We start from the raw sequence: 230,686 nt of genomic DNA, 5'->3' as shown, positions 1-230,686 counted from the left end.
ACGCAAACGAGACGGTGCCCTCGAGCCCAGTGTGGGCGCAAAACAGCACGTCCACGCCACGTCCACGCTCGAGCAGCGCGAGCGGTCCGCCGTGGCGCGGGGGGAGCACGTGGGTCAGCGCGCGGACCTGGGCGACCCCTCGCTCATCGCCCGCGGCCTCGAGCTTCTCGAGGATCCGCGCCCGCTTGCGCAGGCCAAAGCGCGTGCCCTCGGGGTAGATCAGGACGCCCTCGCGGCCGAGGTTGTCGGCGAGACGGGCGACGCCCTCGATCTCCTGCTCGCTCCCGACGCCACGCTGTACGAAGTAATTCTCTAGCTGATTGCCGACCAGATCCAGGCAGGGATCCCACAGCAGCTCGTGCTTGAGCACGTAGCGCAGCACGATCCCTCGCGGGCCGCTGATCAACAGGCCAGGGAGCAGCGCGTCGGCGGTGCTCGCGTGGCGCATGAACACGAGCAGCGGGCCATCGCCGATCGCCTCGGCGCCCTCGACCTCGAGCCGCACGCTGAAGATGGCGAACGCCGAGCGCGCGAGCGCGGCGACCCACAGGCACTGGATCTGAAAGCTCCTGGCGAGCACCCGCTGGCGATCCACGCCGAGCGCGAGCGCGAGCTCGAGCGTGAGCGCGACGGCCACCCCGACGCTCTCGCAGATCAGGGCGACCATGACCATCACGTAGGTGCGCGCGAGCACGAAACGGCGGCGGATGCCGAGGTCGACGAGCAGCGCGAGCGGCAGGAGTACGGGCGCCGCCGCCCACACGAACGCGCACGCGAGCACGACGAACGAGCAGCTCAGCGAGCGCCGCACGAGCGGACTGGGACCCGACCCCTCGCTCACCTGTGTGGCCCCCTCACTGCCGCTCCTCGATCACGACGCTCAACGACCTGTGAAAGAAATTTAGCTTGGGCTCAGGATTGTGTCCCAGCGGGCGCGGAGCTGGGCGAGGGCGTTGTCGGGGGCGCAGGCGGTGTAGCGCTGCTGCTCGTCGCGAACGACCAGGCCCAGGGCCTCGAGCTTGGTCAGCGCGTCGCCAACCTCGAAGTCGATCGTGACGCGGAACCGCTCGCTGAGCCAGGCCTCGACGGCGGCGTCGAGTTCGGGCGCGGTCAAAGCCTTCGAGGTCTGCCCGTCAGCTGCGCGATGCAAGAAGTAGTAGGCCAGCAGCGCCTCCTTGCACTCCTCTTCCTCGGCCTCGTCGACCAGCCGCGTCAGTACCCCCTCGTTGTTGTCGAGGTTGCGAAAGTACAGGTTCTCGGACAGCTCCTTGTTGAACAGCACCCGGCGGTTCCTGAACTTCCCCCACTGACGGAACAGATAGGCCCCGAGCACGACCAGCCCAGTCAGCCCCGTGATGATCGAGCCTGTGTCGATCTCGCCGCGGCGAAGCCCCAACAAGATCGCCAGCGCGAACGCAGCCGGGATCATCTTCGCGATCACCGGGATCCCGCCCAGCAGCGCTGGCACACCAAAGAACAGCTTGTCCGACGCGCGCATCTCGAGCTGGCAATTGGGAAACAAGATCTCGAGGTCGGCCTTGGGGATGTTGCGAAACAACTTGAGGATCGTCGTGCCCGGCTCGAACTTGGCGCGGGACCGCTTGACCTGCGCCGGCTCGAGCCCGGTCTCCGGCTCGAGCCGGATGTACAGGCACACGCGATCGAAGGTCGGGACCTGAACCACCCGCTGGCGCAGCCCGTACCAGCGCGGGACCTCGGCCGCGCGCTCGGTCTCGCCGCGGGCGTAGATCACGAATTCTTGGTACACGGAGGTGTCGACGACCACGCTGAGCGGAAACAACGAGCGCTCGGCGAACGCGTGGGCGACGTCATCGTCCGTCAGCCTGCGATAATTGCCACGCTCGAGCACCGAGCGGAGCCGCTCGTTGAGCAGCTCCGCTCGCGCCTGGTTGGGCACGGTCGCCACGTCAAATCGCTCGTCGTCGAGATCCGGATTGAACGGCGCGTAGCTGCGCTTCATGAGCTCGAGCTCGGCGTGGAACTCGAAGTGGTAGATCGCGGTCAGCGTCTCGAACAGCGCGCCCATGGTCGCGCAGCCGGGGGCTCCGTCGTCGGTCGCAGCCGCGTCTTCGAGCAGCGCCGCGAGCACATCGCGGCGGGGGACCGGAATGTCTTGAAAGCGAGCCATGCCCCACGCGCAGCATAACCCACCTGACCCGACCTCGACGCGGAGCCGCAGGAGGCCGCAGCAGCTGCGCGAGCCGCAGCCGTTGATCAGGAAGGTCGAGCGCCGATTTGGGTGTAGCCTTCTGCGCGTCGACGATGTCCAAGCCCGCTCGAGATGCACCCAAACTCCCCGGCCGCTGGCCGATCCTCGGCAACATCCCCAGGTTCTCGCGCGACGCGGTCGGCTTGCTCCGAGATGCCCAAAATCAGCTCGGACCCGTGTTTTGGATTGATCTGGGCTTCGGCAACAACGCGTTCATCGTGATGTCCGACGAGGGCTTCACGCTGCTCAAGAACAAGGACACGAATTCCTCGCACTTGCGCGAGTTCCCGATTCTGGGCAGCTCGATGCTGACCGTCGACGGGCCGCAGCATCGACGCATGCGGGGCGCGAGCAGCTCCGCGTTCACGCCCGCGGGTCTGAGCCGCGCCAGCGTCGGGGAGCTCATCGCCCAGACGCTCGAGGGGCGGATCGCGACCTGGCGTGGCCGCGACCGCGTGCCGATCGTGCAAGAGGCCAAGGTCATCGCGCTCGAGGTGATCTTTCGGATCATGGGCGTCGACGTCGACGATCTGCCGTATTGGTCGCGCTGGTACACCGAATTCTTGTATGGCGCGATCAACATCAAGCTCATGTTTCCAGGCTCGCCAGCGTGGCGGGCACGACGGGGCCGGCGAAGGCTCGAGGTCAAGATGCTCGAGATCATCGCCCAGGCCCGGGCGCAAGGGGATCGAGACAGCCTCGTCGGTGCCATGGCCCACGGCAAAGACGACGACGGCGCGGGCATGTCGGAGCAAGAGTTGATCGACAACCTGCTGGTGCTCGGGCTCGCCGGCCACGAGACCACCGCCTCGACGATGGCGTGGTCGATGTTTCACCTGGCCAGCTCAGCGAGCGCGTGGACCCGGCTGGTCGACGAAGCCCAGGCGCTCGCCGAGCTCCCGCGGGATCCAACCGAGATGGCCCAGGTCGCGCCGTTCGCCCTCGCGGTTTTTCGCGAGAGCCTGCGCCTGTACCCGCCGGTCGTGATCGACTCTCGCCTCGCGCACGAGCGGTTCGAGCTCGAGGGCTACGTCATCGAGCCCGACATGGTGGTGGCGACCAGCTTGCTGCACCTGTCCCGCGACCCCCAGCGGTACCCCGATCCAGACGACTGGCAGCCGCAGCGATGGCTCGACCACGACCGCAAGCCCACCGCCCTGGAGAACTGCCAGTTCGGCGGCGGCCCGCACTTTTGCCTGGGCTATCACGTCGCGCTGCTCGAGGGCGCCATGTTCCTGGTCCACGTCGCCCGCACCCTCTCAAACTGGGGCGTGCGGCCACAGCCGCTCGGATCCATACCCAAGGCCACGTTCTTGCCGCTCACCCAGCCACCAGGCAAAGCCCAGATCCGGCTCGGCTGAGCTCGCTCAGGACTCGGGCTCGGCCGCGGCCCCGAGCGCCAGCATGGCCGCGCGGACGTGCCGTTCGTGCTCTTGCTCGGCGTCGTGCACCGCGAGCCCGAGCTCGACGGCCCGGCGCATCAGGTCGGCCGCCGCGAGGATCGCGGTGACGCTCTGGGCCCGGCGGACCTCGAGCTCGCGCAGGCGATCGAGACCGTCGAGCAGCTTGACCTGGGCAGCGTCGGGCTCCTCCCGGGCCTTGGCCGCGGCGAGGCCACGCACCAGCAGACCTTCGTCGAGCTCGGCCAGCTCCGCATCGATCGCGTTGATCAGCGCGACGCGCCGCTCGATCTGTGAGACCAGCGCGCCGACGGGCTCGGTCGCCATGTCGATCTGTGCGGCCTCGCCCTGGTTGCTCGCGCGGTGATCGACCAGACGCTGGACGATCAACGCGAGCTCACCCAGCAGCTGCCGCAGGTCGGCCGCGGGTTGGTCCTGGATCAGCGCAGACAGCCGCGCGACCAGCGGATCCGAGGCGGGCAGCGCAGTCGGACCCGCGCGCAGGCACATCAGCGAGCGACCCCACCGCTCGAGCCGCTTCCGGTTGGCCTTGCGAAACCCGTGCAGGAGCAGGCCGCCAAGCGCCGCGCCGCCCAGCAAGAGGCTGGGGATCACCACGATGGCTGGCGCCCCGACCACCAGCGCGGCCCCGGCCGCGAGCACGGCCACGCCGCCCAAGACCACGCCGGTACGCCGCTGCCCACGGGTCAGCGCGCCCGCACCCTCACCGCGATCTTGGGCGTCGAGCTCGACGATCTTCAGCTCGATGCCCTTGGCGGCGTAGCGCTGCTGGATCCGCGCGGCCGTGTCGGGATCGAGATCGTTGAAGAGCGTGCAGGGCAGGGGGATCCGCCGCTCGATCTCCTGCTTGGAGTACATGCGCGCGTCGCCGACGACGAAGTTCAAGGCCGGCGCCTGGCCCTCGCACAGCTCCGCGCTCAGCTGCTGCAGCGCCGCCATTGGCTCGGCGTCTTCCTTGACCTTGCGCAGGACCAGCTTCACCCGCGTGTTCGGGTCGGTCTCGGGCCCGGCATGCCGAAACTGGACCGCCAGCTTGCCGCACGCCGTGCACAGCCGCTGTCCGAGCGGCATCGCGGCGCCGCAGCTCTGGCAGCTCGACTGACCTGGCACCAGCGCGCCCAGCTGGGCCTGGCCACGCAGCACGTCGGCGACCAGGCCGGCCGCGCGCGGCCTCGCGGTTGGATCGGCGTCCAGCAAGCTGGCGACGAGCGCGTCGATCGGCTCGGGCACCTCAGGCTGGATCGAGCGCGGACGCGGAGACGGACCCACCGGTCGCAGCAGCGCGTGGGTGTCCGGGAACGGGAGCTGCCCGGTCAGCGCCCGAAACGCCAGGACCCCGACACCATACAGATCCGCGCGGCCATCGACGGCGGTGCGCATCAGCAGCTCCGGCGCGGTGTAGGGCGAGCCCTCGAGCACCAGGCTGGCGGCCGTCCGCGTCGAGAGGATGTCGACGCGCGCCAGGCCAATGTCGACGAACACCGGGCCCTCGTCCGTCAGCGCGATCTTGGCTGGCGAGAGATCGCGGATCACCATGCCCAGGTCGTGCAGCCGCGCCAGGCGATCGCACAGCGTCGCGAGGATCGCCGCGACCTCGTCGGCGGGCGCGGGCGCCCGGGTCTCGAGCCAGGCTTCGAGGGTCTGGCCGGGGGCGTGCGGGCGCAGGCGCCACGGGGGCCCGTCGTCCTGCGCGGGGCCCCAGGTGATCAGCGGCGCGACGTCCTGCAGGTCGAGGGCCGCCAGCCGCTCGACGTCGCGTCGGTAGCGACGCCGCACGCACTCGTCGTTGGCCAGCTCTTCGACGAGCTGCGCGAGCACGGCCGCGCGACCGTCGGCCAGGCGCAGCTGCCAGCGCCGCTCGTTGCCGACCCGCGTGGGCCCGGCGAGCACGACCGCGCCGCTGGCTTCGGGTCCCAGCGCCGCCGCCAGATCGACAGAATTCGGCAGCGCGGTCACAGGCCCTGGACCTCCTCGAGCGCCTCGACGCGGGCCCGCAGGTCACCGAGCGCGTCATCATCATCATCGTCGGCCTCGGCCGCGCGCAGCTTGGTGGCCGTCGCTCGGGTCCGCAGGCCCTCGAGCGACCCCGACAGCTCGAGCATGCGCCCCGACCACAGATCGCGCTGATGCAGCAGCGCGCGGGTGTTGTCGTCGGCGAGGTTGAGGTCGACGGCGGACAGCTGCCGATCAATGCGCGCGAGCGTGCCGGTCGTCGCGGTCGCGCGGGTCAGCGCGAGCGCCAGCTGGTCATCTTGTTCGGCCCCGATCCGGTTGCGCAGCGCGAGCACCTGGCGGATCACGGCCCGCAGCGCGTGGCGATGGCGGGGTTGGTCCAGCGCAGGGATCAGCGCCTCGACGTCATCGAACGCCGCGCGCAGCTGGGGCCCGAGCGTGTCTGGACTGCGGCCCGTGCTGCGGGTCACCGACCTCGCCGAGTGCACCGTGGTCCCGACCACCGCCCCGATCGCGCCAACGGCCAAGACCGCGATCACGCCGACGCCATTGTTGAACATGCCACCCATCGAGGTCAGCGCGATCACCCCGACCCGCCCCGCGAGCTTGCTCGCCTTGGACCGGATCAGCGGGTGGCGGATCGACGACCCCTCGATCGGCTCGGCGGCGAACCCCAGCGCGGTCAACGACGCCACCATCGCCTTCGCGCTGCGCTCACTCACCTTCGTGACGAAAACGACCGGCAGCCGGGGGATCCGCTCGCGCAGCCACTTGCCACCCTCGAGCCCGAGCTGCGGGTTTTGTTTGAGCCACCCGAGCAGCTGTTGGCGCAGCTGGTCGTCCATCTTGTCGCCGACCTCGCCGGGCCCCGTGATCACCACGCCATGGTTGCCAGCCTCGAGGGTCGCGCTGGCGAGCCCGCAGTTGAGGCACACCGCGACATGGGCGACCAGCGCGTGGCCGCAGCCGGCACACGAGGACTCGATCGACGCGACCCCGCTCGCAGTCTCGCCGACCAGCGCGAGCGCCGACTCGCCATCGGCGAGCTGTGCCAGGCGCCGGGCCACGATCCCGGCCGAGGGCGGTCGATCGGCCGGCGATTTCGCGAGCAGGCTCTGAACCACCGCTCGCAGCTCGGGCGACAGATCTTCGGGCAGCGGCGGGACCGGATCTTCACGGTGGCGACGGAGCACCCCAAACGGGGTCGCCGCCGGGAACGGCACGCTGGCCGTCAGCATCTCGAACAGCATGCAGCCGAGCGCGTAGAGATCGGCGCGGGCGTCGACGGCGAGCGGCTCGATCGACTCTGGCGCCATGTAGTCGGGGGTCCCGAGCACGGTCAGGGCGCCGGCCTCGACTCCCGCCAACGAGCTGGCCCGAGCCATCCCAAAGTCCGCGATCTTCAGGACCAAGTCGGCGCCCGCTCCCGCGACCAGCACGTTCGCGGGCTTGAGATCGCGGTGCACGATCCCGTGTCCGTGCGCGTAGGCCAGCCCCTCGGCCAGCTGCCGCCCGAGCTCGGCCACCCGGCCCTCGGGCATCGGCGCCTCCCGGGCGACCAGCACGTCGAGCCCAGACCCTTCGACGAGCTCCATGCGGACGAAGCTGCGCTGATTGCCGGCCTCGTCGATCCCGATCGCGCTGCCGTCGACCCGGACCAAGTTGGGGTGCGACAGCCCCTCGAGCAGCCGCGCCTCTTGCCCAAACCGCGCCGTCGCGCTCTCGTCTCCGTCGCGCGACGCGTGCAGGAACTTACCCGCGAACACGGCCCCGTCGGCGTCCGTGACCGCGTGCACGCTGGCGACCGCTCCCCGCCCGAGCAGGCGTCCGATCCGGTAAGGCGCTGCGTCAGTCATGAGAGCCGCACGGACATCTTGGCACTTCAAAGCCGACTCCTGCCGCCTGGGCGCACGGTCCGCGAACGCGCGAGAAAATCTAGCAAAAAAGCTCCGCCCCGGCGAGAGCTAGATCCCTTGACACCCAATTTCGTGGGCGTTTGAGTCAAGTTTGGTTCAGGCGGCGAGCCTCCCCGTTTTCCACAGCTTGGTCACCACTTCATCGACCTTGTTGAAGGCTTTCCGCAGGGGGATCGGTGCCGGTGGCTGAGTGTCGTGGACGGCGGCGTGTCCCGGACGGAGCACGCGGTTGTAGGTGCGGGTGATCAAGAGCGCCACTCGGAAGCCGAAGTCCGTGACTTCGTACCGGTGCGAGTTCGGGATCCGTTCGATAAGCCCGTGCAGCCGGAGGAGACGTAGGTCGTAGGTCATCTTGCCCTGGGTGAAATGGCCGGGAGCGAGGCCCAGCAGTTGCGCCATGAGTTCGCGCAGATGTTTGTTGGTGAAGCCACGGGGCAAGAGTCGGAAAAACAAAATCGCCGAAAGCAGCGCGGGCACGCGCGGGTCGCCGAGGCGCAGCCCCGACGCCCGGTGGTCCCTCCTTGGCTTTGAAGTTCTTCAGGTAGGCCTTGGCGACATCCTCCTTGCGCTGCTTCTTGTGGAGCTTCACCAGGTCGATCACCTCGCGCTCGGCAAAGCGCTCGATCGACCTGATGAACGTCTCCGTCATCGGCGCCATCAGAGCTGACGACGCGAACGAGTGGCCACGGTGCTTCCGCCAAAAGTGCGCGACCCCCCGTTCGCTCTGCAGGATGGGGACGTAGAGGTTGAGGTACATACGGTCGATGCACTCGACCTCCAACTCGACGTGCCCCTCGAGCACGTCGGCGACGTTTCGCTGTATCATCCTCCGTCCAACAAAACACCACAACATCGAGTCCGCCCCACTTTGTCCCGGACGATGTCGGAGTTCGCAGGAGGCCACCCCGACTCGGAGCCCGAAACCACCGTCTTTCGCCGCGCGTCCACAACGCAGGCTCAGCCAACTCTAAGCTCCAATCTGCCGGTCGTGCAGCGACAGTGCACCGACTGCGCGGCCGAAGACGACGATCCGGTTCAGCGTCAGGGTGCGGGCGCGAGCCCGAGCGCGACAGCCCGGCGTGGACGAGTGCAAGACGCCGCTGCGAGCGGGGTCTCTGGCACCGGTTCGCGGTTACCCCACTTCTACCGCATCCAGTCTTCGTTCGGCAAGCACGACCTCAGCCACTTCCAAGCCTTCGTGGGAGATCGAGCCGCTGCCGCGAGCAAGGCCATCGGCGCGCGCGCGTATACGATCGGCGATCGGGTGGGGTTTGACGGTTCGCCGAGCCTCGAATTGGCTGCCCATGAGGCCGCCCACGTAGTGCAGCAGCGCCAGGGCGTGCAACTCGCCGGTGGCATCGGGACGAAAGACGACGAGTACGAGCGTCACGCGAATACCGTGGCCGCCGACGTTGTCCGGGGGAAATCGGTTGAAGACCTGCTCAATGACGCTCCCACGACGAATCGCGGCCCGGGTTCCGAGCACGCTGGCCCTCCACGTCGACCCGTCAATGCCGACCAAGACCGAGGTAGCGCCAACGTTCAACGGTCCGAGTGGGATCCAGTGAGGTGGGCCGAGTGTTTGGGAGCGGGGTATCCGGATACGGAAGGAATTTGGCGAGACGATCCATGGATGTGCAAAATTCGTCTAATGCAGGCCAATCCCTTTGTGCTATCGAAAAACGTGACGGGGAAGGAGTCGAAAGGGCCATCCGTGAAAGTCGTGCACCAATTTCTGCGGAGGTGGCTGTGCAAAAACGGTCACGAAATTTCGAGGAAGATCAAACTGCCTTACGGGAGTGTCTATAATGCCGCCTCAGCGGAGGCCGTCAAGGCGTTCCAGGATTTTCAGCGCAACGAGCGAGGTCACCAAGAATTGCGCGTCGACGGCATAGTTGGCCACAAAACGCTCCAAGTCATGGATTTGGAGATCGGAGGACCGCGAAGCATTTCCATTGATTGCGACAATGAAGAGAGCGTGACATGTGACGACATGAGCGTCGTTCGCCCGAGTGTCGTGACGAAAACAACGCCGCCGGGTGGGGTGCACATTGGCGAAATGGAGCCGGGCAAGGATCTCTTCCAACCCAACCAGATGATCGCCGATGCCGATGTCAATGTCACGAATGTGGGGACGGCGGCCGCTGACGAGTGGGAGTTCGGCTATCACCAGGTCGTCCTCGACGATGTCCGCCGCTCGGAGTACCAGCATGGGGCAGTGGAGACGCAGTGGAAGCCGCCTCAAAAGCCCATGCGAGACTCGCTTGCGAATTTCAAGGCCCCCTTCTCCGGTCCCCACGTCCGCGGAGGACTCACGGCGAAGGCCGTCAGCGTTCAGGACACTCCTTTTCGACTCGTGCCCACTAAGCGAAGGAATTTCATGCTCGGACTTCCTTTAGGCAACCTTCTGGCGGTGGAGTTGAAGGTGGAGTGCGCAGACTGGTTGATCGCGCGCAGGAGGAAAGATCCGGTCAGTGCACCCCCGTGCTACCTTGAGCATTTCGAATGGAGCGCCAACTGGAGGGCCAAACGAGTGCCGACCTTTCAATTCGAGCGAAACCAATTCCAGGTGTCGCGCGTAGGGTCGGGCAAGGGCCGGCACACGCCGGATCTTTCGACCAACATCTCCAACGACTGCAAGTATCAGCACGAAGTCTACAGGCTCAAGTAGTCGACGCTCCGCATCCAGGTTTATGTGAGCGAAGGCGTCGGCCTCCCCCGCCCGCATCGCGCCGATCCACCCGCGGTGACTGTCGAGCAAGTTGGCGTGTATGTCCTGTGGACTCGGCGTCGCAGGTTCAAACCTGCGCCGATTCGTATTTTGGCGAGCGAGCATGGCGTGGTACGCTCGCCGACATGAGCACCGTTCGAATGGCGGCGGTTCGTCGGTCCCTCCGACACCGGGCATCGAAGCTGTCGAACACGGCGAACGGGGTCCTCTCGCTCGTGCTCCTCGCGTCGTGCACGAGGTCCACGCCCACGGATTCGAATCCCGTCATCTACCGCCGCTTGGGCTTCCATACGCCGGGCAACGGGCAGGGGATCGACAGTCGCGGCCTCGTGAAGATCCTCGACGCCCACGACATTGAATGTAGTTCATTGGAGGGGTCCAATTGGGGTGAGGGCGCGGAGCAGGGGTCCGGGTCATGTCGGGGAACCGAGCGGGAGTGGAGGCAAGCGGCCCCCGACCTGGCGCCGTATCTGGCCTCCGGGCACCTGACGATGATCATCTCGCGGGAGATGTCCTTTTACAGGGTCCAAGAGCGGGGCGTCGATAGTCAGGAGCTTGCCGAGATACTCGAAGCAGCGGATATCGTCTGCTTTGAATATCATGAAGAAAAGTGGAAGTTCGGTGTCGTTTCGGGCTGGACGACATGCCAGGGAACCGAGCAGGAGTGGCGGCAAGCAGAGGTCGACCTGGCTCCGCTCCTGGCCTCCGGGCACGTGAAGCTCACCACCGACGCCTTGATCGAGCCGACGCCAGCGCCGGCCTCGCGTCAGTCGGACACGCAGTAGAGTCGATGGACGTGGACGTCGCGATTGAGGTAGGCCGCCGGTAATTCCGGCCAGGGGAGCTCAGGCCGGAACTCGTCGGCGCTCAGCAGCCGCTGAGATCGGGGAACGAGCAGACCTCGTCCGTGCAGGTGTTCTCCACCACGCCCGTGCGGAAGAAGGTGTCGAGCTGCTCGCGCGCCTCAGGCAGCTGCCGCAGCTTCCCGTGGGGGTCGTCGCAGGCCTCTTGCGGCACGTTGCCGAGGGGATCCTCCGGCAGCCCGAACGAGTACTCGACGTAGGCCGACCCCGCGTGCTCTCCGGTGACCTTGTCGAGCCCCCACACGTCACGAATACCGGTGTCGAGGTGCGACGCGCCGACCGCCCGGGACATCACGTGGGCCCCGAGCGTCGTCACCTGATGATCGCCGATCGCCGCGCGGATCAAGACATCGTGGACCGGCGTGTCCGGGAACGTGTCGCTCATGATCTTGTGGCTGTACCCGGTCGGCTCGGCGTGGTCCCACAGCCCCTGGATCAGCGCCAGGATGATCTGCAGATCGCGCGAGTCGCTGAACCCCGACTGCAAGATCCCAAAGTACGAGTCAAAGTCGACGCTGCGGTTGAGCAACAAATTGTACGGCTGGCCCGGGACGCCAGTGCAGCCCCGCTCCACGTCCTGGCTGATCGCCATGAAGGTCCCGCCAAAGATCCCGCCCTGGCTGATGCCCAGGTAGTAGGCCGCGCTCGGATCCACGTAGCTCCCGAACATCACGTCGTCGGCGAAGCTGGTCTTCATCATGCGCGTGGCCAGGACGAAGTTGACCAGCCCCTGCTGCAGACGATCGCTGACGTCCTGGAATTTATGCATCTCGCCGGAGTCGAGAATGCCGGCGATGTTGAGCGCGTCCTCGTCGGCCATGCCGATCCAGTCGACCGAGAACAAGATGTAGTTGTACTCGTTGATGAACGAGCGCATGTGCCCGGCGCCCAGCTCTTCGGCGCTGCCGAGCAGGCCGTGACCGTACTGCAGCAGCGGCGCGGGGGTGTCGATCGCGCTGTTGGGGATCAACACATAGAAGGGGAATTGCGCGGTGCCCTGGATCTCCGGCAGGCCGTCGTCGCCGTATACGATGCGACCACCTGGGTCTTCGTCATCCAGGTACAGCGGCACCTCGATCATGCCCTCGACCCGATACGCGATGTTGTCGGTGTGGTACTGATCATCGAAATTGACGATCGAGTAGGTGGGGCCCGTGTCGGCCGGGTACATCGCCAGCGCATCGTCGCGCATGTGGATGAGATCCGTGGTGTTGTTGTCCAAGCTGGCGGTCGTGAAGTCCCACGCGATCTGCAAGCTCCCGCGCTCGACCCCGGCGTCGCCCAGGCGCATGAAGATGTCCGCGTACAGCGGGCGCCGCTCCTCGACCGAGCTGTCCTCGCTGGGCAGCAGGTCGCGCAGGGCGAGGAACCCGGCGCTGGGCGGGATCGCAACCCCGGCGTCGTCGACCACGTCGCGGATCGCCACGATGTAGCGGGTGTTGTCCGCGAGCCGCGTGACCGGTCGGATCATGAACGCGTTGTTGCTCGCGCCGGGCAGCGACTGGTCGATCTCGGCGAAGTGCGGGACCCGCTCGCCGGTCTCGGCGTTGATCAGCACCGTCGGCGAGGCCGGGTCGAGCGAGGCGTCGAGGTCCTGCCAGGTCGGGAGCCCGGTGGTCGAGGCCCCCGGCAGGTAGGTCAGCATCGCGAGCCCCGGCGAGAACCCGTCGCCGTCGTTGAAGGGATCGGCCAGGACCGCGTTGTTGTTCTTGCTGGGCAGCCGCTCGGAAGTGAGCGCGAGCCGCCGGGTCGTGTCGGTGGTCGCGTCTTCGGCGGTGAACACGTTGCTCGGGTAAGGGAACAGGCAGTACTCGGGCACCAGCGAGTCGCACTCCATGGTCGGCCACGCGACCTCGGGGGCCGGTTCTTCGACCAGGTCGCCGTCGCCGTCGCCGGGGTCACCGTCACCGTCGCCAGGGTCACCGTCACCATCGCCGTCGCCGTCGCCGTCGCCAGTCTCGGTCGTGTTCGAGTCACCTGGGACGTCGTCGCCCTTGCAGCCGGGCAGGCTCATGAGGGACAGACCGAGGGCAGGGATCCACAGCAAGCGTTTCATCAGGGGCGGAGCATACACGAGCTTGCTGCGGTCGTGGAGCGGCGGACTGCGCAGGTTGACTCTCCGATAATCTGCTGGGAAATCGGGACATGCCGCGCACCCCCCGTTTCCTGGTGGCCCTCGTGTTGGTGCTCGGCTGCGCGTCACGGGGCGACGATCGGCCCCGCAAGCCCGCGACCGACGAGGACTCGGAGCTCTCTTCGGTTGTCCAGGGCGACCAGGCCATGAGCGCGCTCGAGCACCGGCTGATCGACGCGCGGCAGGTCGACATCGCGTTCGAGATCCACTCGACCGGCGCGGTGACCTCGAGTTTCAACGGCACCTTGCACTGGCTGCGCGACGACGAGCTGTCGCTGCGCGCGACCGGTGAGTTCGACGGCGCCGCGCAGAACCTCGAGCTGCGTGCGGACGCCGACACCCTGGTGACCCTCGTCGACGGCCACCAGGTCTGGACGGGTCCGCGCCCGCCCGCGCTGGTCGAGGTGATCGTCCTCGGGCTCACGCGCCAGGGTCTGCTCCACAACCTCGCGATGCTGACCGTGGGCTCGCTGCCAGAGCACGGCGACGGCGAGCTGGCCGAGTGGCTGATCTACGTCGAGCCCCAGCTCGGCGAGCTGCAGCCGTTTGGCGAGGGCGAGGCCCAGCCGCTCGAGTTTGGGGTCCAGGTCGCGGACCAGCAGGTCGGTCGCGCGACCCTGTGGCTGCGCGCCAACGGCCTGCCGATCGAGCGTCAGCAGGAGGTCGAGTTCCCCAGCGGCAGCATGGCGGTGGTCGAGCGCTACCCCAGCTGGGTCACGAAGTAGGCCCGGCCACGATCCGCTGCCCGCCCGCGTACACACACAGCCTGCGGTCACGCACGAACGCGACGAGCGAGATGCCGGCCTCGCGCGCGAGCTCCACGGCCAGCGAGGTCGGGGCCGAGACCGCGGCGACGATCGGGATCCCCAGCGCCAGCGCCTTCTGGACGATCTCGAACGACACCCGGCCCGAGACCATCAGCACGCAGCGCGACAGCTCGACCCGCTCGCGCGCCGCCCAGCCGAACACCTTGTCGACCGCGTTGTGTCGGCCCACGTCCTCGCGCACGACCAGCGCCTGGCCGTCCGCGTCGAACAAGCCCGCGCCGTGCAGGCCCCCGGTCCGCTCGAACACCAGCTGCTGGGCCCGCAGTCGGCCCGGCAAGCTCGTCAGCGTCTCGACGCTCACCCGCAGGCTCGACCCGGGCGCGTCGCACACCTGGGGTTGATCGGGCAGCGCCATCGCGGCCTCGATGCTCGCCTTGCCACACACGCCGCACGAGCTGCTCGCGTACATGTTGCGGCGCAGCGCCGCGAGGTCCACGTCCACGCCAGGATCGAGGCGGACCAGCATCACGTTGTCCTCGGCCTCGGGCGTCTCCACGTTGTCGCAGTGGCGCATGCTCGCGATGTCGTCGATCCCCGCGATGATCCGCTCGGACAGCAAGAACCCCCGGACCAGCTCCTCGTCGTCGCCCGGGGTTCGCATGACCACGGCGAGCGCGACTTGGTTGACCCGGATCTCCAGCGGCTCTTCGCGGGCGAGCATGTCGAGCTCGAGCTCGGTCGCCACGCCGTCGATCCACGCGCTGCGCTCGACGGCCGCAAAGCCATCGTCGTCGATCTCCCGCGGATCTGGATCCGACATCGCGCCAGTGTAGCCGCGCCCGCAACCCAGACACCTGCGGCCCCCCAGGAGAGACGCTTCCGTGCGACAGCGCCCAGAAGAAGCTTTCCTCCCAGGGGGCCATAGCCAGCCCCCTGCCAGGGGGCCACACATGCGCTAGCGAACAAACGGTCCCGAGGAGCGAAGCGACCAGACGCGAAGCGGCTGCAGTCGGCGCAGTGCGAAGCCGCCTGTGGGGGTCTAAAGTACCCGGGTGCCCCGGATCACCCGCGCGCTCGCCCGCTTCGCGCTGATGCTCATGCTCGGTCTCGGCGGCTGCGCGGGCCGCAACGCCAAGCCACCCGGCTACAGGCCGGTCAGCGAGCTCGAGCGCTGTCGGCCCGGCGAGTGCGTCGCGGCCGAGCTCGGGTTTCGGCGCTGGGCGGACGCCGAGCACTACCGCGGGCGCATGCCCTACCACTGTGACCCCGGCAGCGAGCTCGACGGTCCGCCGAACTCCCAGGTCACGCGCATGATCTTCGTCGTTCACGGGGTCGTGGGTCCCAGCGCCGCGCAGCTCGAGCGCCTGCGTGAGCCGCCTGGGCTGTTCCAGCTGCGCGGGGTCATCAACGCGCTCGCGCGGGCCCAGCGGCTCGACCCCAGCCTCGACCCGGACACCTTCGCGATCGTCGCGCCCACGTTTCAGCGGACCACCCACTGGCAGCCCTACACCGACGAGGACAAGCGCGCGTGGACCTGGAGCGGCAGCACCTACAACACGGGCACCCAGGCCGCCCCCCGCGAGACCTACGCCGGGATCGTCAAGGCCGACGCCGTGTCCTCGTTCGATGTGATCGACGAGTTCTTGCGGGCCGGGCTCGTCAAGTTTCCCAACCTCGAGACCGTGGTCGTCGTCGGCCACTCGGCGGGCGGGCAGACCGTGCATCGCTACGCGCTGCTCGGTGTCGGCGTCCACGAGCACCTCGAGCACGAGGGCATCCACGTGCGCTACATCCCCGCGAATCCGGGCCTGTACGCGTTCCCGATGATGACCCGCAAGCTGCCGCCGGGACAGGCCAGCGTGCGGCCCGGGGTGGGTCGCGGCGACACCCACGACTGGCGCTGGACCGCCCCGCGCGGCTGCGATGGCTACGACGACTGGGGCTACGGGCTCGGCGGGCTCGGCCGTGTCGCCGCGGATCGATCCACGCGCGCGGCTGACTACGCGATCACTCAGTACCTTCGGCCGGTCGATCGCAAGCTCGCGCGGCAGGCCGAGCGCAACCCTGGCAGCGCGATCTGGGCCAAGGCCGCGCGCGCGGCTCTGCGGATGCAGTACGCCAGTCGCGAGGTCTGGCACATTCAAGCCGCGAACGATCACGAAGACACGTTTGGGACCAACTGCCGGGCGACCGTGCAGGGGCGGTCTCGGTTTGAGCGGTTCTCGAACTTTCAGCAGGCGTGGACCCAGCTGGTTGGGATTCCGGCGCCGGAGCTGCACTTCATCGCGCTCGAGGGCGCCACCCACCCGCACAGCTCGCGGGTGGTGTACGCGTCCGATGCTGGGGTGCACTTGTTGTTCTACTGATCAACGCGATTTGGCTCGCGCGGCGCGGCGCACCCCGTGAAGGTGTCTGCTCGTCAGCATCGGAGACAGAAGGACGTATGCCCGGCGACACGATGCACTGCACCACGGACTCCTCGCCGCTCAGAAGTCGTCGTCAGCGTAGGGGTCGGGCACGTCGGCACGCGCAACCACGGGCGCAGGCACGGCCGCGCCGCCAGCCACGATCTCCGCCCTCGCACCGCTCGCCGCGAACTGCTCGACGATGGCCTGCGCCGCGCTCGCGTCGAGGCCATCGGTGATCACATCGCCGCGATCCACGATCCCCTTCGCCTCCGCGAGCCCGACCTGCGTCAGCTGGCGGACCAGCTTGATCGCCGCGATCTTGTTGCTGACCCCAGCGATACGGACAGCCAGCGAGCCTCCGGACGCGGCCGGGCTAGCGACGACAGCGTGCTCGTCGAGCACGATCTGGACCCCCTTTCGCGCCGCGTCGGCGAGCAGCGCCTCCGTCCTGCCATCGAGCTCGAACTCGAATTCGGTCCCATCCTCGACCAGCGCTTTAGCTTCGCGCAGACCAAACCCGCCGAGCTCGCGCACGATCTTGATCGCCAAGATCTTGGTCTGTCCAAACGACTCGACGTGGGTGCGGACGCGTGCCATGGCGGGATCATGCCCAATCACCCCCGGCGCAGTCGAGCCAACCAGAACCCGTCGGTGTGATGCTGCTCGGGTGTCCAAGACTGGGTCAGCTCGCGCGTGAACGCCTGGCCTTCGCTGGAGCTGCAGAACGCGGCGACGATCGCCTCACCCTCTTCAGGCTCGAGGCTGCACACCGCGTACACCAGCCGCCCGCCCGGTCGGACCATGCCCGCGCACCAACGCAGCAGCTCGGCCTGCAGCTCGGCGCGGTCACCAATGTTGGACTCGAGGGCGGTCCAGCGCAGCTCGGGGTGGCGCCCGAGGTTGCCCAGGCCAGTGCAGGGCGCATCGAGCAACACCGCGTCGAAGCTGTCGGCCGCGAGCGCGTCGGCGGTGGCCGGCAGCTCGGCCTCGATGATCTCGAGCTTCAGCTCGCCCTCGAGCTCAGCCCGCTCGCGCCCGGCGTCGAGCACCTCGAGCCGCTCGCCGGAAGCGTCGACGGCGACGATCTCTCCACGGCGGCGCATGTGCTCGGCGATCTGCACGGTCTTGGTCCCCATCCCCGCGCAGGCATCGAGGACCCGCTCGCCCGGCTGCGGATCGAGGGCCCGCACGGCCTGTTGACTGCCGAGGCTCTGGATCGAGAACAGCCCGGCCTCGAACGCGGGTCCATAGAAGAGATCGCCCCCGCCGCGCACGCGCAGGCACTGCGGCTGATCCCCAGCGGGCTCGGGCACGTCGATGAACTCGAGCTTGGGCTGCTCGGCGAGCAGCAGCTCGCGCAGCGTGCCCGCGTCACTGCGATGCAGATCGACGCGCAGATCCACGGTCGGCGGCACGCTCAACGCCTGGGCCCGCGCCCGCGCCTGCTCGGGTCCCAGGGCGTCGAGCCAGCGCGCGGCCAGCCAGCGCGGGACCGACCAGCGGTGCGTGAGCGCGTCGAGCACGGACCCGTCGCTCAGCGCGACGTCCATGATCGGCCAGTCCCGATCGATCATGTGCAGGATCGCGGTGATCATCCCAGACAGGCGCCCGTGTGGATCGATGCGCCGCGCCAGCTTGCCGGCCTCGGCGTTGGCGATCCCGAGCGGTCGCTCGAGCTCGACGAGCTCGAACGCGGCGACCCGCAGGATCATCCGCAGCTCGCCCTTGACCTTCTTCGGCTTGTCCGCGAACGAGTCGATCAGCTTGTCGAGCCGGCCGCGGTGACGGAGCACGCCGTACACGAGCAGGGTGATCAAGCCGCGATCACGCCGGTCGAGCTCGGGGTGACGCTCGAGCTGCTCGGACAGGATCCGGTTGCTGAAGCCCTGGCGCTGCTCGATGTCCCGCAGGATGCGGACCGCGACCCGCCGCGGACTTGGCCCCGATTTCGCCCCGTTCACGCCGGGAGTGTAGCCGCGCGCCCCGGCCCCTCTGGGTGGCCAGTCCTGGCTAGTCGCAGGGTCGTATTCGCGCCATATGAGTGGCGCGAACCGTCAGAACGCGTGTCTTGCGGGTTTTGTCGCTGCGTGTATATCGCGTGACTAAAAGTACAAAAATATTTTCGTAATTTAAGTTACCAAAATCGGACAAAAGATGTTCGTAATCGCTCAATCCTCACGTGCTGGCCACAATTTTCCAGTCATTCTAGAATTCCTTCTCTAAAATCCAGTATTTGTACAACTTCGGTTGGAGACATCGGGCAAAATTCCAGTTAACGTGTGGCCATGAGCAGCCAAGCCGACCTCGACCTCCAGATTGACCTGACCGGCGCCGTCCTCGTCAAGTGGACCGGGAGCGCGAATGATCGGCAGCCCGCGGCGGCTCTGAACCCCGTGTTCGAGCGACTGTTGAGCATGGGGCGCTACCTCCGCTTCGACTTCTCGGAGCTCGAGCACATCTCCTCGACCACGTTGGTGGTCGTTCTGCGCTTCTTCAAGAAGCTCAACGCGATGGGCGTCGGGTTCGACTTTCGCTACGACCAGTCGGTGAGCTGGCAGCGCATGATGTTCTCGCCCGTCAGCGCCTTGGCCGCGCCACCGGCGATGTTGCTCAGCGCGGCCTGATCGCACGCTGACCTTTCGATCAACCCGCGCTCGGCTGGCGCGGGTTTTTCTGTTTCAGCTGATCAACCAAAAACAAAGGGCCTGCGATCTCGATCGCAGGCCCTTCTGGGTTTGGAGGGTGAGGCTAGTGAGCCGGGCTCACATGCCCATGCCGCCCATGCCGCCCATGCCGCCGCCGCCGCCGCCCATCTCGGGGGCTGCTTCCTTCTTGGGGATCTCGGCGATCATCGCCTCGGTGGTCAGCATCATGCCGGCGACCGACGCCGCGTTCTGGATGGCGGTGCGCACGACCTTGGTGGGGTCGATGACGCCTTGCTTGACCAGGTCGCCGTAGGTCTGGGTGCGAGCGTTGAAGCCGAAGCCGCCCTCGCCGCTGAGCACCTTGTTCACGACCACGCTCGGCTCGCCGCCAGCGTTGCTGACGATCTGCCGCATGGGCTCCTCGACCGCGCGACGCACGATCGCGATGCCCACTTGCTGCTCCTCGGTCGCCGCCTTGAGCGAGTCGAGCACGACGCTCGAGCGCAGCAGGGCCACGCCGCCGCCGGGGACGATGCCCTCTTCGACGGCCGCACGGGTCGCGTGCAGTGCATCCTCGACGCGGGCCTTCTTCTCCTTCATCTCGACCTCGGTCGCTGCGCCGACCTTGATGACGGCGACGCCGCCAACGAGCTTGGCGAGGCGCTCTTGCAGCTTCTCACGGTCGTAGTCCGAGGAGGTGTCCTCGATCTGCGCGCGGATCTGCTTGACGCGGGCCTGGATGTCTTCCTTCTTGCCACCACCGTCGACGATCGTGGTGGTGTCCTTGTCGATCGCAATCCGACCAGCGTGGCCGAGATCGCTCAGCTGCAGGCTCTCGAGCTTCTCGCCGAGATCCTCGGTGAGGGCCTTGCCGCCGGTCAGGAACGCGAGGTCCTTGAGCATCTCCTTGCGGCGATCGCCGAAGCCGGGGGCCTTGACGGCCGCGACCTCGAGGGTGCCACGCAGACGGTTGACGACGAGCGTGGCCAAGGCCTCCCCGTCGACATCCTCTGCGATGATCAACAGCGGCTTGCGCTGCTTGGCGACCTGCTCGAGCACGGGCAGGAGGTCCTTCATGCTCGAGATCTTCTTCTCGTGCAGGAGGATGTAAGCGTCCTCGAAGGACACTTCCATGCGCTCTTGATCGGTCACGAAGTAGGGGCTGAGGTAGCCGCGGTCGAACTGCATGCCCTCGACCACGTCGAGCTCGGTGGTGTTGGCCTTGTTCTCCTCGACGGTGATCACACCCTCTTGGCCAACCTTGCTCATCGCCTCGGCGATCAGCTTGCCGACCTCTTCGTCGCCGTTGGCCGAGATGGTCCCGACCTGCGCGACCTCTTCCTCACCCTTGGTCTCGACCGAGAGCGAGTGGATGTGGGCGACGACGGACTCGACGGCCAGCTCGATGCCGCGCTTGAGCTCCATCGGGTCGTGACCCGCGGTGACCATCTTGAGGCCTTCGCGGTAGATGGCCTGGGCGAGCACGGTCGCGGTCGTGGTGCCGTCGCCGGCGACGTCGGAGGTCTTGGAAGCGACTTCCTTGACCATCTGCGCGCCCATGTTCTCGAACTTGTCCTCGAGCTCGATCTCCTTGGCGACGGTGACGCCGTCCTTGGTGATCGTGGGGGAGCCCCAGGACTTCTCGATCACGACGTTGCGTCCACGCGGTCCGAGCGTGACCTTGACGGCGTTGGCGAGGGTGTTGACGCCGCGCAGGATCGCCCCGCGGGCACTGGCATCGAAGCGTACTTCTTTGGCTGCCATGATGTGTCTCCTTGAATCTCTATACGGTTGGAAAAGGGGTGGAAACGATGGGCTAGCTCTCGATCACGGCGAGGATGTCGTCCTCGCGCATGATGATCAGCTCATCGCCTTCGATCTTGATTTCGGTGCCGGCGTACTTGCCGAACAGGATCTCGTCGCCGGCCTTGACGTCGAGGGGCTTGCGCTTGCCGTCGTCGTCGTAGCGGCCACTGCCGACGGCGATGACCTTGCCGCGGGTGGGCTTCTCTTTGGCCGAGTCAGGGATGTAGATGCCGCCGGCGGTCTTGACCTCTTCTTCGAGGCGCTTGACGAGCACACGGTCGTTGAGGGGACGAACGTTCATTTGTGCAGTCTCCAATGTCGTTTGGTTGCTGAGCCCGGACCCTGTGTGCACGGCGGATCGCGGGCGGGAGTTGTGGTGGCCGCTTTGCGTCGCGCCCGGCTGTTGAGAGCTCGGGGAAGACGCAGGAAGGTCCAGCGGCCGATCGCGTTAGCAGTCGGCACTTCCGACTGCTAGCGGCGGGAGGGTAAAGCGCCAAGCGGGCCGATCAAGGCCGCGATCGGAAATCTTTGGCCCACCCATGGGCGAGCCATCTCACGAAACCCCGGGCCCGGCTTGTGGCGCTCGGCATCACTGCTAGCGTGAGAATTAGTACAGGCCGTGAACATTGCGTTCTAGAGCACACAAAAGGGGCAGGTCATGAAACGAGAAATTGATCTCAGCATCGAAGGCACGCTGGAGTCGTTCTTTTTCACGCAACTCGAGCAGGCCCGCGAGGGCCAGCCAGACCGGCTTGGCGTAGACATAGAGGCCTATCTGGTCCACATGCTCGCCGCCCACGCCCGCCGGACCAACGTCGCGGGTCGCACCAGCGAGGCCCTGGCGACCCAGTTCATGAGCGCCCGTGAGCGTGGGGCGCAGGCGCTGCGCGCGGTCGGCGATCGGGCGCTGTACATCGCGGGGGTGGTCCCGCGCTCGCTCGATCGGACGCCCGTCAACGTCGCCTATGTGTCGGGGATCGGGGAGGCCGCGTACCGCGAGGTTCACGTTCGCTCGGCCCGGCTGCAGGTGTTCGAGCGCCTCGCGGATCGCTTCCGCGAGATCGTCGAGCTGCTCGGCAAGATGCTGGCGCCGGATGACACGGATCTGCTCTCGCTCTACGAGCGCTGGCGAAAGTCCAGCGATCCCCGCGACACGCGGCGACTGCTCGCGGCCGGGGTCCTGCTCGATCCCGCGACTGCAGACATCTTGCAGTGAGCGGGAATCATCGTCAGCTCGACGGGTTGGGCGCGGCCAATGAGCGGACATCGGCGCACCAACCCTTCGGACCAGCGAAGCCAGGGCACGCCCATGAGGCGACCGCGACGCTCCCTGAGCGCTCAGGGCCTGTTCTTCCTGGCATTTTGCACACTCGGCGCCCCGTCGTTGATCGTCGGCGCCGGTTGCTCCGGCGAGGCCCAGGCCAGCCCGCCCACGCACACCCAGCCTGAAGAAGCCGCCAACACCCCACCACAGGGTCTGGCGGCTTCTCCTTCTGCAGGGTCGGCCGCCGCGCAGCCGGGACTTGCGCCACTTCGCTACGATCCCAACGACAGCCTCGCGCCGCTGATCACCCGGGTTCAACCCTCGGTGGTCAGCATCCAGACCCGCAAGAGCAAGTCGGGGCTGTTCAGCCGGGGCTCGTCGGGGATCGGCAGCGGCTTCGTCATCTCGGATGACGGCTTGGTCGTCACCAACCATCACGTCGTCGCTGGCAACGACAAGTTCGAGGTCCACCTGCAGGACGGTCGGCGGTTCGAGGCGACCGTGGTCGGCAGTGACCCGCAGACCGACGTCGCGGTGATCCGGCTGACCAACGCCAAGCAGCTCCCGATCGTCAGCTTTGGCTCGAGCGAGGGCCTGCTCGTGGGCGACTGGGTGATCGCGCTGGGCAGCCCGATGGGGCTCGAGCAGACGGTCACGCGCGGGATCGTCTCGGCCAAGGGCCGCGGCAGCCTCGGTCTCTATGAAGATGGTTACGCCGACTTCTTGCAGACCGACGCGGCGATCAACCCGGGCAACAGCGGCGGGCCGCTGTTCAACCTCGCGGGCGAGGTGGTTGGGATCAACACGGCCGTGGGCGGCCACGATGGGCTCGGGTTTGCGATCCCGAGCGACCAGGCGAAGATCGTGATCCCCAAGCTGATCAAAGACGGCAAGGTCACGCGGGGTTGGCTGGGGGTCGGCGGTCGTGACGAGCCGCCCGAGTTTGGGGCGATGCCCACGAAGGGCGCCGTGCTCGGGGAGATCCACGCGGGCACGCCGGCCGCGGCCGCTGGGCTGCTGGCGGGGGATCGCGTGCTGGAGATCGACGGCAAGGCGATCGACGACTTCGACGCCCTGCGCACCCGGATCGGCGAGTACGGGCCCCACGACAAGGTCACGCTCGCGGTGCTCCGCAGCGGCAAGCAGCACCAGATCAACGTCGAGCTGGGGGCCCGACCGGGTCCGAACTCGCTGGTCCGGACGCCTGCGGGGGTGGTGCCGCCAAACTCGGCTCCGGGTCCGAAGCCGACGCCGCCGAGCTCGGGTGCGGGCGGGGATCTGTACAACGGCACCCCGGCGCGGCTGGGGGTCGAGGTCCGCGAGACGCCCGAGGGCGTGGTCGTCGAGCGGGTGCTCGAAGGAGGGGTCGGGCATCGGCTCGGGCTGCGGGCCGGCGATGTGATCGAGCGCGTCAACGGCAAGGGGATCAGCTCAGTCGCGGCGATCATCGCCTCGCTCGAGTCCAATCGCAGCCAGGCCAAGGTCGAGGTTCGCCGCGGCAGTGGGCGGCACTCCGCGGTGATCAGCGCAGGCTGAGGTCAGCGCTGGGGCGTCGGCGACACCGACACGCGGGTCACGGGCGGCGCTCGCCCGTGACCCGCCTATATGGCACTCAGCGCCCTAGAACAGGCTGCCGTTGGACAGCACGCACTCGCCGGCCTCACAGACGGCCTCGGAGTCGGTGCACAGATAGACCTGCAGACACTGGACGTTGGGACCACATTTTGGGCCCGGCGTGTTGCACTGCTTGGCGACCGCGATCTCCTGGCCGCCCGCGTTGCACGGACAGCAACCGGGGGTGGTCTTGACGCAGTCGTCGTCGCTGACACAGCCGCAGCGCGCACCGGTCTCGACTGACCCGTCCGCGGGCGCTGCAATCTGGCCTTCAACCATGTTGGCTTCGGGGTTGCCGGCGTCTGCGAGGCACTGCTCGTACTCGGGCGTCATCGCCCAGCCGCAGCTCCAGCCCGGACCGTTGTTGCCGCAGGTGGTGTACTGTAAGCACGCGTACTCGGGACGCCATTGGCAGGTGGTGTTGACCGGCATGCTCGCGCAGACTTCGCCACTGCAGCCGCTGACCTGACACCCCTTGACGAAGCCGATCAAGCCCTTGCCCTTGCTGAGGTCGGGTTGGTCGATACGCAATTGCTCGAGCACCGTGTGGTCGGCCAACGCTCGCTCGGCGAGGTCGATAGCCTCGGAGAGCTCGGCGGGCAGCTCGGCGTCGGGGTTGACCTGCTGGCCGTCCCAGCTGGCGATCATGCCGTCGCCGTCGGGCGTCAGCACGAGCGCCTGGCTCGCGCCATCGGCACGGACTTCGAGCGCGCCCTCGACAACGACGATGGTGCCGCCGTCGATGACCACGGTGCCGGGCTGGAGCACGCTCGGGTTCAGTTCTTCGTGGGCCGCCTCGAGCGACTCGTCGGGTCCTGGCGAGCTATCGCAGGCGCCGAGCCCCGCGCCGAAGCAAAGCACGATAGACATGGAGATGAACGATTGAATGTGTCGCATTGGGGTTGGGATCCGATCACTGGTGGGATCACGCTCCAATTAGGCGATTTCCACGGCGCTCGCTACTGACCCAAATTACAAAATCGAAGTGTGCGGGGGTGGTCGCGGTACCGGCCGATCGGCCGGACCTCGACGGATAGGCATGATCGCCTACACCGAATACGGGCTGCGCCGCTACCCGATACGTGGGCGCGCTGCGCTGGCCAGCATCGTGGCGCCGACCCTCGACGCGTGAGTCAGCGCGCCCCGGCGCAGCTGGTGGCAGTGCTACCTTGCGGCCTGTGAACACGCGCCGCACCGCACCCCGCGCTTGGGTCTTTGTTGGCCTGGCCGAATCGATCGGCCCCGGTACGGTTCATAGTGTCGACATCGCGGACTCGCCTCGCGTGGTCTACCGGACCGGCAGCGGCGAGCTCGTCGTGGCCGACGCCCACTGCCCGCATGTCGGCACCCACCTGGGGCAGGGCGCGACGATTGAAGGCGACTACATTCGCTGTCCGCTGCATGGTTTGCGCTTTGAGCCCCACGGCGCATGTGTCGAGGCGCGCGCGCGCGGTGGCAGCCTCATGCTGCGAGTTCATCCGGTCTGCGAGGTCGCCGGTATGGTGTTCTCTTGGTATGCGCCGGACCAGAGTCCGCCTAGCTTTGCGCTGCCCGAGCTCGACGATCAGGCGTTCTTGCCCTACCGGATCCGAACCGAGCGCCTCGACCTGGCGATGGAGGAGCCGCTCGAGGTCCACGCCGTCGACATCGGCCACAACACGACCTTGCACGCCGAGCAGGGGGTCGAGCCGGTCGAGCCCCTGACGATTGACGCGAGCAGCACTCACGCCGCGCTGGTCATGCGTCATCCCGCGACACCAACCGGCAAGCGAATGTTGCGTCTACTCGGCGTCCATGACGGCTATGTCGAGACCCACGTCGAGGTACGCACGGTCGGGCTCGGCTACCAACACATCCGCTCGACGGTGGCGAGCATGGGGATCGTCGTCAATCAGTTCATGCTCGCTGTCCCTCGTGCGGCCAATGAAGTCGATCTGAACGTGGTCTACAGCATGCAAAGGCTCGATCGTGCCCGGTTGCCGAGGTTGTTTCGGATGCTGCCCTTGCCGCTGCTCGAGCCCGTGTTCGACCGGGCCGGCTACGACGAACTCATGGCCGCGACCGACGAGCACATGGGCATGTGGACGCGCAAGCGGCAGCTGGCCGCGCCGGGATGGTTCCCCGATGAAGACGGGCTGCGCCGCTATCGCACCTGGGCGGATGGCTTTTACGAGTGACTCACGGGCAAGCGCCTGGCGATCGCGCTCGGGCGAGAGCTCGTCGCGGCGGTGAATGGCGCAGGCTGAGGTCAGCTCAGCGCCCCAGCATGATCCGGCGCAGTCGCTCGAAGTCCGCGCGGGCCTGGGCGTTGCTCGCAAACGGATACGGCGCGCCGATCTGCGCGGCGACGACCAGGCCCGACAGCAGCGACAGATCATGGCCGTTGCCAGGGGTCGCGTAGCTTCCACAGAAGTACATGCCGCCCTTGCCCTGCACGAACCGATACAGCAGGGCCCGCACCAGGTTGCCCGTGCACAGCTCGGGGTGGGCCCCGCGGTTGTCGATGATCCGCCGAACATGGTCCGGGTCTGGGTCCGTCGACGAATTGTACGAGACCAGCATGGGGGTTCGCGTGTCGCGGGCCGCGGGCACCCATGACGACAACACAAAGTGGTTCTCGTATCGGGGTGCGCCGTCTGGCGTTCTCGAGACGTCGATGACATTGCAGAACTCGGCCAGGGCCGGGTTGCGATCTTCCGCGCGGATCACCGTGGGATCGCCGTGGACCACGCCTTCGTTGAATGTTGGGTCGGACTCGTCACAATAGCGGACCCCGCGAATCAGCAGATCGTGGAGCCGCCGCCGCCCGATCAAGGCATGGTCGATCGCTGGCGCGGAGCAGGCCAGCACGACCTTGTCAAAGCGCCGCCGAGCGCCGCTCGCGTCGCCGAGCTCGACGCCTCCGTCCGGCCCGAGCGACTCGATCCGCGTGATCGCGCGCCCGGTGTGGACCCGATCGGCGAATGGCGCCGTCAAGCCCTCGAACACCTCGCGCGAGCTCTGACGCCAGGTCTGCAGCGACGCGGGCGCCTCGAGCGGCATGATGTCCGTGATCGTGGGGAGCATCACCGCGGGCAGGCGATCGAGCTTGGTCGTCAAGAAGAACGCCGACAGCCACGCGACCACGATGTCGTCCCAGAACGCGCGCGAGATCCCAAACCCTCGCGCCAGCGCCCACAGCCGAATCACGTTCATGGGATTCAGCGGCGCGAAGTGATAGATCGACTCGTCCGACCCGCGCCCGTTGAACACCCGATTGACCCGACGCACCAATCGGATCATCGCCCGCCAGCGTCGCAGGTCGTCGGCGTGGCGACCGGCGAGGCCTGCGTAGGGGTCGAGGCCGGGCGTATACACCTCGGCCCCGCGGCGGATGAACATGCGCAGCTCGACGTCCTGGGTCTCGATTCCGAGCGTCGCCAACAAGCAGCAATAGTTGCGAAACAGCTTGGGCGGCCACGCGAGCACGGACAGCCCCACGGTCACGCGCTGGCCCTCGTCGGTCTGCCAGTCGATCGTCTTTGCGTTGCCGCCCAGCTCCGCGCTGGCTTCGAACAGCTCGACCTCGAACCCCGCCCGATCCAGCGCCCACGCGGCCCCGCACCCGGCGATGCCACCCCCGACGACCCCGACGCTGACCCTGCGCTCGTTCATTCGTGACTCCGTTCGTGCCGCTCAGACCCCGGTGGACAGGACAGGCTGGGTGTCGCTCTCGGAGCAGAGGACCACACCCGCCCCTGGCACGGCACCTCGTGGGTGGCGGCGAGCTCCGAGGTGGGTGACACGGGCAGGTCTTTCACGTCGTCGTCGCGATATGGCACGCCATGGATCTACGCTGCCGGGGCGGCCACGTAAAGCGCGGATCGCGTTGTTGCGCTCACGATGTCGAGTTCGGGTGAGGGCTTGGCAATTCGAGGTCGCTGAGCCATGAATAGGCATGGCCTCGGACGCACCCGACCAGCATGTGATGGGTATCTGTCCCGCCCAACAATCCCGCGGCCGAGCTCTCACTCGATCGCCGGCCGCACGATGGAGGCGGCCCGCTGCGCGGCGTCGCTCCTGATGGTGGCGCTCGCCACCGCGTGTGGCTCATCGCCAGAGCCAGACGTTCGGGTCGAGGAGTTCGACCTCCGCACGGAGATCGACATTGAGGCTGCCGTGTACGCGGGACCGCTCTACGCGGTCGGATCGACCTCAGTGATCGAGGAGAGCGGCACCTCGTGGGATCTGGGGGTCCCGCTGCACGGTATCGCGTATGTGGACGAGGCCGGGTTCCCGGCCGTCCTCGCCGTCGTGGGTGATGGTGGGTACGTCGCGCTAGCGCGCTACGGGTACAACAGCGGTGGCTTCCAGGAGTTCACGCAGGAGCCGACCAACATTGAAGCTGACCTGCTCGGCGTGGCGGGCTACTTCGAGATGAAGGATCAGCTGACGCTCATCGTGGTCGGCGAGGACACCCTCGGCGTGGGCCAAGGCATCCCCGAAGAGGGGCCACTGGTCTGGACGGCGACGCAGCCACCGCCGGGCGGCTGGGGACACCTGCGTGACATCCGGCTCGAGGATGACGACGTTTGCGTGCTGGGCGACGCGGGCGCGCTGTTCTGTGCTGACGTCACCACGATGATTTGGGGCCGCGTCGAGCTCGACACTGACGAAAACCTGACTCGATTCTGCGGGGGTCTGCGCTGGGAAGCGGTCGGGAGCAATGGGACGGTCGTGATCAGAGGCTTGCCCGCGGAGGACACGTCCGTCTGGACCACGGCTCAGGTCGGGAGTGTGGACTTGGTGGCATGCAGCAGCGGATTCAGCGCGGCGCCAGTCGTCGTGGGCGCGAACCGAACCATTTATGAAGTCGTGGACCCTACGCACGCGCAGCGGTTGGTGACGCTCGACTGGCAACCGCTCACCTTCGATCGCGAGACGGGCTTCGTCATGGCCGGCGAAGGCGGCCATGGTGGCTACCTGGTCGAGGTAAAGTCGTACTGAGCTTGGGGTCCGCCCTTACGAGAGCCCCACCAGCGCCAGACCATTCCAGACCGACAACACCACGAACACCACGCCCATCGACTGAATCGCCAAGCGCACGAATTTCTGCTCTAACCGGGCCCCAAACCGCTTCAGCACGCCAACTAGGATCATGTACCCGAGCGCGATCCCAACCCCGAGCGCGAGCGGAAACACCAGCTTGTGCAGCTGCGTCGGCTCGAACTCGGCCATCGACAACGCAATTGCGACCCCGGCCGACCACGCCAAGATCAGCGTCGGGTTGAGGATCGAGATGGTGAACCCGGTCGCGTAGCCCCACTGGCGACGGGTCGGCTCCTCGCGTGGGTCGGCGCCATCCTCAGGACCGTCGACGATCGCGGGCTGCTTGGGCCGCTGCACGACCAGCCAGATCCCGACGGCGAGGAACACCAGGGTGCCGACGATCTCGATCGCGAGGCGAGCGCCCGGGACCTGCTCGAGCAAGGCGACGATCCCAAACGTAGCGAGCGCGCAGTACATCACCTCGGCCGGCACGCGGCCGACCCCGATCTTCAGGGCGCCGACGGGATCGCCCTCGAGCGCGCGCTGGATCACCAGCACCGTGACCGGACCAAGCGGAGCGATCGCGCTGAAGATCCCGACGACGATCGCGATCAACACGATCCACACGGTCACGAGGCCCGCGCTCGCCATGCTGGCCGCCATGGCTGACAAGCTCAGTGCGGTGAGCATCAGTAGCGCGCGTTCAAAGTGTCGGCCATGCGATCGGCGATCGCCATGATCGTGAGCATCGGGTTGGCCGCTGGCGTGGCCGGGATGATGCCCGTGTCGCAGATGTAGAGATCGTCGACGTCCCACGCCGCGCCGCTCGAGTCGACGACGTGACGCGCACGATCTTCGCCCATCGCGGTCGAGCCGAACACGTGGTTGGACGCGATCGGGAAGTTCTTGGGCGAGAGCGTGGCCTGGCGCACGACCTCGGCGCCGTCGGCGTTGGTGATCTGCGGCGGGAGCCCGTGCACGCCCGGGTAGACCGAGGTCGCTCCGGTTGAAAAGTACATCTCGATCAGCTTGGCCATGCCCTCTTGCATGCGCCACACGTCGCCTTGCTCGATGCGGTAGCGAATGTCGTGGCCGCCGCCTGCCCGGGCCCGAACCCGCCCGGAGGAGTCCTCGCCGCTGACCCACACGTCCCACGACGCCATGTGGTTGTAGCGCGAGACGAGATCCTTGAGCCCCACGCCGATCCCCGGGAACCGAAACGCGAGCAGCGAGGGGGCGACCCACAGCGACTCGAGCTTGATCCCCTCGGGCATGAAGTCGAGGCAGTGGTAGCCCTGGGTGGCGCCGCTCCACGGGGCGATCTCGTCGGGGAACAGGCCCATCAGCGCGGTCCCGGGGTGGAACTGCAGGTTGCGGCCAATCGGATCGCGGTCGATGCCGCTGCGCTGCATGATCACGGGCGAGGCGATCGCCCCGGCGGCGAGGATCGTGCACTTGGCGGTGATCCGCACGCGCTCGCCGAGCTTGCCCGTGATCGGCTCGATCGCCACGCCCTCGACCCCGCGCACGCGGTCGCCGTCCATGATCAGGGTGTCGGCGCGGACCGAGGTGTAGACGCGACCGCCGGCCTCGACCATCTCGGGCACGCCGCGCACGTCCAGCGACTTCTTGGCCCGGGTCGGGCAGCCCGTGAAGCACTGGCTCGAGCCGCGGCAGCCCTCTTCGTTGCGCGAGATGACGGTCGCGGTCGCGCCGATCGCCTCGCAGCCCGCCCGGAACATCTCGTTGCGACGGCCCTGGACCTCGGGCTGAACCTCGCGCACGCCCATGAACGCCTCGACGCGCTCGTAGTGGGGGGCCATGGTCTCGGTGTCGGCCCCGACCACGCCGTGGTCGATGCGCCACTTGTCGACGGCGAACTGCGGCGCGCGCATGCAGATCGCCGAGTTGAACACCGAGCCGCCGCCGAGGCAGCGGGCCTGCATGGTCGGCATGAACAGGTTGCCGTTGGTCCGGCGCAGGCCGCCCTCGAAGAAGTAGCGAGACAAGGTCGCGCCCGCGTCCTTTTGGAAGTCGCGGGTCCGCACGACCGGGCCGACCTCGATCAGGACGACGGAGCGGCCGCTGCTGGCGAGGCGATGGGCGAGGTAGGCCCCACCGGGGCCCGAGCCGACCACCGCGAACTCGCAGTGATCGACGATCGGGCTGGTGTAGTCGACGAACTCTAGAACCCTACGGTCGTCCCAGGGTCGGTGCCCTTTTTTTTTTGGTCGGTCGCCTGGGGAGCTTCGGGGGTGGGCTCGGGCGCCGACTCGAGCTTGGGCTTGGCGCCATTGCCATTGCCATTGCCAATGCCGTTGCGAGCAGGCGAGGCGGCCGCGACCGGGGTCATGAGCTCGTCGCCGCCCAAACCCGGGATCACCTTCTTGACGTTGCGCAGGGCGTCTTTGACGGCCCCACCCGCGAGCGAGATGACCGGGCCGCCGACTTTGTAGTAGCCGGCCAGCGTGTCGTCGAGCGCGCCAAGGAAGTAGCTGACGTCTTCGTTGGTGATCGTGACCGGCGGGAGGATCTTGATCGCGTTGATCGCCGGGCCGGGGATCTGCACGATCACCCGCTGCTTGGCGAACATGTCGCAGTTGACCGCGGCCGCGAACGCGCCCTTGTCGGCCACGCCGATCAGCTCTTGCTGCACGCGCAGGCTCAGGCTGCCCGAGTCCTTGAAGTAGATCGCGAGCATCAGGCCCTTGCCGCTGATCCGATCGATGCAGTCGTAGCGCGAGGCCAGATCGATCAGGCCCGCGTGGAGCATGTCACCGAGCTCGCGGGCGCGGTTGGGGGCGTCGAGCTCACGCAGCACGTCGAGCGTGGCGATGCCCGCGGCCATCGCGAGGTTGTTCTCGGCGAAGGTCGAGAAGTAGATCGGGCCCGACTTGAACTTGCTGTAGACGCCCTCGTAGACCTCTTCGGTCATGAGCACGGCGCTGACCGGCATCTGCCCGCCCGCGAGGGTCTTGGACACGGTCATCATGCCCGGTTGCACGCCAAGCCCGGCGCTGGCGAACCATGAGCCCGTGCGGCCAAGCCCGGTCTGGATCTCGTCGGCGACGAACACGGTGCCGTACTGCCTGCACAGGGCTTCGGCCTCGCGCATGTACTCGGCGTCCATGACGGTGGTCGTCATGCCCTGAACCGGCTCGATGAACAGCGCGGCGACGTCCTGCTTGGACAACTCGTTGCGCAGCCCGGCGATGTCGTTGGGCCGCAGCGAGGTGCACACGGGCATCAACGGATCCTGGCTCTCCTTCATCTGCTCGAACCCGCACAGCGAGATCGCGCCGTAGGTGCGGCCATGAAACGCGCCCTGCAAGAACAGGAACCGGCGCCGCCGGGTCATGTAGCGGGTGAAGCGAATGCAGACCTCGATCGCCTCGCTGCCGGAGTTGGCGAACACGGCCTTGGTGTACTGCGGGCCGGCGAGCTCGAGCAGCCGCTCGGCCAGCAGCCCGCCCAGCGCCGAGGCGTTGACGACCGACAGGTTCGGCAGCTGCAGCGACAAGACGTCGCGCAGCGCGTCGTTGACCTGTGGGTGATTTCGGCCAATGAAGAACACGCCGCCGCCCGCGAGCAGGTCGAGGTAGCGGGTGCCGTCCTTGTCCCACATGTACTGGCCGTCGGCGCGGGTGAACGCGGCCGACAACCCACCCATCTCGAACATCTTGAGCAGGCGCGGGTGGATGTGGCGCTTGGACAGATGGTTGGCCGAGGTCAGGTGCTCTTCGATGAGCTCTTTCATGCTACCGGTCACGCTGGGTATTCCTTGGAGTATCCGTAGGTGTCGAACACAAGCCGCCAGCGGTCGTAGACGAACTCGCGCAGGTCTTCGCTGATGTCGAGCTTGTTGCGCTTGTAGCCGCGCAGGGAGTCGAGGTAGGGCCGGATCGTGGCCGCGTAGCGATCCCAGTCGGGTAGTCGCAGCTTGGTGTACATGTTCTCGAGCGTGGCCAGCTCGTTGCCGACGAAGTCCTCGTAGGCGATCTCGACGAAATTCTCTGGGGGGATCAGGTGCCGGTCTTCGATGACCCGCTCGTAGATCCGCCGGCCGATCGCCGCGGTGTGCTCCCACCGCTGCGAGATGAACTCTTGCTGCGGCCGCTGAAAGAAGTTCTCCCAGTCGGTCTTGCTGCGCATGTGCAGCGTGGACGAGAACACCTCGTAGGGGTTGCGGTGGATGTGGACGAAGCGCGCGTCGGGGAACAGCTCGAGCAGCAGCCGGATCCTCGCGGTGTGGGGGCAGGACTTGACCACCACCCGCTTGCCGTTGGTCGCAAGCATGATCCGCTTGATGAAGGTGACGAGCTCCGACTTCCACAGCTCGCGCTCGTCGGGCGTGGCCTCGAGGAAGTCGATGTACTTCTCGTAGCGGGCCGACTCGTCCGGGAACATGAACGAGAGGTACAGGCTGAGCCCGGTCAGCTTGGCCAGCGCGATCTCGTCTTCGGCGGCCTCGTGCCAGCCTTGCTTGACGTTGTCGTACGAGCGGGTCTCGGCGAGCGCGCCGCTGGCGATCCGCGGGACGATGCCCCCGGTGAGCAAGAACGAGGTCGGGAAGATGACCTGGTAGTAGGTGGGGACCGTGTGGTTGGGGTCGCGCCCAAACAGGTTGTGCAGGTGGGTGGTGCCCGTGCGCCAGTGCCCGAGCAAGAAGATCGGGGTTGGGTCGACGCGCATCTGGGCGAGCTTGCGCGCGTAGATGGCGTCCTCGAGCCGGCCCAGCACGGTCGAGGGGATGCCCCAGCCGGTGATCCACGCGAGGCGGTGCAGGTACTCGCGGCTGACCTGATAGTCGTTGGCCCCGAGGATCTCGAGCCACTGCGGCAGCTCGACCCCGGTCATCAACTGTTCGGTCGACCAGCGATGCTCTAGTTGTTTGACGCGTTCGACGTGCATTAGTTGTCGCCCCCGCTGGCCCGGGCCGCGGCGGCCCGACGCTCACGCTCGATCACCCGGACGGCGTCGACGGCCTCGGACAGGACCGCGACGTTGGCCGCGGGATCAATGTCGGCGCCCGGCCGATCGGCGATGGTGGGGGACTTGGTGGTGCCAGCGCGTTGCCGGCGGAGGATCTCGACGCCGTCATCGACCCCGATGTGACGCTGGACTTCGGCGTCGGCGAGGTACGCGAGGGCGAACACCGAGCGCAGCCCCAGCATCGCGGCCCGCCGAAAGTACAGCTCGCTCGTCTCCCAGGCGCACAGGTACTCGTACTGGGCCTCGGGGCTGGCGCGGGTGAAGGTCTTGGTCCGGCTGGGCCCGAACGCGGGCATGGCCACCTCGAACAGCACGAACATCAGCCGCAGCAGGATTCGCTCGCGCTTGGGCAGCGCGACCAACCACTCGTCGACGTACTCGATCGCTCGGGCGCCGCTAGCGTCGACCGGGATGCTGCCGCCGCGCGGGTACATGGTCTGGCCGAGCGCCCCGACGATCCGTGCCTCGATCGGGGTGAGGACCTTGAAGCTTCGACTCACTGAACCGCCTGATCCCTCTGGTTGCCCGCGACCGAGCTGCAGCGCGCCGCTCGCATACACGAGCCCCCCAATGGCGGCAAGCCGACATCGAGGCGCGGCAACATGGCGAGGTGCGGAGACGCGAGCATGAGTGACGGCGAGCGGGGGTGATCGACCGTTGGCGGAATCGTGCCGGATATCTCCAGGCCAGGCTAGTACCTGCCGACCGACAACTCGAGCGACCGGGAGGCTCCGCGATGGCCCCGCTGGCAGGGGGAGGGCAGCGAAGCTCTGGCAGAGGGCAAGCTCACGCCTCAGGTCGCCGGCGTGGAGCGTGGGTCGGCGCGTTCGACGGGTACGGGCCCGGAGCCTGGCGTGTGACATGGATTCGTAACCTCGCTCGACGGCGCTCGTACCCGCTCGCCCGACTGCTACGCTCCCGCGACATGGCGTTGACCGAGCCGTCCCGTGCAGGGCCCCTGGCGCGTCGCTGCGCCGCCGTGGTTGGTTGGATCACCAACACTCGCACTCGCAGCGCGGCGGTCCTGCTCGTGGCGCTGCTGATTGGTTCGTTCGCCGTGTGGTTCGGCGCGTCGATCCAGATCGACACCGACCTGCGGAGCTTGCTGCCAAAGTCCGCGCCGAGCGTGAAGGCGCTCAACCTGCTCGAGGAGCGCAAGGGCAGCTCCGAAGGGTTCGTGATCGCGATCGAGGCGCCGACGGCCGCCGACGCCAACGCGATGGTGATCGGGCTCGCGGACGAGGTCGCGAGCTGGCGCGAGACCCTGTCGCTCACGGCCGAGCGCGACTACACCCCGCTGCGCGCGCACGCGCTGTACATGCTCGAGCTCGATCAGCTCGAAGAGCTGCGCGACGAGCTCGAGGCCGAGCGCAAGCAGGCGATCGCCCGCGCGATCGGACCGGGGCTCGGCGGCGGAGACGTCAACACCGACGAGGTGACGGTCGGGGAAGACTGGGACGACGAAGGCTTCGACGATCTCGACTGGGCGCCCGCTCCCGAGCAAGGCGAGCAACTCGAGCAACCCGAGCAACCCGAGCAACCCGAGCAACCCGAGCCAGGCGAGCAGCCCGAGCCGCCAGCCGCGGACGCAGAGCCGGCCGCCGACAAGCCCGACTTCGAGGCCTTCCTGGCCGAGCAGCGTGAGAGCTTGATCGCCCAGGGCACGCTCGACGCCGACGAGGTCGCGCTGATCTGGCCGGAGGAGAACGAGCGCGGCGAGGTGGACTGGGCCGAGCATGTCGGCAAGCCCTACTCCGCCGAGGACGGCAAGGTCCGCACGATCCACGCGAGCCTGTCGACGCCGGCGACCGACGTCCAGTTCGCGCAGGACGCCGTCGGCCGGGTCGAGCGCCGCGCGAAGGAGCTGCGCGAGGCTGGGATCGCGGCCGAGACCAGGGTCCAGGTGGTCGCGGCCTACAACGTGTCGGGGCCGGTCAACACGATCGTCCGCGACGCGCGACGGGCCACGTGGATCTCGGGCACGCTGGTGCTCGCCGTGTTGCTGCTCGGGTTTCGCAGCCTGCGGGTGCTGCCGCTGATCATCGTGCCGATGGGGGTTGCGATGGGCATGACGCTCGCGGTCGCCAAGCTCAGCTTTGGCCAGCTCAACGCGCTGACGGTGTTCCTGTTCGCCGTGTTGTTTGGGATGGGCGTGGACTTCTGCGTGCACCTGTACGCGCTGCGTGAGCAACAAGGCCGCGACGGGGACTGGCCAGCGGTGATCCGCGGGCACTTCCGTCCGCTGGCCGCGACCATGGCCACGACCGCCGCGAGCTTGTTGGTGCTGATGCTGGCCGAGTTCACGGCGTTTCGTGAGTTCGGGATGATCTCGGCGGCGGGGGTGGTGCTGTGCTTCATCGCGGCGCTGGTGTTGGTGCCGGCGATCGACACGGTGCTCGGGCCGCTTCGTCGACCGCCCAAGGTCAGGCCGCCGGTCGCCGACAAGCTGGTGTCGCCCCCGGTCGCGGGGTGGTTCGCCAAGGGGCGCTACGTGATCTTGGTGCTGCTCGCTGGGGTCGCGCTGTACGGCGCGCCCAAGCTGCGGATGGAGAAGGACACCCGGGTGCTCAACGCGAGCGACGAGCCCGACGCGGTGCTCGCGGAGTCCGAGCAAGAGATCCCCTACGCGCAGACTGGCGGTCGCTACAAGTCGCTGGCGCTGGTCGCCAATGATCCGGAGTCGCTGAAGATCGTCGTGGATCGGCTGGTCGCGGCCGAGGAGAGCGGCGAGCTGCTAGCTGGGGCGATCGACACGGGGGAGCCGCGCAAGCCGTGGGTCAAGGAGGTCTACAGCCTGCGCACGGTGATGCCCACGCAGCAGGATCTCAAGGCTCCCGTGATCGCGCAGATCGGCGAGCGGACTAATGATCTGCTGGCCGAGCTGCCGGATCTCGACGAGAAGGCCCGGGCGTATCAGACCCACCTCGAGGCGCTCGAGCACATGACCAAGGCCGACCCGCTGACGCTCGAGGAGCTGCCGGGGTGGACGGTCGAGCCGTTTCGGGAGACCGACGGGCGCAGCGATCGGATCGCCCATGCCTACCTCGAGATCGCGGGGTGGAGCATTGATGAGCTCGTCGCGGTTCGGAACCGGCTGGACACGCTGCTGGAGGGGACGGACGTCCGTGCTGCCGACAGTCGACTGGTGTTTGCGGATCTCATGCGGCTGGTCGAGCACGACGCGGAGCGGATCCCCGTGTACGCGCTGGTGGTGATCTTGCTGTTCATCGCGGTGGATCTGCGGGAGCTCAAGGGGACCGTGGCTTGTTTCGCTACGCTCGGGCTTGGGGTGATGGTGGCGCTGGCGTTCATGGGGTTGTGGCCTCTGCGGTTGAACTTCTTCAATCTGGTGGTGATGCCGGCGGTCGTGGGGCTGGGGATCGATGCGAGCATTCACCTGTGGCATGGCCGGGGGAAGGCTTCGCTGGGGGCGACTGGCAAGGCCTCTCTGCTGTCGGCGATGACCACCGTGGCGGGATTCTCTGGGTTGTTGGCGGCGAATCATGCGGGGTTGCGGAGTATCGGGGAGGTGGGGGTGATGGCCATCGTCGTTTGTGTGGGGGTGGCGTTCTTGGGGTTGTATCCGGTTCGGGGGCGTTAATCTGTTCCCACCGGCCGGACCACTGACCGCCGAGATCGGTGTCGCCGAAAACTTGCAGTACACCCAGTACAGCTGTGTTTCGGCTCCTCGACCTCGACGCTCAGCGACGTACCTGGCGACGCGACCTCAAACCCGAGCGCCGCTCTGAGCTCAGAACGGTGGCACGCAGTCGAGCTTCACGCGCTCTTGGCTGGGGCTATCGACCACGATGTCGAGCACCAGGCACTCGAGGTCGAAGCTAAAGCTCGTTTCTTCGTCGCCGGGCGGGTTCGAGAACGAGTAATAGGCGTGACCGATCTGGTTGAGAGGCAGCTTCGGCTCGCACGCTTGCGCAAACGTGGGCGCCGGGCAGTCTCCATCGCAGTTGGTGCGGTGTATGTACAGGGACGCGTAGTACCAGAGCTCGAACACACAGTCGGCGTCGCCGGACTCCCAGTTCCGCACACCCACGTGGTAGCCGAGCGGTGCCCAGCCAGTGCGACGGTCGAGCACGCGGCCGACGTCGTCGCCGTCCTCGAACTGAACCGCAGCGCGCTGGAAGAACGTGTTACTGCCGCAGCCAGAGTCGACGGGATCGCACAGGTCGTACTCGTGCCACTCGAATGTTAGGGGCGCGAGCCAGCTGTCTGGGGTCTCGCCCCACCCATTATTGAGGCCGGGAGCGCTGGGGACAGGGTCCCCGAAGAGCGCAACGACGAGCTCACCCGTGGCCATGTCGCGCATGACGCCCCAGTCGTTCGAGCACCCCTCTTCTAGGCAGCTGGAGTCGCGGCCGAAGATGCGCACGTGGTCACCCAGAGCGAGGCCGACGTCGCCGCCAGTTTCGGGATCGTTGATGGTGAACTGGGCGTCCTCGATGCCGTCGGTGCAGTCGTTTTCGATGCACAGGGGACCGCCGTCGCCGTCGCCGTCGCCATCGCCATCGCCGTCGCCGTCGCCGTCGCCGTCGCCGTCGCCGTCGCCGTCGCCGTCGCCGTCGCCATCGCCGTCGCCATCGCCATCGCCATCGCCGTCGCCGTCGCCGTCGCCGTCGCCGTCGCCGTCGCCATCGCCATCGCCGTCCCCGACAGCGTCGCCGTCGCCGTCCCCATCCCCTTCGCCTGTGCCCGACTCACCGTTTGAGTCACCCGCGGTGGTGTCTTCTTTGTCAGCGGTGATGCAGCCCATCGACAGGCCGAGGACGAGGGTGGGGATTATGGCGAAGCGTGTGCTCATTCTCAAACACTAGCGCCGCGTCGCCGCTGGTAAATGAGGCGATTCCCTCAGTCCGGTTGGGGTCTAATCCCTGCGCCATTGGGTGACAAGTCACCACGCTGATTCCCCTGATTGCTATGGGGGGCCGCCGAGCAGGGTATTGTCGATGAGGCGGACGTCGTCGAAGAAGACGGCGAGGGCGACCAGGGTAGGGGTGTCGGCTTGCTCGACTGGCTGTAGCTGGTCGGCGTCGACGACGGAGACATAGTGAATTCGCCCTGGGGATAGGGCTTGCTCGGCGCCCTCGATGAGCAGCGAGGCGTTGCGTGTGCCGGCGGCGTAGCGCTGGTTCACGAGTTGCAAGAAGCGGGGGATAGCGAGGGCGGCGGCCCGCCCTGGTCGGGTCAGGCGGGCGTTGCGGCTCGAGAGGGCGAGTCCGTCGGGTTCGCGCATCGTGGGGACGCCGATGACCTGACCGGGCCAAAATAGATCGCGATGCATGCGGCGGATGATCGCTAGCTGCTGAAAATCCTTTTGTCCGAACAGGCCAACGGTGGGGGAGAACAGCTGCCACAGCTTGGAGACGACCGTACAGACGCCGCGAAAGTGGCCGGGGCGGGTGGCGCCGCACAGGTGCTGGTCGAGGCCGCCGACTTCGACGTAGGTGCTGGCGTTGGGGGGGTACAGCTCGTCGACTTCAGGGACAAAGGCCACGTCGACGCCGGCGGACTCGGCCTTGACGAGATCGCCGGCTTCGTCGCGGGGGTAGCTGTCTAGATCGGCCTGATCGTTGAACTGGGCTGGGTTGACGAAGATCGAGAGCGCCAGCTCGCCGCGCTCGCGGGGGACGTGGGTTCGGCCGGCTCGCATCAACTCGAGGTGGCCCTCGTGCAGGAAGCCCATGGTCGGGACCAAGGCGAGCTCGCGACCGGCGTGTTGCGCCTGCCATCCGCGGAGCTCCGCCACGCTGCGCACCACACGAATCGCCATGTCGGGGATCTGGGGGGCTCAGCGAGGGCCGTAGCCGGCGCGGCGGGGGGGCTCGCCGTGGTCGTCGGGCTCGGGATCGGGGGCGGCGGCGACCCGCGGGTTCTTGCTGGCAAAGCTGTGCTCCGGGCCCGGGAACGCGCGCGAGCGGACGTCGGCGGCGAACGCCGAGAATGCGTCGCGGACCGGATCGGCCAAGGTGGCGTAGCGCTTGACGAACTTGGGCTTGAAGCTGTCGTCGAGGCCGAGGAGGTCCTGCATGACGAGGACCTGGCCGTCGCAGCCGTTGCCGGCACCAATGCCGATCGTGGGGATCGTGAGCGAGGCCGAGACCTCGGTGGCCAGCGCGGCGGGGATGCCCTCGAGCACGATCGAGAAGCAGCCGGCTCGCTCGAGCTGAGCTGCCTCGTCGCGCAGGCGCTCGGCGGTCTGCTCGTCGCGGGCCTGGACCTTGAACCCACCGAAGGCGTGGACGCTCTGGGGGGTGAGGCCGAGGTGGCCCATGACCGGGATGCCGGCGGCGACGATGCGCTCGATCGCTGGGAGCACGTGCGCGCCACCCTCGAGCTTGATTGAGGCGGCGCCGCCCTCTTTGATCAACCGACCGGCGTTGGCGACCGCGAGGTCGGGGCTGGTCTGGTAGCTCATGAACGGCATGTCGACCGTCAAGTGAGCGCACCGCAGCGCCCGACGGACGCAGCGAGCGTGATAGATCATGTGCTCGACGGTGACCTCGAGCGTGTGCTCGTGACCTTGCATGACCATTCCGAGGCTGTCGCCGACGAGCACGATGTCGACGTCACACGCGTCGATCAGCCGAGCGAAGGTCGCGTCGTAGGCCGTGACCATTACGATCGGCACGCCGTCGCGCTTGCGGGCGAGGATATCCGGAACGGTGACTGGCTTACGCGGAATGGACTCAGCCATGGGAGCTCACGTACGATGTTTGCGGGCCACTTGCAAACCTTGGGTGGGGGTCAGGGCCCACCGCTGGCGGCGGCGCCCTCGTTGGCGTGGGCCGGTCCGCCGAGGTTGCCGGGTAGGGGACGAAGCGCGGTCTGGTGCCGCTCGGCGAGGCGGCGCTCGGGGTCCTCGGGTTCGGGCCGGGCGAGGTAGGCGTTCCACAGCCGCAGCGCCCCGCTGGCCTCGCTGCGCACGGTCTTGGCGTAGGCCCGGGTGTAGAGCCGCTCGTGCAGGGGCATCGCGGACTCGAGCGAGCGCAGCTGGCTGCCCTCGTCGCGATCGAGCGCGGTCTGCATGCGCCGTCGGGCGCCGGCCTGATCTCCGGCGCGATCGAGCACGAGCGCGAGCACGAAGTAGGAGGGGACCCGATCGGCCTCCGGGGCGTCGATAAACGCGCGCTTGGCCAGGTCGAGCGCGGCGTCGAGGTTGCCCGCGTACAGCTCGGTCAGCGCGAGCAGGCGGCGGAGCTTCCAGCCCTCGACGCTGGCCCGCGCGAGCGAGCGCAGCAACGCCTTGCGCGCGCCGACGAGGTCACCCGTGGACAGCAGCGCCCGGCCGCGCCAGTACTCGAGGCCGAGGCCGCGATTGTCGCGACGGCGCGCCTGCTCGACCAGGGCCGCGTCGATCCACGCTTGCGCCTGAGCGCGGCTGTCGAGCACACCGGTCTCGATCGTGCTGAGGTCGGTGGTCTCGTCGAGGCCCTCGGGCAGATCGAAGCGGCGCAGCAGCTCGCTGCGGGCCGCCATCGCGAGCACCTCGGGGACGTTCGGGCACTCGCGGGCCTGGATCGCCCAGTGGTGGTTCTCGCGGTAGTTGTTGACGTCTTCGTGGTAGCCGAACAGCTGGTTGGAGGCCTCGTGCGCGACGCTCGAGCAGCCGGTCCATGAGCGACTGCCGGCCAGGGCCCAGACCGTGGCCGTGGCTTCGACGAGCGCGATGGGGCTGCCCTCGCCGTTGGCCTCGGGGCCGCTGGGCACGTAGCCACCGTTGCCGATCTCCTCGGCCTGGTCCCACGCCGGTGGCGGAGGGGGACGCGGACTTGGTGGCGCGGGCTTGACGTTGCGGACGATGACCTTCTTGGCTTCGGCAGCCGTCCCGCTGACAAAGACCATGGATAGGCCGAGCAGCAGGGGGAGCAGCCGAGCGCGAGTCACCGCGTCAGGCTACCACCGGGACCCAGACCGGGCTGCCGGGTTCGCCAGAAAGTTGACCGCTGGTGCTGAGCTGGAACACTCGCGCGTGATGGGCTCGTCGCCAGGCAAGCGTTCGCCGCGCAAATCAGGCGAGAACCGGTCCGAGAGGGCTTCCGCGAGCGGATCTGCCACCCGAAGCCCACGCCCGCCGGGGGCTTCGATGGTCGATCCCGAGACGGTCGCCGCGGTCCGTGAAGCGACCGCTCACGGCGCGCACGTGGTCGTGTCCACGACCCGGACCGTGTGGCACGGCGTTGCGCAAGCCACGGCGATCAGCGCCAGGTGGGTGTGGCCCCGCTTGTCCGCGCTCACGCTGCGGGTTGTCGGCGCGTCGTGGCGCGGGCTCGGCACCGCATCGCGGTGGCTGTGGACGCAGCGAAGCGCCGTCGCGCGGGTTGGCCATCGCGGCCTGTGGTGGGGGGCGCTGGCGATCCTCGTGCTCGTGGGTCGGGCGTTGCTCAGCGCCGACGGAGATCCCGAGCTGGTCGAGGTCGCGACGCTGTGGCTGGGCGCCGGGCTGTCGATGTCGGTGCTGGTCTTGCTCGGGGCCCCCGAGAAGCGCATGCGGGTAGCCGCCTTCGCGCTCGCGAGCGGACACGGATCGCTGGGGCTGCTCGCCTGGCTCGCCTCCGCGAGCGTCTAATTACCGCTCAGGTTCGCAACACAGCGCCCGCCCAGGTCAGGCCGGTGCCAAACGCCGCCAGCGCGACCGTCGAGCCATCGGGCATGCGGCCGGCCTCGCGGGCCTCGTGGATCGCAATCGGGATCGTCGCCGCCGACATGTTGCCGTAGCGATCCACGATCGAGACCATCTTCTCGACCGGGATGTCCAGGCGACGCCGACACGCCTCCATGATCCGCATGTTGGCCTGGTGCGGAATCAACAGATCGACGTCGTCGGGGGTCAAGTTGGCGGACGCGAGCGCGGCTTTGCTGGCCGCGGTCATGGCCCGGACCGCGTGGCGAAACACGGTGTTGCCCGCCATCTGCACCGTGTGCAGCCCGTCCTTCACGGTCTGCGCGGTCGCGGGCGTGCGGGTGCCACCAGCGGGCAGATACAGGATCGGCGCGAGGCTGCCGTCGGCGCCCCAGTTGGACGCCAGCAGCCCGATGTCTTGCTCGCAAGACTCGATGACGGCCGCGCCCGCGCCGTCGCCAAACAACACGCAGGTGCTGCGGTCGGTCCAGTTGACGACCTTGCTCATGACCTCGCACCCGACCACGCCGATGCGCTTGCCCGAGCCGGCCACGAGCATGCAGGCCGCGACCTCGAGCGCGTACAAGTAGCCCGAGCAGCCGGCGGCGACGTCGAACGCCGGCATCCCACGGATCCCGAGCTCGTTTTGGATCCAACAGCCGGTCGAGGGAAACAGGGTGTCGGGGGACGAGGTCGCGACGACGATCGCGTCGAGCTTGGCGGCTGGCACCCCGGCGCGCTTGCAGGCGTCCTTCAGCGCCCGGGCACCCAGCGTCGCCGAGGACGTCTCGGCGTCGGCGATGTGCCGCTGCTTGATGCCGGTGCGCTCGGTGATCCACTCGTCCGAGGTGTCCACCAACTCCGCGATGTCGAAGTTGGTCATGATCCGCTGAGGGACCGCCAGGCCGGTGCCGAGAATCTTGAAGCGCTTCACCAATTCGTCCTGCTCTCGCGAGCGATATAAGCGGCTGAGTGCCGGTTTGGCCAGGCGTGACGTCGGATTTCATGGGCTCGCGCGCGTGACGATGCGAGTGCGAAGTGGTTCGCAGCGCGCAGCGAACGGTGGTGCGCAGCGATAAGAAGGTGGCCACGTGCCCTCCCTACGATCTGGGCGCGAGCCCTGTCGGCGTCGGGAAACTCGTTTCACCGCTACAGCGCACGCGGGTGGTGCGAGATCACCGTTCGTGAATGTGGTTCATTCGCGTCCGCGTGCGGGCTCAAAAACTGGATCCGCACGACGAGGTCCAGGCCGGGGCCTTTGGCGATGACCGGTTTTTATCGAACAACGTGATCTGCGTGCGGGTCCCAACCCTTGGAACCGGCTCCCGAGACAACGGGCCGGGTCACCTTCTCGGTCTTCTTCGCCGGTGATCTCTTCTCCTCTACGGCGAGCGCCTTCATATATACTGCACCGTGCGCAGCGACGACGATCTCCTCGATGCCTGGCGCGCGGGTGACCAGCGCGCCGGCAAGCAGCTGTTCACGCGTCACTACGCGGCCATCGATCGCTTCTTCCGAAACAAGGTCGGCGACGACTGCTCGGACCTGGCCCAGAAGACCTTCCTGGGCTGCCTCGAGGCGGTCGACCGCTACCAGAACGAGCACAAATTTCGCAGCTGGTTGTTCGCTATCGCGTATCGACAGCTGTGCAAGCACTACCGTGAACGTGCGAGCGAGCGGGCGCGCCTCGACTTCGGCACCGTGACGGCCCACAACCTGGACCCGTCCCCGAGCCTGGTGATCGCCCAGTCGCAAGAGCAGCGGCTGCTGCTCGAGGCGCTACGGCAGATCCCGGTTGATATGCAGGTCGCGCTCGAGCTCCACTATTGGGAGCAGATGTCTGACGCCGAGATCGCGCGCACGCTCGAGCTGCCGCTCGGGACCATCAAGAGCCGGATCCGTCGCGGGCGCATCCTGCTCAACGAGCAGCTCACGGCGCTGTCGAGCTCGCCCGAGCAGCTGCGCAGCACGCTGGCCAACCTCGACGACTGGGCGGCCCAGCTGCGCGACGCCGCGCTCCGGGGACTAGCCGCCAAGTCTGGAGGGGAGGGGATGGTTTAGACCCCCACAGAGAATGTGTTCAGAGCCCCCTCCCAGGGGGCCACACATGCGCCTGCGAACAATAGACCCCGCGGAGCGGAGCGACCAGACGCGCCAGCAGCTGCAGTCGGCGAAGTCCAAGGTCCATGTGGGGGTCATTTACTTGCTAGCTGCTCGATTTAAATGTCGCCGGCATTAATCCACTCGGCAGGCCCCCGGTATTTCTCAGACGGACCGGGGCTAGCCCGGCAACGAGGGGAAACGGCATGAACAAGAACATCTACTGTGTAATCGTGGGCGCGCTGCTGCTGGGGGGCTGCGGTGAGTTCGAAAATCAAGATGACGACGCGCTGCCCGAGGTGCCGCAGACACCGAGCGCGGTCGGCGATGTCCAGACGGCCTCGCCGGCCCAGCCTCATGCGTTGAGCACAGGGCTCGACTTCGAGTGTGTCCAGCTCGGCGCGCCGATCATCGGGATCGTCACCAATGATCCGCTCGACTGCGCGTTCGCGACCATGCCCGAGACCTGGAAGGCGACGCCGCTGTTCACCGAGGGCTCGCCGTGGCTCGACCAGGCCACCATGCCGCTGCCGGGTGCCAGCCCGCTGCGGAACTTCTGCAGGTACGACTACCTGGGGAACGAGGCGTATGAAGACGCATACGAGGACTTCATGGACGCCGTCCACTACGCCCCCCCGGGCGATATCGACGGGGGCACCTTCGCCACCGACTGCCCTTCGGTGATCCCCAACGGGCTGTATGGCTCGGCCGTGATCGACGGGCTCCACGACGCGTACATGCTCAACGTCGGGGCCGTGACCGCGGGCGACCTCAACGGCATCAGCCTCTCGCCGACCATCTTGACGTTTTTGGACACCGCCCACGACGGCCATCAGGCCACGCATGAGCACGCGGATCTGCTCCGCAACCTCGCGTTCGACCTGAGCTGCCCAGATGACCGCGCGGGCTGCAAGGAGCAACTCCAGCGCGTGCTGGTCACGCCGCGCAGCAAGCCCGAGTACTCGAAGACCAACTGGTACGAGGGCGGCGACATCGGCTACATGCACGAGCTTGGCATGGGCGTGGCCGAGGCCGTGCTGAATTGGCGCGAGCTCAACGACGACGGAGATCCAGACACGCACACGCCGATGGTCATCAACGTGTCGGTCGCCGCCGACCTGCAAAACGCCTACGCGACCAACATCGCATTCGCCCCAACCCTCGCCGCGCTCGAGGCCGCGAAGATGGCCTACTGCTACGGCAACCTGATGATCGGCGCGGCCGGCAACGGCCACGATCGGTGCACGAACCAGAGCGGCGGGCTGCTGCTGCCAGCGGCGTTCGAACAGATCACGCCGCCCACTCAGGCCGAGTGCTTGGCGATGGGCTACGAGCCCGACTGGAACACCAACATGTACCCGGTCTACGGGCCGATCGCCGCGGCTCGTCTGATCCACGCCGTCGGGGGGCGTGACGAGCACGACGAGCAGATCCCCAACCAGCGGCATGACAGCGGGACCAAGGCGCAGGCGCCAGCTTCGGGTGCAGTGAGCAGCGTCGACTCGACGCCGCTGACCGGCACCTCCGTCGCGGCGGCGGCCTACTCCGCGGCGGCACACCTGGTGTGGAGCGCCAACCCGGGGCTGCGACCTGACGAGGTCATTGGGTTGCTGTACTCGAGCGGGTACAGCCTGGGCGAGCCGGCCGTCGCTGGTGGGTTCGTCGGCGTCGACATGCGGCGGCTGGCGATCTGTCCCGCGCTGGCGGCCAGCCCGGCTGGCAGCGCATTGGAGTGCGTGGCCAGGGCGACGAACACCGATGGCAATCTTGGTAGCTTCATCGCCGCGACGCAGGCTGCGGTCGTCGCCGCGAGCGGGTCGGCGACGCTGTGGACCGCGATGTTGCAAGACAGCGCGCTGCCGCAGCTGTGCATTGGGGCGCTTCCGACGCCGTTCTTGATTCCGCAGCCGGAGAGGCCGAAGTGTTCGGTGTGCAGCATTGAGGTGCCGGATGATGAGGTTGCGGACAACGACACCCTGTACATGAGCATCGCGCACGAGCCGTGGGCGGTGGACCTCCAGGTCACCGAGGCCTACCTCCACGTCTATGACAGCAACCGCAACAAGTCGACGGTGACCCTCGATGTCGTCACCGAGATCAACACCGCCGAGTCGACCGACATCATCGAGGTCCCCCTCGACGTGCCCGACACCACCTCGGCGGAGCTCGAGTTTGTCTACGACGACGAATCCTCGCACTCCAACCCCCTGACTGTCTGGCAACCGACAGGCTGAGTGTTCATTCGAAGGCGTCGCGCTGCCCCCTCGGCGCGACGCATTCATCGCGCGTCTGAGACGGCGTCGTACGGCATCCCCTCGCCGTGCGGCGCCGTCATTTTTGCGCTGACTGTTTCCGGTCACGCTCGCATGCAGCCGCGGCCACGCTCGCCGCCAACCGATCTTCGCCGAGTTCTCGGCTGCGCTGCTCGGCCGAAAGGCACACGCGCGTGGCCCCGCGAAGTCGCGCGAGCAGGACTTCGGGGTCCGCGCTCACGCCGTCGAGCGACCATCGAATCACGCTACCGTCGTCTCCGCCCGAGACTAACTGCGCGCCGTCACGGCTCGCCACGACCCTCAGCACCATCGAGCCGTGACCCGACAACACCAGGGGTGGCGATGAGGACCCGAGCGACCACACGCGCAGGCTGCCGTCACCCGAAGCTGTAACCACTCGGTCTGCGCTGATGAAGGCTGCATCCCAGACCACGTTCGCGTGGCCGTCCAAGACCTCGAGCAAGCTGCCGTCGGACGTGTCCCAGACGCGTGCGTCACCGTCATTCGATGCGGTGACCACCCGCGAACCTTCGGCGTCGAAGGCGACCGACCAGATCTCTTGGGTGTGACCAGCGAGCAGGATCGAGTCGCCGCCAAGGTCACCCGTCCACAGCCGCGCGGTGCCGTCGCTCGACCCAGTCGCCCACACCTCGCCGTCGGGGCCCGGAACCAGGGTAGAGACATCACCTTGATGACCGCGCAGTGTGTCGAGCTCCACGCCCGTGTTCGCGTCCCAGACCCGCAGCGTTCCATCCCCTGCTGCCGTCACCACGCGGGCGCCGTCGAGCGTGAACGCAGCATCCGACACCTCCGCCTCGTGGCCGCGCAAGATCTGAAGCTGCGATCCACTCTCGACATCCCAAATTTTTGCGGTCCCGTCATACGACGCCGACACCAGGCGGCGGCCAGACGCGTCGAAGCGTATCCGCCACACGCTGCGCTCGTGTCCCGAGAGCGAACGTCGCTCAGACCCCTCCCACAGATCGATGTGGCCATTGACCCGGGAGAACGCTACCAGCCGACCGTCGGGACTGAACTCCGCATGATTGATGGCGCCAGCCCCATCGAGCAGCGCGAGCGAGCTGCCGTCATGGGTGCTCCAGATCCGAGCGCTTCCATCATGCGAGGCCGTGATCACTCGGGCACCGTCGCGATCGAGCGCGAGCGAAGATACGCTGCCCACGTGCCCGACCAAGGGGGTCGCAAGTCGCGGTCGCTGCAGGTCCCACAGACGCACGTCGGCGTCGTACGAGCCGGTCGCCAGCCAGCGCCCCGTCGGATCGATCGCGCCGCGGCATAGCGCCTGTTGATGGCCCAAAAACACCTGCGGCACGCCGCGGCCATCGGCTCGGGTCAGGCGTGCGGTCTTGTCAAACGAGGTCGTCGCAACGAACTGACCGTCTGGCGTGAAGCTGACCGACCAGACCGCGTCGGCGTGGCTCGGCAGTTCCAGCGACGCATACGGCGGCGCGAGCGAGCTCACGCGGATGCTGCCATCAACTGCAACGGTCGCGAGCTGCGACTCGAACACATCAATCGAGGTGATCGCCTTGGCGTGGTGGGCCACGACCACGCTCGGACGCGACTCATCGTCGAGCCACCACAGCCGCGCCGTACCGTCATCCGAAGCCGTGACAGCCCGGCGCTCGTCGATGAAGCGCGCGTGATAGATCGGCTTGCGGTGGCCTTCGAGGATCATCTCAGCCTCGAGCTCCGCCTGCCGTTCACGCAACCGATAGACCCTGACCTTCGCGTCCGCTGACCCGCTCAGCAGCCGCTGGCACGAGTGGTCGAACTGAAGCACGAACACCTCCCCCCCATCACCGCGCAAGCGCGTGACGTCGCCAGTGTCGAGCGTGACCACCTCGACGTCCCCGTCACTGGTCCCGCTCGCCAGCAGCTGCCCCTGGTCGTCGAACGCGAGGCTCTTGATCGGTCGCTCGTGCCGCGAGACCAGCTCGCTCTGCCCGCTCGCGACCGACCACGAGCGCACCGTCCCATCGCTCGAACTCGACGCCAGCAGCCGACCATCCGGACTGAGCACGACATCCCTGATCGGCTTGTCGTGCGTGATGATCGGCTCGCCGACGCCCACGTCGAGCTTCCATCGGCGAACCACGCCGTCGTCCGAGCCGGTGTAGAGCCACGCACCATCGGGCGAGAAGCTCAGCGGACCAACCACGTCCCGATGCCCGCTCAGCACCTCGTGGCACAGCGGCTGGCCCAGCAGCTCGTTGGCCATCGACATCCACTCGCCGCTGCGTCGGAGCTCGCCCTCGACCTCGCGCAGCACCACGGCGGCGATCGTCGGGTCCTCGCGCTCGGCGACGTTGACCTTGGGCTTGAAGTCACGCGCCACGCTCATGCGCGTGGCATCGCGCGCCCGCAGGGCGTCGTTCCGGGCCTGCTGCAGGCCCCGCTCGCGCTCGAGCTCGAGCAGCGCCTCGGTCTGTTCGGTCAGCTCGCGCTGCCGCGCGTTGGCACGTAGCTCGGTGACCGCCAGCCACGTCAGGCTGGCCAGCAACGCGAGCGTGGCACCGCCCAACCCAAACCCCAGCAACGCCCGCCTTCGTGCCGCGACCGGGTCATGGCCCAGCGCATCGAGCAGCTCCCGCATCGAAGGCCAGCGCGCGTCGGGGTCGCTCGCCAACCCACGCCGCAGGATCGTCTGCAGCCACGGCGGCACCTCGCTGTCCACGGGTGGCTCGTCGATCTCGCCGTCGCACACCGCCGTCGAGAGCGCGACCAACGACTCGCCCGAGAACGGCCGCTGACGATAAAGCGCCTCCCACAGCGCGACGCAGAAGCTGAACTGATCGCCGCGCGCGTCGGTCCGCTTGCCCGCGTACTGCTCCGGCGCCATGTACGCGGGTGTGCCCATCAGCGCGCCGGTCCGCGTGAGCGACAGCGACAGTCGACCCTGCGAGTCTTCGAGCCCACCCACGGGCAGCTTGGCGCTGGGCCCCTCGAATCCATGCGCGAGACCGAAGTCCGCCACCCGCACGCGCCCATCTTTGCCGACCAACGCGTTGTCGGGCTTGAAGTCGCGATGCACGATGCCGGCCTCGTGCGCGGCGCTCAGACCCTCGCCGGCCTGACAATACACTGCCGCGATCGCCCGCCAGTCGCGGGGTTCGGCCGCCAACCAGCCGCGCAGATCACTGCCCTCGACGAATTCCATGGCCACGAACACCTGCTCGACGTGCGAGCCGACCTCGTGCACGGCGACGACGTTTGGGTGCGTGAGCCGGGCCATGGCCTGGGCCTCGCGCTCGAGCCGGGCCCGCGCCTCTGGAGTCGGGCTGGCGCTGCGCAGCAGCTTGACCGCGACCTTGCGATCAAGCGTCTCGTCATAGGCGACATAGACCACGCCCATACCGCCCGACCCGAGCTTGCGGACGATCGTGAAGCGCCCGATCTTGACCGGGTTCAGCGGCTCGTCGAACAGCCCGGCTGCGACGATGGCCATGCGATGATCGAGCTCGAACTGTTGATCGTGAGCCTCACCCAGAGCGACGAGCTTAGCGAGCAGGCCGTGCTCCTCCCCCACCGTCTCTCCCTGTGTGTCGTCGAACTCCATGGCGGACGGCGCATGTTAGCAACGCGCGCGCGCGGACGACTCGCTGGGTTTGATGCGCTCCATCGCGCCGATGTCCCCGCCGCGTTGCCGTTTGACAATTTGTTCGCCCGCAAGCTGCCCGCCGACCAGGAGCCCGACAACTTCGCCGGGCGGTCCACGCTGCTCGCTACTCGCGCGCGCAACCGACCTCCGTCGCCGCGCTCGTCTGGATCGCTACGGCCTCCTGCCGAGGAAGCTCGGGCGCGAAGGTTCCGCCCACGTCGAGCCATCGACGCCGGGCACGTTTGGTTAAACCGTCCGCGGGTCGCCGGTATTACCCGAACATGACGGACACAAACCTTCACAAAGTCGCCGCGTCCCTGATCCTGCTGTCATCTATTGCCATCTCTGCCTGCGATCCCGATGAGCCGATCGACGGCGAGGCCATGATCGACGAATTCGTCGTCACGGACGAGACGCACGAGGACCCGATCGACGAGGTCGCAGCACCGCCCGTGCTGCTCGCCTGGATCGAGCGCGGCACCGCATCGGTCGAGTGGCGAGCAGCGGGCAACGGTGGCACCGAGGTGTTCCTGCTGATTCGCGGAACCGATGCCGACGCGCCGATCATCGACATGGACACGGCCGAGACGCTCTCGCCCGTCGAGGCCTGGGTCGCGCTCGCCGACGAGCCGGAGCTGGTGCCACCGCTGCTGCTCGAGCGCGCGACGGTGGCCGAGCGCGAGCTGCTGGCCGATCCAGTGCGTATCGCCGAGGTCCGAGCGCGGGTCGCCGAGCAGTTTGCGCTGGCGCTCGACGTCTCCGCCAACCTGCCCGAGCCCCACGCCTACGGGACCTGCACGGCCGGCCAGATCAGCACCGCGCGCACTGTGTACGGCAATGGCTACACGCCCTCGGCGACCTGCGGCGACCACCTCGGGTTCCAGACCACCTACGCTGATTTCTTGTACTGCGGTGACGGGCCCAGCGATGGTTGTGACCATCCGCTCGCGCGGAACGAGACCATGTGCATTCCGGCGGTCACCGATGCCGCGGTGGTCTACGGGGAGCTCAAAACCGTGAGCATGCGCTCCAAGACAAGCGGCAACCCGACGTTCCAGACCAACGGTCACCGCATTCGTAGCCTCACCTACAACTGCCACAACGACAACGCGCTCGACATTCACATGGCCTACGGGACCGACGAGTGGGACTACAACGGCCTCGAGAGCGGCTACTACATCGGCGTGGTGATCCTCGGCTCGGCCCATCTGCCCGCGAGCGTGACCGCTATCGATGTCGTGGCCTACAACGCGTGGGACAACGGCAAGGGTGAGTCGGGCACGACCTACAAGGCAACGGAGTACTCGGTCACCGGTAACGCGGCCGCCGGTGACTTCGGTATCTTCTGCACCGGTGCGCAGAAGAGCATCACGATGAGCCCGGGACCAACGGGTAATGGCCACTGGTGGTGCGTCGGCAGCTGCTCCGTGGGGAATTGCTGGGACTAGTGTCTCGGCGCGTGCGTCTCGATACTCGAGCCCGCCCGAGCATCGAGACGCATCTGCGCGCTCACTCGACTAGACGCGAAGCGGCTGCAGTCGGCGAGGTAAGGCGCGCCTGTGGGGGTCATACACAGCCGGTCTGACGCTGCTCGCTTGACGGTGCTGTCGAATTGTCACTCCGGTTGGGTAAAGCGTGCGTCAACGCGGCGTGATTGGGCCGTTGTTGCTCGCCGCGGCGTGGGTACGCGCCTTGCACTGCCGTCGCTCATGCACGCATCGAGCAGCATCCGACGCAAAGCTCCGTTTACGCCCTGGTTCGCGGCCTTGATCCTGGGGGCGACCGCCCATGCAGGCTGGTTGGTCCACGAGCTGCGCAGCGAGGCCCACCCAACCGAACAACCCACGAGCGTGATCGTGCACGTCGACGCCCGACCCACGCGCACCACCGCACCTTCACAGCAGCAACCTCAGCGAGCGATCTACCGGCGGGACCAGGCCCGCGCTCGTCCGGCGGCGTCGCCCCGCTGTCGCCACGTCCAGGCCGGTTCACAGCCCGAAGAGCCGGCGCCGCTCAATCTGGACATCTGGGTGCAGCGGACCGATCGCTACGTGTACACGATCGATCGAAGGGTGCTCGACGAGGTCCCGTTTGGACCGGTCGACGCCAACCTCGAGCGGATCCGCGTGGTCGCGAAGACGCTGGCCGAGGCGCGAGAGACGGCCATGTCGGAGGCGAGCGCGGGCCGGGCGATCGAGCTGCGCAACATCCACTCGGGCACCCCCCTGTGGTTGTTGGGGCTGCGCAACGGGGATCGGCTGCTGGCGATCTCGACCCGCGGCGAGGTCGAGCTCGATCACGTCGAGCTGTCGATTGAGCGCCGGGGGCGTCCGCTGGCGCTCAGCTACGAATTGATCTGAGCGGGTCGGTAGCTTTCTCGCGAAGCCGACGTATGCCGCCGTTGCCCGCGCCTTCGCGGCATGGCTCGCTTCCCGCGAAGGAGCCAGTACGATGATGCCGTCCGCGAGCGGACCGCGACTCCGGCCCGCGTCGACCCAACCATTATGACCCTCTCCAGCGTGTTGTTCTTCGGCGTGTTCTTGTGCCTGTGGGCGCTCATGCACGTCTGGGTTGGCCGCCGCCTGATCTTGCGCGGCCGCGCGTATCCACGCTGGGCCCGGCGCATGATCGTCGGTGTGTTGGTCGCGCTCGCGGTCGTGCCCGTGCTCGCGGTGTTCGGACGTCGGCTCGACGTCGCCGCCGCCGATCTGGATCTGCTCCAGTGGATCGGCTTCGTGTTCATGGGCGTGTCGACCCTGCTGATCGCGCTCACGATGATCGTGGACACGCCGCGGCTGCTGGCCCAGGGCTGGCTCGCGCTGCGCAAGCGCTGGTCGGCGGCCCGCGGCCAGCCCAGCACCGATCCGCGCGCGGACCGGCAGCCCGACCTGGTGTCGCCGCCGCGTCGCCAGTTCTTCGCGGATCTCGCCAACTACGGGATCGTTGGTGGCGCCACGGGGCTCTCGGTCGCGGGCTTCGCCGAGGCTCGGCGGGTCCCGCGGGTCGTGGAGGTCGACGTCCCGGTCAGCGATCTGCACCCCGACCTCGACGGCCTGCGGATCGTGCAGCTCACCGACGTCCACATCGGCCCGACGATCCGCGGCACCTGGCTCAGCCAGGTCGTCGACGTCGTCAATTCACTCGAGCCGGATCTCGTCGCGCTGACCGGCGATTTTGTCGACGGCTTCGTCGCTGATCTGGGGCCCGAGCTCGCCGCCTTGTCGCGGGTTCGGGCCCGCCACGGTGCGTTCTTCGTGACCGGCAACCATGAGTATTACTGGGACGGTCCGGCGTGGTGCGCGGCGATCGGCGCGCTCGGGCCGACGGTGTTGATCAACGAGCACCGCGTGATCGAGCGCGGCGCCGCGCGGCTGCTGCTCGCGGGCGTGGCTGACCTCGGCGCGGGCCGGCATGAGCCCTCGCATGGATCGGATCCAATCAAGGCCAAGGCTGGGGCGCCCGCGCACGACTTTTCGTTGTTGCTCGCGCATCAACCCCGCAGCATCTACGCGGCGGCGAAGGCTGGCTTTGATCTGCAGCTGTCGGGCCACACCCACGCGGGCCAGTACTTTCCGATGAGCTTGATGATCCACTTGATGCAGCCCTACGTGCATGGGCTCGCGCAGCATGAGGACATGCAGATCTACGTGAGCGCGGGGACCGGCTACTGGGGGCCGCCCAACCGCGCGGGGTCGCCGTCCGAGATCACGTTGCTGACGCTTCGCCGGGCGAGCTAGTCCGAGCTGCGTCCAGTCGCTCTGACGGCGGGATGCGAGTACGATCCGTCGGATGCATGAGGATCTCCTCCGTGAGTTTGTCGCGGCTTGCAAGCCCGAGGAGCCCGTCAGTCCCGAGGATCATCGGCACTTCGACTTCGACGCGCCCGAGCTCCGCCTCCGGGGGGCCCCCTGGCGTGAGCGTCTCGCCCAGGTCATTCGCCTGGCCTCGGAACCGACCGCCCAGCTCGTCACGGGTTTGCGCGGTAGCGGCAAGACGACGGAGCTACGTCAGCTTCAGCGCAAGCTGCAAGAGAGCGGCCGGCGAGTCGTCCTGGCCGACGCCGGCCAATGGTTGAGCGACGACCGCCCGCTCGAGACCGAGGATCTCATGCTGGCGCTCGTGCTCGCGCTCTATCCGGCGGGGCGACCCGACGACGCGGCGGAATGGGTCCGCGAGTACGCGAACAAGGCCTGGACCTTCCTCGCCTCGCAGGTCGAGCTCTCGGGCGACGTCGAGGGGGTGCGTGTTCAGCTGACCACGGACGAGACCGTGTTCGAGCGCGCGGCGAAGAAGCTGCGCGGGGCCGACGGGCTGCGTCGCGAAATTCACTCGCTGCTCGCTGACGCGGCCGAGGCCTCACGCCGAGACGGAGAAGAGCTCGTCGTTTTGCTCGACGGCGCCGAGAAGCGGGCCGTCGGGGATCTCCATGAGCGCGAGCGACGATCCGCGTTCCACAATCACTGGTTTGGTTCCTTCATCCTCAGCGGCCGTGATCTTCGCCCGCCGGTCCACGTCGTCTACACCGTGCCACCCTTCATGGTTCGTCGCGGCGCCGAGCTCGCGGCCAACTTTGGCTCCGAGCTGCACTTTCTCCCCATGGTCAGGGTCTACGATCGCGAGTCCAAGCTCGATCCCGTTGGTGTCGAGGCTTTGACGCGGGCGCTGTTCAAGCGCGTACCGGTTGAGCACTTCGCCGACGAGGCCACGCCGCGGTGGCTGGCCGCCCAAAGCGGCGGCTACTTTCGCGACCTCCTGCGCTTCGTCACCGAGATGGTCTACCAGGTCGGCGACGCGCCCCAGTTCACGCGCGTTCACGCCGAGGCGGCGGTCTCGCGCATCCAGCAGAGCTACCTCGAGGCGCTCGTGCGCGAGGACAAACAGGTGCTCGCCGAGGTCCACCCGAGCAAGTCGTTCCCCGATCAGGAGGCCGCGCAGCTGCGCATGGACTCGCTCCTGCAGGGGTTCAAGATGTTCCGCTACCACAACGGCAGCGCCTGGTACGACGCCCACCCCCTGTGTTGGGCCGAGCTGGGCTTCGCCGCCGATCTCCCGAGCTGGGAGCACCTCGAAGAGCTCCGTGGCTGAGGACCGCGCGGCTTGGCTCGCGGTCGGGCAAAACCGCGAGGAGTGGGGACGCTTGGTCCGGGCTTTGAGTCTCGAGGGGGGCTTCGCGCTGTTGCTCGTCGACGTGCCCGACGCGGGAACCGAAGAACGCGTCGTCGAGTTGCTTGCGGAGCGCGGGCCGTTGCTCGAGCTCGACGCCCGGTCAAAAGGCGAGATGGCACCGGTCAAGCAGCTCTCGCGCTGCGCGGGGGAGCTCGCCGTGATCCGCAGCGTCGAGGCGAGCCGCAGCGATCCAGAGGCGCTGGTTCGCTGTTTAGTACAGCTCAACGCGCGCCGCGATCAGCTCGTGGCGCGCGTTCATGTGCTCATGCTCCTCGTCCGCCGCGACGCGATGGCGGGCCTGCGGGATGTCGCGCCCGATCTCTACTCGATCCACCGAGCGCGGTTTCGCTTCTCCCGCCTCGTCGAGCCCCAACGGCCTCCCCTGTGGCTGCTGCGAGACGTCGAGGTGTCGCTGGTCTTGCTCGACGAGAGCCCGAGTCCGGGCGACCGCTCCTCGCTTCCGCTCCTTGGTGAGATGAGCTCGTGGATCGACGATTTCGATCGCTGGATGCAGGTGAGCACACCGCCTCCATCGCCTGTAGTGGTCGCTACTTTGTTCTCGCGGGCGGAGGCCGTGCCCTGGTCAGTCTGTCCTCGCCATGCTCTCGTCGATGCGATCGAGTCTCCTCGCCTCGAAGTCGCCGATGTGCTGACACGGGTCGCTGGCGGGCGCTCTGGAGCTGCGCGATTGGCAACGACTAGCTTGGCCTGGATGCACCTCCAGCGGTCCGAGATCGAGCAAGCACGGGCACATCTCGCAAGCATCCACGACACGGAGGACGCCTTCGAGCGCGATTCACCGCGGTCCTGGCACCGACGGACCCAGATGCTCGAGTACCAGTGCGACACGGCCGAAGGCCTCACCGGTCAAGTCACGAACACGCAGCTCGAGCAGGGCGCTGCTCGCGTACGTTGGTCGACGGCGGACGTACACAACGCCGCCATGGATCTGACTGCGGCGGCGCTGATGCACGAGCTTCGATCTGACACGATCGCACCCCAGCTCGTTCGCCAAGCGCTCGACACCCTGGAAGTTCGCGAGCGCAACCTCTGGCGCTTCGAGCCCACGCTGCGAACACTGCCTGCCGAGCTGCTCGAGGCTGCCATGCCTCAGCCGGAGCGCGAGCGTGCGCTCGATTGGCTAGAGGATCGGCGCGCACGCCCGGATCCCGAGTGGGAGCGGACCTGGGCGAAGCACTTGATGCTCGAGCGCGGTCTCGGCGACGCGGCGCGGCAGGAATTGCTGCTGACCTGGGGCCTCGAGCGACTCGAGCGGCTCAACGGGAGCTACGCTGTCTGGTGGCCGCTCGTCGACGTTCACGCCGAATTCGAAGACGCCGATGTGCTCGCCAGGCTCGCTCGATGTCCGCTGGGCGAGCACGGGCAATCCTGGTTTGGCGAGCGGTTCGCGGCTGCCCTGTGCGTTGCGGCAGACCTGATCCACCGCGAGGTCATCACTCTGACGGAGGCGGAGTCGGGCGAGCTCCGTGCCCGGGCGGCCGCGCGTGAGCATCTGCCCCCCCACGTCCGCGTCGGCTGGTGGGCCCTCGAACTCGCGCTCGGCCCCCGGGGGAGCTCAGAGGCGGAGTGACCCAAACTGATCGCGCTCTAGCCTCCGCCGTTCTCCAGCAAGATCGTGTACATGTCGAGCAACGCCTTGAAGTCCGCGATCGGCCCGAGCACGGGATCCCGCCCAACCAGCCGCACGAACGCCAGGTTGCTCGCAAACCCGAACGCGTGGTCGCCCTCGAACCACCTGATCTGGGCCCCCAGCTGCTGCGTGTAGTCGGCGACTGTCTCGACGATCGCGGCGACCGGACGCGACAAGAAGCACAACAGCGCGATCTCGTCATACTCGGCGGCCGAGATCTTTTGCCCAGCTTGCTCGAACGCGCTGACGAGCACCAAGAACCGCTCGCTCAGCGCGAGCGGTGTCAGCTGCTCCGAGGCCAACATCGCCAGCAGGTTGCTCGCGGTCTGCAGCGGGTCCCCGCGCCCACGGCCGCCAGCCCGCAGCGCCTCGTAGATCTCGTGGGCGTACTGGGCGAGCTGCGCTGGGGTCCCCGCCCGGGTCGTCAGCAGCGCGCAAGCCGGGAAGTCCTCGGGCCCCGTGAGCACCCAGTGGTGCCGCTTCATGGCCTCGTAGAGGTCGCGCATGCGCTCGACCTGGGCCCGCTCGATCGGCGCGCCGTCGCCGAGCGTGCGCATGGCCAAGATCGCAATGAATTCATAGACCGGCGCCCAGCGCATGCCGAGCTTGCGCATGATCGGACGCACGCGCGCGACCTCCTCCACCAGCGCCTCGGGGGTGTCGTCGTGGCGCAGCAAGGCCGCGGCGAACATCAGATGCAGCTGCGGCGCGAACCCGATCCGCCACGGGATCAGCTGCTGGAATTGCTTGGCGGTCTCGCGCAGCTCGGTCGCGATCTGCTCGGGCTCGCCGCGGACCAACACCAGCGAGGCGGCGGCGAGCCGCTGCGCGCTCCGATCCCCAAGCAAGCCGCGGCTGAGCTCGAGCGCGGCGTCGAGCGCGAAGAAGCGCGCGATCGGATCGCGCAGGTGCTCGGTCTGCTCGCCGTCATGTCCACGAAATGGCATCTGCTCACCGTCCCCAGTAATAGCCAAACCAGATGCCCAACAACAAGGTGTTGCTCATTGGCCGACCCTTGGCGGCGGGTGTGAACCCCCGCCAGCCGAGCTCGGGGCCAACGACCCAGCCGCCGGGTCGACGCGGTCGCGTGCGCTCGGCGTTCGGGAAGAACTCATAGCGGACGCTGCCCATGAACAGAGGCCCGCCCACGCCGCCGCGATCGTCGGTTCGATCATCGGTGATCAGCCCCGCGCCAAATCCAAACCCGCCGCGAAACGAGAACGGGTAGCGCGGCATCGGGTAGAAGCCGAGCTCGACCAGCAGCCCGCCCTTCATGAAGAAGGTGTGCTGGCCAAAGTAGAACCCGCCGCTGGCGTCGAGGCCGATCGTCATCCACGGGAACACGGCCTGGCCCAGGCGCAGAGACCCGCCGCCGCCCGGCAGCGCCATGCTGTGCTCGACGACCAGGTTGGGCGAGTAGGCCCAGCTCAGCGCGGGCCAGATCGTCATGCCAAAGTAGGTGCCGGAGATCCGCGGCGGCTGCTCCGGCGTGGCGTCGGTGGGGCCCGCTGTCGGAGGCGCTTCACTCGCAGCGAGCTCGGGCGCGCTCGGCCCTTCGACCGGCGTCTCGGGAGCCGACGCCGCCGCGAGTTCGGGACGCGCCAAGCTCAGCGCGAGCCAGGCGAACACCCAAGCCGCTCGAAGCGAGTGTCGCACGGCCCGAGCATGGTCCAGCAGCAACGGTGCTCGCAAGCTCAGCCCCGCGGCGGGTGTTGACAGGTGATCTTGTCCTTGGCGACGACCCAGTGAGGCGGCAGCTCCAGCATCGGCGGCGGGTTGGCGCTGCAGCCGGGGTCTTCGGCGTCGACCAGGTTGTCGTAGTCGTTGTCGAACCCGTCGGTGCACGAGGTCCCCGAGTCGCGCGACTCGGGATCGGGGTTGCGGGTCGCCCACTGCTCGGGGATCTCGGCCCACATCTGGTCGAAGAACTCGTGGTACTGGGTCGCCAGCGCGGGGCTCTTGATCAGCAGGGTGTTCTCGTCGTTGTCCCACTCGCCCGCCGAGGTCCAGTTCATCGAGCCGGCGATCACGTACTCGTCGTCGATCGCGGCCGACTTCATGTGCATCTTGCCGCCCCAGACGTCGACCTTGACGGCGATCCCGGCCTCGCGCAGCAGCTCGTGCTTGGTGTAGCCGTTGGTCGCCGCGGTCGCGTCGAGGATCACGCGGACCTCGACGCCGCGGCGGTGAGCGTCGAGCAGATCCTTGGTGATCGCCTTGTTGGTCAAGAAGAACACCGCGATGTCGATCCGCCTCTTGGCCCGCTTGAGCAGCGGGCGCACGCCGTTGGAGATCGCCTTGTCCTGCGGCGAGAACAGCACCTGGACCTCGGCGTCGCCAACGGTGGTGCGCAGCTCACCGCTCTCGGGCTTGCGCTGGTGGTACTTGCCGTCGGTCCACATGGTCTCGAACTCGCGCGTGTACCAGCTCGACACGGTGGGGGAGTCGAGCACCACGATCAGGTTGGCGTTGTAGCCCCCGGTGCCCGAGTCGCTGACGTTGGTCGAGCCGGTCCACAGGTAGCGACCGTCAACCACGAAGAACTTGTGGTGCATGATCTTGTTGAAGACCTTACCGGTGTCGCCGTCGTCTTCGCTGCCGCTGAACGGCTCGCGGCTGGCGTGGGTTGCGAGCAGGCAGCGATCGCCGAGATCGTAGGCCAGGCACTGCACGTAGCCGGCGAACCCGTCGGGCCGTCCGCAGGTTGGCTCGGCGTCGAACTTGTTGCCGCGGTCGCTCGCTTTTTGGTCGCGCTCGAGCCCTTGATCAACCTTACGATCATCACGCACCTGCCCTAGCGTCGCGGCCATGGTGTTGGTGCTGCTGTAGTAGTTGTCACCGTCGACGTCGCGGTCCACGACAGCCCGGACCCGCACCCCCCGCGCCTTCGCGGCCTTCAGCGCAGCGAGCAGCTCACTTTGGTTACGCATCCCGTAGACCGCGAAATCGATGCTGGTCTGCGCGCCCTCGATCAGCGCGAGCAACGAGGTGCACAGCTCGACCTCGCAGCGGTCGACTGGGGTCGCGCGGCCCGTGGGATTGTTGAGCAGCAGCCGGACGCTGCCGCTGGGGTCGCCGGTGCTCGGGGGCAGCGGGCGCGCGTGCGCTTGCCCGCCGTGCTCGGGGCTCGTGCTCGAACCTGGCGTGTCGCAACCTGACAGCACCGTAGCGACCACCACGGTCGCGGCAAACAGGAAGTGGGGACGCGGCATCGGGCCCATCGTATCGGTCTGGCTGCTGCGCGGCTGTGAAATCCGCGTGGCAGGACCGCGCGGGGGCAGATCTCGCGTCGTACGCACGCGCAGTGGTGACCGCTCGACCTCTATGTTGGACCGATCGAGCCGGGTGTCGAGCCGCCGATGAGCGGTAGCGATGACGCGCACCCGCAACACGCGGTGTCAGGCAGCGTGATTCACGCATGCCCACTTTGGTGGGTTTCGTCGATCAGGTCCGTGCAGGGTGACCCTCGAGTGCTCTACACTGTCACCGCTCGACTCTGTCGCAGCTCGCGAGATGACCCTGGCCGCCACCACAGACGAGGACGAGTTGGTGGTGGCGATCGCCAGCGAGTCCGATCTCAATCACGCGCGCATGGTTGCACGCGAGACCTGCAAGCTCGTCGCGATCCGCGGGTACCAAGCTCAGAAGGTCGTGACCACGGTCAGCGAGCTGGCCCGCAACATCGCACGCTACGCCAAGACCGGACGCGTCCGGTTCCGGGTCGACACGTCAGATGAAATGATCGTGGTGATCGCCGAGGACAACGGCCCCGGGATCTCCAACCTCGACGAGATCCTCGCCGGGCAGTACCGCAGCCGAACGGGCTTGGGGCGCGGGCTGCTGGGGTCGCGCGACCTCGCCGATGTCTTTGACATCCAGACCAGTCCAGCTGGTACGATCGTCAAGATCGCGTTCAGCTACAGTCAGCGAAAGCCATGGACGACATCAACTACGTGACGTGCATCCCGCTGTGGGATTGCCTGTTGGTTCCTCTCCACGGCGACGTCAGTGACACCCACGCTGACGAGCTGGTGACCGAGGTCCTCGAGCGGATCCAGCGTGACGAGTGCTTTGGTGTGCTCGTCGATCTCTCGGGGGTGTGGACCCTCGACAGTCACCTGTGCGCGACGCTGGCCCGGCTCTCGCTGGCCGCGAAGATGATGGGCGCGAAGACCGTGCTCTCGGGCATGAAGCCCGAGATCGCCATGACACTCGAGGCCATGGGGATCGAGCTGCGCGGGATCGAGACCGTGGCCACCCTCGAGGACGCGCTGGGCTCCATGGGCATCACGCGAGTCCGCCGGTCACGCCACGACGACGATGATCTGGTGATGCGAAGCCTGCTCGGCGACGGCCCCAGCGAAGGTGATTCTGGGGCCACGCGATGACCGAAGCGCAGGCGCTGCGGGCCGAGAACCAACGGCTCGCGGCCGCGCTCGTCGAGTCGGAGATCCGCAACAACCTGGTGCTCGAGGCCACCAACGACGGCGTCTGGGACTGGGATCTCACCACCGACAGGACATTCTTCTCGAGCCGTTGGAAGGCGATCCTTGGCTATGAGGATCACGAGGTCGAGCACAACAGCGAGGCCTTCTTCGAGCTGATTCACGAGCAAGACCGCCCCAGGGTCGAGGCCGCGCTGGCGAGCCACTTCGAGAGTCGGCAGCCCTATCTGGTCGAATTCAGGATGAGGACCAAAGGTGGCGGTTGGCGAGAGATCCAGGCCCGTGGTCAGGGCATGTGGAACGACGAGGGCAAGCCGATCCGCATGGCCGGGATCCACACCGACATCACCGAGCGGCGCATGCACGAGAGCGAGCGGCTGCGCAACGAGGAGCTGATCGAGATCCAGACCGAGACCATTCGGGCGCTCGGCGTGCCGATCTTGCAGGTCTGGAGGGGCATCTTGTGCCTGCCGATCATCGGTCAGGTCGACGACGAGCGGGCGAACGAGATGACCGCCGAGCTGCTCGATCGAGTCGCGGCCACGGCCACGCGCTTCGCCGTGTTGGATCTGACCGGCGCACAGTTTCGCAGCGAGACCGTGCAGTACCTGGCCCGCATGACCCGCGCGCTCCGGCTGATCGGCACCCAGGGCGTATTTTGTGGGATCAGCTCGAACACGGCGCGGATCCTCGTCGACATGCAGCTCGATCTCGGCGGGGTCCCCACCTACCGCGATCTCGGCGACGCGCTCCGGGCCTGCCTGCTACGCCTGCGCGAGACCCCCTCCTAGCCCCACGCGCTCGAACTTCCTGGCATCGCGAGCGCGAACGAGCTGGGTCACCGATCGCAACCCAACCCGCTCGCGCACGCCAGGCGCGAGCGCCTACTGAATGTCGAGGAACACCGCCGACGGTGCGCCCCAGTTGCCGGCCGCGTCCTGGCCCTCGACCATCAGCAGGTACCGGCCGACGGTCCAGCCGGTCGTGTCGATCGAGGTCGTCACGCCCTCGGAGGTCGCGTTGAACACCCCGTCGCTGGCCGTCATCGCGGTGGTCGTGGCGCCCGACCACGACGCCTGATTGATGGTGTAGCGAGCCGCGGCGATGTTCTGCGAGGCCTCGCTGCCCCAGCCGTTGCTGTCGTAGCGGGTGTCGTCGACGGTCGCGGTCAAGCTGACCACCGCACCCGCGGTGACCGGCGAGCTCGAGACCGCGACGCTCACCGCGTCAGGGCCTGCGGGGGTCTGATAGGGACGCCGCGCTGCCTTGAATGCCTCGCGCAGGGCCGCGATGTTGTCGGGCACGATCGTCGACTCGAAGCTCGCGCAGCTCTGGAAGAACGACGTGCCAACCTCGAAGGTGTAGGCCGCGATCCCGAGCGTGCCGTAGGCCCAATCGTCGGTCGTCCCGCTGGCCGCGTAGAGGCACACGGGCGCCTGACAGACCGGATAGCCGGTGTGGTAGCCAAACTTGCGCGCGAGCGTGCGCAGCTGCGTGAGGTTGGGGGCCCCCGCCGCGCTCCAGGACCACGGGAACAGCACCAATGGGCTGTATGAGTGCAGGCTGATCATGATGCCGGTCGTGTCAGACGGCGCCGCGTCGGCGTCGCCTGGGCCGCGCTGATCCGCGAAGATCGAGCTCATGTAGCTCTGCAGGCCCTGGGTCTCGGGCTCCGACGTCGAGGTCCGCCGATAGGTCAGGTTGCAGGCCTTGCTGCTGGTCCCAGCTCCCCCGAACTTGAACGAGGAGTTGCGGTTGAGATCGACCCCGTGCTGGCTGCTCGAGGTGGGTGGATTCGAGCAGTTGCCGCTGCTGGTGTTGCGATTCTTCCGCTGTGTATACCCCTGCTCCGCGATCTTCCGTCCGTCGGGGTTGGTGTGGGGCAGCACGTGGAGCTCGAAGTTGTCGAGCAGCCAGGTCGCGTCTGGATCGGTGCCGTAGCCCGTGATCATCTCTTCAGCGAAGCGAATCGCCAGCTCGGCGGTCGCATACTCGCGGGCGTGGATCGATCCCATCAAGAAGAAGCGCGGCTTGGGCCCCGCGATGTTCTCGTTGGTCACGACCATCCCCGCGAGATCGTAGCCGGCCGGGCCGCCCCCAGTGACCTTGTCCCACGAGTCACCCATGTCGACGAGCTCGACCAGATCGGTGTAATCCGAGGCCAAGGTCGCCATGTCGGTGGCCGTCTCCTCGACCGTGCGGTAGCAAGCGTAGCCCGAGATCGAGCGGAACCCGCTCAGCGCCTCGGCGAGCTGCTCGGTCGGGGTCTCTTGGATCTCCACCGCGAAGCCCTCATCGAGCAGGTGCTCGTACTCGGCGGGCTCGACCAACATCGCAACATAGCCCTGCTTGCGGTCGGCGTGTTCGAGTGCGTCGAATTCGCTGACCAACCAGTTGAGCTTCTCCTCGGTCTGGTATTCGACGTGGACCAGCAGGGTCACACCTGGCGGGCTGGGATCGAGCTGGTCAGGGTCGGCGTTGGCGGCTTCGTCAGGGCCCGCGTCGACGTTGACCGGCTCCTCGCCGATACAGCCGCCGAGCGCCAGGATCAAGCCCGGTAGCGCGAGCAGACGCGATTGGAGGCGTTGCTCGGTCGTGGGAGAAATGGATGATGAAAAGATGGTCTTGTATGCACGCATGTTATGTCACACTCTCAAAAGTGACAGGATTCAACGTGCGGATTATCGACAAAACTCTGTATCATGCAATGGGGAAGTGATGGTTTAAAACACACCATTCCCGTGTTCGGCCCACCTCAGAACCGGGAGTGGCCTATCGGACAGGTGGGCCGCGGCATGAGCCATGCACCGACGAGCCCAATTCATCGTCGACTCGTTGATACCCAACTCGGGCGCTGATCAGCGGACCGGGGCTGCCGGGTTGGCGTCGTCTCGATCGTCCAGACTGTCGTCGCAAGCCCCCGGGGTGCTCGACCTCAGTGACCCCGCTGATGCCCGGCACACCCTTCGGCCGGCGCGGGGCCGAGCGCAGGCCGAACAACTGGTGCCACGCGCGCATCGCTGGATTGAAAAGTGCAACATGCATCTATTACCTGCGCTCACGCGAGCGCAAAAATCTACGTTGACCCACTTTTTTTGTGCCCTGGCGACGATCGGGCGTCATGCTCGCGTAGACCAGGACACCATGAGAGACGCATCCGGTAGCTCTCGCCTGATCTGCAACCTCGGCTGTGACGGATACGGTCGAGTGTGAGATGGCGTCACGGGAAATCTCCAACAACTCACTCTCGGACCGCTCAGTATGTACAAGCAATACACTCTCGTCGTAGGCTTCGGCTTCACACTGGGTCTCGCAGCTTCAGCTTGCGTGACCACCCTGGAAAGCAACCCCTCGCACTGTCGCTACGCGCGAGGCGATCAGACCTGCGCCGAGCGCTATGGTGAAAAGCGGCCGTTTTGCACGAGCGCTGCTTGCGATGCCGAGTCGGAGGGGGTCTACGGTTGCGTGGCGGAGCGGCCTGCAGATGATTGCTACTATGCGTGTGGCGGTGACAGTGACGTCACGGTCGATGACTCGTGTGTGCTCGCAGGCGACGGCGACGGCGACGGCGAGCCGGCCGATGCCGGGGGCGACATGACCGACGGCGACGGCGACGACAATGGCGAGATGCCGTGTATGGGCCCCGCAGACTGCGACGATGGGGGGGCGCCGTTTTGTGACCTCGTCACCGGCGTGTGTGTTGGCTGCGACAGCACCGAGACCCCAGACAGCGCGTGTGCCGAGTTCAACCCGCAGCTCCCGGTGTGTCTGGCGGACGTGTGTGTGGCCTGCACGGCAGACAAGACCGACGCGTGTGTCGAGGGCACGCCGATCTGTGACTTGCAGAGCAACGCGTGTGTTGGGTGCAGCGATCACGATCAATGCCCCAGCAGCGCGTGTAACCTCGCGGTCGGCAGCTGCTTCGACCCCGCGGCGACGCTCCACGTCGACGGCGACGGCGACGAGTGCGATTCGGCCGACGGGTCCGAGACGAAGCCGTACTGTGAGCTCGGCGAAGCGCTGTCCTTTGCGGGGCCGGAGGCGTTGATTCTATTGCACGAACAAGACGAGCAGGCGATGTACTCGGAGGCCAATGAGATCACGACAACAGTCGCGCTGCTCGCGGCGGACGGCGAGAGCCCCATCCTCACGATGGACAGCGGGGAGGCGCCGCTGTCGGTCTCAGCATCGGGCGTCTTGTTCGTTCGCGGCGTCACGATCTCAGCCGTTTCGGGCGAGGGTTTGGGGCTCGACGTCACGGGCGGCCATGCGTGGGTGCAGCAATGCAAGATCGTGAACAATACAGATGGCGGCATTCGCGTGAATGACGGTGGGTCGTTGATACTCGAGAACAGCTTTGTAGGCGGCGACAAAGACGACGAGCGAGCGATCGAGGTCATCGATGGCGAGATATCGGTGGTCTACAGCACCCTCGCAGCGGGTAAGGACGGCGCTCGCGCGCTATCGTGCACGGACTCGAGCGACGTGGTCGTTCGCAACAGCATCCTCGTCTCGCTCAGCGACGATCCCGAGATCGATTGTGCCAACGCCGAGGTGATCGACTGTTTCACTGAGGCCAGCGCTGACATGTCATTCGAAAGTGGCTGGTTCACCGATTTCGGTAAGGGCGACTTTCACCTCAACCCTGATGCGTACCCATCCGAGATCATGACCGCCGCCAGCTGGCGAAGCGGAGACCCGACCACGGACATCGACGGCAACGACCGTCCAACCGCCGACGCCACGTCTGACTTCGCCGGGGCAGATCGCCCCTGATTGCCCCGATCTGACGCTAGTAAGCGACGTGCAGCACGGTCGCGTCGTCGCGCTCGAGTGAGTGCTTGGCGATCAACGTGTCACACAGCAGCTCGGGATCCAGCCCGACCATCGCGTGGAGCGGTGTTCCGCGCGCGATCCCATCGGTGAACAACAGCGCGCGGCCCGGCTCGCTCAGCTCGATCTCGCCGACGCGGGGTTGTGGCATCCGGGCGCCGAGCACTCCGTTGGTCGCCATGTAGGGGATCGGCGGCCCGGCCAGGGTGCGCAGCTCGACGTTGCCGACCCCGGCGAAGCTGAGCGCGGTGGCCTCGAAGCGCAGCAGCGCGGCCGCGGCCCCGCGCGAGCCGTGGAGCCGCTCGTGCAGCAGCGCGAACGCCCGCTCGACCGAGAACGCAGCGGTGAATTGCTCGGCAGCCTCGACGGCCAGCGCCGCGGCCTCGGCAGCCTTGGGCCCGTGACCCAGCGCGTCGACCAACATCACCCAGGTCACGCCAGCGATCTCGCGGACGAAGCCCACGTCGCCGCTGCACGACTCGCCGACGCGCGGCCGCCCACGAATGCAGGTGTCAGGGATCAGGGGTCTCCGGGACCGCCACGACGAAGAAGTCGATCCAGGTCTCGAGGTGGTTGACGTCGAGGTCGACGGCCAGGGTGTTGAACACGATCGCGCTGCCCTCGATGCCAAGCGCGTCGTAGTTGATGGTGGTCCCCAGGTTGCTGACCACGCCCGCGCGGAAGTTCTCTACCACGTCTTGGTTGTTCTCGACCAGCTCGGACTCCCGGGCCGCGACCGCGCCAGCGCCCTGGCCACCGAGCACCGCGACGTCGCCCGCCGTCAGCACCACGCCCTCGCCCTCGACCAGGTCGACATCGAGGTCCATGGTTGCGACCGCGTAGCCGCAGTAGCCCTCGGCGAACCGCCAGACCTTGAACTGGGTGGTCATGAAGTCCTGACCCTGAGCGCCACCCACGATGTGGTCCAGGGTCACGCCGTAGTTGCCGTCCTCGTCGGGCTTGCCCCGCTTGTCGTAGACCCGGGGGATCGTGCCGTCGTCCATCAGGTGCTCGACCATGGCCTCGAACATCGCCACGTCGAAGTCGACGACCATCGGGATCCCCATGGGCATCTCGCCGTCGAGCTCGAGGCCGCCGCCGGGCGGCAGCGGCAGGTTGCTCTGCATCGCCAGCACCAAGGTGTCGTCCTCGGGGAACACGATCAGCTTGCGCGCGAGCAGGCGGGTGTCGTCGTTGCCGATCTGCCACGAGTCCAGGGTCAGCAGGTCGGTCCGGCCGTACTCGAGCTGGATCTTCTCCTGCATGAACAGGCCCAGCGCCTCGACCAGCTGTGGGTGCTCTTCGGTCTCGAGCCCGAACGCGTTGAGGTACAGCTCCTGCACCCGCAGCCGCGAGTAGTCGGCGTACAGGGTGGTCGAGGTCTCGCCGTTGGCCTCGAGCTCGATCGGGACCCGAAACTTGACGCTGCCGATCCCCGCGCCCTGCGGATCGCCGTTGGGGCCAAACATCTGGGCGTCGAAGTCGAACGAGTACTGCACACAGGTCGCGCAGCCCTCGAGCGACTCGAGCTCGATGACCGGCTGGGACGTGGCTTCGAAGAACAAGGTGGCCGGACCCGTGAACCAGACGAAGGGCAGCTGGCCGGTGAACGGCACGTCCTGGCCGACGACGCCCTCGAGCAGCTTGTTGACCCCAACCTCGGAGAACTTGATCGCCACGGGGTACGGGCCGCCGTTCGGGATCGGATCGAGCAGCGCGCCCTCGAGCGCGGCGTCGGCCCGGAACGCGTCCTCTTGGTACTCACAGTCGAAGAAAATATCGTCACCGCGGCAGCCCCCAGTGGCCGCGAGGACCCCGACGAGCGCCCCCAAGACCGCGCCACCCACGGCCCGGCTGCCCCAACGGGTGGCCCCGTCTGTGGCCCCGCCCGTGAACCGTTGAACTCCGAGCCCGACGCGAGAGCGGCGGGCGTGGGCGCGGGGACAATCAAGCGACATGCCTGTATTTTGGCGGCCCCCGGCAGCCGATACAAGCGCTGTGTCCGGGTCGAACGCAAATGTGCGCGCTGCCCTCTGCACATGACATGAATGTCGCGGTCATCGGGATGTCGTCGCCCGAGCGAAATGCTGGTACCTTTGCAGGCGCTGTATGGCCCCCCTGACCAAACAATCCGGCTCGATGCGGCAGCACCCCCCTCGCTCGTCGTTCATGGACAAGGGTCGGGGGCTGGGCTTGGTCGCGGTCGTGTGTACCCTGGCGGCAGGCGGCTGCTTCGACTCCGACGAGCGGCTGCGCAGCAACGAAGACACCAGCAGCGAGGCCGGCGAGACCATCGCCGTCTACGAGACCGACGACGAGGGCAGCGACGACAACTGGACCGCCGAGGAGACCGGCCCGTCCGAGACCACCTGTCGCGACGCCATCGACTGTCTGGTGACCTGTCAGGCGGTGCTGATCCTCAACCCCCAGGCCGAGCCCGATCTGGAGTGCTTCTTGGAGTGCGACATGGGCCTGTCCACCGAGGAAGCCTACTTGCTGATCAAGCTGGCCGAGTGCATCGGCGACCAGTGCACCGCGCAGGGCGCCTGCGGGGCCGAAGATTCGTCCGATCAGGACTGCCTGATCTGCATCGCTGGCAACGCTCAGGATCCGCAGCCCCAGGGCTGCATCGAAGAAGCCGCCGCCTGCGACTAGTCAGCCTCTCCCCCCCCCCGCGAGTCAGCCCCTCGATGACGACCCCCGCGCGCCTGCTATCGCTCGTCCCTTTCGGCCTCTCGGCTGTGCTGCTGTGGCCTTCGCCGGCCCACGCTGGGGCACCGCCCACCGAGCCTGAGAGCCAGACCGAGGCCGCCTCCGGCGCCTCCCTCGACGCCTCCCTCGGTTCTGGGCCAAGCGGAGTCGAGCCCGGTGCCGAGACCGGCATCGAGGGCCCCGCAAAAGCTGAGCCTGCGGAGGTCGACAAGGCCACGCTGCCGTGGAAGCTCCGGGTCGGAGTCGTCGCCGAGACCTACGACAAGCGGCGCCGCGACGTGCCCTGGATCAAGCGCTGGGCACCGGAGCGCCTGATGGCCGAGATCGGCCTGTTCGGTGGCATGTTCTTCCCCGCCGAGAACCACGACTTTTACGATCCAGACAGCGGACACAAGCCGCTGTGGCAGGTCAGCGGCGAGGCCGGGCTGCGAGCGGCGTTCTTCCCCGAGCGCTATATCGGCGTCGAGGTCGAGGGGGCCGGCGTCGTCGCCCGCGCGCGCACCAGCACCAACGACATCGCGCCGCTGTGGACCGCGCGCGGCCACGTGATCGCCCAGCTGCCGTGGTGGAACGTCGCGCCGTTCGTGCTCGTCGGCGCTGGGGCCATGGGCGTGGCCTCGAACCCGATCATTTTGGGCAAGGACGTCGACCCCGCGCTGCACTGGGGCGGCGGCGTCAAGCTGTACCTGCATCGCTACATCGCGCTGCGCGTCGAGGGCCGCCACGTGATCGCGGCCAAGCAAGCCACACAAGACTCGTTCACCAGCCACGCCGAGTTTCTGGCTGGCCTGAGCTTCACCCTGGGTCGGGCCAAGCCCATGGTGGCGGCGCCGCCCGATCCCGATCGCGACAAAGACGGGTTCTCGAACGAGCGCGACGACTGCCCCGACGTCCCCGGCGTCTCGCCCGACGGCTGCCCCCCGCGCGACACCGACAAGGACGGCTTCTTCGACACCGAGGACGCGTGCCCCTACGAGGCCGGCGTCGAGCCCGACGGCTGCCCGATCCGCGACCAGGACGGCGACGGGATCCCCGACAGCATCGACGCCTGCAAGACCAAGCCAGAGACCGAAAACGGGTTCGAGGACGAAGACGGCTGCCCCGACGAGATCCCCACGGAGATGCGCGAGTTCAGCGGCATCATCGAGGGCATCGAGTTCCCCACCGACTCGAGCGAGATCACCGACGCCACCAAGCCCGTGCTCGATCGCGCGATCAAGGTGCTCAAGGACTACCCCGACATCCGCATCGAGATCGTCGGCCACACCGACAACCAGGGCACCGTCGAGCACAACCTCGAGCTGTCCAAAGATCGGGCCGAGAGCGTCAAGCAGTACCTGGTCGAAGGCGGCGTCGAGCCCGGCCGGCTCGAGACTCGCGGGGCCGGGCAAAAAGAGCCGATCGCCAGCAACGACACGCCAGAGGGTCAGGCCAAGAACCGGCGCACCGAGTTCAAGCTGATCAAGGTCAAGCGCGCCAAGTGATAGACGACGCGACTGACACCACCACGGACGACGCTGCTGGTCCACGGCGGGACTGGTGGGGCAGCATCGAGATCCCGAGCGGGGTCACGCGGTACTGGCGGATCGGCGCGCTGAGCCTGTGGGTCACCCACCTCGAGCGCGAGTGGCAGGTCGCGAGCCGCTGGTCGCACGATCCCTTCGACGACACCCTCGAGACCGCGCGCGACGACGTGGAGCGGCCCGCGGATCTGTCGCCGCGCCGGTTCTTGTTCACGGACAGCTCGTCGCTGCTGCGCCTGACTCCACGCGTCGCGGATCGGCCGGTGGTCACGCGCCCTGAGCTGCCCCTGATCATCCCCGGTGGGCAGTCGGCGACGATCTACATGGCGAGCCCGCTGTGGGTCGAGCTCGCGATCGGCTCGCGCGGCGTCGCGGGCAAGCCCGACCGGATGTTGCCCAGCTTCGACGAGCTCCCGGCGTGGACCCCGTCCAAGACATGGTTTGGTGACAACACCCTCGACGGCACGCTGTGCTACGCCGCTCGCACGCGCGCGCGGGTCGAGCCAGGCGACGTTCGGGGTCCGCGGATCACCACCTCGGCGCTGGTTCGCAACGATCACAACGACGCGCTGCGAGTCCAGCGGCTGGCGCTGCCGCTGCCGCAGATGTCGGTGTATCGTGACGCGGAGGGCCAGCTGTGGACCGAAGCCACGACGGTCGGCTACTCGGGCGCGGCGACGGGTCCGGCGCGGATCGAGGCGACGCCGCCACCCGAGGCTGGCCCGGTCACGCTGGTCTCGCGCTCGCGTCAGGATCGTCAGACGAACGTGCTCGCGCGGGCGTTCAGCGCGGTGTTTTCCGGGTGAGTGCGTCGCTACCTCTGGGTGTCATGACCATCAGGCTCACCGCTGCAACCGCCGTCTGGACCTCGGTCTGGGTCAAGAAGCCCAAGGGCGGCTGGCTCGCGCAGCTGCTCGCCAAGGACCCCGATGACATCGCGGTGCTCGGGCTGCGCCTGCTGCTGTTCATCGTGGTCGGGTTCGTGGCCGCGCGGGTGCTGGGCAGCTTGGTCGGTCGGTTTGCGATCAAGCGGGGCAGCGCCCAGGGCGCGATGCTCGGCCGACGCTTTGTGTTCTACACGGTCATCGCCCTGACCGGCGTGATGATCCTGCAAGAGCTCGGGGTCGAGCTGAGCGTGCTCCTGGGTGCCGCTGGCATCCTCACCGTTGCGCTGGGGTTCGCCTCGCAGACCTCGGCCTCCAACCTGATCTCGGGCTTGTTCTTGCTCGGCGAGCGACCGTTCAGCATCGGCGACACGATCCGCGTGGGCGACACCACGGGCGAGGTGCTGTCCGTGGACCTGCTCTCGGTCAAGCTGCGCACCTTCGACAATTTGTTCGTGCGCGTGCCCAACGAGTCGCTGATCAAGTCGGAGATCACCAACCTCTCGCGCAACCCGATCCGGCGGATCAACATCGATCTGGTGCTGTCCTACGACGAGGACTTCGATCGCGTGCGCGCGCTCCTGTACGCGCTGGCGATGGAAGATCCCGACGTGCTCGAAGAGCCCGATCCGATCATCTGGGTCGATCAGCTCGGCAGCTCGGCGCTGCACATCCGCTACTTGGTGTGGGCGTCGAACCGGCACGACTTCCCTGGCGCGCGGGCGCGGGTCCAAGAGAAGGTCGCCAAGCTGTTTCGCGAGCAGGGCATCGCGGTTGGGTACTCGCGCGTGCAAGTTGCCACCGCAGCGGGCCCGGAGACCGAGGCGGCGGTGGCTGACGCGGTCGTCGGTGAGGCACCCAGGCTCCGTTGACAGCGAGTTGGCGAGCAGCAACGATGCGCGCGTGCGGACGCTGAGCACGACGAGTCTGTGTTTTGGTTTGTTGTTGTCGTTGGGGGCTTGCAAGCAGACCCCCGAGCCACCCGCCGCGAGCGCGGGCACGCCGGTCGAAGCCAAGCCGGTCGCCGCCACGCCGCCAGCCGATCAGGCGGGCGGGGTCCTGGGTGCCCAGGCCAGCCCGGCGTGCGCCGAGCTCGGCCGGGTGCTCAGCGATCTCGACGCGCGCTCCGGGGCGCTCGAGCCCGGCGAGATCGCCGAGCGGCTGCGCGGTCCAGACCAGCACGGCGCGCTCGACTGGGTCGCCCAGGCAGATCGGAACCTCGCCCGCGTCAGCGAAGATCAGCCGCGAGATCGCGCGTTGATCGAGGAGGTCCTGGCCGCGATGGCTGCCCACGAGCAGGCCGCGCGCGGCGTGGACCTGGTGACGATCACCGCCCAGCTGCGCGCGCTGGCGCTGCTCGAGATGCGTCGCTTGCTCGGTGAGGTCGCGGATGACCGCGTGCGTGGGGCCGAGGCGGTGGCCGCGTGGGATGAGGCCTACTGCATCTGGACCGGTGCTCTCCGCCCGCTCGCCGCCCGTGCGGACGCGCTGCCCGGCAACGCCGCTGGTCGCGAGCCGTGGGAGACCAGCATCGCCGCCGCGTTTGCAGCGGGGCATGAGCAGCTGGTCGGGCCCACCGAGCTCGCCGACGCGACCGCGGTCAAGGCCGCCAAGCAGCAGATCGAGAAGGGCATGTACGCGGTGGCGTATCAGCTGATCATTACCCAGGCCGCGTCACGCTCGGCCGCTGGTGCCAGCGAGGCGCTGGGCCTGATTGACGCCCTCGAAGATCGCCTCGCGGATCGCAACGGCCCCGGCCTGGCGCGGATGCGGAGGATGTTGAACGGGCCGACGGAGCAGATCGACGCCAAGCAGATCGAGCGCGACCTCGCGGTTGCGTTTGCCAAGCGGGCTCGCAAGTACTGCGACAAGGCCGTGGTGTCGGCGGAGCTCGGCACCTCGCAGGCCGTCGCCGAGACCTGGGAGGGCGTCATCTATACTCGGGTGATCCTGTCGAGCATGGCCGACGCGCTGACCTCGACTGGGTTCGACGCGGCGGCCCACGCCGTCGACTGGGAGGACTACCTCGAGGCCGTCGAGACCGGCGACGCTGAGCTGGCCGCCGAGATCTCCGTGCGCCTGGTCGAGTGGAACTGCGCGTACCAGCGCCACCTCGGCGTGGCCGAGTGCACGTCTTCGGCCAACGAGCTCGAGTGAGCTTCAGTCAAACGGGAACCCAAACCCAGGGTAGCCCCGCGGGATGCCGCGACGGTGCTCATTCAAGGCGCACATCGGCGAGTGGCGCGAACCTCGCCCCGCTGGGTGAGATCACGTCGTGGTCGGTCGGGCACCAATGGCTACGAGCACGGCTCGCTGGGCCGCGCGAACGCTAGAATTGGATGCAGATCGTCCGATGCGCCGCCAGTGGACCGCGCGGCGTCGCGCGGCTCCTGTCTACCCGCGCGGCCGCTGTTCGAGGCTTCAGCCTGGACGCGTCACCTCGCGAGGCTACTTGAATGGTCGTGACCGCGCGTCGTTTCGCGCGGTCCATCACACCATCACAAACGAGACCAGGAGCGAAGAACATGCGAGCGCTGCGTTGGTATGGAAAACACGACGTCCGCGTCGAGACGGTCCCCGACCCCAAGATCGAGCACCCTGGGGACGTCGTCGTCCGCGTGACCTCCACGGCGATCTGCGGCTCCGATCTTCACCTCTATGGTGCCCATTTTCCCACGCTTCGCCGGGGGGACATCCTTGGCCACGAGTTCATGGGTGAGGTCGTGGAGGTCGGGCGCGCCGTCACCCGGCTGAAGCTCGGTGATCGCGTGGTCGTGCCATTCCCGATCTCGTGCGGCTACTGCTATTTTTGCTCGCGAGAGCAATATTCGCTGTGCGACAACAGCAACCCGAACGAAGCGCTTGCGCGCAAGGTCATGGGTCACGCGACCGCCGGGATCTTCGGCTATGGCCACATCACCGGGGGCTTCGCCGGCGGACAGGCCGAGTACGTGCGCGTTCCCTACGCTGATGTCGGACCGATGGTGGTCCCCGACGGGCTGTCCGACGAGCAAGTGCTGTTCCTCTCCGACATCCTGCCGACCGGCTTCATGGCGGCTGAGAACGCCTGCATCCAGCCTGGCGACACGGTCGCGGTGTGGGGCTGCGGTCCCGTCGGCCAATTCACGATCCAGAGCGCCTGGATGCTCGGCGCCGGACGGGTGATCGCAATTGATGATGTCCCCGAGCGACTCGCGCTCGCGCGCTCCTACGGCCGCGCCGAGACCATCGACAGCTTCGACGCCGACGAGGTCTACGCGCGGCTGATGGACATGACGGACGGACGCGGACCCGCGTCCTGCATCGACGCGGTCGGCATGGAGGCCCACGGCAGCGGGCTCGTGGCCGACACCCTCGACAAGATCGCGGGCGCGCTCCGGATCAGCAAGCTGATCAATCGACACTATGTCGTGGCGCAGATCATCAAGTGCTGCCAAAAGGGTGGCACGCTCTCGATTCCGGGCGTCTACGCCGGTTTCCTCAACTGCGTGCCGATGGGCGCCGCGATGAACAAGGGCCTCACCTGGAGGATGGGCCAGACCCATGTGCACCGGTACATGGGGCCCCTGCTCGAGCGCATCGTCACTGGTGAGATCGACCCGACCGCCATCATCACGCACCGGCTGCGGCTCGAGGAAGCAGCCACCGGATATGAGCTGTTCTACGAGCAGAAGGACCGCTGCGTGAAAGTGGTGCTCACGCCGTGACCGCGGCGTATCGTGGTCGTGTCATTCGTTGACGGCGACGCGAGACTTCCTGTTAGAGTGGCGGCCATGATCCCGCCGAAGCGGTCTTCAGCTCGAGGGAGGCCCCTCGCCCGCCTGCGAACGCCACTCGTGGACAGGTCCAGTCGGGGAAGCCACGTCCTGAGCGGACTGCTCGGCGTCGCAACCGTGCTGGCGTCGGCGCCCGCGCTCGCCAACGGCCAGTCGACGCACCTGTGGATCACCCACGACGCGGTCACCCATGTGCCCGACGGTCCGCTCGCGGAATTCCTCGCGCGGCCCGAGCTGCAAAAGATGTTCGACAACGGGACCATGTTCCCCGACGGCGGCTACCCGCTTGGCGACGACTACGCCGAGATCGCCCACTGGGAGCCGTTCCAGATCGCGTACCTGAGCTGGATCATGTCGACCTACTCTGCGCCGCTGTCGGACGAGGGTCGCGAGCACCTGGCGTTCTTGCTGGGCATGGCCTCGCACGGCATGGCCGACCAGGTGTTCGACTCGCTGTACGGCGAGCGGGTCAAGCTCTACGACGGGGCGTTTGGCGAGTTCGACACGGCCAGCGATCTCATCATGATGTCGAACTTCGAGCCGATGACGGCGCCGGGTGATTGGGTGCCCTATGTGGTGTTCGACTCGCTCTACGACAGCGTTGGCTACGACGTCGATCCCGAGCGAATGATGAACGGGCAGAACCTGCTGCGGATCGCCGTCAACTCCGTGGGGGTCTTCTCGCAGATGCCCGACAAGGTCGCCGAGGCGGCCGAGCCGTTCCCGTGGGGCAGCGTGCACCTGCTCGACGAGGACGTGTCGGGGGCGCCGCCGTGCGAGGGGGAGATCGTCGCTCGCTACTGGCGGGTGTTGTGGGCCCTCGCGCACGGCCAGCCGTTGCCGGGGCCGGTGCTCGCGACGATGCCGGCCGATGGCGCGGCCAATCACCCGATCGACTCGAGCACGATCGAGAGCTGGGTGACGCTGGTGTTCTCGCGCGGACTCGAAGACGCGCCGCTGAGCGAGGCCAGCTTTCACGTGGTGTCCGAGGGCGGTGAGACGATCCCCGTGTCGCTGTGGCACTACTATGGGCAGGACGCCCACGTGGTCCACTTGCGTCCGCAGCAGGACTTTGTCGCCAATACGGTCTACACGGTGACGGTGGATCAAGGGGTGCAGACGGTCCACGGAGAGGCGCTCGATGGCTATGAATTCCGGTTCTCGACGGGTGCGCAAGGACCCGACCCAATCGTTCCAGAGTGGCCGGCTGATCATGATCCAAGCCCCGATCCTGGGGATGGGGATGGGGATGGGGATGGCGATGGGGACGGAGACGGTGATCCTGGCGACGGAGATGGTGATCCTGGCGACGGCGACGGCGACACCGGAGCGGGCACCGACACGACCGGCGGAGCTGCCCCGGCCGATCGCGACGCCAGCGGCTGCGGATGCATGAGCACAGATCCCCGCGACGCGCCGTGGCCTGTGCTCGCGGTGGTCGGACTCGGCATTGGCGTCGGCCTCCGCCGCCGCCGTGGCTGATCGTCGATCACCGCGACACAGTTAGTGGACGCTCCGCGGCCACCCGTGAATCCCAGTGCGCAAGGCCGACGGTCGTGTCCAGAGAATCGAACAACGACTGTCCTGACATTCGTCCGCGTGTGCGTCTGCGCGACGCCTACACTGGCTGCGCATCATGGGCATCAAGAAGACGTTCAAAAAGGGCAAGAAGGCAGGCAAGTCGGTCGGGAAGGCCGCGGACGACGCGGGCAAGGCCGTGGGCAAGGCGGTCAATGAAGCGAGCGACTGGACCGGCAAACAAGTCGTCAAGGGCTACAACGCGACGACTGGCGCGATCGAGGGCAGCCTCGACACGGTGGTCGATTACGCCGACGATCAATACGAGGCGGCGGTCAAATACGCAGAAAAGACCTACAACGAGGGCGTCGACTGGCTCGAAGATCTGGCCCAGGACGCGATCGATGCGGCGTTCCGCGCCGCCTACGACTCGGTGGCTGGCGACTACGCCAAGCTCGCGGCTGAATTGCTCGATGTCGAGATCAAGCTGTTCGCCAAGCCCAGCAACATCCTCACCACGATCCGCGATAGCCTGTTCGTTGGAAAGTTCAGCAAGGCCGCGGACGACATCAGCGAGCTGCTCGAGCTCGACATCATGAAGCGGGCACTCGAGATCGGCCACCGGCTGCATGGCACCAGCTTTATCTTCGGGGCAGATCTGACGCTTGCGGCCAGCGCCCCAGTCGGCCCGCAGCCCGTCGTCACGGTCGGTGCTGGGCCCACGGCTTCGATCGGGATCACCCAAATGCTGGATCATGAGAAGAGCTACGAGCACTCCCGCTGCGTGTTCTCGTCGCTCGGCCCCGCGCTCTCGCTCGGTGGCGCGACGTCGGCGAGCAAGCTGGGCGGGAGCGCTGAGTTCGGTATCATCATGGGGTTCGTGTCGAAGGATCCAACCAATATTGGTGGGTGGTTCGTGGACGTCAGCGGCGGCGGTGGCCTCGAGCACGGCGTGTACTCGGCCGGGCTGTCGTGGTCTCCGCCGGGTAGCAAGCCGCCCTATGTCAAACCCAAGCCGGTCGCCGTCAACCTTCGGGTAGCGATCACCACCAGCGCCAGCCCCGGCGGGTCGATCAGCCTTGGCGGCAGCTACACCTGGCTGATCCAAAAGGTCAAGAATCCGCTCTACATCGGGTAGCGAGACATGAGCGCGCCCGACCAACACCGCACCTTGGACTGGCTGTTTCGCTACGACCCCGCCATGGTCGACCCGGTCCTGCGTGACGCCACCCAGGTCCGCTACATGACCGTCGGCGATCACTTCGTCGAGCGAGCGCTGCACACCTGGGCGCCCGATCTCTACAGCTTTCCGTTCTTGTCGCGCGCGTTCGTCGACTACCTGGTCTGGCTCGGGGACGCGGTCGGACGCTGGGAGCCGGCGCCGGGTGATGACTACGGCGCGCCAGAGCTGCGGCTGCGGAGCATCTCACCGGGTCTCGAGGACGTGTTGGCCGCCCTGCTCGAGCGCCACGTCAACCCGGTGCTGCGCCGGCTCTACCTCGGCGCCTATGAGGTCGGCTGGATGCAGCCACCCTTCTTGATCCGCTACGACATGCATCGCCAGCAGGACATGGATCTGCACTACGACGGGCAGTCGGAGCTGACGATCGCCGTGGCGCTCAACGACAGCTTCGAGGGTGGGCACCTCGAGTTTCCGCGCCAGGGCTTTCGCAGCGACGTGGTCCCGATCGGTCACGCCCTGGTGTTCCCCGGCAGCGTCTCGCACCTGCACCGCGCCCTCGCGATTCGCCAAGGCGAACGCCGGGCGCTGACGATCTGGACCCGCCGCGAGCAGCCGACTGAAACTGTCTGAGCGCGCGCTCAGGCGGGCGTGGACGGCGCTGGCCCCACGCGCGAGCGGGCAACAATCACCGCGAGTGCACGCCCGCGGTCGAGTACACTCCGGCTCGTGCCCGATCGCCCGATCCGCAAGCTCCTGTGTGCCAACCGCGGCGAGATAGCGATCCGTGTGTTCCGAGCCGCGACCGAGCTCGGGATCCGCACGGTTGCGATCTTCAGCCGCGAAGACCGGGTCCACCTGCACCGCTACAAGGCCGATGAGGCCTACCTGATCGGCGAAGGCAAGACCCCGGTCGCGGCGTACCTCGACATCGAGGGCATCGTCGACGTCGCGCGCCAAAACCAGGTCGACGCGATCCACCCGGGCTACGGGTTCTTGTCCGAGCGGGCCGAGTTCGCCCGGGCCTGCGAGGCCGCGGGGATCCGCTTCGTCGGCCCGAGCGCCGATGTGATCGAGGCGCTCGGTGACAAGACCCGCGCGCGGGCCATCGCGATCCAGGCGGGCGTCCCGGTGATCCCGGGCAGCGATGGGGCGATCGCCGACGCCGAGGCAGCGCGCGCGTTCGTCGACCAGCACGGCCTGCCCGTGATGGTCAAGGCCGCGATGGGCGGCGGCGGTCGGGGCATGCGGGTGGTGCGAACCATCGAGGAGCTCGCCTCGGCGTTCGAGCGGGCCCAGTCCGAGGCCGAGTCGGCGTTCGGTGACGGGACCATGTTCATCGAGCGCTACATCGAGCGCCCGCGCCACATCGAGGTCCAGATCCTCGCCGACGCCACCGGTGAGGTCATCCACCTGTTCGAGCGCGACTGCTCGGTCCAGCGCCGCCACCAGAAGGTCGTCGAGGTCGCGCCAGCGGTGCACCTCGACGACGCGGTGCGTGCGGCGCTGACCAAGGACGCGGTCACGCTGGCCCGGGCGACCGGCTACCGCAACGCGGGCACCGTCGAGTTCCTCGTCGATGGCGAGGGCCGCCACTACTTCATCGAGGTCAACCCGCGGATTCAGGTCGAGCACACCGTGACCGAGCAGGTCACGCTCGTCGATCTCGTCCAATCGCAGATCCGGATCGCGGGCGGGGCGACGCTGCGCGAGCTCGGGCTCGAGCAGGGCGAGATCAGCACGCGTGGGTTTGCGATCCAGTGCCGGGTGACCACCGAAGACCCGCTCAACGGCTTTCAACCCGACACCGGGCGGATCGAGGCGTACCGGTCGGCGGCGGGCATGGGCATTCGGATCGACGGTGGAGCTGGCTACGCGGGCGCCCAGGTCTCGCCGCACTACGACTCGCTGCTGGCCAAGGTCACCGCGCACGCGGACAGCTTCGACTCGGCCACGGCCAAGCTGCACCGGGCGCTCGCCGAGTTTCGGATCCGCGGGGTCAAGACCAACATTCAGTTCCTCCACAACGTGCTGCGCCACCCGACCTTCTCGTCGGGCCAGGCTCGGACCGACTTCATCGACACCACGCCCGAGCTGTTCAACTTTCCACGTCGTCGCAACCGGGCTCAGCGAGCGCTGCGGTTCCTGGGCGAGGTCGCGGTCAACGGGCCCACGGTCGCGCCAGCGTCCAGCGCCCCGCCAGGGCCCGATCCCGAGCTGCCGCCTGCGCTCGCGCGGGGCCTGGCGAGTCCGCCCGAGGGCTGGCGCCGGATCCTGCTCGAGCAGGGGCCCCAGGCGTTTGCGAAGGCCGTGCGCGAGCATCGAGGCCTGTTGCTCATGGACACGACCTGGCGCGACGCTCACCAGAGCTTGCTCGCCACCCGCGTGCGCACCCGTGAGCTCGCGGCCGTCGCCCCCGCCACCGCGCATGTGCTCAACGGCTGCTTCTCGCTCGAGATGTGGGGCGGCGCGACCTTCGACGTGGCGCTGCGGTTCTTGCGAGAGTGCCCGTGGGATCGGCTCGAGCGGCTGCGCGCGCTGGTCCCCAACATTCCGTTTCAGATGTTGCTGCGGGGCGCGAACGCGGTCGGCTACACCAACTACCCCGACAACGTCGTGCACCGGTTCGTGCAGCTGGCCCAGCGCCGGGGCGTCGACGTGTTTCGGATCTTCGACTGCCTCAACTACGTGCCCAACCTCGAGCTGGGCATCGACGCGGTCGGGACCGCGGGCGGCGTGATCGAGGCCGCGATCTGCTACACGGGCGACGTCTCGGATCCAACCCGGACCAAGTACTCGCTGCAGTACTACGTGGATCTGGCCGGGCAGCTGCAGGATCGCGGCGTGCACGTGCTGGGCATCAAGGACATGGCCGGGCTGCTCAAGCCTGGGGCCGCGCGCATGTTGATCACCGCGCTGCGCCGGGCGTTTCCGTATCTGCCGATCCACGTCCACACCCACGACACCGCGAGCACCGGCGTCGCCTCGATGTTGGCGTGCTCCGAGGCCGGGGCCGACGTGGTCGACGTGGCCCTCGACGCGATGGCCGGTCTGACCTCGCAACCTTCAATGGGGGCGATCGTCGCCGCGCTGGCCGGGGCCGACCGCGACACCGGGCTCGCGCTGGCGGAGATCCAGCCGCTCAACAGCTACTGGGAGCAGGTCCGGGGCCTCTACGCGCCGTTCGAGTCCGGCCTGCGCAGCGGCAGCACCGACGTCTACATGCACGAGATGCCGGGCGGCCAGTACACCAACTTGCAGTTCCAGGCCCGCTCGCTCGGGCTCGCCTCGCGCTGGGAGGCGATCAAGCGGGCCTACGCGGCGGCCAACCGGCTGCTCGGCGACATCATCAAGGTCACGCCCAGCTCGAAGGTCGTCGGGGACCTCGCGCAGTTCATGGTTCAGAACGATCTCGACGAGGCGCTGGTCCGCGAGCGGGCCGAGACTCTGTCGTTCCCTCGCTCGGTCGTCGAGTACTTTCAGGGCTACCTGGGCGTGCCGTACGGCGGGTTCCCCGAGCCGCTGCGAACCCAGGTCGTGCGTGACGCCCCGATGATCGAGGGGCGGCCTGGCGCCAGCTTGCCCGCGCTCGACTTCGACAACCTGCAGCGCGAGCTCGCGGGCAAGTGGGGTGCCCACGTGCGCGACGTCGACGTCGTCTCGGCCGCCCTCTATCCGCAGGTGTTCGACGAGTACATGACGTTTCGCCGCGACTACAGCGACGTCTCGCTGCTGCCGACGCGCAACTTCATCGCGCCGATGCGGCTCGGCGAAGAGACCAGCTTCGAGATCGAGCGCGGCAAGCTGCTGATCGTCAAGCTCACCGCGATCGGGGACGTGCGGGCCGACGGCCAGCGCGAGGTGTTCTTCGAGCTCAACGGTCAGTCGCGCTCGATGCTCGTGCGTGATGCCTCGGTCGCGCAGGACACCGTGACGCGCGAGCGGGCTGCCCTGGATGATCCCGGCTCGGTCGCCGCGCCGATGCCTGGGGTCGTGATCGAGCTGCGGGTCTCGGCCGGCGACGAGGTCGCGGCTGGGGATCCGTTGGTGGTGCTGTCGGCGATGAAGATGGAGACCGTCGTCGCCGCGCCGGTCTCCGGGACGGTGCAGCGGGTCGCGGTGGGCGTGGGCGACTCGCTGTTGGTCGGGGATCTGCTGGTCGAGCTCAGCTAGCAGCCAGCTCTTCGATCGTCGGCGCCCCAGCCCGCGCGAGCAGCTGGGTGACAACCTCGACAGCGTCGTCGATGACGACCTGCTCGGACCCCAGGTACTCGAACGCGCCCGGCATGTCGTCCCAGCCGAACCCGCGGATCTTCAGCCCCATCCACCCGAGCGCCGTGGCGATCCCCCGGGCGACGCTGCTGCCGAGCACCGCGGCCACCCGCTTGTCGTGCATGGCTTGCACCAGCTTGCGGCGCTGACGGCTGTTGATGTTGATCGCCCCGATGCCGATCCCCAGCATGCGCTCGGTCGACCGCTTCTCGATGTCCTGGATGAAGAGATCCCAGAGGTCGTCCTGGACCTGGCCCTCCTGCGTCAGCGAGATGATGACATCACCCACCACCACCCAGGTATGGGGCCAGTAGCCGCCTGCGGGCGGTACCCTGAACTTCGGCTCGACCATGGTGGCGCGCGAAACCAGCCGAGTCTATGGGTGAACCGGAGCGAACACCAGCCGCATGAACCCGCCCAGATGGGCACGTGGCTAGTGATAGCGGCGGTTTTGGCAGGTTGTGCCGAACCCCGCACGCCTGCGGATCCGGCCAGATGTGGAATTATTACCGTCTCAGTGGATTTTTGTTGACGCAGGCCTGCCTACCTTGCTACACAGGTAGCACATAACTCCCTGTCCAAGGATCGGACAGAAAGGGAAGAGCCATGGATAAGGCCAAGATCATCAGCACGAGTGAGCGGCGCATTCGTATCGACGTCCCAGGACCCTGGGGCTCGATCGGGGGGAGCCTTCGGCTTCCGTTCCGCTCTGGCATCAACGTTCACGTCGACTCTGTGCGAGATCAAAATCTCGCGTGGGCGATCGAGATTGGTCTGGTCCCCGAGGACGACCACGCGCTCGGGGACGCCCTGTATCGGTGCGGGTTCGAGCAGCTCGCGGCCCTGTGTCACCGCGACTGCTCGCTCGAGGCCCTGCAGCTGATCACCAACTGCTACACGGCGATCTTCGTGTTCGACGACATGCTCGACGACGCGCGCTCGGAGATCGGCAGCAGCGAAGAGCTCGCGACCCACGTGACCGCCTACCTCTCGGCGGCCGTCGCCGACGAGGTGCGTCCGCTGCTGCGCGACGACGTCCCGGCCCGCGCGCGGATCATCGCGGTCGGCGACGCGTACGCCAATGTCGCCAAGCGGCTGCTTCGCTACACCAACCGCGCGGGGCTGCGCCACTACGTCGCGGGCATGCGCAGCTACTTTGAAGGCTGCGTCATGGAGTCGCGCAAGCGAACCCAGCGCATGACCCACGTCGCGGACTACACGATCGTGCGGCTGCGCTGCAGCGCCGTGTACCCAACCCTCGACATCGGGGCGATCGTCGAGGGCTTCGATGTCTCCGACGAGGTCCGCGAGGAGCCGGCGTTTCAGACCATGATGTCGGCCACCAACCTGTGCGTGTCCTACGTCAACGACCTGTTCTCGTACGCGAAGGAGTCGTCCGCGGGTGAGCTCAGCAACCTCGTGACGGTCTACCGCGACGCCTACGGAATGGACCTGCGCACCGCCATGGAAGCGGCCATGACGACCAACGATCGCGTGGTCGAGGAGTACTTCGAGGCCAAGGCCTACCTCGATCAGTCGGGCGTCGAGATCGACGAGGCCACGCTCGGGTACATCAAGATCATGGAAGACTGGATGCGCGGGAATTTCGACTGGTATCACCAGGCCCGGACCCAGCGCTACGCGCACAACCTCGCGGCCGCGATCCCGGCCTGACGCGTCGGCCCGAGCGCTGGCGGACGAACGCCCAGATCGAGGACCGCCTGAGCCCGCGGGTGGCCGACGCCACGTGCGTTGAAGGGGCGGACGGCCGCGTCCGCCCCTTCCAAACTATCGCTGGGAACGCCGCAGCTCGACGTCGTCGATGTACAAGTTGACCGGGTCTACGTCACAGTTGCCGCAATCCATGCCGACGTGAAAACCGACTTGTATCGTCGAGCCGACAAACGAGCTCAGATCCACGGTCACCTGCTCGAACACGCCGCCACTGCTTTGGCTGTAGGCCGGCGTGTCTTCGAGGGGGTTGCCACAGACGACCTCGAGCACGTATGGGTAGTCTCCGGCGGGCGTTACCGGCTCGTAGGCCCCTCCATCCGCCGAGACCTCGATGACGTGCCCGTCACGGACCCATGCAGGGCCACCGCAGCTGTCGTATTGATACCATTGCTCGAAGGTCAAGGTGATCGTATCGACGTCGCTAAACCCGGTCAGATCGATCTCGGGGCTCATCAGCCGCAGGCTACCATCGGCGTCCTGGGACACCCCGCTGTGATAGCTATTGGTCGCACTCGCCGCCTGGTCGGTCGAGATCACCCAAGTGTCGAGGATGGCGCCCTCGACGACCTCATGTGTCCACGCGTCGACATCGCCTTCAAAGTCCTCGCTGAATAGGACATCCAGGAGGCACGCCTCGTCGCAGCCGTCTCCAGGCTCGAGGTTGGCGTCATCACACTCCTCGTTGCCAACCCAGACCAGGCCGTCACCACACACCGCGGCCTCGCAGGTATCCGTGCAGTCGTCGGTGTTGTCGTCGTTGCCGTCGTCGCACACCTCATCTGCTTCGAGCTCACCGTTGCCGCAGATCGGGTCGGGATCGCCGTCGCCGTCGCCGTCGCCGTCGCCGTCGCCGTCGCCGTCGCCGTCACCATCCCCAGGATCGCCGTCGCCGTCGCCGTCGCCGTCGCCGTCGCCGTCGCCGTCGCCGTCGCCGTCGCCGTCGCCGTCGCCGTCGCCGTCGCCGTCGCCGTCGCCCGTCTCGGTGTCAGTCCCGTTGGACGCAGTGCCGCTGTCATCGTTGCACGCGGGCATGAGAGCCAGGCACACGATTGGCGGCATCAAGTTGATGATAAGTCGGTTGGTCATGCGGAAAAATTGCATACATCCCGACCGGGCACAACGAACGAAAGCGGTACATGGCGCGACTCCCCATCTGCCAGGTCAGGTCGTGTGCCGGCTCGAGTTCGTATGCTCGCGCGACGCGAAGGGCATCGCCGCCCTCGAGAACTGCGGCTCGAAGTGAACTGACTTGCGGGGTGGCTGCGCATCGTCCATATAAGCGCCGATGCGCAACCTAGCGACGCCCCTCGCCCTCCTGCTGCTCTGCCTGGCCGCGCCGATCGTTGGCACCGCGTGTGGCGAGACCGAGCGGCCCGATGGCGGCACGGGTCTGCTCGCGGTCGGGGCCCAGGCGCCGGCGCTCGAGGCCACCGCTCACGACGGCACCACGCTCGAGTTGGGCAGCCTCGGCAAGCCCGCCGTCGTGTATTTTTATCCTGCCGACAACACCCCGGGTTGCACAAAAGAGGCGTGTGCGTTTCGTGATATCTGGACCGAGTACGAAGCCGCCGGCGTGATGGTCATTGGGGTCTCGACCCAGGACAACGCGTCACACATCGAATTCGCAGAGGAGCACGCGATCCCGTTTCCGCTGATCGCCGACACCGACAAGACCTGGGCGACCGGGTTTGGGGTGAAGCTGCGCGGGGGCTATGCCGAGCGCGTGAGCTTCTTGCTCGATCGCAACGCGAAGATCGTCGCGGTCTACCCGGGGGTCGATCCGGGCGTGCACGCCCGCGAGGTGCTCGACGCCGCGGCCAAGCTGTAGGAGCCGCTGATGCGCCTGCTCGTGATCGAGGGCGTTTTCTGGGGGCTGCGGTGTCGGGGAGCTTGCGTTGGATCTGGCATTCTAGCTCGCGGCAAAGCTAGCCCCCGGTCGCGGCGTGGGCGGCGTGGAGGCGCAGAAATTCATCCTCATGCCGGTCCTCGATCTCCTCGTGGACCAGGTTCAGGTACGTGTAGGCCGACGAAGCCAGCAGCGTCAGCAGGGTCTGGTCCCGCAGGTAGCCATCGAGGACGGCCAAAACCAGCGGGTGGCCAACGTTGATCTTGGTGACGCCGTCAGCATGGGCAAACAGCGGCCCGCGTGGCTGCGGCTCGCCGAGCACCAGCGACTCCAGCACGTGATTGGCGACCAGCCCATCGTTGCTCGCTCGGACCAGGCGCAGCTCGTCGCGCATGGCCTCGAGCAGCAGCAACTCGGGCCGGGGTTGCTTGGGCTTCTTCCGCTTGCTTGGCTTGCTTGGCTTGCTTGGCTCGCTGGGCTCGCTTGGCTTGCTCGGCTTTGGCTTCGCGCGGGCCTGCTCGCGCTCAACGGCCGCTTTGGCCTCGCGCTCGGCCTCGCGGCGGCGCTCGGTCTCTCGCGCGCGCGCTTCGGCCTCGGCTTCGGCGCGGCGGCGAGTCTGCTCGACCTGCCGCTCACGCGCACGCTCGCGGGCCTGCTCACGGGCCCGCTCCGCCTCGGCCTGAGCCACGGCGCGCTGGTGGGCGAGCTCCTCGGCAGAGGGCCCCGTCCACAGTGACAGCGACGCGAGCTCGATCGGCCGCTCGCGCGCAGCCACGTCGGCGCTGATCCAGCGTCCGGTGCTGAGCTTGAGCACGGGCACGGCGCTGACTCGCGCGTACAGCTGCTGGTACTGGTCGCCGCGGTCGCGGTTGCGCTTGCCCTTGCGCTTGCGACCGCGCTTGGACTGGCTGTGGCCCCGACGCTCGTGCAGGCGCATGAACAGGCCGTGGAGCGCGTCGCGGAGCTCGGTGAACGCCCGTCGTTGCTCGCGACCGCGGGGCGCCTCGCCGTCGCAGCGGCGCTCGAACTCGTCGATCGCCTGGCCCCACAGATCACACGCGAGGCGCTCGAGCAGTCGCGCCTGCCCACGCGAGAGGCTGACGCGGCTCCAGTCTTCGGCGATCGACAGCCCAGGGCCCCAGATCATGCCAGCGCACCAGCACACGTCCGAGACCACGTGCTTGTCGACGACCCGGCCGTGCTCGCCGAACAACACCTGCGCCTCGCCCTGGGCCAGCCACAGCCAGCCCTCGAGACCCTCGGCGTCGACGGGGATCCGCGACATCGGGTGTTGGGGCGGCTCGCTGGGCATGCGTGCCGCGGCGGACTTGCGCTGACTGAGCGCCCGCGCCCGCGCGAGCTCGGCCTCGAGATTTTTTAGGCTGCCAAACAACGCGCGCAGCGTGCTCTCGACGTCGTCCGCGTCGAGCACCACGACAGGTCCGTCGGGCAGCTCGAGCTTGGGCCGGCGGTACGCGAGGTACGGGATCGGGCCGCGCTGGCGAGCATCGGCCAGCTCGGCCGCCGACCAGGGCTTGCGCGCGCCCGCGAACACGGGCAGCGCGGCGAGGCGCTTGAACATCACGCGGCGCTTGCTGGACCGCGCGTCGTAGCCACCGACGCCGGGAGGCCACTCGTCGAGCAAGTGACGAACCAGGCCGGCGGCGATCGGCTTGTCGTGGGCGCTCATGTCTGCGTAGCGAGCCGCGAGCTCGGTCAGCAGGGTGTCGACCTGGTTTTGCACGAACTGACGGACGCGGTCGCGCTCGGGGGCCGCGACGTCATCGTGGGCATCGTTGAGCGTGAGCTCGTCGACCTCCAGCGCGCCCACCAGCGCGAGCGGTCGCGCGGGGAAGTCGACCACCGTGACCTCGCGGGCCTTGGTGAACACGCGAATCCGGCTGCGCTCGATCGACTTGGCGGGCTCAATTGCGATGCCGAGCTCGCCGCGGACACCGGGCTCGTCGACCCGGATCGTGATCAACGCCGAGCCCCGCGCGACGCGGATCTCCGAGATCTTGCGGCGGCGAATGAAGCGAGCGCGGCCGAGCAGCCACTCGCTGACCTGCTCGAGCGCCTGGGCGCCAAACACCGCCGTGAGCACCCGGTGCTCGATCGGGTCGAGGCTCAGGATCTCGAGGTCGGTGTCGGGGCGCGAGTCGAGCGTGAAGCTCTCGCTGACGAAGCTGATCGGCTGCCCGGCGCCGACGCGGATGAACAGCTCGTCGAGGGTGACCACCCGGCTTCGCCCTGGCTTGCCGCGGGCGCCGAGATCGAGCCGATGAAACAAGCGCAGCTCGAGCAGCTCGACGAACATCGGGAGCAGCCCGCGGCGCAGCGCCGTCAGATCCATCTCCGCCTCGGTTGGCCGCCGAGACGCCCGGCCCAGCCGCTCGCGCACGGCCTCGGCGTTGGGCTGCTGCCCGCGGCCGCGCAGGGTCCCGAGCGCCCGATCGATGTCGCGCGCGGGAAACTGCTCGAGCAGCTCGAGCAGGCCGCCGAGCTCGACGACCGCATTCGCGGCGCCGAGCTGGTGACGCAACGACACGAACGCCTGCGCGAGCCCACCCGACCCCAGCACGAGTCCGGGGATCATGGCCAGCCACCACCACTCGCAGCGGAGCAGCGCGTGTGGGCTGGTGCGGACGCGCTCGAGCTCGCGCTCGACCAGGCCCGCGATCCCACGCAACAAGGTCGGCCGCAGCGTCATGAAGTTTGCGAGCGACTCGAAGGTTGGCGTGACCTCGAACTCGTCGCTCTCGACCCAGACGGTGAGACCCGGCAGCGGTAGATCGATGTCGACGCGACACAGCGCTCGCTCGCAGTAGTACACGTCGACCGGCGTGCGCCCCTCGCTGGCGGCCGTGAACGCGAACTCGCTCAGGCCCAGCTCGCCGCGGAACTTGGGCGCTTGCGAGCGCAGCTCGGCGCTGCACAGGGCGGCGCGCGACAGCGTGGGTGGGTGCTCGGGCCGGTCGAGGAACGCGGCCCGGCGGCGCAGCCACGCGAGCCGTTCGGCGAAGGGATCGAGCGTGCCCTTGCCCAGCAGCTCGCGGATGGCCTCGCGATCGGCCCGCTCGAGCACCAGCACCTCGACGCCGAGCTCCGGCAGCGGGCCCGCGTCTTCGATCTGCGCCGCCTCGAGCCACGCGAGCCGCTGACCCTGCGCGCAGTGGGTCGCTAGCTCGGCCAGCGACCGCGGCGGGCCCGATGCGCAGTCGTAGAGCGGCACCCGGGCGAGCGGGTGCGGAGCTTCGGTCGCCCCGTCTCGCGCCGCCTCGAGGTTCCAGACCGGCTTGATCGCGCCACGCTCGAGCTCGCGCTGCGCTTGCTTGCGACTGAACCCAAACGCCGACAACAGCGAGAGCCCGTAGTCCCGGCGGCAGACCTCCTGCACATAGATCCGCAGCAGCGCGCGCAGGTTTACGTGCTTTGCAGTGACGGTGCCGGCCTCGGCGAGCTTGGCGAGCCCACGCCCGAGCGCCTCGAGCACGGCGACGAGCGCAGCCGCGAGCGCGGGGGTTGGGCGGGCGTCGTCGTAGCTGTCGTTGGCCGTGAACTCGGCGCTGACCACCACACACAGCCCGGGGATCGGGCCATCGAGGGCCCGCTCGTCGAGCAGGCAACCTTCGCTGATCAGGCGCAGCCAGCTGTCGCGGTGGCCGAGCGAGCGCAGGCCCAGCTCGCCGCGGACCGTGATGATCGAGTCGTCCTCGTGCTCGCCCGGGCGGTCGAGCGAGATCGGCTCGCGGATCACGTAGTAGCCCTCGCCGAGCTCGGCCGCGTGCCGCCGGGTCAAGAACACCAGGCGCCGCTGTTGCCGGGCCGCCTCGCGCCGCAGGGCGCTCGTGTGGTCGTGCAAGCGTGCGCCAAACAGCTGCTCGAGCAGCTCTTCGTCGGGTCCCGGGGTCGCGTAGACAACAAAGGGCACGTCGGGAGGCGCGAACGGGAAGTCCTCGTGCGCGTGTCGGATCGGCTCCTTGCTCTCGATCAGCGCGCGGGTACTGAGCGGTGGACCGCCGACGGCCGACCACAGCGCGACCTCGGCGACGGCGGCGAACACAGGATCCTTGGCGAGCGCGCGGCTGAGCTGGTCTGGCGCTCGCTTGGCCAACCACGTGCGCAAGGTCTGGTCGGCCCACGCGGGCGCGGCCCCGGCCACGCGTCGCTCGGCGAGGCGCAAGATCATCTGGTCCTGGGCGTGGATGATCGCGTCGATCACCGCGAGGTAGCCCGAGTCGTGGAGCAGCTTGGTCTGCGAGACGTCCTTGCCAAACCGCGGGCTGTCGACGATCGCCTCGAAGCCAGGGACGGCCTGATAGTTGATCGTACGGCGCTCCATGAACACGCCGTTGGACACCAGCGACGCGCCGGGCTCATCGAACTCGGCCTGCTCGGGGTTGGCCCGCAGCCCCAGCGCCGCGCGGCCGATCGTGACGCCTTCGTCGACCACGTCGATCTGTGTCCACGACTCGCCCGCGAGCTCCATCGGGCCCGAGATCTGCTTGCCGTTGACGAACACGGGGATCCGCGACCAGCGACAGCGCTCGCGCAGCAGCGTGACCTCGGCCAGCGTGTCGCCGAGGCTGCGAAAGAACTCCACGATCAACCCCGGCCTGAACCGATCTTTGACGTGGATCCAGTTGCCCGGGGGCTGGTCGGTCACCCGCGAGACCTCGTCGGGCTGGTCGGGCCGCAGCTCGAGCGCGGTCCCGGTGCCGTCGGCCGCCACGCTCACGACCCGAGCGAATTTTGGGTTGAGCGCCATCGCCGAGTTGAGCGCGAACGCCAGCTGCTGCAGCCCACGCAGGCGGGCCAGGTCTTTGTCCAGTTCGGCAGACAGCGGAGACTCGCCGCGCTCCTGGGCGCTGGCGAACAGCGAGCCATAGATGTTCTCGAGCTGCTCGTGGCCGAACACCGCGCCCTCGAAGCGCAGGTGCAGATCATCGCTGTCGATCTCGAACTCGAGCTTGCTCGCGCCGCTGGTGCTGGCGGCCTCGACCAGCAGCAGCACGTAGCAGCGGGGATCGGCGAGCTGGTACTGGCGCAGCTTCTCGCGGGCCTTCTCGGGATCGATCGTGAACCCGCCCTTGGCCTCGAGCTGGCCCGCGGACATCAGCTGCGCGACGAGATCGCTCATGCCTGGGCACCTCGGCGCAGCAACCGGTGGTCGTGGGTGAGGACCGCGAGCGCCTCGTCGATCTTCGCGTCGAGCCGCGTACCCAAGAAGAACGCCTTGACCGCGAGATACGCCGCGAGCTCCGGTTCGGACTGGGCGAGCCCGGCGATCGTGCGAATGCTGGGGTGGTCGGCGTTGAGCACGACCACGCGGCGACTGGCGAGCAGCCCGGTCCCCAGCTCGGCCGTGTCTGATGTCGGCGTGACCTCGCCAAACTCCGACTGGGTGATCGCCACGCGATCACGGACGGCGGAGTCTGGGTAGTCGAGGTGACCCAGGCGCACGCCGCCGAGCTTGGCGCCCCAGGCCTCCAACAGCCGAGCGACCTGCGAGGCGAGCACCTGCCAGCGCACGGCCTCGTCGCTGCTGCGAGGTGGCAGCGCGGTGCAATAGTCTTCGATCTTGGCGACGCGCGGCGCGATTGCTTCGAGCAGCGCGGCCCCGCACACACAGTCCTTGGCCAGCAGCACGACCGTGGCGCCCTCGCCCTCGAGCCGCTCGGTCAGCGGGCTCAAAGCGCGGGCCAGGATCACAGCGCGCCGCTTGGGCTTGCGCAGCGCCTTCCAGCCGATCATGGCGCCGCTGGGGCTGCGAAACAGCGCGGCGTGATCGGGCTCCGGGACCGCGTGGGTGGCCTGCTCGTGCAGCCGCGCCGCCGCCCACAGGTACTCCAGCGCGCTGGACTCGGACGTGGCGTCACGGATCGCCACGTCGAGCTTGGCGTAGACCTGTGCACACAGCTCGCCCGCGATCAGCTCCTGGACCGCGGTCATCAGCCGGTTGAAGCGAGCGTCGCGGATCACATCGTCGCGCGTGAGCGTGTGCTCGAGCTTGGCCGACGACGCTTTGAACGCGACCCCCGGGATCGCGTGCTCGCCTCGACCTTCGACCAGCGTGAGCCCGCGGTTGTAGAAGCCCGAGAAGCCCTCGCCGTCGAGCGGGTGGCCGACGACGATGATCTCGTTGTCTTGCTCGCGGCGGACCTTGCAGGGCGTGTCGAGATCGATCGCTTCGTTGATCAGCTCACCGTCGACGCGGACTTCACCGCTGACGTGCTTGCACCAATAGCGCACGACCTCGGCCGCGCGGGCCCGGAACAGCTCGTACTCGGACTTGGTGGCGTGCTTGAAGATCGAGATCTTGGTGCCCTCGACCGGCTGATCGCGGCGGACCAGCGAAAATCGGCGACGCTCGTCGAACACCACGCGCCAGTGCTCGCCGTCGCGGGAGGTGTCGATCGAGACCGCGGCCGGCTGAATCGCGAACACCGACACGAACCCGATCCCAAACTTGCCGATCTTCGTCATGTCCCCGTCCTTGGTCGACGAGAACAGCCGCGTGAGCCGAGTGTCGATGATCTCGCGGTTCATGCCCGCGCCCCAGTCGTCGACGTGGATCGTCATCATGCCGCGGTCGTGCTCGAACCACACCTCGACCTCGTCCGAGCCCGCGTCGAGTGCGTTTTGGATCAGCTCGCGAAAGCAGGCCATCGCGTCCGAGAACTGGTTGACGAGGCGATCGAGCGCGTCGTCGACGGACAGTGGTTCCGGCTGAGCCACGGCCCGGCGAGGATACCAGCGGTTCGGGTCTCACCAAGGCATAGTTGTCAGCACAAGCCGCGCCGGGTTCGGCTGGGGGCAGAGAAAAAAAGCGAAGCGTTCCCACAGGCGGACCCGACCTCGAGCCCGAGCGAAGCGAGGGTGGCGACGCGCGCGGAGGCGAAGCCGAGCACGGGTCGCGTCGGGTTCGGCTGGGGGCAAAATAGCCCTAAGCTATCACCACCATGCGGTTTGGTTCGCTGCCGATCACGCTCCGTCAGCTTCAGTATGCCTGCGCGGTGGCGGAGGAGCTCAGCTTTCGCAAAGCTGCGGCGCGCTGCCATGTCTCGCAGCCGTCGCTGAGCGCTCAGATCGCGGAGCTCGAGCGCATGCTCGAGGTTCAGCTGTTCGAGCGTGACCGTCGACGGGTGTTGCTGACCCGCGCAGGCGAGGCGGTGATCGGGCGCGCGCGGGCGGTGCTGTTGGCCGCCGAGGATGTCGTCGATGCGGCCACGCGGCACGGGGATCCGCTCGTGGGCGCGCTTCGAGTTGGGGTGATTCCGACGATCGCACCGTACCTGCTGCCGGACCTCGACCCGGCGCTGCGCGAGGCGTTTGCCAACCTGCAGCTACAGTGGACCGAGGACAAGACCGAGACCCTGGTCGCGATGCTCGGGGCAGGTGAGCTGGACGTGGCGCTGTTGGCCCTCGAGGCGGAGATCGGCGAGCTCGACTACGTGAAGATCGGTGAGGATCCGTTCGTGCTCGCGGCACCTCGCGGACACGCGCTGGCCGCTCGCCGCAGCGCGGTCACCCCCGAGGCGCTCGCCGACGCCCGCGTGTACCTGCTCGATGATGGCCACTGCTTTCGCGAGCAAGCTGCAGACCTGTGCGCGGTGACAGGGGCGCGCGAGCAGGGGTTTCGGGCCACGAGCCTGACGACGTTGGTGCAGCTCGCGGGCGGTGGCGACGGTGTGACGATCCTGCCCGCGCTCGCGGTCGAGGTCGAGAACCGTCGGGCGCGGCTGGTGATCCGCAAGTTTCGCCGGCCGGCCCCGCGGCGGACGATCGTGTTCGCCTGGCGGCGGGGCTCGGCGTTGGCGGACTCGCTGCGCGAGCTGGCGGCTCCGGCCCGGCGGGCGCTGGCTGTCGCAACGCGTGGGGGCTGACCACTCAGCCTTGCGCGAGCTTGGCCAAGGCGGCCTGTATACCCTCGGCGTAGGCCGGGTCCGCGCGAGCAAAGTGCTTCGGACGGCAGCGACAGCGTCTGCTCGGCGAGAGCCGTCCGAGTGACGCGGCTCGTCGTCACGCGACCTCGCCGTCCGCATACCACCACCACGTTCGCGGTCGTGTCGCGTACCATGCCGATCATGCACAGGCTCATGCGTTCCATCCCTCTGCTCGCGCTGCTCACCGGGTGTGACAAGCAACCCGACAAGGCCGACGATGCGGCGCCCACCGGGTCCGACAAGGCCGAGGTGGCGGAGGCCGACAAGCCCGTCGCGCCCGAGCCCGAGCCCAAGCCCAAGCCCGAGCCCGTCAAGCCGCCGCTCGAGCTCGCCGCGGAGGCGTGCAAGGCTGACGCCGCGTGCAAGGATGAGGGCCGCTGCAGCGCCAAGCCTGGGGCCGAGGACGGCAAGTTCGAGTGTGTGGCCGCGTCGATCGAGGACTGCCGCGCGAGCGCCAAGTGCAAGGCCGAGGCGACCTGCTCCTTCGACGAGGCCGCAGGCGCGTGTGCCAACCTCGAGCTCACCGACTGCTTTTACACCGACGGCTGCCTCCACGAGGGGCTGTGCTACGGGTCCAAGCGGGGTGGTTGTGAGTCAGGGCGAAAGGGACAGGTCGCCCAACACTACGGGACCCTCGAGTACGAGGGCGCGCTCGAGGTCGATCTGTTTCGCCGGATCCTCCGCGTCCACACCGATGATCTACGCACGTGCCGAGCCACCGGGCGGGCCAGCGGCAAAGGGGTCAACGGCATGGCCCACTTCGGCTGGACGATCACGGCGGAGGGCACCGTCGCCGACCTCGCGATCCTCGCCGACGGGCTCGAGACCCCCGCGTTCGCCACCTGCATGATCGAGAAGCTCGCCACCTACTCGTTCGTCAAGCCCAAGGACGGCAAGCCGATCAAGATGTCGATGGGCTTCTCGTTCCCGAGCTGAAACTGGGTTGCGATCTAGCGCTAGAACCGAGCTGCCCCGCCCCGAGCGGGAGCTCCCGCCGCGGCCGGCCCCCGCGGCGGACGATCGTGTTCGCGTGGTGGCGAGGCTCGGCGTTGGCGGACTCGCTGCGCGAACTGGCTGTCGCAACGCGTGGGGGCTGACCACTCAGCCTTGCGCGAGCTTGGCCAAGGCGGCCTGCACACCCTCGGCGTAGGCCGGGTCCGCGCGAGCAAAGTGCCCGAGCTGCCGATCGATGATCGGCTTGGGCACGCCAGTCATGGCCTCGGCGATGTTCATGAACAAGCGCTGCTGTTGCTCGGCGTCGAACAGCCGAAACAGGTCGCCGGCTTGCGAGTAGTCGTCGTTGTCCACCCGGTGGTCATGCCGTGCCGCGGCCCCGTCGAGCGAGAGCGGCGGCTCATCGTGGGCATGATCCTGCGCCGCGCCGCCAAAGCTATTGGGCTCGTAGTACGCGTCGGGGTTGCCGGTCTTGCCCTCGAAAAAGCGCATCGCGCCGTCCTTGTGATAGTGGTGAACAGGACACCGCGGCGCGTTGACGGGCAGCGCCTCATAGTGGGTACCCAGGCGATAGCGGTGGGCGTCGGCGTAGGCAAAGATCCGCGCCTGCAGGACCTTGTCGGGCGAGAACCCGATCCCCGGGACGATGCTCGAGGGCGAGAACGCGGCCTGCTCGGCCTCGGCGAAGTAGTTGTCGAGGTTGCGGTTCAGCTCGACCACGCCGACGTCGATCAGCGGGTAGTCTGCGTGGGGCCAGACCTTGGTCAGATCAAACGGATTGTAGGGGGTCGTCGCGGCGTCGGCCTCGGGCATCACCTGAATCTTCAGATCCCAGCGCGGGAAGTCTTCGCGCTCGATCGCACCAAATAGGTCTTCCTGGTAGCTCTCGCGGCTCTGGCCGATTACCTGCTCCGACTCGCGGTTGGTCAGGTGACGGTGGCCCTGCTGGGTCTTGAAGTGGAACTTGACCCAGTGCCGCTCGCCCGCCGCGTTGATCAGCGAGAAGGTGTGCGAGCCGTAGCCGTTCATGAACCGGGGGCTGGTCGGGATCCCGCGGTCCGAGAACAAGATCGTGACCTGGTGCAGGCTCTCGGGCGACAGCGACCAGAAGTCCCACATCGCCGTGGTGCTGCGCAGGTTGGTCCGAGGGTGGCGCTTTTGGGTGTGGATGAAGTCGGGGAACTTGAGCGGGTCGCGGATGAAGAACACGGGCGTGTTGTTGCCGACCAGATCCCAGTTGCCCTCGTCGGTGTAGAACTTGAACGAGAACCCGCGAACGTCACGCTCGGCGTCGGCGGCCCCCAGCTCGCCCGCGACCGTCGAGAACCGGGCCAGCATCGGCGTCTGGCTGCCGACCTTCGCAAACAGCTTGGCCTTGGTGTAGCGAGAGATGTCGTGGGTCACGGTCAGGGTTCCGCGCGCGCCCCAGCCCTTGGCGTGGACGACTCGCTCGGGGATCCGCTCGCGGTTTTGGTGGGCGAGCTTCTCGAGCAGCTGGTAGTCCTGCATCAACAAGGGGCCGCGGGGGCCGGCGGAGAGGCTGTTTTGATTGTCGGCGATCGGGGCGCCAGCGGTGGTGGTTAGCGTGGGTGGCTTGCTCACGTCGTACAGGCTAGGCGGGTGGCGCTGACAGTACCAATACAACCTTTGGCATGGCGTGATAGCTAAAAGCTATCAGACGGCTCACCGCTTGCGGCGGCGTCGGCTTGGCGTGGGTGGCTCGGCTGGCGGGTGCCAGCGGCCGTCCTGCTCGACCCAGCCAAGCGCCCGCGCGAGCTCGTCTACTTCCATTCCCGTCTGATCCGCTAGCGTAGGCGGCAGCTCGAAGCCAGGCTCATCCGCGTCATCACTCGCCTGCGCCAAGCCGCGCAGCATCGCGTCGACGCGCTCGACGACGTCAGCCCGCAGCGCCCGGCCTCCAAACACCGGGAAGCCCAGGGCCGTGTACGCGTTGGGATTGACGTCCGGGTTGGGTACCAGCGCGACGGCCTCGGGCGTCGGCACCTCGACCCGTACACCTCGCGGCAGCGCAGCGTCGACCAACAGCGCGCGGACCCGAAGCGCCTCGCCCCGCAGCAACGCGGGCAGCCAGATCATCCGCGCCCCGATCTCCACGCCCAAGCTGGTCAGCAGCTTGCGATCGCGGCCGGCCAAGCGCAGCAATTGAGCCTTCGCCGCGCCGCGATGGATCGTGCCCAGGCCCTGCTCGAGCTGATAGATCAGCCCGCGCGCGTCACTGGAGAGCGCGTCGATCGTGTTGTGCCGCAGCGGCGCGAGCAGCTCGTGGGCGAGGTCGCGGGCCCACGCGATCAGGCGTCGCTGGATCCGCGCCCGGGCGCCTGCCCCCAGCGCCTCACCGATCGTCAGCGTGACCTCGGGCCGGACCAGATCCACCCCGCGGACCAGGTGACCAAGCTCGAGCTCGCCGTCACGAACGTTGCCGCGGTCATCGACCACGAACCGCTCGTGCGGCGCGTCGACGAGCTCTTGAACCCACGCATCGTCACGCTCGCCGCCTCGCTGCCCCGGCTCGAGCTCGACCTCGAGTAGCTTGGCGAACGGCCCGGCGGCCACGGCCTCGCGATCAATGCTGACCGCCCGCCGCTTGGGCTGCTTGGGCTGGCGCGGCCGCGCGGGGCCGTGGACAGGCGGCCCGCGCCGAGCCTCGCGCTCGACGAAGCGCGCGACCAGGCGCTCGTGCAGCGCGTCGCTGAGTCGATCTTCGACCGCCCGCGTGCGCGCCTGCCAGTGCTCGGCGTCGACGATCCACGCCCGGTGATTGCTGACGTAGGTCCACGTTCGCACGAACGCGATCCGCGACATCAACACGTGAATGTCGCCCTCCGTGTCGTCGATGCGAGAGATTCGCTGGTTCATCCAGTCGGGATCCAGGCGCTCGCTCGAGCTCGTCAGCTGCCGGTAGATCTCGGCCAACAGATCCACGTGGCCGTCGAGCGCCAGCTTGCGAAAGTCGGGGATCTGGCAGACCTGCCACAGCAGCTCGACGGCCGCCCGCCCCTTGGCCCGCGCCTGGATCTGCTCGCGCGCCGCCAGCTGCACGAGCGTGTCGAAGTCCTCGGCCTGTCGAACCAGCTCCAGCAGCTTGCGCGGTGGTTTTTGCCGGAGCGAGGCGATCAGATCCTCGACCGAGTCGAACTGCAGTCGCGTTGGCGTGGTCCGCCACACCACCCGGCTCAGGTTCCCAAACCGGTGGGTCTCGATCGCGTCGACCAGCTGATCGGGCAGCGACGGCAGCGGCGCGAGCGTGCAGAACTGGCCATCATTGTGCGCGCGCCCGGCCCGGCCGGCGATCTGGGCCAGCTCGGCCGGCTCGAGCTCGCGCCGCTCGTGGCCGTCGTACTTGCGCAGCGAAGCGAACGCGACCGTGTCGACGTCCATGTTCAGGCCCATGCCGATCGCGTCGGTCGCGACCATGTAGTCGACCTCGCCAGCCTGATACAGGGCGACCTGGGCGTTGCGCGTGCGCGGAGACAGGGCCCCGAGCACCACCGCCGCGCCGCCCCTGCGCTGACGCAGGCGCTCGGCCAGCTCGTAGACCTCGTTGGTCGAGAACGCGACGATCGCCGTGCGGGGCGGCAGGGCGCCGAGCGACATGGAGCCTGCCCCGCGCAGCTGGCTGAGCCGCGGGTGCCGATCGATCACCGCGGTGGGGACCAGCTGCTCGATGACCGGTCTGATCGTCTCGGCGCCCATGAACCAGGTCTCGCGGGTGCCCCGGGCGTGGAGCAGGCGATCCGTGAACACGTGGCCGCGCTGGCGGTGAGCCGCGAGCTGGATCTCGTCGACCGCCAGGAAGTCGACCTCGCGCTCGACCGGCATCGACTCGACCGTGCACACCCAGTAAGAAGGGTGCGGCGGGATGCGCTTCTCTTCGCCCGTGACCAACGCGACCCGCGACTCGCCGACCCGCGCGCTGACCCGATCGTAGACCTCGCGGGCGAGCAGCCGCAGGGGCAGCCCGATCATCCCGGTCCGGTGCTCGAGCATCCGCTCGATCGCGCGGTGGGTCTTGCCCGTGTTGGTCGGCCCCAGCATGGCGACCACGCCCACGCCGGGGGTCCCGGGTGTGATGACGTGGCCGTGCATGCCGGCAACGTAGCAGCTCTGGCGGGCTTCAGCCTCCGCGAGCAGGGCGCCATCCGCGGGGATCAAAAAAAACTCGTGGCCGTGGTGACGCTGCGTCGAGCTTGCGGTGTTTCGCGGATCGCCATGTTTGACCTCATCCAGTTCACCTCTTCTCTTGTTCGTCCCGCTCACCAAGGGCGCCGCTCACGTGTTCCCCTCCGCGCGGGTGCCCTGGGGCTGCTCGCCGGGCTCGCTACCGCCTGCACGATCACCGTGGGCGACAGCTGGGGTGACTCGATCGCGGAGTGCTACGACGAATATGGCGACTGCATGGACGACATTGACGGGCCCGGGGACATCGCGGTCTGCGACGCGTTTCTCGACTCCTGCCTCGAGGCCTGCGACAACGAGCACGGTGCAGGTGACAGCGGGCACGGTGGGGACGACTCGGACAGCGGGACCACGGGCGGGTCGGACGACGACGGCGGTGATCCGCCTCCGCAGACTGACGATGGCGGCGACGGCGACGGCGACGATGGTGGCGACGGTGGCGACGGCGGCGATGGTGGCGACGGCGACGGCGACGGGCCGGACCCTGCCTGCTTTGACATCCACTCCGCCTGCATCGAGATCGCCGAGACGATCCAGGACGTCGAGGCCTGCAACGCGCTGTTCGACAACTGCGTCGATCCTGGCCCGTGTGAGAGCTGCGAGGAGCCGGGCTGTCCGCAAGCGGAGCTCGACGCGTGCGTGAGCGACTATGCTGGCTGCGCCGAGCTGGCCACCAGCTCGGAGGACGTGTTCGCCTGTCAGGGCATGTTTGACGGGTGTATTGGGCAGTTCGATGTCGAGCTGTGCCTGCCCAACTACGACGACGAGCTCGTGCTCGCGTGCCTCGAGCAGCACGATCTGTGCGCGGCCTGTGCCGAGGGTCCCGAGGAGCTCGCCGCTTGTAAGACGACCTTTGATAACTGTCTCGAAGGCTAGGCTAGGAGCCCGTGGTGCAATGCCTCGCGCCGCCTCGCTTGGCCTTTTCGCCGAGGGCAGTGTTGCCGAAACTTGCAGTACGCCCGGTACAGCTGCGTTTCGGCGCCTCGCCCTCGGCGAAAAATCCGGCGCGAGGCGACACGATGCATTGCACCACGGGCTCCCAGATAACGGTTGGGCCAGCGACCAACTCCACGGTCTGGCGGCCTTGGAGCACGAGCACGAGCTTGATCCCGCAGCGGCGGAACGCTGCGGGTCACGCCGTGCTCTCGTCGCTGGACGCCGGTAGTCACACCCACCATCATCGAGGGCGACTCGAGGACTAGCCGGGTAAGCTAGCGAGCACGCTCGCCCCAAACCTATCGGTATCCCACTGCGCGGGCCCCCGCGTGAGCCCGAGCCGAACGATCACCGCGCGGCGCGAGGGCACGATCAACACCGACTGCCCCTCATACCCCACCATCTCGAACGCGTCGGTTGGCAGCGAGGGCAACCTTCGGTCCTCAGGCTGGCCCGGCGCCCCCGCGTTGGTCTGAACCAGCGCCCCATACTCACCGCGCGGGGCCGCAGGCGCGGGCGCGCGGGTGTACTCGACCCAGCCGGCCGGAAGCAGCTGCCGGCCATTCCACACGCCATCATAGAGGTACAGCTGCCCGAGCCGGGCCCAGTCGCGCGCGCTCATCAGCGCGAACGAGCTGCCAATGAACACGCCGCTGGGATCGAGCTCGAGCACGGCGCTGCGGATCCCCAGGGGCTCGAACAGCTCGCGCTGCGCAAACCGAAGCTGCGCGCCAGGATCCTCAAACCGGGAACGAACGATCCGCGCCAGGATGTTGGCTGTACCGCTCGAGTATGCGTACCGGGTACCCGGCGAGGCGATCAGCGGTTGGTTGACGGCCAGCTCGGCGCACGACTCGTGGACGAACAACATGTCCGAGCCAGTGCCGAACGGGCCATAGCGCTCCTCAAACGCCAAGCCCGAGCTCATCCGCAGCAGCTGGCTGATCGTGATCGCGGCGCGGGGATCATCTGGGTCTTCACGCCACTCGGGCACGGGCGCTGGGCCGTCGAGCTCGAGCTCGCCGCGCCCGACCAACAGCCCGATCAACGCATTCGTCACGCTCTTGGCCATCGACCAGCCGGGCAGTGGCGTGCTCGCGTCGAAGCCCTCGGCGTAGCGCTCGGCGATCAATCGGCCGTCGTACACCACGACCACCGCGCGAGTCCGGCGGGGAGCAGCGGGATCCGGCTCGCCAATCGCGGCGTCGAGCGCAGCGTCGAGCGCAGCGCGGTCGAGCCCGCTCGGATCGTCACGGGTGTCGGGCGCGTCGCCGGCCGGCCAAGCCCGATCGTCATCGGGCGCCGCCACGGGGGCCAGGTCGAGCTCGAGCGGGAGACCATCTCGCACCAGCGTACAGCCCACGCCGCGCCGATGGGTCGCGCGCTGCTCAGCCAGCCCAACCACAGCGGCCCGGGTCGTCTGCGTGTCATGATCAAACTCGACATCCACGAACCCGACCGCCGCGAGCTCCTCTTTGAGCACGCGCGCAGGCTCGAGACCGCTCACGAACACCGCCGTGCAGCCGATCTTCGCCGCATACCCAGTCGCGCGCGGCAGCATCACCATCCCGGCGTAGAGCCCAAACCCGAGGGTGCCGAGCCCGAGCAGCGCCGCGCCCAGCTTGACCGCGAGCCAGCGCTTGCGCGAGCCAGCGCTGCCCTCGGGGTCGTCCTCGCTCACGCGCGCCAGCATAGCGCGCCCGCGTCTCACTCGTCACCGTGACAGCACCAGTACTCGCGGCTCTCATGCTTGCTGCACGTGCCCTCGAAGTTGGCGAGGTCGGGGTCGCCGTTGAAGGTGATCGACCGGTTGCCACACAAGACCAGGTCGTCGTCCACCATGTTGCCGATCCACGCGCCGTCGGGGTTGTACGACGCGTCCAGCCCGCTGTTGAGATAGAGGTAGGTCAGGTCCTCGTAGCTGCACACGTCGCTGCGTTTGTTGCGACAATTGTCGACCGCGAACCGGTACCGCGTCGCGTTCTGGACCAACTGAGTAATGCACAGGCGCGGCCCGGCCTGGATGAAGCCGCTGCGACAGCTCGTCGCTGGGAACACCGCCGCCTGCGGAGCTTGCGAGCGAGAGTTGATCGCGAGGTTGTCGTCGGGATCGAGCATGTCGGTGCCGTCGAGCGCCTCGGTGATGTCGGGGAAGCCGTCGTCATCCCGATCGTAGACATAGATCTGGCGCTCCTCGTCGAAGCCGACCGGGCTGAAGCCGTCGATGATGTCGGGGCTGTCACTGACGAGCGCGCCCGCGGCCGCGAGCGCAGCTCGTTCTTTGGAGAGTGGGACGTCCGCGATGGGCTCGTCGTCGCAGGCGATCGCCAGCGGCGCCAAGCAAGCGAGGCCGAGCGCAGCGATCCGCCGCAGGTGAGTATGGATGTTCGGTTGGGGACTCATGCTCGAGCACGTAGCAACCCGCGTGCCCAACCCGATGCGTCGACCGCCGCCGTGTGAGCGTCCCGGTGTCTCGCGGCGTCCGCTGGGGACGCGCGCGGACTCTCGCGTGGACGCAAGACCGAGGATCCGCGCGCGCGCTCACTCGCGTGGACCCCCGCGTCCAAGCGTCACGAGCCGAGTCGGTCGACGATCCGCAGCAACGCCGCGAGCGCCCCGTGCCCCAGCCGCTCACAGCGGGCCGGCGACCAGCCGAACTCTGGGTCAGGGAGGTTCGCGTTGTCCTTGAACGGCATCTCGAGCGTCATCGACAGGGCCCCGAACGCGTCGGCGATCCAGTTGGTCGCCATCGTCATGTTGGCCTGGCCCGGCGCTGGCACGGGGTAGCCATGCTTGGTCTGGAAGTCGGGGTTCGCGGCGGCGAACTCGGCCTCGAACTCGGCCTGCAGCGCGCGCGTGGTCGCGCTGACCGAAGCCACGCCGTCAGGCCCCGCGATGAAGTTGTAGGGCAGGGCCTCGTCGCCGTGCACGTCGAGCGCGAAGTCGAGGCCGGTCGCGTGCATCTTTTCGCGGACCAGGTAGACCTCGGGGCTGCGCGCCATGCTGGGCTCGAGCCACTCGCGGTTGAGGTTGGCGCCCGCGGCGTTGGTCCGCAGGTGACCTCGCCGGCTGCCGTCGGGGTTCATGTTGGGCACGATCCAAAAGTCGGCCTTGCGCAGCAGCGTGCGTGAGACCGGATCCGTGGGATCGAGCAGGCGCGCGAGCAGCCCTTCCATGAAGTGCTCGGCCATGCTCTCGCCCGGGTGCTGGCGCGCGAACACCCAGCAGCGCTTCTTGGTCTCGCTCGGGGGGCCGCCGCCCTCGGTGACACGCAGTAGATCCAGATCTTGGCCGTCGAGCGTGCGCCCCAGCAGCTCTTGCTGGACCAGCGGTGACTGCAGACTGCGAGCGACGAGGTCGTGGTGACGCTCGATCGAGTAGGGCGCGAAGTAGGCGAAGTAGACGGCGTCGCACGCTGGCGTGTGCCGGATGGTCAAGGTCCCGTCCGCGTAGCTGGTGTCGGCGACCCGTCGCCAGGTCTGGCGATCGTGGCTGAAGCAGGCGTGGTACCCGTTCCAGCCCTCGACGTAGCTCGCCTTGCCAGCGTTGGTCAGGCGCAGGTTCAGGGCCACGCCCCGTGCCCCGCTCACGCGAAAGTAGAACCACTGAAAATGATCGGAACCATGGTCCTTGCGGATCTCGAGCCGAACGTCGGTCGGGTCGCTCGCGTCCAGGACCTCGATGTTGCCTGCGTCAAAACTGTCGCTGATGTGCACGGTTGCTCCTCACGCCAGGTCGCGGCGCGTGTGCGCACCCTAGCGTGCGCGGATGGTGGCAAGCCAGCGCACCCGGCAGATCTCGCGCGCGCGCGACCTCCCCGGCCTTGCCGCGCTGGTGTCACACAACCCCGCGAAGCGCCTCAACACCAGCGTGCGGGCCCGAATCTCGCCAGTCTCGACCCCACACTTGCACCGGTGCGGGACCAAGCCGCACACTCGGCGACCACGAAGGTATGGGCCCTTCGAACAACGATATGGCCGGCAGCGGCGACCTTGACGACGACCCCACGAGCCTCGACCCCGAGGGCGTGGAGGATGTTGGTGAGCATGAGTTCGGCTCCGCACGCGCGGGCGACTCGGGTCGTCGAGCTGGGCGGGATCTCGATGGGGATCTCGACCAGGATGACGACTACGACGACGAGGACTACGACGACGACGGGCTCGCGCCCGAGGCCGGTCGCGGTCGCCCGTCGGTGCTCTCGCTGCTGCTGCTCGTCGCCGGCGCCGTGTGGATCGTCGTCGCGCTGCTCAAGCTCGGCGGCCCGGTCAACGAGGGCGCGCCCTCGATGGCGATCGGCGATCACGCGCAGACCAGCTCGGCGCTGCCCGATGTCGACGGCGACCTGTTCGCTCCGAGCGACGACGCCGCAGCCCGAGATCCAAAAGACCCCTCAGAACGGCCAGATCCGGCCGAAAATGGGGCTGTTTCGGATCACGTCGAGGACAAGCCCGAGCACATCTTGCCGCCAGAAGTGGGAACTCCTGCGAGCGAGCGGGGACCGCCCGAAGGCTCGTTGTTGGCTGGCAAGCGCTGGCCACAGGACTACGTCGCGCCCGACGTCGTGAAGTACACGATCAAGCGCGGCGGCTCGATGAAGGTAGTAGCAAATCTCTATAAGATCTTTCACCACGAGATCGAGGCGCTGAACCCTGGTGTCTCGCTGGATCGTGAGCAACCGCCGCAGACGAAGATCATCGTCTACCGGCGCAAGCCAGGGATCTCGAGCCAGTCGGTCGGGTTCCCGGGCAGCGGCTCGGTCGAGGGCGGAATGCCGATGGTCGACGGCCCAGGCCGGATCCTGCGGCACACGCCGTGGAAGGCATGGGCCACGCAGACCACCGTGGCGACCATCGATCTGGTCCTGCGCGAGTGGGCGCGACGGTTCCCGAGCGAGCAACAGATCATCGTCGGCAACCTCAGCGCGCGCGCGGGCGGCCGGCTCAATCCCCACAGCTCGCATCAGTCGGGTCGCGACGTCGACCTGAGCTACCCGCAGATCTGGGATCACAAGTCCGAGCTCGCGCCGCAGGTCATGGACGAGCGCAACCTCAACCGCGAGCTGACCTGGTCGCTGCTCGAACTTCTGCGAGAAACCGGTGCGATCGAGGTGATCTTCATCGACTCGAAGTTGCAGAGGCTCCTGCACGAATTTGCGATTAGTACCCATCGGTACAGCGAAAAACAGCTAGAAAACTGGATGGAGTATCCCAGTACCCCCGGAACTGGTTCGCCGCTCATCCAGCATGTTCGCGGTCATGCGGACCATCTTCACGTCCGCTTCAAGTGCACGCCGACCGAGACTCGCTGCGAGTCCCGCGACCGTGAGTGACGGGCCGCGCCCAGGAGTGAGAACGGGACACCCACTCGGGCGTCCCGTTTTGCTTTCAGCTCGGGCGAGGCTCCTCGCCCGCTTGCAGGCGTGGCGCTCAGTTGTGGAGGTTGTTGAACGCGTCGGCGTGCGCCGACTTGACCGCGCGCGCGCCCGCGGGCGAGCTTGGCTGGGCCGGGAACGCCTGCGGCTGACCACCGCCCCCGAGGCTGCCCGGCCCGTTGTGCCCGACCGGCTGCCGCGCTTGGCGGGCGAGGCCCTTGAGCTCGGGCTCGAGCGCCGCGAGCTTGTCCGCCTGGGTCCGCAGCTGCTCGTCTTCGAGGGTCTTGGACGTCTCCTTGGCCCAGTTAACGGCCTCGGCGAGCAGCTCCTTGGCCTGCTCGAGCTGGCCCGCGCGAGCCAGCGACAGCACCTGCAAGGTCGCCGCGTCGGTCCGGGCGTGGGCGCCCGCGCGAGCGATCTCGACGTCACGCCCGGCCGCGATCGCCTGCGCGTCGCCGCTCGACAAAGCCGACATGAAGCTTCGCTCGAAGCGCTGACCCGTCCCGGTGTAGACGTCGTTGAAGCTGAGCTCGAGGTCGCTGAGCTCTACCGTCGCGCCGTCGTTGTGGGGGCTGACCAGCAGCCGAACGATCAGCTCCTGGGTCTGGCCCTCGACCATGCTGCCGAGCGCGACCTCGCTGCGGCCTAAGCTGGAGTTCCACTGCGTGGCGTGGCCGACCACCTCGATCAGCGAGATGCCGGGCCCCAGCCCCATGCCCAGACGCAGCTCGCTGGCGACCGTGCGCTGGATATGCAGGACCTCCTCGCGGAACAGCGCCGCCACGGCGTCGGGCTCCTCGACGAAGCGAAAGTGTCCGTGGGTCTGCTCGGCCAAGCTCGCCAGCAAGACCTCGTCGTAGTCGAGGCCGTAGCCGAGCGCCGTGATCTCGGCGCCGCGCCCCGCGAACTGCTGGGTCAGCGACGCGATCGGCGTGGGATCGTTGGGCACGCCGTCGCCAAGCAGCACCACCCGCTCGAGCACCTGCGGATCCGGCCCGTTGTTGACCCACACTCCCGCGCCAGCTTGGACCAGCGCGCCGGTCTCGGGGTCCGGCGTCGCCATGCTGATCGGCGCCGTCGAGAGCTGCTGCAGGGCCAGGCTCATGCCACCCGCGAGATCGGTCGTGCCCCACGCTTGCATCTTCTCGATCTCGGCCTTCGCCGCGGCGCGGCTCTCGTCGCCGAGCAGCGTCGCCGATATCAGCGTCTGCGCCTGCGAGTGAAACACCACCAACGAGAAGCTGTCGTCGTCGGCCAGGCTGTCGACCAGCTCGATCGCGGCAGCTTTCGCGCCCTCGATCGCGTCGCCCTTCATCGACGCCGAGGTGTCGACGACCAGGACCACGCGGGCCGGCGGGCGGGGAAGATCGAGCTTGTCGGGCGCCTGAATGCGGACGCGAGCGACGACCTCGCTGGGCGTGTCGGCCGGGACCAGGGCGTTGGCCAGCGCCCACTCGAGCTCGAGATCCACCGGGGCGACGTAGGGCCGCTCGGCGTCGACGACCTGCATGTTGTCGTGCTCGTCGACGTGGACGACATCGAGGGGGCCGAGCGGGCCGCCGCCAGCATCGCGGTCGCAGGCGGTGCCAAGCAGGGCGAGGGCAGACAGCAGCAGCAGGATGCGGGGAGAGCGAGTAAGGCGTTGCATGGGCTTGCGAGGGCCGACAACGCGAGGATTTTCGGGGCTCTTACACAGCGCTTACGCAGCTGTGGGAATAGATCGTCTGGAGCTCACAGCCGGACGCTGGCGCGGACCGTGGCCAGCACCCCGGCCTTGGCCTCGACCTCGCGCAGGGCCGCCTGCAGCTGCGGCATCGGGTAGCCCAGGCCCGGGCGGGCGGCCAGCCACAGCGGGGCGCGGACGATGCGATCGAGCTCGAGCGGTCGGCCGCGCTGGTAGTCGAGCAGCATCGATGTGTACGCGCCCCGACGCTCGGCCGCGAACCGCTCGAACAGCGCGTCGATGTCGAAGCTGCCCGGCGTGGTGACCTCGAGCGCGACCCCGAGGCCGTGCAGCTCGTCCATGATCGCCCGGAGGCGGGCGCGGATCGATGGGGCGCTGACCATCTCGCTCAGCGAGCGCTCGCACACCACGCTGATCGGGTTGAACGACGCGTTGATCAGCAGCTTGTGCCACAGCTCGCGGTGGATGTCTGGGGTCGAGCTCAGGGTGTAGGCGGGGTCGTCGAGTAGTTGGGTGAGCGTTGTGAGGCGCTCGCTGGACGGGGTGTCGAGCTGCCCGAGCACCATGCCGGTTCCGGCGTTGCGGTGGACGACGCCGGGCAGTGGGCAGGTGGCGTTGCGGTGGACGACGGCGCCGATGATCTGCGCGCGGGGGAGGTTGGAGAACAGTGTGTCGCGAGCGTGGGTGTCGGTGAGGTGTCGCTCGATCGCCGGGCGACCGCTCGCGTACCAGGCGGGGAGGCCGTTCATCGCGGTGACGACCATGGTGTGCGGGGCCAGGAGTGGTTTCAGCTGGGGGAGCGCGGCTGCGGTGGCGCCGGACTTGATGGTTAGGAAGATGACGTCTTGCTCGCCGAGCTCGGCGGGGTGCTCGACGCAGCGGTAGCGATCGGGAGGGACGTGGGTGATCGCTCCCGTGGGTGTGTGGGCTTCGAGGCCGTGGTTGCGTAGGGCTGTGAGTGTTTGGTTGCGGGCGATGAACGCGAGTGAGGTTCGGTTGGTGGTGAGGAGTGCGGTCGCGAGGTCCAGGCCGATCGCGCCCGCGCCGAAGATGCACACGCGCGCGGCTGGGGTGTCGGGGGTGGGCATGGGGTGATTGTGCGCCACTGCGTGGGGGTAGGCTCGGCTGGTGTGATGACGTGGACGCGTCTCCGCGCCAGCCTTGGTGAGATTTGGGCTGGGTTGTTGTGGCTGGCGAGTCCGCCGTGGTCTCCTACCGGAAGGAGTGATTCTCAGTAGGCTCCGATCAACATGGAGATCACAGCCGCACAAAGCAGCCCCCGTGACGCCGCACGCAGCTCGACCACTCATGAACTCGCCCTAGGCGGAGAATGAGGCTCAGGCCACGACGAGGCGGGCAGCAGCGGGGTCACAAGTACACACGCCCCTGGATCGGGCTCGCACCCGCGTTCTGTCCCCGCGGCCGTTTGGCGCGACGGGGGACGCCGAGCTCTGATATGCTCGCGCCGCAGCGTCGCTGCGAGGTGATCATGTTCAGCACACTGTCCCGCTCCTGGAATCTGACGAAGCGCTCGTTCTCCGTGATCGACAAGGACAAGGAGCTGCTGCTGTTCGCGTTGATCGGCGGGATCTTGTCGATCGGCTGGATCGTCGCGGTGGTCTGGCCCTACGCGTCCGTCGCCATGGAGACCGGCAGCGCGGACGTCGAAGAGATGACCGTCGTCGACTGGATCTTCACCTTCGTGCTGTACCTGGGCCTGGCCTTCATCGGGACCTTCACCAAGGTCTGCATCACCTACACCACCAAGGTCCGGTTCGAGGGTGGGGACGCGACCTTCGGCGAGTCGATCCGCTTCGGCTTCTCGCGCCTGCTGCAGATCCTCGGCTGGGCGCTGGCGCGCGCGACCGTCGGCATGGTCCTGCTCGCGCTGCGCCAGATCGCCGAGAAGTTCGGGGCGGTCGGCAAGATCGTGGTCCGTACGATCGAGGGCATGCTCGGCGGGCTGTGGGAGATCCTCACCGCGTTCGTGGTTCCGGCCATGGTCTACGAGGGTGTCGGCCCGATCGACGGGTTCAAGACCTCGGCTGGGCTGTTCAAGAAGACCTGGGGCGAGAGCCTGGTCAAGCAGATCGGCTTTGGCTGGATGCAGACCCTGAGCATCTTCGGGGTCACGGTGTTCGCCGCTGGGCTGTTCACGGTGTTCAACACCGGTAATCTGCTGTGGATCCCGTTCGGCTTCGCGGTGTTCGGCTACGTCAGCGTCGCGCTGCTGTTCTCGGTCGCCAGCTCGGTCTACGACACGGCCCTGTACGTCTACGCGACCACTGACCGAGTCGTCGGTTATGATCAAGAACTGATGGACGGCGCCTTTGGCACCAAGGAATAGTTTGCGGAAAAATTATCTCGCGGTGCCAGCGTCACGAACTTTGTTGCGTGACGCATCGTGCGAAACTCTTGCTCGCATGGCCGAAGTGCCTCAGGAGGCTCGCTCGCTAACTACCCTCTTGGTTGTCGATGGGACCGTGCGCAATCGAAATTTCTCGGGCCCGTGGCTCAGCGCTGCATTGCTAACGCTGGTCGGCCTGCTGTCGGCCTGCTCGCCCAGCGTCAAGTTCGTGGGCTGCGACGCGCCTGAGAAGAATGCCGGCGACCCCGGCAGGGTTCAGGTGGTGATCGGAAAGAAGGCGTTGGAGTGCACGCCAGCCGCCGACGGCGACGTTCACCTTCGCCTGGATCTCGACAAGCGCCTGGGGCTGCGCGTCGGTGCTCATGATCTGCAGCGCGAAGGCGACCTGGTTCGCTTGCCGCTCGCGGTGCTGTTGGCCGACGCTGCTGCGGCCGAGCTGGGCGAGCCGGCCGGGCTGAACCCGAAGAAGCTCAGCCACACGACCCAGCTCGCCGTCATCGACGACGGCAAAGTGGTCGAGGAGATCCGGCTCCTCGCACGCGTCGAGACGGGCTTGAAGATGCCCGCGCGAGCGCTGGCGCAGAGCCTGCAACACCACGACATCTCGTCCGGCCCAGCGCAGGCGCCGGCCAAGGCCGTGGTGTTTCCAGACTACGCGGGGGGTGTGCTCGTGGTCGGGGAACCGAAGTCGCTGCGTGAGATTGACTGGGTCGTCGTCGAAGATCGGCAGCCAGTAAAGCCGACGCAGTGCGGGCCGTACGTCGTCGCACCAGATCCCATGGCGGACCCGCAGCCCTCCGCTGGTCCGTCGCTGGGACGCATGATCGAGGTGCCGCTGCAGGTGTCGACGATCGAGCTGTTCGACGCACGAACCGGCGAGCGGCTGCGGAGCGAGGAGGTCAAACCCGACAACGGTTGCCCCACGGACATCGCTGCCCACGTTGGAGTGGACACGGAGCACTACCAATCGATCACCGTGCGACCCGAGCAGCTGCTCGCCTGGGTGGAGACGCAGCGCCCTGGCTGAGGATGTGCTGCCCGGCCGCGAGGCTTGTCGTTGACCGAGCGCGAAAACACGGCCTTCGCACACGCTCACCCCACGGCACCTCCCACGCCCCGCGCAACCGCCCCGCTCGCGCCCGCCGTGCCTCCACCCGGCGAGTTGTGTTATCCAGACGCCCCGTGAAACCCCGCTGCGAGGCACGCACGGCTGGACCGAGGCTCCGCAAGGGCCGCGTTGGCGCGGGGCTGGTGTTGGCGTTCGCGTGCTCGTTGTCGATCCCAACGACCGCTCTCGCCGCGCCCCCAGCACAGCCCACGGCGCCCGCGTCGGAGCTGGTCCCGCCCACGCTGATCAACGAGCTCAGCCCCTACAGCTATCCAGCCGAGCTGCTCGGACAAGACGAGCCCCCGGCTGGCGAGGTGGTCGTGCAGTACGTGGTCGGGGTCGACGGGGTGCCCACAGAGCTCGAGCTGCTCGCGGGCCTCGATCCAGTGCTCGACGCGATCGCGCTCGAGGTCGTGGCCGCGCTGCGGTTCGAACCCGCGAGCTTCGAGGGCGAGCCGGTCGAGGTCGTGCTCTCGCTGGCGCTCCCGTTCGCGCCGCCGCAGCCGGACAAGTCCGACGAGCTCGATGAGATCGACGAAGCCACGGACCACACCGATCCGATCGAGCAGCCCCCGAGCCCGCCGCGGATCTCGGGGGTCGTGCTCGAGGCCGGCAGCGGCACGCCCGTGAGCGGCACGACGATCCTCGCGGTCCCGGCTGGCGAATACCCGCTGGGCAAGGTCCGACAGAAGCTCTACGGCGACGAGGGCGAGCCGGCGTGGATGCACAAAACGGTCAGCGACGACCTCGGCGAATTCACGCTGGCGGGTGTGCCCGACGGCCTGGTCCGCTTGATCATGATCGCACCCAACTTCGAGCGGCTCGAGTGGGTGGTCGAGCTCAACGCGGACCAGCGGCTCGAGACCAAGTACTTCTTGACGCGCACGGCCGCCAATCCGTATCGCACGGAGGTCAGCGTCGAGCGTGACGGCATGACCGAGGCGGTGGTCCGCACGATCAAGATCGAGGAGGTCAACGAGATCCCCGGCACTCTGGGAGACGCGCTCAAGTCGGTCCAGAACTTTCCGGGCGTCGCCCGTGCGGCGTTTGGAGCGGGGCAGCTGACGATCCGCGGGGCCGCGCCCGCGGACTCGGGGGTCTATCTGGGCTATCACGAGATCCCGACGCTGTTTCACTTTGGCGGGCTGACGTCGGTGTTCAACTCGGACATCCTCGCGCAGATCGACTTCATCCCCGGCAACTTCGACAGCCGCTACGGCGACGCGCTCGGTGGGGTAGTCAACGTCCAGCCACGCAAGGGCCGGCGCGATGGGTATCATGGCTACATCGACACGGACCTGTTCGACACCGGGGTGCTGGTCGAGGGGCCGATCGGCAAGGGTAGCTTCATTCTGTCTGGCCGGCGCAGCTACGTGGATCTGTTGTTGCCGCTGGTCATCCCCGACGAGGTTGGCCTGGGCCTGACCTTGGCCCCGCGCTATTGGGACTACCAGGCCCTGTTCGACTATCCGGTCGCAGGCGGCGACTTCTCGGTTCGCGTGTTTGGCTCCGATGATCGCAGCAAGCTGCTGTTCACCGAGCAAAACGACGTCGGCGATGATGAGCGCAACCGGCTCGAGACCATTCAGGGGTTTCACCGGGTCGATCTCGTGTATCGCAAGGTCGACGGGCCGTGGGAGTTTCTGATCACGCCTTCATACAAGCGCGAGTTCTTCTCGGGCGCGATCTTTGGCGACTTCGACTTCGAGGTCGACACCGACACGCTCTCGGCCCGCGCGGAGATCAGCCGGCGACTGAGCGCCAACGCCCGGCTGCGGGTCGGCACCGAGCTGGTCAGCGAGTGGTGGCGGGGGCGCGCGGCGATCGTGCCATTTGGCGACAACGCGGTCGGCAGCACCTCGGGCGACGCGACCGTGCGCGAGACCGACTACCTACGCCTGATCCCCAGCTTGTACTCCACGTTGACGCTGCGGGTGGGTGAGCGCCTGATGTTGTACCCGGGCCTGCGCTTCGACTGGTTCGCGGCCCCGCAGAACCGCGCGGCCCTCGATCCGCGCCTGCGCTTCATCGTGGATCTCGCCGACAAGACCAAGCTCAAGGGTGGGGTCGGGCTCTACAGTCAGGGGCCCGCGGAGTTCGAGAACGACCTGTTCTTTGGCAACCCGCGGATTCGTCTGTCGCGTTCCCTGCACAACAGCTTGTCGGTGGTGCAGCAGCTGCCGTGGGATGTCAGCGTCGAGCTCACTGGCTTTTACAAGCGGCTGTGGGACCTCACCAGTCCGTCGCGGCAGATCATGTCGTGGCCCGGCGAGGACACGCCGCGACCCGAAAATTTTGCCTCGACGGGGACCGGTGATGTGTACGGCGGCGAGGTTCTGCTCAAGAAGGAGCTCGGCGATCGCTTCTACGGCTGGGTCTCGTACACGCTGATGCGCTCGGTCCGGGTCCCGGCGCCGGGTGAGCCCCAGGTGCTGTTCAATTTCGATCAGACCCACATTCTCACGCTGATCGCCAGCTACGACTTTCCGCTCAACTGGCGGATCGGCGCGCGTCTGCGCGTGGTCTCGGGCAACCCGTACACGCCGGTCGAAAACGGTGTGGTCGACGCGACCTCGGCGGAGTACATCCCGATCCAGGGGCCCACGAACTCGGCGCGGCTACCGACGTTCCATCAGCTAGATCTGCGCATCGACAAGACCTGGGTGTATCGGCGCGTGAAGGTGACCAGTTACCTCGACGTGCAAAACGTCTATAATGCGGAGAACACGGAGTTTTTGAGCTATGGCTACGATTTCACCGTGACCCGGCCGGTGCTCTCGTTGCCCACGGCGCCCTCGATCGGGATGAAGATCGAGTGGTGAGGGTGGGCGCTTGGGTCTACTCTTCGGGGCACCGCTGGAAGTCATGATCGCTCGACGCAAGCACCCGATCACGACGCTGGCCCGTGCCGTAGCGAGCGCGCTGGCCGTGCTTGGGCTTGGGCTTGGGCTGGGCTGCGGACCGGTCGTCGCCGGGACCCAGGCTTGGACGCCGCCCGGGTACTGGCTCGACGAGCAGTTCGTGGAGATCGAGGGGCTGCGCATCTGCTACCTCGAGGCCGGCCCCAAGGACGCCGAGACGATCGTGTTCGTGCACGGTTGGAGCGGCAACGTCCAGAACTGGTGGGACCAGTTCGAGCACTTTCAGTCCCGCTACCGCGTGATCGTGTTCGACGCCCCAGGCCACGGCAAGTCCGAGCGTGGACCCCACATCAACTACACGATGGAGCAGCACGTCGCGGTGCTCGGCGGCCTGTTCGACGCGCTCGAGGTCGAGCGGGCGATCGTCATCGGCAACTCGGGTGGTGGCTGGATCGCGGCCCAATTCGCGAGCCAGCAGCCCGAGCGGGTGTCGAAGCTGGTGCTCTCGGACGCGACCGGAACCCGCTACACCGGCTCGGCGGGCGCGGTCCTCAACATGCTCACGGCGCGCTGGCTGCAGATGTCGAACATGACGACGGCCGAGCACTATCCGGGGCTGGACCCCAAGAGCCAGGCCCGGCAGGCGTTCGCTGGCAGCTTCGCGGGCACGGTCGAGGAGAAGCCGTACCTCGAGGCGCTCGCCTCGTTGCTCGCGCCGACCTTCGCGCGAATCCCCAAGGGGCAGCTGCGGCAGATCTGGGCGCCGACGCTGGTCATCTGGGGGGATGACGATCCGGTCGTGCCGATCAACGCCATGAAGGTGTTTGATCGGGCGATCGCCGACACCGAGACCTACGTGATTCACCTGGGCGGACACACGCCAATGATGAATTCGCCTGATGAGTTCAATTGTGCGGTTCAGACCTTCCTGGAAGGTGGCGAGTCTGAGGTGTGCAAGCAATATGCGTTGACACCCGAGAAACAGCGCGATCGCCTGGCGGGCCGTGATTGGGGACCACGGTATTAGAACGGGCGCGTCAGCTGAAGGTCTCGCGGGCTTCAGCGCTCGAAGGTCAGCGCGCCTTCGACCATCGTTGCGTGGACCTCGAGCTCGGGCACGGCGTGGGGCTCGACGGTATATGGATCGCCGCGCAAGCAGGTGAGGTCGGCTCGGTACCCAGGTGCGATCATCCCAAGGTGATCGTCGCGGTGGGCTGCGAAGGCGGCGGCTCCGCTGAACCCGGCGATCGCCTCGGCCATGCTCAGGCGCTGATCCGGCAGCCAGCCGCCAGCGGGTTGGCCACTTGGGTCTTGGCGGGTGACGGCGGCGTAGAGCCCAAGCAGCGGTGAGGGGCGCTCGACCGGAAAGTCGCTGCCCAACGCCAGGCGCACGCCCGCGTCGAGCATCCGTCGCCACGCGTAGGCGCCCGCGAGCCGAGCTTGGCCAAGCCGGGCGGGGGCCCACGGCATGTCGCTGGTCGCGTGGGTTGGCTGCATGCTGGCGATCAAGCCGAGCTCGGCCATGCGGGGGATGTCGGCGAGGTCCACCACCTGCGCGTGCTCGACTCGCAGCCGGTGATCCGGCGTGGGCTTGGCGGCGAGCGCTTGCGCGTAGGCGTTGATGATCGTGCGATTGCCGAGATCACCGATCGCGTGCGAAGCGACCTGAAAGCCGCGCTCGAGGATCGCGCTGACGAGCTCGGTGAACTGTTGGGGTTCGTGCATGAGCGCGCCGCTGTGCTTGGGGCGATCGGCGTAGGGCTCGATCAGCGCGGCGCCCCGGCTGCCGAGCGCGCCGTCGACGTAGAGCTTGACGCCCGCGAGCGCGTAGCGATCGGTCGGGGCCACGCTCGCGCGCGTGAGCCCGTCGAGGCCGGAAGTCCACCAGCTCTCGCTGGCGTAGGCGTGGACCCGCAGGGGCAGCGAACGGCCGGCTGCGAGCTTGGTGAACGCGGCGTGGGCGACGGCGTCGAGGCCCATCTCGTGGACGCCCGTGAGCCCCAGCGAGGCGGCGTGGTTGCACGCGGTGTCGAGCCAGCGCTCGACGTCGGCGGGGCTGGGGCTCGGGACCGGGACCACGTCCATCGCGGCGTCGATCAGGACCCCGGTGGCCGCGGCGTCGGTTGTGCTGTCGCGCAGGATCTCGCCGCCCTCGGGGTCTGGGGTGCTGGCGACGATGCCGGTCAGCTGCATGACGACGCTGTTGGCCCAGCCGGCGTGACCGTCGACGCGGCGCAGCCAGACCGGGCGATCGGGGAACGCGGCGTCGAGCTGAGCCGCGGTCGGCATCGCGCCGCCCCACAAATTTTGATCCCAGCCGCGACCCAGGATCCATCCCGAAGCGGGGGCCTGCTCGGTCAGGCGCGCGATGATCTCGTCGACCGAGGCGGCGCCGCGCAGGTCGACGATCTCCGCGGTCTGGCCGAGACCGAGCAAGTGCGCGTGCGCGTCGGTCAGACCCGGGATGATCGTGACGTCGCGCCAGTCGAGCAGCTGGTTGGCGCCGCGCTGCTCGAGCTCGGCGCGGCTGCCAACGGCGAGGATCACCCCGTCGCGCACGAGCATGGCCTCGGCGCGGGGCTGGGTCTCGTCGTTGGTGTAGATGTTGGCGTGGATCAGCTGCGCAGGGGCCGAGACACGTGGGGTCTCGCTCGCGCGTCGGCAGCCGATTAGGCCAGCACAAGCCACAGATCCGAGCAGTCGCCGACGAGAGAACATGGCGCGGATAATACCAACTGGACCCGGTCGCGTGGGTCGCCCAGACTCGCGCGGTGAACGGGAGCTCGTCGTGAACCTGATCGTGCTCGAGCCCGGCGACTTTGTCACCGAGGACCGCGTGCAGCTGAGCGACCGTCGCTTGGTCCACGCGCGCAAGCACCTGCGGGTCGCGGTCGGCGATCGCGTGCGCGTGGGGCTGCTCGACGAGGGCGACGGACCACCCGCGGCCAACCTCGGTCACGCCGAGGTGCTGCGCTGTGATCGAGACGCCCTCGAGCTGCGCGTGGAGCTGGGCTCGCTACCGCCAGCGCCCTCACGCGTGAGCCTGGCGATCGCGCTGCCGCGCCCGCACACCCTCGAGAAGGTGCTGCAGCAGGGCACGGCGATCGGCGTCAAGCGCTTCATGTTCTTCCACAGCCGCCGGGTCGAGAAGAGCTACTGGGGGGCGTCGGCGATCGAGCCCGCTGCGATTCGGCGTCAGTTGCTGCTGGGCCTCGAGCAGTGTGTCGACACGGTCCTGCCGCGCGTGGAGCTGCACCCGCGGTTCTTGCCGTTCGTGGAGGATCGCCTGGTGGCGCTGCGCGAGCAGGGCCCGGTGCTGGTCGCCGACCCCGAAGGACGCAAGCCGTGCCCGCGCGCGGCGACTGGCCCGCTGGGTCTGGTGCTCGGACCCGAAGGCGGGTTCGTGCCGTTCGAGCGCGAGCGCTTCATGGCGCTGGGCGACGAGCTGGTGAGTCTGGGGCCTCGGATCTTGCGGGTCGAGACCGCCGCCGTCGCGCTGCTCGCTCGCCTCGCGCCCGACACCGAGCTTGAGTAGGGTCGAGCGGTGCAGCGAGCCACCCAGATGATCGGGGCGAGCAACTCGTCGGCGAGTCGGTCGATCGTGTTGATGATGTTCGTGCTGAGCGTGGTCGTCCCGACGAGTGCACGCGCGGCGCCGTCGAAGCCAGCGCCGGACGCCCAGCAGCCGGATGGGGTCGACCCAACCCAACCGCCGGCTGTCATCGAGCCGGCAGCCACCGAACCGGCTGTCATCGAACCGGCAGCCACCGACCCGGCAGCCGAGGTTGCGCCGGAGCTCGAGGGCGGGCAGGCGAGTGAAGACGAAGCGGTCACTCCCCCGGCACCGATGCTGTTGCCACCACCAACGCCGATCGAGGTCGACCCTGCAAACTACCGCATGGTCCTGGCGGGCAACGTGGTCATCGGCCTCGGTGGGGCGGCGCTCATTGCGATGGCGGTGGGCTTGGGACTACGCGCAGACGCCGTCACTCAACGACAAGCGCTGAGCGTGGGATCCGATCCAGATCTCGACGCGATCGCCCGTCAAGATCAGCGAATACACACAGGCGCAATCACAGGACTCACCGGTGGTGTGGCGGCCGGGGCTCTATTTGTGACCGGCATAACATTGGTCGCGTTGGGCTACGAGCGCGAGCGCAGGCGGCGTGCGGCCATTCCGACCGCAACGATTGGGCGCGACGCAGTGGCGCTAAATTGGTCACTGCGGTTCTGAAGGCATGCAGTGCCCGGTGGTCCGTAGTTGCGACCGCCCGCCCACTCCACATGCCATTGTCGATCGCTTGCGCCGCTGCCGCTACATCGATGGTTTACGTACAACGGAATTCGCGGTGCGCAATTGCTTTCCGCCACAGACCTGGCCGAGGCCAAGACCTGGCCGAGGCCATTGAGCATCGTCGTCTCCGAGTTCTGGCATGATGTTCGTGGTGTCGCTTGCGTGGATAGCCAACCGCTTTCGCGTGCTGGAGGAGCTCGGTCACGGCGGGATGGGTACGGTCTATCGCGTGCAAGACACGCTAGGCGAGGAGCGGGAGCTCGCGCTCAAGACCTTTCGCTCCGATGTTCCAATCACGCCGGAGCGCCGCTTGCGGTTTCGCGAGGAGTTTCGGGCCATGGCCCGGCTTCGGCACCCCAACACCGTCGAGGTCTATGACTGCGGCTTCTTGGACGGCCAGACCGAGTACCTGACCATGGAGTTGGTTCCCGGTCGCGAGCTGTCGCAGCTGCTGGTCGACGGCGGCCTCGAGTTCGACACCATCTACGCGCTGGCCCTGCAGCTGTTGCTCGCGCTCGAGTTCATCCACTCGCGGCTGTACCTGCACCGCGACATCAAGCCGTCGAACTTGCGGGTGCGCGGCGACGGCACCCTCAAGGTCATGGACTTCGGCTTGATGGAGTGGCTGGGCAGCCGCTCGCGGATCAGCGCGATCGGGACGGCGGCCTACATGGCGCCCGAGGCCGTGGTCGGTGGCACGCTGGACACGAGCGCGGATCTCTACTCGGTCGGCTGTGTGCTGTTCGAGATGACGACCGGGCGTCCGCCGTTCTTGGGGACCACCAGCGAGACACTCCGGGCGCACATCAACGAGGCCCCGGCGTCGCTGCGTGCCTATCGCGGCGACACCCCGCCGGAGCTCGAGGCGATCGTGGATCGGCTGCTCGCCAAGGACGTGCGCGACCGCTACACGTCGGCGTCCGAGGTCGCCGATGACCTCGCGCACCTCGCTGGCGCCCACCACATTCGTCAGGATCTCGCGCGCAACACCAGCTACCTGATCAGCGATCTCATGGTTGGGCGCGAGCGGGAGTTCGCCCACCTCGAGCAGCTCGCCGTCGAGTCCGAGCAGGGCCAGGCGCGCTCGCTGTTCATCGGTGGGCCGGCTGGCGTCGGCAAGTCGCGGCTCATGCAGGAGGTCCTGATCCAGGCCAAGCTCCGCGGCGCGCAGGTCGTGCACCTGCAGTGCAAGCCCAGCACCGGCCCGTATCAGTCGTTCGCGGTCGCGCTGCGGCCGTTGCTGTCGCTGTCGGCGGCCGACCTGTTCTCGCAGCATCTGTCCGTGAGCAATCGGCTCGAGGGCGCGGCCTCGGACACCAGCGGTCACGGTGGCGATGAGTTCGCGCCGGGCTTCGACAAGCGCAAGCTCGCGGCCGACGTCACCGACTGGCTGCTCGCGGTCGCAGCCAAGACTCCGCTGGTCGTGGCGGTCGAGGATCTGCAGTGGTGTGACTTGCCTGGCCTCGAGCTCCTCAATCACTTGCTTCGCCACATGCGGTCGAGTCGGTTGCTGTGCGTGGCCACCTTGCGCAGCGACGAAGCCTCGCTCGACAGTCCGCTGTGGTTCACGGTTCAAGACGGGCAGACCGAGCACCTCAAGCTCGAGGCGTTTGATCAGGCGCAGGTTCGCAGGCTGGTCGAGTCGATGCTGCGCGAGCTTCGAGTCACCGACGCCTTCATCGAGGCGCTCTATCACGCGACCGCAGGCAACGCGTTCTTCGTGACCGAGGTGATGCGCGATCTGATGGAGCAGGGCGTGTTGGTTGCGACCGAGGAGGGCTGGTCACTGCCGCCCAACTGGGCGCCGCGCTCGCTGCCCGACAGCATTGACATGGTCGTGCTCGAGCGGCTTGGTCGTTTGAGCGCGAGCGCGCTCGAGCTCGCCCGGGTCGCCGCCGTGCTCGGCAACTCGCTCGACCGCGAGTCCCTGCTCGCGCTCAGCGGCGTCGACGAGGACCAGCTGTTCACCGACGTCGAGACCCTGACCGAGCGGTGGTTCTTGACCCGTGAGGACCGCCGCTACGTGTTTCCCCACGATCGCGTGCGCGAGGTCTTGTATGACGACATCCCGGCCGGCGCCCGCGAGGCTCTGCATCGGCGCTGCGGTGAGTATCTCGAGCGACGCCACGCCGAGCAGCTCGACGCTTACCTGGCCGCGCTCGCGTTTCACTTCACGCGGGGTGGGGCGCCGGGCAAGGCGCTCGAGTACACGCTGCGGGCTGGCGACGCTGCCAAGCGCTCGGGCGCGGAGTCGTCGGCGATCGAGTACTGGAGCCGGGCGCTCGAGCTGCTCGACTCGAGCTCGGACGCGCTGGCGTTCGATCTGTCGGCCCGGATCGCCGAGAACGCCCTCGTGTTGTGGCCGAGCATGGCGTTTGACGCGGCCGCCCGCTGCCGCGAGGCGCTCGAGTCCCGTGGCAACATCGACAAGGTCTGTGCGCTGTTGAAGAAAGTGGTCGCTGGGATCGAGCGTCTGCCCGCGTCGGCGCGGGACCGGGCCATCGCGAACATGACCAAGCCGAAGGCCTATCGGCACAAGCGCGCGGGGTCGCTGCGGCGGCTGCCGCCGCCGGTCGCGAGCTGGGCGCCCAAGGTGCTCGAGAGCTACGTGTTTGGCTGCGTCGCGGCTGGAATGGCGGGCGAGCCTGCGCGGGGGTTGCCGCTAGGTGAGCGGGCGCTGGCGCTGCTGCCGTTTACGGGCACGCCGCTCGAGGGCGCGATGTGTACCGCGCTCGCCGGTTGTCTGCAGGCCGCCGGCCACTTCGACGCGATGAGCGACGTGCTGGTCCGTGCCCGGCAGCTCCTGTTCAACATTGATCTTGGCGGCAACAGCGTGGCCATGTCGGCGCGCGTCGGTGCGGCGGTGTTTTCCAATTGCATGGTGTTCCAGGGGCGCCGCTTTGACCCGGAGATGGTCAACTATGGGGTGTGGGCGGTCGACGAGAGCCAAAAGCCCGATTTTTATAATCAGGTCTGGGCGTATCCGTGCTTGTGGTACGCGTGGACTGGCCGGCAAGAACAAGCCGAAGATCTGCTCGCGCGCATTGCCGGGAACTGCCGAAAGATCGGCAGCCCGCCGTATCCATGGGCGCTGTATCTGCGGCCTTACTTGGCCTGGCAGCGGGGGGCGTTTGACGAGGCCCAGGCGCTGGTCAGCAGCGCGCTACGGTATCCGCAGATCGATCGTATGATGCTCGCGCGCGAGTACGCCTGCGTGCTCGAGGGGCACATTCACCTGGCGATCGACGAATTTGATCAGGCTCGCGCGAGCTTTGACGCGGTCGAGGCTCGGGCTCGCAAGGCGGGGATGGATCTCGTCGTGTTGCTGGCGTTGAACGGGCGGGCCGAGCTGCTGACCCGGCTCGGTGAATTCGAGCTCGCTCGCGCGGCGCTCGACAAGGTGCTCGCGGGTACGGCCCACGGCCCGACCCGTAACCCGCTGCAGCACGCGATCGCGACTCGGCTGTCGGCGGATCTGCTGATCCGTACGGGCGAGTTTGCGGCGGCCGAGGCCGCGCTGCGGCGCGCGACGAGCATCATGTCGATCCCGGAGCAGGACAACCGCATCGAGCAAGGTCGGCTGCTGCGCGGCGCGGCTGAGCTGGCGCTGGCTCGGAAGGATGCGCCCGAGGCCCTCGCCGCGCTGGTCCGCGCGGAGGCGTGCTTCAGCGCGCTCGGGAACAAGTACTTGGTGCGCGTCACCCATGCGCGTCGGATCTCGGCTGGGCTTGCGAACAAGGGGGATCCGGAGACCCGGGTGGCGGAGGGCGACCTTCATCAGGCTCTGCCCGATGCTGACACTGCGGATATCAAGAGCGAGACGCTGGTCGACGACCGGATGACGCCGCCAGACGTGCTGGTGAGGTAAGCTCCCGGACGTGCCGGACCGCCGCTGCGTTGTTGGATTCTTCGTGTTGCTTGGCTGCTCGCCGCCGTCGCCGACTGGAGTGTCGCTGGACCGTACGATCCGTGAGCCTTCGGGGGTGACGACGAGTCCGCGGTACCCTGGGGTGCTGTGGACGCATGGGGACTCGGGGGCTGGTAACTGGCTGTTTGCGATCGACAGGCAGGGTCATGTGATCAGGCGATTGCGGGTGAAGGGGACGATCAACGTCGACTGGGAGGATATTACGCATGACGATCGCGGGAATCTGTGGCTGGGGGACACTGGCAACGGGGACTCGGGGCGTCGGGACCTGTCGGTTCATCGGATCCCGGAGCCGGATCCGTATGCGGATGTCGATGAGGTCTATGTTGATCGTAGTGTTGATTATTTTTTTCCGGAGCAGCGTCGGTTTGGGAACAAACTGGCGGATTATGATAGTGAGGCGCTGTTTTGGTGGCGTGGGGATCTGTGGCTGCTGACCAAGCATCGCAGCGATGATTGGACTCGGCTGTATCGGTTTCCGAGTTTGGAGGGGGGCGAGGTTGGGCTGGAGTTGGTTGCTCGGTTTGATCTTGGGGGGTATATTGATCCGGGTACGCGGCAGCGGTGGTCGGGGCAAGTGACCGCGGCGGAGTTGGCGTTGGAGGGGGAGTATGCGGGACGGTATTGGGCGATGCTTTGCTATGATGGGGTGTTTGTGTTTGCGGTTCCGGCTTCGGGGGATGGGGGGGAGTTGTTTGGGGAGGTGGTTTCTTGGATTGCGTTTGATTCTGGTGTGACTGGGCAGGTGGAGGCGTTGACTTGGGATGGGGGGGATTTGGTGGTGATCAACGAGGCGCGGGCTGTGTTTCGGATTGAGGATCCGCTCACGCGGACGCGGTATCCGTGAAAGAAGCGGGACCGTGAGGACCGGAGGAGGCGGAAGGGAGTCTCCGTGGGACCGGACTGACGTGGGACCGGAAGACTGACGTGGGACCGGACTGAGAGTCTCCGGGAGGAGGGGGACCGGACTGAGAGTCTCCGTGGGAACGACCGTCGGTGAGAGGCGTGAGCCGGCTGGGTCGCACGCACGACCCGCGATTTCGCGTCCATTCTCGTCTCAACGAGCCGAAAACTCGCTCCTGCACACGCGCCGACGCCCCACATCCTGCTCGAAACCAATGCCAACCGGCGGGATGGCCTCGAGCGACCCCGCCATCCCCTGTCTGCACACGCTCACGAGACCGGATGCGGCGCAACCGTGACCCCGGCGAACCGCCGCAGCCAGTACGTCCCCGCCGGAAACACCGCCGCCGAGTCCCCGGCCAGCCACGACGCCCGCGCGGCAGCATACTCGCGCTCCCACTCACGATCCCGCTGCAGCTGCGCCAAGCGTCGCCACTTGCACGACGCGGCCACCTTCGGCGTCACGGTGAATCGCTTCTCATAGCTGACCACCTGCCGGTACCACTTTTGCCGAGCAATCTGGCTCGGGCCCATGAATTTCCGGTTCCGGGCCCGAAACTCGGTCTGAATCTCTCGCTCCTTCTCCCGCACCGTCGCCGCGAGCTTCTCGTAGAGCGCGTCGTCATCGAGCTCGAGAAAGATCGGCGGCCGCACTAGCGTCAACGACACCTTCTCCGGCATGTCGCCTTTGGGATCGAAAAAATCCTCGGGTCGCTTGAACGTCCGCGTCTCGCCAAATCGCCAGTCCGCGGTCGTGAATCCCTGCCACTTTCGGCTCCACTTCACGAGACCCGCCGTGACCGGGTTGGCGATTGTATAAACGAGGTCCATGAAGGTCGCGTCGTCGGTCGGCCGCAGCGTGTCGCAAGCTCCGTTGGCCCAGAACGCGCCGGACCGCCCGTGCTCCCCGTTCAGAGCGCGCGCGAGCGTGCTGTTGAACAGCTGCTTCCACGCGACGAGCTCGCCACGCGGGTCCGTGACGTCGATGTGGTAGTGGTTCGACATGAAGACGGCCGAGTGAATCTGGATGCCGTGCTCATTGGCGGTGTGGGCCAGCAAATAGCCGATGAGGTTGAGAAGCTCCGCCGGTTTGTGACCCGGGGTGAGGAACAGTCGGCGCTCGAGGCAACGCTTGGTGACCTTGTAGCTGCTGTGAGGGTGGATCGGCCGAGCGCGAACCCGCGCGTGGGGGCGGGCTTGGCCGCGGGCTCGATTTTCCGCCCGACGGGCGGCACTGGCTTGTTTTTGCGCGTTGGAGATGGCCACGCAGGAGATGTCGGCCCGCAAACGCGACGTTTGCAGAGCTTCTGCGGGGCAATGATTAAAACCCGTATTCACCCCCCAATCCTGAGTCCGATCGGCCTTTTCCACTGAACGGAAGTCTGGCCTTGATCCCAAGATCAAAACCAGGACTCTGAGTCCGGTCCCTGGAGTCCTCCATCCGGTCCCTGGAGTCAGAGCAAAACCAGGACTCTGAGTCCGGTCCCTGGAGTCCTCCTCGGTCCCTTGAGGACTCTGAGTCCGGTCCCTGGAGTCCGGTCTCCTTGAGGACTCTGAGTCCGGTCCCTGGAGTCCGGTCTCCGGACTCTGAGTCCGGTCCCTTGCGTCGTCAGGCCGCAGGCCGCTGCGCGAGCCGCCACCCAAAATCACTCGCCAGCGCCCCCGCCACGCGCGGCTCCGGCAACCCGAGCGCCTCACGAACCTCCCGCGGCACCGCCAACGCCTGCTGCGACGCCGTGCGCTCCAACCCCGCGAGCGCCCGCGCTCGCGCCCGCTCCACCTCGCGAGCAACCCCCGGCTCGAGCACCTGCATGAAGTACGCATGCAGCTCCCACGCGAGCTGGGCGTGCCTGGCCTCGTCAGCCGCGATCTGCTCAAACGCCTCCCGGACCCGCAGCTCCGGCGCATGCTCGGCCTGATGACGCGCGAGCAGGGCCGCCCAGGTCTCCGTCACGCACCCCTCCACGGCGTTGTGCAGGGCGATCTCGGCCAGCAAGGTCGTGGCCGCGGCTGGCTCGAGCGTCGCCTTCGGCCGCGCTGCCCCGAGCTCCACAACGAGCTCCACGTGGCGCCGCTCGTCGAGCGCGGCGGCGCGACACCGCGCGACCAATTCAGCCGGCCCGCCGCGAGCTTCGAGCTGCGCGGCGAGCTCCATGAACGCAGTGATCGAGACCTGCTCCATCACGGCGATGCCGTCGAGCTGCTGCTGCGCGCAGGTGATCGGCGCGCGCTGGGCCTGCCAGCCCAGCGGACGCCGGCCGCCGATGCAGATGTCACGATGGTCGAACGTGGCCGTGCACGAGAGCGTGCCGTCGGCGTCGGCGGTTGGGATCGTCAGCGCGCAGGTGTTGATCGTCAGCGTGTCAGCATACTGATAGTCGGTCAGGTAGACGTCGGCCTCACCAACCGCGAACGCGCACGCCAGGTTGCACTGTTGGGTCGCGTCGAGCTCGTCCCAGGCCATGGTGTCGACGCCCGTGTCACCCGTGTCACCCGTGTCACCCGTCTCGCCCGTGTCACCCGTGTCACCCGTCTCGCCAGGGTCAGGGGTAGCGCTGTCGTCGAGCCCATCGCTACCGCCGACCTCCTTGGCCCGCGCGACGATGTTGGCGTAGGTCGCCGGCGTGACGTTCCAATCGCTCACGCTCAGCGGCGTCGAGTACGATTCGTCCTTGCCGCAGGCGAACAGCCAGCCGCATCCGCCGGCGCTCGTGGTCACCAGGGTCAACGCGATGAGACGGGAGACGTCATGCACGATCATCCCACGAGTGTACGAGAATCAGGGCCCGATCGGGGCCCGCTCGCTCGCAGTCCAGGGTGGGGTGGTGGCGGGCCCTCTCCGCCCCCGATCGCCCTCACGCTCTCGGCCGGCGAGAGAGTCCACGTGCAGCCACACCGACGTCACGCACAGGCGAGATTTTGTATGCTGCCGCCGAGCATGGGCACCGCGCAGCGAAGCTGGGAGTTTTGGATCGACCGCGGTGGCACCTTCACCGACGTCGTCGCCCGCGACCCCCGCGGCTCACTGCACACCCACAAGCTCCTGTCCGAGCACCCCGAGCAGTACGCCGACGCAGCGCTCGAGGGCATCCGCGTACTGCTCGGCCTCGAGCACGACCAGCCGTTGCCGGCAAAAGCGATCCGCGCGGTCAAGATGGGCACCACCGTCGCGACCAACGCGTTGCTCGAGCGCCAGGGCGAGCGCACGCTCTTGGCGATCAACGCCGGCTTCGCCGACGCGCTGCGGATCGGCTACCAGCATCGTCCACGCCTGTTCGATCGACAGATCGTGCTGCCCAGCATGCTCTACGAGCAGGTCGCCGAGATCGACGCCCGGGTCGACGCCCACGGCTCGATCCTGCGCGAACTCGATCCCCACCAGGTTCGTGCCGCGCTCGCCCCCGCCCGCGCGGCCGGGATCTCGTCCATTGCGATCGTGCTGATGCACGGTTGGCAATTCGCCACGCACGAGCAGACCGTCGCCAAGATCGCGCGCGAGCTAGGGTTCTCGCAGATCAGCGTGAGCCACGAGGTCAGCCCGCTCGTCAAGCTGATCGGCCGCGGCGACACGACGGTCGTCGACGCCTACCTCTCACCGATCTTGCGCCGCTACATCGACCGCGTGTCAGCGGCGCTCGGTGACGTGTGCCTGCAGTTCATGCAGTCGAGCGGCGGTCTGACCGACGCCACCCACTTCGCGGGCAAAGACGCAATCTTGTCGGGCCCGGCGGGCGGGATCGTCGGGGCCGTGGCGACCAGCGCGAGCGCGGGCTTCAACTCGATCATCGGCTTCGACATGGGGGGGACGTCGACCGACGTCGCCCACTACGCGGGGCAGCTCGAGCGCAGCTTCGAGACCGAGATCGCGGGCGTGCGGGTGCGGGCGCCGATGCTCGAAGTCCACACGGTCGCGGCCGGCGGTGGTTCGATCTGTCGGGTCGAGCACGGGCGCTACCGCGTTGGCCCGGCGTCGGCTGGCGCGGATCCAGGACCGGCCTGCTACCGCCGCGGCGGACCGCTGACGGTCACCGACTGCAACGTGATGCTCGGCAAGATCCAGCCGCAGCTGTTTCCCCGGGTGTTCGGTCCAGGCGCGGACCAGCCGATCGACGTCGAGCGTGCCCGCGAGCTGTTCACCGAGCTCGCGGCCGAGCTCGCGCGGACCTACGCGGATCACCGCAGCCCGGTCGAGGTCGCCGAGGGCTTCATCGAGATCGCGGTCGCCAACATGGCCGACGCGATCAAGAAGATCTCGAGCGCGCGCGGCCACGATCTAGACGATCACGCGCTGTGCTGCTTTGGCGGCGCGGGTGGCCAGCACGCGTGCCTGGTCGCGGACGCGCTCGGGATGCGCACCGTCCTGATTCACCCGTTCGCGGGGGTGCTGTCGGCCTACGGGATGGGCCTGGCCGATGTTCGGGCGCTGCGCGAGCGCTCGCTCGGCGTGGAGCTCGAGGCGAGCGCGCTCGCGGGGGCCGACGCGGCGCTCGATGAGCTCGTCGGTCTCGCGGTCGCCGAGCTGCGCGCCCAGACGATCGTCGCCGAGGAGATCGTCGAGCTACGTGGCGCGCAGCTGCGCTACGCCGGCAGCGATCGCCCGCTGCCGATCCCGTGGGCGCGGGGCCCGAACTCGACGTCACGAGCGCAGCGCATGCGCGAGCAATTCGAGCTCGACCACCGCGAGCGCTACGGCTTCGACCTCCCGGGTGACGCGATCGTGATCGACGTACTCACGGCCGAGGCCGTCGCGCCCGCGCCAACACTCGACGTGGGGCCCGACCCTGTGCCCGAGGAAACCGCCGACGCCACGCCAATCAGCCTCGTCGAGGTGCGCATGGCCGGCGAGACCCGCCAGGCACCCGTCTACGAGCGCGAGCGGCTATCCCCCGGAGCCAGGGTCAGCGGGCCGGCGATCATCGCCGAGGCGACCGGAACCACGATCGTCGAGCCAGGCTGGTCGGCGCTGGTCCGCGAGACCGGGCACCTGGTTCTGACCCGCGCGCAGCCGCGAGCGGATCGCATCACCAGCGCCAACGCCGAGCTCGAGCGCCCCGACCCCGTGCGCCTCGAGCTGTTCAACAACCTGTATGGATCGATCGCCGAGCAGATGGGCGCGACGCTGTGCAACACGGCGCACTCGGTCAACATCAAGGAGCGGCTCGACTTCTCGTGCGCGGTGTTCGACGCCGACGGCCAGCTGATCGCCAACGCCCCGCACATGCCCGTGCACCTGGGCTCGATGGGCGCGAGCGTCCGCGCGGTGATCCGCAGCCGGGCGTCGAGCGAGCGGGGCATCCAACCGGGCGACAGCTTCGCCGTCAACGCGCCCTACAACGGCGGCACCCACTTGCCCGACGTCACCGTGATCACCCCGGTGTTCATGTCCACACCCAACGAGCCGGGGCCGGTGTTCTTCGTGGCCAGCCGTGGCCACCACGCCGACATCGGCGGCAAAACCCCCGGCTCGATGCCGGCCGACAGCCGCCACATCGACGAGGAGGGCGCGCTGTTCGACGACTTCTTGGTGGTCGAGCAGGGCCGGCTGCGACGCGAGGCGATCCGCGAGCAGCTCGCGAGCGGCCGCTGGCCGGCCCGCGACCCCAGTCAGAACCTCGCGGATCTCGAGGCGCAGCTGGCTGCCAACCATCAGGGTGTCAACGAGCTGCGCCGCCTGGTCGAGCACTGGACCCTGCCGATCGTGCGGGCCTACATGCGCCATGTTCGCGACAACGCGGCGGCCTCGGTGCGCGCCGCGATCAAGCAGCTGACCAGGCGGACCGAGCTGTCCGGGCACGCGCACCAGCGCCGGTTCGAGTACGGCATGGATGACGGCAGCGTGGTCGCGGTCGAGGTCCGACTCGACGCGGACACCGGCAATTGTCGAGTCGACTTCACGGGGACCAGCGCGCAGCGACCCAACAATTTCAACGCGCCCTACGCCGTGTGCCAGGCGGCGGTGCTCTACGTGTTTCGGACCCTGGTCGACGCCGAGATCCCGATGAACGAGGGCTGCCTCGATCCCATCGAGCTGATCGTCCCGGCCGGCTGCATGCTGCGCCCGCGCTACCCGGCCGCGGTCGTGGCCGGCAACGTCGAGACCTCGCAGGTGGTCGTTGACGCGCTGTACGGCGCGCTGGGAGTCATGGCCGCGGCCCAGGGCACGATGAACAACCTGACCTTCGGCAACGCGCGACACCAGTACTACGAGACGGTGTGTGGGGGCTCTGGCGCCGGGCCTGGGTTCGACGGCACCGACGCGGTCCACACCCACATGACCAACTCGCGGCTGACCGATCCGGAGATCCTCGAGCACCGGTTTCCAGTCGTGCTCGAGCGCTTCGAGATCCGCAGGGGGTCGGGCGGTCGCGGGACCTGGCGCGGCGGCGATGGGGTCCGCCGCACGCTTCGGTTTGGCGAGGCGATGGAGCTGGTGATCCTCGCCAACCGGCGAGAGATCCCGCCCTACGGGGTGGCGGGCGGCGAGCCGGGCGCGCCGGGGCGCAATTGGATCGAGCGCGCGGATGGGAGTGTGGTCGTGCTCGCGGCGACCGACTCGGCCCGAGTCGAGGCGGGTGACCGCTTCGTGCTCGAGACCCCCGGCGGCGGCGGTTGGGGCCCAATGCGCGAAATCGATTAGCGACTGGCCGTTCGGACTATCGTCAGTCGGGCCAGCCCCGTGGGTGGGAAGCGAACTATGATTCGCCCAGCAGAAAATTCGCCAGGTGACGCTCTGGGTCGATGTTCAGTGAGCCCATTTTGTGGTGTAGTGAGGCCATGGACGACCACGGGCACGACGAGGACCGACCTCCCCTGTACCCGAGCGCCCGCAGCTCGGCGCGCATGGGTCTCGGCCAAGCCGACGTGATCGCCCCCGGCCTGATCCACTGTCGCCTCGCGGGTCACGTCCGACCCGAGCACATCCAGCCAGTGCTCGACGCGGGCGCCGATCAGATCAAGGCCGGCTTCCGGGTCCTGATCGTCATCGACGCCGATGACGTCCACGCCTGGAAGAGCGAGGTCCGCAAGATCTTTCAAGCGTGGCTGGTCGACAACGCCAGCTGCGTCGAGAAGGCCTGGGTCATGTACCGCTCGCCGGTCGTCAAGATGGGCTTGAGCCTGATGAACGCGGAGACCAACGGGCTGGTGATCGGCTTCGAAGATCCCGACTCGTTTGATGAGGCCGTCGCCGCCGCGACCCGTCGCGCACGGGCTGGCCACTCGAAGCTGTCCAACGAACCGGGCACCACGGAGGTGCAGCTGGCCAGCGAGGCCCAGGCCAGCCTGCGCCGCCTGCTGGGCGACCACGGCCTCGAGAAGATCGGCGTGCGCTCGATCTGACCGGCCTGCGGGGTTTTTAGAGCGCCGATCAGTTTGGAGTCGCGTCGTCAGGTGCGTCAGGGGCCGTTCCTGCCTAGGAGCGAGGCCGAAGCTGTATCCGGCATACTGCGAGCGCCGAGTCGACAACGGCAGGAGCGGCCCCAGATGTGCCTGGCGTCGTGAATTCAAACTGATTGGTGCTCTAGGGCACGTTCTCGGGCGCGTGGTTGTAGTGCTGGTCGACGAAGCAGACCAGCTCGTCGAGATCGGGCGTGTCGAACTCGTGCACCCAGTTCCACGAGGTCACGGCGAACCGAGGCGCGTCGAGCAGCGGATCTTCGGTCATCAAGATCCGGCTGTCGGGGCGCATGTCGAGGACCATGCGCAGGGTCTCGAGCTCGGCGTCGCAGCCTTCGGGGCAGTTGTAGAGCAGGATCAAGCCGCCGTGCTCCATGTTGTGCACCCAGTTGCCGCGCGGCACGGGGGTGTCGTGCTCGCCCCACTTTTCCCAGGTCGGGTAGTGGTCGCCCGAGTGCGGCGGGTTGTTGGTCCACGTGACCTCGCTGTCTTGCTCGACGTGGATGCCGCCCTCGCTGCAGAAGCCTTCGCCAATGATCTCCGGACAGGCCGCGACGGTGGTGGTCTCGGCGGTGTTGCACACGTCGCCGTCGCCGTCGCCGGTCGTGTCGTCGTCGGGAGCGGTCGACTGGGTGTTGCTGGACTGGCCAGTGTCCATCTGGGCGACGTCGTCGATGCACGCCAACGCGCAGCATGACAGGCCGACGAGGATCTGAGCTTGCAGGTTGGCTCGCAGCATGGCCGATCTTATAGCATCGAGACCACGGTTGATGCCCGGTTCACACCTGATTGGTGCTCTAGTTGCGCACCGCTACTCACCCGGCGACAGCGTGTAGCTGGACTGCGTGGCAGCCTCGACCTCGGCCCGGCGAAACGGCAGGGGCGTGTAGACACCGTTGGTCCAGTCGGCGAGGGTGTCGTCCCAGTGCGGCGAGCTTGGGTCAGCCGAGTTCCCGCGCGGGAAATTCACGGTGGCCTCGGGCGTGCCGTCCTCGGCGAAGGTCGTGACGATCCGAAAGATCGGACCGCTGTGCGAGTCGAACCGCTCCGCTGCTGCGCCGCTGGGGCCGGCGTAGAAGTTGGACGACGACACATTGAGCGTGTCCTCACCGCCGTTGGTGGCCGTCCAACCACCGTCGAGCTCGCCCCCGAAGGGGTTGTCGAACCGAGTGCCATGAATGGCGCCCCAGCTGTACCCGTCTGGATCGACGCCGCCGTAGGTCGCGTTGAGCCAGTCTGCGGTGCGGCGCAGGCCCTCTACGGCGATCCAGTCGCGACTGGTCTGCAGCAGGTTGTCGGTGGAATACTGGTGGAGCATGGCCAGCGCCGGGATCTTGATGATGTAGGGCGGCTCGGCCTCGAACACCAAGGTGTAGAGGAACGCGAGGTCGTCCTCGACCGCCTCCCAGGCCATGTTGTGCAGCCACGCGTGCCAGATCAGCGCGCCAGCCGAGTCGCGCTCCATGGTCTGATCCCAGCTCGCGAGCGCCGCGGCCAGGGTCTGAATGTCGTCGTTGCCCTCGAATTCGGCGAGGTCGGGGTTGGTGCCGACCTGCGCGGCGGCGTCGAGCACGATCGGCAACAGCACGTCCGACATGGTGCTGTGGGTGTCGAGCTGCAGCGCGATCATGTCTTGCTTGGTCACGCTGCCCTGCGCGGTCAGGCGCTCAAACTCGTCCTGTAGGCGCTTGGCCCGATGGCCGGCGGCGTAGAAGTAGCCATAATAAAATGGATCATTGGTGACGTCCCCGTCGAACGTGAACCCCCACGGGTCATTGTTGGCTGAAGCGATCCACCCGCGGCTGGCGGCGTGGCTGCGCGGGAGCTGCTCGGCCGGGAGGTAGCTGGTCCAATACGAGGAGGCGTTGTCACCGTCGATCACCACATAGGGAAGCGCGCCGTTGCTGAGGTCGCGATCGGGCACCTTGATCTGGACCCGATACGAGATCGCGTCGGCCGTGGCCGCGACGAAGTTGAAGCCGGCGACCTCCATGAGATCCACGCCGGCCTCCCAGGTCGGGATGTCAGTGGCCGCGGACATCCGCGCGAAGCAGGCTTCCTCGTTGGTGGCCGCGAACCCGGTCCAGTTGACCAACAGCTTGCGCCCGGAGGCCGAGACCGGCAGCGGGATCAGGCTGTCGGGCACGATCACGCCATAGCCCGGCACGTCCTGGACCTCGAGGATCACGGGCTCGCCACCAGCGACCTCGATCGGCTCCTCGCGGACGACCCAGTCGACATGATTATCGCCGGCCCACACACCCTCGCCCTCGACCCGCACGTCCCACAGATCCATGACGTCGGCGAAGTTGGTGGTCGCCGCCCAGTGCAGGCTGCGGTTGTGGCCGAGCTGCACGCCCATCGTGCCCGCGAACGAGAACCCGATCACGTCCTGGGTTCCGGTGCCCTCGTCGATGCTGTTGAGGTGCTGGGCGTACATCAACGAGGGGCTCTGCAGCGGCTGGTGGGGATCGTTGGCGATCATCGAGCGGCCCGAGTCGGTGTGCCGCCCGTCGATCGCCCAATTGTTGCTGCCGAATGGCCCGGCGCTGCCGATGTGGCCCAGCGCCCGGTGCAGGCGCTCGAGCGTCTCGCCGATCGCCGCGGGGGAGTAGGGGTCCATGGGCTGGGGCGGCCGCGCCTTGTGAAGGTGCGAGGGGCCGCTGTCGGGCTTGAAGCCCTGCGGGATCTCGTCTTCGGGCATGATCGCGACCGGGAACATCGGCTTGCCCAGCTCGAAGCTGTTCCAGGTCTCGGGCAAATTATTTCGCAGGATCGTGGCGAGCAGGTCGCGCTCGAGGCTGTTGGAGTTGCCCAGGTACATGAGCTTGCCAATTGCGTACTCGTCGTCGCGCTGCCACTGCTCGGGGGCGAAGCCGGCCTCGGCGAAGCCATAGGGCAGCGGCGCCTCGCCAGCGTTGACCTGGTCGACCCGGGCGTTGACGCCAGCCAGCCACGAGATGATGTAGTTGTAGACGTCGGGCGACTCCTCGCGCACGCGCTCGGCGTTGAGGTGACCCCAGTGGGTGAGGTTGAAGGTGCGCGAGATGATGTCCTGATCGACGAATGCCTCACCGAGCACCTCGGCCTGGCGACCGAGCGCGCGGCGACGCAACAGGTCCATCTCGAACAGGCGGTCGGTCGCCATTTGATAGCCCGAGGCGTAGGCGACGTCATTGTCAGTGGCACCATAGATATGCGGAATGCCGCGATCGTCAATGTGGATCTGGACCTCGGCCGTGAGCCCCGGGAATTCGTCGAACGGCTCGACCTGAGGTTCATCGCCCGTCTCACCCGTGCCCGTGTCTTGGTCTGCGCTGGTGTCGTCGCCCTTGCAGGCCGACAGCGCGAGGGGGAGCGAGAGCAAGGCGGGGAGCAGGGTCCTACGCAACACGCCATGGTCGTAGCAAGCTGGACCATCTCACGTCAATGCGTGGGTGTGCGGGGCTTCGAATCGGTCACTGCTTGGATTCGCCAGGGCCGCATGTCGCTGGCGTGCACCCGCACGGTGAAGCCGCGCGCGGGGTAAAGTCCGTCACGCGGCCGCGGGCGTCGAGCTCGACGGCACAGCAGGCGAGCAGATCGGCGTGGAGTCGCTCGCGACCGCGCTGGACCCGTGACTTGAGCGTGGAGTAGGGGAGGCCCAGCGCGACGGCGGCCTCGCGCTGCGACAGCCCGCGCAGCTCGGTCAGCTCGAGGGCCTCGCGGTACTGAGCCGGCAGCTTGTCGATCTGCGATCGCAGCCAGGAGCCGAGCACCTGTGGCGCGTCACTGTTGGCTTCTGGGGGCGACTCCGCGAGCTCCGGCAGCGGCTCGGACGGACGCGCGCGCCGGTAGTGATCGACGAGCACGTTGCGAGCGATCCGGTAGGCCCACGCATCCAGACGATCCTCTGTGCGCAGCTGCTCGCGGCGCTCGTGCATTCGCAGCAAGACGTCCTGGACCAGGTCCGCGCGCAGCTGCTCGTCGGCGATCCGAGGGCGCAAAAAGCGATGCACGACCTGGTCCAGGCGCCGCCACTGCGCGCTGGGATCTTGGGTGGTGGGCTCTCCCGGCGTCATCGACTCGTTCACTCACAACAGGTTGGCGCGCAGCAGCTGGGCTCGGGCTCGGGCTCGGGCTCGGCCTGCTCGGCGGTCGGCGGAGCATTGAGCGCGGGCTGACTGTGCTCGGCGATGTCGGCCTGGGTGACCACGAAGACCTCCCATTGGTTGCCGTCGGGATCGGCGAACCACACCTTGTCTTGCACGGCGAAGCAGCAGCCGACGCCCTCTTCAGTGCGACCGTCGAAGTTTGCGCGCGCCATCGCTTGGCGCCGCTCGAGCACCTGCGCGGTCGACTTGACCTGGATCCCGAAGTGCGCGGGGGTGGTCTGTCGAGGTGGATCGGGGCTGTAGTTGAGGGTCAGGTTCAGCGGCGGCTCGAGGACCTCGAATTTCACGTATCCGTCGCGGACCTTGGTGGGCTCGAGCTCGAGCAGCTGCTCGTAGAACGCCCGGGATTGCGCGATGTCACTGCAGGCCAGCGCGATGTGTGCGCGCATCTGGGTGGGGAAGTGGACGGCGGTGGTTCGGTGTTCCATGGTCTGGCTGACGCAGTCGCGTCCGGACGGACGCAAAAAAAACTTGGCGGCGCGGTCGGCCCCAGCGTACTGGACCGCTGGTCGGCGGCGAAGCCCCTTTTCGGCGACAAGGTACACTCGCCGCGATGGATCACCTCGAGCTCCAAAACGGCGACGCGATGCCGACCCTCGGCCTGGGCACCTGGAAGTCGGCGCCCGGAGAGGTCGGCGCCGCGGTGAAGGCCGCGATCAGCCTGGGCTACCGTCACATCGACTGCGCGGCGATCTACGCCAACGAGGCGGAGATCGGGCAGGCGCTCGCGGACTGCTTCGCGGCCGGGATCGTGACGCGCGATCAGCTCTGGATCACCTCGAAGCTGTGGAACGACAGCCACGCGCCGGAGCACGTCATGCCCGCGCTGGACAAGACCCTCGCGGATCTGCGCCTCGACTATCTCGACGCCTACCTGATCCACTGGCCTGTGTGCATCGCCCACGGTCTGCTGTACCCGCGGCAGCCCAGCGATCTGATCAGGCTCGAGGAGCTCCCGATCGCGGCGACGTGGACCGGCCTCGAGCGCTGCGTCGACGCGGGGAAGTGTCGTCACATCGGGGTCTCGAACTTCAGCGTCTCCAAGCTCGCGGGGCTGCTCGATGAGTGCGAGCGCAAGCCGGCGATCAACCAGGTCGAGCTGCATCCGTACCTGCAGCAGGACGGGCTCGTCGAGTTCTGCGCCGCCAACGGCGTGCACGTCACGGGGTACTCGCCGCTGGGCTCGCTCGATCGTCCGGCGGCGCTCAAGCAAGACGACGAGCCAATCTTGCTTCGTGACCCCGGGATCGCCGAGATCGCCGCCAGGGTCGGCGCCACGCCAGCGCAGGTGCTGCTCGCGTGGGGGCTCGCCCGTGGGACCAGCGTGATCCCAAAGTCGGTCAACCCCGCGCGTCTCGCCGAGAACCTCGCCGCGGTCCAGGTCGCGCTGTCCGACGATGACATCCAGGTGATCGCCAAGCTCGATCGCGGTCGTCGCTACGTCGACGGCGAGTACTGGGCCAGCGTGGGCGGGCCGTATACGGCGGCTGGCATCTGGTCCTGACCGCGCTCGCGCGAGCGGACCGTGGCTGGCTATACTCCTGCCAATGTCGGCGAGCAGCACCGCGCGAAGCTCTGACCAAGTCGGCGACCAGGTCGGCGACCAGGACTATGGCAAGATCGGTCCGACCGCCCACGTCACCGCCTACGCCTGGTATCAGCTCGGTCTGCCCTACAGCCACCTGTTCACGACTCGCGAGGGCGCGGCGATGTACTGGATCTTTCGCGGCGCGACCGAGCCGGCGATCCGGGCGTTCAAGCTCCCCTCGCTGCTCGACTACCTCGAGTTTCGCCACCGCATGCTCGACACCCAGCTCGACGCGATGGCCCCCGATCGGATCATCGAGCTCGGCGCGGGGCTCTCGCATCGCGGGGTGACGTGGGCGCTCGATCACGGCGTTCGCTACACGGAGATCGATCTGCCGCACATGAGCGCGGCCAAGCGCGGCATGTTCGACACGGCGCCCGGGCGGGTCCGCCTGGCGCTGCGAGACGACGCGCTCGAGCTGCGCAGCACCAACATCCTCGCGCCCGGCTTCGCAGACGAGCTGGCGGAGCTGGTCGCGGGCGCGGAGCGTCCGGTCGTGATCAGCGAAGGGATGATCGACTACTTCGCGCAGTCCGACCGCGAGGCGCTGCTGCACAACATCGCGTCGGGGTTTCGCAAGGCAGGCGTGCTCGGGCACTACCTCACGGACCTTCAGCGGGGTGATCGCGAGCGCAAGGTCGGGACCGCGGCCAAGGTCATGCGTCAGGCGATCAAGCTGGCGACCCGGGGCCAGGCGGTGGCCAAGCCGTTTCGCAACCTCGACCACGTCGATCGGGTGTTCGCGCTGGCGGGCTTCGACTCGGGCGTCGAGCTCTCGCCCAAGCTGCTCGCCCAGCTCGAGCCCCGGCTGCTGCGCCTGCGCTCACCCACCACGATCTGGCTGGCCGGCGTCGACGGCCGCGCCGACCAAGCTTGACGTTCATGCACGTCGCTCTCGAGACCGGTCGCGCGCTCGCTTGCCTCGGGACTTTGGCGTCGCTGTGTGCGACCGCGTGCTCCGAGCGGCCGACGCCCGATCCCAGCTCGACCGCGAGCGCGCCGCCAGCGATCGCGCTCGACGACGATCCCCACGCGTACATCACCAGCGCCGCGTACCGGCGAGGGATCCTCGAGCGGGACCTCGTCGACCCCGAGCCGATCTACGCGCGCGTGCGGCTGCGTCACTACTCCCTGGATCACGCGCGCGGCTGGGACCGGGCGCCGATCACCGATTGGTCCACGCTGCCGCTCACGCGTGAGCAGGCCGCCCAGATCGCCGAGACCAAGCGCCTGCCCCGAGTCGAGTTTGGCGCGACGCTCGGGGCGGGCTTTGGCACGGAGCAGGCGCCGACGGGCCTGCCCGAGACTCGTGAAGCCTGGATCGCGCTCGGCGAGCGGGTGTTCTTCGAGTACCCGATGGGCGTCGCGCCCGTGCTCGGGCGGGCGCTGCGAGACGGCGTCGACCTGCGTGACTATGGTGTGCTCGAGGGCGTGCTCGAGCACGAGGGCGCCTATGTGGGGGTGCGTCTGGCCGAGCACGAGGGCCACACGCGAATCGTCACGACCTGCGCCAGCTGTCACGCGTCACGGGGCGCCGACGGGGTCGTGAGCGGGATTCGTGCCAACCGCGAGTTCGACCTGGCGCGCCTCCGGCTCGAGCACGGGGGCGCACATGAGGCCCAGCTCGTCGACGCCACTCGCGCGGAGGATCTACACAAGCTCGGGCCCGGGCGCAGCGACGTGCAACACGACGACGTGTTCAACCCCTACGCGTTCCCCGACTTCGGTGGAATCGTGGATATGCCGTATCTGCACCACACGGCCAATTGGTATCACCGCGGGGTTGCGAGCCTGGCGATCCGCGTGGAGACCGTGTTCATGACACACGGCCGGGCCAGCGCTCGGCCGCCGCGGGTGTTGATGTGGGCGCTCGCCGAGTACCTGCGTTCACTACCCCCGCCGCCCCCGGTCGCGCAGCCCAGCGCACAGAGCGAGCTTGGTCGGCAGGTGTTCATGGCCGAGGGCTGTGACACTTGCCACACGCCGCCCCTGTACACATCGGAGCTGCGGGTCAGCCTCGACGAGATGGGCACCGATCGATCGGCGGGTGACAGCCCGTTGCGGGGGACGGGGTACTGGCGAGTGCCGAGCTTGCGCGGGGTCGGGGGAAACGCGCCATATCTGCATCATGGCGCGTTTGCGACATTGGAGCAGATGTTCGATCCTGCTCGGTCTGAGCCTGGGCACCGATACGCGTTGGATCTGCAGCCGAACGAGCGTGCTCAATTGCTGGCGTTTCTACACACAATCTGATCGCGCACAGCCGCGCACCCACGGCGGCTGCCTGTAGACAAGTACCGGCAGTGCGCGGTAGACTGCGAGCAATCCGCCGTGCGCGGAAGTCGAGATCCCGATGAACGCGGAGAAACCCGAGTACTACGGCGCGGCCCTCAATTCGTTCGTGCTCGCGTTCGGTGAGTCGGACCACATCGTGCAAAAGATCCTCGCCGACGCGGGGATCGACCGAATCGAGCCCGATCGCTGGTACGACTATGATTGGTCAATCGGGATCTATGAGCGTATCGCCGCAGAGGTCGGACCTGCCGCGGTCGCCGCGGTCGGGCGCCAGATGATCGAGGCGGCCGTGTTCCCCCCGGGCATCGACAGCGTACAGACCGTGCTGATGAGCCTGGGGCCGGCGTTCAGGCTCAACGCGCGGGGCCCGGTCGGCGACATCTTCTGCACGATCGAGGACGAGCACAGCGCCACGGTCGTGCGTACGCAGCGGGGTCCATGCGCGCTCAACATCGGAATCATCGCGGGCAGCTGCGCCCGGTATGGCGCGAAGGCGCTGATCGAGCACGCCCCCGGCGAATGCCAGGATCAGGGCGCACCAACCTGCACGTACCATGTTTCATGGTAGTAAGAGGCCATATGTCGGAGTGGCTCGATAGCTCGCGCGCGCACATGACGGAGGCTCTGGGCCAGCGTCTGTCTGCGAGGGCGAGCAGCGTGTTCAAGCTCATTGGCGCGCAGGCCAGCCGCGACCACGTGAAGAGCTGCCTCGACGCGCTGCGCGAGGACCTTCAGACGGGCAAGCACGAGGCCCAGCGCGAGGCCGTCCAGAAGCTCGTCGAGGACCTCACAGCGAGGGGCCTGAGCTTCTCGGATCTGCGTTTTTACGTGACCTCGCTGCGGACGGCGGTGCTCGAAGCGGCCGCGGGCGCCGACGTGCGACAGCAGCTCGACGCATGGTTCTTCGACTTCGTGATGGTGTGCGCGATGCAGTTCGTCGTCCATCGTGACGAGCAGCTCGAGCACCAGTCAGCCAAGCGCGAGGTTCAGCACCTCGAGTCGCAGCTCGTCGAATTGCAGCTCGCCATGGCCGAGAAGACCAACCTGCTCGAGCAGATTCGCCAGGTGTCCACTCCGGTGGTCCCGGTCGTCGAGGGGATCCTGGTCGTGCCGCTGGTCGGCGTGTTCGACAGCGTACGCGCCGAGCTGCTGACCGAGAGACTGCTGCATGAGGTCGCGCAGACCAAGGCGCGATCCGTGATTCTGGACATCTCCGGGGTGCCAGTGGTCGACAACGAGGCCGCGCAATTGATCCTCCGCCTGGCACGCGCGGTCGGCCTGCTCGGCGCGGAGCTGAGCCTGGTTGGTGTGGCCCCGGCGACCGCCCGCACGATCGTGGATCTCGGGCTCGAGCTCAACGGGCTGAAGGCCATGCGCACGCTGAAAGACGGCCTGGCGCAGGCGCTCGCGCGGCGGCGTCTACGGATCGCGCCGTTCTAGTCTAGTTCTCTCCCGGATCCGCGAGCAGCCCGGTTGTGGTCATGCGCGTGTCCGCATAGACAGATTGACCGAACAGCTCCACGGTCGCCGGGTAGCGCCGCGGGTCGAGCTCGGCCGCGAAGGTCTCGCACATGCGCGAGGTCGGCGTAAAGAATTGAGACTCGGTCGAGCGCGCGACGCAGTACTCCCAGGCGGCCAGCGCTTGGTCCACGATCGGCTGGGCGTGGTCGCTGAGGGCCTTGCAGTAGGCTTGGACCTGTACCTCGCCCTGCAGGCTGCGGGGCGGCGCGGCGCGAAGTAGCTGATCACCGAAGCTCTGATACGCGAGGCCGACGCGACCGGCGGCCGTGATCATCCAGTACGGGCTGCTGGTGGCCCTGACCTCACCGTAGCGTTTCTCGAGCTCCCGCAGCAGCCCGAGCTTGCTCGTGAGGTACGCGCGGAGTCGCTTGATGGACTCTCGGTAGCGATCGACCTGTTCCTTGTACTTGCGCTCCCACTCCATGACGCCCGAGTCCCGCAGCTGCCTGTCGGTGTAGAAGTCGAGGTCATCGGGAAACGTGATGGCGAGCAGCTCCTCGTACTTTTGATCTGCGCGGTAGACCATGGCCATGCCCCAGGCGTCGCCGAAGCCGTCGAGGCGTCGGGCGTCGTGCTCGGGCATCGCCCGGATGGCGTCGTTGACCAGGCGCATGAGCTCGTCGATCCGTTGCTGCGCGCTCGCGGCGAGCTTGGCGTCGCGGCGGTGAACGGTGATGAGCCCATGATTGGGTGAGCCACACCGAGCCGGCCGGCGGTAGCGGGTTCGCCTGTCGGGCTTGCCGCTTTGCTCCGCCAGCGCAGCCCTGACCCGGGCGGCGTCGGCCGCAGCGATCCCGGGAGTGCTCGGTCGCGCCGGCTCGCGCTCGATGCTGATGCAGGTGTCGAGCAGCAGGGGTTCCCGGCAGGATTGACGCCAGTCGATCTGGGCGACGACGGCGTGCGCGACGACCAGGCGATCGAGCCCGCCCGCCTGGTCGTAGCGGGCGATGTAGTCGAGCGCGTGCTTACGCTGGGCCTTCACCGAGTCGAGCAGGTCACGCCGGGACCAGAAGATCGGCGCGGCCTGCTTGTCGCTGCTCCGCGAATACAGGCGCTCGTAGTCGGCGAGGTCGCGCATGGCTTGGTCGCGCTGACTGAGGCCAACTCGAAACAGGTAGGCGTTCTGGAGCGCCGCCGGGGTCTGCTCGTGTTTGGCGTAGCGCTTGGCGAACTGCTCGAGGCGCGTCGCTGCGTGCTCGTACTCGGCGATCGAAGCGTAGGTCCCGGCGAGCTCGAGCAGCGTGGACTCGGCGTGAGCGCTCTCGGGGTAGCGGTCCAGCAAGGTGGTCCAGATCTGAATGGCCTGACCGGCCATGCCCGCGGCGAGCGAGCAGTCGGCGGCGCGCGACAGCAGGGTGTCGGCGTGGGCGTGATCCTGGACGTCGTTGTAGACCTCGAGGTAGGTCATCGCGCAGATCTCGAAGCCCTGTGGGTCGGCCCCCGGCTCCCCGCGCAGGTCGGCGAGGCCGGCCTCGCGAGCGGCGGCCGCCCGCGCCTCACGATCGTCGAGCTGGTGGTCGATTGGGTCATCAAACTGGTCATCAATTTGGGGCTCTTGGCCGCGCGCGAGCGTGGGCGTACAGAGCAGCGCGACGGCCAGTGAAATTTGTAAGAGCGACGGTGAGCGCATCTGTGCCTGCGTGCAACGTGAACCCAGCGTGTTCGACTTGCGAAATTATTCCGCGGCCGCCCGCTCGGCCGCGCGCTCACGCGCCGCCTCGATCGCCCAGTACACTGCCTCGGGGGTGCTCGGGCACGCCAGCTCGATCGCGCCCTGCTGGCCAAACCCCGCGACCGCGGCCCGCAGCGCCTCGCGGACCGAGATCGCCAGCATCAACGGCGGCTCCCCGACGGCTTTGCTACCCTTGACCACGCTGGGCTCGGTCGCCATCGGCAGCAGCTCCACGTTGAACGCCTCGGGGCACTCGCCCAGGGTCGGCAGCTTGTAGGTCGAGGCCCCGCGCGTGGCGAGCCGGCCGTCGTCGCTCCACACCAATTGCTCGGAGGTCAGCCAGCCCAGCCCCTGCATGAACCCGCCCTCGATCTGGCCCATGTCCACCAGCGGCGAGATCGAGTCGCCGACGTCATGCAGAATGTCGACCCGGCGGATCTCGAATTGTCCGGTGAACCCGTCGACCTGCACCTCGGTGACCGCGGCGCCATACGTGAAATAGTGAAACGGCTTCCCGCGCCCGGTGGCCTCATTGTAGTGAATGTGCGGCGTGCGATAGTAGCCAGTCGCAAACAACGCGACCCGCTGCAGGTACGCGCGCCCGACCAATTCGGCGAAGCTGAGCCCGGCCGTTGGATCGTCGCGCTGCCAGAACGGTCGCACCCGGCCACCCGCGAATTCCAGGTCATCGGGCGGGATCCCCAGCTCGCGCCCGGCGACCTCGGCCAGTCGCTCGCGGATCTGCGCGCACGCGTGCTCGACCGCGGCGCCGTTTAGATCCGAGCCGCTCGACGCCGCGGTCGCCGAGGTGTTGGGCACCTTGTCGGTTCGGGTTGGCATCAGCCGCACGACCTCGAGCGGGACCCCGAGCGCGTCGGCGGCGATCTGCAACATCTTGGTGTGCAGACCCTGGCCCATCTCGGTGCCGCCGTGATTGACCTGAATCGAGCCATCCGCGTAGACGAGCACCAGCGCCCCCGCTTGGTTCAAGAAGCTCGTCGTGAACGAGATCCCAAATCGAACCGGGGTGATCGCCAGGCCGCGCTTTTCGTGGGTGCTGGCGGCGTTGAACGCCTCAGTGGCGGCCCAGCGGTTGGCGAAGTCGGAGGTCTGCGTCAGCGAATTCCAGATTTGCTCGATGCGCCCGGCGTCGCGCACCAATTGGCCATAGTGGGTATGGTCGCCCTCGCGATAAAAATTGAGCGCCCGAACCTCGTGCGGGGGCCGGCCGACCGCCCGCGCCACGCGATCGACGATGTCCTCGATCGCGACCATGCCCTGCGGCCCCCCGAACCCACGAAAGGCCGTCTGCGAGGTCTTGTGGGTTCGCAGCACGCGACCGACCACGCGCAGGTTGGGGATCCGATAGCAGTTGTCGCAGTGAAACAGCGCGCGGAACATGATCGCCTTGGACAGATCGTGTGACCACCCGCCGTCGCTGTAGAGCTGCAGGTCCATGGCCAGGATCCGGCCGTCGTCGTCGTGGCCCACGTCAAACCGGGCCAGAAACGGATGCCGCTTGCCGGTCAGCGCCATGTCGAGCTGACGATCGAGGCGGACCCGGACCGGGCGGCCGGTCGCGTGGGCGCCGACCGCTGCGATCGCAGCATAGGGGTTGGCCTGCACCTCTTTCCCGCCAAACGCCCCGCCCATGCGCAGCGACTGACAGGTGACCCGATTGCGCGGGATCCCGAGCACCCGCGCGACGATGATCTGGGTCTCGGTCGGGTGCTGGGTCGAGCTATGGACAACGACCTCGCCGGCCTCGTCCCAGGCTGCGATCGCGGCCTGGGTCTCGAGGTAAAAGTGCTCTTGCCCGCCAATGTGTAGCTCACCGCTGAGGGTTTGTGGCGCCGTGGTCAGGGCCTGCTGGGGCGCGCCCGCGATGATCGTGAGCGGCTCGGTGAGAAAGCTGCCCGCGGCGATCGCCTGCTCCATGGTGATGATCGCGGGCAGCTGCTCATACTCGACGACGACCGCGGCCGCGGCCTCGCGGGCGGCGTCCAGCGTCTCGGCGAGCACCCAGGCGACCGGTTGATTGTGAAACTGGATCTCGGTCGGGAACAGCGGCTCGTCGTGGTGGACGGCGCCGACCTCGTTCTGCCCGGGCACGTCTTGGCTGGTCAGGATCTTGACGACGCCAGGCATGCTCGCGGCCACGCCCGCGTTGATCGAGACGACGGTGGCGTGAGCGTGGGGCGAGAGCACGGGCCAGGCGTGCAGCGCGTTGGCGAACCGGTCGAGCAAGTCGTCGGTGTAGCGAGCCTCGCCGCTCGCATGGCCGGGGGCGCTCTCGTGGGGGATCGCTCGTCCGACGCTTGTCATGGCTGTGCTCCGTGGTGGGCGACGACCGGCGGTGGCTGGGGGCCGATCCGGCGGTTGTCCGTGGTCTCGTGAAAGAATTTTTCGAGCAGCCGCGCGCACATGGCCACCCGGTAGTCGGCGCTGCCGCGGTGGTCGCTCATCGGTGTGAACGCGGCGGTGACCAGCGCCGCCACGCTGGCGACGGTCTCGCGGGTCCACGTCCGGCCGATCAGCGCTCGCTCGGCGTCCAGGGCCCGGGCGGGCGTGGCCGCGACGCCACCGTAGGCCAGCCGCGCGCGGGTGATCTCGCCGCTGGCCTCATCGAGCTCGAGCGCGAACGCGGCCGCGACCGTGGAGATGTCGTCGAGCACCCGCTTGCTGACCTTGTAGAAGTGCGCGTGCGTGGGCCGCCGCACGGGAACATGGACGTGGGTGATCAGCTCGCCCGGCTCGAGCACGGTCTGGCGGTAGCCGGTAAAGAACGCCGCGAGCGGGACCACGCGTTGACCCGCGCGCGAGCGAAGCTCGAGGGAGGCGTCGAGCGCGAGCAGCACGGGCGGCGAGTCGCCGATCGGCGAGGCGTTGGCCAGGTTGCCGCCCAGCGTGGCGCGGTTGCGGATCAGCCGAGACGAGAACAGCGGAAACAGCTCGGCGAGCAGCGGGATCGCGTGATCGAGGTGGTGCTCGAGCGCGGACAGGCTGAGCGCTGCGCCGATCCGCGCGGTCTCGCCGTCGATCGTGAAGCTGCGCAGCTCGGCGACGGCCTCGAGCGAGATCAGCGTGGGCCAGCGCGCGTGTCGTTGGTTGATCTCCACGACCACGTCGGTGCCGCCCGCGATCAGCTTGGCCTGGGGGTGCTCGGCGAGCTGATCCAGCAGCTCGTCGAGCGAGGCCGGTCGCAGCAGCTGGCGCTGGCCCGGCGTCTGACCGGCGTGCGTGCGCAGCTGGGTGAGCCCGGCCAGGATCGGGGTTGGCTGGGCGAGCCGGGCGAGGAAGCGATCGTCGCTGGCGGGCGCGCCGAGGTCTCGCATCGCGTCGCGGATCGGCCGATACCCGGTGCAGCGACACAGGTTTCCCGCGATCGCCTCCGGGTCCCAGGCCGGGCGGTCGCGCCGGTAGTACTCGGAGAACATGCTGACCACGAAGCCGGGCGTGCAGTAGCCACACTGTGAGCCGCCGCGCTCGACCATCGCCGTCTGGACGGGGTGCAGCGCGTCGGGGCTGGGTCGAACGCCCTCCACGCTGATCAGCTCGCCGCCGAGCACCGAGCCCAACAGCGTCAGGCAGCTGTTCACGGGAATGTAGGCCGTCCGCTGGGCGTGGTCTTCACGGACGAGGGCGACTGCACACGCCCCGCACTCCCCCTCGGCGCAGCCCTCCTTGGTGCCGACCAGGCCGCGCTCGCGCAGGAAGTCGAGCACTGTCGTGTGTGGATCGAGGCGCGACTCGTCGATCTGCAGCGCGCGCCCGTTGACGATCAATTCGGCCACGCGAGGATCTTAGCGGATCTGGACCCGAGGGGGCACCGGTGGCGTGATCGCGCGATCGTATCGCGTGCGAAAATCCTCCCGGGTGAGCAGATCATGGCGGGGGGGTGGCACGTTGGCGTCCCGGATGGGTACGATCCAGCCTGGGATGACACGCCTCACTTGTCTGGCGCTGATCTTCGCGCCGATGTTCGGTCTGGGTGCTTGCGACGCGACGTCGACCCAGGCGCCGCGGGACGCCAGTCCGATCACCCCAGCCAGCGGGGCCGACAGCGAGGAGCCCGCGGTGGCCGAGCCCGTGGTCGAGCCGGAGCCTGAACCGGAGCCGGAGCCTGAACCGGAGCCCGAGCCCGAGCTTCTGTCGTGGGGCCACGCGGATCTCGATCCCGACAACGACAACGTGCTGGGCCCGCCCGAGCCGCTGCCAGACTGCGAGGCGCGACTCGAGGCCGCCGGAGTCAGCTTCAAGCCCGCGCGGATCGGCGTCGGCAAGAAGGTCGATGGGGTCTACACCTGCGGGGCCCACCAGGTCGTTCGCGTCAAGCGAGGGCCGGGCAACATCGCCTACAACAACAATCCGCTGCTGACCTGCACGATGGCCCTGGCGCTGGCCGACTTCGAGCGCGTCGCCCAGGAAGAGGCCGAGCGCCTGGTCGGCTCGCGGATCAAGAGCATCGAGCACATGGGCACCTTCAATTGCCGCGAGATGGTCAACTATGATCTTCTGAGCGAGCACAGCTTCGCCAACGGGATCGATCTGAAGAAATTCGTGTTTGCGAACGGCGAGACCGCGACGGTGCTCGACGACTTCAAGCCCACGCTGAACGACCCCGAGGATCCGACCACCCAGTTCTTGCGTAGCCTGGCGAATCGGCTGTACGACGAGCAGGTGTTCTCGGTCGTGGTCACGCCCTATTTCGACAACCTGCATCGCAACCATATCCACGTGGATCTGGCGCGCTACCGAGTCGACGGGAGCCGGCCGTAGCGAGGTTCTACGTGTGGGCGGCGCTGGCGTGGGTATCGAGCGCGCGGCGGACCTCCGAGAGCAGGTGGCGTACGCGCCACGGCTTTTGCACGAAGCCAATGTACTGATCCGTGACGGCGCGCGTGGCGTCGTGCTCCTCATAGCCGCTGCAGAGGATCACCTCGATGTCAAAGCACTCTTCACGCATCGTGTGCAGGCACTGCGCACCGCTCATGCCTGGCATCGACAGATCGAGGAGCACGACGCCGATCTCGTCTCGGTGGGCGCGAAGGATCTCGAGCGCCTCGAACCCCGACTGGGCGACGAGGTAGGGCAGCCCCGCCTGCTTCAGGGCCACGCTCGCGACGGAGCGGACGACTTGCTCATCATCGACCACCAAGATCACCGGCTGCTTCGGCCCATCGGTGTCGGTCTCGACCTCGCTCAGCCCCTGCTCGGTGTTGAGCGGGAACAGAACGTTGACGCAGGTGCCCGCGCCGACCTCGCTCTCCACCTGAATCGCACCTCCCATGGCGCGAACGATGCCCAGAACCGAGGCCAGCCCGATCCCGCGTCCCGTGAACTTGGTGGTGAAGAACGGCTCGAAAATGCGGCATCGGACCGCCTGGCTCATGCCCGAGCCGTCGTCTTTCACCGAGAGCACGACGTAGCGTCCCGCCTCGAGCCTGTCGGCGACATCACAGTTGCGCAGGTACTCCTGGGCAAAGTAACGGATGTTGGTGGTGACGGTGATGTGTCCAGCGCGATCGCTGATCGCCTCGGAGGCGTTGAGCAGCAAGTTCATGACGACCTGCCGAACCTGCGTGCTGTCGACCAGGATCAGCGGTAGCGACGAGTCGAGCGCGAGGTGCAACTTGTGGTGCTTCGAGACCGCGATCTCGATCAGATGGAGCATGTCGCGGATCAGCGCCGACAGATCCGTGGGCTGCAGCTCGACGCGCGCCTTGCCTGCGTAGGCGAGCAGCTGCAGGCACAGATCTGCCGCCCGCTCGGCGGCGGCCTGGATGTCCTGGACTTGGACGCGAAGCGGGAAGTCGGGCGGGAGCTCGGCCTCGACCAGCTCGGCGTTGCCGAGCACCCCAACGAGTAGGTTGTTGAAGTCGTGGGCCACACCTCCGGCCATGACCCCCAAGCTCTCGAGCTTCTGTGCGTGCTGCAGGCTCGCCTCGATGCTGAGTCGCCGCTCCTCTTCGCGCTGGCGCTCGGTGATGTCACGGATCGCCGCCGAGATCAGCAGACCGTCTCGGGTCTCGATCGGCGACAGGCTGATCTCGATCGGGAACTCGGTTCCGTCTGGCCGCCGCCCGAGCAGCTTGCCCATGCCGGCCCCCATCGCCCGCAGCGTGGGACCTCGGGCGTAGCGCTCTCGGTGGCGTTGATGGACGGCGTGCAGCCGCTCGGGGATCAGCGCCTCGACGGACTCGCCGATCAGCGCCGCGCGCGAGTAGCCGAACACGCGCTCGGTCTGACCGTTGACCAGTCGGATCGTCCCACGGGCGTCGACGATGACCATGGCGTCGGGCGCTGACTCCACCAGCTGGCGGAGCAGCTCGGCGTCTTTCTTGCGACCGGTGATGTCGCGGACGGCGGCGATGACGACGGAGCCCTCTTTGGTCTCGACCGGCGACAGGCTGACCTCGACCGGGAACTCACTGCCATCGACGTGGAGTCCGAACAGCTCCATCTCGGAGCCCATTGGCCGAAGCGACGGCTTCGCGGCGTAGACCTGACGGTGGTTGCGATGCTCCTCGTGGAGACGCTTGGGGATCAGCATCTCAATTGGCTGGCCGATCAGCGCTTCACGCGAATGACCGAACAGACGCACGGCCTGGGCGTTGGCCAACGCCATGATCCCGTCGCCGCGTACGACCACCATGGCATCCGGTGCTGACTCTAGAAATTGCGCGAGCGTTCGCTCGTCACCGAGTTCGTCTTGCTCGGTAGTGAGTGTGTGCTGAGTGACGTCGGCGCGAACTTGCACAATAGATGGTGCGGCGGCATGCAAGTATCGCCGGATCTTTCTGGTCTCGGGCGCGTATTTGCATCAATGTAACATGATGAATCAGGTGTGCCTGGGTCGCCGCAGGGAGCGCCTACGGGTAATCTGGCGTGGGCATTCAGGGCCACGATGAAACCGGTGGACTCGGCGCGAGCGAGAGCATCAGCTCAATCAGCGGGTGAGGTGTGCCCGCCTCTCGCCACAGGGCGACAACCGGAAAGCGGGCGCCGTCAACGGCGATCGGATACGACCGCACACCGGGGTGCTGCGGACCGTTGGGCTCCATACTCGGAATGAAGGAGTACCCCACGCCCGCGGCCACCATTGCCGTGATGCACTCGGCGCGCTCGAGATAGGCGACGACCTGCGGCGCGAGGTCGAAGTGGCCGAGCGCCTCTCGCTGAATCTCGTGATGACCGAGGTGCCGGCTATAGGCGATGAACGGCAATCCCCGTAGCGCGGTGAGGCTCGATCCAGGGGTCTCGAGCTGCGCCGCCAGGTCGCCGGACATGACACCCGGAAGCTCGGCTGGCGCGATCAGATACCCATAGGTGACGGCGACCGTCTTCGCTCCAATGTCGCTCGGTGGCTCGGCGCCGACGTGGTCGATCAGCAGATCGGTGTCACCGCGGCGGAGGGCTTCGAGCTCGACCGTGCCCGCCTCGAGGATCTCGACCTGCACACCCGGTCGCGCGGCCGTGAGCGCGGCGACCCAGCCCGGGAGCAGCTCGCGGATCAGCTGGTGGGCCGCTTGAATGCGCAGGAGCCCGCCCGTCGCGTTGGCCCGCGCAGCCCGGATCGCGGCGGCGTAGCCGACGAAGAACGGCGCGATGAAGTCGAACAGGGCCTGGCCACCCGGGGTCAGCCGCATGTCGCCACGTCCGACCCGCTCGAACAATTTGAACTCGACGTCCTCCTCGAGCCGCTTGACCTGCTGATACACGGCGGGCTGCGTGATCGGGTAGGGCATCGCTCGGGCCGCGGCCGCGTAGCCGCCCGAGTGGCCGACCCAGTAGAAACCTTCGAGGCGGTTGAGCTGCATGGTTGCTGACGCTGATCAATAAGTGGAGCTTATTGATTTGTCAATTATAAATGTTCTTGAATTATTGAACGCCAACTCTACGCTGGGCAGATGGTCGCGCTGATGGTTCTCGCCTGTGCCGTGCTGATGATGCTCGTCGAGGCCCGCTGGACGGGGCGGCGGTTCCCAAAGGTCGCCGGTTGGCACGCGCGGGCGCTCTCGCTCAACGCACTGCAGGCTGGCGTCGTGCTGCTCGCGGGCGTCGCGTGGGAGCCGTGGATGCGGGCCCACCAGTGGCTCCCGGGTCAGCGGCTGGGATCGGTCGGCGGCGCGCTGGTCGGCTACGTGGTGCTGACCTTCGTCTACTACTGGTGGCACCGGGCCCGGCATGAGTCGGACTTCTTGTGGCGCTGGGTTCACCAGACTCACCACAGCCCGCAGCGGCTCGAGATCGTGACCAGCTTCTACAAGCACCCGCTCGAGCTGGTCCTCAACGGGTTGCTGTCGAGCGGCGTGCTGTACCTGGTGTTGGGCGTGAGCCCGGCCGCGGCCGCGGGCGCTGTATTAGTCTGTGGGCTCGCCGAGCTGGTCTACCACTGGAACGTCCGGACCCCGCGGTGGCTCGGCTATTTGATTCAGCGGCCGGAGATGCACTGCGTGCATCACCGGGAGGGCAGCCACACCCACAACTACGGCGATCTACCGGTGTGGGACATGCTGTTCGGGACCTTCGACAACCCCGCGCGCTTCGAGGGGCGCTGCGGATTTGGCGACAAGGAGCATCGGCTCGGGCAGATGCTGATCGGGATCGACGTGAACCGCGACGAGGTGGTCCCATGAGGATCTCATGGCGCCGCTGGCTGCCCGCCACGCTGCTGTTGGTGATCGGTCTGGCCCAGATCGTGGGCGACCTCGCCGGGCTGCCGAAGCTGAAGGGCTTCGCGGCCGCGACCATGCTGTCGCCCGCACCCAAGGTGTTCTCCACGACCAAGGGGCTCGAGACCTTCTCGACCAGCTTCACGCTGAGCTGGCAGGCACCCGACGGCACGCCGCGTGAGCTGCCGATCACCCAGGCGCGCTACAGCCAGCTCGAGGGGCCCTACAACCGGCGCAATGTCTATGGGGCGGCGCTGGCTTACGGTCCGGTGCTGGCGACCAGCGACGACGGCATGGCGCTGTTTCGCTCGGTTGCGACCCACGGTCTGTGCGGCGACGCCCCCTTGCTCGATGAGCTGGGCGCCGAGCCGCACGACCGCGGCACGCACTATGTGATCCACTACGAGCCCCGGCCGGGGCTCAGGCTGGACGAGGTCCCCGACACCCTGGAAGTGAGGTGCCCGTCGTGATCGCGGCGCGAGTCAGGGATCTCATCCAGGCCGACGCGCCGTGGTCGGTCGAGGTCTATCGCGTGTACCGGATGGTGCTCGGGCTCTACCTGTTGGTCCACTTTGCCCACCTGATGCCGTGGGCGGCCGAGCTGTTCTCCAGCGCGGGCGTGCTGCCCGACGCCGGGCTGAGCCCCTACGTTCGCGCGCTGCCCAACATCTTGGGTGTGTACGACGCGCCGTGGTTCTGCGTCGCGTGGGTCGGCCTGGGCGCGGTGTTGTCGGTCATGCTCACGCTGGGGCGCGGCGATCGATGGGCGGCGGTGGGGCTGTGGGTGATCTGGGCCAGCCTGTTTGGGCGCAATCCGTTGATCTCCAACCCGGGTCTGCCCTACGTCGGGCTACTGCTGATCGTCCACGCGCTCACGCCCGCGGCCGGGCCGATCGGCCAGCCCCGGCCGTCGCGCTGGGCGATGCCCGCGAGCTCGTACGCCGTGGTCTGGATCCTGATGGCGGTCGGCTATTCGTACAGTGGCCTGATCAAGCTCGGCAGCCCCTCGTGGATCGACGGCAGCGCGCTGACCCACGTACTGACGGGTCCGCTGGCGCGCAGCGGCGGCCTGGGGGCGTCACTGCTCGCGCTCCCCAAGCCGCTGCTGCAGGTCATGACCTGGGGTGCGCTGGGGATGGAGCTGAGCTTTGCGGTTGTCGCGTTGAGCTCGCGCGCGCGGCCCTATGTGTGGGCGGCTGGGTTGCTGATGCATCTGAGCCTGATGGTCTTGGTCGACTTCGCCGATCTGAGCGTCGGCATGGTGATGCTCCACTCGTTCACGTTTGATCAGCGGTGGTTTGTCCCGCCTACATTCGGAGCTCGAGCCCCAGCATCCCGCGAACCCCGACCGGCGTGATCGATTGGATCGCTTGCCCGTCAATGGCGAACTGACCGCGGGTGAACGGCAGCAGCAGCGTGAGCTCGGTGGCCAGCGCGACGCGGTCGGTGATCACCCAATTGACGCCCTGACCGAGCACGCCAGCGACCCATGCGTAGCGGGCCCTGCTGCGGTTGGTGGTCGGCTCGATGCCCGCGCCGATCACCTGCCCGGCTTCGACGCCCGGACACAGCGGGAACTCGAGGGAGTTGACGCTGGGGACCACGCAGCCGCGCGTGCCCACCCACCAGGCTTGAAACCGACCGGCCCGGCCGTCGGCGAGGCTGACCCGGCGTGGGATCCAATAGCCACCCTCGACCTGCCAGCGCCACAGACCGTCGAACAGCGCGAGGCCGCCACCGACCGCGGCGTAGCCGGTGGTGGTTGGGCCAAAGCTTCCGTGGCCCTGGGCACGCAGGCCGACCTTGAAATTGCGAGTCGGCGGCGGCTCGCTGATCACGACGCTGGTCGCGGGGACGCCTTCGCTGCCAGGTTGAGGGGCAGTTGGCCTGGGAGGTTGCGGCGCCGGTCGAGCTTCGGGGGTCGGGTCCGGCTCTGGGCTCGGTGGGGGCGCCAGCGCGGGAGCGGGCGCGGCCGCAGCCGCGACGCTGCGGGCGGTGAGCACCGGATCCAGGGCGACCGCAGCGATCAGCGCGCTCGCGTCGGCGAGCTCGCTGCAGCTCGCCGCCGAGAAGCTGCGGACTTGATCCCCGTCGCGGCCGCTGACCCGCAGGTGTGCCTGCCAGGTGTCGCCCGCGACGACCACCTCGGCCGCGATCCGCAGCATCGCGTGGGCGGCCCGCGTGGGTGGATCCTCGAGCTGCGGCAGATACTCGCGGATCCGCTCGATGATCTGCTCGCGGTCTGGACAGCCCGCGGGTGCGCGCCACTCGAACATCCACGTCACCGCGTCGCCCGGTCGTTGAACGGGGACGGGGTCGGGCGCTGCGAAATTGAGCAGCAGCGCGAGCGCGAACCACTTCACGAGTGAGCTCCCACGTGCATGCGCAACATCAAGGACACGGGCCGATCAGAGCTCTGCACAGGTACCCGCGACGCAGCCCACGTTCATGGGCGGTGCCAAACAAGCGCAGACCGGGCCGAGGCAGTTGTTGCCTTGAAACTGATCCGCGAGCCCGTTGAGATCGGCCTGGCTGACGGTGTAGTTGACGACGTACCAGCAGCCGCCGAGGCCCATCCAGCAGTGGCCATCGAGCACCTGGCACTGGTCGTCGGCGTTGCAGTCGGTCGCGCTCGCGACCCAGGAGTCGTACATGACCTCGATCTCGTCACAGGTGAAAGGGTCGCCATCGCCGTCGCCGTCGCCGTCGCCGTCGCCGTCGCCAGTGTCGTCGTCGCCGTCGCCCGAGTCCTCGTCGCCGTCGCCGTCGCCGTCGCCCGGATCGCCATCGCCCGGATCGCCGTCGCCCGGATCGCCGTCGCCCGGATCGCCGTCGCCGTCGCCGTCGCCCGGATCGCCGTCGCCCGGATCGCCGTCGCCCGGATCGCCGTCGCCCGGATCGCCGTCTCCAGGGTCGCCGTCTCCAGGGTCGCCGTCGCCATCTCCCGTTGTCTCAGTCGTCGCGTCGGCGGCCGTGTCCTCGGCTCCACCACTGTCGCCACAACCACCCGCGAGCAGACCCAGTGCAAAGGCGAGGGCGGTGTGGCGTCCAAGTCGAGTCCGCATGCCGGGAACATAGCAACTTGCGTGCGGCACGGGAGCCCCGGCGGGGACCCAGCCTGATAGACTTCGCGCCAGTCGAGATTCACCCCATGATCGTAGAGCTCAAGTTCGGAACCACCTCCCATCAGCTCAACCACTTCAAGGCGCGGGCGATCGTCGGCCGCGACGACGAGGGCTCCGAGCTGTGGGCGGCCGACGGTCAGATCTCGCGCCGCCACGCGGAGGTCTGGCTGGACGGGGACACCCTCTACATCCGCGACCTCGGCTCGGCCAACGGCACGTGGGTCAACGGCCAAGCGCTGGGCGCCGTGGCCGTCGCGATCGAGCCTGGCCACACGGTGTTCGTGGGCCATACGCCGCTCGGCGTGGAGTGGCCCGCGCGCGGGGTCCAGGCGCGGACCAACACCGCACCGATCACCGCCGCGCTGGCGGCGACGATGGCCGCCCGGGCCCAGCAGCAGCAGGCAGCGGTCCCGGCTCAACCGGCCTACGCGTATGCCCCAGCCCAGGGGTTGACGCCGGCCCAGCAGGCGTACGCGCAGCAACAACAGGCGTACGCGCAGCAACAGCAGGCGTACGCGCAGCAGCAACAGGCGTACGCGCAACAACAGCAGGCCCATACGCAGCAACAGCCCATCGCCGACTCGCCGGCCGCGTTTGCGGCCGCGCAGGCAGCCGCCGCGGCGGGCGTGGGCGTGGCCGCCACCGTGGGGGTTGGCGGCGCCGCGACACCGATGCCCGCGGAGCTCACCTATCGGCGCCAGGGCGGCAACAACAACGGCACTCTCTTGATCGCGCTGCCCGGCGACACCTTCGCCAACGAGTCGACCCTCGACGGCTTCCTCGAGTACACGGCGACCGACTCGGAGACCGTGGCCTCGGTGATCATCGAGCTGATCGAGGTCCACCAGCGCGGGCACAAGAGCGGCCACGTGTGGGATCGCTGCCTGGTCCGCCAGGGTCCGTGGAAGACCAAGAAGAACGACGTGCTGCCCATGCCGTTTCGCCTGCGCGTGCCCTCGGGCACCTCGGCCTCCAGCCCGGTCTGCCACTGGCAGCTGCGCGCCTACGTCGACATCAAGTGGGCGCGCGACATCGAGGCGACCGCCCCGATCACCATGCGCAACACCGACATCGAGAAGATGCGCGACGCGCTGGGCACCCTCGACTATCGCATCGCCGAGCTCGAGGCCGAGCCGCTCGGGCAGAAGTATCGCGGCAAGTTCAACCCGCCGATGCACCTGCGCCAGAAGCTCAACATCACCGACATCAACCTCGACATCGAGTACATGGGTACCAACGTCAAGGTCATGATGGAGGTCGAGAAGAGCAAGCTGTTCTCGTTCGACAAGCGGCAGGAGTTCACGTTTGCGCTCGATCGGCTGCGCGCGGCCTCGGTGCAAGACCTCGCGCAGCACTGGCAGACCGAGATCAACAAGCTGATGAGCTAGTCCTCGATCAGCCTTCGTCCCACCACAGCCCGAACTCGGCCCAGCCGTAGCCGGCCCACTCATCGGTGATCACTTCCACGCCGACGGTGAGCGAGCCGAAGCGCTCGGGCGGATCCCCGCCGTCGTCGATCCGCCCAAACTGCACGTTCAGCTGGGCCTCGGGATCGAGGGTCGACTGGGCATCGGGGGCGCTGAGCTCGAGCGTGCCGTTGAACCCACCGTCCGACGCAAAATAGTGGCGCAGCGCGACGCCGGGCGAATTGAAGTCGAGGTTGGCGTCGCCGGAGCTGTACACCACACCCTCGAACGCCTCATTGAGCGCGCCGTCGGTCGTGGTCAGAGACACGTCCACGTCGACCTCGACCCTCGAGGAGCACTCCCCCTCGAGATTCGGTAGATCTTCGGGTGGCACCCAGATGCCCTCGACCCCGCGATAGGTCCCGGTTGGGGTCGCGGTGAACGAGACCACGGTCATGGGCCCCGGGACGTTGAGCTGAACGTCGGCGTCGTCCCAGACATGCGACGTCTCCATCGGCGGACCGATGACGTCGATGACCTGCTGCGGCGTCACCCCAGCCGGCTCGAAGACTTCGTCGATCGCGAGCTCGGACACCTGATCCTCGCAGTTGCCCCAGTCGCAGATCGGCGACTCCCAGCCCGGCAGCGGTCCGTTGGCCATATCGCAGGCGTACTGGGGCGGATAGCTCTCGTAGATGATCAACGAGCCGCCGGCCATGGCGCAGCTGCAGCACGCGTCGTACTCACACTCGCGCTCGAAGCTGCCACACAGCGCCTCGCAGTCCGCCGGGTCGCCGTCGCCGTTGTCGCCGCCTTCATCTACGTCGGTGGTCGAGCCGCCGTCATCGTCGCCGATCGACTTGCTGGGAATGTCGCAGGCCGCGAGCGAGAGCAGTGAAACCAAGCACAATAATTTTGAAGAGGTCATGAGTTTGGGTCTCTGAACCAGTTAGTCACCGCCGCGCTCGGGATCCGTCCCGGCGCAGGTCGTTTCAATCCGGGCCTGCAGCGGAGAGCCCGGGTGCGTGCCTGCGAACTGCTCGCGCGCGGCTTCGGCCTGGGTCACGCGACCGAGCGCGCACAGCAGCTCGATCCGGAGTGCGTCGCGCTCGGGCGCCAGCGTGCCGGCTGGGAACTGCGCGCGATGTCGTTCGAGCTGCTCGAGCGCGGCCTGGGGCGCCGTCGCTCGCAGCTGCTTGGCGTCGCGCAGCAGCGCGACCTCGGCCGCGAGATCGGAGCGGGCGTCGTCGCGCTCGTCGTCGTCACGGGAGACGGCGGACGAGCTGCGCTCGGCTCGGGGTAGGCCGCTCGAGTCGGCCGCGCTCGTGGAGCTTGGCTCGGGCGGCTCGGTCAGGTTCGGCGCGGGCTGCTCCGTCGCCGCGTCGTCACCGACCGATCCAGCGTCGGCTGTCTCGACCTGCACCTGTACGTCCTGGGTCGGCGGTGCGTCGTCGCGGACCCCCGCGGCGTTGATCGTCATGGCGCCGACCTTGAGCACCAGCAGTCCCGCGCCGGTCAGGCCGACCGTGGCCCCGATGACCTTGGCCACCCACGCGGCTCGCCCGGCCTCGGCGACTCCTTCGAGCGCAGACGCGACGGCGCCGTCGCCCGCGAGCGGCTCGGGTCCGCCCGGGCCCGGTCCGCCCGAGCCCGGCCCCAGTCGAACGCGCAAGGTCGCGAGGATCTGCTCGCTGGTGCCCGGAGGTGGTCCGTCCCGCGCCAACAGTGCGTGGCGCGTCGCTTCATCCAGTTCGATCATGGCTCCTGCTTTCGGGTGCTGGCGGCTGGGTTAGGGCCGCCTCGAGGTCCGCACGCGCCCGCCGCAGGCGTGAGTAGACGGTGTTGAGCTTGCAGCCGAGCGCCTCGGCGGCCTCGGGAGCGCTGAGGCCCTCGAGCTCGATGAGCACATAGACTTGCTTGCGGCTGGGCTCGAGCGCGTCGATCTGCGCCGCGATCTGTTCGAGCCGATGGCGCGCGCCAAGCCGATCTTCGAGGCCGTCGCGGGCTTCGTCGGTCGGCAGCGCGGCCAGCTTGCGTTGGTGCCGATCATCGGTGCGGCGGTGAGCCGACGCGACCCGCCGCGCGACGCCGTACAGCCAGGCCCGGACCGACCCGCCCTGATCCCACACGCCGAACCGGCGGTGCACGATCACGAACACGTCCTGAGCGGCGTCGTCGAGCGCGGCCTCGGGCACGCCAAAGCGCCGCAACGAGCGCCACACGAACCCGAACTGCGCCCGATACAGCGCCTCGAACTCGGCGAACAGCGCGTGCTGGTCGGGGGCGGTCACCTGCGGGGATCATGGCCGGCAGGGAGCACACCCGTCCCGGGTCGTGAGAAAAACCGCTGAGAGGGCCTCGACCGCGCCCCAGGGGTGATCCGAGCGGTCCCGTCCACGCGCTCACCGAGCTCGGGCGAGGGTGATCGCGCTGAAAACCGCGTAGACTCTCGCCATGAGGGCTCTGTCTGGTCTGATCTGTGTTGCAGGCGCCACTTCACTCGCGCTGATGTCGTTGGCGGCCGGCTGTGGCGACGAGACGGTCAGCGCGACGACCGACGACACCGAAACGGGCGACGAGACCGGGCCGTCCACGGAGCCGCCAGCCCCGGAGCTCGGCGGCCCGGCCATGGGCATCTCGATCGTCGGCGTCGAGGCCAACCAGGGCACCGCGATCGCCCTGACCGACGGGGCGAACTATCTGGGCCCCGACCAGCGCAACGCCTACCTGGTTCGGGATCGCGACACCTTGGTCCGGTTTCAGCACGTGATCGAGGACCCGACCGCGTGGATCGATCGTGACCTGACGGGCTTCCTGCACGTGTATCCGGCCGACGGCGGCGAAGAGATCATCAGCCAGCGCAAGCTGTTTGTCACCGCCGACTCGGATCCGCGCAACCTCGACACGAATTTCTACTTCAGCCTGCTCGCCAAAGACGCCAAGCCCGGAGCTGAGTTCTGGCTGGAGCTGCGCGAGTCCGACAAGGCAATCGACGTCTCGGGCCTGAGCGAGGGCGTGAGCGCGGCGCCGGCCGAACCCGAGCCGTTCGGGTTCGAGACCACGCCGCTCGAGCTCGAGCTGGTGATCGTGCCGGTCGACTACCAGTGGCCCGACCCGCCGCGCTACCCCGACATCACCGCCGAGGACCTGCAGCTGTTTCATGATCTGCTGCTGCAACAAAATCCGGTGCAGACCATCAACATCTCGATCCGCGACGAGCCGCTGGTCTGGGACGAGCGCATCACCAACCTGGGCTCGCTGCTCGGGCCCACGCGGGCGCTCAAGATCAACGATGGGGCGGCCGCGAACGTCTATTACCACGCGCTGGTCGATGTTGGCGGATCCGGCGTCAACATGGTCGCGGGCATCGCCAACCTGGCTGGGCCGGGGATGAACGACAGCGATCGTCGGGTCGCGGCGACGGTGTATTACAAGCACCACGATCCCGGCGACCCCGAGATGGGCGAGGACCCCCAGACCTTCGCGCCGACCAACAGCGCGCGCACGTGGGTGCATGAGGTTGGCCACAATCAGGGTCTGAGCCACGTCTATTGCCCTGGCGCCGACTCGGCGGGGCCCGATCCCTCGTACCCCCACGCCGACGGCAAGATCGGCGTCTACGGGTTCGGGATCCGCGACTTTCACATGTACACGCCGACCGCGGCTCACGACTATATGAGCTACTGCGGCAACGCGTGGGTGTCGGATTGGACGTGGAACAAGACCTATGATCGGATTCAAACGCTGACCTCGTGGAATGGCGGCGCCGCCGAGCCGCCCGGGGAGACCGGGCAGATCCTGGTGGGCATGCTGTTCGCCGATGGGAGCGAAGACTGGTGGGTGTACGACGCGGCCGTCCCGGCGCAGCGCTCGGGCGAGCAGTCGGTGGAATTTTGGGATCACGGGCAGCTGGTTGCTACCGAGATCGCCGACGTGGAGCTGCTGAGCGACGCGCAGACGGTGGTGGTCACCGTGCCGCTGGTGGCGGTGGAGTGGAGTGACGTCGACGTGATCACGCGCGTGGATCACCACGGTGCGCGGCGCGAGCTGGAGCTCGGGCGCGTTCAGGTTGCGCGGGACTTCGCGCGACGTGGCAACTAGTGCTGTCGACACGTCTGATGGCGAGAGAGGTGAGGCAGCACACGGGTCTGCCGACACCCTCCGGCTCGCCCACGTGAATCACGGCGCGCCAGGGGCTACGCTCGGGGCGGGACTCCGATGCTACGCAAGCTTGCGCTCCACAACGTCGGCCCTGCGAAGGACCTCGTCCTCAATCCAGTCGGCCCCCGGCTCAACCTACTGACCGGCGACAACGGGTTGGGCAAGTCCTTCTTGTTGGAGGCCGCCTGGTGGTCGCTGACTCGCACCTGGCACGAGGTCGCCGCGGTTCCGTCCGCACCGGACGCCCGCATCAGCCATGACTTCGACGGCGAGTCGGCGATCTCCCGCTCCGAGTCGAGGTGGATGCCCGACGGCCAATACTGGAAGCGTAGGTCGGGTCGGCCACCAAATCCCGGCCTGGTCATGTACGCGCGCGTGGATGGCTCGTTTTCGGTGTGGGACCCGGCCCGAAACTACCGGCTCTACTCACGTGCGGACGGCGGCGAGGCAGAGTCTCCAGCCGCGTACCAATTCACGTCATCGGAGGTGCTCTGGGGCTTGCGGAGGCGAGTGACAGCAGCCGGGCAAGAACGCGAGGAGACGCTCTGCCTGGGTCTCGTCGACGAGTGGCGGGAGTGGCAGCGCGCAGGCGATCCGCGCTTCGAGCTGCTCGTCGAGCTCCTGGCAGCGCTTGGGCCCGACAACCAGGCTCTCGAGCCGGGTGAGCTCGTGCGGCCATCCCTCGATGACGTTCGGGAGCTCCCGACCATTCGCATGCCATATGGGCAAGATGTGCCGATCACGTACGCGCCTGCCGGTGTCCGGCGAATGTGCAAGCTCGCGTATTTGTTGGCCTGGGCCATGTCAGAGCATGAGGCGGAGTCGACACGCCGCGCGATCGCTCCTTCGCGCCAGATCATCATGCTGGTGGACGAAATCGAGACTCACTTGCACCCTCGTTGGCAGCGCACGGTGCTCCCGGGCCTGATGAAGGCGATCGCTGGCTGGCGAGAGGGCGACGCACCGGATGTGCAGCTGATCGTTGCAACTCACTCTCCGCTGGTGCTCACCTCGATTGAGCCGCTGTTTGATCCCAAGCAGGATGCCCTGTGGAAGCTCGACCTCGAGAATGGAACCGTCGTCATCGAGCGAGACGAGTGGCACAAACGTGGCGACGCGCTCATGTGGTTGGAGTCCGATGTATTTGACGAGACTGCGCCGTATTCTCGCGAGGCGGAGGCCGCCATGAAAGACGCCGCGGCGTTAATGGCAGACCCGGACGCCTCGCAGGAGCGTGCCGATCATTTGCGCACTCGTTTGCGTGGGGTGCTCGCGGACACGGATCCGTTTTGGCTGAACTGGAGGGCATGGCGGCGCTCGAAGGGCTGGTCGCCGTGATCCCGGTGAGCCCCCGGCCTGAGCCCGAGGCCTCGACGTACGACTTTCGCCACGACGTTTATGAGCGTGGAGAGGACGCCATCCGGCAGCTCGCCGGCCTGCGACCGCTGCGAATCTGGAAGGGCAAAAACATCACCGCCCAGGTGACGCGCGTCGAAGATGTCAGCGCTGCGATGCTGCGCCGCTACCCTTATTGGAGGCGGGCAATGCCAGCCCTGCATCGGGCGTATGGTGGCTACTGCGCCTACCTTGCGCGGTATATTGAGCCGGTGGAGACACCCACGACGGATCACTTTGTCGCGCTTCGCAACGCGACAGATCCGTTACTGGCATACATGTGGTCGAACTACCGTCTCGCCCATGCCTTCGTCAACAGCGTGAAGTCTGCGATCCCGGATGTTCTCGACCCGTTCGAGATTGAGCGCGGATGGTTCGCCATCGACTTTGGGACGTTCAAGACGGTCGTTGGACCAGACGCACGACTCGAACATCGTGAAGCTGTCTCGCACACAATTCGCGCGCTCAACCTCGACGGCAGGGCACTCGCTGTCACGCGGCGGCGAGCTGCGGAGCGCTATTGGAGTGCTCCGCCCGGTCACGCCGCACTTCCAATTTGGGCTCTGGAGACAGACGAACCGTTCCTGGCGAGTGAGCTTCGCCGTCAAGGCCGGCTCAACCCCGGCGACACCTGAGGCGCTGCCTCCGAACGTTTTGCGTGGCGATTGTCCGATCGCGGGCTCGTGTTAGACACAATTGATGCTTCGTGCCCAGCATGAGCGTTGGGCGAGCGTTGTCATCGGGTGCACGATCACCCTGCTCCCCGGCTGCCAAGATCTCCCCGCGGTCGCGTGGGAGGGCGAGCACGTCACGTTCAGCGCGGATCACCCGGAGCAATTATGTGGTGGGACTAGAGCCTATCTAGATCAGCGCGCGGGCAGAGTGCTCGAAGCCCTGAATTCAGCTCCAGTTCAGATCGCATACTACTGGCTCGACGACGTGGCCGCGCATTGTCCCGAGGGCCCCGCGGTCATCGGCTGCGGCAGCGAGGGGCTGGTGTTCTCCGAGTGGGTGCCGCACATGCACGAGATCGTGCATGCGCGCGACGGCGACCGGCTGCCGGCGGTGCTCGAGGAGGGGCTGGCGTTTCACTTTGGGGACCCCTATCCGGTCTACGAGATGGCGTCGCGCGAGCGCCTGACCGAGCTGATCATGGGCGACTCCGACAAGATCAGCGGCGTCTCGGACTACAGCCGCGTCGCGCACTTCCTCGCGTTCATCTCGGAGACCTACGGCCGCGACCGATTGTTGATGTTCGACGGGCTGCTTGCGATCAATAGCCCGGTGTCCGAGGTCGAGGCCGCGTTCGCGGCGATCGTGGGGCTCGGTCGTGAGCAAATGCTCGCGGTCTACGCGAACTACCCGGACTGCGACGGCAACGTCGACATGGGCGTGGTGTGCGAGGCCGAGCCCGTCGCGCGGCTGAGCGCGTCGCGGCCCGTGTTCGAGCGCCGGGTCGACTGTGACGCGAGGGACGTCATGGGTCCGTATGAGGGCATGGCCTTCACCGAAGACATCATCGAGATTGGGCCGGCGATCGCAGGAAAGCGCTTCGTTCACGCGACCGGCGACGGGATTCGCAAGGGCGGCAACCTATTGTTGCGCCGCTGCGGGGCCTGCTCGGAGCGCGGCGTCGAGAACCATATTGGTGATGATCTGGTGATCATGCCCGAGGCTCGGCTGCCAGCCGGACGCTACCTCGTCCAGTTCCACGTCCCGATCAACGCCGGCCCCGTCGACTTTGGGGTGCACGTAGGGGGGTAGTCCCAGCCTACGACATCGCCCGCTTGCGCAGGGCCTTGCCCAGCCCGACCAGCGCGTCGAGCTTCTTGGCCACGCCCTTGCTGTACAGCAGCCGCACACCTTCGCGGGTGACGTCGTAGTCGAAGCGCCGGCCCGGAAACAGCTTGATCGCGCGGTGGATCGGCAGCCGATCCTCGACGACCGCCTTGGTGTTCGTGCACGCCCGCAGCCCCTCGCGGCCGTTGAGCCGACCAAACCCGCTGCCCTTGATCCCGCCAAAGGGGAGATCCTGGACCATGTACATCAGCGCCCAATCATTGATGCAGGTCGACCCGGCGACGATCTGATCCGCGATCCGACGCCCGCGCACGGGGTCCGTCGTGAACACCGAGGAGCTGAGCCCATAGGCGGTCTCGTTGGCCACGCGCACGGCCTGGTCTTCGCCCTCGACCCGAATGATCGACATGACCGGGCCAAACGTCTCTTCGTGCATGATCCGCATGTCGTCGGTCACGTCAGCGAGGATCGTGGGCTCGAAGTAGTGCTTGCTGGGCTTGCCCTTGGTCCGGCGTCCGCCAGCCTTGAGCGAGGCACCCTTGGCGATCGCATCTTTGACCAATTCCTCGACGATCTCGAGCTGCGCGGGCATGGTCATCGCGCCGACGTCGACGAGCTTGCCCGACAGCGGGGCATCTTGGCGCATGCGCAGGGTGATGTCCTGAACCTTGGCGACAAACTGATCGTAGACGGCGTCGAACACCAGCACGCGCTCGGCCGCGAGGCACATCTGGCCCGAAGCAATGAACGCGCCCGAGACCGCGGCGTGGGCGGCCTGGTCGAGGTTGGCGTCGTCGCACACGATCATGGGGTCTTTGCCGCCAAGCTCGAGGATCACCGGGGTCAGGGTCTTGGCGCTGTCCTCGAGCACCCGCTTGCCGTTGCGCATCGAGCCGGTGAACACGATCTTGTCGACCCCACCCGAGACCAGCGCGGCCCCGGTGTCGCCGTAGCCCGTGATGATCTGGATCAGGTCCTTGGAGTAGCCACAGTCGGCCAGGCAGCGATGCAGCAGCTGCTCGAACGGCTCGGCCGACCACGAGGTCCACTCGCTGACCTTGATGATCACGGCGTTGCCGGCGAACAGCGCCGGGATCGTGGGGCCCAAGATGTTCTGCAGCGGGAAGTTCCACGGGGTGATCACGCCGATCACACCGAGCGGGTGATACTCGACGCGGGCGCGCTTGTGCTGCAGCAGCCCCGAGGACACGGTCTCGCTGCGCAGGTGGGTCTCGCCGTGGGCGATCGTCCAGCGCAGCTTCTCGGCGAGCGGCCAGATCTCGCCGAGCATCGCGTTGTGCAGGGTCTTGCCCGCGTCGCGGCAGATCTCTTCGCACAGTCGGTCTGCGTGCTCGAGCAACATCTCGAGCATGTGGGCGAGCACCCTGCGGCGCTCGGCGAACGAGGTGCGCCGCCACGAGGTCTGCGCCGCGCGGGCGCGGGCGATCCGATCACGAACCTCGTCGTGGGTCAGCGCCGGAACCTCGCCGAGCCGCTCGCCAGTCGCGGGATCCGTGCAGGGGATGGTCGCGCGGACCTGTTGATCGAGTTGGGTTGCAGCCTGCGACATGCCGGGACGAACGCTATCGAATCTCGCGCCGACGTCAGGTGGTATGGGTCACCACTGCGTCCGCGCGGGCGCGCTCGATCTCACGCGCGGGCGTTGGGTATGCTGCGGACGTGCGCAGGCTGACCAGGCTGACTTGGATGGGGGGGCTGGTGGTTGGCTGCACGGTGACTCCCAGCCCGCGCGACTGCGCGTGCGAGCAAGTCGAGCCCGGGCTTGAGCCAACCACCGAGCCTGTGGCCAAGCCTGTGGCCGCCTCCGATCGAGCGGTCCCGGAGCCAGCCCAGCTCGGGCCCCGCCTGCGGATCCTCGGCGTCGCGCAAGACGGTGGGCTACCGCACATCGGCTGCGACTGTCCGCGCTGCGACGCGGCCCGCAGCGATCCCGGCCGCGCGAGCCCGGTCGCCAGCGTGGCCGTGATCGCGCCCCAGTCGCGCGGCGTGTGGGTGGTCGACGCGACGCCTGATCTCGCTCGCCAGCTCGACATGCTCGCGGACGTGCGCGAGCTGGTGGTGGGCGGCGTCGACCGAACTCCGCTCAGCGGGATCCTCCTGACCCACGCGCACATGGGCCACTATCTCGGGCTCGCCCAGCTCGGCTACGAGGCGGGGAGCGCCGACGCTGTGCCCGTCTACGCGAGCGCGCGCATGGTCGAGTTCCTGGCCACCAACGCGCCGTGGGATCAGCTGGTGCGGCTCCACAACATCGAGCCGAGCGTCGCCGAGCCGGGGGGCAGCGTGGCGCTCGGCGACGGACTCACGGCGACGCCGCTGCTGGTCCCGCATCGGGGCGAGTACACCGACACGCTTGGCTGGTACCTGGCCGGTCCACGCAAGCGGGCGCTGTACATTCCCGACACGGATCCCTGGGCCAAGTGGGAGCTCGACATCGACGCCGCGCTCGACGGCGTGCAGCTGCTGCTCGTCGACGGCACCTTCCACGACGGCGACGAGCTCCCCGGTCGCGATGTCAGCGAGATTGGCCACCCGCTGATGGTCGACACCATGGAGCGCTTCGCGGATCGACTGGGGCCGCAGTTCGAGCTGTGGTTCATCCACCTCAACCACTCGAACCCGACGCTGGATCCACGCTCGCCGCAGCGGCGCGAGCTCGAGCAAGCGGGGTTTGTGATCGCGGAGGTCGGCCGCGAGTACGCGCTCTGATCATGCAAAGTGGGTGAGCCAGCTAATCGAAACCATGGCGGGTATTGGAATGTGAGTGTACGGGGTTGACGCCATCGCGGACCTGTGGCTCTACTCTGCCATGGCAACAGAACGGTGTTTTGTATCGGGTGTACGTTGTTTATTCGCAGTTTCGTGGATCGGCGTGGTCGTCACGGCGGGCTGCACGGACGACGACGTACAGCCAGGCGCGGAGGCGGGCACGAGCGAGACGGGAGATGGAGACGGAGATCCAGGCGGAGACGGAGACGGCGATCCGAGCGGCGACGGCGACGGCGATGGCGACGGTGATCCCGCGGGCGATGGCGACGGCGATGGCGACGGGGACACGGCGGGCGATGGCGATGGTGATGGCGACGGCGACGGCGACGGCGACGGCGACCCACTCGGAGACGACTACGATCAGCTGGGCCCCCACGCCGTCAGCGTGACGGCCGGCTCCATGCAGGCGCTGCCCAGCTGCGACCTCGACTATGAGATCTACACGCCGGAGACGCTCGCCAGCGACGTCCCGGTGTTCCTCGCGCACGGCTTCATGCGCAGCATCGATGACATGGCCGAGGCCGCGGAGCACATCGCTAGCTGGGGCGTGAAGGTCTACGCGGTCCCGCTGTGCACCAACAGCTTCTCGATCAACCACGAGCTCAACGGTCAGGCGATCGCGGCCCTCGCCGATGCGCTCGAGCCCGACGCTGCCGTGTACGCGGGCTTCTCTGCGGGTGGGCTCGCGGCGTTTGTCGCGGCCGCCGAGGCTTCGAACGCGCTCGCCTACGTCGGCCTCGACTCGGTCGACAGCGACGGCATCGGGCTCGATGCCGTCGCCCAGGTAAATGTGCCCGTGCGCGGCTCGATCGCCGAGCCCGGGCAGTGCAACACCAACAACAACTTCTTGCCGGTCTACGATCAGTTCGTCGGCGCACCGGTCATCAAGCTGGTGGGCGCCCAGCACTTCGACTTCGAGCTCGCCGCCTGCGGTGGCGGCGACTTCGCGTGCAGCTTCTGTGCGCCGGCCGGACCACAGACCCACGCGCTGGCGCTGGGCATGACGACGGCCGGGATCCTGATCGAGACCGGCGCCGACCTGGGCGGCCACAGCTGGTGGGAGCCCAACGGCGCCTACTTCGAGATGTTCGTCGAGCAGGGGCGGATCTTGCTGATCCCGTGAGCGGATCCCCCTGGACGGCGCGGCGCTAGAGATCGAACTCGGCGGCGGCGTCTGCCGCAGCATCCGCAGCATCCGCGGGGGCCGGCGCGGGCGGGCCGACGTTGACCTTGATGTGGGCGTGGTCCTCGACGACCACGGCGACCCGCTTGCCCTTGTACTCGAGCCAGACCAGGCCGATGTGCGGGACGGGGATCTCGGCCGAGCTGTTGGTCGACGCGATCGCCGTGCCCTTGAGCCAGTGCGGTCCGCTGTACTCGACGCTGTTTTGCTCGCCCTCGGAGATGATCTCGATCAGGCCGCCGCTGTCCGCGTGCCACTCGACCGCATAGGGGTAGAACTCGCGGATCTTGCCCTCGAGCGCGGTGAGCCGCGGGTCGAAGCCGGGGCCGCGGAACGCATGCAGCACGCCCTGCTCGCGCACGCCCGCCTTGGCGCGGGCGATGTACGCGAGCGCGCCAGGGTACTGGTTGATGCGGCCCTTCGGGTAGCTGACGCCGCCCTCGTTGCGGGCGTCTCGCATGTCTTCCTTCTTCTTGATGTCCTCGTTGCGGGAGTCGGCGAGCACGTAGGCCCGGGCCAGCACGACCTCTGGCAAATTCGGGCTCAGCCGCTCGGCCTTCTCGAGCGCGTCGTAGGCCTTGTTGGTCTTGTTGGCGTCCATTTGCTCGAACACCTCGAGCGCGTAGAGGATCGCCTCGACCTCGTTTCGGTCCTTGCCCTTGCTCGCCTTCTCGAGCTCGGTGAACGCGAGCGGCAACCGGTTGGCGGCGATCGCCAGGACCTGCTGAAGCTTGAGGCGGTTGTTGCCGGGATCGATCTTGAGCCCGTTGGCGACGTCCTTGACCGCGCCGACCGGGTCGCCGGCTTGCAGGTACTGCGCGGCCCGGGCCGAGTACATGACGACCAGCGCGGCGTCCATGACCTGGCGCTGGGTTGGCTCGAGGTACTGGCCCGAGTTCTCGAGCAGGCTGGTCATCCGCTGGATCGCGAAGTCGGAGTCCCCATTGCGAAACTGGGCCTGCGAGATCCGAAACCGCAGATCGAACTCGGGCTCGTCGCGCAGGGTCTCGGTGCGGACCCGAAACAGGGCCTCGACCATGTCGTTGTTGCGGGCGGCCGCCGCGGCCCCGAGCAGCTGGACCCGGATCTCTTGAAAGCGCCGCTCGGCCTCGAGCTGACCGCGGCCGATCAGCGGGGCCGCGGCTTCGAGCGCGGCCTGGGCTTGGGCGAGGTCGCGATGCGCGGGGACCAGCCAGGTCTGGGCGACCCCCAGCGCGTCCATTGGATCGTTGCCCTGCGCGAACGCGTCTGCGAACAGCGCCCGGGCGCCCAGCACGTCGCCGTTTGCGAGGGCGGTGGCCGCGTTCTCGTGGACCATCATGGAGGTCAGGCGTCCGCAGCCACGGCAGCCCTCCATGGCCAGCAGCTCGTTGGCCTCGTCCATGAACCCGCGCTTCATGAGCAGGCGGGCCAGGCCGATCCGCGCCGCCTCGTTCTTCGCGTCGAGTGACAGCGCTTCGCGATAGAACTCCTCGGCCTCTTTGGGTTGGTCGCCGCCGATCTTGTCGCCGCGATCGGCGAGCATGATCGCGAGCAGCATCCCTGCCTCGACCCGGGTCGAGTCGCTCTTGAGCGCCTTGCGAAGCTGAACTTCGGCTTCGGCTTCGTCGCCGACGGCGAGGGCGTCGTGGGCACGAGTGAGGCTCCCACCGCAGCCTGCGACTCCGGTCAGGGAGGCGGCGAGGGCGAGACAGGCAAGGACACGCTGAGGCTTGGTACGAAGCATCGGATCGCGGCGAGATATAGCGTCGTTAGCACCCGAATCCAAACTTTGGTGCGTACGGTGTCGCAGCAGCAGCTTGCGTACGCGCCCGCGGACGGGCGTCTGAGCCGCATTTGGTGTTGACGCACATCGCCCATTCCCGACCCCGAGTCGACCGACTGAAGACGCTGCGGAGTTCACGACCCTGCACGTCCCCGATCACCCCTGGGGCTTGGTCACGCTGGCGAGCCCAAATCCGGTCATGTCGCTATAGGTGTAGGGGCCCGTCAGCCCGTCGTAGACGACGTGGGCGTGGGTGTCGGGGTCGATCCGAAACGCGCTGTCGGTCATGTCGACCAGCCACACATAGCCCTCGAAATCGACCGAGACACCCTTGCCGAGGTTCGACGGCACGGCGATGAAGTCGATGAGCTCCATGGTCTCGATGTCGAGCGCCGAGACGCCCTCGGTCGACCACGGGTAGTGGGCAATCCACATCGCGCCCAGCGAGTCGCCCATGATGCCGACGCCGGTCACGTCGGGGTTGATCTGCCAGGTCTCGTCGTCGGGATCGAAGCGCGCGATGCCGCCTTGGTAGCCGGCGATCCAGGGGCGCCCCTCGGGGTCGATCGCGAACCCGTAAGGGCCGATCGGCGCGGGGATCGGCCAGATCGTGTAGCCGAGGGTGTCGGCGTCGACGCGCACGAGCGGGAACGAGGAGCCGTCGCGATGGATGAACCAAAAGTCTTTGTTGCCGTCGACCGCGCCGCCGTAGGGCCCGTAGCCTGAAGCGGTGATCCCCAGGATCGGCGCCGAGGCCTCGATTGTGCCGTCGTCGCCGCTCAGCTTGAAGACCGTGACCAGTCCGGCGGTCGCGGTCGCGGTCCAGACCTTGGCGTTCCAGCTCTCGCACGTGGCCTGGTCGAAGTCGCCCTGGTCCCACGCGACCGGGCGCTGCGAGCTGACGTTCATCGGCGTGTACCAGGCCACGCACTCCTCGGTGCCCCAGGCGAGGACGTCGTTTGGGCCTGACGACGTCTGGACTCCGCCCTGACCATTTTGCTCCTGACAGTCCTCGACCCGCGCGTGGATCTTGGTGATCCCACCATGTCGATTGGCGACGGCGACGTCACCCGAGAGGTTGACCGACGTCCGCGACGGACTGCCGGCCGAGTCTGGGCGGACCACGTAGCGACCCTCTTCGATCAGCGTCGTCGTGTTGATCTTCGAGATCGTGCCCTGTGAGCTGTTGGCCACCCAGATGTATCTGTACGCGTCGTCGTTGCCGGCCTCCAAGCAGTTGGTGGGGGCGTCGGGGACCGTGCCGAGGTCGAACTTGATCTCGGGCTCGCCGTCGCTGTCGCTGTCGCTGTCAGCGGCCGCGTCGTCGCCACCGCCAGCGTCGGACTCGTCGCCGCCGCTCGCTCCAGTCTCCAGAGCCGTGCCCGCGATGCCATCGGCGTGGGTGGTGCGACCCCCGTCACCGCCGTCCGGGCTAGCGCAGGCCAAGCCGACCAACAATGCACCGATCGCGCCCCAGGCTAGTTGATCGCGCATGACCTCGAGTCTCTATCACCAGCGCAGATGCCCGGCCGCGAGTCATGCCCGCAGTATCATCGCGGCACCAGGAGCGCCCAGATCGCGCAGCTGGATGCAACCTGGGCGCTCGGATAAGGTCCGGGCAAATGACGGCGCGCGCGAAGATCTTCATCGTCTACGCCGGCGGAACGATCGGGATGCGCAAGACGCCGACCGGCTACCGTCCCGAGCCCGGCTACCTCCAACATTTGCTCGATCAGATCCCGCACTTCGCCGACGCGGAGCTGCCAGCGTTCGTGATCGAGGAATTCGATCCGCTGCTCGACAGCTCGGACATGAACCCCGGCCACTGGCTGCGGATCGCCGACATGATCCGGCGCAACTACGCCGCCTACGACGGGTTCCTGGTCATTCACGGAACCGACACCATGTCGTTCACGGCCGCGGCGCTCAGCTTCATGCTCGAGGACCTGGCCAAGCCGGTGCTGTTGACGGGCTCGCAGGTCCCGCTGGAGGAGCTGCGCAACGACGCCCAGCACAATTTGCTGACCTCGCTGCTGATCCTCGGCCGCCACCACGCGCGGCTGTCCGAGGTCATGGTGTTCTTCGCCAATCGGCTGTTCCGCGGCAACCGGACCAGCAAGGTCTCGGTCGACTCGTTCGACGCGTTCGCGTCGCCGAATTATCCGCCGCTCGGGCGGGTCGGAATCGACATCAAGATCAACTGGGATCTGATCTTGCCCGCGCGGGCCCGCACGCCCGCGCTCGACATGCTCGAGATCGTCGAGCTCGGCAGCGCCACGGTCGGCGCGTTTCGGCTGTTTCCAGGGCTCAAGCCGTCGATGCTCGAGGCCGTGCTCGCGCCGCCCGTGCAGGGGGTGGTGATCGAGTGCTTTGGGGCCGGCAACGCGCCGACGTCGGACGCGGCGTTCATGAGCGTGCTCGAAGCCGCGACCGCGCGGGGCGTGGTGGTGGTCGCCGTGACCCAGCCAACCCGGGGGTCGGCGAACCTCTCGATCTACCGAACCGGTCGGATGCTGCTCGACGTCGGGGTCGTCAGCGGGTTCGACATGACCACCGAGGCGGCCCTCGCCAAGCTGTTCTACCTGTTCGAGAAGGGCTTCTCGCCGACCCGGGTCAAGCGGCTGATGCAGCAGTCGCTGGTCGGCGAGCTGACCGTGCCCAGCGAGCTCGCCCTCGCGGGCGAGCAGGACACGCTGCCGTGGACCGTCGCCGATCGCGAGGGGGCGACCTGAGGCCCGCGAGCGCTGACGTCAGCCGACCGGATCACAGACCGCGCCGCCCTCGATCTGGGCGTTGGTGCGGAAGGTGTTGAGCAGCTCCCAGTGGTGGGCCTCGACCTGCGGGATGGTCCCGTCCTCGCGCACGTTGGTGACGTGATAGGTGTGCTGATTCCAGATCCGGCGAGCCTGGATCCAGCGGTTCTCGGCCTCGCCAAACACCTGGACCGTCGGCTGGTTGTTGGCGTGGTTGCTGACCACGATGATCTCCGCCGAGCCGTCGTTGTCGACGTCGGACACGACCGGATACTCGACGATCGTGATGCTCCCGCGCGGGGCCTGCAGCAGCTGCGCGCCGGTCTGACCGTCAAATACCCACAGCTTGGACTCGTCGCCGTAGATCGCCTCGGCCACGCTGTCACCCAGGAAGTCGAACGCGGTGCCCGAGGCGAGGCCGCTCAGATCAGCGACGTTGTTGCTCCACAGCTGGGTGAGGTCGCCCTCGAACGCGGTGTAGTGATTGCTCGAGCTCAGCGCGAACTCGGACAGGTCATCGCCGTCGAGATCGTGAATGGTGGCGGGGCGGCGGTAGTCCGAGTCGCCGGTCGGGTTCTGATTGATGATCTTCTGGCTGCCGTCATGCTCGAGGATCGAGAAGCCGTTGCCGTGGACCACGATGATCTCGGGCTCGCCGTCGTCGTCGATGTCGCCAACCGCCGGCTGGCCGGCCCCGAGCGCGTTGTCGAAGTAGTACTCGCTGCCGTCGTCGTGCCAGGCGCTGCGGCCCAAGATCACCTCGAGGTCGTTGTCGCCGTCGAGGTCGGCGGCCGTCGTGGTCGTCCACCGAAACTGGACCCCGGCGGTGTCGGCCGCGGCGAACACCAGCTGGCCGAGGTGATCGACGACCATGTGATTGATCATGATCTCGACGTCGCCGTCGTTGTCGAGGTCGGCCAGCGCGATCGCGTGCTCACCCCCCAGGCCCAGCGCGTTGTTCTGCCACTTGGGGGTGCCGTCGTGCTCGAACGCAGACAGGCTGTCGCCCGCGCACGAGCCGGCGCCGCTCTGGACGATGATCTCTGGCAGCCCATCGTCGTCGATGTCACCGATCGCCGGGGTGCTCGCGCGCGCGAACGGACCGGGGAGCATGTAGTGCACCGCCCCGCTGGCGCCGTCGAGCACATAGATGCGGGCCGACGCGCAGCTGCCCGTGTTGACGACCACCACGACGTCGGGGATGTCACACAGATCGATCTCGCCGTCGTCGTTGTCGTCGGTGAGGTTGGCGACCAGCGGGGTGACGATCGAGTGCACGTAGCCCGCGTCGCCCGACCACGACCACTCGGCCTGGGGCACGAACGCGTCGGGCGGGGCCTGCATCTCGCACGGAGTCATGCCGTCGCCGACCTCGTTGACCTTGCAGATGTCGACGGGGTCGCCGTCCTCGGAGTCGGGCTGCGCGAGGTCGAACTTGGTCCCGCCGTCGCCGTCGCCGGAATCGCCGTCGCCGTCGCCGTCACCAGGATCGCCGTCGCCGTCGCCGGGATCCCCATCGCCGTCGCCCGAAGACTCTGCGCTGTTGCCCTCGCCGCCCTCGGTGCTCGAGGGATCCCCGTCGCCGTTGGTCGCTGTCTGGCTGGCTGTCGACGCGCCGTTGTCGTCAGCGCAAGCGAGCAGCGTGGTGAGACTCAGGCCCAGCAGACGAGGTAAGCGACGCATGCCCCGAACATACATGATGGGCCAGCCCGCGGGCATGCGCTCGCCCTCACTCGGCCACGCCAACGAAGCGCGAGACCGGGACCGCGCGGTAGCTGAACTGACCCGGCGGCATGAACAAGGTCCAGACCGCCTGCGGGGAGCCGTCCGGGTCGAGCTCGCGCAGACGCGACGTCGCGTCGGGGTGCTCGGCGGAGACCCAGGTCGAGTCGAGGCGCAGCACGTGTCCGCTCGGCATCACGTCCGCGTCGCCGGCGATCGGCGATTGAAACAGCGCGTCGTCGTCGGTCCACACCTCGGTCGCGGTCATGCTGTCGAGGTCGAGGGTGTATCGGACCGCGCGCGAGTGGGCGTCGTCGTCGGCCTGCGCGGGGTTGCCCACGGCGTTGTCGTAGAGCAGCAGGCTGCCGTCGGCCTGCCACTGCGGTGAGTGCTGATGAAAGAACCACCGCTCACCGTCGAGCGAGAAGTCACCCTCATCGCCGAGCCGCCACAGGATCTCGCCCGACTGATGATCGATCGCAATGATCCAGTCCTGGTGCCGCATCGACACCAAGATCGAGTCGTCCCCGGGCGCATGGACGAGGCCGTTGGCGTGGGTCCAGTCGTGGCCATCCTCGGCGCTGTCGGGATCCGGGATCATCATGGGTATGAAGAACCCGTCGCGGCGTCGCTGCGGATCGAGGTGGTCGAAGCTGTCCCAGCTCCAGACCAGCTCGCCCGCGGGCGTGAACTCCCAGATCATGTCACCCGCGACATGCAGGGTGCCCTCGCCCTGATAGTCGACGTCTGCAAACGAGTAGCCGAGCGCCAAGAAATTGCCGTTGGGTAGCTCGATGAGGTCGTGGTGCAGGCCCGCGTGCGCGCCGATCGACTCGGCCTGGACCTGCATCACCACGCCACCGAGCTCGTCGACGACGTACGCGGAATTGCGACGCAGGTACGACACGGTCCCGTCGGGGCGCAGCTGGAGACCAGTGAAGATGTCCGCGATGTCGGTGTAGTCGTCGGCGTCGCCCAGGTACCAGCGGGTCGTGCCCTCGTCGTCGACCAAGAACACGCCGCTGGGTGACGCGGTGAACAGCTGCGTCATGTCGAACAGTCGCCAGGCAGGGTCGACCGCGCTCGGCCCGACCGAGTCGATCTCGAACTTGGCGATGAACCCCGGCAGCGCGGGATCGGTGGTGACCTCGCCCTGCCACTGGGCAGTGCGATCGCCGTCGGTCTCGCTCACGCTCAGGGCCAGCGGGTGCGCGGTGTCTGGTCGCAAGCCCCGCACGCGAAAGTGCAAGCTCGAGGCTGACTCGCCGTCGCTGGGCTCGAGCAGGGCCACCTGGACATCGTCGTCGCTCTGATGGGTCAGCTCGGCGGTGCCGGGCGCCGCGAGCTCGACGAGCAGGTCGATGACCATTGGCTGGCCGTCGTGGTGGACGATCGTCGGCTCGCTGATCAGCAGCTCGCCGGGCTCACCAGACTCGCCAGACTCACCAGACTCACCAGACTCACCAGACTCGTCGGTCTGGCTGGTGTCGCTCTCGGCTTGGCAGGCGCTCAGCCCCACACACGCACACACGACCACCCAGCTACGCATCTGGTGGATCCTACGCCCATTGGCGGGCGCGGGCGAGTGGGGGGCCGGCGCGCTAGAAACGGAGTTTACGGCTCGGTCTTCTTGGCCAGCCGGGTCAGCGAGCCCAGCCGCGATTGGATCGCGGCGACCTGCTGTTGCAGCAGCTCGAGCTCGATCTCGAGCGACGGCTCACCCTCGTGGGCGGCCCGCGCGAGCTCGACGGCCTCGGACTGGGCCTCGTCCATGCCGCTCATGATCACGCCAATGAACAGGTTGAGGATGATCATCGTGCCGATCAGCACGAAGGACACGAAGAACAGGGCGCCGACCAGCGGCTGCGCGACGGGCGAGGTGCACAGCACCACCGAGTCTGCGCTGTAGCCGTAGCGATCGCAGCCGTACATGTTGATGTACATGACGTCGGTCCAGTCCTCGAGCGTGACCACGCGGAACAGCGAGAGCATCGCCATCTCGAGGGTCTGGAAGTGCAGCGGGTCGTTCTCACCAAACAAGAACACGGCCGCGACGGCGTACACGTAGAACAGCATGAACAGCAGCACGCTGACGTAGAGCATCGAGGGGATGCTCTTGAGCAGCGCGCCCACGAGGATCTGCAGCTTGGGCAGGGCCTTGACCAGCTTCAGCACTCGCAGCAGCCGCAACAGCCGCAGCACCGTGACCGCGTTGCCCTCGAACGGGAGGAAGCACGCGGCGACGATGATGAAGTCGAACACGTTCCACGGGTCGAGGAAGTATCGCCACGGACGCTTACCCTCGGCGGCCATCTTGACCACGATCTCGGCCACGAAGATCCACAAGATGATCTGATCGCCGATGTGGAGCGCGGAGTGAAACCGCTCGACGAGGCCCGGATAGGTCTCGAGCCCAACGAGCACACCAGCAAGCAAGATCACCGCGGTGATCGAATTTTGAAACCAGGCTGCGTCGGCGATCTTCTTGAAAAATTCTTGCACGGGCTGTCGCTCCCAATGAGGCGGCGGAGCGTACGCAGGCCAGCCACCCGAATCAACGGACCGCCAGCCCCGATCGCCGCGGTACAACTCTGCGGATCGCGCAGTCGCCGTGGCGTTACCATGCTGGGATGGGCGTCACCGAAGAGTTGTACCGACTCGGTCAGGCCGCGCGCCGGCTCAACGACGGCTCCGATAAGCTGGACCGCACGCTGTCCGAGATCGACGGCGCGCTCGGGCGCTTGTCGCTGGGGTTCGAGTATCAGCTCCCGCGTCCGATCGCCGAGACCGTGCACCATGACAGCGCCGGCAAGCGCGTGATCGAGGTCAGCTACCTGGGCTATCTGCGCATGGCCGCCGGGAGCGTGGCTGGCGAGTCGACCTCGAGCGGCCTCAGGGAGTTTCACCTTGGGGTCAAGACCTTGAAGATCCTCGAGGGCCGGTCCACCGACGGTGAGCAACCCGGCTGCGTGGTCGCGCTGCTCGAGGCGCCGCGCTCGATCCGACACGCGGCGGTCGATCACCTCGCACGCCTGGTGGCCGGGCTCGCGGAGCAGGTCGACGAGATGGTCGGCAACATCGAGCGGCGCAACGCGATCGCGTCGACGATCCTCGACAACCTCGGGAGTTCGTAGGTCGTCGACCCCACCCCCACACAGCTCGGCAGCTCGCCGTCTGGTCGCGTTGCGCCTCCGGGTTGGCGTGCGCGGGCGCATGTTTGAACGCTTTGTTCCGTCGCGCATCGCTTGATGTCGGGTCGACGCGTCGCGGCCGGCTCTGTTACCCTCGCCCGATGTTGGGACGACGCGTCGTATCTGGTCTGAGCGCTTGCTTCACCGTGGGTGTCTTGGCTGTCAGCGGCTGCGGCGATGGTCGGGCGGACGGCAGCGACACCAACAACGTGACCGGCGTCAGCGCGGACGGGACCGGCGACGGCATTACCAGCCTCGGCACCACCACCAACGGCGACGGCGACGGCGACGCGGGTGATGGCGACGCCGACACCAACTCGGGCGACGGCGACGGCGACGGCGATCCCGGTGACGGCGACGCCGACACCAGCGGCGGCCCCAAGTTCGACATCGCAGGGATCCCCGACGGCGAGCTCGACTGCCAGTGCGGCACGACCCTCGACTTCTCGTACATCTGGATCGCCAACAGCACCCAGAGCACGGTCACGAAGCTCAACACCGAGACCATGGAGGAAGAGGGCCGGTTCTTGACCCGCGCCGACGGCAACGGCAGCCCCTCGCGGACCTCGGTCTCGCTGTCGGGGCGGGCGGTGGCGGTCGCCAACCGCAACGGCGGCGTGGTCAAGGTGTTCTCGCAGCACGAGGACTGCGACCCCAACAAGAACGGGATGCCGGGCCTGCAGACCTCGACGGACAGCAACTATCTGCCGTGGGGTCAGGACGACTGCGTCGATTGGTTCGTGCCGTTCGACTACACGACCCAGCGCCCGGTCGCGTGGGCGCCGGGGATCCTGGACATGAGCACCTGCACCTACTCCAACGAGCAGCTGTGGACGGCGGGCTGCAAGCCGGGGCAGGACCAGGTGGTCAAGGTCAGCCTGATCGACGGCGACACCGGGAACGTGGAGTTCACGGTCAGCGTGCCCGGGTTCGAGTGTTCTTCGCTGTCGCCCTATGGCGGGGCCGTCAACGCCGAGGGCAATTTTTGGTTCACGAACTTGGTACCTGGCAATGATCGCCTCGGCTTCGTCAATCGCCTGACCCAAGAGACGCAGGTGTGGAACATGCCGATCACGCCCTACGGCATGACCGTCGACCACGACGGCAACCCGTGGATCGCGGCCTGGTCCGGCAGCCAGTCGGCGAGCGCAGCCAAGTTCGACGTCCAGACCGAGACCTGGTCGTACGCCAACAACCACGTCGCGCACAGCCTCTCGGGTATCCAAGAGGACGCCGACGGGCGCATGTGGATGAACTACTGGACCTACGACGGGCAGAACATGGGCACCGGTGGCCTGGTCTACATCGACATGGCGACCATGCAGGTCAGCGAGCCGTTTGATCTGGGCTGCCAGTCGAGCAGCTGTCGGGGGATGAGCGTGGATCTCAATGGGATGATCTGGTCGACCTCGATGGCCAGCAATACGGCGTTTCGGTTCAACCCCGACACCCTGCAGATTGACACCTACAATCAGCTAGTGGGGCCCTACACCTACTCGGACATGACCGGGTGGGGGATTCAGAGCGCCGCGTGTGGGCCCCAGGGCTGACGCGGGGTCTGGTTCGGGCGCGCTCAGGCGGAGCGCTCCGAGCTGCTCGACGCGCGCGGCCACCAGCTTGGTCAAGCCCAGCTTGGGCATGCCGGAGGTCTCGCTGGTCTGGGTCTGCACGGTTTGCACGTGGGTGGCAGGGATCCTCGTTGGCCGGCGTGGCGCCGCCGCGCCCTCAGGTGGCTTTGCGCGCTCGGTCGAGCTCTCCGCCAGCGTGACCGGCCGCGGGGGTTGGCCGTTGCCGACGTAGTAGGCCGAGCCGCGGCCCCCACGCTCGGCGACCCCGGCCGCGGGGTCTTCCTCTCCCGCGCCACGCCCGTTCGGCTGTGACTCGCCGCTGACGACGCCGAGGTAGCCCTGCCGGTCTGCGCGCTCGGCCTCGCGCGGGGTCAGCTGCATGACGATCAAAAACACGACGTACGCGGTGGATGCTGCGAGCACGCAGGCCAACAACAGCTTGTCGACGGGGGCCCGGCCAAGCTCGAGGGACTCGGGTGTCTGCTCGCCGCCGCCGCTGCTGATCGCCATCGCCCGCCCGACACTAGCAGGTCGGGGAAGTTCTCGACGGCTCACGGCGCCTCGCCGATGACCTTGACCTCGGTCTCGAGCCGCACGCCGTGGACCCGCTCGACCTCGGCGCGGACGAAGTCGATCAGCTGCAGCATGTCGGCGGCCGTGCACGCGGGCTCGATCCCGCGATCGACCACCAACCAGTTCGCGTGCTTGGGCGAGACGATCGCGCCCCCGCGGCGCGTGCCCTTGAGCCCCGCGACCTCGATCAGCCGCCCGGCGTGGTCCCCTGTCGGGTTCTTGAAGGTGCTCCCGTTGTTCGGGACCTTCTTGGGCTCGCGCTCGTCGCGACGCTTGCGCAGCGCGGCGACCTCGGCGTCGATCTCGGCGCGCGGTCGCGGTCGCAGGTCGAGCTCGGCCCACACCACGATCTCGTGCTTGGGCAGATCCGAGTCGCGGTAGCGAAACCCACACGCGGCGTGATCTCGCACGATCTCGAGCCCGCGCAGATCCAGGCTGCGGACCTGGGTGACGACGTTGGTGAACTCGCCCAGGTAGGTGCCGGCGTTCATGATCAGCCCGCCGCCGACGCTGCCCGGCACGCCGCCGAGGAACTCGACCCCGCCGAGCTCCCACGCGGTGGCCCTGGACAGCAGCCGGCCCGTCGACGCGCCGGCCTCGACCTCGACCCGGGTCGGCTGGCCGTCGGGGTCTGGCCGCGACACCTGGTTGATGCGGCCCAGGTTGATCACGACCCCGCGCAGCCCACCGTCGCGGACCAGCAAATTGGTGCCGCTGCCGACGAAGTGCACCGGGATCTGCGTGGCCGCGCAGCGCGACAGCAACGCCGCGAGGGTCGGGATGTCGGCCGGTCGCGCCCAGATGTCGGCGGGCCCACCCAGGCGCAGCGTGGTGTGCCGGGCCATGGGCTCGTCGAGGCGCAGCTCGAGCAGCGCCGGGTCGATGTCGATCACGCCCGCCGAGCCCGGGGCGGCCCCCAGGCGATCGAGCACAGCTTGACCCCGCGACCCGTCCACTAGGACTCCGCGGAGTTTTGGAGCAGCGCGAGGGCCTCGACGAGCGCGTGGCTGACCTTGGTGATGCTGCCAGCGCCGAGCGTGAGGGTGAGATCCCCTGGCTGGACGTGGGCGCGCAGCAGCTCGGTCGTTGCGACCACGGGATCGGCGCTGGCGGCGACCAGCAGGACCTCGCGCCCGGGCTTGCGCGCGCGGACCAGCTCCGCGAGCCGCTCGCTGTCGATCCCGGGGATCGGGGCCTCACCGGCCGCGTAGATCGGGGTGAGCACGACCAGATCCGCGTCGTCGAGCGAGCTGGCGAAGTCGTCGAGGTGGTCGCGCACGCGGGTGTAGCGATGGGGCTGAAACGCCGCGACGATCCGTCGCTCGGGGTACGCGTCGCGGGCCGCCGACAGGGTCGCGCGCAGCTCGGTGGGGTGATGGCCGTAGTCGTCGACGACCACCACGCCGCCGACCTCGCCGCGCAGGGTGAAGCGCCGCTGCACGCCCGAGAACTCGCGCAGCGCCTTGCGACACACGGCCATCGACACGCCCTGCTCGTCACACAGGGCGATGGTCGCGAGCGCGTTGAGGATGTTGTGTCGACCCGGCATCGCGAGCTCGACGCGCCCGCGATCTTCCCCGTGGGCGAGCACGGTGAAGCTGCTGCGGCCGTTGTTCATCACGATCTCGGTCGCGCGGTAGTCGGCCTCGGCGTGATCGATCGCGTAGCTGACCGTGCGCTTGGTCAGCCGCGAGCGGATCGAGCGGATGTTGGGATCGTCGAGGCAGATCGTCGCCATGCCGTAGAAGGGCACCCGGTTGGCGAAGCCCACGAACGCGTCGAGCAGGCCGTCGAGATCGCCGTAGTGATCGAGGTGCTCGAGGTCGATGTTGGTGATGATCGCGTGGGTCGGCGAGAGCACCAAGAAGCTGCCGTCGCTCTCGTCGGCCTCGGCCACGAACACCTCGCCGTAGCCGAGCCGCGCGTTGGAGTCGAAGCTGTTGACCTTGCCGCCGATGACCACCGTCGGGTCGAGCCCGGCCTCGTGGAGCACGGCCGCGACCATGCTGGTGGTGGTGGTCTTGCCGTGGGAGCCGGCTACCAGCAGTCCCTGCTTGAGCCGCATCAGCTCGCCGAGCATCTCGGCCCGGGGGATCACCGGGATCTTGCGCGCGTGGGCGGCGAGCACCTCGGGGTTGGTGGCTGGGATCGCGCTCGAGATCACGACCACGTCGGCGTCGTCGAGGTGGGCCTGGTCGTGGCCGCGGTGCACGGTGGCGCCGAGGCCCACGAGCCGACGGGTGGTCTCGCTGTCGCTGAGATCGGTCCCGGTCACCCGGTAGCCCAGGTTGACGAGCACCTCGGCGATGCCGCTCATGCCGATGCCGCCGATCCCGACGAAGTGAATATGGGTATCGCGCTTGCGGAACATGCGAGGTCAACTGGGTGGGCCCAAACCGGCGCCCAAAGCATCGCCCGACCATCGGATCGCCGCGATGCGGGAGATCGGCGAACTCTACCCGCTGCGGCCGAGCCCGAAAAGCGCGAGCTGACCCAGCTTGACGCGCTGCGAGACGCCCGGCATGCCCTCGTGTGTGGCCGGGATCGACGACCAGCTCGACGACGCGAGCGTCGAGGCGATCGCCCGCGGGCTGAGCCGGTGGTTTGCGACGAACGCCCGCGACCTACCTTGGCGCCGCACCCGCGACCCCTACGCGATCTGGGTCTCGGAGATCATGCTGCAGCAGACGCGAGTCGAGACCGTCGAGAACTACTGGGGCCGGTTCCTCGCCCGCTTCCCAGACGTCCACGCGCTGGCCACCGCCGACGAGGACGCGGTGCTCGAGCAGTGGAGCGGGCTCGGCTACTACCGACGCGCGCGGCTGCTGCATCGCGGGGCCAAGCACGTGCACGCCGAGCTCGGGGGCGCGCTGCCCCACGCGGCCGAGCAGCTGCGTGGGATCCCGGGGATCGGGCCGTACACCGCGGGAGCGATCGCTTCGATCGCGTTCGATCAGCAGGCGCCGCTGGTCGACGGCAACGTCGCGCGGGTCCACTCGCGCCTGGCCCAGATCGAGCAGCCCCGCGAGCAAGACGCCAAGGCCCGACAGCACTGGGTGTTCGTCGAGCGGGTGCTCGCGCACGGTCGTCCGCGGGTGCTCGCGCAGGCGCTGATGGAGCTCGGTGCGACCGTGTGCACGCCACGAAACCCGAGCTGTCCGGTGTGTCCAGTGCGGCGGACCTGTCGGGCCCACGCCAGCGGCACCCAGGGGCTGATCCCCGCCGTGCGGGTCAAGAAGAAGTCGCCGGAGCTCCACCTTCACGCGCTCGCGCTGCGTCACGGACAGCGCTTGTTGCTCGAGCGGCGGCCGACCGAAGGGCTGCTCGCGGGGCTGTGGTGCCTGCCGTTGTTCGAGCGCGAGCACGGTGATCTCGACGCCCAGCGCGACGCGCTCGCGGCCGCGGCGAGCGAGCAGCTCGGCGTGGCGATCACTCTCGACGCTCGCCCCGGGGTCGCGGTCAAGCATGTGTTCACGCATCGGGTGTGGCACCTGCTGCCGTGGTCGGGTCGCGCGCGCAAGGCTGTGCGGACCCGTGGGCGGGCTGACGGGCTAACCTTCACGTGGCTGCGCGATGCGGCGCAGCCCGAGGGCGGCGTGCCCACGCTGACCCGCAAGCTGCTCGCGGCGGTCGGTCGCAGTGATCCGGGCGACGCCAAGTAACGTCGCTGCCAGACACCGCGCAGTACAAACAACGGGGACCCGCGCCAACCCGGGCCAACCGGCGCTAACCCGGGCCAACCCGATCAGCGGCGCGACTTCTTGGCGGCCTTCTTCGGAGTCTTCTTGGCGGCCTTCTTGCCCTTGGTCGTCTTCTTGGCGGCCTTCTTCGGGGTCTTCTTGGCGGCCTTCTTCTTGGCAGCCTTCTTGGTCGTCGACTTCTTGGCGGCCTTCTTGGTCGTCGACTTCTTGCCAGCCTTTTTGGTCGTCGACTTCTTGGCGGCCTTCTTGGAAGCCTTCTTCTTGGAGGTCTGCTGCTTGGCAGCCTTCTTGGAGGTCTTCTTCTTGGCGGCCTTCTTGGAGGTCTGGGCGACCTTCTTGGCCGCTTTTTTCGAGACCTTCTTGGAGACTTTCTTGCTGACCTTCTTGGGGATCTTCTTGGAGGTCTTCTTCTTGGCGGTGCGCTTCGAGGTCTGCTTGACCGGAGCCGGCTCGGGCTCGGGCTCGGCGTCGTCGTCGTACCCGTAGTCGTCCCCGTCATCGTCCCCGCCATCGTCTCCGCCATCGTCTCCGCCATCGTCTCGGTAGTGGGCGGCGGCGGGGACCTCGGCCACGACTTCGCGGCGCTGACTCGGCGCCGCGGCGGCGCTCGGTGGTTCATCGTCATCGAGCAGCGCGTCGGCGAGCTCGGCCAAGCTCATGTCGGCGAAGGGCTCACCCCACCCGAGCAGCTCGGCCGCGTCGACCACCTCTCCGAGCGTCGTCTCGGGATCGAGGGTCTCGCGGAGCGCACGAAGGATCTCCCGCCGCTGCGCCGGGAGGAGATAAGTCTGGTACGCCTGCTGAAACCTGCGATGTTCGCTCGACACGGTGCGGGACTATAGGGGGGTGATGGCCCCCCCACAAGCGCCGGGTCCGGTGGCGAGCGCGGACGCTTCGCCGCCGCTCGCTGGTGAGGCCGCAGTTTGTACGCGACGAGCCGAGTCGTCCCCGCGAGCGCAGGGGTTGTCGTCCGCGCTCGAAGCCCTCAGTTGTCTTCGTCGGGCTCGAGCGGCGTGAGTTCGTCCTCGTCGTCGCCCTCGGAGTAGTCGACGCCAGGCTTGGGCATCATGTCTTTGTAGGGCTGCTGGCGGGTGCCGCGGATGCGACCCTCTGTGACCGTCACGGGGATCGGCTCGATCAGCTCGTACTTGTAGCCGCGCGTGGGCAGCCGCATCTGATACTCGCTGCCGTTGTACTCGAACTTCTTGCCCGCGCCGATCTGGGTCTGGCCCTCGCGGGTGTAGGCGCGGTGCTGCAGGATCATCGAGAACATCCGAACCGCGTTCATGTTGTAGAGCCGGTGGCAGCCGTGCGAGTAGCGGCGCAGGATCGACATGTAGTCGACGCTGCCGTGGGTGCGGATCTGGTTGTCGAACACCGACGTGGTGCCGTCGTTCTTCTCGTGCAGCTTGACGTGGTAGCCGGCGACGAGCCCATAGGCGGACATATAGCCGGGCCCGGTCTCGTCGTAGTTGACCACGCGGCGCATCTTGCCGTTGACGTACTTGACCTTGGTCAGCGACTTGGTCGGCGTGCCGTCCGGGGGAATCCAGACCGGCGCGGCCATGATCGTCTGCCACACGCGGTCGCCCACGTCGGAGTTCTTGTACGCGTAGTACTCCTTGCCCTCGACCAGCTCCGAGCGCCACGAGCCGATCGTGGTGCGCCAGTGGACCAGCGGAATTCGCTGGTTCTCGTAGGTCACATACAAGGTCAGCTTGGGGTGGCGCTTGCGCGGCTGGGAGCTCTTCTTGCCGTCTGCGTCCCAGGGAAAGTCGTACCAGACGTCGCCGCGATCGATGACCGTGGAGAACGCCATCTCGCCCGAGTAGTACGCCGGCAGCGCGGGCAGCTTCACCGCCACGAGCAGCTCGCCAAATTGTTCGGGGTGGGCCGGATCGTCGGTTGCGAGCTTCTCGAGGGCCTCGAGCGAGGCCAGCGCGGTCTCGGGCTCGTCGAGCGCGAGCGCGAGGATCGCCGCCTGGCTGAACTCGGTGGCCAGATCGCGCAGCTCGTGCTGAGCGCCGGTCGCGTCGGTGTAGCGAAAGTCGGGCTTCCACTCGCGCGCCGAGCCGTCTTCGACGATGCCAGCCGCGGACACGACCCGCTCGCTCAGGACCCGCACCAGTCGGGCATAGACGGCGTCACGCGGGGACAGGGCCAGGACCGAGACGTTGTCGGAGGTGAAGTGGCCCCAGCCCATCACGTCGTGCTTCTTCTCGAAGTTCGCGAGGGCGTGGGTGGTGCTGCCGTCGAACACGCCGGACTCGAACTTGCCCTGGCCGTTCTTCTCGTTGAACAGCCCCTCGCAGCGAAACCGGATCTGCGCGTTGCGGATGATCTGCACCTCGCGGTCGAGCGCGTGAAACCTTTCATAGGCCCGCTGGAGATCCTCGACCTCGGCGGCAGCGGCGTGGTTGCCAGCGGCCACCGCGTCGCCGAGCTTGGCCTTGCGCATGTCCTTCTCGAGCCGATTCTTGGCGCCCTTCCACGCGCGCAGGCGCTTGTCGCCGCCCTTCCGCGTGTAGGGCATGGTCCCGACCGTGGGATCGAACTTGCTGCCGTCGTAGCCAGCGTCGGTCAGGCACTGCTCGATCTGGGGGAGGGCGCGCCACTCTTGCAGGACCACCGACAGCGTGGGCGGGATCCCGTAGAGCTCGAGGTAGTTGTGCTCGTGGGCGGCGAGGGCGTCGCCGTCGTGATCGCTGCGGTCGTTGGCGAGATCGATGTAGCGGGCCGCGTAGGTGTTGTCGCTGAAGTCCTCGGCGCCGGGGGTCTTGTGCGAGAAGATGTAGGGGCGCCAGCTGTCGCCGAGGTCGATCACCGTGTAGCCGCGGGCCTCGGCCTGCGCGATCTTCAGGGCGCGGGGCTCGTCGAGCTTGTCGGGATCGATCACCCAGGCCTCGCCGACCTCATGCTCACGGAGGCTCGTCTTGGTGGGCGGCCCGACCTCGAGCTCCTGCTCCCAGCTCGGCGCCGCCGCGCCGTCCTCGTCGACCTTGGCCTCGCCCGCGCTGCCGTGGGCCGGATCGACGACGTTCTCACGCGTGCCGTCCTTGGAGCAGCCCACCAGGGAAACCGCGATGAGCGCGAGGACGCCGAGCCCGGCGTGAGATCGCCTTTGCGCGGTGCGCATGTTCAGAGCGTTCGTGTGGACGGGGGCTGGCACGTACATGACTTTAGCCTCGGGTGCGCAGACGGGCCAAAACCGGGCAAAAATCCGTTGAACACAGAACTTTACAACGGTCGGGCCACGTGCCACTTTTCGGCAGCCCTGAGGAGGCGGATGCCTTGCGTCTTCTGAACATACTGCTCGGTCATACTGTGGTCTTCGGCGTCGCGATCCTCGTGTCGTCCTCCTGTGGAGTCAACTACCCGCCTACGGCGTTTCGCTGCTCGCCCGGCGCGAGCGGGGACACCTGCCCAACCGAGAGTGGGTCCGTGTACCAGTGTTGCTCGGACGATCCGGCGGCGTTGCTGTTGAGCAACCTCGGCGCGACGGTGACCCCCGACTATCAGGGGCGCGGCGGTGATGGCACGCCGTTGTTCTCTGGCGGCAACAACCCGCTGAGCAAGTCCGGCATGTGCGTCAAGGTTGGTAGCGTCCCGCCCGCGCTCGCGCTCGCCGACATCAACGCGCAGGGCTGTCCGGTCCCGTGCAACCCCAACTGGGGTTCGGGCGATCTCGCTGATGTGTGTGGCGCCGGTACGATCTGCTGCCAGACCACCGAGCTCGAGCCCGAGGACTGCGTGCTCGATTTGGACATGGGCGACAATGGTTGTTATCGCCCAGTCACGGGCACCGACATCATGGGCACGGGCAGCAGCACCAACCTGACCAACTGGGGCGGCACCAAGCACAAGACCCATCAGGACCCCAGCGGCACCAATTGCGAGGTGTTTGTGCAGGGTCTGCCGCCGTCGGTGTTGTCATCGAACAACATCTCCTCGGCCGACGTGTTGCGCGCCTGCTACCACCGTCTGACGGTGGCCGATCAGCGCGGCTTCTGTCTTGGCGGGGGCCCCGGCGTGTTTTGCCCGCTCGCGCAGCCCAACTACCGCGACGCGTGCGAGCAGCTCAACGACCAAGCCTTCTTACAAGGCTGCGACTAGTCAGGTCCAAAGGCTTCACCTCGGCTCGATTCCTGATATCTTCGACCCGTGCCGAGTTGGTTTAAGACCACCTTCCTCTACGCCTCCGCGTTCGCCAGCGCGGCTGTGCTGGCAACCGCCTGCGACCCGAGCTACGGGATCCGTTCGTTTCGCTGCGATCCCAGCGAGGGTGACTGCCCCACCAAATACGGCGCCGGCACCTACGTGTGCTGCTCCGACGATCCAGCCGCGATCGATCTGAGCACGCCCGAGGAGCTGGCGCTGCCCAGCTACGGTGGCGGCTCTGGCATCCCGCTGTACGCGTCGGCCAACAACAACAACAGCACCTCGGGCTTTTGCATCGACACCTCGAGCGTCCCCCCAGCGGCGGGCATCATGGAAGTCGGCGCGGGCCAGGGCTGTCCGTTGCCGTGCAACCCCACCTGGGACCAGGCTGACATCACGGCGGTGTGTGGCACCGCGACCTCCTGCTGCGCGAGCGTCGAGCTGCAAGACTCCGACTGCGGGCTGGACATGTCGATGGGCGCCAACGGTTGCTGGCGGCCAGTCACCGGCGGAGACATCCAAGGTCTCTCGGGCATCGACGTGTCCGACTGGAGCGCCAGCGATCACGCGACTCACCAAGACCCAGGCGGTGGCGGCTGCGAGCAATTCGTCGCCGTTCAGGCTGCCGCGATCTCCTCTGCAGGTCTGAGCACCAACCAGGCCTTGTTCGCCTGCTTCCGCAAGCTCAGCGTCGCCAACCAGCGCGGCTTTTGCCAGGGCGCCATGGACTGTCCCCTGGCCAACCCCGCCTACCGCGACGCTTGCGAGCAAAAGAACGACGCCGAAGGCCGCCTCGACTGCGGCTGAGAGCTGACGGCGAACCCTCGAGGTCGTCGGACGTGGTTTGCCTGGCCCGAAGGGGTGCCCGGTGGGGGTTCGGCGCCGCCGATGCCGGGTTTGGCGCCGCCGAGCATGGGCGGGACCCAGTTCCTCGCTGGAAACAGGGCTAGAGGACGCGTGACACGCGCCGAGTTGTGTGGGCGAATCATGCGCCTGGCTGCGATCGGTCGAGAATTGCCGCTTCCATGCCCGACGAGGGGGTTCGGCTTGACAGCGGCAAGCGCTCGGCGCATCGATGCTGCCCCGACGGCCGAGCGTTCGGCGTCCCTACCTTCAATTAATGCCTCACGAGTTGTCGCTTCGCGTGACAAGCGCGCATCTCGAGTCGGTAGCCCGAGGCGCCACCGACGCTACCCGGTGATCTGAGAGTTCAGCCCCTCATGGCCAAAAAAGCCACCAAGAAGCCCAGCAAGAAGACCAGCAAGGCTGGGGCGAAATCCAAGACGTCCGCGGCCAAGACCAAGTCTTCGGCCAAGAAGAAGGCGGCCAAGAAGAAGCCGGCGGCCAAGAAGAAGGTGACCGCCAAGAAGAAGGTGACCGCCAAGAAGAAGGTGACCGCCAAGAAGAAGGTGACCGCCAAGAAGAAGGTGACCACCAAGAAAAAGGCGGCCGCCAAGAAGGCGACGGCCAAGAAGAAGGCGACCACCAAGAAGAAGACGACCGCCAAGAAGAGCGCGGCGGCGTCCAACCGCAAGGCCACCGTCAAGACCGTCCGCGCGGCGCCGGGCAAGTCGGTGGCGGTCGGCAAGCAGCTGGTGATCGTCGAGAGTCCGGCCAAGGCCAAGACCATCAACAAGTACCTCGGCGACGGCTTCGTCGTGCGTGCGTCGGTCGGCCACATCCGCGATCTCCCCAGCCGCGCGCCCAAGGGCACCAAGCAGCCCGTGCCCGGCGTCGACATCGAGAACGACTTCGCCCCGACCTACGAGATCCTCAGTCAGAAGACCAAGACCGTCGCCGAGCTCAAGCGCGACGCCAAGGCAGCCAAGGTCGTCTGGTTCGCGACGGACCTCGACCGCGAGGGAGAGGCGATCGCCTGGCACCTCGCCGAGGTGCTCGAGATCGATCCCAAGGTCGCCAAGCGGGTCGTGTTCAACGCGATCACCAAGGACGAGATCCAGCGCGCGTTCGCGAAGCCGCGAGCGATCGACGTCGATCGCGTCAACGCCCAGCAGGCCCGGCGCATCCTCGATCGCATCGTCGGCTACCAGGCCTCGCCGCTGCTGTGGAAGAAGGTCGCGCGCGGGCTCTCGGCTGGTCGCGTACAGTCCGTCGCGGTCCGCCTGGTCGTCGAACGCGAGCACGAGATCGAGGCTCACGTCCCCGACGAGACCTGGCGGGTCGACGTGCGCCTGGCCAGCGACGTCACCGCCGCGGGCCAGCTGGCCGAGCAGTGGCGGGAGTTCCTCGCGACCACCGACGAGAAGGGCCGCGGCCCCAACAAGCGGCTGCAGAACAAGTGGATGGCCGAGCAAGCCTCGATCGCCACGGAGCTGTACGAGGTCGGCGGCGAGCGGTTCAAGCTGGGCTGCAAGGCCGACGAGCCGGTCGATCTGTCGGACCAGGTTCAGCAGGTGGTCGAGGCCGTCGGCCTGCGCGACGTCGAGATTGCGACCGTCGAGGATCTCGAGGGCAAGGGCCCCGCGCAGTACATCCGCAGCGTGCGCGGCAGCGTCGACTTTGGCGCCCGCTATGAGGTCGCCTCGATCGAGACCCGCCAGACCTCGACCAAGCCCGCGCCGCCGTTCATCACCTCGACCCTGCAGATGGCCGCCGCCAACCAGCTGGGCTTCTCGGCCCAGCGGACCATGCGGCTGGCCCAGGATCTCTACGAGGGTGTCGACCTCGCTGGCGAGGGTCAGGTCGCGCTGATCACCTACATGCGCACAGACTCCACGCACCTGTCGCCCGAGGCGATCAACAGCGCGCGTGAGTTCATTGGCTCGAGCTACGGCGACGGGTATCTGCCCAAGGAGCCCAAGCACTACGCGTCGAGCAACAAGAGCGCACAAGAGGCCCACGAGGCGATCCGGCCCAACGAGGTCGCCCGCGATCCCGAAGCGATCCAGGCCAAGCTCCACGGCCCCCGGGCCGAAGAGCACTACAAGCTCTACAAGCTGATCTGGAGCCGGTTCGTCGGCTGCCAGATGACCCCCGCGCGCTGGGACTCGACCATGGTGTTGCTGCGCCGCAGCGACAAACAAACCGGCGCCGTGCTCAAGGCCTCGGGCCGGGTGCTCGCGTTTGACGGGTTCTATCGCGCGACCGGGGTCCCGACCGCGAGCGACGAGCAGACCCTGCCCGAGGTGTCGAAGGGCAACGTCTACGCCCCGTTCGAGATCGACCCCCAGCAAAAATTCAGCAGCCCGCCGCCGCGCTACTCCGAGGCGTCGCTGGTCAAGGCGCTCGAGTCCGCGGGGATCGGCCGACCCTCGACCTACGCGTCGATCATCCAGGTCGTGCAGAGCCGCAACTACGTCGAGCAGCGCGACCGCCGGTTCTACGCGACGGACCTGGGCGAGGTCGTGACCGACAAGCTGATCGAGGCGTTCCCCGATCTGATGGACGTCGGCTACACGCGGCAGATGGAGAGCGAGCTCGACGAGGTCGAAGAGGCCAAGGTCGACTGGGTCGCAATGCTGCGCCGGTTCTACGGCAGCTTCGCCGCCTCGCTCGAAGAGGCGCACGAGGGCATGGCCCACGCCAAGGCCGAGATCCAGCCGGCCCTCTACAAGTGCCCCAAGTGCGGCGCGCGGACCTGCTACCGGTTCGGTCGCAACGGTCGGTTCTTGTCATGCACGACCTACCCCGAGTGTGACTACGCCGCGCCGATCGACCGCCGCGGCCGCCCGCTGTTGCCCGAGCGCGTCGACGTCCGCAACCCCGAAGACGGCTCGAGCATGGAGCTTCGCAACGGTCGGTTCGGCCCGTTCCTGGCCTCGGAGAACTACCCCGAGAGCACCTTCGTGCTCAACTTGGACCGCAAGGGCGCGGTCAAGTACCCGGCGGTCCCGCCGCTGTTGATCCCGGTCGAAGAAGGGATCCAGTGCTCGAAGTGCGACGCCCCGCTGAACCTGCGCCGAGGCAAGCGCGGCCCGTGGCTGGGCTGCTCGCGGTTCCCCAAGTGTCGCGGTCGCCAGGCATGGAAGGCGATCGACGAGGCCAAGCGCGACGAGTTCGAGGCCCGACTCGCCGAGCACGAGAAGGCCCACCCGCTCCCGAAGATCACTCGCCATGACGGCACCGTGATCCCCGAGGGGACCCCGGCCGCGGATCTGCTGCTCAGCGGCGGCGTCGCGGAGCTCGACATCCACCCCGAGGCGACCGCCGAGCTCGGCGAGACTGCGCCCCCGCGTCGGCCCTCGTCCGCGATCATGTGAGGCTCGCCGTGCGTCGGCTGGGCCGCGCGCTCACCCGAACGCGGCGACGAGTGGACCGCGCGCTCCCCCGACCGCGGCGACGACTGGGCCGGGCCCCGCGCTCACCCGACCGCGGCGATCGGGGGGCGGGCCTGCCACTCGGGGACCTCGTCGATGAGCCGCGCCTTGGTCAGCTCGAGGTACTCGGTCTCCCGCTCGATGCCCGTGTACGACAGCCCCAGCCGGGCCGCGGCCACGCCTGTGGTTCCGCTGCCGTTGAAGGGGTCGAGCACGCGGCCGCTCGGCGGGCAGCTGGCGACCAACACCCGATCGAGCAGCGTCAGCGGCTTTTGGGTCGGGTGTCGGCCGTGGGACTTCTCCGACTTGCCGGGCGCCGAGAACCGCCAGACGTTCTTCATCTGCTTGTCGCCGTTGCGCGACTTCATCTCGGCGTAGTTGTAGTGGTGCTTGCTCTTGGGCCCGCGCGCCGCCCACAGGACCAGCTCGGTGCTGTGCGTGAAGTAGCGGCACGACAGGTTGGGCGGCGGGTTGGGCTTCTCCCAGACCACGTCGTTGAGCAGCTTGAAGCCGAGCTCCTGCAGCGCAAAGCCGACCGAGTAGATCACGTGCGACGTGCCCGATACCCAGATCGTGCCGTCCTTGGTCAGGAGCCGCTGACACGCCTCGAGCCAGCTTCGGTTGAAGCCATGGTTGTCCTGCGCGCCCATGCTCGCGTCCCACCTGCCCTTGTTCACGCTCACGCGCTTGCCGGCCTGGCAGGTGCTGCCGCCGTTGCTCAAGAAGTAGGGCGGATCGGCGAAGATCACGTCGACGCTCTGCTCGGGCAGCTGGGCCAGCAGCTCGAGGCTGTCACCTTGCAGCAGGCGCGCGCGACCGTCGGGCGAGCGCCACCACTCGCTGCCATGCACCGGTGGGGCGGCAGCCGGGCTCGGCGGCTCGGCGGCCTGGACCCGGGCTGGCCGGCTCGCGGGCAGGCTGGCGCGCTTGGCCGCGGTGGTCTTCTTGCGTTTGGTCGAGCTCTTTACTTCGGCCACGGCGGCGATGCTGCAGGTGCGGGGCAGATCGTCCGAGTTTTTGGCACATCCGCCGGGACCGGCCGCGACTGCGGATTTGTTGCAGTGCGCGGCCGAGCGCTTGGCCCTGCGCAGTCGTTCACCGGTTCAGAGCGCCTGATCGAAGAACGCGAGGATCTTCGTCCACGCGTCCTCGGCGACCTCCGGGTCCCAGCGGATGTGAAACAGTGGCCACGACGCCGCTGTCGCGATCGGGTGGTGGCCGTCGGTCAGGAACGAGTGCCCGGCCGTGGGGAACACGTGGACCTCGGCCTGCTGACCGAGCGAGTCCATGCGCTCGCGCAGACGGTCGGCGTTGCGGGCAAACAGTCGATCGCGGCCGCCGTAGCAGCCGATGACCGGCGGGCTCCCGCGCAGCACCTGCGCGGGCGGGAGATCGCCGTAGTTGGTCGAGACCGCAGAGAACTGGCGCCCGACCGCGAGCGCGAGCCCGCCGCCGATGCAAAAGCCGATCACGCCGACGTGCGCCTCGTCGAGCTTGGCGTGATCGATCAGCCAGCGCTGCGCCTGCAAGATCCGCTCGGCGGTCGGGCCCTCGCCCGAGGAGATCGTCGACAGCGCGCGGCGGATGCAGCCGAGCCGCGAGCCGTCGTGAAACAGGTCGGGCCCGACCGCGGCGTAGCCGGCCGCGGCGAAGCGCTCGACCACGCGATCGATCTCGGGCTGGCGACCGAAGATCTCGTGGATCACCACTACGCCGCGGGTGGCTCCCTCGGGCAGCGCGGCGTAGCCAGGCATGATCGCGCCCGACCCGGGAATCTCAACGTCGACACCGAGCATCGACGTCCAGTTTAGAACGTTGGCGGTCGGCCGATCGAATTATCCGAACTGAACTAGCCGACCCGGACTAGCCGACCCGGAGCTCGAGCACGAACTGCTCCCAGCCGCTGCGGAACGCGTCCATGTCGGGCCCGACCAGGGCGACCAGCGTGTCGTAGCCGTGCGGATCGCGTGCGACCGACGCGCGAAAGTCCTGGTAGAACCGACGCAGCAGCCCGTGCTGTTGCAGCCAGTAGCAAAGGTAGCGGGCCTGGGCGTAGTTGCTGCCCGGATCGGCCGTGTAAAACCCGCGACCGCTCGCGCACAGCTCGCGAAACGACGGGACCTGGCTGGCACGCAGGGCGTCTTGAAGGCCCGGGAGACGCCAGTTGGTCAGCCCCATGATCGTGCCGTCGATCTCCGCCGACTGCTCGTAGAGCGAGGCCAGGCCCTCGTCGAACCACGACGGGCAGTCCGGGAAATTGCTGGCCATATAGGGGTGGACGATCTCGTGGACCAGCGTGCCGCCGCCAGTGCCGATGTTCATGACCAGCGCGCGATCGCTCGGTGAGTAGTAGCCGTAGGGGGTGTCGGGCGGATCCCCGAACAGCTCGCGCGCGTGTCGTTCGTAGCTGTCGCCGGTCTCGAACAGGTAGATCGTGATGATCTCGGCGGGCGGGCGCTCGAAGTAGGCGGCCTGCAGGTGCGTGACCGCCCAGCGGATCGTCGTCATCGCGTGGCCCCTGACCTGCAGGCGGGTGCCGTCACCCACGACCGCGAACGGGGGCTCGGCCACGACCGTCCAGCCGCGCGGCTCGAAGCGCTCATGTAGGTACCGGATGTGCGCCGCGAGGGGGGGGCTCAGCCCACCGAGGTCCCCGGGGCCGTGGCTGGCTGGCGCGGGCGCGGAGCCGCTTGGTTTGGGGCTCGAATGCTGTTCGTCGGCCAGGGCAGGTGCCTCGTGGTGCCGACCACACGCGGCCCCGAGTGGCAGCCCGACCAACAACGAGATGAACTGACGACGACTCGCAGGCATCCGCCCCGTCCAACGACCGTCGACCCCAAATGATTCGACTCCCGGTATACTGACGTCCGGCGAGGTGCCGTGCGCCTGTGGGGCCATGTCTTGCTGGAGAGGTAGGGGTTCAGGATGAGCTTTGAAGCGCCCGACTTTCGTGCGGAGATTCGCCGCTTCGTCCACGGCTACGCGGGGGCGCACCAAGACGCGATCCTGCGGGCCGGCGACGTGTTCGACTTCTATGCGCGCCTGCTGATCGACCCGCGGGTGTCCGGCAACGCGCGGGTCCACGTGGCCTGCGTGCTCGCCTACTTCGTGGTGCCCGACGACGTGCTGCCCGAGGCCGAGCTCGGTCCCTATGGCCTGCTCGACGATCTCTATCTCGCGGCCCACGTCTACAAGATGCTGCGTCGTCAGCTGCCGCGCGACGTGCTCGCGGACGCGTGGGCTGAGGATGACCCGCTCGAGCAGGTCATGGACGTCGTCTACGCCGAGAGCCGCGCCGCGCTGGGCAAGCTGCGCAAAGATGTCTTGCGAGTTGCGGGCCTTGCTTAGGAATGTGGTCCTGCGAGGCGGTCGGGAACCTTCTTCGGGTGGTCGCGTCGTGTGCCGGCGATGGCCGATCCCAACCTCGACTCCTCCGATGTTTCGTTGACCCCGTCGCCGCCAGGGTGGCGTCGCCCCGCGCTGCTGATCTCTAGCTTGTCCCTGCTCGCGCTCGGGGTCGTGCTCAATGGCCCCCGGCTCGCGGCGGAGTACCAGGGCTTCGCGGCCAAGCGGGCCGAGGCCACCGCCGAGGTCGAGCCTCCGCCCGAGCTCGAGCCCGCCGATCACTTGGTGATGGTCGGCCACGTCAGCGTCCACAAGGGCGAAGAAGGCAAGATGGGCGCGCCGAAGTCCAAGTCGTCCTCGGGTCTCTACGCGATGAAGGGCCCCCAGAACGTGGTCCCGCAGATGGCCCGCAACTTCGATCCAGACGCGGCCGCCGACAGCGCTGGGATCTTGGGTGTGATGGAGTCGGGCGCGGGCCATTTTCTGGTTTCGCCCCACGGGGGCGCGTTCGCGGTCGGCGATGACGCGGAGGACGTGTGGGGCGGCCTGACCGGCACCGAGGTCGGCGAGGCGTACGGTGTGGGCGGGCTCGGCCTGGTAGGCACGGGCGGTGGCGGTGGCGGTGGCGGGCCTGGGTATCATGAGCGCGACGCCGCCAGCGAGCGCTACGCCGCGCTGCCAACCAACGTGTTTGTCCTGACGGCGAACGAGGCCAAGTCGACCTTCTCGATCGACGTCGACACCGCGAGCTACGCCAACACCCGCCGCTACTTGCTCGACAGCGCCCAGCTGCCGCCGCCCGCGGCCGTGCGGACCGAGGAGTTAATCAACTACTTCGACTACGACTACCCGATGCCCTCGGGCGACGGCGCGCCCTTCTCCGTCACCACCGAGGTCGGGCCGAGCCCGTGGAGCCCGACGCACCGGCTGATCCACGTCGGCATTCAGGGCCACGTGCCTGCGGTCGAGCAGGTGCCAGCTCGCAACCTGGTGTTCCTGATCGATGTCTCGGGCTCGATGCAGGACGACGACAAGCTGCCGCTGATCAAGCACGGGCTGGCGTCGCTGACCGAGACGCTCGGCCCCGACGATCGGGTGTCGATCGTGGTCTACGCGGGCGCAGCCGGGGCGGTGCTGCCACCGACCTCGGGCGCCGACAACACGACGATCCTCGCGGCCCTCGATCGCCTGACCAGCGGCGGCGGGACCAACGGCGCCGAGGGCATCGAGCTGGCCTACCAGCTGGCCGAGCAGACGTTCATCGCGGGCGGGATCAATCGGGTGATCCTAGCCAGCGACGGCGACTTCAACGTCGGTCTCAGCGATCACGACGAGCTGGTCCGCCTGGTCGAGCGCAAGCGCGAGTCGGGCGTGTTCTTGTCGGTGCTCGGCGTCGGCACCGGTAATTTCAACGATCACATGATGGAGCAGATCGCGGACAAGGGGAACGGGAACTACGCGTACATCGACGGCATGGCCGAGGCCCGCAAGGTCCTGGTCGACGAGTCCGCCGCGCTGCTGCACACGATCGCCAAGGACGTGAAGATCCAGGTCGAGTTCGACCCCGAGCAGATCGCCGAGCACCGCCTGGTCGGCTACGAGAATCGGGTGCTGGCGCATCGCGACTTCGACGACGACAGCAAGGACGCGGGCGAGATCGGGGCCGGGCACACGGTCACGGCGATCTACGAGGTCGTGCCGACACCAGACCACGACTCGGGGCCGCTGATGACCCTCAACCTCCGCTACAAGCAGCCCGACGAGGACCACAGTCGCAAGCTCACCACCCAGGTCAGCGACGCCGGGCTGGGCATGGCGCAGACGTCGACGGACTATCGGTTCTCGGCCGCGGTCGCGGCCTTCGCCGAGGCGCTGCGCGGGACCCCGAGCGAGGCCAGCTACGTCGACATTCTCCGGCTCGCGCAGGGTTCACTCGGTGCCGACGCCCATTGTTATCGGCACCAGTTCCTCGACATGGTCTGGCAGGCGGGCGTGCTCGCGGGTGAGCAGCTCGACAAGCCGGACAGCTCGTGCGAGCCGCAGCCCGAGCCGACCAGGTACGGACCCACGACGATCGTCCACGAGCTCGAGCCCACCGACACCAGCGAGGCCGCGTGGATGAGCTTCACGCTCGAGGTCCTGCGCCTGTTGCCGCCGCTGCTGGCCCTGCCGCTGTTCGTGATGGCGCTGCGTCGTCCTCGTCGACGCCGCGAGTGACGGCTGACAACGGTCAGTGAGCGCCGGGTATCTCGAGCTGCGGGAGGTCGACGATCGCGACCCCTCCGCGGCTCGAGGCTCGCACGATCAGGCGGGCGCCCTCGCGCTCGAGCGGGCGGCTCAGGTGGTAGCGGAGCTCGGTGAGCGCGGACTCGCCTCCCGGGACCTCGATGATCTCGGGCCGCGCGGGCTCGTAGGGTCCGGGCGGCTCGGGGGCGTACTCGAGCTCGGCCCAGGCCAGCAAGATCGCGCCGGGCTCGAGCTCGAGCGGAGCTTCGGCCCAGTTGGAGATCTCGAGCTCGATCGAGACGGCGTCCGGCTCCCACTCGATAGCGATCGCCCGCAGCGAGATCCCGGTCGCGGCCGACTCGCTGTACGGCTGGGCCGGGACGCCGTCTCCGTGCGCAGGCCAGCGCACGGCACTGTAGTGAGGGTCGCCACAGCCGCCCGCCGCGAGCGGCAACGACAGCGCACCGACAGCGACGAGATTGCCGAGCTGGTTGCCGATCCTGCTGGGGCGCCGAGCCACGGGTTTCATGGTACAGCCGACCCGATGAAGCTCGCTCTCCCCAAGTTCCAATTCCGCTTCATGCGTGCCGCGGGCAACGTCATCTTTCCGGGCAATTTTCACCCGATCGGGAGCCAGCGAGACGCCGAGCAGATGGTCGCGCGGACGCTCGCGGACCCGCTCGAGCGTCCCGCGACCGCTGCCAACCAGAACCAGGCGGGCGGCCTGTGGCTGATCGTCGGCGGCAGCGGTGGGTTCGGCAGCGCGGCTCGGGTCGCGCTGGCCTGCGATCACGGCGCCGACACGATCAACGTCAGCTTTGACGCGGCGCCCAACCCGGAGAGCAGCAACAAGGTTCGGAAGATCGGCTCGCCCGCGTGGCACCGCAACCTGGCGCTCGAGCGCGAGCTGCGAGCGCTCGGGCGTGAGGCGGTCTCGCTCAGCGCCGACGCCTTCGATCCGCTCGCCCGGGGCCGGGTGATCGACAACATCCGCGCGCGGTTCCCCGGTCGCAAGCTCGCCGGCTTGGTCTGGGCGCTGGCGGCCCCGCGTGGGCTCGATCCGCGCACGGGCAAGACCGTGTCGAGCACCCTCAAGCCGCTCGGCAAGCCGGCGGCGATCAAGACCTTCGGGCCCCCCGAGGGTGATCAACCGCCGCAGATCTTCGAGCTCGCGCTCGAGCAGGGCAGCCCCGAAGAGGCCGTCGCAACCGTCTGGGTGATGGGCGGGCGCGTGGTCGAAGAGTGGACGCAGGACCTGCTCGAGGCGGATCTGCTCGACGAGGGCCACACGCTGCTGACGATCTCCTACCGAGGCAGCCCGCTCAACGCTCCGCTGTACCGCGAGGGGCTGATCGGCCTGGCCAAGGCCGACCTCGAGTTCACGACCCGCGCGCTGTCGTCGGTCTTGCACCGTCACGTCGAGGGTCAGGCGTTCGCGGTCGAGGGGCCCGCGGTCGTGACCGAGGCCTCCGGCGGGATCCCGGGCGTGCCGCTGTACATGGCGCTGCTGCTCGACGTGATGGGTGAGCAACACGAAGATCCGCTCGCCTGCATGCGCCGCATGTTCAACACCCACTTCATGGGCGCCGAGCCCAAGCCCGACGAGGAGGGCCTGATCCGGATGGACGACCGCGAGCTCAGCGAGTCGGTGCAGTCGGCGCTGGCGGTCCGCTTCGCGGCGCTCGAGGTCGGCGACAGCTTTGACCCCGCGCTCTATCGTCGGTTCATGGCCGACTACGCGCGGACCCGCGGGTTCGAGGTCGAGGGCGTGGACTACGAGGCCGCGTTCGACACCGACGAGGTCTGTCGGGTCGACCCGGTGGCCTGAGCGCTCACGGTTGATGCACAGCCCACGCGGGCGTCAGCAGCTCGCGCAGGCGGACCCACTCGGGGGCGGTCTCGATGATCGACGGCGGGAACAGGCCGTGCTCGCCGCACGCCGACTGATCATCATGATCATCGACGAGCCGGCGCGACACCAAGACGAACCCGCTGTCGTCCTCGTCGAGCTGCAGCAGCGGGCTCGGCAGCGGCGTGCTGGGCTCGAACCCCTCCGCGGCCACGAACGACCACGCGCACGGCTCCGAGAGCGTGGTGCTGAGCAGCAGCACCGCGCGCGGGCCTGGGCTGATTGGGAACCGCCACAGCAGCTGCTCGGGCTGCGCACGTCCGTCCGCGGTCAGCCACTGGTGCCCCGGAGCCCGGCCGACCCACGTGTTGGGGTGGGCCTGGTGGGTCCGGCTGTCGGTTGCGATCGAGACGGCAGTGCAGTCTCGACCATCGCGGCACAGCTCGACGCCCAGCCGATCCGCGCGGGCCGAGGTCTGCAGCAGCACCGCGTGCAGCTCGTCGTCGAGCTCGAGGGTGGTCACCAGCTCCGGATCACGCGGAAGCTCGTCCAGCACCTGCTCGGCCTGCTCGCCGTCGAGCGCGACCAGCACCAGGCCAGACTCGGCGTGGGCAGGATCCGGCGATCCGGGATCGACGAGCGACGACAAGTGCGACAGCACCATCGCGTGGCTCGGGCCTTGAAGTCGCCCGGCCAGCTCGGTCCACGTCAGGCCGCGCTCGCGCAGCAGCTCGGCGACCGGCTCGAACTCGTCGACCCGCCACGCCGGGTAGATCGGGAGCGCGCGCGCGTTGTCGGGCCGCAGCCACGATCGGCTTGCGACCACCAACACCAGCGCCAGCGCGGTCGAGCCCAGCAGCGACACGCGCGAGTTGGTCCGGCTCGCCGCCAGGCCCACCGCGAACCCGACCGCGGGGACGAAGGGCAGCAAGTAGCGACCGGTGAGCGCGGGCGTGGCCGGGTGCAGCGAGGCCGCGATGATGCTCGCCATGACCATGAGCTCGCCGCCCAGCGCGACGCGCAGCCTGGCCTCCCAGCCCAGCGCCGCGAACCGCCCGCGGACCAGCGCCCCGACGAGCGCCGCGGCGGCGAGCACCACACTGATCGGGACGAGCCAGCCCTGCTCTCGCAGGATCCCAAAGTTTCCGGTGATCGCAGCGGGTGAGCACAGCGCCAAGGTCGCGAGCGCGAGCGCGAGCGAAGCTGGCGTCGCGAGCCACGGTCGATCGCTGGCGAGCGGGACGGCGACCACCGCCAACATCGCCAGGCCCAAGCTGACGACGTGCACGTCGAGCGCGAAGCTGCACAGCACCGCGAGCGCGAGCGCGTCGATCAGCGCGCCGTCTCGCAGCAGCCGCCACAGACACAGGTGCGCGAGCACGATCGGGACCGGCAGCAAGATCGGCTGCCACAGCAGCGGCATCTCACAGGTCATCGGCAGCGCGGCCAGCACCGTGACCGCGCCGACGACCGGCGCGAGCGCCCGGACCAGCGGATCGGCGCGATCCGGCAGCAGCCGGGCAAACCCGAGGTACGCGACCGCGACCGTCGCCGCCAGCAGCGTCGTCAGCACGATCTCGATCCCCGAGATCCCCAGGCCCGCGAGCTGGCACAGGGCCAGAAAATCGATCCAGGTCGTCCCTTGATGCAGCGCCGCAAAGCTGGCCCAGGCCCCGTGCAGGTGCAGCTGGGTGCCGTCGACCAGCTCCCGGGCGAACGCGAGATCCCGGCTGGTGTCCTCCTGCAGCGGCGACGACGGCCGCACCCACAGCCACAGCCACGTGACCACGAACACGAGCGAGGCGGTCCGGCCACGACCCCAACTGGAGACCGTCGCGTGTGGGGCCGAGCCGGGCACTGCCCGACTGTGGCTCAGGTACGCCCGAGTTTGGCGGTTTAATGCATGCCTTGACCCCCGGGAAAACCGGCGCTATACAGCGCCCCACTTTGCCCGGCCGGTGGCGCGTTTGCCGTCGCCGAACCGCGTCAGTCTCAGTCCGCCTCAACTCGGGAGCAAGACCAACCACGACGACCTCTTCGCTGGCGTAGCTCAACTGGCAGAGCACCTGATTTGTAATCAGGCGGTTGTGGGTTCGACTCCCTCCGTCAGCTCACGCGACCGCCGCAAAATCAGCTCTACCTGAGCTCTCAGATCTTCCTGGATGGGTGCCCGAGTCGGCCAAAGGGAGCGGACTGTAAATCCGCCGCGTTATCGCTTCGAAGGTTCGAATCCTTCCCCATCCATCACCTCGCGGGAGTAGCTCAGTTGGTAGAGCGTCAGCCTTCCAAGCTGAATGTCGCGAGTTCGACCCTCGTCTCCCGCTGCTTTTTTCGCGCAACGTGCCCGGCCCACGGCTGGGCCAACCCCAAGCCCTCGTAGCTCAGTTGGTAGAGCGCATCCTTGGTAAGGATGAGGTCAGCGGTTCAAATCCGCTCGAGGGCTCCACCCCACTCACTCGGTTCCAAACTCAAAGAAAATCGGAGATCAGCGTATGTCGAAGGAAAAGTTCGTTCGGGACAAGCCCCACGTGAACATCGGGACGATCGGTCACGTGGATCACGGAAAGACCACGCTGACAGCGGCCATCACGAAGGTGCTGGCGTCGCGCGGTTGGGCCGAGAAGGTCGACTTCGACAACATCGACAAGGCTCCTGAGGAGCGCGAGCGCGGGATCACGATCTCGACGGCGCACGTGGAGTACAACTCGGAGAAGCGGCACTACGCGCACGTCGACTGCCCCGGGCACGCCGACTACATCAAGAACATGATCACGGGCGCGGCGCAGATGGACGGCGCGATCCTGGTCGTGTCGGCGCCGGATGGCCCGATGCCGCAGACGCGCGAGCACATCCTGCTCGGTCGCCAGGTCGGGATCCCGCAGATCGTGGTGTTCCTGAACAAGGTCGACCAGCTCGAGGACGAGGACGAGGAGATGCTCGAGCTCGTCGAGGTCGAGGTCCAGGAGCTGCTGTCGAAGTACGACTACGACGGTGACAACACCCCGATCATCCGCGGCTCGGCGCTCAAGGCGTTGAACGCGGACTCGTGGGAGGCGCCCGAGGCCAAGTGCATCTTCGACCTGATGGAAGCCTGCGACTCGTGGGTTCCGGAGCCGGTGCGCGAGCTGGACAAGCCGTTCCTGATGCCGGTCGAGGACGTGTTCACGATCTCGGGTCGCGGCACGGTCGTGACCGGTCGGATCGAGCGCGGCGTGGTCAAGGTCGGCGAGGAGATCGCGATCATCGGCCTGAAGGAGACGCAAAAGAGCGTGTGCACGGGCGTGGAGATGTTCCGGAAGCTGCTGGACCAAGGTCAGGCAGGGGACAACATCGGCTGCCTGCTGCGCGGCGTGAAGCGTGAGGACGTGGAGCGCGGTCAGGTCCTGGCGAAGCCGGGCTCGATCACGCCACACACGACCTTCGAGGCGTCGGTGTACATCTTGAAGAAGGACGAGGGCGGTCGCCACACGCCGTTCTTCAAGGGGTACCGGCCACAGTTCTACTTCCGCACGACTGACGTGACGGGCGCCGTGACGCTGCCGGAAGGCACGGAGATGGTGATGCCGGGCGACAACGTGACGTTCACGGTCGAGCTGGGCAAGACGATCGCGTGCGAGCTCGGCTCGAAGTTCGCCATCCGCGAGGGCGGCCGCACCGTCGGCGCAGGCGTCGTCACCAAGATCCTCGTCTAGCCCGAGACGAGCGAAGGGGTACAATAGACGTGGCGCCCTAAGCGCCACGTCTTCCGCGTTCTTCCAGCTGCCAACGCCACCACCCGGCAGCGCAAATTTCACCTACTTTCTCAGAATCGTCAGAGACAGCGTGAACGGGGCTCAACGAGCCCCATCCACGGCTCTGACAAAAAACCATCCCCACACCTTGAATGCTGGAACGGGGCTTGCTACAAGCCTCCTCCCTTCAGCCGAGGACTCCAAATGGCCAAAGCTGGCAACCGAATCATTTTCTCGCTCGAGTGCCAGACGTGCAAACGTCGCAACTACTCGACCACCAAGAACAAGCGGACCACCCCGGAGAAGGTGAAGCTCAAGAAGTTTTGCGCCTTCTGTCGCCGCCACACCGAGCACAAGGAGACCAAGTAGCTCGGACGTCGGGGCTCTGGTGCTCGCGGCCCTGGACTTCGGTCCCGGGTACCTCGGGCATCGAGATCTCCGCGGGCGATCTCACTTCTCGTGTCTCTTCTTCTTCAAGGGCGTTAGCTCAGCTGGTAGAGCAGCGGACTCCAAATCCGCAGGCCGCGGGTTCGATCCCTGCACGCCCTGCTACCTCCAAACAGATTCTTCAGCCGATCACCCACCTCCCATCAGCAGGCCGCCCCGTCCATGCCCCAAGGCATCAGGACGTGCGCGGCTCTAGGGCCATCTGGCCTTCCACCGGGGCTCTGAACCCCGACCACCACGAGTCAGATCCAGGCACACCAGTGCCATCCTGGCCGCGGGAGTGAACTCGAGCATGGCGCGCAAACGAAACAAGCCAGGTGGAACGGGCGGCTCAGGATCGCGGGAGTTTGATCCGTCTCGCTGGGCCCACGCAGTGTTCGCCGTGTTCGCCGGCATCGCCGCGTGGATGTTCGGTCACCTCGTCGAGGATCTGTGGGGCTTCAGCTGGGCCAACTGGCCGCTCTACATCGGTCGGCCCAACGAGTACTACGCCCAGGGCATCGGCGCGCTCATCGGGATCACCCTGATGATCTGGGCCTGGTCCCGCGAGCGCTACTTCAAATTTGTCGCCGAGACCGCCACCGAGGTCTCGCAGATCATCTGGCCAACCCGCGCCGAAACCCGAGCCGCGACGATCGTGGTCATCGTCATCACGCTCATCTGTGCGTGCATCTTGTCTTTGATGGACGCATTTTGGTCGCGCGTGACGGACTGGCTGTACTCGCTGTAGCCGCCTCCGTCCCGCCCTGACCCCCGCCCCGCCCAACTCGAGCTCCCATGTCGACCGAAGCGCAGACCGTCCAGCCGATGCAGTGGTTCATCGTGAACACCTTCTCGGGGTATGAGAACACGGTCAAGAAGTCGCTGGAAGACCGGATCAAGGCCAACGACTTGGAGGCCTGCTTCGAAGAGATCCTCGTGCCCTCCGAGCAGGTGCTCGAGCAACGCGGCAAGCGCAAGGTCAAGCAGACCCGCAAGTTCTTCCCCGGCTACCTGTTCGTCCGCATGGCGCTGACCAAGGAAGCTTGGCACCTCGTCAAGAACACCCCGAAGGTCAGCGGGTTTCTCAGCAGCGGCAAGACCCCCAAGCCGGTCTCGCAGTCCGAGATGGACCGCATGCTCGGCCGCACGGAGCCCAAGGAAGAGGCCGCCGTCGAGCAACCCGACGTCCACTACGTCGTCGGCCAGCAAGTGCGCGTCAAGAGCGGCGCCTTCGCCAACTTCAGCGGCGAGGTCGAGGAGCTCAACACCGACAAGCGCAAGATCAAGCTCTCGGTCTCGATCTTCGGGCGTCCGACCCGGGTCGAGGTCGACTTCAACGAGGTCGAGCCCGGCTGAAGCGCGTGGCCCGAGTCGCTCCGACTCGTGTCACTCCGGTTCACGGCTGCTCGCCCGCACCAACGTCACGCAGTTCAGATCATCAGGATTTTTCATGAAGAAGGTCACCGGGCAAATCAAGTTGCAGATCAAGGCGGGCCAGGCGAATCCAGCGCCCCCCGTCGGTCCAGCCCTCGGCGCAAAGGGCGTCAACATCATGGACTTCTGCAAGCAGTTCAACGCGAAGACCCAGAAGGACGTGGGCATGGTCACCCCCGTGGTGATCACGGTCTACTCGGATCGCTCGTTCACGTTCATCACCAAGAGCCCGCCCGCCGCGGTGTTGCTGCTCAAGGCCGCCGGCATCGAGAAGGGCTCGGGTGAGCCCAACAAGAAGAAGGTCGGCAAGGTCACCCAGGCCGACATCCGCGGGATCGCCGAAGCCAAGATCCAAGACATGAACGCGTTCACGGTCGAGCAGGCCATGAAGAGCATCGAGGGCACGGCGCGCTCGATGGGCCTCGAGGTTCACTGATTTCCTCGCCATGTTCTGGGCCCGGCAGCCGCCGCGCCCGCCACTCGGTGTAGTTGCCGAGCTCAGTTCGAGAGCGGGGGAGGACGCGAGTCCGCTAGGACCCCGGGGAGCACAGCAAGATGAGCAAGAAATACAAAGCAGCGTTGGCCAAGGTCGACCGCGACAAACGCTACAACCTCAGCGACGCCTGCGCGCTGGTCAAAGAGACCTCCTTCGTGAAGTTCGACGAGAGCGTCGACTGTGCGGTCCGGCTCGGGGTCAACCCGCGCCACGCCGACCAGATGATCCGCTCGTCGGTCGCGCTGCCCAACGGCACCGGCAAGAGCGTCCGGGTGCTGGTGTTCGCCAAGGGCGACCGCGCGGTGCAGGCGACTGAAGCTGGCGCCGACTTCGTTGGATCCGACGACATCGTCGAGAAGATCCAGGGCGGCTGGCTCGACTTCGACGTGGCGATCGCCACGCCCGACATGATGGGTCTCGTCGGTCGGCTCGGGCGCGTGCTCGGTCCGCGCAACTTGATGCCAAACCCCAAGGTCGGAACCGTCACGATGGACGTCGCCAACGCCGTCACCGAGCGCAAGGCTGGCCGCATCGAGTTCCGGACCGACAAGACCGGCATCATCCACGCCCCGATCGGCAAGGTCAGCTTCGACGCGAGCAAGCTCGACGAGAACCTGGCCACGCTGCTGCGCACGCTGCAGCGGCTCAAGCCGTCCACGGCCAAGGGCAAGTATTTCAAGAGCGTCACCCTGTCGACGACCATGGGTCCGGGCATCCGCCTCGACACCAACGAGGTCCAGGCGATGGTGACCGAGTAACGCAGGACCCGAAGAACGACGACTAACAGGAGGCCACACACCGCAAGGTGAACTCAACGGTATAGAACCCACACGCCCCCGCAACCCGTTCGTCGGGGGCACTCCTGCTCGAGACAGCCGGCGGTCCTTTGGGACCTCAATCGCGGCGCTCTAGACCCCACACCGGGGCAGAGCTCGCAACCGGCCGAGGTGGGGGAGAGGAACTTTGAACGGCAGAGCGGCCGGAAGCCCACGCAAGTGGGGCGACCGGTGCAGCGGCCGGCCTCTTCTCGCACCAACTCGCCCCCGGGCGAGCGGCCACGAGAGGGACCACATCGAGGCTGGCCGGCCAAGAGCGGAGCAGGGAGACCCGAATGCACAAAGACACCAAACACGCCCAATCCGCCGCGCTTCGCGGGCAAATCGAGGACCTCACGGCCCTCGTGCTCGTGGAGTATTCCCGTCTCACGGTTGCGGAGTCCGAAGACCTCCGCGGCAAATTTCGTGAGGCTGGCTGCACCTATCGCGTCTTCAAGAACTCGGTCATCCGCTACGCGGTGACCGGGACCCATCACGAGCCCATCACGCCGCTGCTCAAGGGCGTCTCGGGGCTCGCGTACAACGCCGACGATCCAGGGGCTCCGGCCCGTGTCGCTCGGGAGTACGCCAAGGCCAACGACAAGCTTCGCCTCAAGGGCGCGGTCGTCGAGGGTCAAATGCTCGCTGGCGAGACCGCCGGCAAGCTGGCGGACATGCCCGGCCCGCGCGAGATCAAGGCCAAGCTGCTCATGCTGTTCAAGACCCCGGCAACCCGCATGGTTCAGGTCATGCAGGCCGCGCCGCGGGATTTCCTCCGTGTGCTCAACGCCAAGAAGAAGAAGGACGAAGCGGCGGCCTGATCACCTGGTGATCCACGGTTCCCCAGTCCCTCACTTCAGCTTCCTACGAAAGAGAACAAGACAATGTCCGAGAACATCACCCGCGAACAGGTCATCGACTTCCTCAGCAACCTTTCGGTCATGGCCATGGCCGACCTCGTCAAAGAGCTCGAGGACAAGTGGGGCGTCGAGGCTGCAGCCGGCGGCGCCGTCATGATGGCGGGCCCGGCGGCCGACGCCGGCCCCGTCGAGGAGCAGACCGAGTTCGACGTCGTGCTCAAGAGCTTCGGCGACAAGAAGATCAACGTGATCAAGGCGATCCGCGCCGCGATCAGCGGGCTCGGCCTCAAGGAGGCCAAGACCCTCGTCGAGAGCGCTCCGGTCGCGGTCAAAGAGGCCGTGTCCAAGGAAGAGGCCGCCGAGCTCAAGAAGGCCCTCGAAGAGGCCGGCGGCGAAGTCGAGCTCAAGTGAGCCCGGCTGTCGCGGTGGCTCCCCGTGTGGATGGGGGGCCCCGCGACTCATCAATTTTCAGCAGTCGATCGTCCACGCCCACAACTGAATTACCCGCTAGGGCGGTCTAAGACCGACAGACGAGCGAGGAACACGCATGGCGCGAATCCAGAACAACTTCAGGGTCCGAAAAAACTTCGGGAAGCTCAAGAAGATCATCGAGGTCCCGAACCTCATCGACATCCAGAAGCGCTCGTACGACAAGCTGCTTCAGGCCGATGTCCCCTCTGACGAGCGGGAAGTCGTGGGCCTTCAGGCCGTGTTCACCAGCGTGTTCCCGATCAAGGACTTCGGCGAGACCTCCTCGCTGGAGTTCGTCAGCTATGCGCTCGATCGGCCCAAGTACGACGTCGACGAGTGCCGCGCGCGCGGCATGACCTTCGCGGCTCCCATCAAGGTGGTTGTTCGCCTGGTCGTGTGGGACGTCGACGACGACACGGGCACCCAGTCGATCCGCGACGTCAAGGAGCAGGAGGTCTACTTCGGTGAGATCCCGCTGATGACGGAGCACGGCACCTTCATCATCAATGGCACCGAGCGCGTCGTCGTCTCGCAGCTGCACCGCTCGCCCGGCGTGTTCTTCGACCACGACCGCGGCAAGACCCACGCGTCCGGCAAGAAGCTGTTCTCGGCCCGCGTGATCCCCTACCGCGGCAGCTGGCTCGACTTCGAGTTCGACCACAAAGACTTCATCTACGTCCGCATTGATCGTCGTCGCAAGCTGCACGGGACCGTGCTGCTGCGGGCGCTCGGCTACAGCACCGCCGAGCTGCTCGACATGTACTACGACAAAGAGCTGATCCACCTCAAAGAGGACGATCAGATCACCCGCGAGATCGACTACGACCTGATCTCGGGTCAGCGCGCCACGCAGAACATCCGCGACCCCGAGAGCGGCGAGATCCTGGTCAAGAAGGGCAAGAAGCTCAACAAGGCCAACATCAAGAAGATGCGCAACGCCGGGATCTCCGAGATCCCGATGGAGCCCGAGGAGCTGCTCGGCAAGGTCGCCGCCGAAGATGTCTATGACATGGACACCGGCGAGGTCCTGCTCAACTGCAACGAAGAGATCACCGAGGAGCTGCTCGCCGCGCTGCGCGACACTGGCGTCGACTCGCTGCGGATCCTCTACATCGATGACTTCAACGTCGGGCCGTTCCTGCGCGACACCCTGATCGCCGACAAGCTGACCTCTTCGGAGGACGCGATCATGGAGATCTACCGGCGCCTGCGCCCGGGTGATCCGCCCACGCTCGACACCGCGCGCAACCTGTTCGAGTCGCTGTTCTTCCGCTCGGATCGCTACGACCTGTCCACCGTCGGTCGGCTCAAGCTCAACCACAAGTTCGGGATCGACGAAGATCTCGAGACCAAGGTCCTGACCAAGCGCGACATCATCGAGACGGTTCGCTACCTGATCGAGCTCCGCAACGGTCGCGGCAAGATCGACGACATCGATCACCTCGGCAACCGCCGGGTCCGCGCCGTCGGCGAGCTCATGGAGAACCAGTACCGGATCGGTCTGGTTCGCATGGAGCGCGCGATCAAGGAGCGCATGAGCATGTCCCAGGAGATGGACGCGCTGATGCCCGCCGATCTGATCAACGCCAAGCCGGTCTCGGCGGTGGTCAAGGAGTACTTCGCCAGCTCGCAGCTGTCGCAGTTCATGGATCAGACCAACCCGCTCAGCGAGGTCACCCACAAGCGTCGGCTCTCGGCGCTCGGGCCCGGCGGTCTGACCCGCGAGCGCGCTGGCTTCGAGGTTCGTGACGTCCACGCCACCCACTACGGCCGAATCTGCCCGATCGAGACCCCAGAAGGTCCAAACATCGGTCTGATCGCGTCGCTGTCGACCTACGCGCGCATCAACGAGTTCGGCTTCATCGAGACGCCGTACCGCAGCGTCGAGGGCGGCCAAGCCACGACCGACGTCGCCTACTACTCGGCGTTGCAGGAGCAGGGTCACTACATCGCCCAGGCCAACTCGGCGATGGACGACAACAACCGCTTCATCAACGACATGGTCCAGTGTCGGCACAACGAGGAGTTCGAGATGGTCTCGCCCGCCGAGGTCACGCTCATGGACGTCTCGCCGAACCAGCTGGTCTCGGTCGCTGCCTCGCTGATCCCGTTCTTGGAGCACGACGACGCCAACCGGGCGCTGATGGGCTCCAACATGCAGCGGCAGGCGGTGCCCTGCCTGCGCACGGACGCGCCGCTGGTCGGCACGGGCATGGAGACCCACGTCGCGCGCGACAGTGGTTCGACCGTGGTCTCGGTCCGCGATGGCGTGGTCGAGCAGGTCGACGGCGGCCGCATCGTGGTCAAGCCGGTCGCCAACCGCGGCGAGGAAGACCGCGGCATCCTCGGGGCCAAGCCCGACATCTACAACCTGGTCAAGTTCAGGCGGTCCAACCAGAACACCGCGCTCAACCAAAAGCCGATCGTCAACGTCGGCGACCGGGTCAAGCGCGGCGACGTGATCGCCGACGGCGCCGCGACCGAGCGGGGCGAGCTCGCGCTCGGCCAGAACCTGCTCGTCGCGTTCATGCCCTGGCAGGGCTACAACTTCGAGGACTCGATCCTGGTGTCCGAGCGGCTGATCCGCGAGGACGTCTACACCACGATCCACATCGAAGAGTTCGAGTGTGTCGCCCGCGACACCAAGCTCGGCAAAGAAGAGATCACCCGCGACATCCCCAACGTCGGCGAAGAGGCGCTCAAGAACCTCGACGAGGCCGGGATCGTGCGGATCGGCGCCGAGGTCCACGCAGGCGACATCCTGGTCGGCAAGATCACGCCCAAGGGCGAGACCCAGCTGTCCCCGGAAGAGAAGCTGCTGCGGGCGATCTTCGGCGAGAAGGCCGGCGACGTGCGCGACACCTCGCTGCGCCTGCCACCTGGTGTCTCGGGCATCATCATCGACGCGCGGGTGTTCGCTCGCAAGGGCGTCGACAAGGACGTCCGCGCCCAGCAGATCGAGGACGCGGAGCGCGAGAAGCTCAGCATGGACCATCGCGACAACGTCGGGATCGTCTCCGCTGGCTACTACAACCGGATCAAGGAGATCCTGGTCGGCAAGACCACCGCGGCCAAGCTCGTCGACGACGGCGGCGCCGTGTTGATCGACGCCGGGGCCGTGCTGGCGCTCGAGGACATCGACCAGGTCCCCCGCAAGTACTGGCCGCAGTTCTCGCTGACCACGGCCGAGGACACCGAGCTCATCGAGGCGCTCGGCCGCCGGCTCGAGAAGGATCTCGACGAGATCGAGACCATCTACCGCGAGAAGCTGGCCAAGCTGACCAAGGGTGACGAGCTGCCGCCCGGCGTCATCAAGATGGTCAAGGTCTACGTCGCGATCAAGCGCAAGCTGCAGGTCGGCGACAAGATGGCCGGTCGCCACGGCAACAAGGGCGTGATCTCGCGGATCCTCCCGACCGAGGATCTGCCCTACCTCGAAGATGGCACCCCGGTCGACATCGTGCTCAACCCGCTCGGCGTGCCGTCACGCATGAACGTGGGGCAGATCTTGGAGGTCCACCTGGGCTGGGCGGCGCGTGAGCTGGGCAACCAGATCAACGCCTACATGGAGACCCACTTCTCGCCCGAGGTGCTCCGCAACCAGCTCAAGAAGATCTACGAGACCGAGGAAGCCGTGCGCTTCATCGACACGCTGCCCGACGACGACGTGATCAGCTTCGCGGACAAGCTGCGCCGCGGCGTGCACGTCGCCACGCCAGTGTTCGACGGCGCGTTCGAGACCGAGGTCAAGGGCTTCCTGACCAAGGCCGGCCTGCCTACCTCGGGCCAGGCGATCTTGTTCGACGGTCGTACCGGTGAGGCGTTCGAAGAGGACGTGACCGTGGGCATCATGTACATGCTCAAGCTCCACCACCTCGTCGACGACAAGATCCACGCGCGCAGCATCGGCCCGTACTCGCTCGTCACCCAGCAGCCGCTGGGCGGCAAGGCGCAGTTCGGCGGTCAGCGCCTCGGCGAGATGGAAGTCTGGGCGCTCGAGGCGTACGGCGCCGCGTATGCCCTGCAGGAGCTGCTGACCGTGAAGTCCGACGACGTCGTCGGGCGCATGCGGATGTACGAGTCGATCGTCAAGGGCCAGCCCACCATGCAGCCCGGCGTGCCCGAGTCTTTCAACGTGCTCCTCAAGGAGCTGCAGGCGCTGTGCCTCGACGTCGAGCTGATCAACGTCGAGGACCCCGGCTATCGGACCCGTGGTCCGCTGTCGGCCGCCGAGTAGCAGCCCTCGGTCACGGGCGAGCACCCCGCTCGCCCGTGCCATCAATTTTTCAGTTCAGGGTCAGCAACCACCGGAAGGGAACCTCAGATGCGGGACATCTTCAGCTTCTTCGAAAAGCCCAAGGAGGCCGCGGTCTTCAACGCCTTGCGCATTGGAATCGCGTCACCCAAATCGATCCGCGAGCGCTCTCACGGCGAGGTGAAGAACCCCGAGACCATCAACTACCGGACCTTCAAGCCGGAAAAAGATGGGCTGTTCTGCGCCAAGATCTTCGGACCGATCAAGGACTACGAGTGCCTGTGCGGCAAGTACAAGCGCATGAAGCACCGCGGGGTCGTGTGCGAGAAGTGCGGCGTCGAGGTCATCCACTCCAAGGTTCGGCGTGAGCGCGCCGGCCACATCGACCTCGCGACCCCAGTCGCGCACATCTGGTTCCTCAAGAGCCTGCCCTCGCGGATCGGCACGATCCTCGACATCCCGCTGACCAAGCTCGAGAAGGTCCTCTACTGCGAGGCGTACATCGTCATCGATCCCAAGGACTCGGGCCTCGAGGAGCGCGAGATCCTGTCGGAGGAGCGCTTCGATCAGCTCTATGACGAGATCGGTCCCGACGCGTTCGACGCTGGCATGGGCGCCGAGTCGATCAAGGAGCTGCTCGCGCGGATCGACCCGGTCGTCGAGGCCCGCACCGTCCGCGCCGAGCTGGCGGCGGCGACCTCGGAGGCCAAGCGCAAGAAGCTGGCCAAGCGACTGCGCGTGCTCGAGGCGTTCCGCAACAGCGGCAACAAGCCCGAGCACATGATGCTCGACGTGATCCCGGTGCTGCCGCCGGATCTGCGCCCGCTGGTGCCGCTCGACGGCGGCCGGTTCGCGTCGTCCGATCTCAACGATCTGTATCGTCGGGTCATCAACCGCAACAACCGGCTCAAGCGCCTGCAAGAGCTGGCCGCGCCCGAGATCATCATCCGCAACGAGAAGCGGATGCTGCAGGAGGCCGTCGACGCCCTGTTCGACAACGGCCGGCGCGGCAAGACCATCACCGGGCCCAACAAGCGCCCGCTGAAGTCGCTGTCGGACATGCTGCGCGGCAAGTCGGGCCGGTTCCGCCAGAACCTGCTCGGCAAGCGCGTCGACTACTCCGGCCGCTCGGTCATCGTGGTCGGGCCCGAGCTCAAGCTCCACGAGGTCGGGCTGCCCAAGAAGATGGCGCTCGAGCTGTTCAAGCCGTTCATCTACAACAAGCTCGAGCAGCGCGGCCTGGTGACCACCATCAAGTCGGCGAAGCGCATGGTCGAGCGCGAGGCCGAAGAGGTCTGGGACATCCTCGAAGAGGTGATCAAGGAGCACCCGGTGTTCCTCAACCGCGCACCCACGCTCCACCGCCTGGGCATCCAGGCGTTCGAGCCGGTGCTGATCGAGGGCAAGGCGATCCAGCTGCACCCGCTCGTGTGCACGGCCTTCAACGCCGACTTCGACGGCGACCAGATGGCGGTTCACGTGCCGCTGTGCATCGAGGCCCAGATGGAGGCCCGGGTCCTGATGATGTCGACCAACAACATCCTCAGCCCCGCCAGCGGTCGGCCGATCATCGTGCCCTCGCAGGACATCGTGCTCGGGCTCTACTACATGACCCGCGAGCGCTACTTCGCGCCGGGCGAGCGCAACCCCGATCCCAAGTCGGACGGCTACTACGTCGGGCACTTCGGCTCACCCGCCGAGGTCCGCATGGCCTACGACCACCAGTCGCTGCACCTGCAGGCCCGCATCAAGGTCCGCCTGGTCCCCGGCGGCGACATGATCGACACCACCTGCGGTCGCGTGCTGCTCTACGAGGGCGGGATCAACAAGAAGATCCCGTTCGAGATGGTCAACATGCCGCTCGGCAAGAAGCAGCTCGGCGCGCTGATCGATCACTGCTATCGCGTGTGCGGTCAGAAGGCCACCGTGCTGATGGCCGACTACCTGCGCAGCACTGGCTACACGGAGGCCACCAAGGCCGGCATCTCGATCTGCATGGACGACATGGCGATCCCCGACGCCAAGGCCAAGCTGCTCGACGAGGCCAACACCGAGGTCCGGCAGATCTCCGAGCAGTACGCCGAGGGTCTGATCACCTCCGGTGAGCGCTACAACAAGGTCGTCGACATCTGGGCCAAGGTCTCCGAGGAGATCACCAAGGCCATGATGGACGGCATCTCCAACGAGGAGATGGTCGACTCGCGCAGCGGCGAGAAGCTCACGCAAAAGTCGTTCAACTCGGTCTACATCATGGCCGACTCGGGCGCGCGTGGTTCCAAGCAGCAGATGCGGCAGCTCGCCGGCATGCGCGGCTTGATGGCCAAGCCCTCCGGCGAGATCATCGAGCAGCCGATCACCACCAACTTCCGTGAGGGCCTGACGGTCCAGGAGTACTTCATCTCCACTCACGGCGCGCGCAAGGGTCTGGCCGACACCGCGCTCAAGACCGCGAACTCCGGGTACCTGACCCGGCGCCTGGTCGACGTCGCCCAGGAGGCCGTGATCACCGAGTTCGACTGCGGCACGATCCAGGGCGTCGAGTGCACGGCGCTGATGGAGGACACCGAGGTCATCGAGGCGCTCGGCGATCGCATCTTGGGTCGGGTCGCGCTCGAGCCGATCTACAAGCCCGGGACCGACGAGGTCATCGTCGAGGAGGGCGCCCTGATCGACGAGAAGGCCGCGATCGACATCGACGAGGCCGGGATCCAGACCGTCGCGCTGCGCTCGGTGCTGACCTGTGACGCGATGCGGGGCATCTGCGCCAAGTGCTACGGCCGCGACCTCGCGCGCGGGCAGCTCGTCGACATCGGCGAGGCCGTCGGCATCATCGCCGCGCAGTCGATCGGTGAGCCCGGCACCCAGCTGACGATGCGTACCTTCCACCTTGGTGGCGCATCGATCACCCAGGCCGCCAAGACCGAGCTCGAGGCCCGGTTCGGCGGTGAGGTCAAGATGATCGACGCCGAGCTGGTCCACCGGACCCGCGTCGACCCCAAGACCGGCAAGCAGATGGACTACTGGGTGGTCATGAACCGCCACTCGCAGATCCAGCTGCTCGACGAGCGCGGCCGCGTGCGCGAGCGCTACGATCTGTTCTACGGCGCCCAGCTGCTGGTCGCCGAGGGCAGCAAGGTCGAAGAGAAGACCACGCTCGCCCGCTGGGACGCCCACGTCATCCCGATCCTCACCGAGGCCAGCGGCACGATCGAGTACGGCGACATCATCGAGAACGTGACCATGCGGGTCGCGACCGATGATCAGACCGGTCACAGCCACAACATGATCGTCGAGTCCCGCGACAAGGACGCGCGCCCGCGCCTCGTGATCAAGGGCGACGACGGCGAGACCGTCATGATCGGTCGCCACGAGGCCCGCTACTTCTTGCCGGTCGGGGCCGAGTTCACGATCCAAGAGGGCACCAAGGTCCACGCTGGCGACGTGCTCGCGCTGATCCAGCGCGAGGCCCAGAAGACCAAGGACATCACGGGCGGTCTGCCGCGCGTGGTCGAGCTGTTCGAGGCGCGCACGCCCAAGGAGCACGCGATCATCGCGACGACCGACGGCATCGTGTCATTCGGCAAGGACAAGGGCGGCAAGCGGCGGGTGCTGATCACCCCCGACGACGGCAGCGAGATCCACGAGTTCCTCGTGCCCAAGCTGCGTCACCTGCAGGTCCGTGAGGGCGACCGCGTCCGCGCGGGCGAGCACCTGATGGACGGCCCGGCCAACCCGCACGACATCCTCGCGGTGCTCGGCGAGAAGGCCCTGGCCACCTACCTGCTCGACCAGATCCAGGAGGTCTACCGGCTTCAGGGCGTCGGCATCAACGACAAGCACATCGAGACGATCGTGCGCCAGATGATGCGGCGCGTGAAGATCATCGATCCGGGCGACACCAACTTCCTCGCGGAGGATCACGTCGAGCGCAAGCTGTTCCGCCAGGAGAACCAGCGCGTGTCGGCGCTCGGCGGGACCCAGGCGACCGCGCAGCCGCTGCTGCTCGGGATCACCAAGGCCTCGCTCAGCACCGAGTCGTTCATCTCGGCCTCGTCGTTCCAGGAGACCACCAAGGTGCTCACCGAGGCGGCGCTGCAGGGCAAGGTCGACCACCTGCGCGGGCTCAAGGAGAACGTCATCATGGGCCGGCTGATCCCGGCCGGTACGGGGCTCTCGGTCTACGAGCGGCTGCACATGGAGACGGACGATCGCACGGGCGAGTCGGGCGAGCCGGTGGTCCGGCGCGCGACCGACCGCGAGCTCGCTGGGCTCGAATAACGAGGCTGCGGCTTCGACAAAGGGTCATCCGCTTCGGCGGGTGGCCCTTTTTCGTTGGTCGTGCTCGCAGACAGATCTCGAGCATGTCGGCGGCATTACCCACGAGTGAGCGCCGCGATCTCGCGGACGCACGCATCGAGCGTCGGCACGGCCGCACGCACACACTCACGATGCTGACGGAGACCCCTCGCGGCGCGGTTCAAGAATCGGTCGCGGTAGAGCTTGCGCTTCGCAGGGCGAGGCTCGCCGAGGCAATCGGCGACTGCGTCGACGACAGTCTCGGTGTTCTTATCGAGCAAGAACATGACGAGCCGCGGGTCTGAGCAGCGACGACGGAGCTCCGCGAGCAGCTCATCGGAGCTGGGCCGGCCGGAGGGAAACAAGAGACGATGCAGCTTGTCGGCGTCGAAGACCGCGAAGCACAGTGCATCGGGCATCACGGGGACATCGTGCTCACAAGCCCTGAGCAGCTTGGCAGCGCCCTTCAGCGGGATCGCGTCAAATCGGTCTCTCAGCGCCCACCAATCCTGCCTCCACTCGTCGGCGACACAGGCGACGATCAGCTCGTGCAGGCCGAACTCCTTCACCGGGCCGCGATCGTCTTCATAGAAGATCGGGATCGACCGGCTGCTCATGCAGCGTCCTCGTCGGCCGAGACGATCGAGCGGAGCTGACCCGCTGCTCGAATCTCACCCAGGCCGCTATATCGTTGCATCCACGCGTCGAGTTGGGCGGCATCGAGCTTGCGCAGGTGGGTACGGTGCTGGGCGTCGAGCTCACAAACTCGGACGGTGGCGGCGGGATCGGGGAGGAAGTCGAGCAGTCGATCGGAGTGCGTGGCGAGGATGACCGGGTAGCGCGTGCTGGCGTCCTCGAACAGCTGCAGGACTCGGTTGAGCAGGGCCGGGTGCAGGTGTTGCTCGGGCTCGTCGAACGTGAGCAAGGTGCGGCCGCGCTCGAGCTGGACCAGCGCAACGAATGCCAGATAGGTGAGCTGGCCGTCGGCGAGCTGGAAGGCCGGGACATGGCCGCGGCCGCGAAGCTCGAGGCCGAGGCTGAGATGCCCACCGCCAGCGACGGCGGTCAGCAGGACATCTTTTAGGTCCGGCCCGAGCCCAAGCCCCAGCAGCTCCATGGTCTCGTGCCAGCGCTCCGAGCCAGAGTTCTTGAGGGTCTGATAGACGTTGGCCAGGTTGGCCCCGAACAGCTCGAGGCGGTCGCTGGGCTGGATCATCTGCGCGTCACGAGCACCCGCGGCTCGGCCGAAGGCCCGAGCTGCCCAGGTCGCCGAGACCTCGAAGGGCAGGTGAATATCGATGCCCTCGAGTGCCTCGCGAATGATGGCGACGCTCTCGACGTCGGGCGCGCGGCCGAAGTACTCGAAGATCGAGAGTAGCGGGCTGGTCGGTTGCTCGCGACCGCCGTCCGTGACCGAAAATTTTTCGGGATAGCGAACGATCAGTGGCCGAGCGTCAGACGATGAAGCTGCCCCACAACTCAGACCCAGCCCGGCTGGGAGCTCGTGAATGGCCTCATGGGAGATGTACAACGCCGCCGGGTTGAGCGAGATCGAGTACGCGAGGTTGTGCCCGTCCGCTTCGACGCGGAGGTCGAGCTTCAGCTCGCCAGCGTCCGCTCGGACCGCCGAGCCGAGCATGTGCTCGCGGCTCAGGGTCTCCATGAATTTGCTCCCAGCCACCAACTGCGCGATACGAAGCGCTTCGAGCAGGGAAGACTTGCCCGTGCCGTTGTCACCGATCAGCACGGTGAGCCCCGAGAGCGACAGCGTGACGTCTGCCAGCGTTCGGAGCCCGCGAACCCGAAGTTCGACCAGTCGCGCCACGCAGGGCAACGTAGCACACAGCGGATCTAGCGCAGGCATCGAGATCCCCCATCTGGATCGAATTCCGTGCGAAAACCCCCGCACTCGGCCCATCCGCCTGGGCCGGCCCCCTTGATCACCAACCCGCCTTCTATATACTCCGCCTCCCACCGCCGTGGCCTCGCCGCGGCGGCACTTCGTTACAGCGCGCGGTTCATCCCACAGACGATCGCGCCAAGTTCGCCGGAAGCAAGCAAGAGACACACATGCCCACGATCCAGCAGCTCGTCCGCAAGGGACGCACGGCTCAGCCCAAGAAGGAGACGGCCCCGGCCCTCAAGGGCTGCCCGCAAAAGCGAGGCGTGTGCGTGCGCGTCTACACCTCGACCCCCAAGAAGCCGAACTCGGCCCTGCGCAAGGTCGCCCGTGTGCGACTGACCAACGGCATCGAGGTCACCAGCTATATCCCCGGCGAGGGGCACAACCTTCAGGACCACAGCATCGTGCTGGTCCGTGGCGGTCGCGTGAAGGACCTCCCGGGCGTTCGTTACCACATCGTGCGCGGCACCCTGGACACCATTGGGGTCGACGGTCGGCGTCAGCGCCGGTCCAAGTACGGCACCAAGCGTCCGAAGTGATCGGCTACCAACTCGAGAACTGATATGTCGCGCAAGGGAATCAAGGCCAAGCAGCGGAAGCGGATCACCTACGATGTCCGCTACACTGACAACCCCGCGGATGTGAACCGCAACATCGCCAAGTTCGTGAACGTGGTGATGCATGACGGCAAGAAGTCCGTCGCCGAGAAGATCGTGTTCTCGGCGTTCGAGATCATCTCGGCCCGGACCAAAGACGATCCGGTCAAGGTGTTCGAGAAGGCCGTCGCCAACGTCCGTCCCCGGCTCGAGGTTCGCGCCCGCCGCGTGGGTGGCTCGAACTACCAGGTCCCCATGGAAGTTCGGAACGAGCGGAGCCAGGCGCTCGCGTTCCGGTGGCTGGTGAACTTCGCCCGCAACCGGCCCGAGAAGACCATGCGTGAGCGCCTCGCAAACGAGATGCTCGACGCCGCCCAGAACCGCGGCCTCGCCGTCAAGCGACGCGAGGACGTGCACAAGATGGCGGACGCCAACAAAGCCTTCGCCCACTACCGGTGGTGATCTCCTCCAGCTGAACCCACCGACGGCACATTCTTCGATGGCGATGTCGCCCCCGCACTCCTCCCCAGGAACGTGCAGGGGCTCAGCCTCACCGGGCCCGGCGCCTGTCAAACCCCCTCCCATTTGGAGACGGGTGGCAGCTCTCGCGGCCCTAGATGTGCGTCCCGGATCTTTTTAACGACTCTCTCCGTCATGGCCGCCCAGACCCCAGCCCTCGCCGACTCCGCCGATCTCGCGGCCGGCATTGGCATGACCCGCAACATCGGGATCATGGCGCACATTGACGCCGGCAAGACCACGACGACCGAGCGGGTGCTGTTCTACACGGGCAGCTCGCACTACATCGGCGAGGTCCACGACGGGGCGGCGCACACGGACTTCGACGCCGAGGAGCAGCGCCGCGGCATCACGATCTACTCGGTCGCAACCACCTGCTTTTGGAAGCCCGGCGAGCCCGAGGCCCACACGGCAGAGTCCGGCGCGCACCGCATCAACCTGATCGACACCCCCGGCCACGTCGACTTCACGATCGAGGTCGAGCGCTCGCTTCGGGTGCTCGACGGCGCGATCGCGGTGTTCGACGCGGTCGCCGGCGTCGAGGCCCAGTCCGAGACGGTGTGGCGCCAGGCCGAGCGCTACGGCGTCCCCCGGATCTGCTTCGTCAACAAGCTCGACCGGGTCGGCGCCACCTTGGGTCGGACCGTCGAGATGATGGGCGAGCGGCTCGGGGCCCACCCGATCGTCGTCATGCTCCCCGTCGGGTTCGAGGGCGAGTTCGAGGCGGTCGTGGATCTCGTCACGATGGAGCTCGTGAGCTGGCCCCAGGCCGAGGACGAGCAGGACAAGGGCCGGACCTTCGAGCGCACGCCACTGAGCGCCGACCATGAGATCTACACTCAGGCGGCCGCGGCGCGCGAGACGATGCTCGAGGCCCTCGCCGAGGTCGACGACCAGCTCATGGAGGTGTTCCTCAGTGACGCGGTCGACTCGCTGCGCGAGCTCAGCCCGCAGAGCATCGCGGACATCCGCGCGGGCCTGCGCCGGGCGACCCTGAGCCTGCGTGGGTTCCCGGTCCTGTGTGGTTCGGCGCTCAAGAACCGCGGCATCCAGCCGCTGCTCGACGCCGTCGTCCACTACCTGCCTTCGCCCCTGGACATGCCCCCGGTCGAGGCCGTGCTCACGACCGGCAGCAAGGCCGGCGAGCTCGTGACCCGCAAGCCAGACCCGACCGAGCCGCTGCTCGCGCTGGCCTTCAAGGTGGTCCAGGACTCGCACCGCGGCCCCGTCGTCATGTTCCGGGTCTACTCGGGCGTGCTGCGCGTGAAGGACCAGATCCTCAACGTCGCCCGCGACAAGAAGGAGCGCATCAACAAATTGCTGTTGGTGCGCGCCAACAAGACCGAGGAGATCGAGCAGATCGGCCCCGGCAACATCGCCGCCGCCGTCGGCCTGCGGTTCACGGTCACGGGTGACACGCTGATCCTGAGCAAGGACAAGCAGCTCGTGGTGCTCCCGGGCATGCAGATCCCCGACCCGGTGATCTTCCGATCGGTCGAAGCCAAGAGCGCCGGCGACCAGAAAGATCTCGATCAGGCGCTCGCGCGGATTCAGCTCGAAGATCCCTCGTTCACGGTCTACGAAGATCCCGACTCGGGCCAGATGTTGATGGCCGGCCAGGGTGAGCTGCACCTCGAGGTCATCGTCAACAAGCTCGAGCGCGACTACCGGGTCAAGGCCCGGGTCGGCAAGCCGCAGGTCGCCTACCGCGAGACCATTGGCGGGCCGGCGCAGGTCGAGTTCGAGTACGACCGCGAGGTTGGCAACAAGCGCGCCTACGCCAAGCTGACCGTCGAACTCGAGCCCCGTGAGCGCGGCGCCGGCAACAGCGTCGAGAACGCGCTGCCGGCGACCGAAGAGACCCTCAAGCTCCCCAAGGAGCTGCTGGCGGCCGCCCTCGAGGGTATCGGCGACTCGCTCTCGCGCGGGCCGCTGCTCGGCTATCCAGTCGTCGACGTCCGCGCCAGGCTGCTGGCGGTGACCTACATCGAGGGTGACTCCAGCGTGGCCAGCTTCCGGGCGGCCGCGACCATGGGCACCAACAAGGCGATCGAGACCGCGGGCGCCCGGCTGCTCGAGCCGCTGATGTCAGTCGAGGTCGTGGGCCCCGAAGAGTTCATCGGAAACGTGCACACGGACCTGAACACCCGACGTGGTCGTGTGTTGGGTCTCGGCCCGCGAGGAAATGCTCAGGTCGTCCAGGCCAATGTGCCCTTGGCAGAGATGGTTGGCTATGCTACCTCGCTTCGCTCTGTGACCCAGGGCCGCGCGAGCCACTCGATGCAGTTCGCCGCCTACTCGGAGGTCCCCGTCGACCTCCAACAACAAATCATCACGAAGGTCCGCGGCTACTAGCGCGGATCCCAAGTCCCCACTCAGGAAGACAAAAGGTCCAGTCATGTCGAAGGAAAAGTTCGTCCGGGATAAACCCCACGTGAACATCGGGACGATCGGTCACGTGGATCACGGAAAGACCACGCTGACAGCGGCCATCACGAAGGTGCTGGCGTCGCGCGGTTGGGCCGAGAAGGTCGACTTCGACAACATCGACAAGGCTCCTGAGGAGCGCGAGCGCGGGATCACGATCTCGACGGCGCACGTGGAGTACAACTCGGAGAAGCGGCACTACGCGCACGTCGACTGCCCCGGGCACGCCGACTACATCAAGAACATGATCACGGGCGCGGCGCAGATGGACGGCGCGATCCTGGTCGTGTCGGCGCCGGATGGCCCGATGCCGCAGACGCGCGAGCACATCCTGCTCGGTCGCCAGGTCGGGATCCCGCAGATCGTGGTGTTCCTGAACAAGGTCGACCAGCTCGAGGACGAGGACGAGGAGATGCTCGAGCTCGTCGAGGTCGAGGTCCAGGAGCTGCTGTCGAAGTACGACTACGACGGTGACAACACCCCGATCATCCGTGGCTCGGCGCTCAAGGCGTTGAACGCGGACTCGTGGGAGGCGCCCGAGGCCAAGTGCATCTTTGACCTGATGGAAGCCTGCGACTCGTGGGTTCCGGAGCCGGTGCGCGAGCTGGACAAGCCGTTCCTGATGCCGGTCGAGGACGTGTTCACGATCTCGGGTCGCGGCACGGTCGTGACCGGTCGGATCGAGCGCGGCGTGGTCAAGGTCGGCGAGGAGATCGCGATCATCGGCCTGAAGGAGACGCAAAAGAGCGTGTGCACGGGCGTGGAGATGTTCCGGAAGCTGCTGGACCAAGGTCAGGCAGGGGACAACATCGGCTGCCTGCTGCGCGGCGTGAAGCGTGAGGACGTGGAGCGCGGTCAGGTCCTGGCGAAGCCGGGGTCGATCACGCCACACACGACCTTCGAGGCGTCGGTGTACATCTTGAAGAAGGACGAGGGCGGTCGCCACACGCCGTTCTTCAAGGGGTACCGGCCGCAGTTCTACTTCCGCACGACTGACGTGACGGGCGCCGTGACGCTGCCGGAAGGCACGGAGATGGTGATGCCGGGCGACAACGTGACGTTCACGGTCGAGCTTGGCAAGACGATCGCGTGCGAGCTCGGCTCGAAGTTCGCCATCCGCGAGGGCGGCCGCACCGTCGGCGCAGGCGTCGTCACCAAGATCCTCGTCTAGCCGTCGCCAGCCGAACGATCTCACTGAAGGAATTCATCGTGGCCAACAAGCTTCGCATCACACTAAAGGCGTACGACCATAAGCTCCTCGAGCAGTCGGCGACCGAGATCTCCGAGACCGCGCGGCGGGCTGGGGCCCAGGTGGTGGGACCGATCCCACTGCCGACCAAGATCAACAAGTACACGGTCCTTCGTGGACCTTTCATCGACAAGAAGTCGCGCGAGCAGTTCGAGATTCGCACCCACAAGCGTCTCCTCGACATTATCGAGCCCAACCAGCAGACCCTGGATGCGCTCATGAAGCTCGACCTCTCCGCCGGCGTCGACGTCGAGATCAAGACCTGAGGCAACAGCCATGGCCAAGCTCAACGTCAAAGACCTAGAGGGCAACGACGTCGATAGCATCGACGTCGCCGACGAGGTGTTCGCGACCGAGGTCAAGGAGCATCTCCTTTGGGAAGTCGTTCGCTGGCAGCGGGCTAAGGCCCGCGCCGGTACGGCAGCCACCAAAGAGCGCAGTGACGTCCACGGGACGCACGCCAAGATGTTCAAGCAAAAGGGCACCGGTCGCGCCCGCCACGGCTCGGCGCGCGTCAACGTGTTCCGCGGCGGTGGCGTGGTCCACGGCCCGCGCCCGCGCAGCTACGAGTTCGGGATGAACAAGAAGGCCCGCGCCGGGGCGCTGCGCTCGGCGCTCAGCCTGCGCGCGTCCGAGGGCAACCTCACCGTCATCCGTGACTTCCAGGTCGCGGGCGGCAAGACCCGCAACCTGGTCACCGCGCTGACCAAGCTCGACGCTCGCAAGGCGCTGCTGGTCGACGACGCGGGCAACGTGTCGCTGGGTCGCAGCTCCTGCAACCTGCCGACCGCCCAGCACCTCGTGCCAGAGGGGCTCAACGTCTACGACATCCTGCGCTTCCCCAAGCTGCTGATCTCGGAGGCCGCGCTGCGCGAGGTCGAGCGTCGGCTACTCGCATCGGCGGGCGCAGCAGACACGATCCAGGAAGGGGCCGCCTGATGTTGCCGCAACAGATCATCCTGCGTCCGATCCTCACCGAGAAGAGCAACGAGCTCGAGGCGGCCCTCAACCAGTACACCTTCGAGGTCCACAAGCAGGCCAACAAGATCGAGATCCGCAAGGCGGTCGAGATCGTGTTTGGTGTGCGGGTCGACAAGGTCCGCACCATGGTCGTCCGCGGAAACATGCGCCGCGTCGGCCGCTTTCACGGTAAGACCCGGCAGTGGAAAAAAGCCGTGGTCAGCCTGCACCCAGGCGACCAAATCGACTTCTACGGCGAGGACTGAGGAGCACGAAGCCATGGGCATCAAGAAGTACAAGCCGACCTCACCTGGCCGCCGTGGAATGACCACGGTGGACAAGGCCCAGGTCACGGCCAAGAAGCCGTTCAAGAAGCTGCTTTCGAACAAGCACAACCCGGCTGGCCGCAACAACTACGGGCGCATCACCTCGCGCTTTCGCGGCGGCGGGCACAAGCGCCTGTATCGGACCATCGACTTCAAGCGCGACAACTACGGCGTGCCCGGCAGGGTCGCCACGATCGAGTACGATCCCAACCGTACGACCTACATCGCGCTGATCCACTTCGCCGACGGCGACAAGCGCTACATCCTCGCCCCCGAGGGTCTGTCGGTCAACGACACGGTGATCAGCTCCGCCAAGGCTGACATCCAGCCGGGCAACAGCATGCCGCTCTCGGCGATCCCGGTCGGTACGATCATCCACAACCTCGAGGTCAAGATTGGCCGCGGGGCCCAGATGGTCCGCTCGGCTGGCGTCGGCGCCCGGCTCATGGCCCGCGAGGGCAGCTGGACTCAGGTCCGGCTCCCGTCCGGCGAGGTCCGCCGCGTGCACGTCAAGTGCCGCGCGACCATCGGCACGCTCAGCAACGGCGAGCAGGGCAACGTCCACATCGGCAAGGCCGGCCGGACCCGCTGGCTCGGCCGTCGCCCCCACAACCGCGGCGTCGTCATGAACCCCGTCGATCACCCGATGGGTGGTGGTGAGGGCCGCACCTCAGGTGGTCGTCACCCGGTCACCCCGTGGGGCAAGCCGACCAAGGGCTACCGCACCCGCCACAACAAGCGCACTGACGTGTACATCGTCTCGCGGAGGAAGAAGTAGTCATGCCGCGTTCAATTAAAAAGGGGCCGTTCATCGAACAAAGCCTCTACAACAAGATCACCCAGGCCCTGCAAGAGGGCGGACGCAAGCCGATCAAGACCTGGTCGCGTCGCTCGACCATCTTGCCGGACTTCGTCGGGGCCAACGTCATGGTCCACAATGGCAACAAGTTCATCCCGATCTACGTGACGGAGAACATGGTCGGCCACAAGTTCGGTGAGTTCGCGCCCACGCGAACGTTCAAAGGCCACGCGGCCGACAAGAGGGGCAGGCGTTAGTCATGGCGGTCGCAAGGCTTCGTCACATTCGGCTCGCTCCGCGCAAGGCTCGGATCATCGCCAACCTCGTTCGCGGCAAGGACGTCACCTCGGCGATCAACGCGCTGCGGTTCATGAACAAGGCGGGGGCTCAGCAGTTCTTCAAGCTGATCGTCTCGGCCGTCGCCAACGCCGAGGATCAGGGCGAGGCAGACGTCGACGCCCTGGTGATCTCCAAGGTCACCGTCGATCAGGCCTCCACGCTCAAGCGCTGGCGTCCGCGCGCACAAGGCCGCGGCACGAGGGTCGAGAAGAAGTCCAGCCACATCACCGTCGAGGTCACGGCCGTCAAGGCTGCCTGACCCTCGCTCCTCGACTTCAAGGGATCAAGAGACACCCATGGGCCAGAAGACTCATCCAATCGGGTTCCGACTCGGAATCGTCAAGACCTGGAACTCGCGTTGGTTCGAGGAAGGTCGCTACCGTCAGTGGCTGCACGAGGACCTCGAGCTGCGCAACTTCCTCAAGCGCAAGCTCCACTCCGCGTCGATCTCCGAGATCACGATTGAGCGCGCCGCCAACAAGGTGAAGATCAACATCTTCTCGGCGCGGCCCGGCATCATCATTGGCAAGCGTGGCGCCGAGGTCGAGAAGATCCGCCGCGAGGTCCAGAAGATGACGGACTCGAAGGTGTTCTTGAACATCCAAGAGGTCCGCAAGGCCGAGGTCAACGCGCAGCTGGTCGCCGAGAACATCGGCCAGCAGCTCGAGCGCCGCATCGCGTTCCGCCGCGCGCTCAAGCGGGCGGTTCAGACCGCGATGAAGTTCGGGGCCAAGGGGATCCGGGTCAACGCCGCCGGTCGCCTGGGTGGCGCCGAGATGGGTCGCCGCGAGTGGTACCTGCAGGGCCGCGTGCCGCTGCACACGCTCCGCGCCGACATCGACTACGGCTTCCACGAGGCCCGCACGCCAGCCGGCCGCATCGGTATCAAGTGCTGGATCTTCAAGGGTGAGGTCTACGGGCATATGTCCGGCGTCGACCCCCGGTTCCCGCGCCCCGCCACCAAGCGCTAGGCAGCGCTTCGCCACTAGCCACACGAGGTCAACATGCTTCTGCCTTCACGAGTCAAGTATCGCAAGGTCCACAAGGGCCGGATGAGGGGCCAAGCCAAGGGCGGCACCCAGGTGTCGTACGGCGACTTCGGCCTCCAGGCCTTGGAGTGCGGTTGGCTCACGGCCCGCCAGGTCGAGGCCGCTCGTATCGCCATCAACCGCAAGGTCAAGCGTGGCGGCAAGCTCTACATTCGGGTGTTCCCCGACAAGCCAATCTCCAAGAAGCCCGCCGAGACCCGCATGGGTAAGGGTAAGGGCGGCCCAGAGTACTGGGTGGCCGTGGTCCGTCCCGGCCGCGTGCTCTACGAGATCGAGGGCATCGAAGAGAGCTTGGCGCGCCAAGCGTTCCTGCTCGCCCACCACAAGTTGCCGATCAAGACCCGCTTCGTGAAGCGCGAGCGCGTGGTCTAAAGGGGAGTGAACGCGATGAAGCCCTCCGAACTACGAGACAAGACTGACGAAGAGCTCACCGAGCTCGAGACTGACCTCCGCGGCCGACTCGTCAAGATGCAGGTCGCCAAGGCGACCAGCCGCGCCACCAACACCTCCGAATTCCCGCGTATCCGTCGGGATATCGCTCGGATCAAGACCATCCTGCATGAGCGCGCGACCGGGTTGCGCGCGGCTGACCCCAGCTGAGGCTGAAGCAGCGCAACCCTGCCCGAGTAGGTGCCGCCATGAGCGAAACACAAACAGCAACGAAGTCTCGACGCCGAATTCTGCTCGGCGAGGTCGTGTCGGACAAGATGGACAAGACCGTCGTCGTGCAGGTCATCCGTCGCTACCGCCATCCTCGCTACAAGAAGTACGTGCAGGAGCGGATCCGCTACAAGGCCCACGACGAGGCCAACCAAGCCAAGATTGGCGACAAGGTCCGCATCGTCGAGTCGCGGCCACGCTCCAAGGACAAGCGCTGGGCAGTCCAGGCGATCCTCGAGAAGGGCATCGTGTAGGAAATGATCCAGGTCGAATCAGTCATCGACGTCGCCGACAACTCCGGCGCCCGCAAGCTCCGCTGCATCAAGGTGCTCGGCGGCAGCAAGCGACGCTACGCCGGCATCGGCGACGTCATCGTGGTCTCGGTCCGCGAGTCCCTGCCCAACTCCAAGATCAAGAAGGGGCAGGTCATGAAGGCCGTGATCGTTCGGACCAAGAAGGGCATGCGTCGTCACGACGGCAGCCTGATCCGCTTCGACACCAACAGCGCCGTGCTGATCGGCGCCGATCGCAACCCGATCGGCACTCGCATCTTCGGACCGGTCGCTCGTGAGCTGCGCTGGAAGCGTTTCTTGAGGATCGTCAGCCTCGCGCCGGAGGTGCTGTAATGCAGAAAATTCGTAAAGGTGACGACGTCGTCGTCATCGCCGGTAAATCCAAGGGCACCAAGGGCAAGGTCCTGCGTGTGCTCCCCGCAGACAAGCGGGTCCTCGTCGCCGGGGTCAACGTGGTCACCAAGCACGTCAAACCCACTCGGCAAAACCAACGTGGCGGCATCGAGCGACGCGAGGCTCCTATCCACATCTCCAACGTCATGATCGCCGACCCTCAGAGCGGCGAGCCGACCCGGGTCCGCATTCAGACCCTCGAGGGCGGCCGCAAGGTCCGCGTGGCCGTCAAATCAGGCGAACAGATCGACAGTTGAGGTTATAGCGATGGCCAAGGCGAAAGGTGGGGCTCCGACCCCCAAAAAGAAACCGGAGGCGGGATACGCCTTCAAGTTCCCCCAGGTCCGAAATGCCGCGCCCGAGCGAGGCAGCTTCCGATCGCAGATCCTCGAGCGTTACGAGACCAAGGCGGTCCCGGCTCTCATCGAGGAATTCGGCTACACGAATCGGCTGACCGTCCCGCGGGTCACGAAGATCGTGCTCAACATTGGCCTCGGTGAGGCCATCAAGCAGCCCAAGCTGCTCGAGCAGTCCTTCGAGTGCCTCGGCAACATCACCGGCCAGCGGCCCGTGGTGACCCGTGCCAAGAAATCGATCGCCACCTTCAAGCTGCGCGAAGGCATGAAGATCGGCACGATGGTCACGCTGCGACGCACGCAGATGTGGGACTTCCTCGACCGGCTGATGCTGGTCGCGCTCCCGCGAACCCGTGACTTCCGCGGCGTCAGCCGCAAGGCCTTCGATGGTCGGGGCAACTACACGCTCGGGGTCAAAGAGATCCTGATCTTCCCCGAAGTCGACATTGAGAAGCTCAACGAGGTGCCAGGCATGAACGTCTGCATCCACACCTCGGCGAAAACGGACGACGAAGGCCGGGCCCTGCTCAAGCAGCTGGGGATGCCCTTCCGCCAATAAGGAGCGCGCACCATGTCCATGACCGATCCCATCGCCGACATGCTGACCCGCATCCGCAACGCGCTGCAGGCTGGCCACCGTACCGTCACCATCCCCGGCTCGAAGAGCAAGCGGCACATCGCCGAGATCCTTCAGCAAGAGGGCTACATCGAGGGCTTCGAGTGGGCCGACGATGACCGCCAAGGCAGCCTCTCGATCCAGCTGCGCTGGGTCGGTGATCAGCCCGCCATTGAAGGCATCGCTCGGGTCAGCAAGCCCGGCCAGCGTCGCTACGCTGGCAGCAAAGACATCCCCAAGGTCCGCAACGGCCTCGGCATCATGGTCATCAGCACGCCCAAGGGCATGATGACGGACCGCGCCGCTCGCCGCGCCGGCATCGGCGGTGAGCTGGTCTGTAGCGTGTGGTGAGCTGAGCTCACGAGCTCGCGCGCCACTCTTCCCTGAAAGAAGCCAAGCATGTCACGCATCGGCAACGCACCCATAGCGATCCCCAAGGGGGTCAAGATCCAGACCGAGGGCCAGACCATCGGGGTCGAGGGGCCCAAGGGCAAGCTCAGCTTCGTCGTGCCCGATCCGATCAGCTTTGCGATCGAAGACCAGGTCATCAGCTTCAAGCGGCCCAACGATCAGCGCACGGTACGCGCGCTGCACGGCATGGCCCGCGCCATGACCAACAACATGGTCGTTGGCTGCTCCGAGGGCTTCAAGCGCACGCTCGAGATCATCGGGGTCGGTTACCGCGCCACCGTCAAGGGCCGGAACATCGATCTGACCCTCGGCTTCTCACACCCGATCAGCTACCCGCTGCCCGACGGTGTTGACGCCGAGGTCGACAAAGATGGCAAGCTGCACCTGAGCTCGGCCAACAAGGCCTTGCTCGGTTCGGTCGCCGCTGATATTCGCCGCTACCGTCCACCGGAGCCCTACAAGGGCAAGGGCGTGCGCTACCTCGGCGAGCGGATCATCCGCAAAGAAGGCAAGGCGCGCGGCAAGAAATAGCCAATCGCCGGGTGTGGGGCAGGGAGGGCGTGGCTCGCCCGGCGACTGAACGAGAGTCCCGCTGACGGCAGCACGCAGCGGTATCCAAGGACGAGACCAAGACCATGTCGAAGAAAGACAAGAACGAAGCGCGGGCGCGTCGCAAGATGAGCATCCGCAAGCGGATCTCTGGCACCGAGGAACGTCCCCGGCTGTCGGTCTACCGCAGCAACAAGCACATCTACGCGCAGGTCATCGATGACACTGACTCGCGCTCGATCTTGTTGGTCTCGGATCTGACCAAGGGCCTCGCGGCCGATCTCGAGGCTGCCAAGGCCGCTCCCACCGAGACCGAAGAGGGCACCGCCCCCGACGGCACCAAGATGCGCCGCGCCCGAGTTGTCGGGGCCGCGATCGCCAAGGCATGCCTCGACAAGGGCATCAAGAAGGTCGTGTTCGACCGCAACGGTTACCTCTATCACGGGCGCGTGCGCGCCCTCGCCGAAGCGGCCCGCGCGGCCGGCCTCGACTTCTGAGAGAAGCTCATGATTGACGTCGAATCACTCGGAGATTTGGTCGACCGCGTCGTCGACATCAACCGCGTGGCCAAGGTGGTCAAGGGTGGACGCCGCTTTGCGTTCTCTGCCCTGGTCGTCGTTGGCAACGAAAACGGTTGGGTCGGCTTCGGCTACGGCAAGGCCCGCGAGGTGCCCGAGGCCATCCGCAAGGCCAACGAGATCGCTCGCAAGGCAATGTTTCAGGTCCCGCTGCAGGGCACCACGATCCCTCACCGGGTCGTCGGCCACTTCGGCGCTGGTGAGGTGCTCTTGGTCCCGGCTTCGGCTGGTACTGGGGTCATCGCTGGCGGCGCCGTTCGTGCCGTCGTCGAGTGCGCCGGGATCCATGATGTGCTGACCAAGTGCATCGGTAGCAACAACCCGCTGAACGTCATCCAAGCCACGGTCACCGCGCTTCAGGAGCTTCGCAGCCCTGAGCAGGTCGCCCGGCGGCGCGGCATGACGGTCGCCCAGCTGATGGAGGCCTAGGACATGGCGCTCAAGCTCAAGGTCACGCTCGTCCGTAGCGCAATCGATCGGACGCAGAAGCAAAAAGACACGGTCCGCGGCCTCGGCCTGCGACGCCTTCACCACTCGGTGGTCCTCGAGGACACGCCGTCGATCCGCGGGATGATCCGCAAGGTTCAGCACCTCGTCGCCGTGGCTCCGGCCGACGACGCCGCGTAGTCCGGCATCGCCCGGCGATAGAAAGAGACACTCAGATGGGTACGGAACTGCATACGCTCCAGCCGCCAGCCGGCGCCCGCCACCGCAAGAAGCGGATCGGCCGTGGACCCGGTTCAGGCAACGGCAAGACCGCCGGCCGAGGCTCCAAGGGAACGCGCAAGCGCAACACTGTCGCGCCCGGGTTCGAGGGCGGTCAGCTCCCGATCCACCGCCGCGTGCCCAAGCGCGGCTTCGTCAACATCCACCGGGTCGAGGTTCACGGCGTGAACGTCGGCCGCCTCGACAACCTCGAGGACGGCACGGTGGTCACCCCCGCGCTCCTGCACCAGCTCGGCTACGTGCCCAAGAAGGCGACGATCATCAAGGTCCTCGCCGACGGGGAGCTCAGCAAGAAGCTCACGATCCGCGTGCACCGCATCAGCGGCACCGCCCGCGCCAAGATCGAGGGCGCTGGCGGCACGATCGAGCTCATCGAGTCGGCCAAACCCGACGCGTGAGCCCGCTCTTCGGAGCCACGCAGAGCCCCAACACCCTCGGTCTTGGGGCTTTTGCATTAGCTCCCCTCAGGTTTTGGACGCGGGCCCGAGCCGGGCTACGCACCCCGCGCTGCATGCGCCTGGCCGACGGTGTACATACGGGCCTCGCCAGCCCAGCGCCGCCGTCAGAAACCCCAACTCGGCCGGCACAATAGCTCACCCGCGCAACTCGCTGGACTCGTCGTACTCGCCATGGGCGTCATCATCAACATCTTCAAGCTGCCCGAGCTTCGGCGCCGCGTGTTGTTCACCCTGGCCATGCTCGCGGTCTACCGCTTCGGCGTGTTCGTGGCGGTCCCGGGCGTCGATCGCAACGTCATGGCGCAGCTGGTCTCGCAGCAGACCGGCGGGTTCCTCGGCTACTTCAACATGTTCTCGGGTGGGGCGCTGTCCAACCTGTCCGTGTTCGCGCTCGGCATCATGCCGTACATCAGCGCGAGCATCATCATGCAGCTGATGACGGTCGTCGTCCCCAAGATCGAGCAGCTGCAAAAAGAGGGCGAGTCCGGCCGGCGCAAGATCAACCAGTTCAGCCGCTACGGCACCGTGGGCCTGGCCCTGGTCCAGGGTTACTTCATGGGCAGCTGGCTCGAGAGCCAAAATACGCCCGGCCAGATGCTGGTGCTCGAGAGCGGCCTGGGCTTCAAGCTCATGACCATGCTGTCGCTGACAGCTGGCACCTGCTTCTTGATGTGGCTCGGCGAGCAGATCACCGAGCGCGGGATCGGCAACGGGATCTCGCTGATCATCTTCGCCGGCATCATCGCCGACCTCCCCGCCGGCAGCTATCAGCTCTACCAAAAGGCGATCGACGACCCCGAGAACTTTGGCCCGGTCCCCCTGGCGATCTTGCTCGTCGTCGTGATCGCCGTGATCGCCTTCGTGGTCATCATGGAGCGCGGCCAGCGGCGGATACCCGTCATCTACGCCAAGCGCGTCGTCGGCCGCAAGATGTTCGGCGGCAGCCAGAACTACCTGCCGCTGCGCATCAACAACGCCGGCGTCATCCCGCCGATCTTCGCCAGCTCGATCATCATGTTCCCGGCCCAGATCGCCGGCATGACGGGCAACCCCTACCTCCAGCGCTTCGCCGCCGCGTTCGACTACGGCAACTGGCTGTACCTGACCGTCTACGTCGCCCTGTGCATCTTCTTTTGCTACTTCTACACCCAGATCCAGTTCAACCCGGTTGACCTGGCCGACAACCTGAAGAAGCAGAACGCCTCGATTCCCGGCATCCGCCCCGGCAAGCGCACCGCCGAGTACATCGAGTTCATCCTCACGCGCCTGACCTTCGCAGGCGCCTGGTACATCTCCGCCGTCTGCGTGCTCCCGGTCTTCCTGCAAAAGGACTTCAACGTCCCGTTCTACTACGGCGGCACGTCCTTGCTGATCGTCGTCGGCGTCGCCCTCGACACTGCCCAGCAGATCGAGAGCCACCTGGTGACCCGCAGCTACGAAGGCTTCGCCGGGCCCAAGGGCCCCCGCATCCGCGGCCGCAAGTAAGAACAACAGCTTGCAACCGGCGCCGATAGCGACGCCCCCCAGGAGCGACAGCTCTTCGCTCCCCGCGATCCGCCCCGTTCCCATAGCCACCAAGTTGCCATTGCCCCGCTCGCACAGGCCCCTGTCCGCCTGTCCAGAGCGGAGCACCCCATTGCGAACGGGGCGCACAGAAGGAGCTTTGGGGTCGTGAGCGCGCGCAGTCCGGCGCGGCGGACGATCAATCGAAGCGACGCCGATCGAAGGCAACACGGCACCAAGAGTCCACACACGCTCGATCTTCAGCCGACTTGTCTGAGCACGACCACGACCCCAAAGCTCCGTGCGCGACCTCCGTCGTCACTCGGGTCCACCTCATACGACCCACAAATCCCCGCACCTCAAACCCGTGAAGATCCTCCCATGCCAAGACCCCGCCCCCCTAGACACC

The 230,686-nt window shown here is 67.4% G+C and carries 185 protein-coding genes, 5 tRNA genes and 1 pseudogene (1 of these 191 cut by a window edge); 115 read left to right on the top strand and 76 right to left on the bottom strand.

The genetic code is table 11. The features are described from left to right. Together ENSA7_RS37915 and ENSA7_RS37910 are read right to left on the bottom strand one after the other, a co-directional pair. Positions 1-811 carry the 5' portion of a lysophospholipid acyltransferase family protein gene (locus ENSA7_RS37915; protein ID WP_146158609.1) on the bottom strand. 167 nt of this gene lie to the left of the window's left edge, so 811 of the gene's 978 nt are visible here — the first part of the coding sequence; its start codon is at positions 809-811; its stop codon lies off the left edge, out of view. 90 nt (positions 812-901) lie between these two features. Next, on the bottom strand, positions 902-2,149 hold the full coding sequence (locus tag ENSA7_RS37910) for a TMEM143 family protein (protein ID WP_106094304.1): 1,248 nt from the start codon (positions 2,147-2,149) through the stop codon (positions 902-904). A gap of 134 nt (positions 2,150-2,283) precedes the next feature. Between ENSA7_RS37910 and ENSA7_RS37905 the strand changes: the two genes are divergently transcribed. Next, positions 2,284-3,591 (top strand): cytochrome P450, encoded by a 1,308-nt coding sequence (locus ENSA7_RS37905; RefSeq protein ID WP_106094303.1) that lies wholly within the window; start codon positions 2,284-2,286, stop codon positions 3,589-3,591. A 6-nt stretch (positions 3,592-3,597) separates the two neighbouring features. On the opposite strand, the gene ENSA7_RS37900 is transcribed toward ENSA7_RS37905, so the two are convergent. The 3 genes from ENSA7_RS37900 to ENSA7_RS37890 all read right to left on the bottom strand — a co-directional run bounded on the left by ENSA7_RS37900 (position 3,598) and on the right by ENSA7_RS37890 (position 7,997). After that, on the bottom strand, positions 3,598-5,607 hold the full coding sequence (locus ENSA7_RS37900; protein WP_106094302.1) for a serine/threonine-protein kinase: 2,010 nt from the start codon (positions 5,605-5,607) through the stop codon (positions 3,598-3,600). After that, complete coding sequence (locus ENSA7_RS37895) at positions 5,604-7,460, bottom strand: serine/threonine-protein kinase (RefSeq protein ID WP_106094301.1); 1,857 nt, start codon at positions 7,458-7,460, stop codon at positions 5,604-5,606. Before ENSA7_RS37895 ends, ENSA7_RS37900 begins: the two co-directional genes overlap by 4 nt. A gap of 156 nt (positions 7,461-7,616) precedes the next feature. Next, positions 7,617-7,997: a hypothetical protein gene (locus tag ENSA7_RS37890; protein ID WP_106094300.1), complete on the bottom strand. Its 381-nt coding sequence runs from the start codon at positions 7,995-7,997 to the stop codon at positions 7,617-7,619. A 403-nt stretch (positions 7,998-8,400) separates the two neighbouring features. Between ENSA7_RS37890 and ENSA7_RS45615 the strand changes: the two are divergent. The 3 genes and pseudogenes from ENSA7_RS45615 to ENSA7_RS37875 form a co-directional block, all read left to right on the top strand. Next, positions 8,401-8,799: pseudogene (locus tag ENSA7_RS45615) on the top strand (eCIS core domain-containing protein); the annotation flags it as partial. A gap of 372 nt (positions 8,800-9,171) precedes the next feature. Further along, complete coding sequence (locus ENSA7_RS45610) at positions 9,172-10,191, top strand: peptidoglycan-binding domain-containing protein (RefSeq protein WP_244924049.1); 1,020 nt, start codon at positions 9,172-9,174, stop codon at positions 10,189-10,191. A gap of 185 nt (positions 10,192-10,376) precedes the next feature. Continuing rightward, positions 10,377-11,036 carry a hypothetical protein gene (locus tag ENSA7_RS37875; protein WP_146158608.1) on the top strand — a complete coding sequence of 220 codons (660 nt, stop codon included), beginning with the start codon at positions 10,377-10,379 and terminating at the stop codon, positions 11,034-11,036. Positions 11,037-11,118: 82 nt separating this feature from the next. Here the strand turns inward: ENSA7_RS37875 and ENSA7_RS37870 are convergent, their stop codons facing one another. Further along, positions 11,119-13,170, bottom strand: coding sequence for a hypothetical protein (locus ENSA7_RS37870; protein WP_181234499.1), 2,052 nt, complete (start codon positions 13,168-13,170; stop codon positions 11,119-11,121). A gap of 89 nt (positions 13,171-13,259) precedes the next feature. Between ENSA7_RS37870 and ENSA7_RS37860 the strand changes: the two genes are divergently transcribed. After that, positions 13,260-13,973, top strand: a complete 714-nt coding sequence (locus ENSA7_RS37860; RefSeq protein WP_146158607.1) for a hypothetical protein — start codon at positions 13,260-13,262, stop codon at positions 13,971-13,973. On the opposite strand, the gene fdhD is transcribed toward ENSA7_RS37860, so the two are convergent. After that, on the bottom strand, positions 13,963-14,835 hold the full coding sequence (gene fdhD / locus ENSA7_RS37855; RefSeq protein ID WP_106094293.1) for a formate dehydrogenase accessory sulfurtransferase FdhD: 873 nt from the start codon (positions 14,833-14,835) through the stop codon (positions 13,963-13,965). The two genes, ENSA7_RS37860 and fdhD, sit on opposite strands and share 11 nt — an antisense overlap. A 232-nt stretch (positions 14,836-15,067) precedes the next feature. Between fdhD and ENSA7_RS37850 the strand changes: the two genes are divergently transcribed. Further along, positions 15,068-16,381, top strand: a complete 1,314-nt coding sequence (locus ENSA7_RS37850) for a hypothetical protein (protein WP_106094292.1) — start codon at positions 15,068-15,070, stop codon at positions 16,379-16,381. A gap of 120 nt (positions 16,382-16,501) precedes the next feature. Here the strand turns inward: ENSA7_RS37850 and ENSA7_RS37845 are convergent, their stop codons facing one another. Then, positions 16,502-17,020 (bottom strand): ribosomal protein L7/L12, encoded by a 519-nt coding sequence (locus ENSA7_RS37845; protein ID WP_106094291.1) that lies wholly within the window; start codon positions 17,018-17,020, stop codon positions 16,502-16,504. Between the two features lie 17 nt (positions 17,021-17,037). Continuing rightward, positions 17,038-18,384, bottom strand: coding sequence for a transcription antitermination factor NusB (locus tag ENSA7_RS37840; protein WP_106094290.1), 1,347 nt, complete (start codon positions 18,382-18,384; stop codon positions 17,038-17,040). Between the two features lie 324 nt (positions 18,385-18,708). Between ENSA7_RS37840 and ENSA7_RS37835 the strand changes: the two genes are divergently transcribed. Then, the gene (locus ENSA7_RS37835) at positions 18,709-19,047 is read left to right on the top strand and encodes an STAS domain-containing protein (RefSeq protein ID WP_106094289.1); all 339 of its coding nucleotides are present in this window, start codon (positions 18,709-18,711) and stop codon (positions 19,045-19,047) included. A gap of 138 nt (positions 19,048-19,185) precedes the next feature. Here the strand turns inward: ENSA7_RS37835 and groL are convergent, their stop codons facing one another. After that, positions 19,186-20,832: a chaperonin GroEL gene (gene groL / locus ENSA7_RS37830; RefSeq protein ID WP_106094288.1), complete on the bottom strand. Its 1,647-nt coding sequence runs from the start codon at positions 20,830-20,832 to the stop codon at positions 19,186-19,188. 52 nt (positions 20,833-20,884) lie between these two features. Then, positions 20,885-21,175: a co-chaperone GroES gene (gene groES / locus ENSA7_RS37825; protein WP_106094287.1), complete on the bottom strand. Its 291-nt coding sequence runs from the start codon at positions 21,173-21,175 to the stop codon at positions 20,885-20,887. A gap of 357 nt (positions 21,176-21,532) precedes the next feature. Here groES and ENSA7_RS37820 point away from each other — a divergent pair, with 357 nt between their 5' ends. Then, positions 21,533-22,090 (top strand): hypothetical protein, encoded by a 558-nt coding sequence (locus ENSA7_RS37820; protein ID WP_106094286.1) that lies wholly within the window; start codon positions 21,533-21,535, stop codon positions 22,088-22,090. A gap of 93 nt (positions 22,091-22,183) precedes the next feature. Beyond that, positions 22,184-23,674, top strand: coding sequence for a trypsin-like peptidase domain-containing protein (locus ENSA7_RS37815; RefSeq protein ID WP_181234498.1), 1,491 nt, complete (start codon positions 22,184-22,186; stop codon positions 23,672-23,674). Positions 23,675-23,758: 84 nt separating this feature from the next. Here the strand turns inward: ENSA7_RS37815 and ENSA7_RS37810 are convergent, their stop codons facing one another. Then, entirely contained in the window at positions 23,759-24,622 is an 864-nt protein-coding gene (locus tag ENSA7_RS37810; RefSeq protein WP_146158606.1) for a hypothetical protein, read from the bottom strand. 308 nt (positions 24,623-24,930) lie between these two features. On the opposite strand from ENSA7_RS37810, the gene ENSA7_RS37805 reads away from it, so the two are divergent. Beyond that, positions 24,931-25,929 (top strand): Rieske 2Fe-2S domain-containing protein, encoded by a 999-nt coding sequence (locus ENSA7_RS37805; RefSeq protein WP_181234497.1) that lies wholly within the window; start codon positions 24,931-24,933, stop codon positions 25,927-25,929. 76 nt (positions 25,930-26,005) lie between these two features. Here ENSA7_RS37805 and ENSA7_RS37800 read toward each other — a convergent pair whose 3' ends face one another. Beyond that, positions 26,006-27,406, bottom strand: a complete 1,401-nt coding sequence (locus ENSA7_RS37800; RefSeq protein WP_106094282.1) for an FAD-dependent oxidoreductase — start codon at positions 27,404-27,406, stop codon at positions 26,006-26,008. Positions 27,407-27,817: 411 nt separating this feature from the next. Between ENSA7_RS37800 and ENSA7_RS37795 the strand changes: the two genes are divergently transcribed. Beyond that, positions 27,818-28,738, top strand: a complete 921-nt coding sequence (locus ENSA7_RS37795; protein ID WP_181234496.1) for a hypothetical protein — start codon at positions 27,818-27,820, stop codon at positions 28,736-28,738. A 15-nt stretch (positions 28,739-28,753) separates the two neighbouring features. Here the strand turns inward: ENSA7_RS37795 and ENSA7_RS37790 are convergent, their stop codons facing one another. From ENSA7_RS37790 to ENSA7_RS37770, 5 genes are read right to left on the bottom strand one after another with little or no spacing between them, the layout of a single operon-like run. After that, complete coding sequence (locus ENSA7_RS37790; RefSeq protein WP_106094280.1) at positions 28,754-29,470, bottom strand: LysE family translocator; 717 nt, start codon at positions 29,468-29,470, stop codon at positions 28,754-28,756. Then, complete coding sequence (locus tag ENSA7_RS37785; RefSeq protein ID WP_106094279.1) at positions 29,470-30,918, bottom strand: GMC family oxidoreductase N-terminal domain-containing protein; 1,449 nt, start codon at positions 30,916-30,918, stop codon at positions 29,470-29,472. The genes ENSA7_RS37790 and ENSA7_RS37785 overlap by 1 nt, the downstream gene beginning before the upstream one ends. 47 nt (positions 30,919-30,965) lie before the next feature. Next, positions 30,966-32,537 carry a class-III pyridoxal-phosphate-dependent aminotransferase gene (locus ENSA7_RS37780; protein WP_146158604.1) on the bottom strand — a complete coding sequence of 524 codons (1,572 nt, stop codon included), beginning with the start codon at positions 32,535-32,537 and terminating at the stop codon, positions 30,966-30,968. An 8-nt stretch (positions 32,538-32,545) separates the two neighbouring features. Then, on the bottom strand, positions 32,546-33,691 hold the full coding sequence (locus tag ENSA7_RS37775; RefSeq protein WP_106094277.1) for a sulfotransferase family protein: 1,146 nt from the start codon (positions 33,689-33,691) through the stop codon (positions 32,546-32,548). Beyond that, positions 33,691-34,272: a hypothetical protein gene (locus ENSA7_RS37770; RefSeq protein WP_106094276.1), complete on the bottom strand. Its 582-nt coding sequence runs from the start codon at positions 34,270-34,272 to the stop codon at positions 33,691-33,693. Before ENSA7_RS37770 ends, ENSA7_RS37775 begins: the two co-directional genes overlap by 1 nt. 425 nt (positions 34,273-34,697) lie before the next feature. Here ENSA7_RS37770 and ENSA7_RS37765 point away from each other — a divergent pair, with 425 nt between their 5' ends. Continuing rightward, positions 34,698-37,373 (top strand): MMPL family transporter, encoded by a 2,676-nt coding sequence (locus ENSA7_RS37765; RefSeq protein WP_106094275.1) that lies wholly within the window; start codon positions 34,698-34,700, stop codon positions 37,371-37,373. 150 nt (positions 37,374-37,523) lie between these two features. Here ENSA7_RS37765 and ENSA7_RS44635 read toward each other — a convergent pair whose 3' ends face one another. From ENSA7_RS44635 to ENSA7_RS37745, 4 genes are all read right to left on the bottom strand, one after another. After that, on the bottom strand, positions 37,524-38,588 hold the full coding sequence (locus ENSA7_RS44635; protein WP_181234495.1) for a hypothetical protein: 1,065 nt from the start codon (positions 38,586-38,588) through the stop codon (positions 37,524-37,526). A gap of 114 nt (positions 38,589-38,702) precedes the next feature. Beyond that, positions 38,703-39,557 (bottom strand): pantoate--beta-alanine ligase, encoded by an 855-nt coding sequence (gene panC, locus ENSA7_RS37755; RefSeq protein ID WP_244924044.1) that lies wholly within the window; start codon positions 39,555-39,557, stop codon positions 38,703-38,705. A gap of 18 nt (positions 39,558-39,575) precedes the next feature. Next, positions 39,576-40,481 carry a 3-methyl-2-oxobutanoate hydroxymethyltransferase gene (gene panB, locus ENSA7_RS37750; protein WP_106094274.1) on the bottom strand — a complete coding sequence of 302 codons (906 nt, stop codon included), beginning with the start codon at positions 40,479-40,481 and terminating at the stop codon, positions 39,576-39,578. A gap of 50 nt (positions 40,482-40,531) precedes the next feature. Continuing rightward, complete coding sequence (locus ENSA7_RS37745; RefSeq protein WP_146158603.1) at positions 40,532-41,671, bottom strand: tetratricopeptide repeat protein; 1,140 nt, start codon at positions 41,669-41,671, stop codon at positions 40,532-40,534. A gap of 199 nt (positions 41,672-41,870) precedes the next feature. Here ENSA7_RS37745 and ENSA7_RS37740 point away from each other — a divergent pair, with 199 nt between their 5' ends. Beyond that, complete coding sequence (locus ENSA7_RS37740; RefSeq protein ID WP_106094272.1) at positions 41,871-42,353, top strand: hypothetical protein; 483 nt, start codon at positions 41,871-41,873, stop codon at positions 42,351-42,353. A gap of 7 nt (positions 42,354-42,360) precedes the next feature. On the opposite strand, the gene ENSA7_RS37735 is transcribed toward ENSA7_RS37740, so the two are convergent. Then, positions 42,361-43,341: a beta-ketoacyl-ACP synthase III gene (locus tag ENSA7_RS37735; protein WP_244924043.1), complete on the bottom strand. Its 981-nt coding sequence runs from the start codon at positions 43,339-43,341 to the stop codon at positions 42,361-42,363. Positions 43,342-43,820: 479 nt separating this feature from the next. Between ENSA7_RS37735 and ENSA7_RS37730 the strand changes: the two genes are divergently transcribed. Then, positions 43,821-44,468, top strand: a complete 648-nt coding sequence (locus ENSA7_RS37730) for an RNA polymerase sigma factor (protein ID WP_106094271.1) — start codon at positions 43,821-43,823, stop codon at positions 44,466-44,468. 245 nt (positions 44,469-44,713) lie between these two features. Continuing rightward, the gene (locus tag ENSA7_RS37725; RefSeq protein WP_106094270.1) at positions 44,714-46,741 is read left to right on the top strand and encodes a hypothetical protein; all 2,028 of its coding nucleotides are present in this window, start codon (positions 44,714-44,716) and stop codon (positions 46,739-46,741) included. 97 nt (positions 46,742-46,838) lie between these two features. Here the strand turns inward: ENSA7_RS37725 and ENSA7_RS37720 are convergent, their stop codons facing one another. Then, the gene (locus ENSA7_RS37720) at positions 46,839-50,360 is read right to left on the bottom strand and encodes a serine/threonine-protein kinase (protein ID WP_106094269.1); all 3,522 of its coding nucleotides are present in this window, start codon (positions 50,358-50,360) and stop codon (positions 46,839-46,841) included. Positions 50,361-50,683: 323 nt separating this feature from the next. Here ENSA7_RS37720 and ENSA7_RS37710 point away from each other — a divergent pair, with 323 nt between their 5' ends. The 5 genes from ENSA7_RS37710 to ENSA7_RS37690 all read left to right on the top strand — a co-directional run bounded on the left by ENSA7_RS37710 (position 50,684) and on the right by ENSA7_RS37690 (position 57,159). Next, positions 50,684-51,850 (top strand): hypothetical protein, encoded by a 1,167-nt coding sequence (locus tag ENSA7_RS37710; RefSeq protein WP_146158602.1) that lies wholly within the window; start codon positions 50,684-50,686, stop codon positions 51,848-51,850. 261 nt (positions 51,851-52,111) lie between these two features. Continuing rightward, positions 52,112-52,762, top strand: a complete 651-nt coding sequence (locus tag ENSA7_RS37705) for a hypothetical protein (RefSeq protein WP_146158601.1) — start codon at positions 52,112-52,114, stop codon at positions 52,760-52,762. A 144-nt stretch (positions 52,763-52,906) separates the two neighbouring features. Next, positions 52,907-54,139 carry a metallophosphoesterase gene (locus ENSA7_RS37700; RefSeq protein ID WP_181234494.1) on the top strand — a complete coding sequence of 411 codons (1,233 nt, stop codon included), beginning with the start codon at positions 52,907-52,909 and terminating at the stop codon, positions 54,137-54,139. A 52-nt stretch (positions 54,140-54,191) separates the two neighbouring features. Next, a complete protein-coding gene (locus tag ENSA7_RS37695) occupies positions 54,192-55,487 on the top strand; it encodes a P-loop NTPase fold protein (RefSeq protein ID WP_106094264.1) in 1,296 nt (431 codons plus the stop codon). Then, positions 55,480-57,159 carry a hypothetical protein gene (locus ENSA7_RS37690; RefSeq protein WP_106094263.1) on the top strand — a complete coding sequence of 560 codons (1,680 nt, stop codon included), beginning with the start codon at positions 55,480-55,482 and terminating at the stop codon, positions 57,157-57,159. The genes ENSA7_RS37695 and ENSA7_RS37690 overlap by 8 nt, the downstream gene beginning before the upstream one ends. A gap of 17 nt (positions 57,160-57,176) precedes the next feature. Here the strand turns inward: ENSA7_RS37690 and ENSA7_RS37685 are convergent, their stop codons facing one another. Genes ENSA7_RS37685 through ENSA7_RS37675 form a run of 3 tightly spaced genes read right to left on the bottom strand, consistent with a single transcriptional unit; the run spans position 57,177 to position 60,431 of the window. Further along, positions 57,177-58,166 (bottom strand): DUF4003 family protein, encoded by a 990-nt coding sequence (locus ENSA7_RS37685; RefSeq protein ID WP_106094262.1) that lies wholly within the window; start codon positions 58,164-58,166, stop codon positions 57,177-57,179. A gap of 4 nt (positions 58,167-58,170) precedes the next feature. Then, positions 58,171-58,875, bottom strand: coding sequence for a hypothetical protein (locus tag ENSA7_RS37680; protein WP_146158600.1), 705 nt, complete (start codon positions 58,873-58,875; stop codon positions 58,171-58,173). A 38-nt stretch (positions 58,876-58,913) separates the two neighbouring features. Continuing rightward, positions 58,914-60,431: a phospholipase D-like domain-containing protein gene (locus ENSA7_RS37675; RefSeq protein ID WP_181234493.1), complete on the bottom strand. Its 1,518-nt coding sequence runs from the start codon at positions 60,429-60,431 to the stop codon at positions 58,914-58,916. 301 nt (positions 60,432-60,732) lie between these two features. Between ENSA7_RS37675 and ENSA7_RS37670 the strand changes: the two genes are divergently transcribed. The 3 genes from ENSA7_RS37670 to ENSA7_RS37660 are packed head-to-tail and all read left to right on the top strand — an operon-like array spanning position 60,733 to position 62,455. Next, positions 60,733-61,176: an ATP-binding protein gene (locus tag ENSA7_RS37670; RefSeq protein ID WP_244924042.1), complete on the top strand. Its 444-nt coding sequence runs from the start codon at positions 60,733-60,735 to the stop codon at positions 61,174-61,176. Further along, positions 61,155-61,607, top strand: coding sequence for an STAS domain-containing protein (locus tag ENSA7_RS37665; RefSeq protein ID WP_106094259.1), 453 nt, complete (start codon positions 61,155-61,157; stop codon positions 61,605-61,607). The genes ENSA7_RS37670 and ENSA7_RS37665 overlap by 22 nt, the downstream gene beginning before the upstream one ends. Next, positions 61,604-62,455 (top strand): PAS domain-containing protein, encoded by an 852-nt coding sequence (locus tag ENSA7_RS37660; RefSeq protein ID WP_106094258.1) that lies wholly within the window; start codon positions 61,604-61,606, stop codon positions 62,453-62,455. Before ENSA7_RS37665 ends, ENSA7_RS37660 begins: the two co-directional genes overlap by 4 nt. A 93-nt stretch (positions 62,456-62,548) precedes the next feature. Here the strand turns inward: ENSA7_RS37660 and ENSA7_RS37655 are convergent, their stop codons facing one another. Beyond that, positions 62,549-64,216, bottom strand: coding sequence for a M14 family zinc carboxypeptidase (locus tag ENSA7_RS37655; protein ID WP_181234492.1), 1,668 nt, complete (start codon positions 64,214-64,216; stop codon positions 62,549-62,551). A gap of 775 nt (positions 64,217-64,991) precedes the next feature. Here ENSA7_RS37655 and ENSA7_RS37650 point away from each other — a divergent pair. Further along, complete coding sequence (locus tag ENSA7_RS37650; protein ID WP_106094256.1) at positions 64,992-66,440, top strand: right-handed parallel beta-helix repeat-containing protein; 1,449 nt, start codon at positions 64,992-64,994, stop codon at positions 66,438-66,440. A gap of 16 nt (positions 66,441-66,456) precedes the next feature. On the opposite strand, the gene ENSA7_RS37645 is transcribed toward ENSA7_RS37650, so the two are convergent. Both ENSA7_RS37645 and ENSA7_RS37640 read right to left on the bottom strand, forming a co-directional pair. After that, a complete protein-coding gene (locus tag ENSA7_RS37645) occupies positions 66,457-66,960 on the bottom strand; it encodes a SpoIIE family protein phosphatase (protein WP_106094255.1) in 504 nt (167 codons plus the stop codon). A gap of 49 nt (positions 66,961-67,009) precedes the next feature. Further along, the gene (locus ENSA7_RS37640) at positions 67,010-68,455 is read right to left on the bottom strand and encodes a hypothetical protein (protein WP_146158599.1); all 1,446 of its coding nucleotides are present in this window, start codon (positions 68,453-68,455) and stop codon (positions 67,010-67,012) included. Positions 68,456-68,636: 181 nt separating this feature from the next. Between ENSA7_RS37640 and ENSA7_RS37635 the strand changes: the two genes are divergently transcribed. The 10 genes from ENSA7_RS37635 to pyc all read left to right on the top strand — a co-directional run bounded on the left by ENSA7_RS37635 (position 68,637) and on the right by pyc (position 82,263). Continuing rightward, positions 68,637-69,152 (top strand): hypothetical protein, encoded by a 516-nt coding sequence (locus tag ENSA7_RS37635; protein WP_146158598.1) that lies wholly within the window; start codon positions 68,637-68,639, stop codon positions 69,150-69,152. 86 nt (positions 69,153-69,238) lie between these two features. After that, positions 69,239-70,693, top strand: coding sequence for an OmpA family protein (locus tag ENSA7_RS37630; protein ID WP_181234491.1), 1,455 nt, complete (start codon positions 69,239-69,241; stop codon positions 70,691-70,693). After that, positions 70,690-71,538, top strand: coding sequence for a DUF432 domain-containing protein (locus ENSA7_RS37625; protein WP_106094251.1), 849 nt, complete (start codon positions 70,690-70,692; stop codon positions 71,536-71,538). Before ENSA7_RS37630 ends, ENSA7_RS37625 begins: the two co-directional genes overlap by 4 nt. Positions 71,539-71,561: 23 nt before the next feature. Then, positions 71,562-72,488, top strand: a complete 927-nt coding sequence (locus tag ENSA7_RS37620; protein WP_106094250.1) for a mechanosensitive ion channel family protein — start codon at positions 71,562-71,564, stop codon at positions 72,486-72,488. Positions 72,489-72,519: 31 nt separating this feature from the next. Beyond that, positions 72,520-73,773, top strand: a complete 1,254-nt coding sequence (locus ENSA7_RS37615) for a hypothetical protein (protein ID WP_146158597.1) — start codon at positions 72,520-72,522, stop codon at positions 73,771-73,773. A gap of 368 nt (positions 73,774-74,141) precedes the next feature. Next, on the top strand, positions 74,142-75,323 hold the full coding sequence (locus ENSA7_RS37610; RefSeq protein WP_106094248.1) for a zinc-dependent alcohol dehydrogenase: 1,182 nt from the start codon (positions 74,142-74,144) through the stop codon (positions 75,321-75,323). Between the two features lie 129 nt (positions 75,324-75,452). Continuing rightward, positions 75,453-76,874 carry an Ig-like domain-containing protein gene (locus ENSA7_RS37605; protein WP_181234490.1) on the top strand — a complete coding sequence of 474 codons (1,422 nt, stop codon included), beginning with the start codon at positions 75,453-75,455 and terminating at the stop codon, positions 76,872-76,874. A gap of 154 nt (positions 76,875-77,028) precedes the next feature. Next, positions 77,029-78,048, top strand: a complete 1,020-nt coding sequence (locus tag ENSA7_RS37600) for a hypothetical protein (protein WP_106094246.1) — start codon at positions 77,029-77,031, stop codon at positions 78,046-78,048. A 6-nt stretch (positions 78,049-78,054) separates the two neighbouring features. Next, positions 78,055-78,723: a 2OG-Fe(II) oxygenase gene (locus ENSA7_RS37595; protein ID WP_106094245.1), complete on the top strand. Its 669-nt coding sequence runs from the start codon at positions 78,055-78,057 to the stop codon at positions 78,721-78,723. Positions 78,724-78,819: 96 nt separating this feature from the next. Beyond that, the gene (gene pyc, locus ENSA7_RS37590) at positions 78,820-82,263 is read left to right on the top strand and encodes a pyruvate carboxylase (protein ID WP_106094244.1); all 3,444 of its coding nucleotides are present in this window, start codon (positions 78,820-78,822) and stop codon (positions 82,261-82,263) included. Here the strand turns inward: pyc and ENSA7_RS37585 are convergent. Next, on the bottom strand, positions 82,256-82,714 hold the full coding sequence (locus ENSA7_RS37585; protein WP_106094243.1) for a hypothetical protein: 459 nt from the start codon (positions 82,712-82,714) through the stop codon (positions 82,256-82,258). The genes pyc and ENSA7_RS37585 overlap by 8 nt on opposite strands. Positions 82,715-82,968: 254 nt before the next feature. Here ENSA7_RS37585 and ENSA7_RS37580 point away from each other — a divergent pair, with 254 nt between their 5' ends. Continuing rightward, on the top strand, positions 82,969-84,036 hold the full coding sequence (locus ENSA7_RS37580; protein ID WP_106094242.1) for a terpene synthase family protein: 1,068 nt from the start codon (positions 82,969-82,971) through the stop codon (positions 84,034-84,036). A gap of 114 nt (positions 84,037-84,150) precedes the next feature. Here ENSA7_RS37580 and ENSA7_RS37575 read toward each other — a convergent pair whose 3' ends face one another. Beyond that, positions 84,151-85,182 (bottom strand): DUF4215 domain-containing protein, encoded by a 1,032-nt coding sequence (locus ENSA7_RS37575; RefSeq protein ID WP_106094241.1) that lies wholly within the window; start codon positions 85,180-85,182, stop codon positions 84,151-84,153. Positions 85,183-85,381: 199 nt separating this feature from the next. Between ENSA7_RS37575 and ENSA7_RS37570 the strand changes: the two genes are divergently transcribed. Continuing rightward, positions 85,382-85,924 carry a peroxiredoxin gene (locus ENSA7_RS37570; RefSeq protein ID WP_106094240.1) on the top strand — a complete coding sequence of 181 codons (543 nt, stop codon included), beginning with the start codon at positions 85,382-85,384 and terminating at the stop codon, positions 85,922-85,924. A gap of 97 nt (positions 85,925-86,021) precedes the next feature. Here the strand turns inward: ENSA7_RS37570 and ENSA7_RS37565 are convergent, their stop codons facing one another. Then, a complete protein-coding gene (locus tag ENSA7_RS37565; protein ID WP_106094239.1) occupies positions 86,022-91,082 on the bottom strand; it encodes a hypothetical protein in 5,061 nt (1,686 codons plus the stop codon). Then, on the bottom strand, positions 91,079-92,680 hold the full coding sequence (locus tag ENSA7_RS37560) for a sacsin N-terminal ATP-binding-like domain-containing protein (RefSeq protein WP_106094238.1): 1,602 nt from the start codon (positions 92,678-92,680) through the stop codon (positions 91,079-91,081). Before ENSA7_RS37560 ends, ENSA7_RS37565 begins: the two co-directional genes overlap by 4 nt. Before the next feature lie 224 nt (positions 92,681-92,904). Here ENSA7_RS37560 and ENSA7_RS37555 point away from each other — a divergent pair, with 224 nt between their 5' ends. After that, positions 92,905-93,828 carry a LysR substrate-binding domain-containing protein gene (locus tag ENSA7_RS37555; protein ID WP_106094237.1) on the top strand — a complete coding sequence of 308 codons (924 nt, stop codon included), beginning with the start codon at positions 92,905-92,907 and terminating at the stop codon, positions 93,826-93,828. A gap of 213 nt (positions 93,829-94,041) precedes the next feature. Next, the gene (locus ENSA7_RS37550; RefSeq protein ID WP_146158595.1) at positions 94,042-94,824 is read left to right on the top strand and encodes a hypothetical protein; all 783 of its coding nucleotides are present in this window, start codon (positions 94,042-94,044) and stop codon (positions 94,822-94,824) included. A 165-nt stretch (positions 94,825-94,989) separates the two neighbouring features. Here ENSA7_RS37550 and ENSA7_RS37545 read toward each other — a convergent pair whose 3' ends face one another. Both ENSA7_RS37545 and ENSA7_RS37540 read right to left on the bottom strand, forming a co-directional pair. Continuing rightward, entirely contained in the window at positions 94,990-96,444 is a 1,455-nt protein-coding gene (locus ENSA7_RS37545; protein ID WP_106094235.1) for a catalase, read from the bottom strand. 81 nt (positions 96,445-96,525) lie between these two features. Continuing rightward, entirely contained in the window at positions 96,526-98,949 is a 2,424-nt protein-coding gene (locus ENSA7_RS37540) for a helicase-related protein (protein ID WP_244924041.1), read from the bottom strand. A 252-nt stretch (positions 98,950-99,201) separates the two neighbouring features. Between ENSA7_RS37540 and ENSA7_RS44630 the strand changes: the two genes are divergently transcribed. Beyond that, complete coding sequence (locus tag ENSA7_RS44630; RefSeq protein WP_181234489.1) at positions 99,202-99,915, top strand: hypothetical protein; 714 nt, start codon at positions 99,202-99,204, stop codon at positions 99,913-99,915. 322 nt (positions 99,916-100,237) lie between these two features. Here ENSA7_RS44630 and ENSA7_RS37525 read toward each other — a convergent pair whose 3' ends face one another. The 3 genes from ENSA7_RS37525 to ENSA7_RS37515 form a co-directional block, all read right to left on the bottom strand. Next, positions 100,238-101,656: a serine hydrolase domain-containing protein gene (locus ENSA7_RS37525; RefSeq protein WP_181234488.1), complete on the bottom strand. Its 1,419-nt coding sequence runs from the start codon at positions 101,654-101,656 to the stop codon at positions 100,238-100,240. Positions 101,657-101,682: 26 nt separating this feature from the next. Further along, positions 101,683-102,378: a hypothetical protein gene (locus tag ENSA7_RS37520; RefSeq protein WP_146158594.1), complete on the bottom strand. Its 696-nt coding sequence runs from the start codon at positions 102,376-102,378 to the stop codon at positions 101,683-101,685. Between the two features lie 167 nt (positions 102,379-102,545). Then, entirely contained in the window at positions 102,546-103,691 is a 1,146-nt protein-coding gene (locus ENSA7_RS37515; protein WP_106094230.1) for a M14 family metallopeptidase, read from the bottom strand. Between the two features lie 236 nt (positions 103,692-103,927). Between ENSA7_RS37515 and ENSA7_RS37510 the strand changes: the two genes are divergently transcribed. Further along, complete coding sequence (locus ENSA7_RS37510) at positions 103,928-105,304, top strand: penicillin-insensitive murein endopeptidase (RefSeq protein WP_146158593.1); 1,377 nt, start codon at positions 103,928-103,930, stop codon at positions 105,302-105,304. Positions 105,305-105,401: 97 nt separating this feature from the next. On the opposite strand, the gene ENSA7_RS37505 is transcribed toward ENSA7_RS37510, so the two are convergent. Next, positions 105,402-106,994 (bottom strand): vWA domain-containing protein, encoded by a 1,593-nt coding sequence (locus ENSA7_RS37505; protein ID WP_106094228.1) that lies wholly within the window; start codon positions 106,992-106,994, stop codon positions 105,402-105,404. An 83-nt stretch (positions 106,995-107,077) separates the two neighbouring features. Further along, positions 107,078-108,118 (bottom strand): ketopantoate reductase family protein, encoded by a 1,041-nt coding sequence (locus tag ENSA7_RS37500; protein ID WP_181234487.1) that lies wholly within the window; start codon positions 108,116-108,118, stop codon positions 107,078-107,080. Positions 108,119-108,519: 401 nt separating this feature from the next. Between ENSA7_RS37500 and ENSA7_RS37495 the strand changes: the two genes are divergently transcribed. From ENSA7_RS37495 to ENSA7_RS37480, 4 genes are all read left to right on the top strand, one after another. After that, positions 108,520-109,377: a DUF6159 family protein gene (locus ENSA7_RS37495; protein ID WP_146158592.1), complete on the top strand. Its 858-nt coding sequence runs from the start codon at positions 108,520-108,522 to the stop codon at positions 109,375-109,377. A 136-nt stretch (positions 109,378-109,513) separates the two neighbouring features. After that, positions 109,514-110,425, top strand: coding sequence for a hypothetical protein (locus ENSA7_RS37490; protein WP_146158591.1), 912 nt, complete (start codon positions 109,514-109,516; stop codon positions 110,423-110,425). Positions 110,426-110,580: 155 nt separating this feature from the next. Continuing rightward, positions 110,581-113,328: a TonB-dependent receptor gene (locus ENSA7_RS37485; protein WP_244924040.1), complete on the top strand. Its 2,748-nt coding sequence runs from the start codon at positions 110,581-110,583 to the stop codon at positions 113,326-113,328. A 43-nt stretch (positions 113,329-113,371) separates the two neighbouring features. Then, entirely contained in the window at positions 113,372-114,394 is a 1,023-nt protein-coding gene (locus ENSA7_RS37480) for an alpha/beta fold hydrolase (RefSeq protein ID WP_106094223.1), read from the top strand. A gap of 32 nt (positions 114,395-114,426) precedes the next feature. Here the strand turns inward: ENSA7_RS37480 and ENSA7_RS37475 are convergent, their stop codons facing one another. Further along, positions 114,427-116,085 (bottom strand): amidohydrolase, encoded by a 1,659-nt coding sequence (locus tag ENSA7_RS37475; RefSeq protein WP_106094222.1) that lies wholly within the window; start codon positions 116,083-116,085, stop codon positions 114,427-114,429. 70 nt (positions 116,086-116,155) lie between these two features. On the opposite strand from ENSA7_RS37475, the gene ENSA7_RS37470 reads away from it, so the two are divergent. The 4 genes from ENSA7_RS37470 (at position 116,156) to ENSA7_RS37455 (ending at position 122,436) form a co-directional block, all read left to right on the top strand. Beyond that, entirely contained in the window at positions 116,156-116,902 is a 747-nt protein-coding gene (locus tag ENSA7_RS37470; protein WP_106094334.1) for a 16S rRNA (uracil(1498)-N(3))-methyltransferase, read from the top strand. A 66-nt stretch (positions 116,903-116,968) separates the two neighbouring features. Beyond that, complete coding sequence (locus ENSA7_RS37465; protein ID WP_146158590.1) at positions 116,969-117,601, top strand: hypothetical protein; 633 nt, start codon at positions 116,969-116,971, stop codon at positions 117,599-117,601. A gap of 199 nt (positions 117,602-117,800) precedes the next feature. Further along, positions 117,801-121,529: an ATP-binding protein gene (locus ENSA7_RS37460; RefSeq protein ID WP_106094220.1), complete on the top strand. Its 3,729-nt coding sequence runs from the start codon at positions 117,801-117,803 to the stop codon at positions 121,527-121,529. 10 nt (positions 121,530-121,539) lie between these two features. Further along, positions 121,540-122,436: an SdiA-regulated/phytase-like domain-containing protein gene (locus tag ENSA7_RS37455; RefSeq protein WP_146158589.1), complete on the top strand. Its 897-nt coding sequence runs from the start codon at positions 121,540-121,542 to the stop codon at positions 122,434-122,436. Positions 122,437-122,762: 326 nt separating this feature from the next. Here the strand turns inward: ENSA7_RS37455 and ENSA7_RS37450 are convergent, their stop codons facing one another. Continuing rightward, positions 122,763-123,863 (bottom strand): hypothetical protein, encoded by a 1,101-nt coding sequence (locus ENSA7_RS37450; protein WP_146158588.1) that lies wholly within the window; start codon positions 123,861-123,863, stop codon positions 122,763-122,765. 238 nt (positions 123,864-124,101) lie between these two features. Then, a complete protein-coding gene (locus ENSA7_RS37445) occupies positions 124,102-125,253 on the bottom strand; it encodes a ferritin-like domain-containing protein (RefSeq protein WP_106094217.1) in 1,152 nt (383 codons plus the stop codon). A gap of 177 nt (positions 125,254-125,430) precedes the next feature. Between ENSA7_RS37445 and ENSA7_RS37440 the strand changes: the two genes are divergently transcribed. Next, positions 125,431-129,129, top strand: coding sequence for a hydantoinase B/oxoprolinase family protein (locus ENSA7_RS37440; RefSeq protein WP_106094333.1), 3,699 nt, complete (start codon positions 125,431-125,433; stop codon positions 129,127-129,129). A 137-nt stretch (positions 129,130-129,266) separates the two neighbouring features. Then, positions 129,267-129,830 (top strand): hypothetical protein, encoded by a 564-nt coding sequence (locus ENSA7_RS37435; protein ID WP_106094216.1) that lies wholly within the window; start codon positions 129,267-129,269, stop codon positions 129,828-129,830. Positions 129,831-130,011: 181 nt separating this feature from the next. Here ENSA7_RS37435 and ENSA7_RS37430 read toward each other — a convergent pair whose 3' ends face one another. The 4 genes from ENSA7_RS37430 to ENSA7_RS37415 all read right to left on the bottom strand — a co-directional run bounded on the left by ENSA7_RS37430 (position 130,012) and on the right by ENSA7_RS37415 (position 134,469). Beyond that, positions 130,012-130,626, bottom strand: coding sequence for a thioredoxin-like domain-containing protein (locus ENSA7_RS37430; RefSeq protein ID WP_106094215.1), 615 nt, complete (start codon positions 130,624-130,626; stop codon positions 130,012-130,014). Positions 130,627-130,698: 72 nt separating this feature from the next. Beyond that, positions 130,699-133,254, bottom strand: coding sequence for a penicillin acylase family protein (locus tag ENSA7_RS37425; RefSeq protein ID WP_181234485.1), 2,556 nt, complete (start codon positions 133,252-133,254; stop codon positions 130,699-130,701). A gap of 91 nt (positions 133,255-133,345) precedes the next feature. After that, positions 133,346-133,948, bottom strand: coding sequence for a sigma-70 family RNA polymerase sigma factor (locus ENSA7_RS37420; protein WP_146158587.1), 603 nt, complete (start codon positions 133,946-133,948; stop codon positions 133,346-133,348). An 8-nt stretch (positions 133,949-133,956) separates the two neighbouring features. Next, on the bottom strand, positions 133,957-134,469 hold the full coding sequence (locus ENSA7_RS37415) for an ArsI/CadI family heavy metal resistance metalloenzyme (protein ID WP_146158586.1): 513 nt from the start codon (positions 134,467-134,469) through the stop codon (positions 133,957-133,959). A gap of 125 nt (positions 134,470-134,594) precedes the next feature. Here ENSA7_RS37415 and ENSA7_RS37410 point away from each other — a divergent pair, with 125 nt between their 5' ends. The 5 genes from ENSA7_RS37410 (at position 134,595) to ENSA7_RS37395 (ending at position 139,364) form a co-directional block, all read left to right on the top strand. Further along, positions 134,595-135,545 (top strand): aldo/keto reductase, encoded by a 951-nt coding sequence (locus tag ENSA7_RS37410; RefSeq protein ID WP_106094211.1) that lies wholly within the window; start codon positions 134,595-134,597, stop codon positions 135,543-135,545. 43 nt (positions 135,546-135,588) lie between these two features. Continuing rightward, the gene (locus ENSA7_RS37405; protein WP_106094210.1) at positions 135,589-136,506 is read left to right on the top strand and encodes a class I SAM-dependent methyltransferase; all 918 of its coding nucleotides are present in this window, start codon (positions 135,589-135,591) and stop codon (positions 136,504-136,506) included. Between the two features lie 5 nt (positions 136,507-136,511). Then, a complete protein-coding gene (locus ENSA7_RS37400; protein WP_146158585.1) occupies positions 136,512-137,882 on the top strand; it encodes a hypothetical protein in 1,371 nt (456 codons plus the stop codon). 100 nt (positions 137,883-137,982) lie between these two features. Next, on the top strand, positions 137,983-138,492 hold the full coding sequence (locus tag ENSA7_RS44625) for a hypothetical protein (RefSeq protein ID WP_181234484.1): 510 nt from the start codon (positions 137,983-137,985) through the stop codon (positions 138,490-138,492). Between the two features lie 89 nt (positions 138,493-138,581). Continuing rightward, positions 138,582-139,364, top strand: a complete 783-nt coding sequence (locus ENSA7_RS37395) for an STAS domain-containing protein (RefSeq protein WP_181234483.1) — start codon at positions 138,582-138,584, stop codon at positions 139,362-139,364. 1 nt (position 139,365) lies between these two features. Here the strand turns inward: ENSA7_RS37395 and ENSA7_RS37390 are convergent, their stop codons facing one another. From ENSA7_RS37390 to xdhA, 3 genes are read right to left on the bottom strand one after another with little or no spacing between them, the layout of a single operon-like run. Further along, on the bottom strand, positions 139,366-141,075 hold the full coding sequence (locus ENSA7_RS37390) for a tetratricopeptide repeat protein (protein ID WP_106094207.1): 1,710 nt from the start codon (positions 141,073-141,075) through the stop codon (positions 139,366-139,368). Positions 141,076-141,120: 45 nt separating this feature from the next. Beyond that, positions 141,121-143,442: a xanthine dehydrogenase molybdopterin binding subunit gene (xdhB, locus tag ENSA7_RS37385; RefSeq protein ID WP_106094206.1), complete on the bottom strand. Its 2,322-nt coding sequence runs from the start codon at positions 143,440-143,442 to the stop codon at positions 141,121-141,123. Next, positions 143,439-144,911: a xanthine dehydrogenase small subunit gene (gene xdhA / locus ENSA7_RS37380; RefSeq protein WP_106094205.1), complete on the bottom strand. Its 1,473-nt coding sequence runs from the start codon at positions 144,909-144,911 to the stop codon at positions 143,439-143,441. The genes xdhB and xdhA overlap by 4 nt, the downstream gene beginning before the upstream one ends. Positions 144,912-145,056: 145 nt before the next feature. On the opposite strand from xdhA, the gene ENSA7_RS37375 reads away from it, so the two are divergent. Beyond that, complete coding sequence (locus tag ENSA7_RS37375; RefSeq protein ID WP_181234482.1) at positions 145,057-145,896, top strand: extensin-like domain-containing protein; 840 nt, start codon at positions 145,057-145,059, stop codon at positions 145,894-145,896. A gap of 7 nt (positions 145,897-145,903) precedes the next feature. Here ENSA7_RS37375 and ENSA7_RS37370 read toward each other — a convergent pair whose 3' ends face one another. Next, a complete protein-coding gene (locus ENSA7_RS37370; protein ID WP_280524064.1) occupies positions 145,904-147,877 on the bottom strand; it encodes a hybrid sensor histidine kinase/response regulator in 1,974 nt (657 codons plus the stop codon). Between the two features lie 136 nt (positions 147,878-148,013). Then, a complete protein-coding gene (locus tag ENSA7_RS37365; protein WP_106094202.1) occupies positions 148,014-148,937 on the bottom strand; it encodes a LysR family transcriptional regulator in 924 nt (307 codons plus the stop codon). 102 nt (positions 148,938-149,039) lie between these two features. Between ENSA7_RS37365 and ENSA7_RS37360 the strand changes: the two genes are divergently transcribed. From ENSA7_RS37360 to ENSA7_RS37350, 3 genes are read left to right on the top strand one after another with little or no spacing between them, the layout of a single operon-like run. Then, positions 149,040-149,756 (top strand): sterol desaturase family protein, encoded by a 717-nt coding sequence (locus ENSA7_RS37360; RefSeq protein ID WP_244924038.1) that lies wholly within the window; start codon positions 149,040-149,042, stop codon positions 149,754-149,756. Further along, the gene (locus ENSA7_RS37355; protein ID WP_106094200.1) at positions 149,753-150,262 is read left to right on the top strand and encodes a hypothetical protein; all 510 of its coding nucleotides are present in this window, start codon (positions 149,753-149,755) and stop codon (positions 150,260-150,262) included. Before ENSA7_RS37360 ends, ENSA7_RS37355 begins: the two co-directional genes overlap by 4 nt. After that, positions 150,259-151,149, top strand: a complete 891-nt coding sequence (locus ENSA7_RS37350; RefSeq protein WP_146158584.1) for an HTTM domain-containing protein — start codon at positions 150,259-150,261, stop codon at positions 151,147-151,149. The genes ENSA7_RS37355 and ENSA7_RS37350 overlap by 4 nt, the downstream gene beginning before the upstream one ends. Here the strand turns inward: ENSA7_RS37350 and ENSA7_RS37345 are convergent. Together ENSA7_RS37345 and ENSA7_RS44620 are read right to left on the bottom strand one after the other, a co-directional pair. Next, the gene (locus ENSA7_RS37345; protein ID WP_106094198.1) at positions 151,100-152,155 is read right to left on the bottom strand and encodes a hypothetical protein; all 1,056 of its coding nucleotides are present in this window, start codon (positions 152,153-152,155) and stop codon (positions 151,100-151,102) included. The two genes, ENSA7_RS37350 and ENSA7_RS37345, sit on opposite strands and share 50 nt — an antisense overlap. Before the next feature lie 45 nt (positions 152,156-152,200). Then, positions 152,201-152,857 (bottom strand): hypothetical protein, encoded by a 657-nt coding sequence (locus ENSA7_RS44620; protein WP_181234481.1) that lies wholly within the window; start codon positions 152,855-152,857, stop codon positions 152,201-152,203. Positions 152,858-152,943: 86 nt separating this feature from the next. Here ENSA7_RS44620 and ENSA7_RS45185 point away from each other — a divergent pair, with 86 nt between their 5' ends. Continuing rightward, a complete protein-coding gene (locus ENSA7_RS45185; RefSeq protein WP_106094197.1) occupies positions 152,944-154,305 on the top strand; it encodes an FHA domain-containing protein in 1,362 nt (453 codons plus the stop codon). A gap of 7 nt (positions 154,306-154,312) precedes the next feature. Here ENSA7_RS45185 and ENSA7_RS37330 read toward each other — a convergent pair whose 3' ends face one another. Genes ENSA7_RS37330 through ENSA7_RS37320 form a run of 3 tightly spaced genes read right to left on the bottom strand, consistent with a single transcriptional unit; the run spans position 154,313 to position 156,614 of the window. Further along, positions 154,313-155,251: a hypothetical protein gene (locus ENSA7_RS37330; RefSeq protein WP_146158583.1), complete on the bottom strand. Its 939-nt coding sequence runs from the start codon at positions 155,249-155,251 to the stop codon at positions 154,313-154,315. A 21-nt stretch (positions 155,252-155,272) separates the two neighbouring features. Then, positions 155,273-156,082, bottom strand: coding sequence for a hypothetical protein (locus ENSA7_RS37325; protein ID WP_146158582.1), 810 nt, complete (start codon positions 156,080-156,082; stop codon positions 155,273-155,275). After that, the gene (locus ENSA7_RS37320; protein WP_106094194.1) at positions 156,066-156,614 is read right to left on the bottom strand and encodes an RNA polymerase sigma factor; all 549 of its coding nucleotides are present in this window, start codon (positions 156,612-156,614) and stop codon (positions 156,066-156,068) included. Before ENSA7_RS37320 ends, ENSA7_RS37325 begins: the two co-directional genes overlap by 17 nt. A gap of 163 nt (positions 156,615-156,777) precedes the next feature. Here ENSA7_RS37320 and ENSA7_RS37315 point away from each other — a divergent pair, with 163 nt between their 5' ends. The 4 genes from ENSA7_RS37315 to ENSA7_RS37300 all read left to right on the top strand — a co-directional run bounded on the left by ENSA7_RS37315 (position 156,778) and on the right by ENSA7_RS37300 (position 161,643). Next, on the top strand, positions 156,778-158,424 hold the full coding sequence (locus tag ENSA7_RS37315; protein WP_146158581.1) for a zinc metalloprotease: 1,647 nt from the start codon (positions 156,778-156,780) through the stop codon (positions 158,422-158,424). Positions 158,425-158,658: 234 nt separating this feature from the next. Next, positions 158,659-159,822: an AAA family ATPase gene (locus tag ENSA7_RS37310; protein WP_244924037.1), complete on the top strand. Its 1,164-nt coding sequence runs from the start codon at positions 158,659-158,661 to the stop codon at positions 159,820-159,822. After that, a complete protein-coding gene (locus tag ENSA7_RS37305; RefSeq protein ID WP_106094191.1) occupies positions 159,792-160,514 on the top strand; it encodes a hypothetical protein in 723 nt (240 codons plus the stop codon). Before ENSA7_RS37310 ends, ENSA7_RS37305 begins: the two co-directional genes overlap by 31 nt. A 304-nt stretch (positions 160,515-160,818) precedes the next feature. After that, positions 160,819-161,643, top strand: a complete 825-nt coding sequence (locus ENSA7_RS37300) for a hypothetical protein (protein ID WP_106094190.1) — start codon at positions 160,819-160,821, stop codon at positions 161,641-161,643. A gap of 7 nt (positions 161,644-161,650) precedes the next feature. Here ENSA7_RS37300 and ENSA7_RS37295 read toward each other — a convergent pair whose 3' ends face one another. Beyond that, positions 161,651-163,249 (bottom strand): aldehyde dehydrogenase family protein, encoded by a 1,599-nt coding sequence (locus ENSA7_RS37295; RefSeq protein ID WP_106094189.1) that lies wholly within the window; start codon positions 163,247-163,249, stop codon positions 161,651-161,653. Positions 163,250-163,359: 110 nt separating this feature from the next. Between ENSA7_RS37295 and ENSA7_RS37290 the strand changes: the two genes are divergently transcribed. Beyond that, positions 163,360-164,409: an MBL fold metallo-hydrolase gene (locus ENSA7_RS37290; protein ID WP_146158580.1), complete on the top strand. Its 1,050-nt coding sequence runs from the start codon at positions 163,360-163,362 to the stop codon at positions 164,407-164,409. A 163-nt stretch (positions 164,410-164,572) separates the two neighbouring features. Continuing rightward, positions 164,573-165,592 carry a lipase family protein gene (locus ENSA7_RS44610; protein WP_181234480.1) on the top strand — a complete coding sequence of 340 codons (1,020 nt, stop codon included), beginning with the start codon at positions 164,573-164,575 and terminating at the stop codon, positions 165,590-165,592. Positions 165,593-165,617: 25 nt separating this feature from the next. Here ENSA7_RS44610 and ENSA7_RS37275 read toward each other — a convergent pair whose 3' ends face one another. Together ENSA7_RS37275 and ENSA7_RS37270 are read right to left on the bottom strand one after the other, a co-directional pair. Continuing rightward, positions 165,618-167,378, bottom strand: a complete 1,761-nt coding sequence (locus ENSA7_RS37275; protein WP_106094186.1) for a tetratricopeptide repeat protein — start codon at positions 167,376-167,378, stop codon at positions 165,618-165,620. 195 nt (positions 167,379-167,573) lie between these two features. After that, on the bottom strand, positions 167,574-168,911 hold the full coding sequence (locus ENSA7_RS37270; protein ID WP_106094185.1) for a Vgb family protein: 1,338 nt from the start codon (positions 168,909-168,911) through the stop codon (positions 167,574-167,576). Positions 168,912-169,039: 128 nt separating this feature from the next. On the opposite strand from ENSA7_RS37270, the gene ansA reads away from it, so the two are divergent. After that, positions 169,040-170,149: an asparaginase gene (gene ansA / locus ENSA7_RS37265; protein ID WP_106094184.1), complete on the top strand. Its 1,110-nt coding sequence runs from the start codon at positions 169,040-169,042 to the stop codon at positions 170,147-170,149. A gap of 18 nt (positions 170,150-170,167) precedes the next feature. On the opposite strand, the gene ENSA7_RS37260 is transcribed toward ansA, so the two are convergent. The 3 genes from ENSA7_RS37260 to ENSA7_RS37250 all read right to left on the bottom strand — a co-directional run bounded on the left by ENSA7_RS37260 (position 170,168) and on the right by ENSA7_RS37250 (position 174,394). Beyond that, positions 170,168-171,853, bottom strand: coding sequence for an FG-GAP repeat domain-containing protein (locus tag ENSA7_RS37260; RefSeq protein WP_146158579.1), 1,686 nt, complete (start codon positions 171,851-171,853; stop codon positions 170,168-170,170). A gap of 46 nt (positions 171,854-171,899) precedes the next feature. Next, on the bottom strand, positions 171,900-173,441 hold the full coding sequence (locus tag ENSA7_RS37255; protein WP_106094182.1) for an aryl-sulfate sulfotransferase: 1,542 nt from the start codon (positions 173,439-173,441) through the stop codon (positions 171,900-171,902). A gap of 65 nt (positions 173,442-173,506) precedes the next feature. Continuing rightward, complete coding sequence (locus ENSA7_RS37250; protein WP_106094181.1) at positions 173,507-174,394, bottom strand: ion transporter; 888 nt, start codon at positions 174,392-174,394, stop codon at positions 173,507-173,509. 128 nt (positions 174,395-174,522) lie between these two features. Between ENSA7_RS37250 and ENSA7_RS37245 the strand changes: the two genes are divergently transcribed. Then, positions 174,523-175,026 (top strand): hypothetical protein, encoded by a 504-nt coding sequence (locus tag ENSA7_RS37245; RefSeq protein WP_106094180.1) that lies wholly within the window; start codon positions 174,523-174,525, stop codon positions 175,024-175,026. Between the two features lie 158 nt (positions 175,027-175,184). Continuing rightward, positions 175,185-176,633, top strand: coding sequence for a Vgb family protein (locus tag ENSA7_RS37235; protein WP_181234479.1), 1,449 nt, complete (start codon positions 175,185-175,187; stop codon positions 176,631-176,633). On the opposite strand, the gene ENSA7_RS37230 is transcribed toward ENSA7_RS37235, so the two are convergent. Genes ENSA7_RS37230 through murC form a run of 3 tightly spaced genes read right to left on the bottom strand, consistent with a single transcriptional unit; the run spans position 176,559 to position 179,595 of the window. After that, positions 176,559-177,161, bottom strand: coding sequence for a hypothetical protein (locus ENSA7_RS37230; RefSeq protein ID WP_106094177.1), 603 nt, complete (start codon positions 177,159-177,161; stop codon positions 176,559-176,561). The two genes, ENSA7_RS37235 and ENSA7_RS37230, sit on opposite strands and share 75 nt — an antisense overlap. Positions 177,162-177,202: 41 nt before the next feature. Further along, positions 177,203-178,156 carry a UDP-N-acetylmuramate dehydrogenase gene (gene murB / locus ENSA7_RS37225; protein ID WP_244924036.1) on the bottom strand — a complete coding sequence of 318 codons (954 nt, stop codon included), beginning with the start codon at positions 178,154-178,156 and terminating at the stop codon, positions 177,203-177,205. Between the two features lie 23 nt (positions 178,157-178,179). Beyond that, positions 178,180-179,595, bottom strand: coding sequence for a UDP-N-acetylmuramate--L-alanine ligase (gene murC, locus ENSA7_RS37220; RefSeq protein WP_106094176.1), 1,416 nt, complete (start codon positions 179,593-179,595; stop codon positions 178,180-178,182). 151 nt (positions 179,596-179,746) lie between these two features. Here murC and mutY point away from each other — a divergent pair, with 151 nt between their 5' ends. Further along, positions 179,747-180,886: an A/G-specific adenine glycosylase gene (mutY, locus tag ENSA7_RS37215; RefSeq protein ID WP_146158578.1), complete on the top strand. Its 1,140-nt coding sequence runs from the start codon at positions 179,747-179,749 to the stop codon at positions 180,884-180,886. Between the two features lie 83 nt (positions 180,887-180,969). Here mutY and ENSA7_RS44605 read toward each other — a convergent pair whose 3' ends face one another. Further along, positions 180,970-181,752 (bottom strand): hypothetical protein, encoded by a 783-nt coding sequence (locus tag ENSA7_RS44605; protein ID WP_181234478.1) that lies wholly within the window; start codon positions 181,750-181,752, stop codon positions 180,970-180,972. A gap of 158 nt (positions 181,753-181,910) precedes the next feature. Continuing rightward, positions 181,911-183,995: a P-loop NTPase family protein gene (locus ENSA7_RS37205; protein ID WP_106094174.1), complete on the bottom strand. Its 2,085-nt coding sequence runs from the start codon at positions 183,993-183,995 to the stop codon at positions 181,911-181,913. 371 nt (positions 183,996-184,366) lie between these two features. Here ENSA7_RS37205 and ENSA7_RS37200 point away from each other — a divergent pair, with 371 nt between their 5' ends. The 3 genes from ENSA7_RS37200 (at position 184,367) to topA (ending at position 189,303) form a co-directional block, all read left to right on the top strand. After that, positions 184,367-185,038 (top strand): hypothetical protein, encoded by a 672-nt coding sequence (locus tag ENSA7_RS37200; protein ID WP_146158577.1) that lies wholly within the window; start codon positions 184,367-184,369, stop codon positions 185,036-185,038. A gap of 48 nt (positions 185,039-185,086) precedes the next feature. Further along, complete coding sequence (locus ENSA7_RS37195; protein ID WP_106094172.1) at positions 185,087-185,890, top strand: hypothetical protein; 804 nt, start codon at positions 185,087-185,089, stop codon at positions 185,888-185,890. A gap of 413 nt (positions 185,891-186,303) precedes the next feature. Next, positions 186,304-189,303 (top strand): type I DNA topoisomerase, encoded by a 3,000-nt coding sequence (gene topA / locus ENSA7_RS37190; protein ID WP_106094171.1) that lies wholly within the window; start codon positions 186,304-186,306, stop codon positions 189,301-189,303. 101 nt (positions 189,304-189,404) lie between these two features. Here the strand turns inward: topA and ENSA7_RS37185 are convergent, their stop codons facing one another. From ENSA7_RS37185 to ENSA7_RS37175, 3 genes are all read right to left on the bottom strand, one after another. Beyond that, entirely contained in the window at positions 189,405-190,211 is an 807-nt protein-coding gene (locus tag ENSA7_RS37185; protein ID WP_106094330.1) for a DNA-methyltransferase, read from the bottom strand. Positions 190,212-190,463: 252 nt separating this feature from the next. Next, positions 190,464-191,156 (bottom strand): dienelactone hydrolase family protein, encoded by a 693-nt coding sequence (locus ENSA7_RS37180; RefSeq protein ID WP_106094170.1) that lies wholly within the window; start codon positions 191,154-191,156, stop codon positions 190,464-190,466. A gap of 67 nt (positions 191,157-191,223) precedes the next feature. Beyond that, positions 191,224-192,171 carry a gluzincin family metallopeptidase gene (locus ENSA7_RS37175; RefSeq protein WP_106094169.1) on the bottom strand — a complete coding sequence of 316 codons (948 nt, stop codon included), beginning with the start codon at positions 192,169-192,171 and terminating at the stop codon, positions 191,224-191,226. Positions 192,172-192,285: 114 nt separating this feature from the next. On the opposite strand from ENSA7_RS37175, the gene ENSA7_RS37170 reads away from it, so the two are divergent. Next, positions 192,286-192,708: a YkvA family protein gene (locus ENSA7_RS37170; RefSeq protein WP_106094168.1), complete on the top strand. Its 423-nt coding sequence runs from the start codon at positions 192,286-192,288 to the stop codon at positions 192,706-192,708. A 60-nt stretch (positions 192,709-192,768) separates the two neighbouring features. Next, on the top strand, positions 192,769-194,922 hold the full coding sequence (locus tag ENSA7_RS37165; RefSeq protein WP_106094167.1) for a vWA domain-containing protein: 2,154 nt from the start codon (positions 192,769-192,771) through the stop codon (positions 194,920-194,922). A gap of 13 nt (positions 194,923-194,935) precedes the next feature. Here the strand turns inward: ENSA7_RS37165 and ENSA7_RS37160 are convergent, their stop codons facing one another. Beyond that, positions 194,936-195,451: a hypothetical protein gene (locus ENSA7_RS37160; RefSeq protein ID WP_106094166.1), complete on the bottom strand. Its 516-nt coding sequence runs from the start codon at positions 195,449-195,451 to the stop codon at positions 194,936-194,938. 24 nt (positions 195,452-195,475) lie between these two features. Here ENSA7_RS37160 and ENSA7_RS37155 point away from each other — a divergent pair, with 24 nt between their 5' ends. Then, a complete protein-coding gene (locus ENSA7_RS37155) occupies positions 195,476-196,759 on the top strand; it encodes a hypothetical protein (RefSeq protein WP_106094165.1) in 1,284 nt (427 codons plus the stop codon). Positions 196,760-196,763: 4 nt separating this feature from the next. On the opposite strand, the gene ENSA7_RS37150 is transcribed toward ENSA7_RS37155, so the two are convergent. After that, entirely contained in the window at positions 196,764-198,638 is a 1,875-nt protein-coding gene (locus ENSA7_RS37150; protein WP_146158576.1) for a hypothetical protein, read from the bottom strand. Between the two features lie 181 nt (positions 198,639-198,819). Between ENSA7_RS37150 and ENSA7_RS37145 the strand changes: the two genes are divergently transcribed. The 15 genes from ENSA7_RS37145 to rpoC all read left to right on the top strand — a co-directional run bounded on the left by ENSA7_RS37145 (position 198,820) and on the right by rpoC (position 213,549). Beyond that, positions 198,820-198,892: transfer RNA gene (locus tag ENSA7_RS37145), tRNA-Thr, on the top strand. A 48-nt stretch (positions 198,893-198,940) separates the two neighbouring features. After that, positions 198,941-199,024 (top strand) — tRNA-Tyr (locus ENSA7_RS37140). Positions 199,025-199,031: 7 nt separating this feature from the next. Next, positions 199,032-199,104: transfer RNA gene (locus tag ENSA7_RS37135), tRNA-Gly, on the top strand. A 46-nt stretch (positions 199,105-199,150) separates the two neighbouring features. Beyond that, positions 199,151-199,226: transfer RNA gene (locus ENSA7_RS37130), tRNA-Thr, on the top strand. Between the two features lie 46 nt (positions 199,227-199,272). Continuing rightward, a complete protein-coding gene (gene tuf / locus ENSA7_RS37125) occupies positions 199,273-200,472 on the top strand; it encodes an elongation factor Tu (protein ID WP_106094152.1) in 1,200 nt (399 codons plus the stop codon). Between the two features lie 243 nt (positions 200,473-200,715). After that, positions 200,716-200,880, top strand: coding sequence for a 50S ribosomal protein L33 (gene rpmG, locus ENSA7_RS37120; RefSeq protein ID WP_052551052.1), 165 nt, complete (start codon positions 200,716-200,718; stop codon positions 200,878-200,880). A gap of 107 nt (positions 200,881-200,987) precedes the next feature. Further along, positions 200,988-201,060 (top strand) — tRNA-Trp (locus ENSA7_RS37115). A gap of 190 nt (positions 201,061-201,250) precedes the next feature. Beyond that, positions 201,251-201,688 carry a preprotein translocase subunit SecE gene (secE, locus tag ENSA7_RS37110; protein ID WP_106094163.1) on the top strand — a complete coding sequence of 146 codons (438 nt, stop codon included), beginning with the start codon at positions 201,251-201,253 and terminating at the stop codon, positions 201,686-201,688. Between the two features lie 47 nt (positions 201,689-201,735). Further along, the gene (nusG, locus tag ENSA7_RS37105) at positions 201,736-202,296 is read left to right on the top strand and encodes a transcription termination/antitermination protein NusG (RefSeq protein ID WP_106094162.1); all 561 of its coding nucleotides are present in this window, start codon (positions 201,736-201,738) and stop codon (positions 202,294-202,296) included. Between the two features lie 94 nt (positions 202,297-202,390). Beyond that, positions 202,391-202,810 carry a 50S ribosomal protein L11 gene (gene rplK / locus ENSA7_RS37100; RefSeq protein WP_106094161.1) on the top strand — a complete coding sequence of 140 codons (420 nt, stop codon included), beginning with the start codon at positions 202,391-202,393 and terminating at the stop codon, positions 202,808-202,810. A gap of 119 nt (positions 202,811-202,929) precedes the next feature. Then, complete coding sequence (gene rplA / locus ENSA7_RS37095) at positions 202,930-203,628, top strand: 50S ribosomal protein L1 (protein ID WP_106094160.1); 699 nt, start codon at positions 202,930-202,932, stop codon at positions 203,626-203,628. 353 nt (positions 203,629-203,981) lie between these two features. After that, a complete protein-coding gene (gene rplJ / locus ENSA7_RS37090; protein ID WP_106094159.1) occupies positions 203,982-204,506 on the top strand; it encodes a 50S ribosomal protein L10 in 525 nt (174 codons plus the stop codon). 63 nt (positions 204,507-204,569) lie between these two features. Beyond that, on the top strand, positions 204,570-204,956 hold the full coding sequence (gene rplL / locus ENSA7_RS37085; protein WP_052551062.1) for a 50S ribosomal protein L7/L12: 387 nt from the start codon (positions 204,570-204,572) through the stop codon (positions 204,954-204,956). A 136-nt stretch (positions 204,957-205,092) separates the two neighbouring features. Beyond that, a complete protein-coding gene (rpoB, locus tag ENSA7_RS37080) occupies positions 205,093-209,253 on the top strand; it encodes a DNA-directed RNA polymerase subunit beta (RefSeq protein WP_106094158.1) in 4,161 nt (1,386 codons plus the stop codon). Positions 209,254-209,340: 87 nt separating this feature from the next. Beyond that, positions 209,341-213,549, top strand: coding sequence for a DNA-directed RNA polymerase subunit beta' (rpoC, locus tag ENSA7_RS37075; RefSeq protein ID WP_106094157.1), 4,209 nt, complete (start codon positions 209,341-209,343; stop codon positions 213,547-213,549). A gap of 95 nt (positions 213,550-213,644) precedes the next feature. Here rpoC and ENSA7_RS37070 read toward each other — a convergent pair whose 3' ends face one another. Then, positions 213,645-214,184, bottom strand: coding sequence for a hypothetical protein (locus ENSA7_RS37070; RefSeq protein WP_106094156.1), 540 nt, complete (start codon positions 214,182-214,184; stop codon positions 213,645-213,647). After that, positions 214,181-215,392 (bottom strand): AAA family ATPase, encoded by a 1,212-nt coding sequence (locus ENSA7_RS37065; protein ID WP_181234477.1) that lies wholly within the window; start codon positions 215,390-215,392, stop codon positions 214,181-214,183. The genes ENSA7_RS37070 and ENSA7_RS37065 overlap by 4 nt, the downstream gene beginning before the upstream one ends. A 245-nt stretch (positions 215,393-215,637) precedes the next feature. Here ENSA7_RS37065 and rpsL point away from each other — a divergent pair, with 245 nt between their 5' ends. The 24 genes from rpsL (at position 215,638) to secY (ending at position 230,259) form a co-directional block, all read left to right on the top strand. Then, entirely contained in the window at positions 215,638-216,009 is a 372-nt protein-coding gene (rpsL, locus tag ENSA7_RS37060; protein ID WP_052551158.1) for a 30S ribosomal protein S12, read from the top strand. A 24-nt stretch (positions 216,010-216,033) separates the two neighbouring features. After that, entirely contained in the window at positions 216,034-216,528 is a 495-nt protein-coding gene (gene rpsG, locus ENSA7_RS37055; protein WP_106094154.1) for a 30S ribosomal protein S7, read from the top strand. A gap of 192 nt (positions 216,529-216,720) precedes the next feature. Continuing rightward, positions 216,721-218,940 (top strand): elongation factor G, encoded by a 2,220-nt coding sequence (gene fusA, locus ENSA7_RS37050; protein WP_106094153.1) that lies wholly within the window; start codon positions 216,721-216,723, stop codon positions 218,938-218,940. 43 nt (positions 218,941-218,983) lie between these two features. Continuing rightward, complete coding sequence (gene tuf / locus ENSA7_RS37045; RefSeq protein WP_106094152.1) at positions 218,984-220,183, top strand: elongation factor Tu; 1,200 nt, start codon at positions 218,984-218,986, stop codon at positions 220,181-220,183. 38 nt (positions 220,184-220,221) lie between these two features. Next, positions 220,222-220,527: a 30S ribosomal protein S10 gene (gene rpsJ / locus ENSA7_RS37040; RefSeq protein ID WP_006974420.1), complete on the top strand. Its 306-nt coding sequence runs from the start codon at positions 220,222-220,224 to the stop codon at positions 220,525-220,527. Positions 220,528-220,537: 10 nt separating this feature from the next. Then, the gene (rplD, locus tag ENSA7_RS37035; RefSeq protein ID WP_106094151.1) at positions 220,538-221,200 is read left to right on the top strand and encodes a 50S ribosomal protein L4; all 663 of its coding nucleotides are present in this window, start codon (positions 220,538-220,540) and stop codon (positions 221,198-221,200) included. Beyond that, the gene (gene rplW / locus ENSA7_RS37030; RefSeq protein WP_106094150.1) at positions 221,200-221,487 is read left to right on the top strand and encodes a 50S ribosomal protein L23; all 288 of its coding nucleotides are present in this window, start codon (positions 221,200-221,202) and stop codon (positions 221,485-221,487) included. Before rplD ends, rplW begins: the two co-directional genes overlap by 1 nt. Positions 221,488-221,500: 13 nt before the next feature. Further along, the gene (rplB, locus tag ENSA7_RS37025) at positions 221,501-222,325 is read left to right on the top strand and encodes a 50S ribosomal protein L2 (protein WP_106094149.1); all 825 of its coding nucleotides are present in this window, start codon (positions 221,501-221,503) and stop codon (positions 222,323-222,325) included. Between the two features lie 2 nt (positions 222,326-222,327). Beyond that, positions 222,328-222,603, top strand: a complete 276-nt coding sequence (gene rpsS, locus ENSA7_RS37020) for a 30S ribosomal protein S19 (RefSeq protein ID WP_106094148.1) — start codon at positions 222,328-222,330, stop codon at positions 222,601-222,603. Positions 222,604-222,605: 2 nt separating this feature from the next. Further along, positions 222,606-222,944 carry a 50S ribosomal protein L22 gene (gene rplV / locus ENSA7_RS37015; protein ID WP_106094147.1) on the top strand — a complete coding sequence of 113 codons (339 nt, stop codon included), beginning with the start codon at positions 222,606-222,608 and terminating at the stop codon, positions 222,942-222,944. A 37-nt stretch (positions 222,945-222,981) separates the two neighbouring features. After that, on the top strand, positions 222,982-223,656 hold the full coding sequence (gene rpsC / locus ENSA7_RS37010) for a 30S ribosomal protein S3 (protein ID WP_052551082.1): 675 nt from the start codon (positions 222,982-222,984) through the stop codon (positions 223,654-223,656). A 33-nt stretch (positions 223,657-223,689) separates the two neighbouring features. Further along, positions 223,690-224,106 (top strand): 50S ribosomal protein L16, encoded by a 417-nt coding sequence (gene rplP / locus ENSA7_RS37005; protein WP_106094146.1) that lies wholly within the window; start codon positions 223,690-223,692, stop codon positions 224,104-224,106. A gap of 15 nt (positions 224,107-224,121) precedes the next feature. Further along, entirely contained in the window at positions 224,122-224,334 is a 213-nt protein-coding gene (rpmC, locus tag ENSA7_RS37000) for a 50S ribosomal protein L29 (RefSeq protein WP_146158575.1), read from the top strand. 38 nt (positions 224,335-224,372) lie between these two features. Next, positions 224,373-224,648, top strand: a complete 276-nt coding sequence (gene rpsQ, locus ENSA7_RS36995; RefSeq protein WP_106094144.1) for a 30S ribosomal protein S17 — start codon at positions 224,373-224,375, stop codon at positions 224,646-224,648. 3 nt (positions 224,649-224,651) lie between these two features. Next, positions 224,652-225,020, top strand: coding sequence for a 50S ribosomal protein L14 (gene rplN, locus ENSA7_RS36990; RefSeq protein ID WP_052551090.1), 369 nt, complete (start codon positions 224,652-224,654; stop codon positions 225,018-225,020). Further along, a complete protein-coding gene (rplX, locus tag ENSA7_RS36985; protein ID WP_106094143.1) occupies positions 225,020-225,337 on the top strand; it encodes a 50S ribosomal protein L24 in 318 nt (105 codons plus the stop codon). Before rplN ends, rplX begins: the two co-directional genes overlap by 1 nt. 10 nt (positions 225,338-225,347) lie before the next feature. Continuing rightward, complete coding sequence (gene rplE, locus ENSA7_RS36980) at positions 225,348-225,995, top strand: 50S ribosomal protein L5 (RefSeq protein ID WP_106094142.1); 648 nt, start codon at positions 225,348-225,350, stop codon at positions 225,993-225,995. A gap of 12 nt (positions 225,996-226,007) precedes the next feature. Further along, on the top strand, positions 226,008-226,403 hold the full coding sequence (rpsH, locus tag ENSA7_RS36975) for a 30S ribosomal protein S8 (protein WP_106094141.1): 396 nt from the start codon (positions 226,008-226,010) through the stop codon (positions 226,401-226,403). Positions 226,404-226,451: 48 nt separating this feature from the next. After that, the gene (rplF, locus tag ENSA7_RS36970) at positions 226,452-226,994 is read left to right on the top strand and encodes a 50S ribosomal protein L6 (protein WP_106094140.1); all 543 of its coding nucleotides are present in this window, start codon (positions 226,452-226,454) and stop codon (positions 226,992-226,994) included. Between the two features lie 104 nt (positions 226,995-227,098). Continuing rightward, positions 227,099-227,509: a 50S ribosomal protein L18 gene (gene rplR / locus ENSA7_RS36965; RefSeq protein ID WP_106094139.1), complete on the top strand. Its 411-nt coding sequence runs from the start codon at positions 227,099-227,101 to the stop codon at positions 227,507-227,509. Between the two features lie 9 nt (positions 227,510-227,518). Beyond that, positions 227,519-228,019, top strand: a complete 501-nt coding sequence (gene rpsE, locus ENSA7_RS36960) for a 30S ribosomal protein S5 (RefSeq protein ID WP_052551100.1) — start codon at positions 227,519-227,521, stop codon at positions 228,017-228,019. Between the two features lie 3 nt (positions 228,020-228,022). Next, positions 228,023-228,217 carry a 50S ribosomal protein L30 gene (gene rpmD / locus ENSA7_RS36955; protein ID WP_052551102.1) on the top strand — a complete coding sequence of 65 codons (195 nt, stop codon included), beginning with the start codon at positions 228,023-228,025 and terminating at the stop codon, positions 228,215-228,217. 35 nt (positions 228,218-228,252) lie between these two features. After that, a complete protein-coding gene (rplO, locus tag ENSA7_RS36950) occupies positions 228,253-228,714 on the top strand; it encodes a 50S ribosomal protein L15 (protein ID WP_106094138.1) in 462 nt (153 codons plus the stop codon). 231 nt (positions 228,715-228,945) lie between these two features. Continuing rightward, positions 228,946-230,259 (top strand): preprotein translocase subunit SecY, encoded by a 1,314-nt coding sequence (secY, locus tag ENSA7_RS36945; protein WP_106094137.1) that lies wholly within the window; start codon positions 228,946-228,948, stop codon positions 230,257-230,259. Positions 230,260-230,686 lie beyond the last annotated feature (427 nt).

Source organism: Enhygromyxa salina (genome assembly GCF_002994635.1).
GTDB lineage: Bacteria > Myxococcota_A > Polyangia > Nannocystales > Nannocystaceae > Plesiocystis > Plesiocystis salina_B.
Note: the sequence above shows the minus strand (reverse complement) of the source record. Positions and strands in the feature narration are given on the sequence as shown.

Bases quoted from the DNA above. Each gene is read 5' to 3' on its own strand.
- ENSA7_RS37315 (WP_146158581.1), top strand. From the start codon at position 156,778: ATGAGGGCTCTGTCTGGTCTGATCTGTGTTGCAGGCGCCACTTCACTC.
- ENSA7_RS37725 (WP_106094270.1), top strand. From the start codon at position 44,714: ATGAACAAGAACATCTACTGTGTAATCGTGGGCGCGCTGCTGCTGGGG.
- ENSA7_RS37700 (WP_181234494.1), top strand. From the start codon at position 52,907: ATGACCCTCTCCAGCGTGTTGTTCTTCGGCGTGTTCTTGTGCCTGTGG.
- tuf (WP_106094152.1), top strand. From the start codon at position 199,273: ATGTCGAAGGAAAAGTTCGTTCGGGACAAGCCCCACGTGAACATCGGG.
- ENSA7_RS37810 (WP_146158606.1), bottom strand. From the start codon at position 24,622: ATGTCTATCGTGCTTTGCTTCGGCGCGGGGCTCGGCGCCTGCGATAGC.
- ENSA7_RS37270 (WP_106094185.1), bottom strand. From the start codon at position 168,911: ATGCGCGATCAACTAGCCTGGGGCGCGATCGGTGCATTGTTGGTCGGC.
- ENSA7_RS37710 (WP_146158602.1), top strand. From the start codon at position 50,684: ATGACGGACACAAACCTTCACAAAGTCGCCGCGTCCCTGATCCTGCTG.
- rpsL (WP_052551158.1), top strand. From the start codon at position 215,638: ATGCCCACGATCCAGCAGCTCGTCCGCAAGGGACGCACGGCTCAGCCC.
- tuf (WP_106094152.1), top strand. From the start codon at position 218,984: ATGTCGAAGGAAAAGTTCGTCCGGGATAAACCCCACGTGAACATCGGG.
- rpsH (WP_106094141.1), top strand. From the start codon at position 226,008: ATGTCCATGACCGATCCCATCGCCGACATGCTGACCCGCATCCGCAAC.
- ENSA7_RS37435 (WP_106094216.1), top strand. From the start codon at position 129,267: ATGGACGACCACGGGCACGACGAGGACCGACCTCCCCTGTACCCGAGC.
- ENSA7_RS37845 (WP_106094291.1), bottom strand. From the start codon at position 17,020: ATGGCACGCGTCCGCACCCACGTCGAGTCGTTTGGACAGACCAAGATC.
- rplD (WP_106094151.1), top strand. From the start codon at position 220,538: ATGGCCAAGCTCAACGTCAAAGACCTAGAGGGCAACGACGTCGATAGC.
- ENSA7_RS37800 (WP_106094282.1), bottom strand. From the start codon at position 27,406: ATGAACGAGCGCAGGGTCAGCGTCGGGGTCGTCGGGGGTGGCATCGCC.
- rpoB (WP_106094158.1), top strand. From the start codon at position 205,093: ATGGCGCGAATCCAGAACAACTTCAGGGTCCGAAAAAACTTCGGGAAG.
- ENSA7_RS37600 (WP_106094246.1), top strand. From the start codon at position 77,029: ATGGGCATCAAGAAGACGTTCAAAAAGGGCAAGAAGGCAGGCAAGTCG.
- rplE (WP_106094142.1), top strand. From the start codon at position 225,348: ATGGCCAAGGCGAAAGGTGGGGCTCCGACCCCCAAAAAGAAACCGGAG.
- ENSA7_RS37175 (WP_106094169.1), bottom strand. From the start codon at position 192,171: ATGCCTGCGAGTCGTCGTCAGTTCATCTCGTTGTTGGTCGGGCTGCCA.
- ENSA7_RS37565 (WP_106094239.1), bottom strand. From the start codon at position 91,082: ATGAGCGATCTCGTCGCGCAGCTGATGTCCGCGGGCCAGCTCGAGGCC.
- ENSA7_RS37360 (WP_244924038.1), top strand. From the start codon at position 149,040: ATGGTTCTCGCCTGTGCCGTGCTGATGATGCTCGTCGAGGCCCGCTGG.
- rpsE (WP_052551100.1), top strand. From the start codon at position 227,519: ATGATTGACGTCGAATCACTCGGAGATTTGGTCGACCGCGTCGTCGAC.
- ENSA7_RS37780 (WP_146158604.1), bottom strand. From the start codon at position 32,537: ATGAAAGAGCTCATCGAAGAGCACCTGACCTCGGCCAACCATCTGTCC.
- rplV (WP_106094147.1), top strand. From the start codon at position 222,606: ATGGCGGTCGCAAGGCTTCGTCACATTCGGCTCGCTCCGCGCAAGGCT.
- ENSA7_RS37480 (WP_106094223.1), top strand. From the start codon at position 113,372: ATGATCGCTCGACGCAAGCACCCGATCACGACGCTGGCCCGTGCCGTA.
- ENSA7_RS44620 (WP_181234481.1), bottom strand. From the start codon at position 152,857: ATGCGGACTCGACTTGGACGCCACACCGCCCTCGCCTTTGCACTGGGT.
- murC (WP_106094176.1), bottom strand. From the start codon at position 179,595: ATGTTCCGCAAGCGCGATACCCATATTCACTTCGTCGGGATCGGCGGC.
- ENSA7_RS37375 (WP_181234482.1), top strand. From the start codon at position 145,057: ATGACACGCCTCACTTGTCTGGCGCTGATCTTCGCGCCGATGTTCGGT.
- ENSA7_RS37660 (WP_106094258.1), top strand. From the start codon at position 61,604: ATGACCGAAGCGCAGGCGCTGCGGGCCGAGAACCAACGGCTCGCGGCC.
- ENSA7_RS37610 (WP_106094248.1), top strand. From the start codon at position 74,142: ATGCGAGCGCTGCGTTGGTATGGAAAACACGACGTCCGCGTCGAGACG.
- ENSA7_RS37445 (WP_106094217.1), bottom strand. From the start codon at position 125,253: ATGATCGTGCATGACGTCTCCCGTCTCATCGCGTTGACCCTGGTGACC.
- ENSA7_RS37475 (WP_106094222.1), bottom strand. From the start codon at position 116,085: ATGTTCTCTCGTCGGCGACTGCTCGGATCTGTGGCTTGTGCTGGCCTA.
- ENSA7_RS37665 (WP_106094259.1), top strand. From the start codon at position 61,155: ATGGACGACATCAACTACGTGACGTGCATCCCGCTGTGGGATTGCCTG.
- rpmC (WP_146158575.1), top strand. From the start codon at position 224,122: ATGAAGCCCTCCGAACTACGAGACAAGACTGACGAAGAGCTCACCGAG.
- ENSA7_RS37835 (WP_106094289.1), top strand. From the start codon at position 18,709: ATGAGCAGCCAAGCCGACCTCGACCTCCAGATTGACCTGACCGGCGCC.
- ENSA7_RS37585 (WP_106094243.1), bottom strand. From the start codon at position 82,714: ATGGTCGAGCCGAAGTTCAGGGTACCGCCCGCAGGCGGCTACTGGCCC.
- ENSA7_RS37460 (WP_106094220.1), top strand. From the start codon at position 117,801: ATGATGTTCGTGGTGTCGCTTGCGTGGATAGCCAACCGCTTTCGCGTG.
- rpsQ (WP_106094144.1), top strand. From the start codon at position 224,373: ATGAGCGAAACACAAACAGCAACGAAGTCTCGACGCCGAATTCTGCTC.
- ENSA7_RS37400 (WP_146158585.1), top strand. From the start codon at position 136,512: ATGCACGTCGCTCTCGAGACCGGTCGCGCGCTCGCTTGCCTCGGGACT.
- ENSA7_RS37170 (WP_106094168.1), top strand. From the start codon at position 192,286: ATGAGCTTTGAAGCGCCCGACTTTCGTGCGGAGATTCGCCGCTTCGTC.
- xdhB (WP_106094206.1), bottom strand. From the start codon at position 143,442: ATGACAAGCGTCGGACGAGCGATCCCCCACGAGAGCGCCCCCGGCCAT.
- rpmD (WP_052551102.1), top strand. From the start codon at position 228,023: ATGGCGCTCAAGCTCAAGGTCACGCTCGTCCGTAGCGCAATCGATCGG.
- ENSA7_RS37430 (WP_106094215.1), bottom strand. From the start codon at position 130,626: ATGCTGCGAGCCAACCTGCAAGCTCAGATCCTCGTCGGCCTGTCATGC.
- topA (WP_106094171.1), top strand. From the start codon at position 186,304: ATGGCCAAAAAAGCCACCAAGAAGCCCAGCAAGAAGACCAGCAAGGCT.
- ENSA7_RS37570 (WP_106094240.1), top strand. From the start codon at position 85,382: ATGCGCAACCTAGCGACGCCCCTCGCCCTCCTGCTGCTCTGCCTGGCC.
- rplB (WP_106094149.1), top strand. From the start codon at position 221,501: ATGGGCATCAAGAAGTACAAGCCGACCTCACCTGGCCGCCGTGGAATG.
- secE (WP_106094163.1), top strand. From the start codon at position 201,251: ATGGCGCGCAAACGAAACAAGCCAGGTGGAACGGGCGGCTCAGGATCG.
- panB (WP_106094274.1), bottom strand. From the start codon at position 40,481: ATGGCTGAGTCCATTCCGCGTAAGCCAGTCACCGTTCCGGATATCCTC.
- ENSA7_RS37295 (WP_106094189.1), bottom strand. From the start codon at position 163,249: ATGTCGCAGGCTGCAACCCAACTCGATCAACAGGTCCGCGCGACCATC.
- ENSA7_RS37685 (WP_106094262.1), bottom strand. From the start codon at position 58,166: ATGCCATTTCGTGGACATGACGGCGAGCAGACCGAGCACCTGCGCGAT.
- ENSA7_RS45610 (WP_244924049.1), top strand. From the start codon at position 9,172: ATGCAGGCCAATCCCTTTGTGCTATCGAAAAACGTGACGGGGAAGGAG.
- groL (WP_106094288.1), bottom strand. From the start codon at position 20,832: ATGGCAGCCAAAGAAGTACGCTTCGATGCCAGTGCCCGCGGGGCGATC.
- secY (WP_106094137.1), top strand. From the start codon at position 228,946: ATGGGCGTCATCATCAACATCTTCAAGCTGCCCGAGCTTCGGCGCCGC.
- ENSA7_RS37875 (WP_146158608.1), top strand. From the start codon at position 10,377: ATGAGCACCGTTCGAATGGCGGCGGTTCGTCGGTCCCTCCGACACCGG.
- ENSA7_RS37500 (WP_181234487.1), bottom strand. From the start codon at position 108,118: ATGCCCACCCCCGACACCCCAGCCGCGCGCGTGTGCATCTTCGGCGCG.
- ENSA7_RS37305 (WP_106094191.1), top strand. From the start codon at position 159,792: ATGGCGGCGCTCGAAGGGCTGGTCGCCGTGATCCCGGTGAGCCCCCGG.
- ENSA7_RS45185 (WP_106094197.1), top strand. From the start codon at position 152,944: ATGATCGTAGAGCTCAAGTTCGGAACCACCTCCCATCAGCTCAACCAC.
- ENSA7_RS37860 (WP_146158607.1), top strand. From the start codon at position 13,260: ATGCCGCGCACCCCCCGTTTCCTGGTGGCCCTCGTGTTGGTGCTCGGC.
- ENSA7_RS37155 (WP_106094165.1), top strand. From the start codon at position 195,476: ATGAAGCTCGCTCTCCCCAAGTTCCAATTCCGCTTCATGCGTGCCGCG.
- rplF (WP_106094140.1), top strand. From the start codon at position 226,452: ATGTCACGCATCGGCAACGCACCCATAGCGATCCCCAAGGGGGTCAAG.
- ENSA7_RS37275 (WP_106094186.1), bottom strand. From the start codon at position 167,378: ATGCTTCGTACCAAGCCTCAGCGTGTCCTTGCCTGTCTCGCCCTCGCC.
- ENSA7_RS37765 (WP_106094275.1), top strand. From the start codon at position 34,698: ATGGCGTTGACCGAGCCGTCCCGTGCAGGGCCCCTGGCGCGTCGCTGC.
- rplR (WP_106094139.1), top strand. From the start codon at position 227,099: ATGTCGAAGAAAGACAAGAACGAAGCGCGGGCGCGTCGCAAGATGAGC.
- ENSA7_RS37640 (WP_146158599.1), bottom strand. From the start codon at position 68,455: ATGTCGCTTGATTGTCCCCGCGCCCACGCCCGCCGCTCTCGCGTCGGG.
- rpsG (WP_106094154.1), top strand. From the start codon at position 216,034: ATGTCGCGCAAGGGAATCAAGGCCAAGCAGCGGAAGCGGATCACCTAC.
- ENSA7_RS37420 (WP_146158587.1), bottom strand. From the start codon at position 133,948: ATGACGCCGGGAGAGCCCACCACCCAAGATCCCAGCGCGCAGTGGCGG.
- fdhD (WP_106094293.1), bottom strand. From the start codon at position 14,835: ATGTCGGATCCAGATCCGCGGGAGATCGACGACGATGGCTTTGCGGCC.
- ENSA7_RS37520 (WP_146158594.1), bottom strand. From the start codon at position 102,378: ATGAGTCCCCAACCGAACATCCATACTCACCTGCGGCGGATCGCTGCG.
- ENSA7_RS37180 (WP_106094170.1), bottom strand. From the start codon at position 191,156: ATGCTCGGTGTCGACGTTGAGATTCCCGGGTCGGGCGCGATCATGCCT.
- ENSA7_RS37705 (WP_146158601.1), top strand. From the start codon at position 52,112: ATGCACGCATCGAGCAGCATCCGACGCAAAGCTCCGTTTACGCCCTGG.
- ENSA7_RS37510 (WP_146158593.1), top strand. From the start codon at position 103,928: ATGGGCCCTTCGAACAACGATATGGCCGGCAGCGGCGACCTTGACGAC.
- ENSA7_RS37165 (WP_106094167.1), top strand. From the start codon at position 192,769: ATGGCCGATCCCAACCTCGACTCCTCCGATGTTTCGTTGACCCCGTCG.
- rpsC (WP_052551082.1), top strand. From the start codon at position 222,982: ATGGGCCAGAAGACTCATCCAATCGGGTTCCGACTCGGAATCGTCAAG.
- ENSA7_RS37245 (WP_106094180.1), top strand. From the start codon at position 174,523: ATGGGCGTCACCGAAGAGTTGTACCGACTCGGTCAGGCCGCGCGCCGG.
- ENSA7_RS37230 (WP_106094177.1), bottom strand. From the start codon at position 177,161: ATGGCGATCAGCAGCGGCGGCGGCGAGCAGACACCCGAGTCCCTCGAG.
- ENSA7_RS37235 (WP_181234479.1), top strand. From the start codon at position 175,185: ATGTTGGGACGACGCGTCGTATCTGGTCTGAGCGCTTGCTTCACCGTG.
- ENSA7_RS37635 (WP_146158598.1), top strand. From the start codon at position 68,637: ATGCGGCAGCACCCCCCTCGCTCGTCGTTCATGGACAAGGGTCGGGGG.
- ENSA7_RS37325 (WP_146158582.1), bottom strand. From the start codon at position 156,082: ATGATCGAACTGGATGAAGCGACGCGCCACGCACTGTTGGCGCGGGAC.
- ENSA7_RS37540 (WP_244924041.1), bottom strand. From the start codon at position 98,949: ATGCACGGCCACGTCATCACACCCGGGACCCCCGGCGTGGGCGTGGTC.
- ENSA7_RS44625 (WP_181234484.1), top strand. From the start codon at position 137,983: ATGAACGCGGAGAAACCCGAGTACTACGGCGCGGCCCTCAATTCGTTC.
- rplJ (WP_106094159.1), top strand. From the start codon at position 203,982: ATGCACAAAGACACCAAACACGCCCAATCCGCCGCGCTTCGCGGGCAA.
- ENSA7_RS37070 (WP_106094156.1), bottom strand. From the start codon at position 214,184: ATGAGCAGCCGGTCGATCCCGATCTTCTATGAAGACGATCGCGGCCCG.
- mutY (WP_146158578.1), top strand. From the start codon at position 179,747: ATGCCCTCGTGTGTGGCCGGGATCGACGACCAGCTCGACGACGCGAGC.
- ENSA7_RS37440 (WP_106094333.1), top strand. From the start codon at position 125,431: ATGGGCACCGCGCAGCGAAGCTGGGAGTTTTGGATCGACCGCGGTGGC.
- ENSA7_RS37720 (WP_106094269.1), bottom strand. From the start codon at position 50,360: ATGGAGTTCGACGACACACAGGGAGAGACGGTGGGGGAGGAGCACGGC.
- ENSA7_RS37410 (WP_106094211.1), top strand. From the start codon at position 134,595: ATGGATCACCTCGAGCTCCAAAACGGCGACGCGATGCCGACCCTCGGC.
- ENSA7_RS37505 (WP_106094228.1), bottom strand. From the start codon at position 106,994: ATGCAACGCCTTACTCGCTCTCCCCGCATCCTGCTGCTGCTGTCTGCC.
- ENSA7_RS37870 (WP_181234499.1), bottom strand. From the start codon at position 13,170: ATGAAACGCTTGCTGTGGATCCCTGCCCTCGGTCTGTCCCTCATGAGC.
- rplW (WP_106094150.1), top strand. From the start codon at position 221,200: ATGTTGCCGCAACAGATCATCCTGCGTCCGATCCTCACCGAGAAGAGC.
- ENSA7_RS37815 (WP_181234498.1), top strand. From the start codon at position 22,184: ATGAGGCGACCGCGACGCTCCCTGAGCGCTCAGGGCCTGTTCTTCCTG.
- ENSA7_RS37695 (WP_106094264.1), top strand. From the start codon at position 54,192: ATGCATGAGGATCTCCTCCGTGAGTTTGTCGCGGCTTGCAAGCCCGAG.
- ENSA7_RS37355 (WP_106094200.1), top strand. From the start codon at position 149,753: ATGAGGATCTCATGGCGCCGCTGGCTGCCCGCCACGCTGCTGTTGGTG.
- rplK (WP_106094161.1), top strand. From the start codon at position 202,391: ATGAAGAAGGTCACCGGGCAAATCAAGTTGCAGATCAAGGCGGGCCAG.
- rpoC (WP_106094157.1), top strand. From the start codon at position 209,341: ATGCGGGACATCTTCAGCTTCTTCGAAAAGCCCAAGGAGGCCGCGGTC.
- ENSA7_RS37255 (WP_106094182.1), bottom strand. From the start codon at position 173,441: ATGCGTAGCTGGGTGGTCGTGTGTGCGTGTGTGGGGCTGAGCGCCTGC.
- rpmG (WP_052551052.1), top strand. From the start codon at position 200,716: ATGGCCAAAGCTGGCAACCGAATCATTTTCTCGCTCGAGTGCCAGACG.
- ENSA7_RS37790 (WP_106094280.1), bottom strand. From the start codon at position 29,470: ATGCTCACCGCACTGAGCTTGTCAGCCATGGCGGCCAGCATGGCGAGC.
- nusG (WP_106094162.1), top strand. From the start codon at position 201,736: ATGTCGACCGAAGCGCAGACCGTCCAGCCGATGCAGTGGTTCATCGTG.
- ansA (WP_106094184.1), top strand. From the start codon at position 169,040: ATGACGGCGCGCGCGAAGATCTTCATCGTCTACGCCGGCGGAACGATC.
- fusA (WP_106094153.1), top strand. From the start codon at position 216,721: ATGGCCGCCCAGACCCCAGCCCTCGCCGACTCCGCCGATCTCGCGGCC.
- ENSA7_RS37555 (WP_106094237.1), top strand. From the start codon at position 92,905: ATGCGGTTTGGTTCGCTGCCGATCACGCTCCGTCAGCTTCAGTATGCC.
- ENSA7_RS37365 (WP_106094202.1), bottom strand. From the start codon at position 148,937: ATGCAGCTCAACCGCCTCGAAGGTTTCTACTGGGTCGGCCACTCGGGC.
- panC (WP_244924044.1), bottom strand. From the start codon at position 39,557: ATGGCGATTCGTGTGGTGCGCAGCGTGGCGGAGCTCCGCGGATGGCAG.
- ENSA7_RS37670 (WP_244924042.1), top strand. From the start codon at position 60,733: ATGACCCTGGCCGCCACCACAGACGAGGACGAGTTGGTGGTGGCGATC.
- rplA (WP_106094160.1), top strand. From the start codon at position 202,930: ATGAGCAAGAAATACAAAGCAGCGTTGGCCAAGGTCGACCGCGACAAA.
- ENSA7_RS44635 (WP_181234495.1), bottom strand. From the start codon at position 38,588: ATGAGCACACGCTTCGCCATAATCCCCACCCTCGTCCTCGGCCTGTCG.
- rplO (WP_106094138.1), top strand. From the start codon at position 228,253: ATGGGTACGGAACTGCATACGCTCCAGCCGCCAGCCGGCGCCCGCCAC.
- ENSA7_RS37495 (WP_146158592.1), top strand. From the start codon at position 108,520: ATGTTCAGCACACTGTCCCGCTCCTGGAATCTGACGAAGCGCTCGTTC.
- rplX (WP_106094143.1), top strand. From the start codon at position 225,020: ATGCAGAAAATTCGTAAAGGTGACGACGTCGTCGTCATCGCCGGTAAA.
- groES (WP_106094287.1), bottom strand. From the start codon at position 21,175: ATGAACGTTCGTCCCCTCAACGACCGTGTGCTCGTCAAGCGCCTCGAA.
- ENSA7_RS37405 (WP_106094210.1), top strand. From the start codon at position 135,589: ATGTCGGCGAGCAGCACCGCGCGAAGCTCTGACCAAGTCGGCGACCAG.
- ENSA7_RS37550 (WP_146158595.1), top strand. From the start codon at position 94,042: ATGCGTTCCATCCCTCTGCTCGCGCTGCTCACCGGGTGTGACAAGCAA.
- ENSA7_RS37740 (WP_106094272.1), top strand. From the start codon at position 41,871: ATGGTCGATCCCGAGACGGTCGCCGCGGTCCGTGAAGCGACCGCTCAC.
- ENSA7_RS37675 (WP_181234493.1), bottom strand. From the start codon at position 60,431: ATGCCGCGTCCCCACTTCCTGTTTGCCGCGACCGTGGTGGTCGCTACG.
- ENSA7_RS37905 (WP_106094303.1), top strand. From the start codon at position 2,284: ATGTCCAAGCCCGCTCGAGATGCACCCAAACTCCCCGGCCGCTGGCCG.
- ENSA7_RS37260 (WP_146158579.1), bottom strand. From the start codon at position 171,853: ATGCGTCGCTTACCTCGTCTGCTGGGCCTGAGTCTCACCACGCTGCTC.
- rplN (WP_052551090.1), top strand. From the start codon at position 224,652: ATGATCCAGGTCGAATCAGTCATCGACGTCGCCGACAACTCCGGCGCC.
- ENSA7_RS37390 (WP_106094207.1), bottom strand. From the start codon at position 141,075: ATGCGCTCACCGTCGCTCTTACAAATTTCACTGGCCGTCGCGCTGCTC.
- rplL (WP_052551062.1), top strand. From the start codon at position 204,570: ATGTCCGAGAACATCACCCGCGAACAGGTCATCGACTTCCTCAGCAAC.
- ENSA7_RS37895 (WP_106094301.1), bottom strand. From the start codon at position 7,460: ATGACTGACGCAGCGCCTTACCGGATCGGACGCCTGCTCGGGCGGGGA.
- ENSA7_RS37595 (WP_106094245.1), top strand. From the start codon at position 78,055: ATGAGCGCGCCCGACCAACACCGCACCTTGGACTGGCTGTTTCGCTAC.
- ENSA7_RS37910 (WP_106094304.1), bottom strand. From the start codon at position 2,149: ATGGCTCGCTTTCAAGACATTCCGGTCCCCCGCCGCGATGTGCTCGCG.
- ENSA7_RS37330 (WP_146158583.1), bottom strand. From the start codon at position 155,251: ATGACCTCTTCAAAATTATTGTGCTTGGTTTCACTGCTCTCGCTCGCG.
- ENSA7_RS37575 (WP_106094241.1), bottom strand. From the start codon at position 85,182: ATGACCAACCGACTTATCATCAACTTGATGCCGCCAATCGTGTGCCTG.
- ENSA7_RS37415 (WP_146158586.1), bottom strand. From the start codon at position 134,469: ATGGAACACCGAACCACCGCCGTCCACTTCCCCACCCAGATGCGCGCA.
- ENSA7_RS37580 (WP_106094242.1), top strand. From the start codon at position 82,969: ATGGATAAGGCCAAGATCATCAGCACGAGTGAGCGGCGCATTCGTATC.
- rplP (WP_106094146.1), top strand. From the start codon at position 223,690: ATGCTTCTGCCTTCACGAGTCAAGTATCGCAAGGTCCACAAGGGCCGG.
- ENSA7_RS37820 (WP_106094286.1), top strand. From the start codon at position 21,533: ATGAAACGAGAAATTGATCTCAGCATCGAAGGCACGCTGGAGTCGTTC.
- rpsS (WP_106094148.1), top strand. From the start codon at position 222,328: ATGCCGCGTTCAATTAAAAAGGGGCCGTTCATCGAACAAAGCCTCTAC.
- ENSA7_RS37620 (WP_106094250.1), top strand. From the start codon at position 71,562: ATGACCATCAGGCTCACCGCTGCAACCGCCGTCTGGACCTCGGTCTGG.
- ENSA7_RS37775 (WP_106094277.1), bottom strand. From the start codon at position 33,691: ATGCACGTCGAACGCGTCAAACAACTAGAGCATCGCTGGTCGACCGAA.